This window comes from Ruegeria arenilitoris, from assembly GCF_013031355.1.
Classification (GTDB): Bacteria; Pseudomonadota; Alphaproteobacteria; order Rhodobacterales; family Rhodobacteraceae; genus Ruegeria; species Ruegeria arenilitoris_C.
In genome coordinates, this window is sequence record NZ_WPZO01000003.1 from 57672 (window position 1) to 285650 (window position 227979).

The following is a 227979-nucleotide window of genomic DNA, read 5'->3' on the forward strand; positions in this document are numbered from 1 at the left end:
GGATGGTGCGGAGACGGCGTGACCGTATAGTCGGTGATGTAGTTCGGCGTCTCCCATGCGGTGGGCAGGAAGAAATCCATCAGCGTGCCGGTCTTGACGTTGCCCATCTCATCATAGGCAATCTCCTGCCCCATTGCGATGGCCAGCGCCTCAGTCACGCCGCCATGCACCTGCCCGTCGATGATCATCGGATTGATCCGGGTGCCGCAATCGTCCAGCGCATAAAACTGCCGCACCTCCCATTCGCCGGTATCCACGTCGACCTCCATGACACAGATATAGGCTCCGAACGGGTAAGTCATATTCGGCGGGTCGTAATAGCTGACCGCCTCAAGCCCCGGCTCCAACCCCGGTATGGCCTGGTTGTAAGCGGCAAAGGCAATCTCTTTCATCGTCTTGAACCGCTCAGGCGCGCCTTTGACGGCGAACCGGTCCACATCCCATTCGACATCATTATCGTGCACCTCCAGCAGATAAGCCGCGATCATCTGCGCCTTGGCGCGGATTTTGCGCGCGGCCATCGCCGTCGCTGCCCCCGCCACAGGCGTAGACCGAGATCCGTAGGTCCCAAGCCCATAGGGCGCGGTGTCGGTGTCACCTTCCTCCAGTGTAATGTCATCGGCAGGCAACCCGATTTCACTTGCAATGATCTGGGCAAAGGTCGTTGCATGGCCCTGACCCTGAGAAATCGTTCCCAGCCGCGCGATGGCCGACCCGGTCGGGTGGATGCGAATTTCGCAGCTATCGAACATGCCCAAGCCAAGGATATCGCAGTTCTTCACCGGACCAGCGCCCACAATCTCGGTGAAATGCGTCAGACCAATGCCCAGCAGCTTGCGGGTCTTGCCGGCCTTGAACTCCTCAACCCGCTGCGCCTGTTCGGCCCGCAAACCGTCATAATCCACGGCCTTCAGCGCCTTGTCCCACGCGGTGTGATAATCGCCCGAGTCATATTCCCAGCCCAGCGCCGACTGATACGGGAACTGGTCGGCCTTGATGAAGTTGATCCGGCGCAGCTCAGCCGCGTCCATGTTCAGCTTGATGGCCAGAACCTCGATCATCCGTTCGATGAAATAAGCCGCCTCGGTCACGCGGAATGAGCAGCGATAGGCCACACCGCCCGGTGCCTTGTTGGTATAGACGCCATCCACAGCCAGATAGGCGGTGGGGATGTCATACGACCCCGTGCATATGTTCATGAACCCCGCCGGGAATTTGGTCGGGTCGGCACAGGCGTCAAAGCCACCGTGATCCGCCGTCGTGTGGCACCACAAACCGGTGATCTTGCCATCCTTGGTGGCCGCGATCTTGCCCTGCATCCAGTAGTCGCGCGCAAAGGCGGTGGACATCAGGTTCTCCATCCGGTCCTCGACCCATTTCACCGGCTGACCAGTCACTATCGAGGCCACAACCGAGCAGACATAACCCGCATAGGCCCCGACCTTGTTGCCGAACCCGCCGCCGATATCAGGGCTGATGACGCGGATATTGTGTTCGGCGATGCCCGAGATCAGCGAAACAACCGTCCGGATCGCATGCGGAGCCTGAAATGTCCCATAAAGCGTCAGCTTGCCGGTCACCTTGTCCATCGACGCCACGCAGCCACATGTTTCCAGCGGGCACGGGTGGGTGCGATGATAATAGATCATCTCTTCCGCCACCACGTCTGCCTCGGCCAGAACGGCCTCGGTCGCGTCCTTGTCGCCCTGTTCCCAGGTGAAAATATGGTTGTGGTGCTTGCGCGGCCCGTGCGCGCCCTCGGTCTGGCCTTCAAGGTCTTCACGCAGAACAACGTCTGAATTCAGCGCCTCGAACGGGTCGGTCAGAACCGGCAGTTCTTCGTATTCAACCTCAACCAGTTCCACCGCATCCGCCGCGACATAGCGGTCTTCGGCGACGACATAGGCGACCTCTTGTCCCTGAAACAGGACCTTGCCATCGGCCAATACCATCTGCTTGTCACCGGCCAGCGTCGGCATCCAGTGCAACCCCAGCGGAGACAAATCCTCGGCCGTCAGAACTGCGATCACACCGGGCAGCGCCAGCGCCGCCTCTTTATTCACGCTGACGACGCGGGCATGTGCGTAGGGGGAGCGCACAAAGTCGCCGAACAGCATCCCATCCAGCTTGATGTCGTCGACATAGTTGCCCTTGCCTTGGGTAAAGCGCACATCCTCAACGCGCTTGCGGGCGCAGCCCATCCCTTTGAGGTTGGCGGCACGTTCTTCGGGGGTCAAAGTCTGGTCGGTCATTCCGCGGCCTCCTTCTGTGCATTCAACACATCAGCTGAGGCCGAGATCGCCTTGACGATGTTCTGATACCCGGTGCAGCGGCACAGGTTTCCGGACATGCCAAAGCGGATTTCTTCCTCGGTCGGGTTCGGGTTTTCCTGCAACAGACGATGGGCGCGGGTGATCATGCCCGGTGTGCAGAAGCCGCATTGCAGCCCATGATGTTCGCGGAACATTTCCTGCAGAACTCCAAGGCTGCCATCGTCATTGGTCAGCCCTTCGACGGTGGTGATATCGGCACCGTTCACCTGCGCCACGAAGGTCGTACAGGACTTGACCGACTTGCCGTCGATATCGACGGTGCAAGCGCCGCAATGGCTGGTTTCGCAGCCGATATGCGGGCCGGTGATTTTCAGATCTTCCCGCAGGAAATGGATCAGCAATGTGCGCGGCTCGGCCAGGCCTTCGACCTGCTTGCCGTTCACGGTGAGTTTGACGTGCATTTTCGACATCAGTTCCCCTCCCTCAAACCGCGCGGCTTTGCGCGCGGTCGATGGCCCGGCGCAGCATCACGGCGGCCACGTGTTTCTTGAATTCGACGGGGCCGCGATTGTCGGCCACCGGGTCGATCGCATCAAGCATTGCAGCGACACAGCCGTCGGTGTTTCCGCTGGCAAGTGCATTGCTGGCATCCTCGGACCAGACGGGGGTATCGGCCAAATTGGTCATCGCCACCGAAGCCTGCCCTTTGCCGACCATCACCGCAGCCGCAGCGGTAGCGTAGTCGCCAATCTTGCGCTTTTGCTTTTCATAAGCCTGTCCGACACCAGCGCTGGGTACAGGGATTGAGATGCGTGTCAGGATTTCCTCGTCCTCGCGCGCGGTAAAATAGGCGGCTTCATAAAAATCGCGCGCAGCCACACTGCGGGACCCATCGGGACCGGACAGTTCGAACGTTGCGTTCAGGCACTGCATCAGCCCCGGCATGTCGTTGCCCGGATCACCATTAGCGACATTGCCGCCAACAGTGCCCACGTAGCGCACTTGCGGGTCTGCGATCTGCAATGCTGCCTCGCGGATCAGCGGAACGGCAGCGGCCAGCCCGTCATGGGTAATCAGTTCGTGCTGCGTGACCATCGCGCCCAGCGATACGGTATCAGCGGTCACCTCGATGCACTTCAACTCATCGATGGCTTGCAGATCGACTAGATGGCCCATTTCAGCCATGCGCAGCTTCATCATCGGGATCAGGCTGTGCCCGCCCGCGATCACGCGCGCCTCGTCTCCATGTTCTTGCAGAATGCCGATGGCCGAGGCGATATCGCCTGGCCGGTGATACTCAAAACCGGCTGGTATCATGCTTTTCCTCCCTGGGTTCAGACAACTTGCCTTGGGAACCTGAGGTCAGGAAAGAACGGTGCGCTCAGCGCTTCCAGCCAGCGGAAACGGGGCGCGCAGCTTGTTTCACGAAATGCGAATGGGCTGCACGAGTTGCGATCAGAGGCCCAGCGCGTCGCGAATATCAGTCAGGCGGGACCGACTGACCGGCACTTTGGTCAGCGCGTCGACACCATCGAAATAGCAGGTACCATTGTCCTTGTGCCGCTCGAAACCCGAGATGTGTTTGGGGTTCACCAGATAGCTTCGATGGGCGCGCAGGAATCCATCGGGATGCAGGCGGGTTTCAGCCTCGGTAATCGACCACGGGCAGAACAATTTCTCAGGCCCCATGTAGAGGACGGTATAATGCCCCTCGGCCCGGATGGCGGCAATGCTGGCGGGCTCGGTGAAAAATGTCTGGCCTTCACGCTCGAACGGAACACCGGCGCGCAGGGTCGTGGGTTCCGGGGTGCGTTCGGGCACAAGCTTTTCTTCGGGTTCAATGAACGAGATCCCGGTCAGCAGAAAAGCTCCACAAATCAAAAAAACCGAAACGGTTACACCCATCGCCAGAACCTGATTGTCCAGCGCGGGCCCCGCGCCCCCCGCACTGTCGGTGGCAACAAAATTGGTCAACCCGGTCGCAACAAAATGCATGGTGAAGACAGCCAACCCAAAGCAAACTGTGCCCAGCAGGATATTGCGCTGCGTGCGGTTGCCATAAGCAACCCAAATGGCCGCAACCGACAGGATCACCGAGGCCAACATCGCCAGAGCAACATCCAGAACATTGTACACAGGGCGGCATAGCTGCATTCCGGCCATGCCGACGTAGTGCATCACCACGATCCCCAGCCCCACGATCACCCCCGAGCCGATCAAGTTCTGAGGTGTACGTGGGCGGAAATGCAACAACAGCAGCGCCAGCCCAACCATCAAGATGGCGACGAGCGCAGAGATCAGAGTGATCAGAGCGTCGTAGTAAAACAGTATCGGCAACTGCAGGCCTAGCATGGCAACGAAATGCATCGACCAAATACCGCCGCCCAGAATGATCGCTGCCAAAGCAACCACAAGCTTGCGGCGCTGGCTGTCCAGCCGGGATGCGCCATGAGTCAGATAGAGGCCGGTAAATCCGGCCATCAGCGCCACGGCCAAAGAGGCCGCCACAAGCCAGATGTTGTGCGAATAGTCCAACATATAGGTGTATACGCCCTCCCCAGCGCGTAATTGACGTTAGCAAACTGAAATTCCCGGCACAATCTACTCTGACTGTCCTTCGACAACAGCGCGCGCAGACAGCATCGAACCAGTCTCAGCTGTCCGTCGTCAGAATTGTTCAGAATGCGTTGGCAGTTTCGTAACGGAAGCTCTGGTTCGGCGTCTGTTTGAATTTATGCGGCAGCGGCTTGGTGCTGCAAGCGGCGGTTTCGGAAACTCATCCTTCGGACCTTTGTCTTTTCTCTCAACTTCAGGATTTTCGCGCAACAACCGTGATAGACGTCAGCGGAATGGACCTGTCACGGTTTCATTCCGTTCCGGTTTCTCACTCAAGCGACCTGGCTTTGTCGCCTTCTTTTCTGAAGTCTGAATGCGGCTCGTAACTTGCTATTTATTAGATGGCTAGTTCCGCAAACTTCTTGAACGGGCAAATTCCGAGTCCCAACTGACCCTTTCGTATCATCTACGCAACTTCTATCCCATCAAGCGTAGCGGAAGCAGCTTCAAACGATTTGAAGCCGAGCATTGGTCGGATCCGGCGTTTGATAAATCGGTGGTCTTGTTCAATGATGTTGTTTAGGAATTTCCGCCTCACCATCTTTTTGGGGAGCTCGTTTACCTCAAGCGCACGTGCGAAGAACTTCGTTGCCGCAGCTGTGTTCCGCCGTTTGGACAGCATGAAATCAAGGGTCTTACCGTGTTTATCGACAGCACGGTACAAGTAGACCCATACATCTTTGACGCGCACGTAGGTTTCGTCCATTCGCCAGGATCGATCGCAGCAACGCTTCTTACGACGCGCCCGGTCAGCGACCAGAGGTGCGTATTTGATGATCCATCGGTTCAGCGTAGCGTGATCAGCCGAAACGCGTCGCTCAGCCAGAATTTCTTCCAGATCCCGGTAGGACACTGAATAACGAAGATAGAAAAACACTGCGTGTAGTGTCACCTCCCTTGGGAAATGAGCGCCTTTGAATGAGATTGTCACGGCCTGCCCCTGTCTGTTTTGAGCACGCGCCTACCAAATCTCAGTCGACCTAACAGGTTCGTTCAGAGTTTGCGACAAAGCCGAATTTTTGGAGAAAGAACAATTAGTCTAAACTACCAAACAGGTGAGGGACTCTTGTTTGAAGGAGCCGGAAAAATGACAAAAGACAGAGAGATACCGGACTCTGACGGCACGGTTGATAATTCGTCTCTTTCCGATCCACTAGGGCTCAGAACTGCGACCCAATTGTCAGAAGGTTTGGCCTCTGGCAGCTTTTCAAGCGTGGAGTTGCTACAGCACTACGTTGAGCGGGCTGAAAAGCACAATCCAGTGTTGAACGCCATTGTCGCGATGAACGTCGAGCAAGCCACCAAGCAAGCAAAATCGAGCGATGCCAGACGCGCACGCGGTGAGACACTCAGCCCAATCGACGGGCTGCCAATGACGATCAAGGACGCTTTTCAGGTTGTAGGCCTTCCTGCCACAGCTGGCGCGGTTGAATTGGAAGGCTTTATGCCTTCTCAAAACGCGGTGGAAGTTCAAAGGTTGCTGGACGCAGGTGTCGTCATTTTTGGCAAGACAAACGTGCCGCGCTTCGTCGCAGGTTTTGAAAGTTACAACGCGCTTTTTGGGACGACCAACAATCCCTGGGACGTTTCCAGGACTCCGGGCGGGTCAAGCGGTGGGCCCGCTGCCGCGACAGCTGCTGGACTGACATCTTTTGAAATCGGCAGCGATCTTGGTGGCTCTGTTCGTGTCCCGCCTCATTTCTGCGGCATCTTCGACCATAAGCCTACACATGGCATCACACAGATGCGCGGTCATATTCCTGGCCCGCCAGGAACAGTTGCCGAACCCGACATGGCCGTTGTTGGCCCAATAGCCCGCAGCGCGCAGGATCTCTCATTGGTGCTTCCCTATATGATCGGCCCAGATGAGATTTGTGATAAGGGGTGGAGCTTGTCGCTTCCTCCTCGCCAGGGTCGCAAAATAGAAGAGTTTCGAGTCGCGGTTTTGTTGGACGACTCCGCTTCGGAAACAGACATCCAGATGTGCGAGCACCTGACAAAAGCTATTCGAAGGTTGGAAGAGGCCGGCGCAGTTGTGACCTATACCAAACCCGAAGATGAACTGTCCGCGGCCTTTAGCATTTTTATTGATCTGATTACCGCATCGATTGTTCTTCCGCCCGATGTCCGCGCCTCAGTCAAAGCAGCCGTTGCAGCTGGCGATCCAAATGACGACAGCATTAACGCGCATTGGCAGCGTGGACTTGTGGCCGAGCATGCACAATGGCTCACCGCAAACGAAACCCGCTGTCGGATGCGCAGCGTATGGTCACACTTCTTTTCGCAATATGACGTGCTGCTCACGCCGCCCATGGGCATTCCGGCCTTTCCACACAATCAAACGGACAATGGCGGCAACTTTGTTGACGCTACGCTCAATGTAAATGGTCGAGACGTCCCTTACCTCTCCCAACTATTCTGGTGCGGGTTTGCCAGTTTGCTGGGTTTTCCGGCAACCGTCGTTCCATCGGGGTTATCGCACGAAGGTCTACCGGTCGGCTTGCAGATCATAGGTGATTTTCTAAACGACAACACGACACTCGAATTTGCGGAACTCATCGAAGAAGTTCTCGGAGGATATGTTCCTCCGCACGGGTTTCGGTAACGCACTCTGTGGCATTCGAAGTTTCGGAAAATGATTGTCTCATTCCCTCTGATGGAAAGTGATCCAACTTAAAGTGTGCGTTTCTTTTTTTACAGAGGGATTGCATTGATCTTAGAGAGCTGTTCGATCGGCGGTGAGCAGCCTCATCTGACTGATCCAGTCCTAGGCTGCACCGGCATACCGCACTCCAAAATCATCCCATGTGATTCAAACCTGTCCGGGAAGCCACAGAACGATTGCGGGGAACGCAACGAGCATCGCGATAGTCGCGGCATCCGCCAGAAAGAAAGGTGTTACACCTTTAAAAACATCCTGAACGCTTAGGTCATCACGCACGCCGGCAACGACAAAGCAATTCAACCCAATGGGTGGGGTGATCAGGCAAAACTCGGCCATTTTGACAACCAGAATGCCAAACCAGATAGCACACATAGGCCCGGACATACCGAAGGTGCTATCGGCTGCGCTTACGGCTTCACCACCATTCAACGCCATGACGGCGGGATAAACTACCGGCAGCGTCAGCAGCAGCATACCTATCGCATCCATGAACATGCCCAGTACAGCGTAAGCCAAAAGAATACAGATCAGGATTAGCATCGGAGACATCTCAAGCGAGGTGATCCAGTCGGAGAACGCACTTGGCAGTTCGGCGAAACCAAGAAAACGAACGTAAACCAACACGCCCCAGATGATCGTGAAGATCATTACGCTCAGCTTGGCGGTTTCCAAAAGCGCATCTTTGAGTTCGGACCAGCGCATGCCCTGATACAGCGCCATCAGGAACACCACGAATGCTCCAATTGCGCCGCCTTCGGTTGGCGTACCCCAGGCATCGCCGCCGAACGGGTTGTAGACAAAGAAAATGATGGTGACGACGACAATCACGATGGGCAATGCGGGCGGCAACGAGAGGAAACGTTCTTTCCATGTAAATCCGGTGACTGCGGGACCAAATCCTTTGATCACGACGGCCATGCCAATGATCAGCAAGCCATAAATCACCGCCGAGAACATGCCCGGGATGAACCCGGCCAACAGCAGTTTGCCCACGTCCTGCTCGACAATAATCGCGTAGATGACCAGAATGGCCGAAGGCGGGATGAGCGAGGCGAGCGTACCGCCTGCAGCGACGACACCTGCAGCAAAACGCTTGTCGTAGCCGATCTTCAGCATCTCGGGGATAGCGATACGGGCGAACACTGCGGAAGTGGCGACCGAGGCCCCGGATACCGCCGCAAACCCAGCGGTTGCGAAAACGGTCGAAACCGCCAGCCCGCCGGGGACCCATGCCAGCCAACGCTTCGCGGCTTCGAACAGTGCTTTGGTCAGGCCCGCATAGTAGGCGAGGTAGCCAATCAGGATGAAGGTGGGGATAAGGCTCAACGCTTGGCTTGAAATCTTGGAGTGCGGCACCTGCCCCGCTGTTTTGACGGCCACAGTCACAGCCTTGCCGAACCGCGCAGGGTCGTACCCAAACTTGGCCCAAAAGATCCAGATCAAACCAACCATGCCAGCTGTCGCGGCGGCAAAGGCCACCCGCATCCCCAACACCACAAGAACAAGCATACCGCCCGAGACGATCAGACCAATATCAATGGGTTCCATCAGATTTAACCTCAGTTGTCGTGGCCCGAGACGTGCTCGGCTTCCATTGCAGCTTGAGTGGCTGCATCGGCTATTAGCGGGACGGCAATAGGTGCCTGATCGGGGTGCCTGATCGCGCGACCGTAGGCCCAGAGCTGTAGAGCAAGCCTTAGGCAAAGCACGCTAAAGGCGACGGGGGCCAACAGCTTTGCGGGCCACAGCGGGATACCTATGTCGATCGAGCTGTCGCGGCTCCAGAGTGGAGCACCAAAGTCAAAGCTGCGTGCGAAATGCGCCCAGCTCCCCCAGATCAGCAAGACGATCAGCGCTAGAATGACGGCGGTTGTGACAAACTCAACGATATAGAGCGTCCGGCCTCTAAGAGCTCCAACAACCATGTCCATTCGGATATGACCGCCATCACGCTGCGCATAAGAAATCCCCATGAAGGCGATTAGCGGCATGGCCTGCTCGATCCAGTCTACATAACCGGGAAGTGGCGCATTGGCGAAATTCCGACCACCAACGGAGACTACGGCCATGACCATCAGCGAGAAAACTGCAAGACCGCTGATCAGAGCCAGAAAGCTTTCCAGTTTGTAGAGGCGTTGATCGAGAATGCTGAGACGGCTGTCGTCGGACAGCACCAGGGATGACCCGGCCATCGTTGTACTCCGCTGTCAGGGGAAAAGGCACCCGACGCCAGCATGGCTGACGCCGGGTTGTGAGTGGATTAGCTGCCGTTTGCGATCTTACTAGTCACAAGGTCATAGAGCTCTTGTGCTGGCAGGCCACGCTCGGTGTTTTCTGCAATCCAGGCCTCGGCCGCGGGGGCGGCAGCAGCTTCTTTGAACGCTGCGATTTCTTCATCGCTGAAAGTGACCCGTTCGATGCCGCGTTGATCAAGCTCAGGGCCCCACGCTTCCATCGTTTTGGTCTGGTAGTGGCTCACGTAGTGATCCAGTGCCTCTTCCACCGATCCCAGCAGAGCTTCGCGGTGTTCGTCAGATAGATCTTCCAGCGCCAGCGTGTTCACCACGACAGGGCAGTTGACGGTGCCGGGGTTGAGGTTCGTCGTCCACCACGTGCCATTTTCAATGGTGCCGAAGGACATATGCGCGTGTGGCGCAAAGCTGACCGCTTTGACGATGCCGCTGTCCATTGCCTGACGCACCTCGGATGCGGACATCGAGGTCGGAACTGCCCCAACCGTCTCCATCGCCTTGCCGATACCACCTGTCGCCCGTACGCTCAGACCTTCAAAATCGGTTAGAGATTTCGGCGCTTCACCGACACCAACAAGGTTGTACTGCGGCAGCGGCGAAGGCATCAGCAGAGTCGCGTCCCATCGGGCCAGATCCTCGACAACGGCCGGATGTTGATAGACGGCCATCGACAGGTCGACTTCCTGTTCAAGGGATGTCACGCCCAGAAAAGGCAATTCCAAGACAGTGATCGAGGGGTTCTTGTCGCGGTGATAGCCCGCGCAGAACTGGGCCATTTCAAACGCACCGATTGAAATTCCATCAAGGTTTTCTTTGTTCTTCGAAAGGCCACCATAGCTGATGTTGAGTGTGAACTCACCGTTGGTCTTTTCGTTCACCAGTTCGGCAAGTTTCTCGACGTGTTCGGTAAAGGCACGACGCTTGCCCCACAGGGAAACGTTCCATTCGACAGCCAGTGCTTCGGATGCAACGGTCAGCGACAGGGCAGCGATGGCCGCCCGGTTAAGATGTTTGCGCATAATGGCTCCTCCCAGATCACGCAATTCGCTTGGGTGGAGTATTCAGGATGCGCAGCAGCCTGCCTATGAAGGAAAATGCGCGTATTATTTCGGGTCCTCTGCGGATATCCGCAGAGTGTATCCTCCTACAAGAGCGCCTCTTTATCGAGACCGAGTTTGACGATCTTTTCGTTTAGCGTCCGGCGGCCAATCCCAAGCGCTTCGGCGGCGGCATCCATGCGGCCTTTGTGCGCCTTGATGGCTTTGCCGATGAGCTCGCGTTCAAAAGCAGCAACGGCTTCGCGCAGCGTATCCGGCACTTCGTCGAAGTGCTGATCGCTTTGGATAGCCTGCGCCACCGACCCTCCTCCGCGTCGGGCCGCCAAAATGCGCCGTTCGCAAACATGGCGCAATTCACGCACATTGCCGGGCCAGTCATGTGCAAGCAGAGCGGCCAAATCGTCCTGATCGAGTTCTGGCGCGTCTATCTCATAAACCTGCGCGTATTCGTTCAAGAAATGCGTTGCCAACAGAACCAGATCATCCCGTCTTTGGCGTAGCGGAGGTAAGGACAGGACGACAGTATTCAATCGAAACAATAGGTCCTGACGCAGGCGGCCTTCCTCGGCTGCCAGTACGACATCTTCGTTGGTTGCTGACACGACCCTGAAGCTTACCGGCACCGGTGACACAGCGCCCACCGGCAGCACCTGCTGATCTTCGATGACCCTTAGTAGCTTGGCCTGCGCCGCTGGTGGGCACGAGCAGATTTCATCCAAAAACAAGGTCCCGCCCGATGCCGCCACAAGCCTTCCGTCGGACTCACCTGCGACGCCGAACATTTCCGCTTCAAACGTATCGGCCGACAATGCGGCGCAATTCAGCGCCAGAAACGGTGCCTCTGGCGAGCGGCCCAAATCATGTAAAGCATGGGCAACCAGCTCTTTTCCGGTGCCCGTATCTCCCTGCAACAAAACAGCAACCGATGTATCGGCAAGATCAAGTACTTCTTGTCGCAAGTCTGTAATGGCGTCTGTTTGACCCAGCAGAATGCGGTCAAGCCCTGACAGTTTGAACAGCCGGTCTTTAAGACGGGCATTGCTTTTCCGCATTCGGTTTTGTTCAGCCGCGTGCCTCAGCACCGTCAGCAATCGCCGTGGTTCATATGGCTTTTCGATGAACCCATACGCCCCGTCCTGTATGGCCTGAACAGCCATCGGGATGTCACCATGTGCCGAAATCAATACCACCGGCGGCGCCACATGCCTGTCCAGGCTGGCCAGCAATTCAAGTCCCGACATGCCGGGCATACGCACGTCGGACAGAATGACATCGGGCGAGGCGTTGGCCAGGTGTTCAGTCACCTGTGTCGCGCGTGGTAAGGCGCTGACAGTCCAGTCGGCGGCTTCGAGCAACTCGATAAGAGACTGTCGCATCGATTTGTCATCGTCAACGACCAGAACTTTGAAGGGTTGCTGCTGGGTCATTCGTCCGTTTCTTCAGTAATTGAGGCCATTGGGAAGGTGACACGGAAAATCGTTCCGCCGCCATCGCGATTTCGGGCCGTCATTGTGCCATCGTGATCTTTGACAATGCTGGTGGAAATGGCCAGTCCCAAGCCCATGCCTCTCCCGCTCTCTCTTGTGGTTACAAATGGCTCTTGCAACTCAGCCAGCGTTGCCTCGCCCAACCCGTGGCCGTTGTCCTGAATTTCCAACACGGCCTCATTATCAGAAGCCATGACAGCGATATGGATTTCAGGCGCATCCGCTCCGTCCATAGCATCAATCGCATTGCGCAAAAGATTAGTGATGACCTGTTCGATCCGCAGAGCACTGCCCCGGATAAAGATCGGACCGGTCGGCGCATCAATTGAGATTTTCACCTTACCCTGCTCGATGTTTGGCGCAACCAGAGCCAAAGCGGCGTGGACCGAAGTGCATAAGTCTACGTCGTCGAACGCCTCACTCTCTGACCGTGCAAAAAACCGCAATTGGCGCGTGATCCCTTCCATCCTGTCAACAAGGCTTCCGATTTTTTGTGGTAGCTTGGTCTGACCGGAAGACGAGATCTCTGCTGCCACCAGATGATTGCGCATCGCAGCGATGGGCTGGCCCAGTTCATGCGTGACCGACGCGGAAAGTTGCCCCAGAGCCGCCAGTCGGCTTGCGCGCTCCAACTCGCCTTGGGTGCGTTTGAGGCTCCGCTCGGCTGTTTTACGGTCGTCGATTTCGATGGCGAGCCTTTCATTTGCCTCGCGCAGCTTTGCTTCTTCTTCTTCGGACCGCGCCAAGGCCGCGCTTACGCGTCTTGCGCGTTGTATCTGGAAGAAGATAAATGCGAGCCCTGCCAAAAGGACAAAAACTGCTGTTACAAGCCAACTGCGCGCTACGGCCTGATCGTCACTTGCAAAATAGTGAAGCGACCACCCATGGGGTAATTCCGTAGCCGCAAGATGCAGGCGTTTTGTCCCCGCTATTCTGGCCTGGTCCCCCGGCAACTCAACCCAATCCAGCGCCTCTAAGTCTTGCCCCGGAAACTGCCTGGCATCTCGAATCCGTTCTTGCTGTGGTGCTGACAATGGCGTCAACGCGCGATATTGCCAATCCGAGTTCGAAGACAGCAGAACGACACCGTCTTCATTGGCCAAAAGAACCTGTTCGCCCGAGTTTTTCCAACTATCCTGCAGATCAGAGAAATCGATCTTAATCGCTATGACACCAGTTGGAGCTCCCTGGTCGTCAAGCACCGCATTGGCAATGAAATAACCCGGCAGACCGGTCGTTGCCCCGATGGCATAAAAGCGGCCCTGTGCACCAGAAATGGCAGTTTGGAAATACGGGCGGAAAGCGTAGTTCTGGCCAACAAAGCTCCCATTGTCGCGGTAGTTCGATGCGGCAATCGTGATCCCGTCTTCGTCCATCAGGTAGATCGCATCCAGCCCCGCCCGCTCCGCAAAATCTTCGAAGCGTCGGTTTAAAGTACCGGTGCCTTCTCCTTCAGCTGTTCCAATTACAAAGGAATCCTGTGACAGCACATATGTGAGGTGGGAAAAACGTTCGAGTTCGCTGTTTACCGAGCTTTGGTAGAGAGAGAGCCGGCCTTGAGCTTTCGAAAGCTCCTCCGAAACGAAGTATTGGTAAGAAACAAAATAAAGGCCAATGCTGGCGGCAACGGCTACAAAAATACCAACAATATACGAAGCTGATCGCATTGAGTGCCCATGAACTGCGACAGCATAGGATCACAGTAGGTTTTAGCCGTCCATCCCAAGAGTTCTAATCCGACATTTGGATGTTCAGGCCGAAAAGTACCGAATAATTTGAGAACGCGAAGCAATAAACGAACCTGCCGAAACAACTATTTGCACTCCGCAAGTGGACTCGGCCCAAACCGGTCGTTGCTAACATAGCGCGTCACTGCGCTGCAGCTGCCTCAAAAACAGCCCGTACGCAGCCTTCCAAATTCCGTCTCATGTCCCGTCTTCATAGCGCTTCCGCTCAGCATCTGTCGCGCTGCGCCATTCGGCGCGAAGGAGGTCCATGCGCTGCGGAATACTGTCCTCGAGCACTTCCGCCTCAAGGATTCTTTCGGTTCGGAAGTAACGAAACCCCTCACGCATTTCGCACCAGGCAGCGATAATACGGCTGGTGTCCCGATAACCCAGTAGTATTGGCCAGATTACCCGACGAGTCTTCTGGCCTGAGTTATCCGAATAACTCAGCGCAATCTTCTTTCGGCGCCGAATGGCCAGACGAATGGCCGCCGAGCCAAGCACTTCATCCGGCTGGTCGACAGGCGCGACGCTGACGGTCGGCTGAAGAAAGGACGTGCGGTATTTGTCCGGCGCGACGGCTTTTAGTTTTGTGATCAGTTTCTCAGCGGCCAGCGCCAGCTCGGGCTCGCCCCGGGTTTGAACCCACAGCACGCCAAGCGTCACGGCTTCAATCTCGTCCGGGGTCAACATCAGAGGAGGCATATGAAAGCCGGGCTCCAACACGTAACCGACCCCGGCCTCACCGTTGATTGGCACGCCCTGACCGATCAGCGCCGCAACATCGCGATAAACCGTGCGCTTTGTTACGCCCAATTCTTCACCAATGGACTGGGCAGAGATAGGCCCTTTGGCGCGTCTCAGTATCTCGATGACTTCAAATAGCCTGTCGCCGCGCCTCATGGGATCTCCTTTCGATAGAGCAGATCATACTGACTCTATGCTGACAACACGCTGTCAGCATTGACGCGGTAGAAGCAGGAAATACACCAAAAAAGGAGGTCTAACCGTGAGACGTTTCATTGCCCTAACATTTGCCGCAGCCCTACCGGCTGCAGTCGTCGCCGAAGACGCGAAATCCTCAGGCGACGCGCCGATAGTGGCCATGGGCGCATATATCCCGACCGACGACATGGAGGGGTCGAAAGCCTTCTACCGCGCCCTGTTCGACAGTAAGCCGGCGGTTGGCCTACCGGATTTCGTGGCCTTCGATGTGGCTGGCGGCTGGTTCGCTATCGTGTCGCGGGATAAATATGCACCGGGATCCGAGGCAGGTTCGGGCGCGGTCCCTTACCTGCAATCCGCCGATCTGGAAGCGCTGCAAGCCCGCGCCACCTCTGCCGGTGTGACTGCGCCGGAAATCATCGAAGAACCGGGTATCCATCTGCTCAAGATCACCGATCCCAACGGCCAGTTGATCGAGTTCTTCAAACTGACCGTTCAGTGATGCGCAATACTCAACGCACGATCAAAGGACATAGCACCATGCAGATGAACTATTTTGTTGTCGGAACCAACGACATGGCCGCTGCGACGCACTTCTATGACCAGCTTTTTGGGCAATCAGGCGTGGAACGCGTTTCGCCGACTGAAAGAATGACATACTGGCTCGGACCTGATTTTGCCTTCGCAGCCGCGATTCCATTCGACGAAAAACCCGCCACGAATGGTAACGGAACCATGGTTGGTTTTAGCGTTGAGTCTGACGAAGAGGTAGAAAGGCTTCACTCCTTGGCTCTTGAGCTTGGCGGAACAAGCGACGGCGAACCGAAGCAACGTGGACCACGGTTTTCGGCTTATTTCAGGGATCTGGACAGGAACAAGATTTGCCTCTCCACCGAAGTCAGGTCAGAGCAGCCCTGATAAGCACATTTCGATTGAAAGGAGACGATTTGAAACTCGTTGTTTTGGGTGCGAACGGCCGAGCGGGTAAGCTGGTACTCCAAGCTGCTCTCGCAAGGGATATGGAGGTTACCGCGGTCGTTCGGTCTGCAGACAGAGCACCCGACCTCTTAGATGCTCGGCTGAAAGTCGCAGTCGGTGATCCCTGTGATCCTGCGTTCCTCGCATCAGTTTTTTGCGGCCAGGACGCCGTGATTTCGACGTTGGGAGGTCGGCAGCCAACGAAAGCCGCTACATCGGTGTACTTCCGATCTGCTCAGGCCATCGTGCACGCGGCGTCGGAGACCGGCCTCAAACGGGTTTTGGTAACATCGACGGCGTTGTTGTTCCCAGACCAAATGCTGCTTGGAAAACTCCTTCGCGTCGTTGTGCCGAACGTAGTGCGCAGCGCCGGACGCATGGAGGATACCCTAAAACAATCTGGTCTCGACTGGACTTCAGCTCGCGCAGGGTTCCTCAACGACGCCGCTGTGGCAGCGTATCGCGCCAAAAGAAACGCTTTGCTTAAAGGCGGAACAGCATTACCAAGGCTGGCCCTTGCGCAATTCCTGATTGACGCACTCGATGATCCAGAGACCAAAGGTGCGGCATATAACGTGGCGCAAACGAACACATGAGCAAGATCACCTTTTCGCGCCTTTCCACGATCCCAGTCGAGGATATTGCGGCACATATGTCCTCCCCCGCACTCGCCAAGCACATGCCTTTGCTTCAAGGCACCTGGGACACGCAGCGCGTGGCTGATTTCGTAGCCATGAAAGAAGCCCGGTGGGCGCAAGATGGCTTGGGACACTGGGCAATCCTTGCGGATGGCGTTTATGTGGGATGGGGCGGTTTTCAGCGAGAGGGCCCTGACTGGGACTTCGGCCTTGTCCTGAAACCCTCGGCCTTTGGATTGGGAACGAGGATTACCCATCAGGCGCTGGAGTTCGCGCACGGTGACGCGCGCATCCCATCGGTGACGTTTCTGCTTCCTCCCAGCCGCACGAATTTGGGGGCCCTGACGCGCATGGGCGCAGAGTTCGAGGGTGAGATGATATTCGATGGGGCGCTGTTCCGAAAGTATCGCCTTGTGACCAGTGCGCCGTGAGCTGCCCAAAGCTGTCATCCAGCACATGGCACGAATGTTGCAGTTGCAGCCCGTATTCCTGCCATTCGCTGCTCTCGCGAGTTGAAGAGCTTGCCACACTCTCACATCAAGGACATTGCGGATTATGCCCTTCAAATAGGTTAGGCTTGCAAGTGTCCCGAGGCGGACACAATGCCTGACGTGAATTGCTTGGCGCTATTGTCGCGACCTTTCGAGGCCAAGGGTCCACGAGGTTTTCGCAGGGTCGCTCCATACTTTAGACTTTGGTTTTCTGCCTACAGACAGAAAAACCAAAGCACTACCAATGAGCTTTTCAGAATGTAATCTGCACAAGTTTTGATGTCAGCCAAAGTGCTACCATCAGGATTATGTAAGTCAAAAAAATCCACACGGCGGCAATTCCAGCAGGCAGACTTTTCATGTCCATGTGATGATGCCCTGCCATTTGGTGCCCGCCTTGATCTGCTGCTTCATTGCGTTCTGGTGAAACATGTCCAAGCGCTGGTGCTGGGCCATCAGCACCGGGAAGCGTCATGCAGCCGTGTTTCAGGTGGCCCGCCACCAGCCATCGATTTATTGGAAAAGCGATCACCGCTCCGACTACAGTCGCAAGGCTCATGCGGAACCAGAATTGTAGGGTAAGCGGGTCTTCGGATCCAGGCCACGCGGCCGCAAGCAGGACCATCGTCGGGATCATTCCAGTCATAACCATGTTCATCGAAACCGTTTCGGCAAACAACGTCTTTCGAACGGCTTGACCGTAACTTCCAAACATCGGCCTCATCATCAGCGCCTGGAAGATGAACAAGCCGGAAACGAAACCAAAGGAGTATTCCACCACAACATCCCACCCATTTGACAGAGCAAGAAAGTGGACGAGGATGGCAGCAATAATGATACCAGTGGCATCGCCGGCAACGCAGTGCATCTCGCTGTTGATCCCTTGTTTCCAAGTGGCGCGCGTATATTGGTCATGACCTCCTGGGAATGGGCGACGACACGCAAGCAAGTAGAAAAACAAGCCAATCGGACCAGTGTAGAGGGTCACGAGAATCCAGGCGGTCCGTTGCACCCAACTTGTCACGCCGTTGCTGATCGAGTCCCAGATGACGAAACCCACACTGGCACCTGTCAGCAGAAACCACACGAGCATCGCACCATTCAGCATAGCAGTTCCCTCTATTCCGCTTAAGGATCGCGCCTATCAAGCTCAGCCAGTTGATCGTCTTCCAGGTTTTTCGGTGGCAGTTTTCTATCTGCACCGGTTGGGTCGACCGTTGTTCCGAGCGACCTGATTGCCCCACCGCAGCAAGTTAACATTGCAATCGTCACGGTCGATCAGAACTTCGATCAGGCAAAGACCGTCGTTATCAATGGCCGTGTTGATGGCCTCGTCCAACTCACCCTCTGTTGTGACCTTGCAACCCCAGGCATTGCCCTCCCCGGCGCTGAAGACGTCAATCAGGCCAGCGTAGTTCCAATTCTTGATGGTGTTGTAGGGGCCATCGTGGATTTCAACTTCGATCGTGTAGCCACCATTGTTGATCAGGAAAATTATTGGCTTTGTGTCGTAACGGATCATCGTCGAAATTTCTTGTGCAGTTAGTTGAAACGAACCGTCCCCGATGCATGAGATCAACCGGCGCTCTCTGTTCCCCAATGCGTATCCCAGCGACGCACCGACGGACCACCCAATGGACCCATACTGCATCTGTATCTCGAAACGACTGCCCTCCGGTAAGTCGGTCTCCATACCGTTGAACCATGAATCCCCTGTCTCGACGAGTAGCGTGCTGTCCACATCCAGCATCTTCTGAACCCGAGCGAATAACTGGCGAACAGTCACCGGTGTATCAGCTGCACTGGGTTCTGGTGCGCGTTGCTCAGTTCTGACACGTTCGAAAGCTGTGACGGCACCCTTATTTGGAGTAAGCTTGTCGGTCAGCGCATCCAGAAATTCATCCATGCGGACATTGCTAAAATGTGTTTCACCCAACTGAATCGACGTTGGATGAACCATAACCGCCTTGCTCGGATCGAAGCCAAGTTGATGACCGGTCGTAGTGTAGTCGGTAAAAACAGGGCCGACGAACAGCAGCCCGTCTGCGGCATCGACAATTTCGCCACAGCCTGGCGTGCTGACAGGCCCCCAATAAATCCCCATGAAACTGTCATTTGCTTCAGACAGAAAACTCTTGGCATTGGGCATCGATGCTTGTGCGAAGCCACAGGTGGCCGCCAGTCTACGCAATTGGGATTCGGCCTGACCAGCGCGCACTTTGCTTCCGGCAACAAGTACTGGCCGCTCTGCAGCATTCAGGAACTCAGCTACTTGCGTTACTGCGGTTGCCAGCGTGTTTGGGTCACTGTTGGGCTGCCTGGCGAAACTGCGTGGCACGGGCGCTGATGTGGGCGCACCAGCAATGTTCGAAGCAATTTCGATGTAAACGGGTTTGCGACGAAGCATTGCGGTGTCTATCGCTCTATCGATTGCCACAGGTGCAAGCGATGGATGGTGGATCGTGACAGCTTCGGCAGTGACACGTGCAAACATCTCGCGTTGATAGTCGTAGTCGACCTCTCCAAGTGTGTGGTGCAGATATTCCCACTCGGCCTCAGAGTTTGTGTTCGGCCCACCGGAAATTGCGATCATGGGAAGATCTTCGGCATAGGCGCCAGCAACAGCGTTCAACAGACTCAACCCACCGACCGAGTAGGTTACAACCACCGCTGACGGCCCTCCGGTCGCGCGGGCATATCCGTCTGCCGCATAACCCGCGTTAAGTTCGTTACAGCAACTGATCATTCGCAGATCCCGATTGCCAAGCAACTCATCCAGCAGCACCAAATTGTAGTCACCAGGAACTACAAAATAATCTGCAATCCCAGCTTCTTGCAGTCTTTTTGCCAGATATGACCCAACGGTCCAGCGCTCAATTGCCATGCCACTAATCCAATGCAAGTTGTTAAATGAACTGGGCACATCCTATTTGCGAAAGCCGGATTTGCAAAATCGAGAGAATTGAGCCTGTATCCGAAATTGACGAATTCGAAGCTAAGAATAATCTCGAAACAGACTGGAACGTCCGGTTGTGGTTCACTGCTAACCTCGGAAGCAAGGCAGCCGCTGTAACAGGGTCTTTGATCAATGCCGGATTATCGATGTGGGTGGGCTTGGCGGATCAGTTACGTAAACATCAAAGTTACCCGCCATTCGCGGGCCCTACCCCGCTTGGAACAGGCCATCTTTAGGGGTGACCAACTCCGGAACGCATAGGCGCTCATCATACCGCAGGCATCTGTTGGGTCGCACAGTGAATGCCGCCGCCCAACTCACCCAAAGGGTCCACATTCAACATGATAATCTCACGCCCCGGGTAATGCTGCGCGAGGGCATTCCGCGCGATTTGATCCGTTTCGCTGTCCCCGAACTCGGCCGCGATAACTGCACCGTTGCAGACGTAGTAATTCGCGTAGGACGCTACGAAATCGAAACTCTCGACACGACGGAAATATGGCTCGGGAACAACCTCCACCTGCAAGCCGTTTTCCACCAGCGTATCGTAGGTCTCCAAGGCAGCAGAATGGAAGGGATCGTCCGGATCCGGTTCGTCGGGCAAGTTGACCAGTACACGCCCCGCGCCGGTGAAACGTGCGAGACTATCGATATGGTAATCGGTGATATCCTCATCCCAGACCCCGCGGGACCATATCATTCGGTCCGCACCATAGGCTGCCAGCAAGCGCCGCTCAATCTCGTCGCGGGAAAGTCCCGGATTGCGGTTGTCGTTAACCCAAGAACTTTCGTGCGCCAGGAGTAGACCGCGACCGTCCTGTTCAACACCACCAGCTTCGCCTCGAAGCCCGCTCGGCAACAGTCTTAGCCCCAGTCGTTCGGCAACACGCCGCGCTATCTGGCTGTCTCGCGCGTTCACCTGCTTTTCACCCCAACCGTTGAACTGGATATGACTGACGGCAAGGCCCCCGGCGCCATCCACGACAAAGATCGGGCCGGAATCCCTGCACCAAAGATCATCAGTCGGGATATCCCAAAGCTCTACACTTGCCGACAGTTTGGACCGCGCCTGCGCGTGGTCTTCAGCTGCTGCGAGCATGGTCACAGGCTCGAATTCCGAAATCGTATTGGCGATATCCGCAATAGTTTGCTGAGTCAGGTCGAGGAACGCGCGATCTGGATGAACTTTTCGGTTCACCGGCCATTGCATGAACGTCCGCTGGTGCGATGCTTCTTCCGGTGGAACAAAAAAGCCAGATGAAGCATCCACCATCTTTGGTGTGAAAAAGCCCGTCATGCCCCAAGACCCTCCGCCCAAGATCACTGAACGCCGTCTCATGTTTGCCCTCACTTCGCCACGCGCGCGGTCGTCGCGGACCATCGTTATAGACAGGTTGCAGAGACCCGCACAAGGTACGGTCCGAGGGCTTTGGCGCGGATGGAAGCCCGATGGCAGCGTGGCGAAGGTGGCCCAAAGAAGACAGTCATTCTTTTGCCGAAGCAGCGCAAAGCCTGAGCGATGACCATTTTTTTCTAGGTCACAGACAGCTTCCAAAAACTGGTATTGGTATTCGAGTTAACGTCCGCAGCTGACAGGCAGGTAGGGTAAAGCCAACTCAAGCGAGCTTTGTGCCAGAAATAAATTCGCCTTTCAGGCTCAACACGGTCCACAATTATCCTTTTTGCGCTCATAGCCGACAATGTTGCCCTTTGAGTCCAGAGAGAAATTGCAACAATCTTCAAAGAGTTTTCTCAGTTGGCGACGGCCAGCCTGCACCTGGGATTTGAGGGTCGAATAGCTGACCCCAAGTTCGGCCGCATGGCTCTTTTGCGACACGCCCTGAAGATCAATCTTGTGCAGTAGTTCGCCCATTTCGGCCGGCAGAGCGTTTATGAATGGTGCGATACAGTTCTCCAAAACATGCTGATCATCTTGATCCAGTTCATTGTACCACAGGTCGTCTGGATGAATGGGCTTATGCCGTCCTTTGCTCCGGTAGTAGTCAGTGATCGTATTGCTCGCTATCTGAAATAGCCAAGCCTTCAGGCTTTCGACCTTACCCAGGCCACTCATGCCCTCGTGGGCTTTCAACAAGATTTCCTGCAACAAATCGTCGGCGTCATCCTGGTTCGAAACCTTTGACCGAAGAAAGGCCAACAGGCTGGCCCGGTATTCCGACCAAATGCTTTCAAGACCCGGAGTTGTTTGTGCCATCTTGCTCCCCTTTCCACGATCAAAATAACATTCAGGAACAAATTGAGAGATTTTCCCCCAAAAGGTTCGTCTTTTTGCACCGCCGTTCGTCTTACAGGTCGGATCTAGCAAGAAGGACTACACCAATGATCAAAATCGTCAGCTTCAAAATCTGCCCGTTCGTTCAACGCGTCACCGCGATGCTCGAGGCCAAGCAGGTTCCCTATGATATTGAATACATCGATCTTAAGAACAAGCCTGCCTGGTTTCTGGATATCTCACCCACCGGTCAGGTTCCGGTATTGGTAACAGAAAACGGCAAGCCGTTGTTCGAATCCGATGCAATCGTTGAGTACATCGACGAAGTCACGACCCCGCTGCAGGAGGGCCTGGCGCCCGAACAACGCGCGACCAACCGGGCCTGGAGTTATCAGGCGAGCAAACACTATCTGGTTCAATGCAGCACAATGCAAAGCGCCGACAAAGGTGTGCTGGATGAACGTATGGCAAAGCTGGTCAAGTCGTTTGAAAAGGCTGAACGGCAGTTGGGACAAGGGCCGTATTTCACAGGCGAGACGATGGGGAATGTGGATATCGCCTGGTTACCCCTCCTTCACCGCGCGGCCATTGTCGAAGATCACAGCGGGTACGACATGCTCGCCGGTTACCCGAAAGTAAAAGCGTGGCAAAAAGCGCTTATGGACAGTGGTATCCCCGCGAAATCGGTACCCCAAGATTTTCTCCAAAAGTTTTCAGAGTTCTATCTGGCAGAGCGGACATGGCTAGGGCGTGGCGCCAATTTGAACGAGGTCCCTTGCGAACAACCCACTCAAGCCAAATCCGGTGGATGCTGCGGCTGACATGACGCAACGTGTTCCGCCCATTTGCCATCAGCTAATGGGCGGGCGCATAGTTGAACCAGGTCAAGTTTCGAAAATGAGGGTGAAATGGACAATTGGGTTGCAAGCGCTATCGCCAAGATCAATGCAGATGCGCATAGGTCGGCGGATACGCACCTATTCAAGCTGCCGATTCCACACCTGAATGGGGTGGACATCTATCTCAAAGATGAAAGCACGCACCCTACAGGCAGCTTGAAACATCGGCTGGCCCGTTCCCTGTTCCTCTACGCCTTGTGCAACGGGAAAATCAAAGAGGGTACAACTATTATCGAGGCGTCATCCGGCAGCACGGCGGTGTCAGAGGCCTATTTCGCGCGCATGATCGGCGTCCCCTTCATCGCTGTAATCCCCAAAAGTACCGCTCATAGCAAAATCAGGCTGATCGAATTCTATGGAGGGAAAACGCATTTCGTGAACGCTGCACCGGAAATGCACGGCACGTCGGTCGAACTTGCACAATCCATTGGCGGTCACTTCATGGATCAGTTCACCTATGCTGAACGTGCCACCGATTGGCGTGGCAATAACAACATCGCCGAGAGTATCTTTCGCCAAATGGAGTATGAGCCGCATCCGGTTCCCACCATGCTGGTGATGAGCGCGGGCACCGGCGGGACATCAGCCACGCTCGGCCGCTTCATTCGCTACAAGGGTTACGATACCTCGTTAACGGTTGTTGATCCGGAGAACTCTGTTTTCTACGACAGTTACCTGACCGGAGACCGTACTCTGACCTCGGATACCTCCAGCCGGATCGAAGGCATCGGTCGGCCCAAGGTTGAAAACTCGTTTCAGCCGGATGTCATCGATCGCATGATCAAGGTCCCGGATGCAGCAAGCGTGGCTACGATGCTGTGGCTTGAAAAACGGATCGGACGGCGGGCGGGTGCGTCGACGGGAACCAACGTTTGGGGGGCGTTGCAAATTGCAAGAGAAATGACGCGGGACAACCGGACGGGTTCAATCGTCACTTTGCTATGTGACAGTGGCGACCGATATTTGGACACCTATTACGACACGGAATGGGTCAAAACGCATATCGGGAATATCCAGCCGTTCCTCGAAGAACTGGACTGTCGGCCAGACTGAGATTGAGTTTTCAAAATTACGCTCAAGGCGAAATCTGCTTGGTCCGGATCAACGGTGGTTATTATGGAGTTCGAGCTTTAACAGAAATGTCCTAGCGGCCTGCGTCCCTGCATCTCCAAACCTTAGCGCGCTGCTCGTCGTGCTTTTCGTGTTCAGCCAAAGCCGCGCCGATTTCCCGATCCACCAGATCTTCTCCAAGACCAGACATGGCAGAACAGACACCTGCATCAGGTCCTGCAAAGGGCTCCTCAGGGTCGTTTGAAAGGAGCGTGCAGATTGGTTTACGGTTTTCTGTCAATAAGCCAGTACGTTACGCCCAATGCAAGTCCGATCGCTGCATAACCAAGAAAGTACTGAGGCTCCAAATTTTTGTCGTCGAGCGTGATGATTTTTCGAGCGACCGCCATTAATGCTGTTGCGACAACAAGCTTGATGTGGATGACATCGGCGGTCAGGTAGAGAGTTATATTTGTATAGATTTCTATCGCGATTAGAACGACCAAAACAGCACTGAAAACCGCGAGAAGGTCACTGACTTCCAAGATATAAACGGGTGGTTCCATCAATTTCAGATACGTTGTGAAACCGGCGTCAATAATAGCCAATAGAATGATACCGAGCATGAGCACCGACAATGCTCTGACACCGTGGCGGATCATGCGATTACACCATCGAACGATGGCATCTTCGTGATCGGGGTCTAATTCCACATGTGCCGGGATTGGTTTGTGCTCTTCACCACTCACTGTAGCCTCCAGTTCCGTATTCGCTCGCCAGCGTGCGAGATTTCATCCAGATGCATCACCCGCTTCGGCCTTCACTGAACTCTCACATACAATGGGTGCCATTTTCTAGGCCGATCTGTTTGTGATCAAGAATCCCCTTCGGACTCAATGCCAACCTTCTCAGCGACTTGCACGGGCTGCTGGCTTGAAACCCTGCAGACAATGAACGCCGTCGAAGGCGGAACGCACCTCCAAATTCGGAACCCGCTCTCTAGCTGGAGTATCGAAGCAAGGGGCCAAGTTGACTCAAAAAATCTCGCAAGCAATGCTGGTTTGTGGTCGAAAAAATTCGAATAGGTACAAGCAATGACTGTGGTCTCAGTGCGGGCAATTCTCTCCACTACAATTACGTTCTTATTGGCCTTCGGAGCGAATGCACAAGAAACACTGTCGCGAACTTTGTTTGTCAATGTCGACGTTTTTGACAGCGAGAATGCGGTGGTGATTGAGAACGCCAATGTTCTTGTCGAAGACAATTTGATTGCCAAAGTTTCGACCGATCCAATCGAGCCAAATGGTGCTGTTGTATTGGACGGCCAAGGAAGAACTTTGATCCCAGGTCTTATCGACGGCCACAACCACATCATGCTGCCGACTTCACCAATGGCATTAGCATATAACCTTCACTGGTCATACACGGGCGCTCTCGTCACGCAGGAAGCGGAACGCATGCTGATGCGGGGCTTCACCACGTTGCGGGATGCGGGCGGCCCATCTTATGGTATCGCGCGCGCTATCGACGAAGGCATTGTTCACGGACCTCGTATATTTAGTTCAGGGCACTGGATCGGACAGACATCCGGCCATTTCGATTTTCGTCTGTACAATGACACTCATCATCGGCAGCGCACTGATCGATCCGCCTTTGAGCGAGAATGGTCGTTCATTGCCGACGGAGTATCTGAGGTGCGGGCAGCGACCCGCGAGGTGCTGCGCCTCGGAGCCACTCAGGTTAAGATCAGTCTGGGTGGAGGTAACTCAACTCCATATGATCCACTGGACACAACCCACTACAGCCTTGAAGAGATCCGCGCCGCGGTGGAAGCCGCTGAGGATTGGAACACCTACGTCATCGTTCACGCCTACACGGATGAATCTGTCATCCGGGCGCTTGCAGGTGGGGTAAAGAGCATCGATCACGGCAACATGATATTCGAGGAGGAGACAATTCGCGCCATTCACGATGCCGGAGCCATCCTCAATCCGCAGTTCCTCATATTCACACCGGATGAAAATATGTTGGCCGCAGGCGATCCCGCGACCATCGAGAAAGGAGCACCTCTGCGTGACAACGTCGAAAACTATGTCGCCTTGATCAAAAAGTACGACCTTCCGATTGCTTTCGGCGTAGACCTGTTTGGCGCCCCCGAGCTTATGGCTATGCAGAACCTTGAGTTCGAACGCCGTGGTCGCTGGTGGTCTGGGGCAGAAGTCTTGCAACAGGCCACATTTAACACCGCAAAACTTGTGGAGATGTCAGGGCCGCGAAACCCATATCAGCAAGGCCCGCTTGGTGTGATTAAGGCAGGGGCATATGCAGACTTGATCCTCGTCGACGGTAATCCGGTTGAGGATGTCAATCTTCTGGTCGACCCGGAAGCCAACTTTCTGATTATCATGAAGGACGGCGTGATCTACAAAAACACGCTTGAAAACTGATTAGCTTCATCAGGCGACGGCTTGTCATAGCACTGTTCGGTTACCTTCTGGCGACTTCCGTGACCGCCAACCAGTGCGTAGTTAGTTGGAGCGTTCTGGTTGACACGTTTGCCCATTCTTATGAGGACCCTTTCAGGGACCTCGACGCCCTTGATCTCGCAAACTTGCAGGTTGTGGTGCGCGTTCGAGAACTACTGAAGAATGGCTTAACCGACCCAGAAAAACTGGAGTTGGCTAAGTCCCGCTTGGCGGAGACCGAAGCTTCTCTCGATGCGGCGGGTGTGGATGTCGACTGGTACGGTTCGCAGCGTTTTTGCCGTGGCCGAAAGACGCGAGCGCGCCGCAAAATCAGGCAATTCAGATCTAAAAAGACAACATGAGACGATAAACGGTTTTGCGATACCAGCGCCGCCAAACGCGGATGGCATTCAAATGGCCCAACTGGTGCCGCAACTTGGTATGTGTAGCCACCTACCACCGCCATCACCGAACCAACTCTTGCGCATGCGATTGCCGGAGAGTGCACTCGTCGTTCACCTTTATGAACAGATACAGGTGACAGGTGAACTTCAGATTGAGCAAAGCTCAGAAACCGTCTTCCCTGTGGATGGAATGCAAAGGACAGAAGCCACGTGGTTGCTCAAAGCGGTGTCGTCTAAGTGTCTGGCACTTTCGAAAAGCGTCTCGCACCAAGAGCGACGGTCAGGGCTCATAAGGAAGAGTGGTTCAGCTTCAGACAAGTTCCATTAGTGTTTTGAAGCTAGTCACTTCCGATGTGGGCGGCCCATACCCGCCGTTGGTTGCGCTACGGCATTTGCAGTCCGCATTGCTATCGTTCCCGGCAAGCACGGGATTGACGTTTCTCTTAACCCACAATCTGCGTAATAAACCTGCCGTTATCCTCACCGTGCCACTCGCCTCAGTGTAGCTCTTCCTCACCCTGATACCCGTGGCAACTCGTCGGTCACTCATCCTCTGAGATAACAGTGGCGGGTTTCCGTGGCGAAACAATGGGTTTCACTAATCACCCGCTCCCAGGTAAAGTCGTCATTTGCTGCATCTCTGCGGATGGAATACTGTTCCTGATGCCACCGGTTCCGGGTGAAGCGGAAGGTGCCAAAGTTGACGCCGCGTGTAGGCTCCAGCAAAATTTGAGAATGATCCAAACAGTTTTACTTGATATCTCCGGAGTTCTTTACCAAGGGCCCGAAGCGATCCCCGGAGCCACTGAGGCACTTACCCGGTTGCGATCCAGCGGACTGCAAGTGAGATGCCTCACCAATAGTACGCGGCAGCCAAAGCACCGCATCATGGACAAGCTGCGAGACCTTAAATTCGAGATTCAGCCGGAAGAGGTATTTACACCTGTCGCTGCCTGTTTGGATTGGCTTTCGCGCACAGGGCACAGCCCGCGTTTGCTCGTACACCCAGCGCTTGAGGAAGAGTTTTCTGCCTGCGACCGCAATGGACCGCCCGCCGTTATTGTTGGCGATGCCGCCCAGGAGTTTTCCTATGAAAATATGAACCGGGCATACAGATTGTTGCAAAATGGGGCGCCCTTGATCGCGCTCGCAAACAACCGCATTTTCAAGGATGAGGATGGGCAGTTAAGCCTTGATGCGGGCTGCTTTGTCAAAGCTCTGGAATACGCTACCGGCATCCGGGCTCAACTGTTAGGCAAACCGGATCCTGGTTTTTTCAGAGCCGCAGTTGCCAGCACCGGCGCCGCCCCCGCGCAGACAGCTATGATCGGTGATGATGCTGAAAGCGATATTGCCGGCGCTTTGGTTGCGGGCTTGGCAGAGGCGTATCTGGTGCGCACCGGAAAGTTCCGTGAAGGCGACGAAACCCGGTTTGCCCCTGAACCAACGGATACCGTGTCCGATGTTTGCGAAGCGGTGGCCCGCTTGACCGGCCTGGCGGCATGACAGCAGAAGCTATAATTTGACAATCGAAGAAGGGTTTGACCGTACCGGCGGGTTGCAGATAAATCCTCCTATGGCTCATCACCCTATATTATGGACGTTCCGCCGCTGCCCGTATGCAATCAGGGCCCGCCTCGCGCTGACGTGTTCGGGTGTCAAAGTCGAGTTGCGCGAAATTCGCCTAAGGGACAAGCCGCAAGCCTTCTTGCAAACATCAGCCTCCGGAACGGTGCCGACGCTTCGCCTTGCGGATAAGGTTTTTGACGAAAGCTTGGACATCATGATCTGGGCTCTCGAACAGGATGATCCGCACCGGCTTTTGGACATGCCTCAGGAAGGGTGGGACCTGATTACAAAAAATGATGGTCCATTCAAGGCCGCATTGGATCACACAAAATACGCCACGCGCTATCCGGACATCAACCAGGCGACAGAGCGCATGAAAGCGGCCAGCTATTTGGTCGGCCTCGACAAAAGATTGGCCGGGCGGTCTTGGCTATTTGGAGATCGCCCCACCCTCGCCGATCTGGCACTTCTGCCCTTTGTTCGCCAATTCGCCTATATAGACAGAGAGTGGTTTGACGCACAGGAATGGCCAAATTTGATTGCATGGCTGGATCGTTTCCTGGAAAGCGAAGCCTTCATAAACGTAATGCACAAGTACGCGCCATGGGCAGAAGGCGACGCGCCTCTTTGGTTCGGCGGCTAGGCTCAACATGGCGACCCCCGGCCCATACCAGACGTTAGACGGGTCGTCCGAATGCTGCAGCGCAGCCAGCCAAAGCCGCCATTCGTTGCAAGCACAAAATCAAAAGTTCGTCGCACTGACCTGTCGCGGACGAAGCAGCCATCCGGTTTCTAAGGCGGCATATCCGGTTCGAAGAAGTATCAACACGGGTAGATCTTAAAGCTGGTTTCTTAGCCACTCTTCAAATTCTTTGGCATGCGCCTGAGTGGCGGCACGGCCTTCAGTCCGAACGAGAAAGTGCGCCTGTCCGAGTTCTTTCGGTTCTCCAACGATACGAATTTTCTGACCGGACTGGATCGCTTGTCGAGCAAATCGTTCTATGACAACCGCAACCCCCAGTCCGGCGGCAACCATTTCCATTGCTGCGGTTGAGGTATCAGTGATCAGACGTCCGGCTGAGCCTTCAAATTTCAGCCCATAGGCAGACAGGTACCGTGCCCAGTGATCGTCGAACCCCATGATGTGTATCGGCGATTGCCGCAGCAGATCGTCCGGCGCGCGTATCGCTTGATTGGACCCGATGCCGCAGATCGGCACAATCCTCTCTGACGACAGCAACTTCAAATCTGATCTCGTGGCCTCCTGCGGCGCAAGGATGACATCAACGTCGACAGGTTGTTGATCCGAGGGGTTTTTCCAGATCGATGTCACCGTTTTGACGCCGATATCAGGATGCTTGAGAAAGAAATCATCCAGCCGGGCAGACAGCCACATAGTAAATGCCATGGAGGCGCGTACCGTGATGGTACGCGCTTGGCGCGGCCCAAAGAGACCGGTGGTCGACATATCCAGCATGTCCAGCGCCTCGCGCACAGTCACCAGATAGGCCTTGCCCGCATCGGTCAATTGCAGGCTTTTGGGTCGACGTAGAAACAGTTTGGCATCCAGTTGCACCTCAAGCGCTTTGATATGCTGGCTGACGGCGGTTTGGGTTAAACCAATTTCTCGGCTGGCTGCCGTGAAGCTCAGCAGCCGCGCTGCTGCTTCAAAGCTGCGCAACCAGTTGAGATTCAGATTGTGACGCATCTTACATCCATAAGTTTTCTATGTTCATGGGCAGCTATTATTTCATTTTAGTGGATCAACACATGGGCGGATAGTGTCTTCGACGATCCCATTTTCCAGACATCCGCGTCTATTCGCAGGGAGTTTACAATGACAGACACGCACCAGTCGCAACACGACATAGCCCTGGATCTCATTGATCTTGACCGCTATCCAATTGCAGATTTGGACAACGGAGCTGGGGCGGAATTTTTGACCGAATGCCAGCATCTTATGGACGAGCACGGTTGGTGCAATCTGGCCGGTTTCATTCGCCCAGAGGCGCTTGAACAGTTGAACGGCGAGGCCAATGATCTATTGCCAACAGCTGAAGTCCTGCATGTAAAACGCAATATTTATCAGGGTGCTATCGATCCGACGCTGCCCGAAGACGACCCTCGGCGGAAAGAGTTTACGCACGTCGCGGTCCAGCTTGCGGATGATCAGATACCTGCGGAAACCGGGCTTAAACAGCTTTACCATTCCGACATATTGACGGAATTTGTGCGTCGGGTTCAGAAAAAGGATCAACTCCACAGATGCGCCGACGATTTTCAGGCGCTCAACGTCGTCGCACTACACCCGGAAAGCTGGCACGCCTGGCACTACGACACAACGGAATGCACCGTGACGCTGTTGCTCCAAGCAGCTGAGACAGGCGGAGAGTTCACGTTTCTTCCAAACTCACGCGACGATCAAAGTGAAGACCGCGAAGCTGTAGATCGACTGTTGGCTGGCGATATGTCTCAAGCGCAGACATTTTCCCGCGGCGCAGGGGCGTTCACGCTTTTCCGGGGCGGCTATTCCTTGCATGGTGTGACAAAGGTCGAAGGCTCGCAGCCACGTATTTCAGCGATTATGACTTACGACGAGCAGCCAAATCGCGTGATAGACGACGAGATAAACATCCGAATTTACGGTGAGCGTGTGAAAAAGATACTGGATAGCCGCAGCGCCGCGAAGCCTGCACGAGGATGATCTGAGATGAAAACGGCATTGTTGGTAATTGATGTACAGATGGCGTTGGCGCATGAGGATGCCTCTGGAACGAAACGATCTTGCCCCGAGGCAGAGAACAACATCGCGCGGCTTCTGAAAGAATTTCGCAGCGCAGGAGATACCGTGGTGCATATCCATCACCACGGGACCGACCCGGAGGATCCATTTCATCCGGATGCCGCTGGATCAGCGGTTCAGCCCGTTGCGGCCCCGGAGCCAGGTGAACCCGTTGTCATCAAAACCGGCAGCAGCGGATTTATGGGAACTTCACTGCATGAAATTCTAAGCAAAGCAGGCATAGAACGTGTCATCACGTGCGGAGCGACCGCGAACCACTGCGTGGAATCAACTACCCGCAGCGCCGCTGATTTGGGGTTTCAGCCAATCTACGCCGCCGACGCGGTCTGGACTTATGGCATAACCGGACCGGATGGCGTGCATCATAGCGCAGACCAAATACATTCGGTTTCGATGGCCACACTCGAAGGTGAAATAGCGTCGGTGAAAAAGACACAAGACATATTGAAGATGTAGAGATCAGCAGCCGATTGCCATGTTACCCTTGGTACGCCCATTGCTTGCAGAGCAAGTGCCAAGTCAGACATTCGTACAACATAGCGCATCGGTTTCAATGGAACCGTGGCTAGAGCCATTCGACTGGCGTCTATTGACAGTTTCGGCCCAATACGACCATTCAGCATCCCACTTTGATGCAGAGGTGCGGCCCGCCTGTGGAGACATTCGCCGCGCCGGCGAACTCAGGTTAGTCACCAAATGACAATTCGCGAACTCTGCTGGCGTACGATCAATGCCTGCAAGCAGTCACTGGCGATAGCTCGCAATCTTGTAAGCTGCGAAACTGAAAAAGACGCCAAGCGATCCTTCGATCCATCGACGTGCCTTTTGATATGCAACCACCACTGGCGCTGTCGAGAAGGTAACCGCGTAGAGAGTGTGAACAGCCAACGATAGTGTTGTAGCAATCAAGATTAGCGCAATACCGACCCATTGCGGTGCTTCATTGCCAAGGCCAATACCAACAATTGCGATCCACTGGAGCGCGGCTTTAGGGTTTGTAAGCTGAATTGCGATACCTTGAAGATAGAGGTTCTTTCCGCGAGCAGCCTTTGGTTTGTGCAAGTGGGAAGGGGTCGCCGCCGAGCGAAACGCTTTGTATGCTAACCATAAAAGGTATGCCGCTCCAAAAATCTTGAGAAGTGTGACTGCACCCGCATAGGCTGCAATCACAGCAGTAAGACCCGCAACAGTGCATGTGGCCCAGACCGCCGAGCCAGACCCGACGCCGAGGGCCAGTTTTACTCCGGCCTCCCGTCCACGCTCCATCGAGGTGCCGATAATGGCAAGGATATTCGGGCCGATACAGACAAAGCCGACCGAACTCACACTCAAGCGTCTGGTCAGCGTTACCCACCCACTTGACTGGTCCGAACAGGAACGCCAGTTCGGCTTCAGACACCACTAAATCCGGCCTCCCTGAAACACTGCTCGCCCTCCCTGATCCGGTGGAACAATTCCCTGTTCCACCTTTAAGGGAATTTGCAACATAACCCCCTGTAAAACATACAGTTCTGACAGGAGGAATGACGGAACTCAGACCCGTTTCGCGAAAATGCCGTGTAAATTGCATTCCATCAGGGTAATCCAGCCCAAAGCGGCCCGCCAAAATGCGGCACTGAGACTGGGGCCAGTTTCGTGCTCCGAGTGTACGGTCTGCTCCGTCTCTGATTGAGAGCCCACGTGCCAACTACTGGGAATTGCGGAACAAGTCCGGGTCAGAAAACACAACTGAAGTGAGACAGGTATGAGTGGCGGTGCTGTCAGACAAATTCGAACCAGTCTCAGCTAGGCCAGTATCGCTGCCCTTTATACTGCACCAAGTTTGCACCAGTCGGCGAGAGCAGCGGCGCGTATCAGCATGAAGGGGTCTCGGCTGGTGAGAGATCTTTCCTGGTTGAAGTGGTTGTAGACAGAGGAATGGACGGCGGCGAACTTCTGCAAACTTCGCATCCGCATGAACCGCTGCCCTGCGCATTCTCGTCGTCGAAACGGGAGGTGTGAGTTCTCAACCCGGTTATAAGCCACCTGCCCGTCTTTTGCTTTTCCGTCACACCGAGTTCTCTGAGTGCCGCCCGATATGTCGCAAAACGATCCGTGACCAACTCGTTCGCTGTGCCGTGCCGCTTCATCAATTTCCCGAGGAATTTCAATGCCGCCAGCTTGTTTCGACATTTGGTGATCACGACTTCAAGCAGCTCGCCTTCATGATCTACTGCGCGCCACAGATAATGCCGCTTGCCGTTCACCTTTACGAAGACTTCATCCACTTGCCATTTCGACTTTGAGTATGCCCGCAGTTGTTGGATCCGCTTTCTCCGGATTTCCGATGCGAAAATCGCGCCGAAACGGTTCCACCGAAACCGCACTGTCTCGTGGCTGAGTTCGATGCCACGCTCATGCAGCAGGTCTTCTACATTTCGAAGCGATAGCGGGAACCGAACGTAAAGGCATTGCCAACTTGTTTGCACGCGGCTGACGGCGCTCTGGCCTGCTTCCCTCAGGCGGTCATTTCGAGAGCGTAACCGTTCCAGAGGCCGAAAGCATCGGTTCTGGCGTGACAATATGAGACGGTAGAGAGTTGATGGCGGCAGGGTCGAAAGACAGTGTTGATCTGGTCGTGAGCGGCAAGGAACCTTTGCGCTTGCCTTGGAGACTTGAAGCGTCCCATGAGCTTTTCACGCTTTCGAGTGGGTCTGTGTGATCCTTCGATCCGATTGTTCAACCCTTTGTGTGCTCGGTGATTTGCACCCGGCGCAAGATCGCGGATCGGCTTGAAATAGCTTCGCAACTTATCCGTGATCACAACACAGGGTTCGCCGAATTGCGAAATCAACCGCTTCAGAAAGCACCGGGCGGCCTTAGCACTCCGCCATGGTTGGACGAGGATATCAAGAGTATCTCCGTTCGCATCCACCGCCCGCCAGAGCCAGCATTGCCGTCCGTTGATCGGTACGACCACTTCGTCCAGATGCCATTTGTCAGCCACTCTCGGCCGGTCTCGCTTGATGCAACTGGCAAAATGACGGCCAAAGCGGTTAACTCATTGCCGGATGGTTTCCCGGCTCACCGTTACACCTCGTTCAGCGAGCAGATTTTCGACATCGGCGGTGCTGAGCGCAAAACGATGGTAGACCCAAACGGCATAGGCGATGATTTTGCGCGGAAAACGAAAGCCCTTCAGACGCGACATTTTGGGTGATATCTTCATGCGGGAGCGATAAACAGATCAGAACGCGCAAACAAGTTGGCAATGCCGGCCTGAGACTACCCTGGAAGTACTACCCAAAACCCATCGCAACCAAGGGCAGTAGTACACCCGACATGGCTATCGACACACCCATCGGATAGCTGGCTTTTGGTCGCAAGGCGAGCCAGCGGCATTCCGGAAATCCTATGATCGAGCGGCTTGTGATGACAAACAGCATGCCCACGGTCATGGACAGGGTGAATGTGTAAAAGAACAGCAAAAGGCTGTAGCTGGGCACGAACAATGACAGTGCGGCAATTGCCTTTACATCGCCTCCACCCCACAAGCGAAGCGTGAAGCCAAGAAAACCAACGAAAAATACGCCGACGCCGAAGATCGCGCGATATACCGACTCGTGGAACGATAGAAACACGGGCGCGGAGAAGACAAAAGCGGCGAGCATTATCAGCACCAGCTTATTGGATATCATAAGGTTCTTCAGGTCATTCCATGCCATTGCAGCCAAAAGCGGAGTAATGACGATCAAAGGGGCGAAATGCGCGACTTCAGGCGACATTTTCGCCACCCGCAGTCGGCGATTGGCGCTTGACCATCGGGGTCAGCAAATCATGGATCAATTCGGGTTGAGATGAAGTTCCTGTCTTGTCGTAGATATTGCGAAGATGCGTGCGGAGCGTCGAAATTGAAATCGACAGCTCGGACAACAAGGCGTTGTTGTTCAATCCCCGCGCCAATAACAAGCAAACCCGATATTCCGAGCGGCTCAGCCGACAAGGGTTTTCCATGGACAAAATGCTTTTTGGTACTTTTTTGATAAGCTTTCGGCGTGTGTTTTTCAGCTTCGCCTCGGAAAACCGGCCAAGAGACCTTTTTTTCCAGCAATCCGACAGAACAGGGCCTAAAACGCTCAGAATTTCTGCTACGGTCGAAGAGATGGGGTGGCAGAAATGCAATTCTAGAAAGTCGGCGACACCATTTTGCCTTTCCAGCAGAATGGAAACAGACTCGGAAAATCTGCGGAAAGCATAGAATTCTGACAGATGTTCGTATTCGGAAAGGTCATCGTGTTCGCCGAACCAAGCCGACCCCAGTTTGGCCCGGCTCATGTTATTGCCGCAGATAGCAGGCGCGATGCAGAAGTCGAAACCGCTGACACTGTCCTGTGCCTGGTGATTGGCGTCGTAACTCAGCACTTTTGCCGCATTCTGATCGCCTTGCAGATCCACCCGGCTGATTGAAACGACTTCCGCGTCAATTGCGCGGGCTGTTTCGCGCAGCGCGTTTAGCAGTGGAACTTTCCCCTGAGAGGCCTGGCAAAGGACAGCTACGACTTTAAGAAGTTCTGAAGTCAGTGCCATTGCATCTGGCGCGAAACGATGCGCCGAAAACATACCATTCATACCGTTTAACATTGACCGAAACCCGATCAACCCTTTCGACAAACGCCCCCACCCGTCGATTGTGTCTCGATTTTTTGTGTGGCCGGACTCCACTTAACTGCTTATAAGTTTAGCCATTTTTCCCTAAGTCGGGCAAAAAAGTGTTGGGAAAAGACTTCCGTTTGTTCTCATTTTGGAAACACGACCTGTTTGAACACGTTATTGCAGTGGAACCGGGCACGAATTCTACGCCCCAAAGCCCCGGAAGTATCGAATCATCGAAGGTGCGGCGGTGATGATGATCAGCGTCGGCAGCATCAGCGCAGCCAGAACGGCGGACATCTTTACCGGCAACTGGTTCGCCAGTTCCTGCGCTCTGGTTTCGCGCGAATCCCGCATTTCAGACGCATAGGTAGTCAGGGCTTCGGACATACTGGTTCCGTAGCGTATGGATTGCTGGACGACTGTGGCAAATGACTGGATTTCATCAACCCCTGTACGCCGCGCCATGTCGGACAGCGCAGTTGCACGGGGACGCCCGGCCTGAATCTCGTGCTGGGTATTCAGAAACTCAAACGCCAGATCAGGGGAGGCCAGCGCCAGTTCGTTTCCGACCCGGGTCATGGCTGCGTCAAAGCCCAGACCGGCGTGAAGCGAAATCTGCAACAGGTCGAGGGCATTTGGAAACGCGTCGCGGATACGTTGCTGGCGCTCTTTGCGGCGACGCTTCAACCAGGCTGTAGGAAGAAAATACCCGACGGCCGTCAGCAAGCCGATAAGCTGTATGGCATTGGCTTTGCTGATGGATTCAAAAATACCCGTAATCGCGCCGGGAACGGGAATGCCGGGTGTTTTTGAGGCAAAAATGAGCAGACCCACAATCATTGGCACGAAAATCCCAAGCCAAACCCGTGTCAGCGTATAGATCCGCAGGGCATTCTGACCGGTCAGCCCGGCCTGAATAAGCTGATCCTCAATCTTGCGCCGCTCAGACTCTTTGCTGGGCAGCGCGGCTTTAAAAAGGCCCTTTGGGGTAGCGATAGTTTCCCGCAACAGTCCACGGTCATTGCGGGCCTCATACCTTTGGGCGCGCAGATTGGCGATGCGGACGGCCGCAGGATGGCGGCGGCTTAACGCCGAGGTTACAGCAACGAATATCAGCAAAACGCCGAGGCCAAAGATGGTCAGCAGAATTGTCTCGGCTGGCAGACCGAAACGAAGCGACATAATTTCCAGAATATGTTCCATGAAACTGCCCTCAGATACGGAAATTGACGAGTTTGTGCAGGATGATGACGTTCGAGACCATCAAAACGACTACCAGCACTGCAAGTTTGATGAATGCGGGATCGTCACTGATGTCGGTGTAATATCCCGGCGCGTTGATCGTCATTAATCCCATGATCACCAGCGGAATGATCGACAGAAGAAACCCGGACAGGCGTCCTTCGGCGGAAATTGCCTTGATCCGCGCACGCAATGCGATGCGCCGCCTGACCACGGTGGCCAGAACGGACACGATCCGCTCCAGATCGCCACCGGTGCCGTGTTGGATCGCCATGCTTGCCGCCAGGTACTGTGCATCTTCCGAACCGACCCGATCAGCAAAGTCCTGAACCGCGTCGGGAAGCTCATCACCAAAACTGATCTGGTCGAAGATGATGCCAAACTCGGACCCTATCGGGTCTTGCATCTCATCCGCGACGGCCTTGATCGAGGTGTTGACCGGGTGGCCAATTTTCAGGCCGCGCGCCATCAGCTCTAGTGCATCGGGTAGCTGACTGGTCAAAGCTTTTTGGCGTTCAGCCTGCCGCGACTTCACAACCAAAGCAGGCATGACCACCCCCAGGATGAGCGCGATCGGTGCCGCCTGCCAGGGCGGCAGGAACATCAAACCGACAGCTGCGATCGCCAAAGTGGCAAACAGGCAAAGCAGTACGAAATTCTTTGCTGAAACATGCAGCCCCGCCTGAATCAGCGTATCCGGCAAACTCCCATAAAACGGGATCTTTGCAAAAAACCCTGTTTGGGTTTCCGGAAGCAGCAAGGCGAGCCGCTCTTCATCGGAAACGCCTTGCCGGACCATGCGCATTCGGCGGTTGCGGGCCTCGGCGTGGTTTTCACCGCGACGGGCAAAGTGGAACACCCCGGTAATCAGCATGAAAACTCCGACGAAGACGCAAGCCAGCGTCAGATAGTTGAGAAGTTCGGCGGTATTGATGCTGGTCATGCCTCAGCCTCCTGATACTCGGAAAGTCTCGGGTTCGAGATCGACGCCAGCGGCTGTGAGCATGTCATAGCATTTGGGGCGAATCCCGGTGGGAACAAACTGACCCAGCACCTCACCGCTTTCCGCTCGGCCCTTCTTCTGGAACACGAAGATGTCTTGCATGGTGATGACCTCACCTTCCATCCCGGTTATTTCCGAAATGCTGGTGACGCGACGCGACCCATCCGCCAACCTCGACAGATGCACAATAAAGTGCAGCCCCGACGCGATCTGGGATCGAATGGCTGCGGCGGGAAATTCGATACCCGTCATCGTGACCATCTGCTCCAGGCGGCCTAATGAATCGCGCGCCGAGTTCGCATGTACAGTCGTCATTGAGCCATCATGGCCCGTATTCATGGCCTGAAGCATGTCGAAGGTCTCCGCTCCGCGAACCTCACCGACAATGATCCTGTCGGGGCGCATACGCAGCGCGTTGCGCACCAGATCACGCTGAATAACCTGGCCGTCGCCGGACGGGGATGGCGGGCGTGTTTCCAGTCGCACAACATGCTCCTGCTGGAGTTGCAGTTCTGCTGCGTCTTCAATGGTGACGACGCGCTCGCCATGGTCGATATACGAAGACAGGGCGTTCAACATCGTTGTCTTACCCGACCCCGTCCCGCCTGCAATCAGGACGTTCAGGCGCGCAAATACCAGCGATTGCAAGAACCGCGCGGCGGCATCGTTCAGAGCGCCATTTGCGACCAGCTTTTCCATTGTCAATTTCGACTGGGCGAATTTTCGAATTGAAACACTGGGGCCGTCAATCGAACACGGGCGGATGATTGCGTTGACACGGCTGCCATCTTCCAGCCGGGCATCCACCCAAGGCTGGCGCTCATCCACGCGTCGGCCGATCTTGCTGACAATCTTGTCGATAACACGCAACAGGTGCTTTTCATCGCGGAACCGCACCGGCACGCGTTCCAGCAGGCCAGAGCGTTCGACATAGACCGTCTGATAACCGTTAACCAGAATGTCGTTGATAGTTGGATCGGCCAGCAATGGCTCCAATGGGCCAAAACCCAGAATTTCGTCCAGAAGTTCTTCGACGATGCGGTTGAAGTCTTCGGTATTCAGTGGCCTGCCCGTCTGGGATAATGCGCTGCCGACAACCCCGGCGACTTCGCGCCGCAGCACGTCTTTCTCAACCTTTTCAATCACCGCAAGATTCAACCGATCCAGCAAAGCCTCGTGCAAAGTGCTTTTGAGCTCAAGCCAATCGGCCAGTTCTGTATCTTCGGCGGCGGTGTCTGGCTGATTGTCCTGGGCCTGTGGTTCGGCACGTTGATTCAGCTGGATAATTTCAGCCTCATTGGCTCGCCCGGTGCGTGTAAACTTTTCAAACATCCCTTAGACTCCAATTAAGCTGCGTTGTTTCTCAGATCGGTTTTGCCGACCATCGTTTCATTCATGATTTTCCGACCCATCGTGCGTATAGCCTTGGACAAGGCACAGCTGCCTGAGGCTTGCGACAGCAACTGACCCCGATCCAGCGCCTGCTTTGCGTGGCGCGCGTCGCTTGGCAGCCAGAACCGCAACTCGCGTTCCAGTGCCTTTTGGGCTTCGACATATTGGCTTGAACGGAATGTCGGTTTCGTTTCCTGGCTAATGACGATCTCAACCGGAGGTTCGAGCCGCTCTTTTGTGAAGAACTCGATCAAACGGCAGGACTGGCGCACCGAAGAGACCGAGCTGTCGCCCACCATCAGCATCCGGTCCGACGCGTTTACAACCGCACCCAGCCAATCGACCAGCACCCGAGGCAGATCAATGACGACAAAGTCGAATTCCAGACGCAGAGTCTCGATCAGCGCGCTGACCTGTTCGCGTGTCAGAACATCCAGAGGAATGAATTCTTCGGGAGCGCTCAGGACTTCCAAACCGGATGCATGTTGCACCAGAGATTGCTGAAGGAACGTCCGGTCAGGCATAACCCCATCCTGAGCCATTCTCAGAATCCCCGAGGAGGGCTGCAAGTCCAAGGACGTTGCGACCGTACCGAATTGCAAATCCAGATCGACGACAACGACCTTGTTTTGCGTCTTTTTTCGGAAGATGCCGGAATACCCCTGCAATTGGTCGGCCAGATTAATAGACAGCGTTGACGCACCGATGCCACCGCGGGCCGGGCACACGCTGATGATCTGTCCCAATCGCTGCGGTTGCGGCGTATAAATGGTGGGCAACAAAGATTTGTCGACCGTCAGACGCTGAATCTGCTCGGCCAGTTCGTCCTGCCCGATGGGATAGGGCAGAATCTCATCAACGCCCGATTTGTTCAGCGCACGCACTTCGGTCAATGAGATGTCACGGTCGCTAAGTGCCAGCAAGGTGCCGCGCGAACCGGCGCTACGACGAAGATCGCTGACAGTTTCCAGATCCAACTCACCTGAAAAGCTGAACACCAGCAGATCATTTTCACCCATCAGATCACAGGCGCGGCCGTTTACCGAAGACAATGTTCCGGAATGCGTCTCGAGCGAAAGATCATCGAACCGGTCAACGGCCTGGGCGACTGAATTCTTAATCGCCTCATTATCAGAGATTAGGGCTAATGATTTTTGAGTCATTTTTCAGCTCCCATGATTAGAAATTCAACCGTTGACTCCGCTGGCGAGGTCTTCGCCAGGAAGGGTTGCGCTAAAGTCGGAAAATATCTTGAAGCCCGTGGTCGCGGCGGTCAGTGCATCGGTTTCTGGCGTAGAGCCGCCCAAAACCAGCGCTGCGATCGAACCCAACGGAGAGACAAACCGGAACGGAAGTTCTTCGATTGACACTGTGACCATCGGTACATAGGGGCCACCCAGGAAATTCATTTCCGGGTCGAAGTCGTAAGTGAACGTGATGTTGCTTTCGTCAAAAGTTGCGGTGGGATCGTTGGGAACGGCAAACTGAAGCATGTTCCAGATGTCGGTCACGGTGGTCTGGGCAGCTGCATTCACGGGGTCCGCACCGGTGCATATGGTGGCGGCCGGTTCGACACAGACGCCAGCGGCGAAACTGCAATTGGTTCCGAACCGCGGGCCGGTGATATCGGTATAGGTGCCTCGGCCGTTGGTTGTCGGAACACCGCCACATGCGGGTGGCATCACTGCTGCCATCCGAGCGGCAACCTGTGCTGTCTTTTCAGCCGCAACATAGTGGAAGGCCAATCGGCCGAAATCTATCAGGCCCAGGAATATCAAAAGGAACAATGGCAGGACAAAAGCAAGCTCGATGACCGTAGACCCATCTTCCTGACGGGCAAGTCGCCACATTTCGCGGGTTATCTTGTGAATGCGGCGGGTCATGGTCCAAACACCCGGCTGCGATCTGTGATCGTGGTTTGGATCTGCGCCGATGCCGAGCCTCCAACCAGTTGGAACACGGGCGTGAATGGCAGATTTGAAATTGTCAGTGACGCGGTCAGTACGGCAACCGGTGTGGGCGAAACGCGGTATTCATCTGCGTTGCCAACGCATTCTAGGGACAGAGTGTCTAGACCAACAGCAATGTCAGTGGTCGAAAGCGACGTCAGAGTATTTGAGACAGCGGTTTGGAAATCGCCGATTGCAGCGCTTGGCGAGGCAGTGCACAGGTCCGACGGGGCGATCCGGCCAACATAGCGGGCAGTGTCCCGAACCCCCGAGATCGCATTTTGATAGGACCAGAAAATCCGCCCCCCTTCGACGATCAGGGCAAATGTTACCAACAGGATCGGCAAAAGGATCGCGAATTCGACCAACGCCGCGCCGGACTGGTCATTGCGGAACCGGTTGAGGGTTTTTCTGATATGACGGGATGCACCAAACATGATCATTACTCGTAAAGCTGAACCAGATCGTGAACGATGCCGCCGACTCCGGCGCCGCCGATGCCATCCGATACGGTCTGAATGACTTCACCATAGATGACGGCGTTGGCACCGGTGCTGCCGGATTCCGAGGGGCGGATCAGAAACATCTCGATGAAACTGGTGACCGGAATGGTGCCCGACCCGCCGTTAAGCTCGTCCGCATACGTTGCGCAATCGATACCGGCGACGGTGATGACACGGCGCGTAGGATCGGCGCGACCGTCTGACGGGGGTTGGCACGAAGGCATGCTGCTTTCAGCTTTACCGCCGGCGGTCAGGATAGCTTCCAGGGCGGGCTGGTTGGTGACCTCTGCATTGTAGATGTCGTAGCGGGTGCCACCGGTCGGGAACCAAGATGGAATACCGGTTGGGAGAGGGCCGCTGAAATCAGCGCCGTAGTTGATGGTCAGATAATCGGTAAGCCCAGCCGTAAACACGCCATTGCCGATACGCGGCGACGGGCAAGTGCCGCTGGCAAAACAATCGTCAAGCGGCAGCCCAACGGTCGCGGTCGGATCAAGGGCCCCGTTCTCATCATAAGTGGGCGACAGCTGGCTGGTGCAGTTGTTTCCGTTACTTGCAGTGACCCAACCGTCCAAGACATGCGGAGAAGAGGCGAAATTGTCGACGTCGTAGCGCGATTCGTTGCTGAACTGCTTTGCGCTGGATTCAAACCGGTCGAAACGTGTATTGAAGCCCGCGATCATGTTGCCCACGCTCAGGCCCGGTTTGGTTTCTACCCCTCTTTGGCTGAAGCACATGGAAACAACGCGCGATGCGGCCAGAGCACATGAATCTTCCTGACCGTTTGGTGCAGGTTCGCAGGCACCAGAATCGTCGATAGCCAGAGTCTGGTTGGAAGACAGAAAACCGAAATTTCCGGGACCCCATTGACCATTGCCGCCCTGACTTACCATCCTAATAAGCTGACCTTCCGTCAGATCGAGGCTGGGCTGCGGCAGGCAGATGAACATCGGGGTGATGTCGCAGGCCATCAGGGTGAAGCCTGCCACGGCCTCGGCATTGACACTGGAGAAGGGTTGCTCATTGCCCAACAGAGCCGCCGCCGCCGCCGCCAGCGGAGTGGCGACCTCGTGCGTGTCGACGGTAACCCGAACAAATGCTGCAATCGGTCCGCTGGCCGGGTCGTTCGAATCCAGCAATTGCGCGGGTTGAGCGGGATCGATCGTAGTGATTGGCGGGTTTTCGTAAAACCGCAACTGGTAATCCGTTTCGCCAGACAACAGCTGATCCTTGTTGCGCACGCCAAAGCTTTGGCGGTCGCGGATCATGTTTGCAGCTGCGTTTGTGGCGCGCGAGATTGAATCCGGGCGACCATCCAGTTCCCCCGCAGCCGCAAGGGCGACATTGTCCGCAAAGCTCTGCAATTCCGACTGGGTGGTGGTCACGCGGCCAATGTCGAATGCAAGGGCGGCCATACCGACCATGACCGACAGAGCCACCGCAACAAAGACCAGGATCGCGCCATCTTCGGAGCTGCGGAATTGACGTATGAATTGAGCTAGGGACATAGTCAAAGCCTTCCTTGGTCGATTCAGTTGATGACGGATTCTGTCACTTCAGTGCCGCGGCGGACCCGGATAATCGTTTTGCGCACCGGTTCTTTGACGTCCTGCGCAACGACCGGTTCATCAATCAGCAGATCGTTCAGCCTCGTCATTGTCAGCGACTTGTCCTCGGTGTCATCAATGGATCGCAAGGTCAGGCTCAGCCGACCGGCACGTTGCGCCAGGGCAAGGCGCTGGACCTGATCCGGGGTAACGGCAACAGTAACCGTGCGCGCAACAACGGGTTGGTCGGTCTGTTCATCAGATTCCTGATCAACACCGATGACCCTGATGTTTTGCAAAATGGTGACGGCTTGCATGTCTCGTTTTTCGCCGGTGGTCATCACCACGTCGACCCGATCCCCCGGGGTGACAAAGCCCCCTACGGCGGTTTCAGCGTCAACCTCGATGGCCATGGCGCGATGATCTGAGCCCAGCGTCTGAACGATGGTGACCTTTTCACCAAAGTCGGAAACCTTGTTGTTCAGGATCAGCTCACCCTGAGCAATTGCGCGACGGGCGCGACGGGTCGGCATGCTGGCCGCAGCAATCAGGTCGTCGTAATCTGTGAAGACGCCCACGGGTACAGCCCCCCGGGGCCAGTCAATGGTGGTCAGCGCGCCGGGCTCGATTTCTTCACCGAACGAAATATCGCGCGATGCAACAACCACGCTCACCATCTCGCTCTCGGCCTCGACATTTGCGGACTGAGTATCGAATTGAATGTAATCCCGAGCGACGTAAACCGACCCTCCGGCTACGACCAGGCCCGTCAATGCAGTGAAAATGGCAGAGAGTCTCATCTGGTGCTCCTTCAGCTATTTCCTGGCGTTAATTGAATGAACCGATCTGAGCGGTTGCAACTTGCCAGCGGATCAAGAGAATTTTCCGGGGCGATAAGCACGCGGGGCTGAGCGCACCGCGTGCTTTGTCTACCGTCAGGCAGTTACATCAGTCCTTCGGCGTCTGTGAACTGACCGTTAACGTCGTTGCCCAAAGCAGTCAGAGTGGCCACTGCAATCGCCGTGACGATGGTCAGGGCGACGCCGTATTCCACGATGGTCGCGCCGCTTTCGTCACGTGCCATGGTCTTCATCATTACATAAAGCTTCAACATCTTACTCTCCTAGTTAACTCACTAGTTACTCATGGATGCCGCCCAAATCCGCGGCGTTCTAACCCCCCCATACCGACGGAGCCTTCCACAAGGTTAGGTCCCGCCATCAGGGCGCCGCATCCTCCAAACCACGGAGAAATACACGTTAAAATTGTAAGATTTGGCAGTTTGGTCGATTCTTTGTCGCAAAATTGCCTGATTCCTCACCGGAATCCGAATGGCCAGATTCGTGATTCTTTCCCAACCGACGAGCCGCCAATTGCGGTGCTGGTGCTGTCAGACGAATTCGAACCAGTCTCAGTTTGCCGCGGAATCCGTGATCCTATTCGGAACAAAGTTGACACCACTCGGCAAGAGCTCGGTGCGCGTCAGCTTGAAGGAGTCTGTGACGATCTCTTCGGCGCAACCGTGCCGCTTCATCAATTTCCTGAGGAATTTCAGTGCTGCAGCCTTGCTTCGGCGTTTTGTGACAACGGCTTCCAGCACCTCTCCTTCGTGATCAACGGCCCGCTAAAGATAATGCCGCTTGCCATTTACCTTTACGAAAACCTCGTCCATGTGCCACTTCCATTTGGAGTATGCTCTCAATTGCTGAACACGCTTTCTTCGGATCTCAGCGGCAAACATCGGGCCAAACCTGTTCCACCAATACCGGACAGTTTCGTGCCTCACGTCGATGCCTCGCTCGTGCAACAAATCTTCGACATTCCGAAGCGAGAGCGGGAAACGGATTTACAGCATCACGGCCAAGCGGATGATTTCGGGACTGGTTTTAAAGTATTTGAAAGAGACAGGTCTGGTCATGGGCAAAAGCTACGCCCCCCCCTACCCCGCTCAACTGAAGCTCTTGTGACAAGACCCCGCCAAAATGCACCACTGAGACTAGGGCCGGAATTGCGCTATGAATGCGCGGTCCGCTCCGTCTCTGATTGAAAGCGCATGCGCCAACGCGCGGGAATTGCGGCACAATTCCGGGTCAGAAAACATAACTGAAGTGAGACAAGTATGAGTGGCGGGGAGACAGGGATTCGAACCCTGGGGACGCTCTCACGCCCAACGGTTTTCAAGACCGCCGCATTCGACCACTCTGCCACCTCCCCGCGTGGGGCCGGGTCTAAGGCCAAGTTGAAACGGTGGCAAGAGCAAATAGGGAAATCTCGCCTAAGCGCGCGCAGTGGTCTTTCCATGACACATTGCCCACGTTATGCTTCGCAGGAAAGACCGTAGCAGGCCGGCATGACAGAACCGGTGATTGGCGGCAGGGCTCAGGAAATGAGGCCCTTCAGGCAAGGGATGACAAAATGAAACGAGCGAGTGAGACACGCGCAAACCCGCGATCGCTGGCGGCACTTGTCGTGACATTGGCGGTTCTGGCTGGTTGTGAGGAGGGTTTGTCTCCGGAGGGGGCCTCAGAAGAAGCCCCGAGTGATGACACCCAGACCGATGACAAGGTCGAGCTGTTCCCGGATTTTTCGAACGCCTCAGGTGCATCCGTCGAGGCACCGGATGTGTTCAACGTGGTTGAAGCCGGTCTTTGGGATGGCCGTCCATCCTTGGGCGGCATCTGGGTTGCCCATCCCGATGTCACACAACCCGAACGCGTGGTGATCAAGAACACGTCCAACAACAAATCCATCACGGGCGCCTTGTTCCGGCGGGAAAGAAGCCAGCCCGGACCAGCGTTGCAATTGTCCTCGGCAGCGGCAGAGAAGCTGGGCATCCTGGCCGGAGCGCCAACCAAGGTCGAGGTCATCGCCCTGCGGCGCAAACCGGTCGAGGAAAAAGAACCGGAACCGGAAGAGACGCCGGAAATCGAAGCCGCAGAAAACACACCTGCTGCTGAAGACTCCAAGTCTCAGGACGATGCAGTCGATACGGCAGCGGCTGAAACTGAAAAGCCTGCCAAGCGCAAGTGGTGGCAAAAGAAGGAAACGGTTGCCGCAGCTGGCGCAACCGGAGCAGCCGCCGCAGCGGCAACCGAAACTGCGGCTGAGGCAACGACCGAGGCGGCGGAACAAGTGGTTGAAGCAGCCGCAGAGGCAACTCCGACCCCTACCCTGTCGGACCCCGAAATCACTGCGCCCACAGAAAAACCCGCCAAACGAAAATGGTGGCAGAAGAAAAAATCCGATACGATTACCGAAACGCCTCTGGACCCCATCGCGGGCGCGGCCGCTGCTATTGACGCGGCAGAGCCGACCCCGGTCGCCGCAACCGCTGCCGCAACCTCTCAGCAAAAGGCTACGCGCTCGCTGCCCAAACCGTACGTTCAGGTCGGAACTTTCAATGTCGAAGCCAACGCCCAAAGCGCGGTTTCGAAGATCGAGCGGAATGGCATGTCCGCTGATATTCGCGAACTGAAAACGGACGACAAAACGGTCTGGCGTGTTCTGGTTGGCCCGGCAAATACCCGCGCGGAACGCAACGCGATACAGCGCGACGTCAAGGATCTTGGCTTTACCGACGCGTTCACCGTCAAAAACTGAAACAAAGGAGGCCCCCGTGCTGTCCTCACTGCGATCATCTGTTTTGACCCTCGGGCTGGCTCTGCTGGCCCTGCCCGCCCATGCTTTCGACACGCAGGCCCGCGCGGCCTATGTGATGGACCAGACAACCGGGACCGTGCTTCTGTCCAAAGAGGCGGATCAACCACTTCCGCCAGCGTCGATGTCCAAGCTGATGACGCTCTACGTCGCGTTCGAAGCGCTGCGCGATGGCCGCCTGACGCTGGATGAAACCCTGCCCGTTTCCGAACACGCGATGAGCTATGGCGGCTCGACCATGTTCCTGAACACGCAGGACCGCGTCCGGGTCGAGGACCTGTTGCGCGGCATCATCGTTCTGTCGGGCAATGACGCCTGCGTTGTGATCGCCGAAGCGCTTAGCCCCGATGGGACCGAGGCTGGGTTTGCCCGTTATATGACCCAGCGCGCCAAGCAAATGGGCATGGACAACTCGAACTTTGCCAATTCCAACGGCTGGCCTGCGGCGGGTCACATGATGTCGGTCCATGATCTTGCCATTCTGGCGGATAGGCTGATTTCCGACTTCCCCGAATACTACCCGCTGTTCGCCGAGGAGGTGTTTGAATTCGATGGCCGCGCACCATCAAACAAGCGCAACCGCAACCCGCTGCTGAAACTGGGGATCGGTGCCGACGGCCTGAAAACCGGCCACACGCAAGAGGCCGGGTATGGCCTTGTCGGCTCGGCCAAGCAGGGGGATCGCCGGGTAATCTTCGTTCTCACCGGCCTCGACAGCACCGGCAAGCGGGCAGAGGAGGCTGAGGCCGTGGTTAACTGGTCGTTTCGAAATTTTGTCGAGAGGACAGTTGCCAACGCGGACACACCGATAGCCCAGGCCAAGATCTGGATGGGGGCGAAAAAGACCGTGGATTTGGTTCCCGAAGAGGATCTGTCCCTGCTGTTCCCGGTGCTGGGCGACAAGAATATCGAGGCCGAGGTGGTCTATGACGGCCCAGTAAATGCCCCCGTTGAAAAGGGTCAACAATTGGCCGAACTGGTGATCAAACCCGAGGGTCTGCCGGAAATCCGGCGTCCTCTGGTGGCTGCTGAAAGCGTCGCGACCGGAGGTTTCGTAGTGCGCATGATGACCGTGGGCGGGATCGTTCTAACCGATGTAATCGGTAATCCACTGGACGCATTGTGACGGGATCCGGGTTGTTTCTGACCTTCGAAGGCATTGACGGATCAGGCAAATCCTCGCAAGCGCGAATGCTTGCGGATCGACTGCGCGATCTGGGCCATGAAGTTGTGTTGACGCGCGAGCCCGGTGGCTCGGCCGGGGCCGAGGAAATCCGTCGTCTGGTGCTGGAGGGCGACCCCGACCGCTGGTCGGCCGAAACGGAGCTGCTGCTCTTCACTGCTGCCCGCCGGGATCATCTGGAACGCACCATCGAACCGGCACTGGCCGCGGGCAAGGTAGTGATCTGCGATCGGTTTGCCGACAGCACCCGCATGTATCAGGGCCTATCGCGGGGGAACCTGCGCGCTTTGGTCGATCAATTGCACAGCCTGATGATCGGGCGCGAACCCGACCTGACCCTGCTGATCGACATGGACCCGCAAACAGGCCTGACCCGCGCCAAGGGGCGTCAGGGCACCGAAGAGCGGTTCGAAGATTTCGGTATCGACTTGCAGGAAAAGATGCGCGCAGGCTTTCTGGCGCTTGCGGATGAATTCTCGGACCGTTTCCGGGTGATAGACGGCAACCGGGACATGGACAGCGTTGCACAGAATGTGACAGATATCGTCCTGCAATCTTTGTGAATGGCGATAGATGAGCGACGACACCCCAACCCCGGATCAAGCCCCCGGTGCGCCGCACCCGCGCGAAACCCGGCACCTGTTCGGACAGGCTGAGGCCGAGCAGGCGTTTCTGAGCGCCTATACCTCGGACCGGTTGCACCACGGCTGGCTTCTGACCGGACCGCGCGGGGTGGGTAAAGCAACGCTGGCCTGGCGCATTGCCCGGTTCTTGCTGGCAACACCACCGGCTGAGGAGGACGGGTTGTTCGGGGCCCCGCCGCCGCCTGAGTCGCTGGAGATTGATCCTGACCATCCCGTCGCGCACCGCATTCTGGCTGGTGCCGAGCCGGGCCTTGCCGCGATCACCCGTTCGCTGAACGATCAGGGGCGGCTGCGCAACGAAATCGTGGTCGACGACATCCGCAAGCTGGGGAAGTTCTTTGGCCTGTCGTCCGCTGATGGCGGGCGCCGGGTCGTGATCGTGGACTCGGCGGACGAAATGAATGTCAGCGCGGCCAATGCCTTGCTGAAGATGCTCGAAGAACCGCCCGCGCGCACGACACTGCTGCTGATCTCGCACCAGCCGTCACGCCTGTTGCCAACGATCCGGTCTCGCTGCCGCACCTTACGGCTGTCTCCGCTCAGCCCCGAGGACATGCAGGCCGCCCTGACACAAACGGGCGCGGAACTTCCCGGACAGACCGATCATCTGGCCGCACTGGCCGCCGGGTCCGTGGGGGATGCCGTTCGGCTGATCAATCTGGGCGGGCTGGAGATTTACGCTGAACTGATCGCCATTCTCGGCACCCTGCCCCGGATGGACCGTCAACGCGCGTTGGCCTTGGCCGAGGCCGCCGCCCAGCGCGGTGCAGCAGACCGGTTCGAACTGCTGCTGACCCTTATCGACGTGGCCCTGTCCCGCCTTGCCCTGACCGGTGCAACCGGCACACCGCCCAGCCCCGAGGCCGCCCCGAATGAGGCCGAAACACTGGCGCGCCTGTCCACCTCTCCGCATCAGGGCCGCCAATGGGCCGAGGTCTCAGCGACAATCACAGCCCGCGCGCGTCATGGTCAGGCGGTGAACCTTGACCCTGCCGCTCTGGTCCTAGATACGGTGTTCAAGATACAGGAAACCGCCGGTCAGAGCAGATGAGCGACACCCCCCAGATCACCGACAGCCATTGTCATCTGGACTTCCCCGATTTCGAGGGGCAACTGGACCAGATCATCGCCAACGCCGCTGAGGCGGGCGTGACCCGCATGGTCACGATCTGCACCCGCCTGCGCAACGAACCCACCGTCCGCGCCATTGCGGAGGCCCACGCGCCCGTCTTCTATGCCGCCGGCACCCATCCCATGAGTGCGGCAGATGAACCGATGGCGACAGTCGACGAACTGGTCGTGCTGTCCCAGCATCCAAAATTCGTGGGCATTGGTGAAACCGGGCTGGATTACCACTACACCGCCGACAGCGCCGACGTGCAGAAGCAATCGTTGCGTGTCCATATCGAGGCCGCCCAACGCACTGGCCTGCCCCTGATCATCCATGCCCGTGCCGCCGACGATGACATGGCGCGCATTCTGGCCGAGGAGCACCGCAACGCGCCCTATTCGTGCGTGATGCACTGCTTTTCGTCGTCGGCAGAACTGGCCAAAGCCGCGCTGGACCTGGGGTTTTACTTGTCCATGTCCGGGATCGCCGCCTTCCCCAAAAGCCAGGAACTGCGGGACATCTTCGCTGCTGCTCCGGTTGACCGGGTTCTAGTGGAAACCGACGCGCCCTACCTGGCCCCGCCCCCCTATCGCGGCAAACGCAACGAGCCGGCCTATACCGCCCATACCGCCCGCAAAGGGGCCGAAGTGTTCGGCATGGACTATGCCGATTTCGCCGCCCAGACGCAGACCAATTTCGACCGGCTGTTCACCAAAGCCGCGACCTACAAGGCGGCCGCATGACCGAGCTGCGCTGCACCATCCTCGGCTGCGGTTCTTCCGGTGGCGTGCCCCGTCTGGGCGGGCATTGGGGCGCGTGTGATCCGAACAATCCAAGGAACGTCCGCCGCCGCTGCTCGATGCTGGTGGAACGCGACGGGCCTGAGGGCACCACATCCGTCTTGATCGACACCACCCCAGATATGCGCAGCCAGTTGCTGAGCACCGGGACCGGGCGGCTGGACGGAGTAGTCTACACGCACAGCCACGCGGACCACGTGCACGGCATCGACGATCTGCGCATGATCGTCTTCAACATGAAGACGCGCGTTCCCGTTTGGGCGGATGGCGACACCCAAAACGACCTGTTGGGGCGGTTCGGATACGCTTTCATTCAACCCGAAAGCTCTCCCTACCCTCCGATTTTGGATCTGAAGACCATTGATGGCCCGTTCGAAATCGACGGCCCCGGTGGCCCGATCCCGCTTCATCCGTTCAAGGTCAACCACGGCTCGATCGACTCGCTGGGATTCAAAATGGGCAAGCTGGTCTATCTGCCGGACGTGGCCGAATTCTACGACAACTCCTGGCCCTTGTTGGAAGGGTTGGACTGCCTGGTTATTGACGCCCTGCGCCGGTCACCGCACCCCACCCACGCGCATCTTGAAAAGACGCTGGGTTGGATTGACCAGTTGAAACCCAAACGCGCGGTGCTGACCAACATGCATATCGATCTGGATTATGCCACGGTCGAATCTGAGACCGCCGATCACATCACCCCGGCCTATGACGGCATGGTGATCCGTCAGGCTCTGTAGAACGCTGCGGATGCGGCCTGCGATATCCCCCGGGGTGGCAAGATGCTGCAAAATCTGATCGACGTCATTCTGCCGGTTTTTCTTGTGATCGGAGCGGGATACACCGCGACACTGTTGGGGTACTTCAAAGAGGTCCATGTAGACGGGCTGATGAAGTTTACCCAAGGTTTCGCCATTCCCTGCCTGCTATTTCTGGCCATCGCACATCTGGACCTGAGCGCCAGCTTCGACCCTCGACTGTTGGCCAGCTTTTACATAGCAGCGGCGCTGTGTTTCACCGCCGGCCTGTTCGGTGCCCGCCTGATCTTTCGCCGCGAGTGGGAGGATTGCGTCGCCATCGGGTTTTGCTGCCTGTTCTCGAACTCGGTCCTACTTGGCCTGCCGATCACCGAGCGCGCCTATGGGCCCGGAAACCTGTCCGGCAACTACGCGATCATCGCCTTCCACGCCCCGTTTTGCTATGCCGTCGGCATCACCGTGATGGAGGTGGTCCGAAATCGCGGCAACGGCGGCACACTCATGGTGCGGTCGGTCCTGACGGCCATGTTCCGCAACGCCCTGATCCTCGGTATCGCGCTGGGTTTTGTCGTCAATCTGTCCGGGATCGGAGTGCCCTCGGTGGTGGACGAGGCACTTGGCCTCATTACCCGCGCCGCCCTTCCCGGAGCCCTGTTTGCTTTGGGCGGTGTGCTGGTCAAATACAAGCCCGAGGGCGACCTGCGTGCGATTGCCTATGTCTGCGCCATTTCGCTGATGCTGCACCCCAGCCTCGTGTGGCTGTTCGGATCCACAGTTGGCCTGCCGCAGGATCTGTTTCGCTCGGGTGTACTGAACGCGGCAATGGCCCCCGGCTTCAACGCCTATATCTTTGCCAGCATGTATGGCCGGGCCAAACGGGTCGCGGCTTCATCCGTGTTGGTCGGGACGGCAGCTTCCATCCTGTCAGTCTGGTTCTGGCTGACACTTTTGGGCTGATGGCGAGACGGATTGGATTGACTTTGGCACGTCAGGGAACACCTATCGGGAAAGCAGACAGGATCAATTAAATGCCCTACGCCCTTATCGTTGCCCATGGCCAACCTTCTGACCCGATCCCGGCGGAACAGGCGCTGGCCGCCTATGCCGCCGAGGTGGACGCCCTGTGTGATGGCGTGACCGTTCGATCAGCCACTCTGGCAGCTCCTGGCGTATTCGAGCAGCGCGTGTCAGAGCTGCCGGACGACGCCGTGATCTATCCGCTGTTTATGGCCAAAGGGTGGTTCGTAACTGGTGCCCTGCCCAAACGTCTTGCTGGGCGAAACCTACGTATACTCGATCCGCTGGGGGTTGATGCAGACCTTCCGGGTCTAGTTGCGGCGGCATTGCGTGATACGCTGAACAAAAACCAATGGATTTCAGAAGAAACCGATCTGGTGTTGGCTGCCCACGGTTCCGGCCGCAGCCGCAACCCATCTGCGGTGGCCCGCGCCTTTGCAACTGACTTGGCGCAACTCCTGTCATTCAAGTCGATACGTCTAGGGTTTGTAGAAGAACCCCCCTCCATTGCTGAAGCTGCAGCTGGCCTGTCCGCTCAGGCGTTGTGTCTGCCGTATTTCGCCTGCCACGGCGGCCATGTGCTTGAGGACGTCCCGCAAGAGTTGAACGAGGCCGCGTTCCAGGGCCAAGTGATGCCGGTGGTCGGAGAATTGCCCCGGATCAAGCACCACATAGCAACCACCCTGTCCCGTCTATTCCACGAGACCTGACCGACCGAGAAGCCACAAAGTTTTACGCATCCAAGGCTAGCCCAAGGTAACCGCGGAAGCACGCCCTATCGCTGCCCCACAAGCACCGAATAAAGGCAGTGTCGGGACCTGCCTTTTCTTTTGGCTTCATACAGCGCCAAGTCCGCCGCGTTCAGGATTTCAGCCGCTTTAGGGGGCTTGAACTGAGTGGACAATGCGGTTCCGATGCTGGCAGAAATCCGGCAAGGATTGTTTTCGAACACCATCGGCTTTCGCAGCCGATCGATGAGGCGAGCGGCTATTGTCGACAGAACAGCTTCGTCCGACAGGCTTTTAAAAATAATAACAAACTCATCCCCACCAACGCGTGCAACCGTGTCATCGCTGCGGGTCTCTTCCACCATGATCCGGGCAGCCTGTTGCAGCACATAATCCCCTGCGGCGTGACCGTACTGATCGTTGACCGATTTGAAGAAATCCAAATCCAGATGCATCAGGGCAAACGGTGAATTCCCGGAAACCAGATGACCCAACAACACATCCATCGCCCGTCGGTTCTTTAGCCCGGTCAGCATATCGGTGAAGGCTTTCTCTTCGGCGGCTAGCATCGCCCCCTGAAGCCGCAGGTTCAGCGACCGCGAGGCCTCCATCGCTGCGGACTTGGCCTCGACCAGATACAGCAATTCGATGGCCAGATCGGTGCCTGAGAAATCCGCACTGGTCAGAGCATAGTCGCGCACCGCATCCAGAATCGAGATACCAAAGGACAGGTTGATGACCGCACCCTTTCCCTGCGGCAGTGGGGCGATCAGCCCTTTGAGCGCAGTGCGCGGCGTATCGTGAAGCTTGAGGTGCAGCTTGGCCCCTGCCAGTGCCATGAGCGCCGATAACGTCGTCACGGTGCGCGGTCGCACCAGTTCGAAGACCTCCAGAAAGTCTTTTCCGGCCATCGGCTGATCAGGGCGCAGTTTTTGCAATGTCGGCCCAACGCGCAATATGCGTCCGTTTTCGTCCACCAGCACAAACATCGGACACAGCGTTTCCAGAAGCGCCGCGAGATCACCAGTACCCATCATGTTTTCCGCGCCCCCAGATCGAAATGACGCCCTTCGGCAAATGCGCTTTCCACAAGAACGATCGAAATGACCTCGGCCTCACCCTCCTGCCCGTCATGGGACAGCATCGCCAAAGCGCCGTAATCATCGGCCATGGCGCGCAAAACTCCGACCATCACACTGGAATAGCCGGGCAGACCCGGGTGGCAGAAAAGTTGGTATTCCGTTGGCGCTATCTCTCTCAGCTCCAGTGCTGGCAGGCTGAGGTCCGAAACGGCCAGCCGCACCCGGTCTGACAGATCGTCAAGCGAATGCAGGAATTCGACATAGGTGACACCGCCAAAGCGCAGCAGCCGCCGTAAATCCTCCATGTTGGGGTGAGAAACCAGATAGGTTCCCAGATCCTCAAGGATTTCGGCGCGCGGACGGCTCAGGTCAGCACACAGCGCGTCCAGAACCCGAACGGTCATGTCATCGTCGTAGACCAGCATGGCCTCAAACTCGACAAAGCCCAACTCGGCGGCCTCGGTCACACGCAGCCAGCACGATTGCCCGTAGGTCGCGCATACAAATGACTGTACCGCCCGATTGATCAGACCATGCATCGGATGCCCCAGATTGGTTTCTGCACCAATCTGGCCTGACAATCCTTAACAAAACCCCAAGATGGTCGGTGAGATGCCGATAATCTGATTGAGTCTCACGGAGGAACCCGTTGACCGTAAACTAGAAATCCGTCGGCGCCCCACCTTCGGCCTTCCGTCGGGTGACAAATTCGGCCAATTCTTCGCGGATACCCTCATCCATCGCCGGCGGCTCAAAGCTGGTGATGATTTCCTTGAACATGTGATGCGCTCGTTCCGCCGTCCAGATACCGCCCGCAACATTCCACCCTTCGTAGTTTCTCCAATCGCTGAGGAACGGCTGGTAAAACGCCGTGGAGTAACGGTCCTGCGTGTGCTGAACGCCAAAGAAGTGGCCATCATTGCCGACCGCGCGGATCGCCTCCAGAGCGATCTCATCCGGTCCGGTCGCAGTTACCTCGGGCTGCATATAGCGTTGGATTTGCTGCAGGATTTCGCAGTCCATGATGAATTTCTCGGGGCTGGCGATTAGCCCGCCCTCAAGCCATCCGGCCGCGTGATAGACCATGTTGGTGCCCGACTGTACGGCGGCCCACAGAGAGTTCGATGTCTCCCACACCGATTGCCCGTCCGGCACGTTGGCCGCACATACCCCCGACGACCGCATCGGCAGACCGTAGAACCGGGCCATCTGCCCGGTCATCTGAGTAGACCGCATATATTCGGGTGTGCCAAAGGCCGGAGCCCCCGACTTCATGTCCACATTGGACGTGAACGTCCCAATCACGCAGGGAATTCCCGGACGGACATATTGGAACAGAGCAATCGCACACAGCGCTTCGGCCAGAGATTGCGCCACAGCCCCGGCCATCGTCACCGGCGCCATCGCCCCGGCCAAGGTGAACGGAGTCACCACGATCGCCTGCCCCCGACGTGCCAGACGCAGACATCCGTCAATCATCGGGTGATCATGTTTCAGCGGAGAAGTCGAGTTGATGTTGGTGTACATCCGCGGCGTGGCTTCGAACTCTTCATGGCTCAGGCCGCCCGCGATTCTGACCATCTCCATCACGTCTTCGACGCGCTCCTTACCCAGCGAATAGGCGTGCATCGCTTTGTCGGTCAGCGTGAGTTTATCGTACAGGACGTCCAGATGCCGGATGCTGGCATGGATATCGACCGGCTCAACCGGGTAGCCCCCAGCAAAGTGGATACAGTTGAAATACTGCGTCAGTTTCAACAGGTTCCGGCACATCTCGCGATTGCCGGGAACCTTGGTGCCAATCTCCATGTCCCAGTAGTTTGGCGGAGAAGACACGTTGCCGAACACCATGTTCCGGCCACCGATTTCAATCGTCCGGTCCGGGTTTCGTGGCGTAATGGTAAAACGCGATGGCGCCTTGGATACCATCTCCATAACGAAATCCCGGCCCATGCGGATATTGCTGCCGTCGATTGTACATCCGGCCTGGCGCAGGATGCCGATTGCTTCTTCGTTGTAGAACTCGATCCCGATCTCTTCGAGGATACGCATAGCGCCATCGTGGATCGCCTCGATCCCATCCTGATCCAGCGGTTCGGTCGGCTTGTCGATATTGATCGGAGGGTTAAACGGCATCTGGTCGATGACAGCGCTGCCCCTGCGTTCAGCGGCACCGGCCCGTCCCCCACTGCGACGTTTGCGCGTTTTCGTGTCAGCCATTTGATCCTCCGGAACTTGCTTAATCCTATGCAAGCCCCGAAGAGGGGTGTCTGGCCGCTCTGTCTGCGACAGTCTATGTCGGTTTCTTATTCCGAAGCGCCGAAATTAACCGCCGCGCGATCAGTTTTTGGACAACCAGTCGGGAATATGCCCGATATCCGGCAGCACAACATCCGCCATCGGCGCCAGCGCCTCAGCCGGAGCCATTCCCGTGAGGACTCCGATCGTGGTCATCCCGGCGGCGCGCCCGGCCTGCAGGTCATGCAGGCTGTCACCGACCATCGCGACCCGTTCCGGGTCTACGCCCACATGGGTCGCAAACGCCAGCAACTGTCCGGGACCCGGCTTGAACCCGTGGCCACTGTCATAACCCGCGACAAAATCGAAATGGTCTCGAATCCCGACCGAAGCCAGATGCTGCAACGCGGGCATCTCTCCGTCATTCGTTGCAACACCAAGTTTGAACCCGGCCTGCCGCAACCCTTCGAGAAATGGTTCCAACGGAACCGCCTGCGCCTGCGGGGCCGAGGCCGATTCGGCGTTCAGCACATCGATCAGCTCGTCCTGCGTCATATCTGGCAAATGCGGAGCGAGGTCCGCGGCGATTTCCTCGACCGTTCCAGCGATGACGATGCTATCTTCGGAATAGGTGACCTGCTCAAGATCGAACCCGATCACCCGACCCAGTTCGGCGGCGCGCTCGTGGTCACCTTCGGCCAGACGCAGTACCATGTTGCGCCCAAATGCGCCCCAAGTATTGGCAAAATCAAACAAGGTTCCGTCCTTGTCGAACAGGATCGCGTCGATGGGCATTGAATGCTCCTGCAAGGTTGTTGGATCAGGTCCAGTGAACGTCGGCGCCACCGGACAACACCGCACGGGCCTGACCGGGCTGATCATAGGGCACGGAGTTAGCGTCACAGAAAGCGATCACCCACGAATCGTCAAGCATTAGAAACTCCAGCACCGATCCCAGGAATTCCGGTTCACCCGCCCGGTCGCGCAGGTCCTGCGCCGCGGCGCCGGTAGACCCCAGAAAAATCGGCAACAATTCACCGTTACCGACCAACCAGCCTAGAACATTGAGCGCCAGCGTTTCTGCAGATTGGGTGGAGATTGACATAAAATTGCCCCGGATCAGGTCACGGAAAGGGTTTGTTAACCAGACTCATAAACACTTTGGCAACGCATGCAATCAATGGTGACTGATATGTCCGTGCAGGGAACCATCCTTGTCCTCGATGGGACCTCAACCAATCGCATCATGCTGAAGGTCCAATTGACGGCAGCATGGTACCACGTCGTACAGGGCGAAAGGCTTCAGGGTCTCGCCGGGCTGTTGCGGCGCGCCAAACCCGATCTGGTGCTGTCATCTCAGACCTTGCCGGATGGCACGGCGGCGGATGTCAAAAGGCTGGTCTTGGCTGATCCGGATCTGATCGGCGTGCCGGTGGTTGCGATCGCGCCGCAAAACGACAAGGCCGCCCGGTTGACGGCCTTGGCGGACGGATTGGACGATGTTCTGGTGCACCCGTTCAAAGACACGTTCCTGCTGGCCAGAGTGCGCAGCCTGTTGCGCGCACGGGCTGAAACGCAGGATCTACATGTGGAATCCGGTTCGCATCCCATCGGATTTGCGGAACCCAGCGCCTCGCCCCTCATACCACCCAAGACGGCCAGCGTGGCCATTCTGACGCAAACCGCCCGAACCGGGGCGTTGTGGCAGAGCGCCCTGTCGAAACGCACGCGGCACAACCTGTCGGCGCATACTACGACAAATCTGCAGGGCGTTTTGTCCGGGCCTGTGCCGGACGCCATCATCTTTGAAATCAGCGCGGACCCATCGGGCCTTAACCTTCTGGCCGATCTGAAATCCCGCAGCACCACCCGGCATACGGTTCTGATCGGAGTTCTTGCCGAGGGCAATGCCGCACTGGCGTCTGAGGCACTCGACCGGGGCGCCGATGCGATCTGCATGGACGGGTTCTGTGCGGAAGAGGCGCTGTTGCGTCTGGACAGCCAGATCCAGCGCAAAACCCGGTTGGATCAGATGCGCGCCTCGCTGCGACGTGGATTGGTCGAGTCCTGGGTGGACCCTCTGACTGGGTTGCACAACCGCCGCTATGCGATGCGCGCGATGGATCAGATCGCCCATCAGTCCACCCGCACCGGAAAAGGCTTTGCCGTGATGCTGGCCGATCTGGACCACTTCAAGGCCATCAACGACAAGTTCGGCCATACCGGCGGGGATCTGGTGCTGACCGAGGCGGCCAGACGGTTGAAGCAGACCGTCGGCTCAGCCGGTTTCATTGCCCGGATCGGAGGGGAAGAGTTCATGATTGGCCTGTCAGAGACCACGCAGGCTCAGGCCCTCAAGCTGGCCCGCAGCCTGTGTGACTGCATCCGCGAGATGCCTTTCGACCTGCCGGACGCCCCTGCCCCTGTCCCGGTCACGATCAGCATTGGGTTGATCGCACCCCAGCTCAATGTGGCCTCACCATCGCATCAGCCCGCTAGGTTGGAAGGGTTGATCAAATCGGCCGACACCGCGCTCTATGCCGCCAAGACCGCCGGGCGCAATCAGGTTCGGGTCCGGCAAAGCGCGGCCTGAGACTGTTAATCCTTGTGCTTACGGCCGTGACGTTTGCGCTGCACCACCTCTTGCAGGCGGTCTGCGTAAATCTGGCGTTCGGCATCCGTCATCGCAGTGATCCGGTCCAGCCATTCCTTCTGCAACGCGCCTTGCAACTCTGCCATAGACTGAGCCTGTTGTTGCAGCAGGGCCTGAACAACTGTTGGATCGAACGGCTCAGCCCGCAATGCGGCCTCCAGCGCGGCAAAATCTTGTGCCCGGAGTTTTGCCCCCTTCACATGCCGCTCGGACAATTCCCCGCGCAGGGCTTTCCGATCCTCTTTCGGCAGCGCCCGATAAATCGCCGGTCCGAACCCGGGAGGCGGCTTGCCGCGATCCCCACCCTTGACCCGGTAAACCGTGCCCAGAGCAACCCCGACCACCAATAGGTTCAGCGCCAGCGATACGGCCAAAAGAACCGTTACCCACCGTCTTTTGGGCTTGGTATTATCGCTCATTCGGCGTCCTCCAGAAATGTTGTGTCCAGGCCAAGGTCAGCGACCACAAAGCTGGTCTCCTGCGGGTAGATAATCGTTGCCGGGTCGGGCAGAAACTCTGGCGCTGACAGTCCGATCCAAACCCCTGCTGCGCTAGCCGCAACAAGGCCGCTCATGCTCTGCCAGCCTCCGATCCCGTCCAGTATCCGCGACCAGACAGAGCGCGGCTGTGCGGTAGGCTTCAGCCGGTCCAGACGCACCGTTTCAGCATCCGTCAGAATGCGCACCGCCAGATCATCGGGCAGTTCGGGTCGGGTTTGCCGTGCTTGGGCAAACAACTGGTCAAGTTCCGTGTTGTTCTCAGCCATCTTCGTACCCCAGTTCATCCTGCCGCCCGGCCAATATCGCCGCCAAGGCGCGTTTCCCACGCGCAGTCAGGCTTTCCACCGCTTCCGTCGAAACACCCATGATCCCTGCGATTTCCGGGTTGGGCAACTCCTCGATATGCCGCAAGATTACCGCCTGCCGTTGGCGGTCCGGCAGTTGCGATAACGCCGCCTGCAGTGCATCCTTTCGCGCCGCGTCCTGCAATCGATCCGCTGCGCTGAGATCGCCGTCCTCGGGCTCGGGCACATCGTCGAGCCGGTCCGGCCGTTTCTTGCGCTGTATGTCCACACACAGGTTCAGCGTCACGCGGTAGAGCCAGGTTGACACTTTGGCCTGACCGGGCACCCAATTCGGCGCCAACTGCCACAGCCGCATCATCGCGTCCTGTGTCACGTCTTCGGCTTCGGCCCGGTTTCCCAGCATACGCATAGCAACTGACAAACACCGCGGCGCCAACCGATCAGTCAGTTCGCGTGCAGCGGCAGCATCGCCCTTGGCGAACTGCCGCAACAACGCATCGTCCGACATATCCGCGGCGCAAGACGCGCCACGGATTTCGTGCAGGGGGGAGGTCAGATCCTCCATCCTTCATCAGCTGTCGTCAGAGCCCGCCTTGCCGTGCTTTTTGTGCTTTCGGCCCATCCGCTCTTTTGCATCGGCATATTCCTGTTCCGAGATCGTTCCGCTGTTATCCGCGTCGATACGGTCAAACATCTTGCCAGCGCGGCGCGGTTTGGGCAACTCGTCCTCGCTCAGAAAACCGTCCTTATTGGCGTCTTGCCTTTCGAACATCTTGGTCACGCGGTCATTGGCTCTCTTCTGCGCCGCGGCCTGCATTTCCTCGACGCTCAGCTTACCGTCGCCATTCGTGTCGGCCTCGGTAAATTTCTGCGTCCGGTGGGCCTCCATCTCTTCCTTGGTCAGTTGACCGTCACCATTGGCGTCCAGTTCTTGGAAGCTCACAGGTTCGCGATCTTTCGGACCGGCCGCCAGAACCGAAGTGCCTGTGACTGCAACGGCCGAGATCAGGATGGCCGGAATGAATTTCGCGCTTTTCATATCGTTTTCCCTTTGTTTTGCGGCCCCATCGCCGCTGCTCACATAGGTTCAAACGGCTCGACCAGCGGGTTCCGTCGCAAAAATCTCAAATATTTTGACGGCCGGTTGCAGCCAACCTAAGTCACAAAGCGCCGCACCCCCCTTTTCTGCGGAATAAAACAAGCGCATTATCCTGCGCAATCGAACGCGCGAGTTTCAGAATGACAGATCAGACGATCGACGCCATGACCGAGAATGACCGGCCGACACGGCCTGCTTTGATCAAAGGGTTTCGCGGCCGTTGCCCAAAATGCGGCGAGGGCAAGATTTTGCACGGCTACCTGAAGGTCAACGATACCTGCAGCGATTGCGGGCAAGAGCTGTTTCATCACCGGGCAGATGACGGCCCGGCCTATCTGACCATTCTGCTGGTTGGCCACCTGCTGGCTCCGGCGCTGCACGTGACATATGTCGAGTTTCGCCCCGAGCCCCTGACAATGTTCCTGATCTTTGCCATCGGATGCACGGCGCTGTCGCTGTTCCTGCTGCCCCGGCTGAAAGGCGCGATGATCGCCTATCAGTGGGCGCGTCGGATGCACGGGTTTGAAAAAGCGTAATGGCCCACGTGAACAGGTCGATCAGCATATGACAGAAGACAAATCAGCGATACGGAACGCGGCAACAGTCATCGTTCTGCGGGACCGTTTGACCGAACCGACGATTTTGATGGGACAGCGCGGCGCGAAAGCCGTCTTCATGCCCAACAAGTTCGTGTTTCCCGGTGGTGCGGTCGATGCGGCGGACAGAGACATCCCTCTGGCCGCCCCCATGCCCGAGCTTTGCCGCGAACGGCTGGACGAGAGGTCCGAACCGGGGCTCCAGACTGCGCTGGCGGCGGCGGCAATCCGTGAGTTGTGGGAAGAAACCGGTTTGATTCTGGGTGAACCCGGCACGTGGGACGACACGGTGCCCGAGGATTGGCAGGGCTTTGCCTCCATGGGGTTCCGCCCCGCTGCCGATGCCCTGCAGTTCGTGTTCCGCGCAGTAACGCCGCCTGGCCGCCCCCGCCGCTTCGACGCGCGGTTCTTTCTGGTCGATGCCAGCGCAATTCAGGGCGATCTGGACGATTTCAGCCGCGCCTCGGATGAGTTGTCCCACCTGCAGTGGGTACCCCTCAACCGCGCGCGCGATCTGGATCTGCCGTTCATCACCGAGGTGGTTCTGGCCGAAATCGCAGCCCGGGTTTCAAACCCCGAGCCGCCTGAAACCGTGCCCCTCTACCTGCATACCGAGGAACAAAGCCTGTTTCTGCAGCTCAAAGGCTATCCGATGCCGGACGCCGACTAGGCGTCACTTCATCCGGCTGATCACTGTGGTCACTTCGGGCTTTTTGCCAATCTCGGCCTTGGCGGTCTGACGGACGATGCGGCGCATGGCTTCTTCCAGCTTATCATCGTCGCGCAAAGTCTTGGCGTCCGCACGCATCAGGAACTGGTTCAGATCCTCTTCCAGCACTTCGACCAGCGCGGCCTTGGAGGTTCCGATCTCGGGCAGACCCATCGTATCGCACCACGGCTCGCCCAGAGGCTCGTCCTCTTCGTCCAGAATGACTGTCACCGTCACGTGCCCGTTCAGAGCCATGCGGATACGATCGCGAACTATCCCGTCCAGCGCACCGACCTTGACGGTACCGTCCAGATAGGTGCGACCGGTTTCGATATAGTCAGCCACCTTGGGTTCATTGCCGGTCAGGTCCAGCATCGTGCCGTTCACGGCCAAGATGCCCGTGCGTCCACCGGCCTCGGCCAGCTTGGCGTGTTCGCGCAGATGCCGGTGTTCGCCATGCATCGGGATCACCATCTGCGGGTCGATCAGCGCGTGCACTCTCTCAAGATCGGGACGATTGGCATGGCCGGACACATGGTACAGGCCCGAGCTGTCGTCCACCACGTCCACGCCCTTTTCACTGAGCTGGTTGATGATGAAGATTACGCCACGCTCGTTGCCGGGAATGGTTTTGGACGAGAACAGGAACAGGTCGCCCTCTTTCAGCTCGATCCCGCGATACTTGCCACGCGCCAGTTGCGCGCTGGCGGCGCGGCGTTCACCCTGGCTGCCGGTCACGATCAGCATCAGGTTCTGGCGCGGCAGGTCCACGGCCTCTTCGGCGCTGACGACTTTGGGGAAATCCGACAGAATGCCGGTTTCGGTCGCCGCTTCGATCATCCGCCGCATCGCACGACCCAGCAACACGACCGAGCGCCCAGCCCGCGCGCCCGCTTCGGCCAGCGTTTTCACCCGCGCTACGTTCGAGGCAAAAGTGGTCGCTACCACCATGCCCTCGGCGCTTTCGACCAGCTTGGTGATCTCGGGGCCCACCTCGGATTCCGAGCGGCCATCATGGGGCGAAAACACATTGGTGCTGTCACAGACCAGCGCTTTGACGCCGGGTTTGGCAACTTCGGCCCACAGATCAGGATCGAACGGCTCACCCACCACCGGGTTTGTATCCAGCTTGAAATCCCCGGAATGCACGATCCGGCCTTCGGGTGTATCGATCACCAGCGCCGCGCTTTCGGGGATCGAATGCGAAACCGGCAGGAACCCAACCTTGAACGGGCCAACGGAAATCTGTTCGGGCCAAGCGGAAACCGTCTGAACCGCGTCCTCCGGGTGACCATGTTCTTCCATCTTGCGGCGCGCAATATTGGCAGTGAAGGCACGCGCATAGACCGGAGCCCCCAGTGCTTCATAACAATGCGCAACGGCACCCACATGATCCTCATGCGCGTGGGTGACGAACACGGCATCCAGCCGGTCAGCCCGTTCCTGCAGCCATGAGATATCGGCGTGGATCAGATCGACACCGGGCGTCGTGTCCATGTCCGGAAATGTCACCCCCAGATCCACGAGGATCAGCCGCTCCTGCCCTGGCTTGCCGTAGCCATAGACATAGGCGTTCATCCCGATTTCACCGGCACCGCCCAGCGGCAGATAGATCAGTCGTTCACTGCTCATGATGAGCCATTTTCCTTGTTATAGCGATGGATCACGGTCAGCCCGTGCATCGTCAAATCGTCTTCGATTGCGTCAAACCCGACATCCGCCTGATCGAACAAAGGCGCAAGCCCACCGGTGCCGACCACTTTCATCGGCATCCCGTATTCCTCTTTGATCCGGGCAATCAGCCCTTCGATCAAGCCGGAATAGCCCCAATACACGCCGGATTGAATGCAGCCAACCGTATTCGTACCAATCACTTTTTCCGGGCGGGTGATGTCGATATGCGGCAATGCCGCCGCCCCCTGGTGCAGCGCCTCGAGGCTGAGGTTCACACCAGGCGCGATGATGCCCCCAACATAGGCCCCGTCCGAGGCGACCACGTCAAAATTTGTCGCCGTCCCGAAATCGACAACCACCACGTCACCGCCGTGACGGTCAAACGCGCCGACCGCGTTGGCCAACCGGTCGGGTCCGGGAACGGTGCCCTCGTCAATGCGCGGCGCCACGGGCAACAGGCATTCCGGCTTGCCCACAACCAGAGGACGGCAGCCAAAGAAACGGTCAGCAAAGATGCGCAAGTTGAACACCACACGCGGCACGGTCGAGGCAATCACCACATCGGTGATATCTGCGTGAATCCCATAGTGTTTCACCAGCGTCGAATACCAGGTGAAATAGGCATCCGCCGTGCGGGAATGGTGGGTTGAGGTGCGCAGCGTGCACAGGAACTTCTCGCCATCCCAGATCGAGAAAACGGTGTTGGTGTTGCCGCAGTCAATTGCCAGAAGCATCTGCGCCTCCTTCAGAAAAACACGTCCGCCGCCGGAATGCTGACGCGGCCCTTGGCGGTCTTTAAGACAAGGTTGCCGTTCGAGTCCACGGTTTCAAAGGTTCCCACCGTCTCGGAAGTTGAGGTCCGGGCAGTGATAACCTCGCCCAATTTGGCTGCCCGGGATAACCAGGCCGTTCGGATCGGTTCGAACCCGTAGGTGACAAATTGAGTTTCATACCTCGCGTACGCTGCAGCCAGTTCGGTTAGAAAATCCTCGGGGATGACTGCCGCACCGGTCTCCGACAGCAAAGACACTGGACGTACCGCGCTTTGTTCGACCGCATAGGCCGGGGGCGCCTCAGAAAGGTTCACACCGATCCCAATAGCCAGATGAGACAGCTCACGCCCCTGTCCAGTGCTTTCCAGCAGGATGCCAGCCAGCTTGCCGCCGTTCAGCAGAACGTCATTGGGCCATTTCAATGACAGCCCCGCCGCCCGGCCGGTGACCGCAACGCAGGCGTCAAACAGCGCCAGTGCTGCCACAAAGCTACGCAACGCGGCCTGTTCGGGATTGCCCTGCGGGCGCATCAACAGTGTCGCCGCCAGATTGCCCTTGGGGTTGGCCCAGGCGCGGCCTCGCCGGCCCCGCGCGGCAGTCTGATGATGCGCCATGATCCAGACCGGACCCGGCGCCGTTGGAGCAAGCCGAGCGGCCTCGTTCAGAGTGCTGTCGACCTCCTGCACAATGTGCAGCCCGTATCCTTGCGGCCAATCGGTCATGGCAAAAAGGCCCGGTCCGTTGACCGAGCCTCCTGCAATTGGATGTTAGGCAAATCAGTTGACAAGCGTTGCCGCCGCAGCCGCTGCCGCGCCTTCAATTCCGAACTGATAGAACACACCTACCAGCATCAGCGCAGCTGAGCCCATCAACGCAACCCACAGAACCGGAGTGGAGCGCGTTTCGATCGGGTCTTCGTTCTCTTCCCCGAAATACATGTAGAACACGATACGCAGGTAATAGAATGCACCGATCACGGACGCGATGGCCGAGACAATGACCAGCCCGGTCAGACCCGCACCGACACCAGCTTGCCAAACACCGAACTTGGCGAAGAAACCCAGCATCGGCGGCACACCGGCAAGGCTGAACATCAGGATCAGCACGGCCAGCGCCTTGCCAGGATCGCGCTTGGAGTACTGACGCAGCGAATCGATATCGGTGACGGGTTTGCCATCACGCTCCATCATCAGGATGAAGGCAAAAGTGCCGATGTTCATGGTCACATAGATCGCCAGATACATCAGCATCGCCTTGATGCCCAGTTCCGTACCGGCCGCCAGACCGATCAGCGCATAGCCCATATGGGCAATCGACGAGAACGCCATCAGACGTTTGATGTTACGCTGCCCAATCGCGGCAACTGCGCCCAGCAGCATCGACAGGACGGACAGCAGCACGATCACTTGCTGCCAGTCCTTGATTACTCCGCCAAAGGCGTCGTGCATCAAGCGGGCAAACAGCGCCATCGCCGCCACTTTCGGCGCGGTAGCAAAGAAGGCGGTGATCGGCGTGGGCGAGCCTTCGTACACGTCCGGCGTCCACATGTGGAACGGCACGGCCGAGACCTTGAACGCCAGCCCCGAGATCAGGAAGATCAGGCCGAACAGCAGGCCGACCGAAATGTCTCCGTGGTGTACGGTTTGGATGATACCCGAGAACAGAGTGGTTCCGGTAAAGCCATAGACCAACGACGCTCCGTACAGCAGCAGACCCGAGCTGAGCGCGCCCAATACGAAGTATTTCAGACCAGCTTCGGTCGATTTCGCGCTGTCACGGCGCAGGGCAGCCACGACGTAGAGCGACAGCGATTGCAGCTCAAGACCCATATACAGGGACATCAGGTCGCCCGCGCTGACCATCATCATCATGCCGACAGCAGCCAGAGCCACCAACAGAGGATATTCGAAGCGCAGTAGTCCGCGGCGCGACATGTAGTCCTGGCTCATCACCAGAACAGCAGCGGCGGACAGCAGGATCGCAACCTTGGCAAAGCGCGAGAACCCGTCGTCAATGAACATGCCGTTGAAGGCCACGTTGACGCCATCGCCATTGGTGGCAATCCAGATGGCCAGCAGCGCCATCAGGCCGGCCGTCGACCACACCAGGATCGGCGCCAGTGCGTCCTTCGCTGTGTAGACAGCCCCAATCAGAGCGGCCATCGCATATACGGCCAGAACAATCTCTGGCAGGATTATTGTCAGATCAGCCTGGATCATGTCTCCAAAGCCTCCTTAATGCGAAGCGGCCGTCTGGAGCGCGGCCTCAGCCGCGGCCAGAGCCGTGTCATAGTTCGAAATCAGTGCAGCGGTCGAGTTACCGATCACATCCGTTACCAGCGACGGGTAGACGCCCAGCAAAATGGTCATCACGATCAGCGGTGCGAAGATCAGCCGCTCACGCGAATTCATGTCGGTCATCGCCTTGAGGCTTTCCTTGATCAGATCGCCAAAGACGACCCGGCGGTACAGCCACAGCGCATAGGCCGCCGAGAAGATCACGCCGCTTGCAGCCACTGCGGTCACCCAGGTGTTGACCTGGAACGTGCCCATCAGGGTCAGGAATTCACCGATAAAGCCAGAAGTGCCCGGCAGGCCGACATTGGCCATGGTGAACAGCATGAAGACCAGAGCGTAGGCGGGCATCCGGATCACCAGACCTCCGTACGCGTCGATGTCGCGGGTATGCATCCGGTCATAGATCACGCCGACACACAGGAAGAGTGCCGCCGAGATGAAGCCGTGGCTGAGCATCTGGAAGATCGCGCCGTCGATCCCTTGCTGGTTCGCCGCAAATATACCCATGGTCACAAAGCCCATATGCGCAACCGAGGAATAGGCGATCAGCTTTTTCATATCCTCCTGCACCAACGCTACCAGCGAGGTGTAGACAACCGCGATGGCCGACATCCACAGCACCAGATCGGTCATCACCGCCGAACCCACAGGGAACATCGGCAGGCTGAACCGCAGGAACCCGTAGCCGCCCATCTTCAGCAGGATTGCCGCCAGCACGACCGAACCTGCCGTCGGCGCCTGAACGTGTGCGTCCGGCAACCAGGTGTGCACAGGCCACATTGGCATTTTCACCGCAAACGAGGCGAAGAAGGCCAGGAACATCAGCGTCTGCATCCCACCGACAATATAGAAGCCCAGCACGCTGAAGCCTTCGGACGAGAAATGGTGGCTCATCAGAGCCTCGATGTCCGTGGTGCCCGCATCCGCATACATGGCAACCATCGCCACCAGCATCAGCACTGAGCCAAGGAAGGTGTAGAGGAAGAACTTGAAGCTGGCGTAGATGCGATCCTTGCCACCCCAGATACCGATGATCAGGAACATCGGGATCAGACCTGCTTCGAAGAACAGGTAGAACAGAACCAAATCCAGCGCCATGAACACGCCCAACATCAGCGTTTCCAGCATCAGGAAGGCGATCATGTATTCCTTGACGCGGTCGGTGACCTGCCAACTGGCCAGAATGGTAAGCGGCATTATGAAGGTGGTCAGCAGCACGAACAGAACGCTGATGCCATCCACGCCCATCTTATATTTCAGGCCCAGCAGCCACTCACCCTCTTCCACCATTTGGAAGCCGGTGTTGGATGGGTCAAAGCCCGTGTAGATGCCGATCGAGACAAGGAAGGTCACCGTGGTCGCCACAAGTGCAACCCATTTCGCGTTGCGCTGCGCGGCCACGTCATCGCCATGCAGGAACAGGGCCAGAATGCCTGCCGCCACTGCGGGGATGAAGGTGACGATGGAGAGGATATTATCCATTATTGTGCGCCTCCGCCGATCGACATCCAGGTGACCAGGGCGGCGATGCCCAGAACCATCCAGAAGGCGTAAGTAAAGATGTAGCCCGTCTGCGCCTTGCCTGCGAGGCGGGTGAAGAAGGGAACAACGCCCATGGCGACACCGTTCAGGAAGCCGTCGATGGTGTTGCCATCGCCGCGTTTCCACAGGAACCGGCCAAGCGCCACGGTGGGTTTGACGAAGATCGCATCGTAGATTTCGTCAAAGTACCATTTGTTCAACAGGAACAGGTACAGAGGCCGCTGGTTCTGCGCCAGACGTCCCGGCAGGGACGGGTTCACGATATAGAACCAGTAGGCCATGACAAAACCCAGCACCATCGCAACGAATGGCGAAACCTTGACCCATTTCGGAGCCGCGTGTGCGTCGTCCAGAATATGGTTGTCCGGCGCGATATACAGGGCACCCTCGCCCGGCTTGCCCGCAAAGACATAATGGTGATCGCCACCATGGGCGGCCTCGTCGCCATGCGCCGCATCGTCACCGTGACCAGCGTCAGCGTGTTCAGCCTCGTCACCATGACCGTCATCCGCATGAGTATCCGTCGCGTGGTCATCCTCCGCATGGGCCGTATCAGCATGCGCATCCGTCTGGCCGTGATCGCCCGCCTCTGCGTGCTCGGACGCCTCGGCAACCGGAATGCCATAGAATTTGCCGACCTTGTCCGCGTGACCAAAGAAGTTGCCGTACCAGATCATGCCAGCAAAGACCGCACCCAGGGACAACACGCCCAAAGGCACCAGCATGGACATCGGGCTTTCATGCGCGTGATCATGTGTATGCTGATCACCACGCGGCTTGCCGTAGAAGGTCAGGAAGATCAGACGCCAGCTGTAGAACGAAGTGAACGCAGCCGCGATCACCAGCAGCCAGAAGCCATAGGCCGAGCCGCCTGCATAGGCGCTCTCGATGATGGCATCCTTGGACAGGAACCCGGCGAACCCGAATGTGGTCAGCGGAATGCCGACACCGGTGATGGCCAGCGTACCGATCATCATCGCCCAGAAGGTATATGGAATCTTTTTCCGCAGGCCGCCGTATTCGGTCATCTCCTGCTCGTGATGCATGGCGTGGATCACCGAACCGGCACCAAGGAACAGCAGCGCCTTGAAGAACGCGTGCGTGAACAGGTGGAACATCGCCGCCGAGTACATGCCCACACCCGCGGCCACGAACATGTAGCCCAGCTGCGAACAGGTCGAATAGGCGATGACGCGCTTGATGTCGGTCTGAACCAGACCCACTGTCGCGGCAAAGAACGCAGTCGACGCACCCAGCACGGTGATGAACCCGGTCGCGCCCGGCGCGAACTCCATCAGCGGCGACATACGACAGACCAGAAATACACCGGCGGTCACCATGGTCGCGGCGTGGATCAGCGCCGAAACGGGCGTCGGGCCTTCCATCGCATCCGGCAGCCAGGTGTGCAGGATCAGCTGCGCCGATTTACCCATCGCGCCGATGAACAGCAGGACGCAGATTACCTCGATGGCGGTCCACTCACCCCACAGGAAGTGCAGCTGCGTTTCCGCAAGCTCCGGGGCCGACGCGAAGATGTCAGAAAAGTTGATGCTGTCGGTCAGGAAGAACAGCGCGAAAATCCCCAGCGCAAAGCCAAAGTCACCAACCCGGTTCACCACGAAGGCCTTGATCGCAGCGGCATTGGCAGAGGGTTTACGATAGTAGAACCCAATCAGCAGGTAGGACGCGACGCCCACGCCTTCCCAGCCAAAGAACATCTGTACCAGGTTATCCGCTGTCACCAGCATCAGCATGGCGAAGGTGAAGAAGGACAGATAGGCAAAGAAACGCGGCTTATAGCTTTCGCCTTCACGCCATTGCGGGTCGTGATCCATGTAGCCGAAGGAATAGAGGTGCACGAGCGCCGAGACGGTCGTCACTACGATCAGCATGATCGCGGTCAGCCGGTCCAGACGTACCGCCCAGCTTGTCGACAGCGAGCCGCTCTCGATCCAGCGCATGACTTCGACCTGTTGCGTCACCCCGTCGAAGGTGAAGAACACGATCCATGACAGCAAACAGGCCAGAAACAACAGGCCCGTGGCGGTCCACATGGCAGCTTTCTCGCCAATGAAGCGCCAGCCAAACCCGCAGATCAGTGCGCCCACAAGCGGGGCAAAGAGGATGGTGGTTTCCATGTTCCCTTACCCCTTCATCATGTTGACGTCTTCAACCGCGATGGTGCCACGGTTGCGGAAGAAGCAGACCAGAATAGCCAGACCAATCGCAGCCTCGGCCGCCGCAACGGTCAGAACGAACAGTGTAAACACCTGCCCGACCAGATCGCCGAGGAAACTGGAAAACGCCACGAGGTTGATATTCACCGCCAACAGCATAAGTTCGATGCTCATCAGCAGGATGATGACGTTCTTGCGGTTCAGGAAGAGACCGAAGATGCCGATGACGAACAGCGTCGCCGCGACCGTAAGATAGTGTTCAAGTCCGATCATCGTCTCAAAGTCCCTGCCCCGGTTTCACATCCTTCAGCTCCATCGCCTCGGCCGGGTCGCGCATCATCTGGCCGACGATGTCCTGGCGCTTGATGTCCTTGCGATGGCGCAGGGTCAGCACGATTGCGCCAATCATCGCCACCAGCAGGATCAGGCCCGCCAGTTGGAACAGAAGGAAGTATTGATCATAAAGAATGACGCCGAGCGCCTCGGTGTTGTGGCGGTCCGCCGGAACCGGCTGTGCCAGATTGGCTGCCGCACCCTGCGCGCTGTCCCATGCGCCGAAGGCCATGACGAACTGCATCAGGATCACCAGACCGATCAGCAGGGCAAGTGGCATATAGCGCGCCATCTCCGCCTTGAGTTCGGCAAAGTCAACATCCAGCATCATCACGACGAACAGGAACAGAACCGCGACCGCGCCCACGTAGACGATGATCAGCAGCATCGCCACGAACTCGGCCCCCAGCAGCACGAACAGCCCCGCCGAGGACAGGAACGCCAGGATCAGCCACAGCACCGAGTGCACCGGCTGGCGGCTGATCACCGTGAACAGCCCGCCGGTGATGGCGCTGATGGCAAACAGATAGAAGGCAAAGACGGTCATTGATCCTCATCCTCGTTGTCGCCCATGACTTCTTGCGCCAAATCCAGCGCGCGGGTCATGGCCGGGATGCCGGCAAAGACCGACATCTGACCGATCGTTTCCACGATCTCTTGTTTCTTTGCGCCAGCTTCCAGCGCGTGACGCACGGTCTGACGAACAGCCGAGTCTGCCTGTGCGCCCTGACAGGTCAGACCGGCCAGCGTCAGCAGCAGGCGGGTTTTGGCATCCAGACCGTCTTTGTTGACGGTGTTGCCGAACATCATTTCCATGACCTCTTTGGGCATGGTCGGCCACAGCGCCTCGAACCCCTTGGGCGAGAAGTTTTCCATCGCCGGGTTCATCGCCTTGGCCATGTCCTGAGCCTGCTTCATCATCAGCTCGAACGGATTTGTCGGGCTGTCAGTCATCTCGGCCACCCCAAAGCAAACACAATGGCTGAAATGCCGAGCACTACCATTGACCAGCCCAACAACTGTTTCTCAAACTTGGAAATCGCAATGTAGGCAGTGGCAAACCAGCAAAAGCCGACGATGATCACCGCGGCTGGAGTAAACGCTTGGGTGAAAGTTGTCCCCGGAATAGCAAACCATTTGAAGGTCGCCGAAGCGACCAACGCGGCCAAAACCCATAGGATATTCCTGTTAAATGGAACTCGGTCAGTCATCGGTACGGCGCGTCCATTTCCAGATTGCGGGCGATCTCAGCTTCCCAGCGTTCGCCGTTATCGAGCAGCTTCTGCTTGTCGTAGAACAGCTCTTCGCGGGTCTCAGTGGCGAATTCGAAATTCGGGCCTTCGACGATAGCATCGACTGGGCAGGCCTCTTGGCAGAAACCGCAATAGATGCACTTGGTCATGTCGATGTCATAACGCGTGGTACGGCGGCTGCCGTCTTCGCGCGGTTCGGCGTCGATGGTGATGGCTTGCGCCGGGCAGACTGCCTCGCACAGTTTACAGGCGATGCAGCGTTCTTCGCCATTCGGGTAACGGCGCAGAGCGTGCTCACCGCGGAAACGCGGCGACAGCGGGCCCTTTTCGTGCGGATAGTTCACGGTGGCCTTGGGGGCGAAGAAATACTTCAGCCCCAGTTTCATGCCGACCCAGAAGTCCTGCAGCAGAAAATACTTGGCAGCGCGGGTATAGTCGATGTTTGCCATATCAGCCTCCTACGCTCCAACGCGCGAACGCGCCCCAGAACCAGTCGAATTTCGCCGCAAAGGCCACGAAGACCACCCACACCAGCGAGAACGGCAGGAATACTTTCCAGCCCAGCCGCATCAGCTGGTCATAGCGGTAGCGGGGCGTGATCGCCTTGACCATCGCGAAGATGAAGAAGAAGAACGCCATCTTGGCGACCATCCACAGCACGCCATCAGGCAGGCCCGGGATCGGCGACAGCCAACCGCCGAAGAACAGCAGCGAAGTCAGCGCGCACATCAGGAAGATGGCGATATATTCACCGGCCATGAACAGCAGGAAGGGCGTTGCCGAGTATTCGACCTGATAACCGGCAACCAGTTCCGACTCCGCTTCGGGCAAATCGAACGGCGGGCGGTTGGTCTCGGCCAGCGCCGAGATAAAGAACAGGAACACCATCGGGAAGTGCGGCAGCCAGTACCAGCTGAAGAAGCCAAACGAGCCGTCTTGCGCACGGACGATGTCACCAAAGTTCATCGACCCGGTCGAGATGATCACACCGATGATGATCAGACCGATCGAGACCTCATAGGAAATCATCTGCGCCGCAGACCGCAGCGAGCCGAGGAACGGGTACTTTGAGTTCGACGCCCAACCGCCCATGATCACGCCATAAACTTCCAACGAAGAAACGGCGAAGACATAGAGGATCGCGACGTTGATATCCGACAGCACCCATCCATCGTTGAACGGGATCACCGCCCAGGCGATCATTGCCAGAACGAAAGACGTCAACGGTGCGAGCATAAAGACCGTGCGGTCTGCACCGGCCGGGATAACGACCTCTTTGACCACATATTTCAGCGCATCCGCCACCGATTGCAGCAGGCCATAAACGCCAACCACGTTGGGTCCGCGGCGCATCTGAACAGCCGCCCAGATCTTGCGGTCGCCATAAACAAGGAACAACAGCGAGATCATCACAAAGGCAACGACAGCAAGCACTTGCGCCAGAATGATGATGGCTATTCCGCCTGGGGTGTTAAAGAAATCAGCCATTGGTCCTCACACCGTGGGTATTCCGTTTTCCGCGAGCGATGCAAAGGCCTTGTGCCTGCGCAAACTGCGGCTGGGTCGGCGCGTTGGTGTAAACAGCATCTGCCGCCATTACGCCACCCTTAATCTTGGGTTTCACACACAAATCAGGCGCGGCGTACTGCCACCCGGCAGTCGCGTTTGCCTGCGATATGAAACAGGTCTGGTTCATTCCGCTGCGATCTTCTCGGATTTGCGGGCCTGCGCCTGTGCCGAAAGCTCGGCCATCAGTTGCGAGGCGCGCGCAATTGGGTTGGTCAGGTAGAAATCTTTGACCGCATTGCGGAAGGTTGCCTTGCCCAGAGGGCCTGCCTCCAGCGCTTGAACCTCGTTCTGGGTCACCTCGTCGATGCGAGCCAGATGGGGAACCGCCTCAATCAGCGCGGTACGCAGTTGCGCCAGCGAGTCGAAGGGCAGCGTTGCGCCCAGTTGAGCGGACAAGGCCCGCAGAATGGCCCAGTTTTCCTTGGCCTCACCCGGTGCAAACCCGGCGCGCATCGCCAGTTGCGGGCGGCCTTCGGTGTTCACGAACAGACCGTTTTCTTCGGTGTAGGCCGCGCCCGGCAGGATCACGTCGGCGCGGTGTGCGCCCCGATCACCATGGCTGCCCTGATAGATCACAAAGGCACCGTCACCGATTTCGACCTCATCCGCGCCGAGGTTATAGATGACATCCGCGGCGCAGATCGCATCCATGCCGCCTTCGTTGGTGGCATCCACATCCATCGCGCCGACCCGCGAGGCCGCAGTGTGCAGAACAATCAAGCCACTTTCGGTATTGGTCGCAATGGCTTGCGCGGCAGCCAGAACGGCGGCACCATCAGCCTCTTGCAATGCGCCCTGCCCGATGATGATCAGCGAGCGCTTACCCTTGATCTCATCATCGCCGCCCATGTCGACGACCTTCTGCAGCGCTGCGCGGTCGTCACCCACGTGGTGATACTCATAGGTCAGATCCACCGCCGGACCGACCAGAGCAACCTCGGCCCCGTGCGCCCACGCCTTGCGGATACGGGCGTTCAGCACCGGCGCTTCGTCGCGCGGGTTGGTGCCGATCAGCAGAATACGCTCGGCACCGTCGATGTCTTCGATTGACGCGGTCCCGGCATAGGCCCCACGGTTCCCCGCAGGCAGCTTGGCGCCATCGGTACGACATTCCACAACACCGCCCTGCCCTTCGATCATCTGCTTCAGCGCAAAGATCGCCTCGACCGGGGCCAGATCACCCGCGATACCAGCAGGCTTCTCGGCACCTTTCAGCGCGTCGGCGGCTTTCGTCAGCGCCTCGGGCCATGTCGCCGGGCGCAGTTTGCCGTTTTCGCGGATGTAAGGCTTGTCCAGACGCTGACGACGCAGGCCGTCCCAGACAAAGCGGGTCTTGTCGCTGATCCATTCCTCGTTCACGCCGTCATGGTTGCGCGGCAGGAAGCGCATCACTTCGCGGCCCTTGGTATCCACGCGAATGTTCGAACCCAGAGCGTCCATCACGTCGATGCTCTCGGTCTTGGTCAGTTCCCACGGGCGCGCGGTAAAGGCGTAGGGCTTCGAGGTCAGCGCGCCAACCGGGCACAGGTCGATGATGTTGCCCTGCATGTTCGAATCGAGAGTCTGGTTCAGATACGAGGTGATCTCTGCATCCTCACCGCGCCCGGTCTGACCCATCTGGGTGATCCCGGCGACCTCGGTAGTAAAACGCACACACCGGGTGCAGCTGATGCAGCGGGTCATCGCGGTGCCAACGAGCGGCCCCAGATCCAGATCGTCCACCGCCCGCTTGGCTTCCTTGAAGCGCGAGCCTGACAGACCGTAAGCCATCGCCTGATCCTGCAGGTCACACTCGCCACCCTGGTCGCAGATCGGGCAGTCCAGCGGGTGGTTGATCAGCAGGAACTCCATCACCCCTTCACGGGCCTTCTTGACCATGGGCGAGTTCGTCTTGACCACCGGCGGCTGGCCTTCCGGTCCCGGTCGCAAGTCACGCACCTGCATCGCGCACGAGGCTGCGGGTTTCGGCGGGCCGCCTACGACCTCAACCAGACACATCCGGCAGTTCCCGGCGATCGACAGACGTTCGTGATAGCAGAAACGCGGCACTTCGACCCCGGCCTCTTCACAGGCCTGGATCAGGGTCATTGCACCATCGACTTCGATTTCCTGCCCGTCGATATTCACTTTGCGGAGGTCAGACATGGTCTAGTTCGCCCTCAAATACACGCCAATGGCGCTGTTTCTTTCGATTTCCTTCTGCCCCAACGTGCAGAAAGAGTTCGGATTTTCATACGTGACGCCGTGCTGAGACAGATACGCCTCACCCTTGGTGCGCATCCTGTCCTTTTCGGCATCCGATTCCACATACGCCCGGATTTCCTTGTCCGAGTAGCCCAGCTTGTTCGCCTTAGATCGCAGATCCCACATCACACCTATCGCCTTCAGACGGCGCCCGCTGATCGACGGGCAATACTCTGAAATTTCGTTTGCGATTGCGATGTAATAGAGTTCGTTGTCGATCTCTTTGACTTCGCGCAAGGGCGGTTTGGCTTCGGCAAGTGTCGGCAGGACCAATACCGAGATCAATGCGAGCGTTTTCATACCAGACATGACAACTCCTTTCGTCTTGGGAAACCCAAGACGAAGAGCACGCGGGGCGCTATGCAATAACACCCCCCGCTTCATGGCCTGATATGCAAAAACACGCATCATGGTCTCTGGCACGTTCCCGCAAATGTCAGTTTGTCGTCGCTGATGCGCAGGTTCTGCGGATCGGTATCCGGGCCGACCTTCCAAACGATTTTGGAAGAGCCGAAATACTTGATACAGAACTTGGTCCCCTCAAACCGACCGGCCTCGCGCGCGCCATCCAACGAGGCTGAGACATCGTTGACGACAACCGTAAAGTCAGCAGGTGACGCTTTTTTGTCGACGGGTTTCGCCTTGGCCCGGAACGCGTGACCGTCAAACAGAATCTGATCCGAGGACGGGGTAACAATCCCGCAGGCCGAAACCGCCGCCATCGCAACAATCGCACTCAGCATGAAGCTGTGGTTTTTAAGATGTCTTAGCCCCAACATTCGATGTTTCCCCAACCCCATCATCAGAATGCTGCGACCAGCGCCATGAGGCCCATGACAAACATGCAGGCCCAGCCAACGACATAAAGAACCGATCGCAACCCGCTGTGAGGTTTACCGATTCCGCGCATATGCACGACCAACATCAACAGACGCGCCAACAGCGCAACCGAAGCAAGCAGGTTTACCCAAAACGGGCTGACCCCCATCAGGATCGCAGCGACAGTGACCGTCAGATAGGCAGGAAGAGTCTCAGTACCGTTCAGGTAGGCCCGGTTCAGGCGATACGCCTTGTCGGAATAGTCCTGATCGGGCGTCGCCCCCGGCGCCAGTCCTTTACCCTGCTTGGCCAAGGCCGAAAACGGGGACAAGACCAGCACGACGAGGGTGAAGATCACCAACGATGCAACTGCATGCCCATATTCCGCGAAGACTTCCATCTGATTTACTCCGCCGCCATTGCGCCCATACGACCCGACTTCTGCGCCTTGATGCGATCTTCGATCTCTTCGCGGAAGTTGCGGATCAGGCCCTGGATCGGCCAGGCTGCCGCGTCACCAAGGGCGCAGATCGTGTGACCTTCGACCTGTTTGGTCACGTCGAACAGCATGTCGATCTCTTCCAGCTCGGCCTCGCCGCGCACCAGACGGTCCATGACGCGCATCATCCAGCCTGTGCCTTCGCGGCACGGCGTACACTGGCCGCAGCTTTCGTGTTTGTAGAACTTCGACAGACGCCAGATCGCTTTGATGATGTCGGTGGACTTGTCCATCACGATCACCGCAGCCGTTCCAAGCCCCGAGCCCAGATCGTTGCGCAGATAGTCGAAATCCATGATAGCGTCGCGCATGTTCTCACCACGCACACAAGGCACCGACGACCCACCCGGGATCACCGCCAGCAGATTGTCCCAGCCACCGCGAATGCCGCCGCAATGGGTCTCGATCAGGTCCTCGAAGGAAATCGACATTGCCTCTTCGACGACGCAGGGGTTGTTCACATGGCCCGAGATTGCAAACAGCTTGGTGCCTGCGTTGTTCTGGCGGCCAAAGCCCGCAAACCAGTCCGCGCCGCGGCGCAGGATGGTGGGTACAACGGCGATGGATTCCACGTTGTTCACCGTGGTCGGGCAACCATAGAGACCCGCACCCGCCGGGAACGGAGGCTTCATCCGCGGCATACCCTTCTTGCCCTCAAGGCTTTCGATCAGGGCGGTTTCCTCACCGCAGATATAGGCGCCTGCCCCGTGATGCAGGAACACATCGAAATCCCAACCCGAGCCTGCGGCGTTCTTGCCCAAAAGACCTGCGTCATAAGCTTCGTCAATTGCGGCCTGCAGCGCCTCACGCTCGCGGATATATTCGCCGCGCAGGTAGATGTAGCAGGTATGCGCATTCATTGCGAAGGACGCGATCAGGCAGCCCTCGATCAGTGTATGCGGATCATGGCGCATGATCTCACGGTCTTTGCAGGTGCCGGGTTCCGATTCATCGGCGTTCACCACCAGATAGGCCGGACGCCCGTCGCTTTCCTTGGGCATGAACGACCATTTCAGACCTGTCGGGAAGCCCGCGCCACCGCGACCGCGAAGACCCGAGTCCTTCATGGTCTGGATGATCCAGTCACGGCCCTTTTCGATCAGGCCAGCAGTGCCGTCCCAATGCCCCCGGGCCTGCGCGCCTTTAAGCGTGCGCTCATGCATCCCGTAGATGTTGGTAAAGATCCGGTCCTGATCCTTCAGCATCGTGTGTTACCTTCAGCTGTCCTGACGCATGCGCCAGAGTTGAAAAATGTTGACGCCCGCATAGATAAACCCTGCCAGAGCGGCGAGATCGAAAAACAACGCGTGGCGCGCCGTCAGTCCCAATGCGGGGCCTATGAACATGTTCATGGCAAGCCAGATCACCATCGTCACCGCGATGACAATGCCGATATGTCGGCCCTTTCGGGCTATGGCCTGTTCCTTGTCCTTGTCCATCTTACCCTGATGCCCCGGATGGGCACCGTCGTTTAGTCTTCGTAAGTGCCGTCTTCCTTGGCACGTTTGGCGAATTCGGTTTCCTCACCCGCCGCAAGTTTGGCCGCCTGGTCGATCCAGCCATCGCGTTCGATCCGGCCCTTGAATTTCAGGCGTGCATCCACCCAAGCCACCTGTTCCGGCGTCCAGGCTGCAATCTGGTCGTAGTGGTAGAAACCCAGCTCGTTCAGCGTTTCTTCCAGCTTTGGCCCCACACCTTTCAGCAGTTTGAGGTCATCCGCCTTACCGTCCCGCGCCGCGGTCAGCGTTTCGGGCTGGTCTTCCTTGACTTCCTCCGGTTCGGGCTTGGCTTTCGCCTCTTCTGCCTGCTTTACAGCCGACTTCGGCGTTTCAGGCGCTTTCGGAGGTTTCGCCGACGCCGACGCACCAGCCTGCTTGCCATCCTTGCCCAGCCAAGGGGTCAGGATCGGAACTTCGGTTCCGTCGATGCGCTTGACCGTGTCACGCAGATCCGTCGCCAATTCGACGCTTGCGTTGTACCGAGGTTTCCCGGCCTCGTACTCGGCCAGACTGCTCAGGCCCTTCAGCGGTTCCGCCGCATAGCGCCCGTTCTGCGGGCCCGGAGTCGGCACTTTGCCTGCCACAAGATCGTCGACGATCTTGCCAAAGCTCTCGGCCGTCAGATCCTCGTAATAATCCTTGCCGATCTGCGCCATCGGCGCATTGGTGCAGGAACCGAGGCATTCCACCTCTTCCCAGCTTAGCTTGCCATCGGCGGACAGCTCATGCGGCTTGGCCGCGATCTTTTCCTTGCAGACCGCGATCAGGTCTTCTGCCCCGCAGATCATGCAGGAGGTCGTGCCGCAAACCTGAATATGCGCAACTGAGCCAACCGGCTGCAGCTGGAACATGAAGTAGAAAGACGCTACCTCAAGCACGCGGATATAGGCCATGCCCAGCATATCAGCGACGGATTCAATCGCCGGGCGGCTCAGCCAGCCCTCTTGTTCCTGTGCACGCCACAGCAGCGGGATGACCGCACTGGCCTGACGACCTTCAGGGTATTTGGTGATCTGCGCTTCGGCCCACTGTTGGTTGGCAGCAGTAAAGGCAAAGCTTTCGGGTTGTTCGGGATGAAGACGGCGGAGCATTAGCGGTCAATCTCTCCAAATACGACGTCCATGGTGCCGATGATGGCGGCGACGTCGGCCAGTTGGTGCCCTCCGGCGACGTGATCCATGGCTTGCAGGTGCAGGAAGCCCGGCGCGCGTAGCTTGGCGCGGTAGGGTTTGTTGGTGCCGTCGGCGACCAGATAGACGCCGAACTCGCCCTTGGGGGCCTCGACGGCGGCGTAGACCTCGCCTGCGGGCACGTGGAAGCCTTCGGTATACAGCTTGAAGTGATGGATTAGGCTTTCCATCGAAGTCTTCATATCCGAGCGTTTCGGTGGGGTGATCTTGCCACGCGCCAGAACGTCACCCGGGCAGTCGCGCAGCTTGGCGATGGCCTGTCGGATGATCAGCAGCGACTGGCGCATCTCTTCCATGCGGACGAGGTAACGATCATAGCAGTCGCCGTTTTTGCCGACGGGGATTTGGAATTCGAACTCGTCGTAGCATTCATAGGGCTGCGCGCGGCGCAGGTCCCATGCCAGACCCGATCCACGCACCATCACGCCCGAGAAGCCGTATTTCTGGATGTCATCCTCGGTCACAACGCCAATGTCGGCGTTACGCTGTTTGAAGATGCGGTTTTCGGTCAGCAGGCCGTCGATATCGTCGAGAACGGCGGGAAACTCGTGGCTCCATGCCTCGATATCGTCCAGCAATTCCGGCGGCAGGTCCTGATGCACACCACCGGGACGGAAATAGGCCGCGTGCAGACGCGCACCACAGGCACGCTCATAGAACACCATCAGCTTTTCGCGTTCTTCAAAGCCCCAGAGCGGCGGGGTCAGAGCCCCCACGTCCATCGCCTGAGTGGTCACGTTCAGCAGGTGGTTCAGGATGCGGCCGATCTCGGAATACAACACCCGGATCAGCGAGCCCCGGCGCGGCACTTCCACACCGGTCAGCTTTTCGATGGCCAGACACCAGGCATGTTCCTGGTTCATCGGTGCCACATAGTCCAGACGGTCGAAATACGGCAGGTTCTGCAGATACGTCCGGCTTTCCATCAGCTTTTCGGTGCCACGGTGCAGCAAGCCGATATGCGGGTCGCAACGCTCGACAATTTCGCCGTCCAACTCAAGCACAAGGCGCAAAACTCCGTGCGCCGCAGGGTGTTGCGGGCCGAAGTTAATGTTGAAGTTGCGGATTTTCTGTTCTCCGCTCAGCGCGTCCGTGCTGCCGTCATCGTATCTTGAGCCGTCCATCAACGCCCTCGTTTTTTCTTTTTCGCCTCGGCCCGGACCCGGACCTTTTCGGCTTCGGCCGCTTTTGCAGCAGCCCCTGCAAGCAAGACGCCCAATGCGCCCAAAATGATCAGTTCACCCATCATGTCAGCGTCGCTCCATCTCTTGCAGCTTCATCGCCATCATCCACAGCAGGACAATCACGACCGGAGAGATGATGCATGCAAACGCCCAGTTCTTGTTGATCCCGAAATGCGGCAGCAGCTTGGTCATCGGTACGACCGTTGCAACCACCAGTACAATCCAGATCAGGAACTCAAACATGATGACTACTCCTGTTTTTCATCCCCCGGCAGAATGTAGTTCGCGCCTTCCCATGGGGACATGAAATCGAACTGACGGTATTCCTGCACCAGGCTGACCGGTTCGTAGACCACGCGCTTTTGCGCCTCGTCATACCGAACCTCGGTATAGCCGGTGGTCGGGAAATCCTTGCGCAGCGGATGGCCGCGGAAACCATAGTCCGTCAGGATGCGCCGCAAGTCCGGGTGACCTGAGAACAGGATGCCGAACATGTCGAACACCTCACGCTCGAACCAGTTGGCCGAGGGGTGAACATCCACGATCGAGGGCACCATGTCTTCCTCGCGGATCGACACCCGCAGGCGGATACGCTGGTTCTGGTACATCGACAGGAAGTGGTACACCACGTCGAACCGCTTGGCGCGTTCGGGGTAGTCGACACCGGTGATATCCACCAGAGTCGAGAACTTGCAGTTCTGGTCGGACCGCAGGAATTCAACAAATTCCACGATATTCGACGGGGCAACATCGACGTTCAGCTCACCGTGGGTCACGTCCCAGGACAGAACGCAATCCGCCCGTTTCAGTTCCAGCTGGGCGCCGAGTTCCTTGAGTGCTTCGCTCATCTGCCCTCTCCTCAGCGTACGATGGTGCCGGTGCGGCGGATTTTGCGTTGCAACTGCATCAGACCGTACAACAACGCTTCAGCCGTCGGAGGGCAACCGGGCACGTAGATGTCGACCGGAACAACCCGGTCACAACCACGCACAACGGAATAAGAATAGTGGTAATAGCCACCGCCATTCGCGCAGGACCCCATCGAGATCACATAGCGCGGCTCGGGCATCTGGTCATAGACCTTGCGCAGCGCCGGGGCCATCTTGTTGGTCAGGGTGCCGGCCACGATCATCACGTCCGACTGACGCGGAGAGGCGCGCGGCGCGATGCCAAACCGTTCCGCATCATAACGCGGCATCGAGGTGTGCATCATCTCAACCGCGCAGCAGGCCAGACCGAATGTCATCCAGTGCAGCGAGCCGGTGCGCGCCCAGTTTATGATGTCCTCGGTCGAGGTCAGCAGAAACCCTTTGTCCTGCAGCTCGGCATTCAGGGCCTGGGTCGCGACTTCTTTATCGACGCCAGCGGTGTTTGCACCCGTCATCACTCCCATTCCAGGGCCCCTTTCTTCCATTCATAGGCAAAGCCGATGGTCAGCACAGCCAGGAATACCATCATGGACCAGAAGCCCACATCGCTGATGTCCTTGAAGCCCACGGCCCACGGGAACAGGAAGGCGATTTCCAGATCGAAGATGATGAAGAGAATCGATACCAGATAGAATCGGACGTCGAATTTCATCCGCGCATCGTCGAAGGCGTTGAAACCGCACTCATATGCGCTGACCTTTTCAGGGTCGGGATTGCGGACGGCCAGTACTACAGCGGCAAGAATCAGTACGATTCCAAGGCCCACGGCGACGGCCAGAAACACCAGAATCGGGAGGTACTCCCGCAGCAGGTCTTCCACGAATAGCTCCTTTCCTGCGCATACCCCCCAGGGACGCGCCGTCAATTGGCGTGTTGACTGGACATTCTCTATCCGCGCCGGGTCAGAGGGTCAACCGAACACAAACGCGCAGGGGCTTAATATTCCACTTGCTTCCACTATTGGAAAATCTGGCATTTGAGCGAATCTGTTTTCACTCTGAAAACGCGCTAAACCTGAGTATTCCATGCAGGTTTTCGTTTATCGAAGAAGGCGCTGATGCCTTCGCGCGCCTCGTCGGTTTCCCACCGTTCGACCAGCGATTGGATCGTCCGATCAATCACGGCATCGTCAATACGCGGACCCAGCGCCTGCACCAGGTTCTTGGCCGAAGCCACGGCTCCCGGCGCGCAGGAGAGGTAGGGCAGGACTTCGGCCTCGACCGCATCCTGCAGATCCGCCGCCGGGACAGCTTTGGCCAACAGGCCAAGGTCCACGGCTTCCGAAGCATCGAACACCCGGGCCGACATGAACACGCGCCGGGCGTGGGCCGCGCCCATGCGGGCGATGACATAGGGGCCGATGGTTGCCGGGATCAAGCCCAACCGGGTTTCGGTCAGCGCCATCTTTATCCCGTCCACGCCCACGGCCATATCGCAAACCGCAGCCAGTCCGATACCACCACCAAAAGCATTGCCCTGAAGCGCCCCGATCAGAGGTTTGGGCATCGTATTCAGCGCCTGCAGCATCTCGGCCAGTTTGCGTGCCTCGGCGAACCGGGTTTCGGGGTCGGCGGCCATCTGCGCTTGCATCCAGCCCAAATCCCCACCAGCACAAAAGCTCTTCCCTGCGCCGGTCAGAACCACGACCCGAACCGTGTCGTCCGCCCCCAACTGCGCCGCCGCTTGCGTCAGCTCGGAAATCATCTGCGCCGACATTGCGTTGTGCTTTTCCGGACGGTCGAGCGTCAGAGTCGCCATACCGCGCGCGTCCTGCGTGACCGAGATCGTTTCAAACATCGCCCTTTACTCCGCTCGCATAGCTCGGGCCACCTGGGCAGCCTCTTCGACAACTGCCTGATCAATCCCGGTCTGATATCCAAGCCGCTCCAGATGCGCGACAACAGCCTCGGTCGCGACGTTGCCAGAGGCACCCGGCGCATAGGGGCACCCGCCCAGCCCACCGACGGCCGAGTCGAAGGTCCGGACGCCCAGCGCCAGCGCGGCGTCGATATTGTCGATGGCGCGGCCATTGGTGTCATGGAAATGGCCCGCCAACCGGGTGACCGGCACCCGCTCGCGAACGGCCAGCAGCATATGGGCGATTGTATCCGGCGTCCCCTGCCCGATCGTGTCGCCCAGCGAGACCTCATAGCAACCCAATGCGAACAGACGATCCGCAACTTCTGCAACTTTCTCTGGCGGAGTTGGCCCGTCATAGGGGCAATCAGTCACGCAAGAGACATACCCACGCACCGGCAGATCAATGTGGCGGGCGGCCTCGAGGATCGGAGTGAACCGTTCGATGGATTCCTCAATCGTGGCGTTGATATTGGCCTTCGAAAACCCCTCGGACGCCGAGGCAAACACCGCGATCTCATCCGCCTTGGCCGCCAGGGCGTCCTCGTAGCCACGCATGTTCGGTGTCAGCGCGGCAAAGCGCACCCCGTCCGCCCGCTTGATCCCGGCCAACACCTCTGCGCTGCCCGCCATTTGCGGCACCCATTTGGGCGAGACGAAACTGGCCACTTCGATCCGGTTGAAACCGGCGCGACTGAGGCAGTCGATCAGGGCTACCTTTTCAGCCACAGAGATTTCACGCTGTTCGTTTTGCAGGCCATCGCGTGGTCCTACCTCGAAAATCTCGACCCGCTCATCCATTACGGCGTTCCTTCCGGTTTCGTTTCCAACATGTTGACCCGACTGTGCCACGCGATGCGGCGCAGGAACAGGCTACTCCTCTTCCAACCGAACCAAGGCGGCTCCGGCTTCGACCTGTGCGCCATCCTCGGCCAGTACCTCGGCTACGATTCCATCGCGGGCAGCCAGCAGCGAATGCTCCATCTTCATAGCCTCCAGAATGGCCAGCCGATCCCCCTCTTTCACCGCCTGCCCGACCGAGGCAAACACGGCCTTCACCAGTCCGGGCATGGGGGCCTCGATCACATTGGTATCACCGGCAGCGCTGGTGTCACGGTCCAGCGGGTCAAAGATCTCGAACGCACGACCATAGTTTTCAAAAACGGTGATCCGTGACCCCGACACAGCAACACGCGGCATGGGCGCTCCTCCGACAGACCACCCTCGACCGCTATGTTCCGCGATGAGGGTCTCCTCACCGACCTGCCAGACCTGCCGGTTTGGACCTTCAACCTGCACATCCAGATCGACCAACTCGTCAGCCATCAACTGAACCGCACGATGCAACGGTGCCCAAAGAGAGAACCCGGCCTCACCAGAACTCTCCGCCAATCCCAGCGCCGTCATCGCAGCAGCCACGCATGTCGCGGCAGAGACCGGGGTGTCCCGTATCAACGTCTCCAAATCCCGACCGATCAGGCCGGTATCCACGTCACCCATAGCAAACCCCTGATGCCGTGTGAGCGCACCCAGAAAGGCCAGGTTGGTAACGGTGCCCGCCACTTCGGTCTGCTGCAGGGCACGATGAAGTTGCTCCAACGCGACCGCGCGGGTTGGGCCGTGGACAATGACCTTTGCGATCATCGGGTCATACCACGGGCTGATCGTATCCCCGGCTCGCACGCCACTGTCGGCGCGACAGGCAGTCGGGAATTGCAAATGCGTCAGGGTGCCGGTTGCAGGAAGGAACCCTTTGGGCACATCCTCGGCATAAAGCCGGGCTTCGAACGCGTGACCATTGATCGACAAGTCGTCCTGCTGCTTAGGCAACGTCTCACCCGAGGCGACACGCAATTGCCATTCGACCAGATCCACACCGGTGATTGCTTCGGTGACCGGATGTTCGACCTGCAGGCGCGTGTTCATCTCCATGAACCAGAACCGATCCGGGCGCAGCCCCTCCGAGGCATCGACGATGAATTCAACCGTCCCAGCCCCTTTGTACCCAATCGCCTCAGCCGCACGCACGCCCGCCTGTCCCATCGCTTCGCGCATCTCAGCCGTCATGCCGGGGGCCGGAGCCTCTTCGATCACTTTCTGGTGCCGCCGTTGCAGTGAGCAGTCGCGTTCAAACAGATGCACGGCGTGGGTGCCGTCGCCGAACACCTGCACTTCGATATGGCGGGGTTTGGCGACGAATTTCTCGACCAACACGGCGTCATTGCCAAAGGCAGTGCGGGCCTCGCCGCGTGCGCTGTCCAATGCCGAGGCGAAATCCTCGGGCCGTTCGACCAGCCGCATACCTTTGCCGCCACCACCAGCCACGGCCTTGATTAGCACCGGATAGCCGATGGTATCCGCAGCCCCTGCCAGATGCTCGGGGTCTTGATTGTCCCCATGATAACCGGGAACCACGGGCACGCCCGCCTGCTCCATCACCACCTTGGCCGCATCCTTGAGACCCATCTGGCGGATCGCATCCGCCGAGGGGCCGATAAAGGTCAGACCCGCGGCTTCGACCGCATCCACGAATTCGGGGTTTTCGGAAAGAAAGCCATACCCCGGATGGATCGCTTGCGCGTCCGTCTCCAGCGCGGCCTGAATGATCACATCGCCCTTCAGGTAACTCTCCGCCGGAGCAGCCCCCCCGATATGCACGGCCTCATCCGCCATCTGCACATGCTTGGCCGAGGCATCCGCGTCCGAATAGACCGCGACACAGGACACCCCCATTCTCTGGGCGGTTTCCATCACGCGGCAGGCGATCTCACCCCTGTTGGCAATCAGGATTTTGTTAAACATGGCAAATCGTCCCCTTGAAGGTCAAACCAGACGAACATTCGGTGCTTAGGCTCCAAGACAACGCAGTGCACTCGAAAGCTTCATCGCGGAAATAGAACAGAAAGTTACTGGCGGAATCGGCCCCGGCCGAAACTGAATTCCAAGGTGTCGTGTCTCCACCTTCCAGAAAATCGCCATCCACTTCGTAAAATTCTCCCCAAGCTGGGGCCAACTTGCTGAAGCGGCACTGCCCACCGTACCACCCATGATCATTGATCAATGTGAAGCGAAACCTCTGGCACCCAACGAACCTCATAAACAGGTGACCTTGCGCCAAATGTGATGGGTTCAACCACTCGTTTGGGCGAAAACGCAGCCAAAGGTCATCGCCTTCCTGCGCCGTGGCAGGCATTGGCGCATTTGGATCGGCGTTCCAATCCTCATTCAGTTTGGTGAAATGCGTATCCATTGGGCGATCACATCCTGAACACGCCGAAACGTGTCTCCTCAATCGGGGCGTTCAGCGCGGCGTTCAGCGACAGTGCCAGCACATCGCGGCTTTTGCGTGGGTCGATGATGCCGTCATCCCAAAGGCGGGCCGAGGCATAAAGCGGGTGCGATTGCTCCTCGAACATCTCAAGCGTCGGGCGCTTGAACTCGGCCTCTTCCTCGTCCGACCAAGTACCGCCCTGCCGTTCGATCCCGTCGCGCTTGACGGTGGCCAGAACTCCGGCGGCCTGCTCACCGCCCATTACCGAAATGCGCGAGTTCGGCCAGGTCCACAGGAAGCGCGGCTGGTAGGCGCGACCGGCCATGCCATAGTTGCCAGCCCCGAAAGAACCGCCGACCAGCATCGTAACCTTCGGCACGTTCGTCGTAGCCACCGCCGTTACCATCTTGGCGCCATGCCGCGCGATGCCCTCGTTTTCGTATTTGCGGCCCACCATGAACCCGGTGATGTTCTGCAGGAAGACCAGCGGGATGCGGCGCTGAGAACACAGCTCGACGAAATGCGCACCCTTTTGCGCAGACTCGGAAAACAGCACCCCGTTATTGGCGATGATCCCGACCGGACAGCCTTTAACATGGGCAAAGCCGGTCACCAGAGTCTCACCGAACCGAGGCTTGAACTCATCAAACCGGGACCCATCGACCAGCCGCGCGATCACTTCGCGGATATCATAAGGTGTGCGCAGATCGGCGGGCACGACACCGAGGATTTCTTCGGGATCGTAAGCGGGGTCCTCGGGGTTGGCCCAATCCACGGTCTGCGGCTTGCGCAGGTTCAGCGACCCGACGGCGCGGCGGGCTAAGGCCAGCGCGTGGGCATCATCTTCAGCCAGGTAATCCGCCACGCCGGACAGGCGGGTGTGGACGTCGCCACCGCCCAAGTCCTCGGCACTGACAACCTCTCCGGTCGCGGCCTTGACCAGCGGCGGGCCGGCCAGAAAGATCGTGCCCTGTTCCTTCACAATAATGGTCACATCGGACATTGCAGGCACATAAGCCCCGCCCGCCGTACAGGACCCCATCACCACGGCGATCTGAGCGATCCCCTTCGCACTCATCCGCGCCTGATTATAGAAGATGCGGCCAAAGTGGTCGCGGTCGGGGAAGACCTCATCCTGATTGGGCAGGTTCGCACCGCCGCTGTCGACCAGATAGACGCAGGGCAGATGGTTTTCTTCGGCAATCTCCTGCGCGCGGAGGTGTTTCTTGACGGTCATCGGATAGTATGTGCCGCCCTTCACGGTGGCATCGTTGCAGACCACCATAACCTCACGCCCCTGCACCCGGCCAATGCCTGCGATGACCCCGGCACAAGGCGCAGCGTCGCCATACATTCCATGCGCCGCTGTCGCTCCGACTTCCAAAAACGGAGACCCCGGGTCCAACAGGTTCGCCACCCGCCGACGCGGCAGCATCTTGCCCCGCGATTCATGCCGCGCGCGAGATTTCTCACCGCCCCCCATGCGGGCCGCTTCGGCAGCGGCTGAGATTTGGGCCAGCGCGTCGAGATGCGCCGCGCGGTTCGCTTTGAAGCCCTCGGAGGCGGGCATGGCTTTGGATGTGAGTTTCATTGTTGTTCGCCTTCTAGTTCAGCCAACCAGGCCGTTAGCGATGAAGCGGCTAAGTACTTCTGAATTGCCACATGCGCAGAGCAGTACTCTTTGCTTGAGTAATCTTTGCACTCAACACTCGTGTTAATTTCGCGAAGCGTTTCAAGTCGGGAGATATAGAATTCCGCCTGCGGACTCTCGGCTTCTATCGTATTGGGAAGCCCAGAAAGTAGATTGCTACCAAGATCTCCGTATTTGGTTTCGAGATTGAGAAAGCACACACGCTGGTCTTGGGCAAACTCGCAATAGGTTAGTATCACCGCCAAACATTCTTCCCGTTCGCTCAACCAATTCAGCTGACCCTCAGAGTTATCAACACACCTTTCTACCCAACCACTTGGATCAGGATCATCAGCGTGGGCTGTGGACGCGAGCGCAAAAATCGCCATTAAAATAGCGAACAATAGTCGGTTCAATTTTGAGCCCTCACTTCCTCTGCCGCCCGCGCCTTCAATTCCTTGCGGATCACCTTCCCTGTCACCGTCATCGGCAGCTCCTCCAGAAACGCCACCTCGCGCGGATAGGAATACTGCGCCAAACGGTCCTTGACCCAGTCCTGCAACTCCGCGCCTGACGCCTCCGCCCCCGGTTTCAACACCACATAGGCCTTGACGATCTCGGTCCGCAGCGGGTCAGGTTTACCGACCACGCCGACCGTCGCCACTGCAGGGTGGGTCAGCAGGCAATCCTCGATCTCTGCCGGGCCAATGCGGTAGCCGGCCGAGGTAATCACGTCGTCATCGCGGCCGACGAAGCGCAGATAGTCGGCCTCCCACACGCCGCGGTCGCCGGTGATCAGCCAATCGCCACGGAACTTTTCAGCGGTCGCATCGGGGCGGTTCCAGTATTCCAGCAGCATCGAGGCCGAGCCGCGCCGGATGGCCACGTCGCCCTCCTCGCTGGTCGGGTTGCCGCTTTCGTCGATCACCGCGACCTCATGCCCCGGCACCGGCTTGCCAATACAGCCGGGACGCACCGGGAAATCCTCGGCGCAGGAGGACACGACCATGTTGCATTCGGTCTGGCCGTAGAATTCGTTGATCGTCAGACCGAACGCCTTTTGCCCCCAGGCCAGCATCTCAGCGCCCAATGGCTCACCACCTGACGCAACCGAACGCAGGCCAGGGATGCTCTGATCCGCTGCCTTCAGCATCCGCAGAGCCGTAGGCGGGAAGAACACGTTGCGCACACCGCCGCGCGCGATCACATCGGCGCAGGCTTCGGGGGTGAACTTATCAAGCCGCGCCGCGACCACCGGAATGCCTAGCGCCAAACCGGGCATCAACACGTCGAACAAACCTCCGATCCAGGCCCAATCAGCGGGCGTCCACAGGCAGTCGCCCTCACGCAGGTGGTTGTGGCTGATCGACACGCCCGGCAGGTGACCGGTCAGAACCCGATGCCCGTGCAAGGCCCCCTTGGGGCTGCCGGTGGTGCCCGAGGTATAGATCAACACCGCCGGGTCCTCGGGGCCGGTTTCGGCAAAAAGCAGCGGTTCGTCGGACGGCGCGATCTGATCAACCCGGATCGGCTGCGCCAAATCGCCGAGCAATGCGGCACCGTCACCATCCGTCAGCACCACCTTCGCCCCAGCGTCGCCCACCCGAGAGGCCAGAGCGTCATGTTTGAACAGCTTGAACAGCGGCACCGAAATCGCGCCGAGTTTCCAGATCGCCAGATGGGCCGCCGCACACCACGGCGACTGACTGAGCAGCACGCCGACGCGATCGCCAGGCTGCACCTGTTTCTGCAACGTCCGCGCGATCCCATCGGTCATACGTCCAAGCTGGCCATACGTGACGATGTCCCGCGCCCCTGCTGTCAGATCAATGATGGCGATACTGTCACTGGGATGGGTCAGGCACTGCCGCGCCATGTTGAGCCGATCCGGAATGTCCCAGCCCCCCGCTTCCCGCATACCCGGTATGACACTAATGGGATGCATGCTCGAAAACCCTTGTTTTCATGACATTTTCAGACCGGGTACCCGCCTCGGATCCTACCGGAATTTGATGCAGATCAGAGTTTACCTTGCCCCTGCTCGGCAAAACCAACCCATCAACAAATTCAAAGGCCATAAAATGACCAAAACACTCGCCGCATTGACACTCTCCACCGCGCTTGTCGCGCTTGCCGCCCCAGCAATGGCCCAGAACCAAGGTGACTGGACCCTGGGTATCGGTGTTGGCTACCTTGACCCGAAATCCGACAACGGCACCCTGGCTGGCGCGAAAGCCACCATCGACTCGGATACTCGCCCGATCTTCACCGCTGAATACTTCATCCAGGACAACCTGGGTATCGAACTGCTGGCCGCCACCCCGTTCAGCCATGACGTCACGCTGGCAGGCAGCATCGACGCAGGTTCCGTCAAGCACCTGCCGCCCACCCTGTCGCTGAACTACCACTTCCCGACCAACAGCGCCTGGAAACCCTATGTCGGCGCCGGTATCAACTACACCATCTTCTTCGATGAAAAGTCGGCCCTGGGTGATCTGGAACTGGACAACTCGGTCGGTATCGCGCTGCAAGCCGGTCTGGACTACATGGTCACCGAAAGAGGCGCCGTTCGTCTGAACGTCCGCTGGTTCGACATCGAGTCGGACGTCAAACTGAACGGTACCGACATCGGCACCGCCGATATTGATCCTTGGCTGGTCGGCGTATCCTACGTCCATAGCTTCTGATCCTTTGAAAGAACGCCCCACAGTTCCCTCGTATGTGGGGCGTTTTTTCATCACAGCATTTCGCTCATCAACTCACGCCCGATCAGCATCCGGCGGATTTCGCTGGTCCCCGCGCCGATCTCCATCAGCTTGGCATCGCGGAAAATTCGGCTGACCGCTGAATCCGACAGGAACCCGGCCCCACCCATCGCTTGCACCGCCTGATGCGCCTGCGCCATCGCCTGTTCCGAGGCGTAAAGACAGCATGCCGCCGCGTCCTGACGGGTCACGTCCCCCCGGTCACAAGCCTTGGCAACCTCATACACATAAGCCCGCGCGGAATTCATCGCGGTGTACATGTCGGCGATCTTGCCCTGCATCAGTTGAAAGCTGCCGATGGGTTTGCCGAACTGCTTGCGCTCAGCCAGATAGGGCATGATCTCGTCCAGACACGCCGCCATGATGCCCGTCCCGATCCCGGCCAGAACAACGCGCTCATAGTCCAGACCGGACATCAAAACCGCGACACCCTTACCCTCTTCGCCCAGAACGTTTTCGAACGGCACTTCGACGTCTTCGAAAATTAGCTCGGCTGTGTTCGATCCACGCATACCCAGCTTGTCAAAATGGGGCGAGGTCGAAAACCCCTTCATCTCTTTCTCGATCAGAAACGCCGTGATCCCTTTTGACCCCGCCTCCGGGTCCGTCTTGGCGTAGACGACCAGAGTATCCGCATCCGGCCCGTTGGTGATCCAGTACTTGTTGCCGTTGAGCCGGTAGTGATCGTTGCGCTTTTCTGCACGCAGCTTCATCGAAACCACATCGGATCCAGCCGACGCCTCGGACATCGCCAAAGCACCCACATGGTCGCCTGAGATCAGGCGCGGAAGATACTTCGCCCTCTGCTCATCAGTACCGTTCAGCTTGATCTGATTGACACACAGGTTTGAATGCGCCCCATAAGACAGCGAAACCGAGGCCGAGGCCCGTGCGACTTCCTCCACCGCAACGGTATGAGCAAGGTACGACATCCCCGCCCCGCCGTATTCCTCGGGCACGGTGATCCCGAGCATCCCCAGATCGCCCATCTCTTTCCACAATTCATTGGGAAAAGCATTGGACTTGTCGACCTCGGCCGCGATCGGCTTGACCCGATCCTGAGCCCAGCGATGCACCATCTCGCGCAGGGCGTTCACGTCTTCGCCCAGATCAAATTGCATTGTGGCCGAGAACATACGCGATCTCCTCCTTCGCATAAATGAACACATGTTCAATAAACTGATAGCAGCCGGATTACATCTGGTCAACGACCCTGATCGACACGATCACTCAAAACGCATACAGCCGCCCCAAAGGGCGGCTGTCAAAAAGAGCGTGCACCGCAGGTGCACTCAATTGGATCAGGATTGATAGACCGCGCCGACCTCGGACCGGATGATACGCGCGATCAGGCGGCAATCCTCTAGCGAAAAGGTCAGAGGCACTCGCATGTCCATGATACCGGCCAGTATGCGATCACTGGCCGGCATTGGCACGCTGTCCGCATAACGCCAACTGTCATAGCGAGAGGTAAACCCGCTCGGCTCGGCCCCGCCGAACCATTTGAGCTCCACCCCACGCGCCGCACAGCGACGGATCACCTCGGCAATGCGCTCCGGCGACCAGTCGAGCAACAGGAACTGGATCGACGATCCGACATAGGTTTCCTCTTCGGGGCGTTCGACGATGGTCAGGCCCGGCGTTCCGCGCAGCCCCGCCGCAATCTCATCGTAGCGTTCGTTCCAACGCTGAACCTGCCGGTCCAGATCGCGCAATTGCGGGCGCAGAATTGCCGCACGCAGGTTGTCCATACGGCCGGATACGTTCGGAGTGGTGTATTTTATCCGCTCAAAAACTTCAGGGCCCGGCGCGGCAAGGTGGCGCTCATAAAGCATATAGGACCCCGAAAGCATCGTCGCCTTGGCCGCCAGTTCTTCGTCATCGGTGATCAGCAGCCCGCCTTCACCAGAATTGACGTGCTTATAGGTCTGACAGGAATAGCACCCGATTGCCCCCTGCCGCCCCGAAAGCTGCCCGCGCCATGCCGCCCCCATCGTGTGGGCGCAATCCTCGATCACGATAACACCAGCTGCATCGCACATTTGCATCAACCGATCCATGTCGCACAAATGCCCGCGCATATGGCTGAGCATCAGGACCTTCGCCTGATCCAGCTTGGCCTCAAGGTCATCCAGATCAAGGGTCAGGCTCTCAGTCACACCCACAAAGATCGGCCGCGCCCCGACCGAGGCAATCGCCCCCGGCACCGGGGCCAGCGTGAAGGCATTCGTCAGCACAGGATCGCCCGGCTCTACGCCAACCGCCCGCAGCGCCGTCGCCAATGCATAGCCGCCGGAGGACACCGCCAGACAATATTTGGCGCCCATCTGCGCCGCGAATTCCAGCTCCAACAACGCAGTTTCGCCCAGCTCTCCGGGGACGACGTTGTAACGGTGCAGACGCCCGTGGCGCAGGACGGCCATCGCGGCCTCGATCGCCTCTTCGGGGATGGGTTCCTGCTGGGTAAAGCTGCCAGTGAATGTCTCGGTCATAGGCTTTTTCTGATGCTGCATGGGTTGAGGGTCAAGAGATCACGCCGCCGCACCGATCAGCCCTTCGACCACCGAATGCAGATCGTCGAAGTGATGCAGCAAGGCCTCAGGTTCCAGCGCGGCCATGTCATCGCCGGACGGGCCGAATGTGACAAGAACCGAGGGCACACCAGCCGCGCGGGCGGTGTTACGGTCAGTATCGGAGTCTCCGATCAGCACGCACAAATCCGGATGTCCGCCCGCTCGACGCGCAGCCTCGCGCAGCGGTTCCGGATCCGGCTTGCGCACCGACAACGTGTCGGCCCCGACCAAAGAGGCGAACGCATCGCGCACACCCATTTGGGTCAGCAACTGATGCGCCAATGCTTCGGGCTTGTTGGTGCAGATACCCACACCATATCCGGCCGACCGCAATACCTCGACCGCATCCAGCGCGCCGGGATAGAACTGCGTGTGGGTATCAATGGCCTGCGAATACGCCTCGAGCAGGGTCGGATAATAGGCGTGAACCATATCTTCGTCATAGGCCCCGACCCTCTTGAGCCCATGCGTCAACATCATCCGCCCGCCCCGCAACGCAACCGCCGCGTCCTGCCCGTGCACCAGTACATCGCCATGCCCCATCTGGCGAAAACAGTGGTTCGCCGCAGCCAGCAGATCGCCCGACGTATCGGCCAGAGTTCCGTCCAGATCGAAGATAACCGTTCGCATCGTGCCTCCTGCTTCGGCGGTTTTTTGCCGTGTCCTGTTGCAAACGGCAATCTTGTTTGATGGCTGAACCGCTTGCGCCTTTGACCTCAGCGGATAAAACGGACGGCAACAAAACACAAAGAGAAATCGATTTCATGAGCACTGCCCTTGTCATCCTTGCCGCCGGAAAAGGCACCAGGATGCATTCGGATACCCCCAAGGTTCTGCACCCCATCGCCCAGACTCCGATGCTGGTCCACGCCATGCGCGCCGGTGCCGTGCTGTCGCCCGAGCGCACCGTGATCGTCACCGGACACGAGGCCGAGACCGTGGCAAAGGTTGCCGCGGACGAGGACGAGACCGCGCAGATCGCAGTTCAGGAAGAACAACTGGGCACAGCCCATGCCGTCGCACAGGCCCACGACGCGCTGAAGGGGTTCGAAGGCGATGTGGTGGTTCTCTATGGAGACACGCCATTTCTGCAGTCTGACACGCTGGAGCGCATGATCGCAGCCCGGACGAACAACGATCTGGTCATACTGGGCTTCGAAGCCGCCGACCCCGCGCGTTATGGCCGCCTGGTCATGAATGGCGACAGCCTGGAACGGATCGTCGAGTTCAAAGACGCCTCGGGTCAGGAACGCGCCATAACCTTTTGCAATTCTGGCCTTTTGGCGTGTGACGCAAACACACTATTCTCCCTGATCGATGCAGTGGAAAACGACAACGCAGCAGGCGAATATTACCTGACCGACGTGGTTGAAATCGCCCGCAACCGCAATCTGAAAGTCACCGCCGTCGCCTGTGACGAAGCGCAGACGCTGGGCGTGAACTCGCGCGCGGATCTGGCTGCGGCGGACGCCGTGTTTCAGGCCAAAGCACGTGCCACTCTGCTGGAGCTGGGCGTCACCCTGATGGCCCCCGAAACCGTCTATCTGGCCGCCGACACCGTAATCGGCCGTGATACAGTGATCGAGCCCAACGTGGTCTTCGGCCCCGGTGTCACAGTTGAAAGCGGCGCAACGATCCGGGCATTTTCGCATCTGGAGGGTTGCCATGTCAGCCGTGGCGCCATCGTCGGCCCTTATGCCCGCCTGCGCCCCGGTGCAGAGTTGGCGGAAAACACCCGCATCGGCAATTTTGTCGAGATCAAGAACGCTGAAATCGCCGAAGGCGCCAAGGTCAACCACCTCAGCTATATCGGCGATGCGTCGGTCGGTGCTGCCACGAATATCGGCGCGGGTACGATCACCTGCAACTATGACGGCGTGATGAAGCACCGCACCACGATTGGCCAGAATGTCTTTATCGGCTCGAACACCATGCTGGTTGCACCGGTCACGCTGGGGGACGGCGCGATGACGGCAACTGGAACCGTTGTAACTCGTGACGTGGAACCCGATGCGTTGGCCGTGGCCCGCGCCAAGCAGGACAACAAGCCGGGTTATGCACGTAAATTGTTTGACATGTTGAAGGCGAAGAAGGCTCGCCGCGACAAAGGAGCCTGATCATGTGTGGAATCGTAGGTGTTCTGGGCGAACACGAAGCCGCGCCCATTCTGGTCGAAGCCCTGAAACGGTTGGAATACCGCGGCTATGACAGTGCGGGTATTGCCACGGTCAATAACGGCGCGCTTGGGCGTCGCCGGGCGGTGGGTAAGCTGGTCAACCTCAGCGATCTGCTGGTGCATGACCCGCTGCCGGGCAAATCCGGCATCGGGCATACCCGATGGGCCACGCACGGAGCGCCCTCGGTCAACAACGCGCACCCCCACCAAGCCGGTCCGGTAGCCGTGGTACATAACGGCATCGTCGAGAATTACCGCGAGTTGCGGGCGGAACTGGCCGAACATGGCGTGGATTTCGTGACCGAAACCGACACCGAAACCGTTGCCCTGATGGCCGAGCACTACCTGAATACCGGCCTGTCCCCGGTGGACGCTGCCTTCCAGACCATCGACCGCCTGAAGGGCGCGTTTGCGCTGGCCTTCCTGTTCGACGGACAGGACGATCTGATCGTTGCGGCCCGCAAGGGCTCGCCCCTGGCAATCGGACATGGCGTGGGCGAAATGTTCGTGGGCTCGGACGCGATAGCGCTGGCGCCGCTGACCGACCGCATCACCTATCTTGAGGAAGGCGACCGCGCGGTGCTGACCCGCACTTCGCTTGAGATCCGCAACGAGGCCGGAGAGCTGGCCAACCGCGAGACCCGCCAGATCAAGCTGGATCAGACGCGGGCCGACAAGGCCGGTCACAAGCACTTTATGGCCAAGGAAATCGCCGAGCAGCCCGTGGTAGTGGCCGAGGCGATCCGATCCTACCTTCCCACCGGAGGGGATGAGGTGGTTCTTCCGGGTGAGCTGGACTTCACCAAGCTCGACCGTCTGACCATGGTTGCCTGTGGCACCGCCTTCTATGCCTGCCTGACCGCGAAATACTGGTTCGAACAGCTGGCCAAGTTGCCTGTTGAGGTCGATATCGCCAGCGAGTTCCGCTATCGCGAACCTCCGATCCCGGACCGGACGGCGGCGCTGTTCGTCAGCCAGTCGGGTGAAACCGCCGACACGCTGGCCGCGCTGCGCTATTGCGAAGGTAAGGCCGACAAGATCGTGTCGGTGGTCAATGTGCCCGAAAGCTCGATCGCACGGGAGAGTGATCTCGCCCTGCCCATCCACGCTGGGGTCGAAATCGGCGTGGCCTCGACCAAGGCATTTACCTGCCAGCTGAGCGTGTTGCTGATGCTGGCTCTGAAAGCTGCTGCGGATCGGGGAACGCTGAGCGACGAAGAACTGGCCGATCACGCCGCCGCGCTGCGCGGGCTGCCGACGGCGTTGGGCACGGCTCTGGATCAGAACCGCGCCATAAAGAAATCCGCCCAGCGCCTATCCGAGGCCCGCGACGTGCTGTTTCTGGGCCGCGGCCTGATGTACCCTTTGGCGATGGAGGGCGCGCTGAAACTGAAGGAAATCAGCTACATCCACGCCGAAGGTTATGCGTCGGGTGAGCTGAAGCACGGCCCCATCGCCCTGATCGACAAGCATATGCCGGTAGTCGTCATGGCACCGCGGGATACCGTCTTCGACAAGACCGTCTCGAACATGCAGGAAGTCATGGCGCGCAAGGGTAAGGTCATCCTGGTCTCGGACGATGACGGTATTGCCGAGGCCAAAGACGGCGTCTGGAGCACTATCCGTATGCCCCACATCCACCCCAGCCTTGCCCCGATCCTGTACTCGGTCCCGGCGCAACTTCTGGCCTATCACACGGCGGTGGCAAAGGGCACGGATGTGGACCAGCCGCGCAATCTGGCTAAATCCGTCACGGTGGAGTGAAGCATGGCCAAGCAATTCCCGGAACTGGATGACGCCCAGCGCAAGTTCATTGAAGATCAGCATATCTTTTTCGTCGGCACCGCCGCACCTGACGGGCGGGTGAATATCTCGCCCAAGGGAATGGACTCGCTGCGCATTCTGGGCCCGAACCGGATTGTCTGGATGAACCTGACCGGCAGTGGCAATGAAACCGCTGGGCATTTGCTGGAAACTGACCGCATGACGCTGATGTGGTGTTCCTTCACCACGCGGCCCCTGATCCTGCGCACCTATGGGACCGCGCGCACCTTGCATGTCGGGGATTCAGGCTGGGACGACTTGGCTGACCTGTTCCCCGATCACCGCAGCGCACGGCAGATCTATGATCTGGACATTGATCTGGTTCAGACCTCCTGCGGTTATGCTGTGCCATTCATGGAGTATCAGTCCGACCGGGACACCATGCAGAAATGGGTCGACGGCAAATCGGATGACGACATCCGCGCCTATTGGGTGGAAAAGAACCAACAGACCATCGACGGCAAACCGACCCGCGCAAACTAATTCGATGCTGGACACTTACCTAGATCAGATCAAAGCTTATGCGGATGCCGAGCGCGCCGAGCAGATGGCGGCCTATCACAAAGCTGATCGCCCTTACCTTGGCGTCGGAAACCCGGTGCTGAATGACCTGACCAAAGCCTGGCGTCAGGAACTGGATGTGCCCGCGCGCGTGGAACTGGCAGACGCGCTCTGGCAGACCAACATCCACGAAGGTCGTCTGGCCGCCGCCAAACTGCTGACCCAGGCGCGCATTCGCCCTGATGAGGCAGTTTGGGAGCTGCTGCAAAGCTGGCTGCCGGATTTCGATGCGTGGGCCGTGGCAGATCATGCCTGCATGGCGATGCAGAAACGTCTGTCAGCCGATCCGTCCCGGCTGGATCAGGTCGAAGACTGGACAACGTCGGATCATATGTGGACTCGGCGCGCGGCGCTGGTGGCCACGCTGCCCTGGACCAAACAGAACCACCCCAAACCCGACGATCTGGCGCGACGAGACCGTATCCTCGGTTGGGCTGCAGGCTATGTGCCCGACCGCGAATGGTTTATCCAGAAGGCCATTGCATGGTGGCTGCGCGAACTGTCGAAACACGACCCGGATCGCGTAACCACCTTCCTGAACAATCATGGCGGCGGGATGAAACCGTTTGCCCGCCGCGAAGCCGGAAAGTTCCTGAAAGATCAGTTGGAATAGACCTCAAGTTCAACCAACTCGTCGAACGGCAACAGCAAGGCCCGCATCGCGTCCAGCGACAACCGGCTGCCGCCACTCTCCGGCCCTGGTGCGGGAACCAGAGTGATATAGGCCTGCGACCCGGTTTTCGGCACCACCACGCGCCCGGTGAATTCGGTATCGACCAGTGGCGTTTGCAACCAACGGCCCGGCGTCGTCGGGTCGCCCAACCCGGCAATGGTAGTCTTTGCCCCGACCCAGCCAGCAGGCGCGGTCGCAACCAGTTCGGGTTCGACCGATTCCTCGGTCACGGCCTCTTCAGCCTCGGCGGGTACACTATCAGCCCCCTGCACACGATCCGTCGTCGACCGCACAATATCGCAGCCCGCAATAAGAACACAAAAAGTCAAAAGCATATATCTCATGCCGAGAGCCTACCGCCCTGCGCGCATCTGTACCAGCGCAAAGGAAACTTCGCCCTTGTCGCGACCATGTCGCAGCTTTACCTATACCGAATGACTGCTCCGCTTATCGACCCGTTCGCTCGTGCGATTACCTATCTCCGCGTCTCCGTCACGGACCGCTGCGATTTCCGCTGTGTGTACTGCATGTCCGAGGACATGAAGTTCCTGCCGAAGAAAGACCTGCTGACGCTGGAAGAGCTGGACCGCATGTGCACCACCTTCGTGAAGATGGGGGTGGAAAAGCTGCGGATCACCGGTGGCGAACCCCTTGTGCGCCGCAATATCATGACGTTTTTCAACAGCATGACCCGCCATCTGGACAGCGGTGCGTTGAAAGAGCTGACGCTGACCACCAACGGCTCGCAACTGCATCGCTTTGCGGATGATCTCTATGCCGCAGGCGTACGCCGGGTGAATATCTCGCTGGATACGCTGGACGAGGACAAATTCGCCCAGATCACCCGCTGGGGCCGCCTGAAACAGGTGTTGAACGGCATTGATGCTGCGCAAAAAGCCGGACTGCGGATCAAGATCAACGCGGTGGCCCTGAAGGGGTTCAACGAAGTAGAGCTGCCGACTATCACGAAATGGTGCGCTGAACGCGACATGGACCTGACCTGGATCGAGGTCATGCCAATGGGCGACATCGGAAACGAGGACCGTCTCGACCAGTACTGGTCGCTGAAAGACGTGCGCAAGGAATACGAAAACCACTATACGGTAACTGATCTGGCAGAGCGCACCGGCGGACCTGCGCGCTATGTGCGGCTGGAGGAGACCGGGCAAAAGATTGGCTTCATCACGCCGCTGTCCCATAACTTCTGCGAAAGCTGCAACCGCGTGCGCCTGACCTGCACCGGCGAGCTGTATATGTGCCTCGGCCAAGAAGACATGGCCGACCTGCGCGGTGCCCTGCGCGACCATCCCGACACCGAGCAACCGCTTGAGGATGCGATCCGCGCCGCGATCAACCTCAAGCCCAAGGGCCACGATTTCGATTATTCCCGTCAGGCGGTTGACGGCCAGATGAGCCGTCACATGAGCCACACGGGCGGCTGACATGCCGGATCAACCGGGTCGACCAACGCTGCTCTATAACCTGTATTGCGGCCTGACTTCAGTTGCGGGTCCTCTGGTCTGGCGTACAGTGCGGAACAAGCTGCAGGCCGCTGACGTTCCCGAGGTCCGCCAACAAGAACGTCTGGGCCATGCCAGCCTGCCCCGCCCGGAGGGGCGCCTGATCTGGTTCCACGCCGCAAGCGTCGGCGAAACCCTGTCGGTGATCAGCCTGATCAAACGGTTGGGTGAACGCCTGCCCGATGCCGAGTTTCTGATCACCTCGGGCACGCCGACCTCGGCCGCGCTGATCGAAAAGCGAATGCCGCCCCGCGCGCGCCACCAATACCCACCCTTGGATATGCCCGGCCCCGTCCAGCGTTTTCTGGACCACTGGCACCCGGATGCTGGTATTTTTGTCGAAAGCGAAATCTGGCCGCGCCTGATTGTGGAAGGCGCAGCGCATGGTATCCCTCTGGCACTGCTCAACGCCCGCCTTTCGGACAAATCTGTACAAGGCTGGAAGAAACGCACCGACACCGCACGCTTTATTCTGGACCACTTCCGCCTGTTCCTGACACAGAATGGCAAGACAGCCACCAACCTGATCGATATGGGTGCGCGGGCGGAACGCGTTCAACCCGGCACAAACCTTAAGGCGATGTCAGACCCGCTGCCGGTGGATGAGCCTACGCTGTCGGACATCCGCGCACAGATCGGAAACCGCCCTGTTTGGATCGCCAGCTCCACCCATGCGGGCGAAGAGGAGAAGGTTCTGGCGGCCCATGCAGATTTGCTCAAACGCTGGCCCGATCTGCTTTTGTTGCTGATCCCCCGTCACCCCGAACGCCGCAATGACGTGTCCGCGCTGATTGACCAGGCCGGACAAACTGCGGCATTCCGATCTACCGGAGATCAGATCACCGGAGAAACGCAGGTCTACGTAGCTGATACTCTGGGTGAGACCGGCACATGGTACGCCCTCTGCCCGATTGTATTTCTGGGTGGCTCCCTGAAAGAGATCGGCGGCCACAACCCGTTCGAACCCGCACAGGCTGGGGCCGCTGTGATCACCGGCCCGGGCTATTTCAACTTCGCCGAAACCTTTGCCCCGCTGATCGAAACAGGCGGAGCACTGCAAGTCCAATCCGCCAACGATCTAGCCGCAGCCGTAGCAACCTGGCTGTCGGACCAAAATGCCCTGGATACGGCACGCAACGCTGCAAAATCTTGTGTGAACACCCAAAAATCTGCGCTGGATGCAATCGTCGAAACGCTCTGCTCCCAACTCAATCTGTCTGAAGGGGTTCCCACTTCATCTGGCTAAAAGTATCCCAGGTGTGCGGGGGCAGAGCCCCCGCCCTGACCCTCAGGCCGCAGGCATCCGCTGTTCCACAATCTCGGCCCACCAACTGCACCCGGCCGGAATAGCCTCATCGTTGAAATTGTATTCGGGATGGTGCACCGCCGCCGTGTCGCCATTGCCGACCAGAATATATGCACCGGGTCGCTCCTCGAGCATAAAGGCGAAATCCTCGCCGCCCATGATCAAAGGCGCCTCGTCGCAACTGCCCGATACGGATCGCGCCACATCAGCGGCGAAATCGGTCTGCGCGTCACTGTTCACCATCACCGGGTATCCCCGGTAATAGGTCACCTCGACGGCCCCGCCAAAAGTCGCGGCAACCCCGTTGCAGATTTCCTTGATGCGTTTCTCGGCAAGATCGCGCATCTCCGAACTCATCGTACGGACCGTTCCTTTCAACTGCACCGTCTGCGGGATCACGTTGAAGGCGGTGGTAGAGGTTTCAAACGACGTCACCGAAACCACCACTTGATCCACCGGATCAGCATTGCGCGCGGCGACCGTCTGCAAAGCCAACACCGCCTGTGCGGCCATCACTGTGGTATCAACGGTCTCATGCGGTTTGGCGGCGTGCCCGCCCTTGCCTTCAAAGGTGATGTCGAACTGATCTGTGGCAGCAAAAAACGCACCCGGACGAATGGCGAAACTGCCCACGGGCCGACCGGGCCAGTTGTGCATTCCATAAACTTCCTGAATGCCCCAGCGGTCCATCATGCCGTCTTCGCACATCTCACGGCCGCCACCGCCGCCCTCTTCCGCCGGTTGGAAGATCACCACAACGGTCCCGTCGAAATTCCGGGTTTCCGAGAGGTACTTCGCCGCACCCAACAACATCGCCGTATGCCCATCATGGCCACAAGCGTGCATCGCCCCATCGGTCTTGGAGGCATAGTCCAGCCCCGTGGCCTCATGGATCGGCAACGCATCCATGTCCGCCCGCAGGCCGATCACCTTGCCGCCCGTATCGACCTTGCCCTTGATGACACCAACAACCCCGGTGCGGCCTATGCCTGTCACGACCTCGTCACAGCCGAATTCCTTCAGCTTGTCCGCGACCAATGCGCTGGTGCGGTGGGTCTCGAACAGGATCTCGGGGTTTTCATGTATGTCGCGGCGCCATTCGGTGATTTCCCCCTGCAACTCGGCAAAGCGGTTCTTGATCGGCATGGTCATCTCCCATCTTGTGCTTTTCACCGAGTTACACCCCGGCGTGTATTCATGGCGTCAATCCAAAGGCGCAGGCCGCAGCGCGCCGGATAGCAGGACGATCAGAACGGCCAAAGGCAGCAAGGCCGTGAACGCCAGTCGTAATGTAAGCATTTCCGCCAGAAACCCAATAAGCGGCGGGCCGATCAACAGCCCTCCGTAGCCGAGCGTTGCCACGCTGGCTATGGCCTGCCCCGGCGGCACGTGCGGATCATTGGCCGCCCGGCTGAAGGCCAGCGGCATGATCACGGCATATCCAACACCCATCAGAGCAAAGCCTGCCAGCGCCAGCCCAGCCTCGCCTGCCGAGACGACACCAAACACGCCCAACGCCGCGCAAACGCCCCCAAAACGGGCCGTGACAACGGGGCCGAAGCGGGCGATCACAAAACCTCCGGCCAGCCGGAAAGCCACCATTGTCACCGAAAATACGGCGTACCCGAGGGCCGCGATGCTTTCCGCTGCACCGGTCACATCGCGCAGGAAAATCGCACTCCAATCCGCCACGGCACCTTCACCCAATGCTCCGCACAGGGCGGTGAAACCCACGAGGATCAGCGCGCCGGAGGGTAGTGCAAAAAACGTGCCCCCAGGCGACGCGGCCTTGCGGGACGACCAGCGCACCCAGGACAGAGCCAGTGCAAGGGCCACGACCACGCCACCGGCCAGCAAGAAGTGCTGCATCACCGTCAGCCCCATCTGAACGGCCCCATACCCGCTGAGCGCGCCCAGCCCGGCCCCAAGACTCCACATGGCGTGGAACGAGGACATGACTGGCTTGCGATAGGCCTGTTCCACCTCGGCCGCCCAGGCGTTCATCGCCACGTCCATCGAGCCGTGAAAGGCACCGAACACGAACAGGAACGCCGCCAGAGCCCAGAACCCGCCTGCCGTGCCCAACAGGATCAGAGACAATGTGTAGAGAACCGCGATTACCCGCGTTAGCGCTACGGCACCAAACCGGTCGGTCAGTCGCCCGGTCACCGGGAAGGAACATACCGCGCCTGCTGCCATGAACAAAAGGCCATATCCCAGCGCTTCATGTGTCAGGTCCAACCGGTCGCGCACAGCCGGGATACGAGACGCCCAGATGCCGAACAGCGCACCGTTCAGGATGAACATGGCAGCCACGGCCCGCCACGCGGCCACAAGTCCGATCACCGGGTTTCCTTTGCAGAAAGCGTCACTCGCCCCTGTTCTACAAGCTTCGGGCGGATTGGCAAATGCCGTTCATTCCAGCCGTTTGCGAACCTGCCGGATAAAGAACCAGACTGCCAACACCACCGGGATCGTCACAGCTGCTGTCAGCATACCCTTGCTCATCCCGGCCTTGGTCAGGGGGTACAGTACATAGCTGACCAGTGAGACCGCATAATAGCTGATCGCCACGACCGAGAGCCCCTCGACCGTGTGCTGCAGACGCAGGGCCAGATCGGCGCGGCGATCCATGCTCTCCAACAGCGCCTGGTTCTGCGCGCTGCGTTCTACGTCCACCCGCGTGCGCAGCAATTCACCCGCCCGAATGGCCCGGTCGGACAACGCTTGCAGGCGACGTTCCGTGGACTTCACGGTGCGCATGGCAGGATCGTAGCGGCGCATCATAAAGTCGGCAAAGCTCTGACGCCCCTCGAACCGCTCTTCCCGCAGCACCTCGATCCGCTGGTTCACGATCGCCTCATAGGCACCTGTGGCCCCGAAGCGGAATGAGCATTGGGCCGAGAGGGTTTCAAGCTCGGTCGAGGTGGACAGAAGGTCAGGCAGCAATTCGTCGGCATGGGCCGAATTGTCGGTCATTTGCCCCATCAAGCCGGTCAGCCTGCTGTCCAATTCGCCAATGCGCGGCGTCAGTTGTTTGACCCGAGCGAAACCCAGCATCGACATCGCCTTGTAGGTCTCGATCTCACACAGGCGCTGGATAATGCGACCGGTCCTGCGCCGCCCGGTGCCCTTGGTCACGAACAACGCAAACCGCATATGACCGGCCGGGTCGATGCGGAAATCGCAGGCGCAAATGGCTGCGTCATCCAGTACCCGCGCCACGGCCAGGCTTTCCGGCTCAAACCAATCCCCCAGCGACGCCTGAACCGCGTCATCCTCTTGCCGTTCGACGACACGGATCATAGCCGAGGTAACCCGCTGGCCGGGGCTGGACATCAACCAATCCGGCGGAAAGACCTCGAAATCAGCAGGGTTGAAGGCACGCTCACTGACGTTTTGAGTGATCGCGGTGTAGGTGACAAACTCGGTATGCTGTTCCCATTTCAACCAGTGACGACCAATCTGCCCGGCGTAGTGGGTGGCCTGCGGCTGAGGATGCTGCGCACCATGACGATCCAGCAGGTTGATCAGATGGGCCAGATCCTCATCCCGATCCCGCGCTGCAGCGGCTTCGGGCTTTTTGATCGCAAGAAAAGCCACGGTGCACGGAGTTCCCGCGACCGGAAAAGGGCGCGCGTGCAGCTCATTGGCCAGCGCATAGCGCAACGGATGGTCGTCGATGGGCGTCATACAGGGCTCCGATTCATCCCGGCACTATACGGGACATCGGAAATACATCAATTCTCTTTTTATTTCATATACTTACATGGATACTACAGTATACATTCCCCGCTATGTCATTGATTTGGTTGCCACAGCTCAATTGGATTGCCCTCGGGGTCGTGAATGCGGGCAAATTTTCCAACCTCACTGTCCCACTCGGTGCGGGTCTCAACAGCGATCCCGGCACCTTGTAGTTGCGCAATCATCGCAGCCAGATCGTCGACGCGAAAATTGATCATCCATTGCTGCTCGACCCGTCCAAAATACTCGGTATCCCGATCGAATGGGGCAAACACCGTGTACCCCTCGCGCTGCTTCCAAGGCACCGGGTCATAGTGGTTGACCCCAAGGTGTTTTTCGTACCAGGCACTCAGGGTCTCAGGATCACGCGCGCGAAAGAACACGCCGCCAATACCGTTTACCTTCTGCATCACCAGCCTCCCTGAGTTGCGTCGCCCAATAATACCCCGCCTGCTTCATCGAGCCAAAAAATTCTTGGAGGCCGCCATTGGTTCGAGCATCCAATGGCGGCGGGGGTAAAGCCCCCCTGCCCCAAAAAAGAAAAGGGCGCCCGAAGGCGCCCTTTGCAATTTGGTTGAACCTGTCGATCAGTCGATCATGGGCAGCAGTTTGTCCAGCGACTGCTTGGCGTCGCCGTAGAACATGCGGGTGTTCTCCTTGAAGAACAGTGGGTTTTCGATGCCCGAATAGCCGGTGCCCTGACCGCGCTTGGACACGAAGACCTGCTTGGCCTTCCAGCATTCCAGAACCGGCATGCCGGCGATGGGGCTGTTGGGATCTTCCTGCGCCGCAGGGTTCACGATGTCGTTCGACCCGATCACGATAGCCACATCCGTATCTGGGAAGTCGTCGTTGATCTCGTCCATCTCAAGAACGATGTCATACGGCACCTTTGCCTCGGCCAGCAGAACGTTCATGTGCCCCGGCAGACGACCGGCAACGGGGTGGATCGCAAAGCGCACCTCTTTGCCCTTGGCACGCAGTTTGCGGACCAGTTCGCTGACCGATTGCTGCGCCTGCGCCACCGCCATACCGTAGCCCGGGATGATGATCACGCTGTCGGCGTCATTCAGAGCCGCGGCAACACCGTCGGCGTCGATGGCAACCTGCTCACCTTCCACGGCCATCTGCTCACCCTGTGGGCCACCAAAGCCGCCCAGGATCACGCTGACAAAGTGACGGTTCATCGCCTTACACATGATGTAGGACAGGATGGCACCGGACGAACCAACCAGCGCACCGACCACAATCAGCAGGTCGTTGCCCAATGAGAAACCAATCGCCGCAGCCGCCCAGCCCGAGTAGCTGTTCAGCATCGACACAACCACCGGCATGTCGGCGCCGCCGATGCCCATAATCAGGTGATAGCCGATGAACAGCGCTGCCAGAGTCATCAGGAACAGCGGGAAGAAGCCGCCCGATGCGGTGTACCAGATCAGGCAGATCAGCGAGAGACCCGCCGCCGCCGCGTTCAGCGCATGGCCGCCGGGCAACTTGGTTGCCGCCGAGGTCACCTTGCCCGCCAACTTGCCATAGGCCACGACTGAGCCGGTGAACGTGATCGCACCGATGAAGACGCCGAGGAACAGCTCGACATGCAGGATGGACAGTTCCGCCGGGGTTTTCTTGGCGATCAACTGCCCAAACCCGCCGAGACCGGTGTACAGAACCTCTTTCGAGGCATCCGCAACCGCCATCACTTCGGCGACGTTCAGAACTTCGAAATGCGCGTTGAAGCCGACGAACACAGCCGCCAGACCGACCAGCGAGTGCATCGCGGCCACCAGCTGCGGCATCTCGGTCATCTGCACGCGCTGCGCAACGTACTGACCGATCAGACCACCGCCGATGATCAGCAGGATCGACAGCAGCCACAGGCCGGAACCCGGGCCAACCAGCGTGGCAAAGACCGCCAGCGCCATACCGACGATGCCATACCAGACCGCGCGCTTGGCGCTTTCCTGGTTCGACAAACCGCCGAGCGAAAGGATGAACAGAACAGCCGCAACGACATAGGCGGCAGTGGTGAAGCCAAATTCCATGTGCCCGGCCTCCTTAAGATTTCTGGAACATGGCGAGCATGCGCCGGGTTACGAGGAAGCCGCCAAAGATGTTGATCCCGGCCATGAAGACGGACAGCGCCGCCAGCAGAATGACCAGGAACGACCCCGATCCGATCTGCATCAAGGCCCCGACGATAATGATCGACGAGATCGCGTTGGTGATCGCCATCAGCGGTGTGTGCAGGCTGTGCGAGACGTTCCAGATCACCTGGAAGCCCACAAAGATCGCCAGCACGAACACGATGAAGTGCTGCATGAAGCTGGCCGGAGCGATCAGCCCCACCAGCAGCATCAGCGCGCCGCCGACACCCAGCAGGGTGACTTGCTGCTTGGTCTGCGCCTTGAAGGCCGCAATCTCCTGCGCCTTTTTCTCTTCCGGGGTCAGTTCCTTGACCTCGGGCTTTTTCTGCGCCGCAATCGCCTGCACCTTGGGCGGTGGCGGCGGGAAGGTTATCTCACCCTCATGGGTCACGGTCGCGCCGCGGATCACGTCATCTTCCATGTCATGATTGATCTGACCGTCCTTTTCAGGGGTCAGGTCGGTCATCATGTGGCGGATGTTGGTCGCGTACAAAGACGAAGACTGCGCCGCCATCCGGCTGGGGAAGTCAGTATAGCCGATGATGGTCACGCCATTGTCGGTCACGATCTTCTCATCCGGCACGGTCAGCTTACAGTTGCCGCCCTTTTCCGCCGCGAGGTCCACGATCACCGAGCCAGGCTTCATCGCTTCGACCATATCCTTGGTCCAAAGCTCGGGCGCTTCGCGGTTCGGGATCAGCGCTGTGGTGATGACGATGTCCATTTCCGGCGCCAGCTCGCGGAACTTGGCCAACTGCGCTTCGCGGAATTCATCAGACTGTACAGAGGCATAGCCACCGGTGGCCGCGCCATCCTGCTGGTCTTCCTCGAAATCCAGATAGACGAACTCGGCGCCCATGGATTCGACCTGTTCGGCCACTTCAGGGCGCACGTCGAACGCATAGGTGATCGCACCCAAGGAGGTCGAGGTCCCGATGGCGGCCAGACCGGCCACACCGGCGCCGACGATCAGCACCTTGGCTGGCGGCACCTTACCGGCCGCCGTCACCTGACCGGTGAAGAAACGGCCAAAGTTGTTGCCTGCCTCGATCACTGCGCGGTAGCCAGCAATGTTCGCCATCGAGGACAGCGCGTCCATTTTCTGAGCGCGGCTGATGCGCGGCACCATTTCCATGGCGATGACGTTGGCGCCCTTGGACTTGGCCAACTCCATGCCTTCTTCATTGCCCGCAGGGTTGAAGAAGGAAATCAGCGTCTTGCCCTTGGTCAGACGCTTCATCTCGGCCTCAGTCGGGATCCGGACCTTGGCGACGATATCGGCGGTCTTCCAAAGCGACGCGGCAGTTTTCACGATCTCGACGCCCGCAGCCTCATAGGCCTCATCCGAAAAACCAGCAGCAGCACCCGCCCCTTTTTCGATGGCGCAGTCATAGCCCAGTTTCTGCAACTGCACAGCCGAATCCGGGGTCATCGCGACCCGGTTCTCACCGTCCAGTATTTCCTTTGGTGTGCCTATCTTCACTGGCAGTCCCCCTAATTCTCACTCGATCCGAGCGTGTGGTCGGTTATGTTCGTTCAGCAAACATGTATCCTGCGCAACATTATTTCGCAAGCGCAGCATTTGTTACGTGATGTCATGACATGGGCCACTCTAAATCCACCGGCGGGTTTTACGCTCGTATCGGGCGAAATCCGCGCGAAATGTGCGGCGCAGGCGGTCCTCTTCGGGCAGTATGAAGCGACGTTCCAGTACCCATACGAAGACAGGTACCAAAATCAGGGACAACACCGCATCAAACCGTAGAACAAGCCCAGCCAAAATCAGAACATCGCCCACGTAAATCGGGTTGCGACTGCGGGTGTAGATACCCGTTTGCACCAAAGACGAAGGCGTTTCGTGCGGAATGACCGTGGTTTTGTGACGGCGGAATTCGACAATCGCCAGAACGGCGAACAGGATGCCGCCACCGATCAGGATGCCGCTCAGCAGATCGGTAAGGCCACTGTCCAGAGACAGCCCCAGCGAAAAATGACGCGCCTGCAGCCAGGCCAACAAAGCAAACCCAACAAGCCAGACAGGCGGTATGTCGATCCGGCGCATGTTCATTCCCCACAATTGACGGCGCGTAAAGCAGTGTCGTTTCCGAACGATGTCCTACCGCTTTTGGAACAGATTAGCAAAAGCTCAGTATGTCGCATCAATGGACAGGCAAATACGGATCGGATAGGCCGAAGAAGACCACCGATCAGCAACACAAACTGACGAGCCCCAGATGACCGATTTCTCCGCGACCAAAGCCATGTTCGATCTGCCCGAGGGCGTTATCTACCTAGATGGCAACTCGTTGGGCCCGCTGCCGCGTGCCGCCACTGATCGGGTGAACGAGATGTTGGTCAAAGAATGGGGCCAGATGCTGATCACCGGCTGGAACAAGGCTGGGTGGATGGCGCTGCCGACTGGACTGGGCGACCGCATCGGCCGATTGATCGGCGCAGAGCCCGGCACGGTGGTGACCGGAGATACTTTGTCGATCAAAGTATATCAGGCCGTGGCCTCGGCCCTAGAGCTTTGCCCGGATCGCAAGGTCGTGCTGTCGGACAACGGCAACTTTCCCTCGGACCTCTATATGGTGGATGGCCTGTTGCGCTCGCTGGGGCCAGATTACGAATTGCGGGTTGTCGCGCCCGAGGAAGTAGCCTCGCATATCACAGAAGATGTTGCCGTCCTGATGCTGACCGAAGTCGACTATCGCAGTGGTCGAATGCACGACATGAAAGCACTGACCGAGTTGGCCCATGCCAACGGCGTTGTGACAGTCTGGGATCTGGCCCATTCCGCAGGCGCGGTTCCGGTGGACCTGTCCGGCTGCAATGCCGATTTTGCGGTGGGCTGCACATATAAATACCTGAACGGGGGCCCCGGCGCGCCCGCCTTCATCTATGTCGCCCCACGTCTGGCCGACCGCGTGCGCCCTGCCCTCTCAGGCTGGCTGGGGCACGAGGCCCCCTTTGCCTTTGATCTGGATTATCGCCCCGGCAGCGGGATCGAGCGGATGCGGGTCGGCACTCCTCCGATCATCCAGATGACCGCACTGTCGGCAGCGATGGATATCTGGGACATGGCCGACATGGCGGATGTGCGCGCCAAATCCATCGACCTGACCGAGCTGTTCATCGCCCGTGTCGAAGCCGCCTGCCCCCAGTTGGAACTGGCCAGCCCGCGTGATCCGAACCTGCGCGGCAGTCAAGTCTCGTTCCGGTTTGCCGACGGGTATGCCGCGATGCAGGCCTTGATCGCACGCGGTGTGATCGGAGACTTCCGTTCACCCGATATCATGCGGTTCGGGTTCACGCCGCTTTACATCGACGAACATGATGTGGAGCGCGCTGTCGAAATCCTGACCGACATCATGCAGAACCGTTTGTGGGATGCACCGGAATACAAGGTGCGCCAGCGGGTTACCTGACCTCAAGCCCCGCGCCGATCAGCGCCGCAACCTGAGCCACCTGCTGCTCATAGACCTCGGCCCCTGCCCCAATCAGCTTGAGCCCCTTGAGCGTGGCCGTAATCGTTCGACCAGTCTCGGCCGCATCGGCCAGCAGGCGCACCCGCCCGGCTTGCGCCTGTTGCGTCAACCATTCGGCATAGAGGCCCGCCATTCTGGCCTCTCCTTCCGAGATGATCTCGGCCGCCATGGACTTGGTATTGTCCAGCATCTCAAGCCCGTGGGGCGAGGCCAGTATCGCCGCCATCCCCCCGGTCTGGGCTTTTATCGCGCGGGTCAGAACGTCGGGCACGGACCCAGAAGATGCCAGAGCCTCGGCGACTGCCGCGCTTTTCTCGGCATAGTAAATCTCGGTCAGTTTGCTGACGATTGCCTCTTTGTTCCTGAAATGCAGATAGACCGCTGGCCGGGACATTCCCGCCCCGCGCGCGATGTCATCCATCGAGGTTTTTCGAAATCCATAGGTGGCAAAAGCCTGAAAAGCAGAATTCAGGATCGCCTTTTGCCGTGAATCGTCAACTGTTTCCGTCATGCTTGAACTGGTGACACTTTTTGTTCATTTTGTCAATTGACATACTGACACTTTAAGCCAATTATGTCACGGAACCAGCCACAGCTAGATGAGGTGCGCCATGGCGACCGCCCTGAAGATCAATGGAAAGCAACATCAGGTTGACCTGCCCGATGACGTCCCCCTGCTTTGGGCGCTGCGGGATGAGGTCGGCCTGACCGGAACCAAGTTTGGCTGCGGCGTGGCCGCTTGCGGGGCTTGCACCGTGCATATTGATGGCGAGGCCGTGCGGTCCTGCCAGGTGACGCTGTCGGACGTCTGGGGCGATGTGACCACCATCGAGGGCATCGGCTCGCCCGACGCGATGAATGCGCTGCAGCAGGCCTGGGTCGAACACCAAGTGGCGCAATGTGGTTACTGTCAGTCAGGCCAGATCATGCAGGCCGCCGCATTGCTGGCGGAAAACCCCGCTCCCTCTGACGCCGAGATTGACGAGGCCATGCAAGGTAACCTGTGCCGCTGCGGCACCTACCCCCGCATTCGCGCCGCGATCCATGACGCGGCCGGCAAGTTGAAGGAGGCGTAACCGATGGCTTCTGTTGGAAAAATCCTCCGCCGCACTTTCCTGATCGGGTCCGCCGCGATTGTCGGCGGCGTGGCGTTCGGCGCCTATTACGTGAGCCGCCCCGCCGCAAACCCGCTGAAACCCGGTGAGGGTCAGGCTGCGCTGAACCCATTTGTTCTGATCGACCAGAACGGGGTGACCCTCTTTGCCCCGCGCGCCGAGATGGGACAGGGCGTCAAGACCACTTGGGCCGCGCTGATTGCCGAGGAACTGGACGTGGACCTGGACCAGATCACCGTCCTGCACGGCCCGGCGGCGGCGGCCTATTACAACTCCGCCCTGATGGGGGAAAGCCTGCCCAACAAGGGCTATGACATCTCGGACTTCCAGCACAATCTGGGGGAGGCGCTGGGTGTGCTCGGCAAGGCGCTAAGCCTGCAGGTCACTGGTGGGTCGACCTCGATGAAAGACGGGTTCGAGCGGATGCGTCAGGCCGGAGCCTCGGCCCGCGAGACGTTGAAACAGGCAGCGGCTGACCGGCTGGGCGTTGATCGCAGCGCACTGAAAACCGCGTCGGGCCACGTCATTGCCCCGAACGGAGACCAGATCCCCTATACCGAACTGGCCACTGACGTTGCCAAGCTTGAGCCGATCGAGGCACCTTTGCGTGATCCGTCCGAGTGGCGCTATCTGGGCCAGACCCAGCCGCGTCTGGATATGGTCGAAAAGGCAACTGGAACGGCTGAATTTGGCGTCGATGTCCGCCTGCCGGGCATGAAGTTTGCAGCCGTCCGCATGAACCCCAAACTGGGCGGTGCAATGAACGGTTTCGACGACAGCACTGCACAGTCCATGCCGGGGGTCGAGAAGATTGTCGATCTGGGCACTGGCGTCGCGGTGATTGCCAACAACACATGGCTCGCCAATCAGGCCGTTGAGGCCATCGACGTGGATTGGGGTGACGCCCCCTACCCGCCCGACACGGATGGTATCTTTGCCAAGATTGCCGAAGCGTTCGACGACGCCCCGAACTCGACCATGCGCGATGACGGCGATGTCGACGTGACGCCCGAAGGCGCGACCGAAATCACGGCAGAGTATCGCCTGCCCTATCTGGCTCACGCCACGATGGAGCCGATGAACGCCACCGCGCTTTATACCGGTGGCGCTTTGGAACTGTGGTGCGGCAACCAGGCCCCGACCCTGATCCGCTTCCGTGTGGCGAACACTGCTGGCCTCGACACCGAAGCCGTTCAAATCCACACCACCTATCTGGGCGGCGGCTTTGGCCGACGTGGTGAGCTGGACTTTGGCGAGATCGCCACCAAGGTCGCCATGGCGATGCCCGGCACCCCGGTGCAGACCACGTGGAGCCGCGAAGAGGATATGCGCCATGACTATTTCCGCCCCGGCGCCATCGCTCGGATGCGCGGCGCGGTGCAGGACGGCAAAGCGGTTCTGATCGATGGCAAGGTGGCAGCACAATCCTGCACTCAGCAGGCGGTGACGCGGTACACAGGCATGCCCGGCGCTGGCCCGGACAAAGTGCTGGTCGAAGGCTTCTTTAACCAACCCTACGCGGTGCCGAACTATCGCATGAGCGGTCACATCGCCAAGTTGGACGTCCCCGTCGGGTTCTGGCGCTCGGTCGGGAACAGCCACAACGGGTTCTTCCACGAAACTTTCATGGACGAGATGGCCCACGCCGCCGGTCAGGACCCGTTGGAATTCCGGCTGGAATTGATGAGGTCCGAGCACGCGCCTTCGGCGGGTTGCCTGGAAGCAGTAAAAGAAATGTCAGGCTGGACCGGTAAGACACCTGACGGCGTCGGGCGCGGCGTGGCCTTCACCTACAGCTTTGGTACCCCTGTTGCTCAGGTGATCGAAGTGGTCGACGAAGACGGCACGATCCGCATCAACAAGGCGTGGATAGCTTGTGACATGGGGCTGGCTCTGGACCCCGAAAACGTCAAGGCACAGATGTTCGGCGGCATGATGTATGGCCTGTCTGCGGCCTGCTATGGCGAGATCACCTTTGCCGATGGCGAGGTCGAGCAATTCAACTTCCCCGACTATGACGCGCTGCGTATGCACACCGCGCCGCAGGTCGAAGTGCGCGTACTGGAAACCAACCGCCATATGGGTGGCGCGGGTGAACCCGGCACGCCTCCGTCCATGCCCGCCCTTGGCAACGCGCTGTTCGACCTGACCGGAGAACGCGCCCGCACTCTACCGCTGATCGACCAGTTCAACCTGTTGGTCTGATCACGCTGCGCCGGTCCGGTCCCTCTCTTACGGGCCGGCGCGAAATTCACGCCGTTTGCTGCATCAACCCGGCGTCCGATCCCGTTGCCCAAGCACGCACGGCTGCACCGAACGCCTCGAACAGGGGGCGGGAAACCGGATCGTTGATAGCATCCCATTCAGGGTGCCATTGTACCGACAGGGTAAACCCGGGCGCATCCTTGATATAGATCGCCTCGGGAGTACCATCAGGCGCGTGCCCGTCGATCACGACGCGCTGCCCGACGGTTTTGATGCCTTGACCGTGCAGCGTGTTGGTCATCACCTCCGGGGCGCCGAACAGTTTGTGAAACACGCCACCTTCGTCCAACGACACCACATGGCGCAGGGCAAACTTTTCCTCCAGCGTCCCGTCCGGCGGCATCCGGTGGTTCATCCGGCCCGGTAGGTCGCGGATTTCGGGGTAGAGCGTGCCGCCCATCGCCACGTTAACCTCTTGAAAGCCCCGGCAGATGCCCATGAAAGGCTGGCCACGTTCCACACAGGCCCGGACCAGAGGCAAGGTGATCGCATCCCGCGCCCGGTCGAACTCACCATGCGCGTCGGTGGCGTCTTCGCCATACTCCTCGGGATGCACATTCGGCCGCCCGCCGGTCAGCAGGAAACCGTCGCAGACCTCAAGCAGTTCCTCGACCGTGACATAACGCGGATCAGACGGGATCAGCAGCGGCAAGCAGTGCGAAACGTTGGCCACGGCTTCGGAATTCATCGTTCCGCCCGCGTGTGTCGGGTATTCATCGTTCATGAGGTAAGAGTTGCCGATGATACCGACGACAGGCCGAGACATTCCGTATTCCTTGCAGTTAATTTGCTTAACAGGAAAGCTATCCGCAGCAATGGAAACGTGCAACAGAACACGCCCTGCATGACAGCGCAAGGACGTGTTCAACGACGCACACATCGTTCTGACTATTGCGAATATTTCAGAACTTTGTTTCGATACGAGAGTGTATTCCGGGAGATATTCCCGGAATACATGATTGATCGCTAGCGAAGATTGGTCGGGATCAGATTTCTCCGATCAGACCCGCTGCCTCAATTCCGGTCATTCCTGCGGTCGCATCATTGTCCGAGGTATCGCCGGTCACGCCGACCGCCCCAATGACCGCGCCCTTGCGGTCCCGAAGAAGAATGCCGCCTGGAACCGGCACGACCTGCCCCCCATAGACCCCGTTCACAGCGGCCATGAAATAGGCCTGCGCCTCGGCCCGCTGCATTTGCGCCGTGCCCGCCATGCCCAGCATGACCGACCCGTAGGCTTTGCCGTGCGCAATCGCGAACCGACCGGGGGCCGCGCCGTCTTCGCGTTCAAACGCAATGACGTGGCCGCCTGCGTCCAAAACGACAACAGACAGAGGCTTCAGCTCCATCTCGCGGCCTTTTTCCAGTGTTTTACGAATGATCGTGCGGGCTTTACGCAGAAAAACTGCCATGATGTGTCCTATCGTTCTTTGAGGTTAAAGGCTGGCTTTCAATTCCAGACGGCGGGCGTGCAGGACCGGCTCGGTGTAGCCCGAGGGCTGTATCCGACCCTTGAACACCAGATCGCAGGCGGCCTGAAAGGCGATGCCATCGAAACCCGGTGCCATCGGAATGTAGGCGACGTCACCCGCGTTCTGACGATCCACCACAGCGGCCATTTTGCGCATCGCTGCCATGACCTGTTCTTCCGAGACAACGTCATGGTGTAACCAGTTGGCCAGGGCCTGGCTGGAAATCCGGCAGGTCGCGCGGTCTTCCATCAGGCCGATATCGTTGATGTCGGGCACCTTCGAGCAGCCCACGCCCTGATCAACCCAGCGCACGACATATCCCAGAATACCCTGCGCGTTGTTCTCGATCTCACGCGTGATTTCTTCATCACCAAGGTTGCGGCCGCCCAGCAGCGGGATGGTCAGCAGGTCATCCAGCGAGCCACGGGCACCACCGGCGGCCAGTTCGTCCTGACGGACCAGAACATCGATTTTGTGGTAATGCGTCGCGTGCAGCGTCGCGGCGGTCGGCGACGGCACCCAGGCGCAGGTGGCACCGGATTGCGGGTGGCCGATCTTCTGTTCCAGCATGTCGCCCATACCGTCGGGCATCGCCCACATGCCTTTGCCGATCTGCGCCTTACCTTTCAGGCCGCACGCCAGCCCGATATCGACATTGCGATCCTCATAAGACGCAATCCAAGGCGTGTTCTTGATGTCACCCTTGGGCAGCATCGGACCGGCTTCCATCGAGGTATGGATCTCATCCCCCGTCCGATCAAGGAAGCCGGTGTTGATGAAGGCCACGCGCGATTTTGCGGCGCGGATACATTCCTTGAGGTTGGCCGAGGTGCGGCGCTCCTCATCCATGATGCCGAGCTTAACAGTGTTGCGCGGCAGGCCGAGGATGTCTTCGACCGTGTCGAAGATTTCGACCGAGAACGCCACCTCTTCCGGCCCGTGCATCTTGGGCTTCACCACATAGACCGATCCGGTGACCGAGTTCCCACCGTCGCGAGCCAAATCGTGCATGGCGATCAGAGTGGTGCAGAGCGCATCCATCAGACCCTCGCCGATTTCATTGCCTTCGGCGTCCAGAACGGCAGGGTTGGTCATCAGGTGGCCCACATTGCGCACCAGCATCAACGAGCGGCCTTTCAGCGTGGCTTGGCCGCCATGGGCGGTGGTGTAGTCCAGATCGCCCGCCAGCTTTCTGGTGTAGGTGTTGCCCCCCTTGGTGACCTCTTCGGTCAGGTCGCCTTTCATCAGGCCCAGCCAGTTGCCATAAGCCACCACCTTGTCTTCGGCATCGACGCAGGCAACCGAGTCCTCGCAGTCCATGATAGTGGACAGAGCCGATTCCAGATGTACATCCGCGATACCAGCGGGATCGGAGGCACCGATATCGCTGGACGGGTCAATCACGACCTTGATGTGCAGGCCATTGTTCTTCAGCAGCACAAAATCCGGTTGCTCTGCTGCCCCACCATATCCCACAAAACGCGCGACATCCGCCAGCGCGGGCACAAGCGCTCCGTTCTCGACCCACAGTTCTGACACGTCCGCCCAAGACCCGTTAGCCAGCGGCACAGCATCGTCCAGAAACCCTTTGGCCCACGCAATCACACGTGCGCCACGTACTGCGTCATAACCTTTGCCAGCAGGCAGATCACCCATTGCATCGGTGCCGTACAGCGCATCATACAGGCTGCCCCAACGCGCGTTGGCCGCGTTCAGGGCAAAGCGGGCGTTGGTGATGGGCACAACCAGCTGCGGACCGGGGATTTGCGCGATCTCGGGATCGACATTGGCGGTTTCGATCTGAAAATCCGCACCCTCATCGACCAGATACCCAATCTCACGCAGGAAGGCTTGATAGGCGGCAGGATCATGCGTCTGCCCCTTGCGCTCCAGATGCCAGGCATCCACCTGCCCCTGGATCTTTTCCCGCTTGGCCAGCAAGGCGCGGTTCTTTGGACCCAGTTCGGCAACCATCCGCGACAGACCATCCCAGAACGTCTCAGCCGTGACACCGGTTCCCGGCAGCGCCTTGCTTTCGATAAACTCGGCCAGAACCGTATCGATCTGAAGTCCGCTGCGTGCCTGCCTGATGCTCATTTGGTGTCTCTCCGCCATTGTGCGCCACTGTATGCCGTCAGCATTTAGGCCGAATGTTTCCGATAGGCAACTTTCAACGCCACGTTAGAACCTTTCGGCTCTGCACGAAGCTGCTTCAAAGATGGCAAGGCAATGAAGCTGCGGTTGCAGCCACCTGTCGAAGCCCCTAACGTCGCGCCCGAACCAACTGATGCGAGGCCCCCGATGCGCGACGCTGCCCCCACGACGATCTACCTGAAAGACTACACGCCGTTCGGCTATCTGGTGGACAGTGTGCATCTGACCTTTGACCTAGCCGCAAACGCCACCCGTGTGACTTCGCGCATCGCCTTCCGGCCGAATCCCGAGGCTACGGATCGTACCTTCTTCCTGCATGGCGAGGACCTGACCCTGATCCGCGCGGTCATCGACGGAGAGGAAGTCACCCCCGAAGTCACCGACAAGGGCCTGACCGCAAACGCCCCAGACGCGCCCTTTGTCTGGGAGTCCGTGGTTGAAATCGACCCCGCCAACAATACAGCGCTCGAGGGGCTGTATATGTCGAACGGCATGTACTGCACCCAGTGCGAGGCCGAGGGCTTTCGCAAGATCACCTATTACCCCGACCGCCCCGATGTGATGTCGACCTTCACCGTGCGCATCAACGGGGACCTTCCGGTGCTGCTGTCCAACGGCAACCCCACGGGCAAAGGCGAAGGCTGGGCGGAATGGACTGATCCGTGGCCCAAACCGGCCTATCTGTTTGCTCTGGTCGCCGGAGACCTCATCGCCCACCCCGGCCAGTTCACCACCATGTCCAGCCGTGACGTGGAGCTGAACCTCTGGGTTCGCCCCGGCGACGAGGGAAAATGCGCTTTTGGCATGGAGGCGCTGAAGAAGTCAATGAAATGGGATGAGGACGTCTATGGCCGTGAATACGATCTGGACGTGTTCAACATTGTCGCCGTCGATGATTTCAACATGGGCGCGATGGAGAACAAGGGGCTAAACATCTTCAACTCATCGGCCGTTTTGGCCAGCCCCGAGACCTCGACCGATGCCAATTTCGAACGGATCGAGGCGATCATCGCGCATGAGTATTTCCACAATTGGACCGGCAACCGCATCACTTGCCGAGACTGGTTCCAGCTGTGCCTGAAAGAGGGCCTGACCGTGTTCCGCGATGCGCAGTTCACATCCGATTTGCGCTCTGCCTCGGTGAAACGCATCCAGGACGCCATCGACCTGCGGGCGCGGCAGTTCCCCGAGGACAACGGGCCGCTCTCGCACCCTGTCCGACCCGAAAGCTTTCAGGAGATCAACAACTTCTACACCGCAACCGTTTACGAAAAAGGTGCCGAGGTGATCGGGATGCTGAAACGGCTGGTGGGGGATGAGACCTATGCGCAAGCGCTGGACCTCTATTTCGACCGCCATGACGGGCAAGCCTGCACCATCGAAGACTGGATCAAGGTGTTCGAGGATACAACGGGCCGTGATCTGACCCAATTCAAACGCTGGTACAGCCAATCCGGCACGCCGCGCGTGTCCGTGGCTGAGGAGTACGCGGACGGCACCTATACCCTGACCCTGTCGCAACGCACCGAGCCGACCCCCGGTCAGTCCGAAAAACTGCCACAGGTGATCCCGGTCGCCGTCGGCCTGCTGGGTGCCAACGGGGATGAAGTCCGCGCGACCGAAATTCTGGAACTGACAGAGGCCGAACAGAGCTTTCAGTTTTCCGGGTTGGCCGCCAAGCCGGTGGCCTCGATCCTGCGCGATTTCTCGGCCCCGGTCATTCTGGAGCATGACCACACGGACGCCGAACGCGCCTTTCTGCTGGCTCACGACACCGACCCGTTCAACCGCTGGCAGGCCGGACGGTCACTGGCAGAGGACACGTTGCTGCGCATGATCCGCGAAGACAGCGCACCCGGCACCGACTATCTGGACGGCATTCTGGCGGTGCTGCGTGACGGCGATCTGGACCCGGCCTATCGTTCGCTGATGCTGGGCCTTCCGACGCAATCCGAACTGGCCGCCGCGCAGTTCGAAGCCGGGGAAACCCCCGACCCGATGGCGATTTGGCGGGCCGTGGAAACCCTGCGGCAGGCGACAGCGCAACATGTGCAGGACCTGTTGCCCCGGCTGCACAGCGAAACCCTGATCGACGCGCCGTTCAGTCCAGATGCCGATCAGGCCGGAAAACGCGCGCTTGGTGGCGCTGCGCTGTATCTGACATCGCGGCTGGATGGTGGTGCCAAAGCTGCCGAGGAATACGCTGCCGCCAACAACATGACGTACCAATTGGCCGCCCTTTCGTGCCTGTTGCGCGCCGGAACGGGCCAGCAGGAAATGGCCGCGTTTTATAACCAGTGGCAGCATGATCGGTTGGTGATGGACAAGTGGTTTGGCCTTCAGGTGACCACAGCCGCCCCCGAGGCCACTGCGAGTATCGCACGCGCTCTGACCGAGCACGCAGATTTCAACTGGAAGAACCCCAACCGCTTCCGCGCGGTGATGGGGGCGCTGGCGATGAACCACGCTGGGTTCCATCACGCGGACGGGGCCGGATATGCGTTGCTTGCTGATTGGCTGATCCGGCTGGACCCGGTGAACCCGCAGACGACGGCGCGGATGTGCACGGCTTTCCAGACATGGAAACGTTATGACGCCGATCGTCAGGACCTGATCCGGGCACAACTGACCCGTATCGCCGACACGCCCGATTTGTCGCGCGACACCACAGAAATGGTGACCCGAATCCTCGGCGCATGACCCCGTTCACCTTCACGCGCCACACCCGGACGCCGCGCACGATCCTGATTCTGGTTTGTGTCTACGCGGCGCTGGCGGCCTTGCTGATCCTTTTCGATGCGGCATTGTGGCTGGTCGGGCTGCTGGCCCTGTCCACCCTGCCCGCCCTGTGGGACGTCGTGCATGGCACGCGCGCAGGAATGACGCTGGATCACGACCGGATAAAGTGGTTTTCGGGCAATCGCGAAGGTGAGGTCCTTCTGACGGATATCGACTACATCCGGTTCGACACCCGCTGGGATTTTTCGGTCCGCGTCTCTTTAGTGCTGGTATCGGGCAAGCGGATTCGGCTGCCTGACGAGTCCACACCACCCCACAAAGAGTTCGAAATCACCTTGCAAGAGGTTGGTTTCCGGGTCGAGCGGCATCATTTTACCGTTTTCTGAAACAATGCGTCCTAAAGGATGCCATTGACTCGGCACATGCCCTCCTACCCCGCAAAAAGCTTGAATTTGAGGTGAATTTCAGCCAAAATCTCAAGTCAGCCTACCTGTTTGTTTCGGTTTCGAGTTTTACCATGTTTCGGTTTTTCAGGGCGCGTCAGGCCCGTTCTTCTTTGCCTTCCCGTCAATTCACGCAGGACATGCGCGCATCCGATTGCGCCGTGGCGGCAGGTTTGCCGGACACGGGGCAACTGAATATTCCGCTGGCCCGTGCCGAGGACATGATTGCCCGCAATACCATTGAACAAGGGCGCACGCTGGCAAGACAGGACCGCTGGGCCGAACTGTCCCGACAGATGCGTGCTGCAGACGAATCCCGCGACACCGCGCCTGACGGGATGCCTATTGCAGATCTACTGGCCTTTGGTGCCCGGTCCGATGTTGTTCTGGCAGTCGAACACGCACTGTCTGACGGGGCTGCCCTGTCCGAATATGACCTGCTGGGCGGTATCTCCGAGCTGGAAGACGAAATGCGCGCGCATCCCGATGATCCGATGATCGTTCTGGTGGTCGCGCTGGCACATATCGACCTGGCCTGGGCGTGGCGCGGGACGGCGACGGATGCCACATTGCCTCCGCTACACCGGTCGCGCTGTGCAGCACATTTCGACCGGGCCGCGGCCCTTCTGCCGACATGCCGCGCGGCCGCGCCGGACAGCGCATTAGTAGCCGCAGCTGCATGCGCCCTTATGGCCGGTCAGCGCAAAACCGACCTGCGCGTGGCCGAGGAATACGAACGTCTGATCACGCTGGACCCGCATAACCAACGCCACATGCGGGCGATGGGCACCCATCTTCTGCCGCGCTGGTTCGGCAGCTATGAAGAGCTTGAGGTTCAGGCCCTGCGCAACGCGGCGCGCACGCGCGATATCTGGGGTGCCGGCGGCTATACATGGGTGCAGTTTGACGCCATCGCCTTGGACGAAGAGGCCTGCGCGCGGCTGGATGTCGAGTATTTTCTGGAAGGCCTGCACGACATTCTGCACCGCCGCCCGGATCAGCAGACCGTCAACATGCTGTCGGCCTATTGCGCCACCACGATCCAAGGCGGGCTAGGCCTGAACGACAAGGCCGATTTGGTGCGCTCGCAAATTCACGAGGCCGCAAACTGGCTGATCCGCGACCACATGACGGAACTGCATCCTCTGATCTGGGCGCACGCCGCGAGCGGGTTCAACAACTCGGTCCGCATCAACTCAGCCGAACGGTTTGCAGCCCGCGGCCAACGCCAGGCTCTGCGTGCCATTGGCGATCTGTTCCGCGAGGAACTGCGCAGCGGCTTGGACGTGACCTTCACACCGTCGGGCCTGCGCCTGTCTCAGCACTGATTCCCCCTTGCCCCTAGCCCCTGCCGGGCCTAATACGCAGGCTTAGACTTCTGCGGAAATGAGGCGCGCCATGCTCGACCTGACATACGAAATGCCCAAACCCAAAACCATTGCCGGGGCCAAGCACGATTGGGAACTGGTGATCGGAATGGAGGTGCACGCTCAGGTCTCATCCAATGCCAAGCTGTTCTCGGGCGCGTCGACCCAATTCGGGGCCGAGCCGAACTCGAACGTGGCTTTTGTGGACGCGGCGATGCCTGGGATGCTGCCGGTTATAAACGAATACTGCGTGGAACAGGCGGTGCGCACCGGGCTGGGTCTGAAGGCGGATATCAACCTGAAATCGGCCTTCGACCGCAAAAACTACTTCTACCCTGACCTGCCGCAAGGCTACCAGATTTCTCAGCTGTATCACCCCATCGTGGGCGAAGGCGAAGTGCTGGTCGAGATGGGTGACGGTACCGCGCGTATGGTGCGGATCGAACGCATCCACATGGAGCAGGACGCGGGTAAATCGATCCACGACATGGACCCGCATATGTCCTTCGTCGATTTGAACCGGACCGGCGTCTGCCTGATGGAGATCGTCTCGCGCCCCGACATCCGCGGCCCCGAAGAGGCCGCCGCCTATATCGCCAAGCTGCGCCAGATCATGCGCTATCTGGGCACCTGCGACGGCAACATGCAGAATGGCAACCTGCGGGCGGACGTGAACGTCTCGATCTGTCTGCCGGGTGCGTATGAGAAGTATCAGGAAACGCAGGACTTCTCGCATCTGGGCACCCGCTGCGAGATCAAGAACATGAACTCGATGCGCTTCATCCAGCAAGCGATCGAGGTCGAAGCCCGCCGTCAGATCGCCATCGTCGAAGCTGGTGGCAAGGTCGATCAGGAAACCCGCCTATACGACCCGGACAAGGGCGAGACGCGCTCAATGCGGTCCAAGGAAGAAGCGCATGATTATCGCTACTTCCCCGATCCCGACCTGCTGCCGCTGGAGATCGAACAGGCATGGGTAGATGACATCGCAGCCAAACTGCCCGAGCTTCCCGACGATAAAAAAGCGCGCTTTATCAGCGAATTCGGTCTGACCGATTATGACGCTTCGGTGCTGACCGCCGAGGTGGAATCTGCCGCCTATTTCGAAGAGGTTGCCAAGGGCCGCAACGGCAAACTGGCTGCGAACTGGGTGATCAACGAACTGTTCGGCCGCCTGAAGAAAGAAGATCACGACATCACCGAATCTCCGGTTTCCCCGGCGCAATTGGGTGCGATCATCGATTTGATTTCCTCGGACGCCATCTCGGGCAAAATCGCCAAGGACCTGTTCGAGATTGTCTATACCGAAGGCGGTGACCCGGCGCAGATCGTCGAAGAGCGTGGCATGAAGCAGGTGACCGACACGGGCGCCATCGAGGCTGCCTTGGACGAGATCATCGCCGCCAACCCCGCACAGGTCGAAAAGGCCAAGGTGAACCCGAAACTGGCGGGCTGGTTCGTCGGTCAGGTGATGAAGGCGACCGGCGGCAAGGCCAACCCGAAGGCGGTCAACGAACTGGTCAGCCAAAAGCTGGGTTCGTAAATCGATCTGGAAACGAAATGCTGACGGCGGGGTTTGCGCAAAACCCCGCCGTTTTTCTTTTCCGCCTCTTTCCGCGCGAAGATGACTTTCCCAAAATCTCCAGCATGTTAGATTGCCGGGAACCGACCACCAGGAAGATCCGATGCAGCGCTACGAATACAAAGTTGTCCCCGCCCCGCAAAAAGGCATCAAGGCCAAGGGTGAGAAAACCGCAGAAGGCCGGTTTGCCGCATCAGTTGAACAGGTCCTGAACCGGATGGGTCAGGATGGCTGGGAATATCAACGTGCGGAACTGCTGCCCAGTGAGGAACGCGTGGGCCTGACCGGTTCGACCGTGAACTGGCGCAATGTTTTGGTATTCCGACGTGAGGTCATAGCTGACTTTGTATCAACGCGGCCTGATGAAGATACTGCGCAGGCAAAGCCTATTCCCGGCCCCGAGACAGTTTCGCCTCCCGCCCCGATTGCCGAAGAAGCCAAAGAGCCTCCGCTGTCTTTGAGAGGGGCTGAAAAAGTGTCCGAGAAGTCGGACGACGAAAACACGCCCTAACTGTCATTCGATCCTATTTTGTTTGCACGAATTTGTTAGCCGCGGTGAAACCTGCCTTTTTCTTTTCAACGCCTTTGTTGGCCTTCAGCTTGATGGCACATGCGGCCGTCGCCGACCCCGTCACAGACCTGCAATGTCTTGAGGCCGAATGGTCTGAAAGCGCAGCCAAACTGCAGGAAAACCGCGCAACCGTCTGGCAATGGCTGCACGACATTCTCAACAGGCCCGATCAGGTTGCCTGCGGCGACGAAGACTTTGTCAGTGCAAATGCTGATTGGCGCATGAAGCCGGAATTTTCCTGGACTTGCCTCAACGGTTACTCAAACCTGACCACCACACTGAGTTTTCAATTACCTGACAAAGAACAGCGCGATGCTGCCCGGTCCGGATTGATGGTTCTGGGCGCGATTCACAGCATTTCGAACCCGGAACTCATAAACGCTTTGCAAACAGAAATTGAGGACATTGCGCAGAGTATCGCAAAGGCAGTCGAGGAACTTGAGGGCGCGGGCATCGACATAACGTTTCACCCCGAACCCGAAAGCTCCGCGTCTACAAAGACAAACTCGGAAGAGACAATTTCGCTAGACGATCTATTGGCAAATGCCCTTCCCTTGCAAAACAAGTGGGGTTTGACCGCCGATCTCGTCTGGACGCCCGCCTCGTTCGATCTCCCGGATGATGCGGATGACCAGACCAGGGCGCGGTATCTCGAAGAGATGCGGGGTCGGATCGAGAATGTGCAACACATAGACTACATTCTGCGAAGCCTGGGAAAAGCGCAGGTCCAGCCCGGTATCTCCATGCAGAACGCCGCAGCAGCTCATGCAAGTGTTGTTGCGACGACCGAGCAAAAAGCAAACGTCTGGGCAGCCGAAAACCTCGACATTGCGGTACGTAACTTTCGGATGTTCGGCGAAAAGGTGGAGATACTGCAGCGCGACGCGGACAGTATTTCGGTCGTCGACACACGCTCATGGTCAAAGTCACCGGGAGCCGATTGGCAAACCACCTCCGATGCGCAGATCGCCGAAGGCGTGAATGAGTTGGTGTTCTATTTTGAACCACAACCCGATTTCGAGCATCAAAATCCGGCGAACAGCGATTGCAGGATCACCAAGACCTTCCCTTGCCCACCGTTCAAAGGTTTGAACTCTGCCAAAAACGATCTGTCAGGCGTCTGGACCGAGGCTTGTGAGACCGCAAAAGGGTGCGATGTTACAACGCTCCGCTGGGTCAATGACCATGTGGCGATCCGGACCCATTTGCGCGCAAAGAACGCGGATGCGGCATATCTTTCCCGATTTACGGGAAAGATGCTCACCCTGAGAACCAAATCACTGCTGGCCGCCTTTGAGCCCGACCCGGATTTTGATCCCGGGCAAGCCTGCCAGTAGCTGGGCAGATTGGCTGTTTAGGTCCCGATATCCAGCGCCAGGGCGTGAATGCGCGGCACGATATCGCCCAACGCCTTGTGAATCGCTCGGTGGCAGGCGACGCGGGACTGCCCCTCGAAAGCGCTGGCGCGGATACGGACGTTGAAATGGCTCTCACCACCGTCTTGATACCCCGCGTGACCGCGGTGGCTTTCACTGTCGTCGACCACTTCCAGCTCGTGCGGATCAAATGCTGCTTGCAGGCGGGTTCGGATTTCGTCGGTCACGGTCATTTTTTCGCTCAGCGGTAAAAATTTTACCGCCCCCCTCTTCTACTTTCGGCTGCTTAGATTAAACTGCTGCCTCCGAGTCGAGAAGATGCGTTCTTAAGGATCACAGCATGACGAAATCAGACCCTTTCGGATTCGATATGTCCGTCTCCAGCGCCAAGAAAAAGAACCCGCGCGGGCGTCGGGGGATGTCGGGCGCGTCTGAGACCTCGGTCCGAATCTGTGACCACGAAGGCTGTAACGAGCCGGGCAAGTTCCGCGCGCCGAAAGCACCGGACGTTCTGGACGATTTCTTCTGGTTCTGCCAGCAGCACGTGCGCGAGTATAACCAGAAATGGAACTTCTTCGACGGCACCACCGAGGCCGAGCTGAACGCGCAGCGCTCCAAGGACAAGGTGTGGGAGCGTGAGACTAAGCCCATGGGCGATCCCGAGGCGCGCGCCTGGGCCCGTCTGGGCATCGAGGATCCGCATCAGGTGCTGGGCGCAAACAGCACACAGAACAAGGGTCGCACCTCGGGTGGCGGCGGCCGTCGCCTGCCCCCCACCGAACGCCGCGCCATCGAGATTCTCGAGGCCAAGGACAGCTGGACCAAGGCCGAGGTGCGCAAGGCCTACAAGAAGCTGATCAAGGTACTGCACCCTGACATGAACGGCGGTGACAGGTCGCAGGAAGAACAGCTGCAAGAGGTCGTCTGGGCCTGGGATCAGATCAAGGACAGCCGGAACTTTAAATGATTTCCGCGCTACTGTGGAAACATGCCCTGTAGCGCCTGCGCTTCGGGGCGTTTCAAGCAGCGCAGCCTGGTTTGCTGTATTGACCCTTCGCCGTTCAGTTCAGGAAAAAGTTCGCGCAGTTCATCTACGTCTTCCCGACCAAAAGAGTTTAGCACCCTGTCACCAAGATACAGGCTTTCACTGCGCAAGCCGTGCGACGTCAGAATGGTGTGTCGTTCGCAGGCAATGTGAAAGTACGTCACCGGCTCATCCGCCTTTACCTGACGGATCGTGTCGTCGTTGACGAGATGAATCGCAGCGGAAAAGACCATCGGTTCGCCAAATAGCAACTCGGCCCGCCATCCTTCAATTACGATCCGATGTTGCGGCGACACGTACAGGTCGCGATCTGGCAGCCCTTTACCCAGCGCATCGCACTTGATGAGCACAGGCCGAAACTTTGGTTGGAGATGCAATATCTGAGCGCTGAGTGTTCGTTTGCCGATCCAAATTATCGGCAGAGTTTGGCCGTTGGACACGCAAACCCTGTCGCCAACTGTCAACTCTTCGACCAGTCTCGGGCCTGTATCAGTTTCGATCAGCGTTCCAGCCACAAAGCACGGTGGGTTATCTGGGTTGAGGTCGTCCTCGGTAATTTTCCAATTGCCGGTAGACATTGGGCCGGTTGGATTATTGGTATCCCAAGCGTAGATTTGCCCATTGACCTCAATGAATTCGCCGGATTCGCCTGAATTCCCCCTGGTCCCTTGCCCAAGGTATTCATAGGACTGAAACGTGAGGCCTCCGTCAAACGAGATCATTCCCCCATCAATAATCGCAGGTTCCGTCGTTTCCTGGACGACCAAGTCGCCCGGACCAGTTGTGTGCACAGTATGGAGAAGAACATCAAACTCCATCACGCACGCCCTCTTCACGAACTTTTGTCAGGAAAGGCGCAGAACTATGCGCGGGTGGGGCGAACGTACCTCCACAGTTGATTTCGCCACTCATTAACTCTTGCACAAAAAACTCTCAGACAGACCCGTTTCGGGCAGCTTACAAAACTACAAATTAACCCAAATTTAACACTTTGATTTTCGCTTCTAAGAATACCAAAAATTTTTGGTGTGTAGCACGCGCGCCTGCGATTTCCTTATTTCTGCTCCTTCCACCGCCGCCTGTTAAACTTGTTACAAATACGCGTTACGGCCAATCACATGGGCCGAACCATTGGCCCATATCAAATAGTGACTTGCCCCTAATGGAGCGCGATATGGAACATCTCATTTCCCTCGTACATGCGATTTCTCTTCTGGTTACAATCACCTCGGCTTTGGTGCTGAGCGGGTATCTCGCCCTGAACCTGCGCCTGCCGAGACTGGGCCTGTGGCCCAGCGCCAGCGGTTGGCGGCACCACACGGCCTTTGGTCTGTTCCGGCTGTTCTGCGGCGCGACCGTTGTATTTGCCTTGTCCGAGGTCTGGATGAATGGCTGGGGTCACTGGCTGCGGTACGTGATCGGCGTGCCCGTCATGCTTCTGTCATTCGGGATTACGCTGTGGGGCTATCGCTTTCTAGGCCTCGACAACACCTATTGCGAAAGCGACGGTTTGGTGACCGGCGGGATGTATGCCTATTCGCGCAACCCGCAATATGTGACATCGGTGCTGGCCACGGTGGGGCTGGGCATTGCCAGCGGATCGTGGGTGACACTGGGCCTGGCGGCGACGTTGTTCGTGATTTACTTCCTGTTTGTCCTGAACGAGGAACGCTGGTTGCTGCAGGGCTATGGGCAGGCATTCCGGGACTACATGCAATCCACCCCGCGCTTTGTGGACGAACGCAGCCTTATCCGGGTGCGAGACGCAATTCTCGACTGATCAAAGCGCGCAGATAAGGCCAGTTTCAAAGAAAGATTTACCGAAGCCGCAGCACACGCGGCTTTCCCTTGCCCTTGCCCGCAATATGTTGCACCACACACGGGTTCAAACCCGGCAATACGGGCCAAAGGATAAGGACCAGGCGAATGGCTGACGGATCGATCGACATCAACGCAAAACCCACCGAAGATATCTCGGTCCGTGACGTGTTCGGCATTGATACCGACATGGCGGTCAAAGGCTTTGCTGAAGCAAGTGATCGCGTTCCCGCCATCGACCACACCTACAAGTTCGACCCGGAAACCACACTGGCGATTCTGGCAGGCTTTGCCCACAACCGTCGGGTGATGATTCAGGGCTATCACGGCACCGGTAAATCGACCCACATCGAACAGGTTGCCGCCCGCCTGAACTGGCCCGCCGTCCGCGTGAACCTGGACAGCCACATCAGCCGGATCGACCTGATCGGTAAAGACGCCATCAAACTGCGCGACGGTAAGCAGGTCACCGAATTCCACGAAGGCATTCTGCCTTGGGCCCTGCGCAACCCCGTCGCCATCGTGTTCGACGAATACGACGCGGGCCGCGCCGACGTGATGTTCGTGATCCAGCGCGTGCTGGAACATGACGGAAAGCTGACCCTGCTGGACCAGAACGAAATCATCACGCCGAACCCGAACTTCCGCCTGTTCGCCACCGCAAACACCGTGGGTCTGGGCGACACAACCGGCCTGTATCATGGCACGCAACAGATCAACCAGGCGCAGATGGACCGCTGGTCGCTGGTCTCAACGCTGAACTACCTCAGCCACGATGCCGAGACGATGATCGTTCTGTCCAAGGCACCGCACTACAACACCGAAAAGGGCCGCAAGACCGTCAGCCAGATGGTTACCGTTGCCGACCTGACCCGTACCGCCTTCATGAACGGCGACCTGTCCACGGTGATGAGCCCCCGGACCGTGATCAACTGGGCCCAAAACGCGGAGATTTTCCGCGATGTGGGTTACGCGTTCCGCCTGTCCTTCCTGAACAAGTGCGACGAGTTGGAACGCCAGACCGTGGCCGAATTCTACCAGCGCTGCTTTGACGAGGAACTGCCCGAAAGCGCAGCAAGCGCAAGCCTGGGTTAAACACTTGCACTTTCCCGAACAAAAATGCGTTTTTGTCCACGTACCTAAGACCGGAGGTAACTTCTTTACCAGATGTTTCCTGCGGTTTTCTGGCGATTCAATGGTCACTAGCGGTCATCAGGACGGCGCCGATCGGTTTGAGCTGAGCGGCGACGCGACCAAGACCAAACACCAAACGCTGGCTGAATACAGTGAGCTGATTGGCCCGGGCTTTTCCGATTATACGGCCTATGCCTTTGCCCGTCCCCCGGTCGAGCGAATGATCTCATTGTATTATTCCCCCCACCGCTGGATGCGCGAACAGGAAGGCGGAGGATTTGACCTCGACGCCCGCAACGAACCTGTGGACCTGAAAGAGTTTGAAGCGCTTGTGTCGTCAAACAAATCCATCTCGGACCTGCTGGATGCCGGAAATGTTTCGGGCAGGTTAGAAGTGAACCAAACCGCCCGGCACACGTCCGGCGCGCGTGTTTCACTGTTGGATTTTGCAGACCTGCGCGGCGGGCTAGAGAAATTCGGGCGGGAAAACGGATTTGATCTGACCGACATGCCTGCCAAAAAGGTAAATTCCAGCTCGGTCAATGATCCGATGGCTCTGAATGCCGGGCAGATGGATCAGATCAATAAGATCGTCATGAACTCCCATCATGGCAAGGACCAGCAGTTCTTTGCGAAAGACACCCCAAAAGGGTTTTTTGAAACCCTTTCAGGGTGGTTCAGGTCGAAATCCTAGCCCGGCGCGGCTTTGTGATGCGGCACAGGTAGCCTGACCAAAGTGTGACGATCGCACCACAGCATTGATGGTTTTTGTGTATATCATGCATATACAAAGACTATCCGTGGTATCGTCAATGTATGTTGTTTTCAAAAGTGGTTTCAACAGTCGCCGTCGCGACCCTGACCTTTTCAACGCCGTTGCACGCGCTTCCGACGGCAACATCGGACCGCGCAGAGTTGTTCGCTATCTGCTCCGGACGACTTGAGGCGCTGGCAACACGTCAGCGCGCCCAGATGGACGAACAGGCCGTTTCGGTTGCCGACCTACAGCACGAGTTCGAACTGTTGCTGGACGCCATTCTTCCCCGAGCCCTTTCCGAAGGTGTCGAGGCCCATCAACCCGGGCGCTGGCGCGTGCGAGGCTGGGTCGAGGTGGCCTATTTGCTGGCCGATATGGACTACAGCTTTGACGAACGAACTGCCGCCGGGGCCGAACGGCAGCTTGCGCGCCGGATTTCCGAATGCCGCGAGGTTCTGCTGTAAACACCGCGCTGGTTTCATGGGAAAACGGGGTTGGCCCTATGGTCAAGTCCCCGGAATGGCTCTAGGTTGCCCGAACAGAACAAGTCCGGACCTGCCGCCGATGAGCAAACCCAACGACAACCCCGCCGATCCGTTCAAGAAGGCTCTGGCCGAGGCCACCAAGGTCATGGCTGACGACCCGGAACTGAACGTCTCTTACACGGTCGATCCGTCAGGCCTGTCGGGTGAATCCATGCGCCTGCCGCAGGTCAGCCGCCGGATGACGCGCGAAGAGGTTCTGCTGGCACGCGGAACTGCGGACGCCCTGGCGTTGCAGCGCCGCTATCACGATGACGCGACCCATGCGCGTTACGCGCCTCCGGGCGACATGGCGCGGGATCTCTATGAAGCGATGGAGGTTGCCCGTTGCGAGGCGATGGGCGCGCGGGACATGCCTGGCACGGCCAGCAATATCGACGTCAAGATCGGGCACGAGGCACTGCGTCGTGGCTATGACCAGTGCAAGCAGCCTGCCGACGCGCCTCTGGCCGTTGCCGCGGGCTATCTGATCCGCCATCTGGCCACAGGGCGCGACCTGCCCCCGGCGGCTGAAAACATCATGAACCTGTGGCGCGGGTTCATCGAGGAACAGGCCGGCGGGACGCTGGAAAACCTGGATGAAACCCTCTCGGATCAAGCCGAATTTGCCAAGTTCGCGCGGCAGATGATCAAGGATCTGGGCTATGGCGACCAGTTGGGCGACGACCCGGATGAACTGGACGACGAGCAGGAAGATCAGGCCGAAGAAAACGCTGAAGAACAGCCCGATCCCGATAGCACCGGGCAGGATGACCAAGACGAACAGGATGCTGACGCGACCCCTGAGCAGACGCAGGAAGAGCAGCAGGACCAGTCTCAGGCCCAGGTCTCGATGGACGAGATGGCCGATGAGGAGATGGGCGACGAGGCCGAGATGCCGGAAGGCGAGGCTCCGCTGGAGCCACCTGCCCCGCCCCCCGCATCCGAGGCCGACCCGGAATACAAGGTGTATCTCAACGCCTATGACGAAGAAATCGCCGCCGAGGATCTGGCCGAACCGGCCGAGCTGGAACGGCTGCGTGCATATCTGGACCAGCAACTAGAGCCGCTGAAAGGCGCGGTCAGCCGGTTGGCCAACAAGCTGCAGCGCCGCCTGCAGGCGCAACAGAACCGCAGCTGGGAGTTCGACCGCGAGGAAGGCATTCTGGACGCGGGCCGTCTGGCGCGCGTGGTGGCGAACCCGACCACACCGCTGAGCTTCAAGGTCGAAAAGGACACCGAGTTCCGCGATACCGTGGTGACACTGCTGCTGGATAACTCGGGTTCGATGCGGGGCCGCCCGATCTCGATTGCCGCAATCTGCGCGGACGTTCTGGCGCGGACGCTGGAACGCTGCAACGTGAAGGTCGAGATTCTGGGCTTTACCACCCGCGCGTGGAAAGGCGGGCAGGCGCGTGAAGCATGGCTGAACGATGGCCGACCACAGCAGCCCGGACGTCTGAACGATCTGCGCCACATCATCTATAAGGGCGCCGATGCACCGTGGCGGCGGGCGCGACCCAATCTGGGTTTGATGATGAAAGAAGGTCTGCTTAAAGAAAACATCGACGGTGAGGCGCTGGAATGGGCGCATCGTCGGATGCTGGCCCGGCGCGAGCAGCGCAAGATTCTGATGGTGATCTCGGACGGCGCGCCGGTTGACGATTCAACACTCAGCGTCAACCCCGCGAACTATCTGGAAAAACACCTGCGTGATGTGATCGCCATGGTCGAAAAGCGCAAGATGGTGGAGCTTCTGGCCATCGGGATCGGACATGACGTGACCCGCTATTATGACCGCGCGGTGACGATCACAGATGTGGAACAGCTGGCAGGTGCGATGACCGAGCAACTGGCGGCACTGTTCGACAGCGATCCACGGGCCCGGGCCCGCGTGATGGGAATGAAGAGGGCCAGCTGAGGCTGGCCTTGCCTCCGACGGCAGTTTTTTCCAAAAAGATGAAGGGGTAAGCCCGGGTTAGGAGAAGTAGGAAATGATTCAGTCCTTTGAAGTCACCGCGCGTCCGGAACAGGGACCGCCACGGTTGGCTGCGTTGCGAAAAGAGATTGCGCGCGAGGGGCTGGACGGGTTCCTGATCCCACGCGCGGATGCCTATCAGGGCGAATATGTGGCCCCACGGGACGAGCGGCTGGCCTGGTTGACCGGCTTCACCGGCTCGGCAGGATTTTGCGCCGCTTTGACCGACATCGCAGGGGTGTTCGTGGATGGCCGCTATCGGACGCAGGTGAAGGCGCAGGTCGCGACGGAATTTACGCCGGTTCCCTGGCCCGAAGTTAGCCTGAGCGCATGGCTGAAAGAGCAGTTGCCGAAAGGCGGCAAGGTGGGTTTTGATCCGTGGCTTCACGCCGCTGGTCAGATCGACAGCGTCCGGAAAGAACTGGCAGGCACCGGGATCGAACTGCTGCGGTGTGACAATCTGGTGGACCGGGTTTGGGAAAATCAGCCTGCCCCGCCGATGAACCCGGTCAAGGCGCATCCGATCGAGTTTGCCGGGGAATCGGCAGAAAGCAAAATCGCCCGTCTGTCTGAGGCTCTGCGCGAAGCCGGTTGCACTGCGGCTGCAATCACATTGCCGGATTCGATCATGTGGCTGCTGAACATTCGCGGCTCGGATATCGGCTATAACCCGGTGGCGCATGGTTTTGCCATTTTGAACGCCGACGGGACAATGGATCTGTTCATGGCCGAGGAAAAGCTGACGGTCGCTCTGGGTGATCAGGTTCGGGTCCATGCACCGGAAACGTTCCTGACCTTTGTCGAAGCGCTGGAGGGCAAAGTTCAGGTCGATCTGGGCACCCTGCCTCGGGCAGTTGCAGATGTGTTGCAGGATCGGATGGTGGATAACGGCGATCCTTGCGCCCTGCCCAAGGCCTGCAAGAACGCCGCCGAAATCGCAGGCAGCGCCGAAGCGCATCTGCGCGACGCGGTGGCCGTGATCGAAACCCTGTGCTGGCTGGGCGCGCAAGCGCCCGGCACGCTGACTGAAACTCAGGTGGTCACCCGGCTTGAGGAAAACCGCCGCAAGGACAATGCGCTGCAGGATATCTCATTCGATACCATCGCGGGCACCGGACCCAATGGCGCGATCATGCACTACCGCGTGACCGAAGAGACCGACAGCCGCCTTGAGGATGGGCAGATACTGGTGCTCGACAGCGGCGGGCAATATCTGGACGGCACTACGGACATCACTCGCACCATCGCCATTGGTGAAGTGGGTGACGAGGAAAAATCCTGTTTCACCCGCGTGTTGAAGGGCATGATTAACCTGTCCATGCTGCGCTGGCCCGTCGGGCTGGCCGGGCGCGATATCGAAGGTATCGCACGTGCACCGCTTTGGGCGGCGGGACAGGATTTCAACCACGGTGTCGGTCACGGGGTCGGCGCGTATCTGAGCGTTCACGAAGGCCCCCAACGCCTGTCGAAAGTCAGTCATGTGCCGCTGCAGCCCGGCATGATCCTGTCGAATGAGCCAGGATACTACCGCGAAGGCGCGTTTGGCATCCGCATCGAAAACCTCGTCGTCGTGCAAGAGGCCCCGGCCCTGCCTGGCGGTGACGACGAACGCGCCATGCTGAACTGGCGCACGTTGACCTATGTGCCCATCGACCGGCGCTTGATTGTGGTCGAGATGCTGACAAGCGCAGAGCGCGCCTGGCTGAACGCCTATCACCGCGACGTTGCGGAAAAGATCCGTCCAAGGCTGGGCGATGACGCCCAACTGTGGTTGGATGCCGCAACCGCGCCGGTCTGACACCGGACTGTTACATATACCGGGCAGAGGAGTGGCCCAGGAAAGACGAGGAATGCAAAATGGTTGAGATCACGATCCGCAAGGCAACGGGCAAATGGAGTGTGCGTTCGGGCGGCGCTGTACTGGGCGAAAGCACCGGTGCCTTGGAATTGTCGGAAGGGGACCTGACCCCGGTGATCTATTTCCCACGCTCGGACATTGCGATGGCGTTTCTGGACATGACCGACAAGGTCACCCATTGCCCGCATAAAGGGGACGCGACGCATTTTTCGATCGTCAACAAATCATCGGTGACCGAGAACGCGGCCTGGAGCTATGAGAACCCGGTCCCCGCCATGGCCGAGATCAAGGGCTATGTGGCCTTCTATCCGGTCGAGTCGGTAAAGGTTGAGCAGATTTAGGCCATCCGCCACACTGATAATTTGGTTCAGATAGACTGTTTTTTATGGGCAAAACCAAAAGCACAGGCCCGGAAGCCTGTGCTTTTGGTTTTAGGGCTTAGAGCTCGTTCATTCTTCACTCTGCTTGTCGGCGCAATGAGATCAGAATGTCCACGACCGCGTCGATCACCTCGGGATCATCCAAGGCGGGGTCCGGCATAGAAGTCTCACCCGCTACAGACTGCGGATTGCTGAGGAAGGCGACGAGTTGGTCACGATCCCACTCACCGCCGACGGCAGAAAGGGATTGCGAGTAGTCGAAATCAGACAAACCCGCAATTTTGCGCCCGTAAACCTCGCCCAAAGACGGGGCACTGGCACTGGGCAACACACCAAATCCATGACATTCGGCGCAGCCTTCCAACGCGGTTTCTACCGCTTCGGCCGTGTGTTCAGACAGATCAAGGTTCGCGATTTTGGAAACCGCAAACTGATAGCTGGGGTCAAACTCGCCAACAGTCAGGTGCAGCACCTTTTTTTGATCCGTCCACAGAACAATCGCATCGCCATGTTGATGGACATACCGGATACGGAAACCCAACGGGATACGTTCGTTAAACAGAATACTGTCGCCCTTCGTGCGGATACGGAACAGGCTGTTGCCAGCCAGTGAACCGGCGATCAGATCGCCATCCCAGGCGGGATGGAAGTCCTCAATAGGTGCCAGCGAGCTGACAGCGACAGACGGCAACCAGGAATAAGCAGGCAGTTCGAATTCGGGGTGGCGCCCGTAATCCAGCGTGTCTGGTAGCGGCAAGCGGTTGTACCGTGTTCCCAACGATACCTTCGGCCAGCCGTAATCATTGCCTTCGCGAATGAGGTTCAACTCATCCCCACCCCGTCGACCATGTTCAACCGCCCACAGCTTGCCATCGGCATCAAAGGCAATGCCCTGCATGTTCGAGTGGCCCTGGCTGACAATGCGGTTCTCGCCGGTTTCAAGGTCAATCGCGATCACCTTGCCATACATCTGCTCGGGGTCCTGAGACAGCGGTACCGGCGCATAAATCCCATCCTGCGCATAGTCACCAGCCGCAAGATAAAGCGTTCCGTCTTCGTCTACACGAAAGCGCCCACCGGCCATGTGCCCTTGAATGGCGCGACCGCTCGGGTTCGGCGCAAGGCAGGGCTCTGTCGAAAACACAAGGGTCCAGTCGTCCGCACCGATCGATATATCAGCTGCAGCAGTTCCATTCAAATCGGCCTGCGCGATCGAGGTACGGTAGCAGTTTTCACCTTCGACCCACTCAGTGAACGAAACGAGCAGCACATCGTCGAAAACGCCCACATCGTTATAGCGAAAGAAAAAGTGGGCGAAGTTGTAGTTCGGATTTGCGGACTCGAAATCCAGCATGGCCTTCCACCCGTTCGGCGGCGGGGCGATATCCAGTTTGCCGGCCTCGTCCCCGCTTACTTCGAAGAACCCGCCTTCATGGGTCATCAAAAGCAGATCGTTGCCCATGCTGGCCAAGGCGCCGCCACCTCCGGCGCGTTCCACCGGAACGTCCAGCGCGCGCATATTCAGCGCGGTAAAAATGGTCTCGACCTGCGTTGTCTGATCGTCGGACCAAACCGGCGCGGTGTGCGCCACGCCCCCATGGCTTTTGCGCAGGTCCTCAACCTCAAGGACCAGCAGGACAACCGCCGCTGCCAGGGCCACCACAACGAACGGGCTCGTCAAAAGCCGTTTCACAAATTTCATTCCCTGACCTCATTTTTTTCGTTTTCCGACGCGCGAAAAGGTGCTGCTCGCGCATATAGAAACTGGATTTCCTGGCAGTATCAACCCGGCTGACCGTTTCCAACTGCTGAGATCGGCGAGTGTGGTTCACGGGTCCTTTTGGCAACTGGCAGCCTCCGGAAATGGTCACGCCGGCTCACGCGGCTGTTGAGTGCATGTGAACGGCAGACTGGGCAGAATACGCGTGTCTACCACCGGAGGATGCCATGTCGATCACTCGCCGCTTTTTCGTTGGACTGTTGGGCGCCGCCGCGTCGCCCGGCGCGCTTTGGGCCCAGCAGGACCCGGTGCTGGAGGCCGTCAGGACCACGGTCTACGGCAGCAACGCGGAGTTCAAGCAGGGCATGGCCTTTTTGGTGCAGCGCGGCAACCCGGACGTCGTTCCCGCCCTGATGACCGGGATGCGCTATGGCCGGCGTCGCAGTAACGAGATCGCCAAGGTCATGCAATCCCTGACCGGTGAAAGTATCGGCAACGATTGGTTCGATTGGATGCTGTGGCAGGAAAGGAACCCGCAATTGGTCCCCCATCCCTCGCTGATCCCGTTCAAGCGCGAGGTGTTGCTGGGGATCGACCAGAATTTCGAAAACTTCCTGCGCCCCGAATATCTGCAACGGGACAAGATGAAAATCCGGCTGGAAGAGATCGCCTGGGGCGGCGTGCACAAGGATGGTATCCCGTCGCTGGACAACCCGACGCTGATACCTGCCGCGCGGGCTGATTACCTGAAAAATGACGATCTGGTTTTTGGTGTCTCGATCAACGGGGATGAGCGCGCCTATCCTTTGCGCATCATGGGCTGGCACGAGATGTTCAATGAGGTGATCGGCGGCGTGCCGGTGGCGCTGGCCTACTGTACGTTGTGCGGCTCGGGCATCCTGTTCGAAACGCAGGTAGCGGGGCGGCGAAAACCGTTGATCTTCGGCTCGTCGGGGCTCCTGTATCGCTCAAACAAGCTGATGTTTGACCGCGAGACCCATTCGCTGTGGAACCAATACACCGGCAAGCCCGTTGTGGGGCCGTTGGCGGTCAGCGGGATCGAGTTGAAACAGCGCCCCGTGGTGATCACCACATGGGAGAGTTGGAAGACCTCACACCCCGACACGCGTGTCCTGTCACTGAACACCGGGCATCGGCGCAACTATGGCTCGGGCGTGGTGTATCGCGAATATTTCGCCTCGCCCGAGTTGATGTTTCCCGCGCTGGTCGATCAAACTGCGCATCAACAGAAGGATTACGTCTTTGCCATCCGACAGTTCGGCGCGGCCCGGGCCTGGCCATTGGAGGCGTTCAACAAAACTCACGTGATCAACGACGCTATTGCCAATCGTCCTCTGGTTCTGATCGGAAATGCCGACAAGCGCACCGTGCGCGCCTATGAGCGGAAAACGCACCAGTTCAAAGCCTCGGATGGCGGGCTTGTGGATCAGAATGGCCAGAAATGGACCCTGAACGAAGAGGCTCTGATCGGACCGGACGGCACACAGTTGCCACGCGTCGCGGGCCATATCTCGTACTGGTTCGCGTGGGACAACTATCTGGGTGACGCGGCGACAGTGTATCCCGGCTAGGAATGCTCTTCGGCCGCCGTGGCCGCCAGCGCGCGGTTATAGGCCTTCAACGCATCAATATGGTATAGCGCCCCAACCGGGTTTTCGCTGCCGTCTTCCTCCACGGTCACGACAGGAATGCAAGGGATGTCATCGCGGTCGAAATAAGGCATCGCCGCTTCCAGCGTGGCACTGGCCTGCACACACAGGCCCTGTTCGACCAGTTCCAGTGCCTCTTCCCGGGTGATCGACTTCGCATCGCCGATCGGCCGCATCACCGCCCCGGCGCGCAGCATTGCCAGCAGATAGGCCTGTGGTCCTGCGGCCAGATGCACGTTACGGCGTTCCAGTTGGGTCAAAAAGAACGAACGGTCCACGAGGCGCGAGGCCAGCGCAGTCGACATCGACACCGAGACCATCACCGCCAGACCGATCTGCCAGTCTCCGGTCAGTTCAAACACGATCATGGTGGTGGAAATCGGCGCGCCCAGCACAGCAGCGGCTACGGCCCCCATTCCGGCAAAGGCATAAAGCGTATGAGTCCCGGATACATCCGGCAACAGCCCGGTAGCGATCAGGCCAAAGGCCAGCCCGGTCAGCGCCCCAATCATCAGCGACGGCGAGAACACCCCGCCCCCCATGCGTCCGCCCATCGTGATCGCCAGCGCCACCGTCTTGATCACTGCAAACAGGATCGCAACCGTCAGGGTCAGGTCTCCGGTCAGGGCGCGGATTGTGGTTTCGTAGCCGACGCCGATGATATGCGGGAACCAGATCGCCAGAAGGCCCAGCATTGCACCGGATACCGCCGGGCGCAGCCAGCGCGGCAGTGACAGGCGGCTTTGGATATGGCTGCCGATATCCTCGGCAAAGAAGATCGAGCGCATCAGCAACAGCGACACCAGCCCACAGATCAGACCCAGGATCAGGAACGCGGGCAGTTCCACATAGAACTGCAGCGATCCCGGTGTTTCCAGAATGAACTCGGTCACATCGCCATATTCCAGCCGGTTTATCACCGTTCCCGCGACCGATGCGATGACGATGGGCGCGAAAGCGTGCACGGCAAAGTGGCGCAACACGACCTCAAGCGCGAACAATGCCCCTGCGATGGGCGAGTTGAAGCTGGCTGAAACCGCCGCCGCAACGGCGCAACCCAGCAGGTCTCGCCCGGTGATGCCATCGGCATGGATACGCTCGCTGACCCAAGTTGAGATCACCCCGGCCATATGCACCACCGGCCCTTCTCGGCCAGACGACCCACCTGTGCTGAGCGTGATCAGCGAAGCAAAGAACGAGGCGACCCCCGCTTTACCCTCGACCCGGCCATCCGTCAGCGCGGCGCCCTCGATCACGTCCGCAACCGAACGCACGCGCCCGTCATCCGTAAAATTGTGCAGAATCACACCCACGATCAGGCCGCCGATGATCGGGATGATCAGGATAAGAAACCACGGCAATTTCTCGGCATGGCTGTGCAGCAGCAGGATGTCCTCAGTATCATAGACATAGGCCTGCAGCGCCCGGATCGCCTTGCGGAACCCAAGCGCCATGAACCCCGCCGCGACCCCGATGGCCAGCGCAATGAACCAGAACTGGATCTGACTGGGACCGCGCCGCCGCATCACCCGCCACGCGTCCTTCATCGCGGCCAATGCCTGATTAAGCTGGTTGCGCAGAACGGTGCGGGTCGATTGGGTCATTGGCCCTCGGGGATCAAGTTTTATCCCTTACTAAGCCACGGGACGCCCTTATAAAAGTGGGATCGCGACGGTTTGAGGTTCGGAAAGCGTCAGGCGTCCAGCAAAGCACGGGCGGCGGCGCGGGCCTCGTCGGTAATGGTGTCCCCGGCAACCATGCGGGCGATTTCGTCCACGCGGTCGGGATCGGCCAGCGGGATGACGGTGGACAGGGTCTGGCCATCGGCGACCTGCTTCTGCACCCGCCAGTGATGTGCCGCGCGGGCTGCCACTTGCGGCGAATGCGTCACCACCAGCACCTGCCCGCCCTGCGCCAGCGAGGCCAGACGACGCCCCACCGCATCGGCAGTTGCGCCGCCGACACCGCGGTCGATTTCATCAAAAATCATAGTGCGAGCGCTGTCGTCACCGGTCAGACAGACCTTGAGCGCCAGTAGGAAACGGCTGAGTTCACCGCCCGAGGCGATCTTGTTCAGCGGCCCGGACGGTGCGCCGGGGTTGGTGGCAACAGTAAAGGCCACCGCATCTTTGCCTTCAGGGCCGGGATCGGCGGCTGTGATTTCGGTCTGAAACACCGCACGCTCCATTTTCAGCGGTGCGAGCTCGGCCATCACCGCGGTGTCCAGCTGAACTGCAGCTTGCTTGCGTGCAGCGCTGAGCGCGGTGACGGCGTTGTCATAGGCGGTCTGCGCGGCGTCGACCGCGGCTCTCTGATCGGCCAAATCAGCATCACCCGCGTCCAGCCGATTCAACCGATCACGCAGCGTAACAGCAAAGGCCCCCAGATCGTCCGGGGCCACGTCATGCTTGCGCGCCAGCGCGCGGATGGCGAACAGGCGCTCTTCGGCGGCCTCAAGCTCTGCCGGGTTGAAATCCAACGCCTGAAGGCAAGAATTCACGCCATCCTGTGCCTCACCCAATTCGATAAGGGCACGGCCAAGAGCGGCAATAGGCTCCTCTAGCTGCCCGCCCGCATTTTCCGACACACCTTCCAACCAACGCACGGCGTCGGACATCGACCCTTCGGCTCCGTCCCCGCCCAGCAGATCAAAAGCACGGGCCACGTCATCGCGAATACGTTCCGCCCCCTGCATCATCCGGCGACGCGCATCCAGTTCGGCATCCTCACCTGGCTGTGGGTCCAACTTGTCCAGTTCCGCAACGGCGTGGCGCAGGAATTCCTCTTCGGCGCGCATGGCGGCGAGGGTCGCCTCGGACTCTGCCAGAGCCTTACGCATACGCGACATCTCGGTCCACGCCGCACGTACAGCGGCGAGGTGCGTCCCCACTCCGGCATAGTCATCCAGCATGGTCCGGTGCCCGCGCGGGTTCAGCAGCCCGCGATCATCGTGCTGGCCGTGCAGTTCGATCAAAGTTTCGGACAGCGCCCGCAGAACCTCGCCCGAGCAGCGCCGGTCATTGACCCAAGCGGTCTTACGACCTTCAGCAGTGTTAACCCGGCGCAGGATCAATTCCTCACCACCGGGCAAACCGGCCTCGGCCAGAACCGCATGTGCAGCGTGATCGGGACCGAGTTCGAACTCGGCGACCACCTCACCTTGCGCCGCGCCCTGACGGACCAGTTCGGCCCGACCGCGCCAACCCAGCACGAAACCCAACGAATCCAGCAGGATCGACTTGCCCGCACCAGTTTCACCGGTCAACGCGTTCAAACCCGGCTGAAACGTCAGTTCCAGCCGGTCGATGATCAGCATGTCGCGGATATCAAGGGCGCGCAGCATCGGGTCTCAGCGTCCCACGCCTGTAGCCATGGCGATTACAACCACTCACCTTTGATCGTCTGGCGGTAGATCTGGCTGAGCCAGTTGTTGCCGCGACTCTTCAGCTCCAACCCGCGCGAGGTCAGCAGCTTGTAGCCCGCGTCATACCACTCGGACGATTGGTAGTTATATCCCAGAATCGCACCGGCCGACTGCGCTTCGTCCACCAGACCCAGCGACAGATACGCTTCGATCAGACGGTAGAGCGCCTCTGCGGTGTGGGTGGTTGTCTGGAAATCCTCGACCACCACACGGAACCGGTTGATGGCCGCGGTATAGTGATCCTGACGCAGGTAATAGCGCCCGATCTCCATCTCTTTGCCAGCCAGGTGGTCAAAGGCCAGATCGAATTTCAGAACCGCCGAGGTGGCATATTCACTGTCGGGATAAACCTCGATCACAGTCCGCAGCGATTGCAGCGCCTGGAACGTCAGGCCCTGATCGCGACCAACCTCGTCGATCTGGTCATAATAGCTGAGCGCCAGAAGGTACTGCGCATAAGCCGCGTCTTCGTCCGTCGGGTAGAAGTCGATATAGCGTTGCGCGGCGGCGCGGCTTTCTTCGTAGTTCTTGTCCGTGTGGAACGAAAACGCCTGCATGATCAGCGCGCGTTTTGCCCAGTCGGAATAGGGATACAGACGCTCCACTTCCGAGAAATACCACGCCGCATCATCCGAGCGATTCTGCGACAGCTCATACTCACCACGTGTGAAAATCTGTTCTGGCGTAAAGCCTTCCAGGTTCTGATTGCGGTCTGCGCCTTTGTCGCCGCAGGCCGTCAAAACTGCTGTCAGAAGTATCGCGCCCGCGAATCTGACTGCCGCTTTGGTGCCAACCATTCCGCCTATCCTTGTCGTATTGCTTATCGGGGTAAGCCCCGGATCGGGCTTCGGTTTAGCACATATAGTTCCGGGGCAAAACGCCTTAGTACACCCGCTGGCGGAATTGTCGACCGAGTTGATCTAATCAGGCAACTTCGGGAATTTCGTCCCAGACAAGGCCCTGTCCCGGCAGGCGCGCGGCCTGTTCGGGGGTGCATAGCACCGGGCGTACCGCGCCGGGTGTTTCGAACAGCTTGCGCAGCAGCGTATTGGTCATTGCGTGGCCGGACTTGTCACCGGTGAAGTGGCCAAGAATCGGACCACCCGCCAGATAGAGGTCACCCAGAGCATCCAGCATCTTGTGGCGCACTGCCTCATCCGCGTGACGGAAACCGCCCGGGGTCAACACTTCGTCGCCCTGAACAACGACAGCGTTTTCCAGCGTACCACCAAGGGCCAAACCGTTTTCGCGCATCGCTTCTACGTCGGTACGACGGCAGAAGGTGCGGCAATCGCTGAGTTCGCGCGCGAACGATCCGTTGCGCATGTCCAGTCGCTTGGTCTGGCTGCCAATGGCGCTGTCTTCGAAATCAATGTGGAAATCGATGATCAGCCCGTCTGCCGGTGCAATCGACGCGCTGGCGCCCTCGCGAGACGCGGTTACCGGCTTGAGAACCTCGAAGGCCAGAACCGGGCTGGCCTGACGGCGCACACCCTTGGCCATGATGCCGCGCACGAAATCGATTGACGAGCCGTCCATGATCGGAACTTCGGGGCCATCGATTTCAATCAGTGCGTTATGCACGCCGCATCCGGCCAGAGCGGCCATGATATGCTCGACAGTCGACACCGAGACGCTTGCTTCGTTCACCAGACGGGTGCAGAGCGGCGTGCGCTCGACCACGTCATAGATCGCAGGGATCAACGCATTGCCCAGCTCGATATCCGTCCGTTTGAACCAGATGCCGTGACCGGCGGCTGCCGGCTTCAGGACCATCGTCGCAGGCTTACCGCTGTGCAGCCCGACGCCTGTAAACGTAATCGGAGATTTGAGCGTATGTTGCAAGTTGAACCTCGGTGAGTGGTTTCCGGCCTTTACGGTCCGTGTTGGACACTCAACTAAGGAAGGTCGGGTCAAGGCTCAACTCACTCTTTGTAACTGAATGAAACATGAATGTAACAGATCGGCAAATCCCTGCTTACATACAGACAACCCACTGTATTCAAAAAGAAAAGGGTCGCCAGATGGCGACCCTTTTTAACTATTTTGTTACCGGGTTCAGTTGGCCTGACGGCGCAGGAACGCTGGAATTTCGATCCGATCCTGATCAGGGTCGGCCTCGTCATGCGCAGGTGCCGTAGCGTCAGTTTGGCGCATCGGAGGCTGCTGGCGCACTGGTTGGGCCGGGGTATCAGCGGCGTGGCCAGTCATCCGGTCGATCAGGCGGTTAAAGCCAAACCGGGGACGATCCTGCGCATCCGACTGCGGCGCCGAGGCCGGTTGATTGGCCTGCGGACGGGGCGCGGGATGGCCGCGTTCAGCCGCCGGGATATTCTGAACGGCGGCCTGCAGACGCTGCAGTGCCTCAGGCGACGGGGTCCCTGCCGCAGGCTGAGGTTGCGGCGCAACAAAGCTCTCGGGCGCGGACTCAACCGGTTCAGGGGTCGGCTCGAATTCAGCCACACGCGGCTGATAGGCCGGGGGCGGCAAACCGTCATCGTCCTGCTCCGCGCGCGGCTGGAACTGCGGCTGCGCAGGCTCCTCGGCGGTTTCGAACAGCGAAGGTTCACGGTTCACTTCGGCCTGCGGCGCAGGTTCGGCCACTTCAGCCACTGCGGCGGGGGTCTCTTCCTGCAGCGGCTCTTCTGCCGAAACGGTGCGGGTCAGTGGGGCGGACATGCTGCGGCGCGCAACCGGTACTTCCTCGGTTTTCTCGCTGGCATCGATGCCGGTTGCCACAACCGAAACGCGCATGCCGCCTTCCATTGCGGTATCGAGGGTCGAACCGACGATGATGTTGGCCTCGGGGTCCACTTCCTCGCGGATGCGGTTGGCGGCTTCGTCCAGTTCGAACAGGGTCAGGTCGTGCGAACCGGTGATGTTGATCAGCACACCCTTGGCGCCTTTGAGGCTGATTTCGTCCAGCAGTGGGTTGGCAATCGCCTTCTCGGCCGCCTGAACCGCGCGATCCTCACCGGTAGCCTCACCAGTACCCATCATTGCCTTGCCCATTTCGTCCATCACAGCGCGAACATCGGCAAAGTCGAGGTTGATCAGGCCCGGACGCACCATCAGGTCAGTCACGCCTTTAACACCCTGATACAGAACGTCATCTGCCATCGAGAACGCCTCGGTAAAGGTGGTCTTCTCATTGGCCAGACGGAACAGGTTCTGGTTCGGGATGATGATCAGCGTGTCGACAACCTTCTGCAGCGATTCAACGCCGTCTTCGGCCTGACGCATCCGCTTGGCACCTTCAAACTGGAAGGGTTTGGTGACAACGCCCACGGTCAGCACGCCCAGCTCCCGCGCAGCCTGCGCGATGATCGGAGCTGCGCCCGTACCGGTGCCGCCACCCATGCCAGCGGTGATAAAGCACATATGCGCGCCAGCCAGATGATCGACGATCTGTTCGATGCTTTCTTCGGCAGCTGCGGCACCTACTGCGGGACGCGCACCGGCGCCCAGCCCTTCGGTGACTTTAACGCCCAGCTGCACCCGCGCCGAGGACTGGCTTTGCTGCAGCGCCTGCGCATCGGTGTTGGCGACCACGAAATCTACGCCGTCCAGCTGTTTCTCAATCATGTTGTTGACAGCGTTGCCGCCTGCACCACCAACGCCAAAAACTGTAATCCGAGGCTTCAGTTCGTCGTGCCCGGGCATCGAAAGATTCAATGTCATGCTCTGTCCGCCTGTTTTATTGACCCGCCAAAGCGGTGTTTTTCTTACCTATCCGCTTACAATCCTACCCATCCAAACCGCAAACGTCACGCCAAAAATCGTCAAATTCCACAAAATATGGAGGAAATAAGGCAGCCTAACGCGGTATTTCGCATTGGGATCCAGATGTTGCGGAAAGAACTCAATCCACCACAAAACAAGCGACGCATGAGCCGCAGCCTACATGCACGTCACTTGGAGATTCCACCGATTTCAAAATGCGGAAAACTGCTCAGGTCCTGCCGCGGGGCCTCTGACGGGCCTTGTGGATATCTTGCGGGATATAACAGCGGGCCGCAACCCATTTCTTTAGCTAATTGGGGCACTTGGGCAATTCAGACCGTCCTCGGTGATGCTGCGCACCTCTTGAATTTCGCGGCGGCTGAAACTGGCCAGTCGCACCATCAGGCGATCATTGTGCAGAAAAGGCCACCAGCAGACCGGCACGTCATCCGGATCGTCATCGTACAAAAAGCAAATTTGGCCGTTCGGCGTGGTGATTTGCCCGTAAACGCAGCCCCGCCCCTCCATGCGCCAGACGGACAGCGTGGGGCTAAGGAATTCCTCGGTGCCTACCAGAAAGCCACTGGGATAGTCGTAGAATGAAACCGTCTTCCCCTGGACCGCAGCCAGAAAGGCCTCGGGTGTGATCCGGGTCTGGGCGTGTGCGACGAACGGGGTCAGGGCGATCAGCACCGCGACCCCTGCCCCTTTACCAATTGTCACGGAACCAGCGCATCGCGCGTTTGAAGGGCCGTGCAGCATAGGTATCGACCGGGATTTCGAAATCCCACCATTCATCCTGCGGATGCGCGGCGAACAGGCTGAGCCCTACAGCCGACGAGAAACCCGGCCCGGTTGCCGATTGCGGCAGGCCGTGAACACGCAGCGGACGGCCCAGGCGAACACGTTGGCCCAGAATGCGGGTCGCAAGCCCATCCAGCCCCATGATCTGGCTTCCGCCACCGGTCAGCACGATCTGCTGGCTGGGCATATGCTCGAACCCAGCCGCATCCAGACGCACGCGCACCTCTTCCAGAATCTCCTCGACCCGAGGGCGCATGATGCCGATCAGTTCAGCCCGGCTGACGGTGCGGCGGTCATGTTCCCAATCGCCGGTGTCGCCGCCGATGTCGATCAGGTCACGGTCATCGGCCCCGGTTGCGTGAACACCGCCGTTGAAGGTCTTGATCCGCTCAGCAACCGCTGCCGGAACGCCCAGACCCATCGAGATATCAGCGGTCACGTGGTCGCCACCCATACGGACGCAATCGGCGTAAATCATGTGTTTCTTCATGAAGATCGACACGCTGGTGGTGCCGCCGCCCATGTCGATACAGGCCGCGCCCAATTCCTGCTCATCCTCGACCAGAGCAGAAATCCCGGACACATAGGCCGAGTTCGCAATCCCCGCCAGCTCCAGATCGCAGCGTTTGATGCAGCGGACAATGTTCTGAATCGCCACCGCATCAACAGTCAGCATGTGCATATCCACGGCCAGCGATTGCCCCATCTGCCCCCGCGGGTCGATCAGGCCCGAGCGGTTATCCAGCGCAAAGTTCACCGGTTGTGCGTGCAGCACTTCGCGCCCTACCCCGTAGTCCGGCACGTCGCAGGCGTTCAGCACGCGACCGACCTCGGCCTCGGAAACCACCTGTCCTTCCAGATCGACCTGCGCATCCAAGCCGTAAGAGCGCGGATTCGCGCCCGAGAAGCTGGCGATCACGTGATCCACCCGGATATCGGCCATCTTCTGAGCGGCTTGCAGCGCCGTACGAATTGCGCGTTCGGTCTCCTGCATGGCGGTGACTTCGCCGAATTGCACCCCACGAGACCGCGTGGTTGCCGCCCCGATCACACGGAACCCGGTTTGCCCGGCCAGTGACCCGATGCTGTTATCCTCGCTCAGCCGACCCGTGCCATCGAACCGCAGCACAAGACAGGCAATCTTGGAGCTGCCCACATCCAGAATGGCGACAACACCGCGCTGCATCGCCTGTCTGCGCATCTGCCGCATGGCCCGTTGGGACTGATAAAGATCGGTCATCATGGTCGTTACTGCCCGTTACCCACTGTCACTTTTGTATTCCACCAGTCTTCGCTGGCGGCTTTGGTCATTCTGATGGTCGGACGCTGCCCGAGGCGCATGTCCACCACCGCCACGTCGCGTTCCAAAAGGTCCTGCACCTCGTTTACCGCCAGCACACGCTCAAGCGCGCGCACGGGGCGTTCGGTCGGCAGCATGATGCGTTGGCCGCGATCCAGAACCAGATCCCAGCGGCGCTCACCGATCCGCACCAATCCACGCACCCGCGCACCCAAACTGCGCGCAGTTGTCATCAGTTGCAGCGCCTCGCCCACATGTGCATCGGCCCCCTTGCCTGCGATCAGCGGTAGGTGGGAGTGATCCTTGCGTGACGCGATCCGCTCAACATGGGCACCGGTTTCATCCAGCAATTCGATTCCGCTGCGCGTGCGCCACACGATGACTGGTTTCCGCTCGACCACGTCGACCTGCAGGATTCCACCAGGGCGGACGCGAACTGTGGCGGATTTGACCGGGTCCAGCCCGGTGATCGTGTCTCGGATCCGCTCGACATCTAGATCCCAGGAGCTCATCGGGAAATCCAGCGGCACAACTTCTCGGATATCCTCGGACAGGTTGGTGCCCGCCCCGTCGATCGCCATCAGGTTGACCATGAATTCAGGGCGTTGCTGGATCGAGGTCTTGATGTCGTTGACATAGGCCACCACGGCCTCGCGCCGGTCTTCCGAACTGAAATACAGCCCGACTACGGCGCAGACCGCTGCAATCGGCAGCCCGACTTTTAGCCCACGCCGAACACCCGGCGTCAGCATCCAGCGTTGCAGACGATAGCTCATCCGGGATGGTGCCGGGTCGAACCGTTGTGACTTGCGGCCGAACAGTTTGCCGCCGCGTAGGCGCAGTTTCGGCTCGGCCTCATGGCGGTCACCCGATGCGAAATCGGCATCAGGCCCGGCCAGCGGTTTCGAGCGGTGGATCACCGGCGCGCGAGTGGCTCTCAGCGGCTGCACGAGGCGTCCTCCACCATCCATGCGCAAAGCTGCCCAAAGGTCATGCCGCGATGCTCGGCCTGCTCCGGTACCAGCGAGGTCGGCGTCATACCGGGTTGCGTGTTGGTTTCCAGCAGGAACAGCCCATCGGCCCCCTTGCTGTCATCCCAGCGGAAATCGGTGCGGGAAACCCCCTTGCACCCCAGCGCATTGTGCGCGCGCAAGGCGTAATCCATGCAGAGATCAAAGATGTCCTGCGGGATATCCGCGGGCAGCACATGCCACGACCCGCCGGGCTTGTACTTGGCGTCATAGTCATACCAGCCGCCATCGGTCATGATCTCGGTCACGGTCAGGGCACGATCACCCATCACGGTCACGGTCAACTCGCGGCCTGCAATGTATTTCTCGACCATCACATGTTCAGGCATCTCATCCGACAACTGTGGTGGACCGTTCGAGCCCTCGTGGACGATATAGATGCCGACACTGGACCCTTCGTTGTTCGGCTTGGCCACGTAAGGGGGCTCCATCACATGGACCGCGACCACCTCAACCTTGGGCACAATCATGCTAGGGACAACGGGCAGGCCCTCGACCTGAAACACCTCTTTGCTGCGTTGCTTGTCCATCGCCAGTGCCGAGGCCAACACGCCGGAATGCGTATAGGGGATACGCATCCATTCCAGCAGGCCCTGCACGCAGCCATCCTCGCCCCAGCGGCCATGCAGGGCGTTGAAAACCACATCCGGCTTGATATCCAAAAGGCGCGCGTAGAGATCGGGACCTGCGTCCAGCTCAACCACTTCAAAGCCTTCTCCCCGTAGGGCGGCTGCGCATTCGCGCCCAGAGCTGAGAGACACCTCGCGTTCCGCCGAGGGGCCACCCATCAATACCGCCACTTTGGGGTTTGTCCTGCTCGACTTACCCAACGTGCGCCTCAATGTCCCCGGACCTTATGTGGTGGTCCGTACTACGTTTATGCCTTTGATCCGTCGCCGTTAATTGCCTGTTATGGTCTGACGGTTGGGGCTTTATTCTGTCAGCGGATCACCGACCCGCATGATTTCCCACTCTAGCGTGATGCCGCTTGTTTCGTAAACCTTTTTTCGCACCTCTTCACCCAGACCTTCGAGGTCGGCGGCAGTGGCAGTGCCGGTATTGATCAGGAAGTTCGAGTGCTTCGGGCTCATCTGCGCCCCGCCCATCGTGGCCCCGCGCATCCCGGCGTCGTCGATCACCTTCCATGCCTTGAGGTCATGCACATCATCCGCTCGCCCGGTCGACGAAAATCCAGCCGGGTTGCGGAACGTCGACCCGGCGCTGCGGTCCTTGGTGGGTTGGGTTTCGTCGCGTTTCTGCAACTGCGCCGCCATTCGGTCGTGCAGGTCCTGCGGGTTACCCGAAGGGCCTTCGAAGGTTGCCGAAACCAGCACCGCCCCTTCGGGCAGATCGGATTGACGGTAGTGAAAATTCAGATCCTCAGGCGTCAGGTCCACGACCTCTCCCTGCCGGGTGACAATGGTGGCCTTGCGCAGCACGTCTGCGGTGTAGCTGCCGTAACAGCCTGCGTTCATCCGCACCGCGCCACCGACCGAGCCGGGGATAGTACGCAGAAAGGTCAGATCCACGCCCGCATCCGCCGCCTTGCGCGCCACATGCGCGTCCAGCGCGGCGGCACCTGCGGTAACAGTGTTGCCCTCGACCGAGATACCGTTGAAGCCGCGCCCCAGCCGGATCACTACGGCACGCAGACCACCATCCCGCACAATCAGGTTCGACCCGACACCCATCGGAAAGACCGGTACCTCGGCGGGCAGATCGCGCAGGAAGCTCTGTAGGTCTTCGATATCGGCAGGCTGAAACAGATAATCTGCCGGGCCACCGACACGCAGCCACGTCAAGTCGTTCAGAGGTCGTGCCTGTGTCAGGCGCCCCCGGACTTCGGTCACGTTGATCATGTGTTTGCCCTTGCCGCCAGGCTGCGTCCACCGACCCCGCCCACGATGACCGCCAATAGGAAGGGCAGGACGCCACCGGTCAGCCAGATGAACGGGCCAAAGGCCTGCTCTTCTTCGCCAGTGCCGACGCCTGCCAGCATCACAATCAGCCCCAGCGAAACAACGCAGGTCAGCCCGATCAGCCACAGCAGCCCCCTAAGGCCAATCCAGCGCCCCGCAACAAAGCCTGCCACGGCCCCAAGGACCAGCGTGATCAATGGCAGATAAGCAAATGTGGCGATGTCGACCATGGGGGCCTCCTGAAAGCGGTCGTTACTTGTTGGCCGCCTTCATGCCCTGCATTTTCGCCTTTGTCCAACGGGTCAGGTAAATTACCGGCCAGCGCAGCACTGACATGCCCATCGCCAGAACCAGCAACCCGATCCACGGGCCGTTCTGCAAGGTGACATAGCCCAAGATCGGGATGCCCACCGCGATCAGGATATAGGCGCGCGTCCAGTGATTGTCTTTGCTGGGAAGCATCGCCAGCACGTTCGCGGCAATCCCCCACAGCGCGGCCAGGGCGATGGACCAGTTCATTCCTCGACCTCTCTGCCCGTCCAGCGACGCCAGTAGTATTGGATCGGTTTGCGGAACATTGACGCAAAACCGGCGAAGGCCAGCACCGAAAGGAACCACCCGAAGTCATAGCCCAGCCAGACGATCAAAAAAGGCGCAGCAATCAACAGCACAACGCCCGGAGGGAACTGCAGCCGCATCGGCAGCATGGCCACGACCGTCGCGGCCACGACCCATAGGGATGCGAACACAACTGAATACACCTGTTGCCCCTTCCAAGGACGTTGCGACGCGACACCTTAAAGTTGCGTCGCCGGAAAGTCCATTGCCTCAAACGGCCTGTTTTTGCTGCAATCGCACAGGCAGACCATTGGCCCAGGCGCTGATTGTACCCGCGCCCAGGCACACGACCATGTCACCGGGGCGGGCCTGTTCACGAACCAGGCGCTCCAGGTCGTTTTCGTCCAGCAAAGCGCGGGCGTGGCGATGGCCGTGGCGGATCAGGCCCTGCACCAGATCATCGCGGGATGCGCCCTCAATCGGGTCTTCTCCGGCGGCAAAGATATCGGCTATGGCCACCACGTCTGCATCGTTGAAGCAGGTGCAGAAATCGTCGAACAGGTTGGACAGGCGTGAGTAGCGGTGCGGTTGATGCACTGCGATCACGCGCCCCTCGGTCGCCTGACGCGCGGCTTTCAGCACGGCGTTGATTTCAACCGGATGATGCCCGTAATCGTCGATGATGGTGACACCATCCACCTCACCCACCTTGGTGAAGCGGCGGTTGACACCGCCGAAATTGGCCAGCGCATCGCGGATTTCCGAGGCCTTCATTCCCAGATGGCGCGCCACCGCAGCCGCAGACAGCGCGTTCGAGACGTTGTGATCCCCCGGCATCGGCAGGGTACAGCCCTCGATCACCGTGTCTTCGTATTGCAGGTGGATGTCGAAATGCGCAACGCCACCCTTATATGTCAGGTTAACCGCCCGCACGTCGGCTTGCGCGTTAAAGCCATAAGTGCGCACGCGGCGGTCAGTGATGCGGCCCACTAGCGTCTGCACCTCTGCATGGTCGGTGCAGCAAACGGCAAGGCCATAGAACGGCAGGTTCGAGACGAACTCATAGAACCCATCGCGCAGTTTGTCGAAGTCGCCCCAATGCTCCATATGCTCGGGGTCGATATTGGTGACGATGGCGATGGTCGCGGGCAGACGGTTGAACGAGCCGTCGGATTCGTCGGCCTCAACCACCATCCATTCGCCCTGCCCCATCCGCGCGTTCGAGCCATAGGCGTGGATGATGCCGCCATTGATCACGGTCGGGTCGAAATCACCCGCCACCATCAGTTCGGCCATCATCGTGGTGGTGGTGGTCTTGCCGTGGGTTCCGGCAATGGCGATATTGGATTTCAACCGCATCAATTCCGCCAGCATGTCCGCACGGCGCACCACCGGCAGACCCTGCGCGCGGGCGCCGTCCAGCTCTGGGTTGCCCGGCTTGATCGCAGTCGACACCACCACAACGGCAACGTTTTCAAGGTTTTCAGCACGCTGACCGACAAAAATCTCAGCCCCCAAACCGGCCAGACGATCGGTGATCTTCGAGGCCTTCAGGTCCGACCCCTGAACCCGGTAGCCAAGGTTCAGAAGCACCTCGGCGATGCCCGACATCCCGATCCCACCGATACCAACGAAATGGATCGGCCCTACGTCTTGCGGCAGTTTGGTTGCGGGATTCATGCGGTCTCCTTCTGCGCCAGGTCTTCGACAAGGTGCACCAAACGCTCGGTCGCATCGGGCGCACCGGTCGAGAGGGCGGCATGGGCCATCTTTTGTGCGGCTTCGGGGTTTGTCAGAACTGCGGTGATTTGCTCGGTCAGCGCGGAAACGTCAAGCAGGTTTTCCGGAATCATGATCGCCCCGCCCGCCTGCACCAGCCCGCGGGCGTTGGCGGTTTGGTGATCGCCAGCAGCCGCGGCAAACGGGATCAGGATCGACGGCCGCCCGATCACCGAGATATCGGCGACGCTCGACGCGCCTGAACGCGAAATGACCAGCTGCGCGTCAGACATACGGCGCGGGACGTCCTGAAAGAACGGTTTGACCTCGGCGCGAATGCCGTGATCGGCGTAGAAGGCAGTGACCCGCTCACCGTCCTCGTCGCGGGCCTGATGGGCGACACGGATATGATCGCGAAGCGCGTCAGGCAAAGCCGCAATCGCGCCCGGCACCACATCGCTAAGGATTCGCGCGCCCTGCGAGCCGCCCATCACAAGGATCGACATCGGATAGTCGCCGGGCGGGATATACCCGGCCGCCGCACGTTCAAGAACGGCGGCGCGAACCGGGTTGCCGGTATGGACGCCCCTGGCGCCCTCGGGCAGGTCAGTGGGCCAAATACCGCAAGCCACCTGCGACACACGGGTTGCGAACAGCTGGTTCACCCGACCCAGAATACCGTTCTGTTCGTGGATCATGCGCGGGATTTTCAGCATCGTCGCCGCGCCCAACGCCGGGATCGACGGATAGCCGCCAAAGCCAACCACCACATCCGGGCGGTCACGCATCATCTGGACGGCCATGCCAGTCACACCAGCAGCAATCTTCGGCCCGACCAGAGCTTTCGCTGCCAGCCCACCCCGGGCAAAGGTGGCCGAGGATGCTTCGACAATCTCGGTCGAATGCGGAAAGCCGCTGGTATAGCGCGCGCCGCGCGCATCGGTGGACAGGCGCACGCGCCAGCCCTTTTGCAGCATCGCCTCGGTCAGGGCTTGCGCCGGGAACATGTGGCCCCCGGTGCCGCCCGCCGCAATCAGTAGATAGGGTTTGGTCATCAACCTCGTCCGCGCAGAATGTCACCAAGCTCGCCCTGTGGGCGGGTCCGGGTAAAGGCCAGCAGCATACCAACCGCGATACCGCCCGCAATCAGCGACGAACCGCCATAGCTGACAAAGGGCAGCGTCATGCCCTTGGCGGGCAGCAGGCGCACCGCGACGCCCATGTTGATCATCGCCTGTACGCCGAACATGCAGGCCAAACCGGTGCCCGCCAGACGGATGAACATGTCGCGTTCTTTCATCAGCCGCAGCAACGAGCGCACCACGATAATCGAATACAGCGCGATGATGATCAGCACCAGGATCAGGCCGAACTCCTCGGCCGCAACAGCGATGATGAAATCCGTATGCGCATCGGGCAGAGACCACTTCACCTGCCCCTCGCCCACGCCAACGCCAAACAGGCCACCCTCGCGGATGGCGTTGGTTGCGTAACCAATCTGAGTGGTTGGATCGACTTCTTGGTTCAGGAACCCATCAATCCGGCGCGCAAAGTGCTCCGAGTTCGAATAGGCAAACATACCCCCCAGAACCACCGCCCCGGCCATGCCCACCAGCAGCAGCATCGGCGCGCCGGCGACGAAATACATCACGCCCCAACCAAACAGGATCAGACAGGCCTGACCGAAATCGGGCTGCAACACCAGCATCCCCACGATAGCCATGCACAGTGCAAAGGACCACAGCCGACCCGGAGGGCCATTGATCTCTTGCGACGCGGCCAGCAGCCATGCGGCCACAACGACAAAGCCGGGCTTCAGAAACTCGGACGGCTGAAGTGATGCAAAACCCAGTGAATACCAGCGCACTGCGCCCTTGCCGAAATCGGTGCCAAAGACCGGCAGAAAGGCCAGCGCTACGAAGGCACCCAGAAAACCCAGAACTGCCAGACGCCGCACCAACGTCGGCGACATCATCGAGGTCAGCAACATCGCAATCAGCGCCAATCCGCCGAACAGCGCCTGACGCTCGACATAGTGGAACGGATCGAACCCGTTTCGACCGGCCAGCGGCGGCGATGAGGCCAGCCCCAGTAACAGCCCGATGACAAACAGGATCAACACGCAGGACATCGTCCAGCGATCAATTGTTCGCCACCACTTTGGTAGAATCGGTTCGCCGCGCTGGTCCTGGACCGCGCCATACACCATCTCAGTCATGAGATACCGCCACTATCTGCCTCGTTAACGTCCCGTTTTTCAGGATCTGGTTGAGAGTCTACAGGGATTTTTGCGTTTGGGCTAGTAGGATGACATGCCGTTCAGCATTTTGACGCCCAATTCTGAACAGCAGGGTTTTAATGCCGGTCATCGACGAGGTCACGGGGCATAAACCACCATTCCGTGATGCCAATAGCCTCCAAAGCAGCACGTGCTTCCTCTGTACACATGACTTGACGCGTATAAGCATCGCGCCAGATTGGAGTTTCCAATGTTGCGCTCAGTTTCACGGCGCGCCTTGCGCCAGAAGAAACGTAGCTGCCCTTGTATCGTTCCGCCGCATTAGTTTTGGGTACCAAGTCAGAACGTTGCAAATCAAAGGATGGGCGCAGCGGTAAAAGCGTTGCAATGTAAAATGCCCCATCCCAAGGCGGGCAATCGCGCCCTCTGTCCCAGACCTTCTCGTGCTGGATGAAGCTAAACAACCGATCATCAAATGCCGATATCGCATCGACAAAAGCTTGGTCGACGACCGTGTCAATCCAGGGTTGCGTGTGCGGCGCGCCAATCACGTGGCTGTCGCTCAGCGGCTCCTTGCTGCCTATACCGATCCAGAAGTCCTTTAGGCGTTCGACAGTTTCGTCTGTCAGAGGGCCTGCTGCTTGCCAAGTGTTTCCCCCGGTTTGGTACTGCAAATCCTCCATCGGAGCCCATTTGTCCCAGTTCTTGTTACGCTTGTGGATATACGGCCCGTCTTTTTCGACCATCCAGCCGACCGTACTGAAGGTCGGCCCGTAACCGCGACAAACTATGTAACATTTCATGTATTTAGCGGTTTCTGTTCCTGTATATGGCGTGCAAAGCGAAGGACCAAACATTCGTCATCGTGACAGTGTTTCCACGGGTATCCTAGGAATTCAACCCGCGCGTTTACTAGGGATGGATTTGCGGTCACTTCGATTTCTCGGATTCAAACCCACCCCTTGCCATCCCGTCCAAACAACGCCATCCACCCGCGCATGACCTACGACACGATCATCCTTGGCGCCGGTGCTGCCGGCATGATGTGCGCCGCCCATTGTGGCGGGCGCGTTTTGGTGATTGATCACGCGAAGGCTCCGGGTGAGAAAATCCGCATCTCGGGCGGCGGGCGCTGCAACTTCACCAACATGTACGCGGGGCCGAATAACTTCCTGTCGCAGAACCCGCATTTTTGTAAATCCGCGCTGGCACGCTACACGCAGTGGGATTTCGTCGATCTGGTTGGTCGCCACGGCATCGCGTGGCATGAGAAAACGCTGGGGCAGCTGTTCTGCGACGGGTCCTCGAAACAGATCATCCAAATGCTGCTGGACGAGATGGCGTGCGTCGGCGCCGAGCTGTGGGTGCGAACCGAGGTGAAGGACTTGCGCAAGACCGAGGCCGGGTTCGCGCTGGAGGTTGACCGCGAGGGCCAGCGCCTCAGCCTGAGCTGCCGTAATCTGGTGCTGGCCACGGGGGGCAAGTCGATCCCCAAGATGGGCGCGACCGGGTTGGCCTATGACATCGCAAAACAGTTCGGCTTGCGGATGACCGAAACGCGCGCGGCGCTTGTGCCGTTCGCGTTTTCGGACGGGAAGTTCAAGGATCTCTCGGGCGTCTCGCTGCCTGCGCGCCTGTCGAACGACCACACAAGCTTTGACGAGGCGCTGCTGTTCACCCATCGCGGCCTCAGCGGGCCGTCGGCGCTGCAACTCTCGTCCTACTGGCATGAGGGCGAAGCGATCCGGGTCAACCTGATCCCCGATCTGCCCCTGTTCGATCTGCTGCGCGATCAGCGGCAAAGCAGCGGTCGTAAGGCACTGACAACGGAACTGGCCCGCCACCTGCCCGCGCGGCTGGTGGACTATCTGAGCCAACACATTCCGATGCCGGGCAATCTGGCTGACCAGTCCGACACCGCACTGACCGAGCTGATCTCGGCGCTGTCCAACTGGCAGCTGACGCCCTCGGGCACCGAAGGCTATCGCACCGCCGAGGTCACGCTGGGCGGGATCGACACGGATGGCCTGTCGTCAAAAACGATGGAGGCCAGGGATGTCCCCGGCCTCTATGCGATTGGTGAAGCGGTGGATGTCACCGGCTGGCTGGGCGGCTACAACTTCCAGTGGGCATGGTCCTCGGGCCACGCCGCCGGAACTGCAATCGCAAGCCGTTAGCCTACGACGTTGTAACCGCGGCCACGCATACAGTTGCGCACGATGACTTCTTTGTTCTGGTTCTTCGCATAGACATCTGCACCGGCACCGATGAGGGCACCTGCAGCCGCTGCGCGTCCCAGATTGTCGCTGCTGTCCTGGATGATCGCGGTAGTCGCTGCGGTTCCTGCAGCTGCAAGAGCCGCATTACCTGCGGTCGAGCCATCAACGCTAGCCTGAGACGCTGCAAGTTGTTGGCATTGCTGCAAATCAAAATTGTAGTTCGGACCGACCGGACCGTCGACAACCGGCTGATAATTGGCACCGGTGTTTGCGCAGGCACCCGCAACCAGAGCAGCAGGCAGGATCAGAAAAAGCTTACGAAATGGCATAGTCATGACCTCGTGTTGAATTTGCTCGGAGCCAATCCTAATTGTCGTGGCACGTCAAGCTGATAGCATCGCAGCATGGCCCGACCGGCGGTCTCTTGCAAACGGCTAGTCCGCCAGCCGCCTCAGAACCTGTTCGGTAAAGTCGTCCCCACGCTGTTCGAAGTTATCGTATTGGTCAAAACTGGCCGCCGCCGGAGCCAACAGCACTGTCTCACCCGGCTGGGCGTCCGACATGGCCTGTGCCACGGCCTCGTCCATGGTGGTGCAGACCTGCGCGTCAGCCTCAAGCTGCATGGCGAAACCGGCCGCCTCGCGCCCAATCACATAGGCTTTGAGAACCTGGTCCACCGCGCCGTTCAATGCCGCCAGACCACCTTCTTTCTCAAGCCCCCCACAGATCCAGCGGATCTTCTTAAACGCCGACAACGCCTTCAGCGCGCTGTCTACGTTGGTTGCCTTAGAGTCGTTCACATAGGTCACACCGCCCGCCTCGGCGATGATCTGGCTGCGATGCGGCAATCCGGGATAGCTGTGCAACGCGTCCTCGATCACGCGCGGTGCCAACCCCAGCGCACGACAGGCGGCATAGGCCGCACATGCATTCTGGTGGTTATGCGCGCCGGGCAGGCCCTTGATCTGACGCAGGTCGATAGACCCGGCCTGCCGCCCCTTGCGGTACTCCGAAAGGAACCCCTTGCGCGCAAAAACCTGCCAACCCGGTCCCGTCAGTTTACCCGCCACCGAGACGCGGATCACGCGATCATCCGCTACCCCTTCGGCCAGTTGCCCCGCCAGAAACGCACCTTCTTTTTCGTCAACCCCGATCACGGCCCGATCCGGGCCACCTTCGGCAAACAGGCGCCGTTTGGCCGCAAAATAGCCGCCCATCCCGCCGTGCCGATCCAGATGATCCGGCGACAGGTTGGTGAACACCGCCACATCCGGCGTCAATGACCGGGCAAGTTCAGTTTGATAGCTGCTCAACTCCAGCACCACGACCGAGCCATCCCCACCCGGCTCGATATCCAGCACGCCGCGCCCGATATTCCCCGCCAACTGCGCCTCGCGACCAGCTTCGATCAGGATGTGGTGGATCAATGCGGCCGTGGTCGATTTGCCGTTCGACCCGGTCACTGCGATCACACGCGGAGGAGTGTCATAGTTGCTCCATTCCGGGCCCGCAAAAGATCGGAAGAATAGCCCGATATCGTTGTCCACCGGCACCCCCGCCGCAAGCGCCGCAGCGACAACCGGGTTCGGTTCGGGATACAGGTGCGGGATGCCCGGCGAAACGATCAACGATGCGATATCGTCAAACGCCCCGTGACGATGCAGATCGAGGCAAGCAAACCCCTCGGCCTCGGCCTTTTCACGAGCAGCAGGGTTGTCATCCCAGCACACCGGTTCTGCCTTGCCCGCCCGCAACGCGCGCGCCGTGGCCAGACCTGACCGGCCAAGACCCAGAACCGCAACCTTCTGCCCTGAAAACCCTTTGACCGGGATCATGCCGCCCACCTTCCTCTGACGTCGAATTGGCCGCCACACTGCGCAGAAGAAATCACCGATGGCAAGAGCAGCAAGAGGCTCGCGCATCTGCGCGAGCCGGGCCCAACAGGTGGCAGGCGGACCGCAGGTCCGCCGAACCTGGCGGGAGCGTTACCGGACCTTCAAAGTCGCCAGACCAATCATCGCGAGGATCAGCGAGATGATCCAGAACCGGATCACGATGGTCGGCTCGGCCCAACCCTTTTTCTCATAATGGTGGTGGATCGGTGCCATCAGGAACACCCGGCGTCCGGTGCGTTTGAAATACAGGACCTGGATGATCACACTCAGCGCCTCAACCACAAACAGACCACCGACCACGGCCAGAACAAGCTCGTGCTTGGTCGCGACCGCAATCGCGCCCAGTGCACCGCCCAAAGCCAACGATCCGGTATCGCCCATGAACACGGCCGCAGGCGGGGCGTTGTACCACAGAAAGCCCAGTCCGCCCCCGAACAGCGCTGCCGTAAAGATCAGGATTTCACCGGTTCCCGGCACATAATGCACGTCCAGATATTCGGTAAAGTCGACCCGGCCGACCGCGTAGGCAATCACCCCAAGGGTCGTTGCCGCGATCATCGCCGGCATGATCGCCAGACCGTCCAGACCATCAGTCAGGTTCACCGCGTTGGCCGCCCCAACGATCACCACAATCGAGAATGGAATGTAGAACATCCCCAGATTGACCAGCGTATCCTTGAATACCGGCACGGCCAGTTGGTACTGCAGAGCTTCGGGATGGTGCAAGGTCGCCCATAGCGAGGCCAGAACCGCAATAATCACACCCAGCGCCAGCCGCATTTTGCCGGACACGCCCTTGGTATTCTGTTTGGAAACTTTGGCGTAATCGTCTGCAAAACCAATCGCCGCATAGGCCAACGTCACGAACAGCACCATCCAAACATAGGGGTTGTCCCACCGCGCCCAAACCAGCGTAGACGTCACCAGCGCCCCCACGATCAGTAATCCGCCCATAGTCGGCGTCCCGGCCTTGGAAAAATGCCCCTCGGGGCCATCATCCCGGATCGGCTGACCTTTGCCTTGCTTGCGACGCAGCACGTTGATTAGCGGTTTTCCGAAGATAAATCCAAAGATCAGCGCCGTCAAAAAGGCTCCGCCCGCACGAAAAGTGATGTAGCGGAAGAGGTTAAAAAAATCCCCCCCATCCGACAGGGCGGTCAACCAATAGAGCATTACAATACCTTTCCTAGGCGGCAATCATGGTTCAAGCGCGCTCCCTTGCCCCATTTTCCGCAAACCGTCAACAATCTGAGCCAGCGCCATGCTGAGCGACCCCTTGGCCAGCACCGTATCCCCTGCGCGGATCAACTCCGGCAGGTGCTCGGCCATTTCGGCGCTGGTCTCACTCCACAGCCCGCGCTTTTCGTCAGGCAACGCCTGATGCAAGGCTTTCATCAGCGGACCGATGCAATGAACCTGATCCACGCGTGCCATCGCCGCGACATCAGCCATCCCAGCGTGCATGGCAATTTCCTGCCCACCCAACTCTTTCATATCGCCCAGAAAAGCGATCCGACGGGCGCCTTGCGATGCAGCCAGCACATCCAGAGCGGCCTCCATCGAGGTGGGGTTGGCATTGTAGCTGTCGTCCAGCAATTCGATCTGTCCACCTGTTGCCAAAGGCAGCGTTTCCCGCACGCCCCGCCCTTTGACCGGGGACCATTGACCCAGCCCGGTGATAGCCTCATCCAGATCAACGCCCATCTCAACACATGCAGCCAGCGCACCCAACGCGTTCATAGCAAAATGTGTACCAGCGGACTGCACGTCATATGTGATGACCGCATCGCCGACGGTCGCCTCGGAATGAACCGAGTCGGCGCCTTGCGTCACATCGGTCAGGTTGTAGTCCACAGCCTTGCGACCAAAATCCACGATCCCAGCCCCATGTTCCTGCGCGGTCTGGCGCAGGATGTCTGCTTGATCGATATCGGCATTCACGATTGCCGCGCCGCCGGGTTCAAGCCCTTCGAAGATCGCGGCCTTTTCATGGGCGATGCCTGCAACCGACTCAAAGGCCTCAAGATGCACCGCCGCAACAGTCGTCACCAGCGCCACATGCGGACGCGCCTGCTGCGCCAGCGGAGCAATCTCACCCGGGTGGTTCATGCCGATCTCAATCACGGCGAATTCGGTATCACGCGGCATTCGGGCTAAAGTCAGAGGCACTCCCCAATGGTTGTTGTAACTGGCCACGCTGGCGTGCGTTTTCCCCTGCGCTTCCAAAATGGTGGCCAGCATTTCTTTAGTCGAGGTTTTGCCAACACTACCGGTTACCCCCACGACGCGCGCGTCCGTCCGGGCGCGACCCGCCTGCCCGAGCGCCTCAAGCCCGGCCTGCACGTCATCGACGATCAACAGCGGCGCGTCTTCAGATACGCCCTCAGGGATGCGAGACACCAACGCCGCGCCCGCCCCTTTTTCCAGCGCCTGCGCCACGAAATCATGCCCGTCCCGCGCCGCCTTGAGGGCCACGAACAGGTCTCCGGGCTGGAGGGATCTTGTATCGATCGACACGCCGCTCACTGCCCAATCAGAGGTGGCGCGCCCACCGGTGGCTTCGGCAGCCTCAGCCGCAGTCCAGAGCGTCATGCCACCCTCCCGTCCAGCGCCGCGACGCTGATGCTGGCCTGTTCCACATCATCGAAGGGCAAAACCTGATCCCCGACGATCTGGCCGGTCTCGTGCCCTTTCCCTGCGATCAACAAAGCGTCGCCGGGCTGCAAGGCATCAATGCCGCGCAAGATCGCCTCGGCCCGGTCGCCGACCTCGGTGGCCTCTGGGGCGCCCAACAAAACAGCGGCGCGGATGGAGGCCGGATCTTCGCTGCGCGGGTTGTCATCCGTAACGAAAACAACGTCGGCATTTTCGGCGGCGGCCTGCCCCATCAACGGGCGCTTGGTTGCGTCACGATCCCCGCCCGCGCCAACGATGGCAATCAGACGGCCCATGACATGCGGGCGCATCGCCTTAAGCGCCGTCGCCACGGCATCTGGTGTGTGCGCGTAGTCGACAAACACCGCAGCGCCATTTTCGCGCGTGGCTGCCAGTTGCATACGACCCCGTACGGTTGTCAGATGCGGCAAGGTCTCGAACACACGCTCAGGGTCCTCACCGGCAGCGATGACCAGACCGCAGGCCAGCAGGATGTTCTCGGCCTGAAACCCACCGATCAGGTTGAGGCGCGTTTGAAACACCTTGCCCTGCCATGAAAAGCGTAAGTCCTGTCCGGTCGAGTCGAAGCGTTGGTTCATCAGACACAGGTCAACATCACCCGATCCGACGGTTAGAACTGACTGACCGCGCGCCTCGGCGATCTTGCGGACCTCAGCGCCCTTGGGGTCGTCCATGTTGACGACCACGGTGCCATCATGCGACAGAACGCGATCGAACAGCCCGGCCTTGGCGGCAAAATAGGCCTCGAACGTTTCGTGATAGTCCAGATGATCCTGCGTGAAGTTGGAGAACCCCGCAGCGGCCAGATGCACGCCATCCAAACGGCGCTGTTCCAACCCGTGTGAGGACGCCTCCATCGCCGCATGGGTAACGCCGTTCTCGGCCGCTTCGGCCAGGCAACGATGCAGGGTAATCGGCTCGGGCGTGGTGTGTGCCAGCGGTGCGGTCCATGCGCCCTCAACACCTGTGGTGCCGAGGTTTACCGCCGCGTGCCCAAGCTCCATCCAGATCTGGCGCACAAAGGTCGAGACCGAGGTTTTGCCGTTGGTTCCGGTTACAGCCACAATCGTCTGCGGTTGAGCGCCAAACCACAGCGCAGCGCAGCCCGCCAACGCCTGACGCGGGTCTTCAACCACGATCAATGCCGCGTCTGATGCTGCCAGTTTTTCAGCTGCGATCTCGGCCCCTTCGGCATCGGTCAGAATCGCCGCGGCGCCCATGCGCAGGGCGAACTGGATGAACTCTCCACCATGAACGCGGGTACCGGGAAGGGCCGCGAAGAGGTAACCGTCCTTGACCTCGCGGCTGTCAACGGCCAGCCCGGTTATGTCGGGGTTAGCACCACCCCGAGCGGTCAGGGCCAGTTGGCTGAGTGTTTTCATCCTTATGCCCATGACCCACCTTTTGTTGGACAGCCTAATTTGAGGTCAGGGTTATAGCAGCGCGTGCCTCAGGCTCAAGCCGGGGACGCAGGCCCAGCAACGGGGCAATGCGACCGATCAGTTCCGCGGCGACAGGAACCGCCGTCCAGCCCGCCGTGCGGCGCTTTTCGCCATAGGCCACGATGGACGGTTCATCCAGCGTGACGATCAGCACGTATTTGGGATCATAAGCCGGGAAGATTGTCGCAAAGGTCGCGATCACCTTGTCATCGTAATAGCCGCCGCGCGGCTTGGGTTTATCTGCTGTGCCGGTCTTGCCAGCCACATCATAACCGGCGACGTCGCCAAAGCTGGCCGTACCGTCTGTGACCACTTTGCGCAGCATTCTCTGCGCCTGCGTGGCCGCGCTTTCAGACAACACACGCGGACCGTACTGAGGACCGTTCTTGCGCAGGATGGTCGGACTGACATAGTGCCCGCCATTGGCAATCGCTGCATAGCCAGCGGCAAGGTGCATCGGACTGGTCGACAGCCCGTGGCCATAAGAAATAGTCACCGTGCTCAGTTCGCCCCATTTCTTGGGTTTGAGCGGTTCACCACCTTTCGCCTCGACAATCTCGAACGGGGTCGGATCGAACATGCCCAGCGATTTCAAGAAGTTCTGCTGCCGTTTTGCACCGATCTGCAGCGCCAGCCGACCCGTGCCCCGGTTCGAGCTGTGGACGATCACATCCGCAACACTGATCTTGCCGTAGTTCTTGCCGTTAAACTCACCAATCGGGAAACGTCCGATCCGCATCGGGCCGGAGGTGTCGATAATCGTCTCGGAATTCACCAGCCCCAACTGCACGGCCTGCGCGGCGGTGAAGATTTTAAAGACCGACCCCAGCTCATACACGCCCTGAACATAGCGATTGAACAGGGGGCTATCCGACGGATCAAAGCCCGAGGTCGGTGGGCGCGGGCGATCGTTGGGGTCAAAAGACGGCAACGAGGCGGCCGAAACGACCTCACCCGTATGCGCGTTCATCAAGACAGCCGAAGCCCCCTTGGCGTTCATGATTTTCATACCGCCGTACAGCACCTGCTCGACCGCCGCCTGAACGGTCAAGTCCAGCGACAGTTGCAGCGGTTTATTGCCGTTGGCCGGGTCGCGCAGGTAGTCGTCGAACTGTTTTTCTACTCCCGCAACACCGATCACCTCGGCCGCACTGACGCCCTCACGACCAAAGCCGGAACCACCCAAGATATGCGCGGCCAGACGCCCGTTCGGGTACAGTCGCATCTCACGCGGGCCGAATAGGATGCCGGGATCGCCGATATCATGCACGGCCTGCTTTTGTTCAGGGGAGATGCGTTTCTTGATCCACAGGAACTTGCGGTTGCCGGTGAAGTCCCTAACCAACCGCTCTTTGTCCAGATCGGGGAAGATCGCCACCAGTTGATCAGCGGCGGCAACCGGATCAATCATCAGAGGCGGCTGAGCGTAAACGGAATAAGTGTCCAAATTGGTCGCCAGAATGCGCCCTTCGCGATCCACGATATTGGCGCGCTGCATGGCAATCGCGGCCCCGGGCGCGCTGGCAATCGGCTCTTGCGCCTCGGATGTAGCCAGCATGCCCATACGGACACCAACCACCGAGAAGGCGCAGAAAAAGAACAGGCCCAATACCAAAAGGCGCCCTTCGGCACGGGCGCGGGCGCGGTCTTTCATGTCTTCGTGACGCTGGCGGATGTTCTCGCGCTCAATCGCCTTGGGGTTCTCGCCCCGGGCGCGGGCGTCGAGGATTCGGGCCAGAGGGCGCAGGGGCGTGCGGGTCATGGGATCTGCACCTCGCCCAGCGCCTGAATGTTGGTGATCGCCTGCAGCTCGATCGGGTCAACGATGGGCAGGTCCGGGTCCTCGGCGTAAGAAATCTGGTCGGCGCGACCGAATTGTTCGGCCCGCAAAGGCAACAAGCCCAAACGCTCAAAGTTCAGGTCGGCCAGTTCACGCAGCCGGTCCGGGCGGTTCAGATATGCCCATTCCGCGTTCAGAACAGCCAACCGCACCTGCGCCATTCCAATCTGACGCTGCATTTTCTGCGTTTGCTTCACCACTTGCTGGGTGCGGTAGTTCTCCTGATACGCCCAAAGCGCCAGTCCGAACACGGCCAGAGCGGTCAACACATACAAAACACTCTTCATTTCGCCCTTCCCCCAAGTTGCGGCATCCCAATGGCGCGGGCCTCAATTTCCCCCGCCGGAGCCTCGGTCCGCACCGCCACACGCAGCTTGGCCGAGCGCGCGCGCGGGTTTTCCTGCAATTCCTGCTCATCCGGACCCACGGCCTTACGGGTCTTGAGCGTGAATTGCGGCAATTCCTGTTCCACCTCGGGCGCGTAGCGGTTGGCGCGCCCGGTCTTTCCTGCACGGGACTGGAGGAACCGTTTGACCATGCGGTCTTCGATGGAATGGAACGTCACAACGGCCAGTTGCCCACCCGGTTTCAACGCCCGTTCTGCAGCCATAAGGCCCTGAAACAGCTCTTCGTATTCGGCATTCACCGCAATCCGCAGCCCCTGAAAGCTGCGCGTTGCAGGGTGCGATTGCCCCGGCTTGGGACGTGGCAGACAGGATTCGATGATCTCGACCAGACGCAGGGTCGTGGTGATCGGCTCCTCTGCCCGCGCTTTGACGATGGCCTTTGCGATACGGCGGCTAGCGCGCTCCTCACCGAAATGGAAAAGAATATCAGCCAGTTGCGCTTCGGTCGCCGTATTGACCAGATCAGCGGCGCTTTCACCCTCCTGGCTCATCCGCATGTCCAGCGGGCCGTCCTTCATGAAGGAAAACCCACGTTCGGCCTGGTCCAACTGCATCGATGACACACCGAGGTCCAGCACTACCCCATCCAGGCCCTGAGCGTATTCGTCCAGTCGCGAGAACACACCGGGCTGCATCACCAGACGGTCGCCATAATCGCCCGCCCAATCGGAAGCCATTTCAAAGGCCAGCGGATCACGGTCCACGCCGATGACCTTGTCCGCCCCGGCGTCCAGCAGGCCGCGCGTATAACCGCCTGCTCCAAAGGTGCCATCCAGCCAGACCCCGGAGACCGGTGCCACCGCGGCCAGCAACGGGCGCAACAGAACAGGGATATGAGGTTTGTCAGAAGGGGTTTCAGCGCCGGCCATGCCGCTACGCGTCCCCGGCGCCGTCTAGGTACACCAGAGGATCAAAGTCCTCGGGCTGTTCGTCCAGCCATTCCTCGGCGGCCGCCAGTTCCTCGGATTCGTAGGTTTCAGGCTTCCAGATCTGGAAGGTATCACCAGCGGCAATAAAGAATGCCTCTCCCTCAAGCCCGATCTTTGTACGCAGCTTGGCAGGCAGCACCAGCCGCCCCGTCTCATCCACCGTTGTCGGAAAGGACTGACCATGGAACATGCGCTGCAGCATCTTCCGCTGCATCGAGCCCCGCGGCAGCGCGTCAATCTTATCGTCGACCTCTTCGATCGCTTGCATGGTATAGCATTCTAGGAACTTGCGGCGGTGGTCGCCATAGACAATCACCAGTTCAGGAGTGTCACCGGGCTGCCAGTTCGGGTCAGAGGCCTCAAGCACACGGCGAAACGAGGCCGGGATCGACACCCTGCCCTTCGTATCCACCTTGTGGTGGCTTTCACCTCTAAACCTGCGCGCCAAGACGATTGTCCCTTTCGCTTGCGCCCCACCAAAATTTCGCGTCCCCCCGGATGAAAAACGGCGGGTTGATCTGCTGCCACTGATCAACCCGCCGCATTGACCCGCTGTGCGGGATGTCCAGCTGCGCGCGCCACCTGGGGGGGATGTCTGCTCGCCCGCGCGCCGGATCTCTTGAGTGATGAAAGCGAGATGCCTGTATGAAACCTGTTTTTATTGTTTCGGGGTCGTTTGGCGCCCCATGTGCCTCGTCCTCATCGGATGTATAAGGGATGCCATGGGAATTCATGGAAATCAACAGAAAATTTCACCGATTCACAAAAGGACTCACAACATATCCAAACTAAAAACAAAAGGAAATCGGGAAAAACACACCACAATCGGACCCCCCTAGAGACACAGACACAATATGTAGACGAAACACTTAACCTCCATGAGGTCCCATGAATTCCCAAAAAATTTGCCTGATTTCCAAAAAACCTCATTTTTGAACACCATTTCCAGCTGGAGATCCCCGCGAATCACTCGGAGCGGCGTGGTTCAGGGCCACAATTCCAAACCACCCCACCCTGCGCCCATGATTTCCCATGTACTGGAAATAGCGCCAACTGGCCCCGCCATCTCTCGGCAATCTCATAACGCACAAATTTCGACAGAAGGCGCCCAAAGAGGAAGCAGTCACACACGCACCGCACCGCGCAAAAACGTGCAGAGGTCGTGAATAAAGTCGCAAAACCCTTACTTTAAAGGCCTTTAGGCACGCAGGCACCCAACGCATTGATAACTATGCAATTGCTGCATAGCGGCATTGACGACATGAGCTATTGTGCAATTGCAGCATTTGCCTATTTTCAATCTCAAGCAAACGCCGGGCCACACCGGCAACGACAAGAACTATCGGGTAACGCAGATGGCAGCAGCAACACATCAGAGCGCAATCAAAGGCGCACCAGCAACTGGTCTGGCTTCGCTGATCGATGCCGTCAAAACGCGGTTCGTTCGGTACCGCGTCTACAGCCAGACAGTCAACGAACTGTCCGAGCTGTCGAACCGCGAACTGGCCGATCTGGGCCTGCACCGCTCGATGATCCGCCGCCTGGCACTGCAAGCGGCCGAAGAATACACCGCGCACTAAGCGCGAAACGACATAACCGAGATCAGGTCCTTCCTCCTCCCTTTTGGACCTGTATTTCTGCGGTGACATCTCTCCTCCTCCCTGATGTCGCCGCACCTTATACCGGCCCTGAACGCCGGAAACTGACACACCGGGTACTCCTCCTCCCTTTCCCGGTGTTGAAAGCGCGCGGCAACGTCTCTCCTCCTCCCTGACGTTGCCGCGTCTTCCTCATACCGGGATCAAACCCGGGTTCGGATACATCAGGGCTCTCCTCCTCCCTGCTCTGGTGTTGAAAAGAACGGCGGTTCCCCTCCTCCTCCCTGGGAACCGCCGTTTTTGTTTTTTGCGCCTGTATGTAGAATGGAAGCTCGAACGAGTTGTGAGGAGTTTCCAATGGCCGCCTATTTCATCGCGCAGATTTCCATTCACGACCCCGAGGGATATCAGGCGTACCTAGAGGGCTTCATGCCGATCTTTGACCGCCACGGCGGTCGTTTACTGACAGTTTCATCCAAACCCGTCGACGTGATCGAAGGCATTTGGGCCGAAAACGGAATCGTCCTGATGGAATTTCCCTCTCTTGAGGCGGCAAAGGCTTGGAAGGACGATCCGGACTACATCAAACTGGCCGAAATCCGGCAACGGACTGCGACGACGAATATGGTTCTGGTCGAAGGACTTTAGAACGGCACGTCGTCCTTGGCCGACAAAAACCGTGAAACCACCTTTTTCGTGCCTGCCTTGTCGAAATCGACCTCGACCTTATCGCCTTCGATGCCAATCACCGCGCCATAGCCGAATTTCTGGTGAAACACGCGCTCGCCCAGCGTGAAACTGGCCAGCGCAGTGGCATCGATCACCGTGTTACGGCTTTCGCGCGGCTGCGACGTACCATATTGCCCCTGCCGCGCCTGCAACCGTTTCCAGCCGGGTGAGTTATAGACGTTCGCCTCAGCCGCTCGGGTTTCGATCCCCGCGGTTGGCTGTCCGCCGCCATACAAGCCCGGAGGCGTCAGCACTTCCACATGATCTTCTGGCAGTTCGTCGATGAATCGCGACGGCATCGCGTTCTGCCACTGACCGAACACCCGCCGGTTGGCGGCAAAAGAAATCGTGCAGACCTCTTCGGCGCGGGTGATACCGACATAGGCCAGCCGCCGTTCTTCCTCGAGACCCTTAAGCCCCGACTCGTCCATCGACCGTTGCGACGGGAACAGGCCGTCTTCCCACCCCGGCAGGAAAACAGAGGGAAACTCCAGCCCCTTGGCCGCGTGCAGGGTCATGATCGAGACTTTGGCCCCGTCGCCCTCCTGCTCATTGTCCATGACCAGGCTGACATGTTCCAGGAAGCCTTGAAGGTTCTCGAAGTTATCGAGCTGATTGACCAGTTCCTTGAGGTTTTCCAGCCGGCCCGGAGCCTCGGGCGTTTTTTCGTTCTGCCAGTGGGCAGTATAGCCGGATTCGTCCAGAATGATCTGCGCCAGTTCGATATGCGATACTTCGGGTTCCCCGAACCGCATCGGGGCACCGTCATCAATCACCGTGTCATCCTCGACCTCGATACGAGGTCCGCGCGTCATCGCGTTCCATCGCGCCAACCCGTCGATCAACTCGCGCAGGGCCTTGCCGCCCTTACCCTTGATCAACCCATTATCGACCGCGATCCGCGCCCCATCGATCAAGGACACGCCATTCTCGCGCGCCGTCATCTGTATCGTCTGCTGCGCCTTGTCACCCAAACCGCGCTTCGGCGTATTCACGATCCGCTCAAAAGCCAGATCGTCGCCCGGACTGACCACCAGCCGGAAATAGGCCATGGCATCGCGGATCTCCATCCGCTCATAGAATCGGGGGCCACCGATCACCTTGTAAGGCAGGCCAATGGTCAGGAACCGATCCTCGAACGCGCGCATCTGGTGCGAAGCACGGACCAGAATCGCGATCTCGTCCAGCCCGATGGGCCGCACGCCGCGTGTGCCGCCCTGCATCGCATCGATTTCCTCGCCGATCCAGCGGGCCTCTTCCTCGCCATCCCAATGGCCGATCAGACGGACCTTTTCGCCCTCTTCCGCGTCGGTCCACAGCTCTTTGCCCAAGCGGCTTTCATTGCCGCGGATCACATTCGACGCGGCAGCCAGAATATGTGGAGTCGAGCGGTAATTCTGCTCCAGCCGCACCACATACGCTCCGGGAAAGTCCTTTTCGAACCGCAGAATATTGCCCACTTCGGCCCCGCGCCAGCCATAGATCGACTGGTCGTCATCCCCCACACAACAGATGTTCTTGTGCGCCCCGGCCAGCAGTCGCAGCCACAGGTATTGGGCGACGTTGGTATCCTGATACTCGTCCACCAGAATATAGCGGAACCAGCGCTGATATTGCTCCAACACGTCCTGATGGGTCTGAAAGATCGTGACCATGTGCAGCAGCAGGTCACCGAAATCCACCGCATTCAGTTCGCGCAGGCGGGTCTGGTACTGGGCATAAAGCTCAATACCCTTGTTGTTGTATGCCCCGGCATCCGCCGCAGGCACCTTATCGGGCGTCAGTGCGCGGTTTTTCCAATCATCGATGATGCTGGCCAGCAACCGTGGCGGCCAGCGCTTTTCGTCAACATTATTGACTTTTAGAAGCTGCTTAAGGAGCCGCAGCTGATCATCTGCATCCAAAATCGTAAAATTCGAATTCAGATCAACAAGCTCTGCATGGCGACGCAGTAACTTAGCGCTAATTGAATGGAAGGTACCCATCCACTTCAATGGTTCTTTGATCTCGTAAGGAGTTACTTCAAGCCGATCCCGCATTTCTTTAGCGGCTTTATTTGTAAAGGTTACCGCAAGAATTTCCCTAGATTTAACTCCGTGTTTTTGCACAAGATGCGCAACACGAGCCATTAGAGTTTTTGTTTTACCCGTCCCGGCACCTGCTAAAATCAGTAGCGGGCCTTCAACTTGTTCAGCCGCTTCTCGCTGGGATTGGTTCAGGTCTTCAAGATACAAACCTTCACTCTGCGAAAAACGAGCCATAGCCCGTTGTGACAGCGATGCGCCCTCGAAGGCGTCCATTTCGTCGAAACTGCTCATTTCCCCAAACTACGCGGGATGCGCGCCGAGGGAAAGAGTTTGTTCACCCCTTGTTCGCGCAGTTTTTCACCCCATTTCTCGTCAATTCTAACCAGTACAATTCGGTACGCCGCGCCCGCGTTAACCCACTGTCAAAGCTTGCATCCGATGCTCAGGTCAAAGTTGTGGGAGCGCGGATCATGAAAAACACTGACGGATCGGGCATGATGTCCCGTCTGAAACTTGCTGGCATCATTCTGACGATGGGAGGCCTGACGGCCCTGTCAGGCTGGGGAATTTACGCGATTCCCGCGCCAGTGGTCGACCGGATGCTCGAATCCGATTTGCGCCACGCCGCGACACAGATGAACCGGCAGGTGGTCTCGCACCTTGAAGACGTTGACGCCACCTTTCGCACCGGCGTGCTGGACGCCCATGATGAAGAGTTTCTGGAACTGCTGCCCGCGACCTCTGATATCTACCGGTTCGAACTCTTTAACGATGCGGGACGTGTCCTGTGGTCAACCCGCCCGTCGGATGTGGGTGCGGTTAACAGCGACGCCTATTTCAGCGACGTGTTGGGCCGGGGAAACATCGTTTACAAACACGAAGAAAAACCTCTGACCGAAGTAGACAATTTGGACGGCAATATGCTTGAGGTCAGCGGGTCGCATACCCGCCATGTGGCCGAGATATATACCCCGGTCATCCGCGAAGGGCGTTTTGTCGGCGCGATCGAGTTCTACTCGGACATCACGCAGGTTCGGAACCTGTTCATCAATCGGGTCCGACTGTTGCTGACCGTGCTCAGCGGCGTCGCCCTGCTTGCCCTTTCAGTCGTAACGTTGGTCATTTTCCGCGCGAACCGGCGGCAGGTGCGCAGCCTGCGGGGCCGCGCCGCAAAAGAGCGAGAGCTGATGGACGACCAGCTGCGCCTTGCGCGCGAGGTTCGGTTGTTGGGCGAATTGAACGAATGGCTGCAATCCAGCCGATCGCTGGACGAGCTGTTCGACATGGTCTCGCGCTTTATGACTCATATCCTGCCCGAGGCCGAAGGCAGTGTGTATGTCTATTCCAATTCACGCGATGTGCTGGATGGCTGCGCCAGCTGGAATGGCGGCACGCACAAGGCCCATATCCATCCGGAAGGGTGCTGGGGTCTGCGGCGGGGTCGCACATATGAATATGGCGCGTCCGAGATCGACTTTGTCTGCGAACATGCCGAACCCCATGACGGGCGACCCTATTTCTGCTTTCCCATTCTGGCACACGGGGAAACGGTTGGTCTTTTACATCTGCGGGCGCATGAGGGTTGTGATGAGGTGTTTCATTCCAGCAAGAAGCTGGCGCAGCTTTGCGCCGAACAGATCAGCATGGCGATCGCCAATGTCCGGATGCGCGATCAACTGCATGACCAGTCGGTGCGTGATCCCCTGACCGGATTGTTCAACCGTCGCCACATGACCGAAACGCTGCGCAAATCCATCAGCCGCAGCCAACAGACCGGCGCCTCTCTGAGCCTGATTGCTGTGGATGTCGATCATTTCAAGAAGTTCAACGACACCCATGGGCATGACGCCGGTGACATGGTGCTGCGCGCGGTGGGGTCTGCTCTGGAACAGGGCTGCGACCGGGATGAGGTCGCTTGCCGCATCGGCGGTGAGGAGTTCATGCTGATCCTGCCGGACAACACGCCCGACGATGCCATGACCCGGGCCGAGCAATTGCGGCAGGCGGTCGAGGCTGTCTCGGTCCGGTATGGTGAGAAATCTCTGCCGCGCATCACGATCTCTGTGGGCGTCGCCCACTACCCGGCACATGGCACAATGCCACAAGACCTGATGCGCGCGGCGGATGACGCCCTGTACATGGCCAAAGACAAGGGGCGCAATCAGGTGCAGGTCGCCAATGGTGCAAAACCGGTTACTTCGGCCGCGGCGAAAGCACAGCACAAACGTCCGCGCAAACCCGAACCACCGGCCTCAGCCGCCTGAAAACCTTGCAGAATCGCCCGGCAGGTTGGATCAATTCATATGGACCTGCACAGCTCATTCCCAAGCATTGCCGACCTGAAGCGCCGCGCACAGCGAAGGATTCCGTTTTTCGTATGGGAGTATCTGGCAAGCGGCACGGGCACCGAGACCACGCTGCACCGAAACCGGACCGCGCTAGATCAGGTGGGGTTTCTGCCTGCGATCCTGCAGGGCCCAATTGAATGCGATACCGGCACGCGTTTTTTGGGACAGGATTTTCCCCTGCCCTTTGGTATTGCGCCCATCGGGATGGCCGGTCTGGTCTGGCCGGACGCAGAGGGGTTGCTGGCTCGTGCTGCGGCCAAGGCGGGGCTGCCCTATACGCTCTCGACGGTCGCCAGCCAGAGCCCCGAGGATCTGGCCCCTCATCTGGGCCGGAACGCCTGGTTTCAACTGTACCCGCCGAAAGACCCGGACATTCGCACAGATATCCTGAAGCGCGCCAGATCGGCGGGGTTCTCGACCTTGGTTCTAACCGTTGACGTCCCGGTCGCCTCGCGCCGTGAACGGCAAATACGATCCGGCCTGACCAATCCTCCGCGGCTGACCCCACGCCTGCTAGCCCAGATTGCCTTGCGTCCGGCCTGGGCCTTGGGCATGGCGCAAAACGGGATGCCCCGGATGCGGACACTGGACAAGTATATTGACGGCGACAGCGCTCTGCCGCCGACCGCTCATGTGGGGTACCTGCTGCGCACCTCGCCCGACATGGAATATGTCAAATGGCTGCGGGACGCGTGGGACGGGCCATTTATCGTGAAGGGCGTGATGCGGGCCGAGGACGCCGAGCGGCTGCAACAGGTTGGTGTTGATGCCATTTGGGTTTCGAATCACGGCGGCCGCCAGTTTGACGGAGCCCCCGCAAGTATCAATGTGTTACCGTTGATCCGAAAGGCGACAAATTTGCCTCTGATCTTCGACAGCGGCATAGAAGGCGGCCTGGATATCCTGCGCGCACTGGCACTGGGCGCGGATTTTGTCATGCTCGGGCGCGGATTCCTGTATGGACTCAGCGCCTTGGGCGCAAAAGGGCCCGCGCATGTCATCGACATCCTGCGTCAGGACATGCTTGCCAATATGGGCCAAATGGGCCTTTCAAACCTGCAGGAAATTCGTTCGGTGATCACAAATATTGATGCTGCAGCGCAGCGTGTGTAAGACAATCAAGCCAAAAGGCGGCGTTTGCGAGCGATAACATGCCGGTTCTACCCAGAAGGACTGATATACGAGCGCGTATTGTCCGCCTAATAACACGGCCAAACCACTAAGACCGGGACCTGATATGACCGACTTCAACAAGATCCTGATCGCCAATCGCGGCGAGATTGCCATTCGCGTGATGCGCGCAGCGAACGAGATGGGCAAACGCACCGTCGCGGTGTTCGCCGAAGAAGACAAGCTTGGCTTGCATCGTTTCAAGGCGGACGAGGCGTATCGCATCGGCGAAGGCATGGGACCGGTTGCTGCTTATCTGAGCATTGACGAGATCATCCGCGTAGCCAAGGAATGTGGCGCGGATGCGATCCACCCGGGCTATGGCCTGCTGTCCGAGAATCCCAACTTCGTGGATGCTTGCGTGCAGAACGGCATCACCTTCATCGGCCCCAAGGCGGAAACCATGCGCGCCCTGGGCGACAAGGCCAGCGCACGCCGCGTGGCCATCGCGGCCGATGTCCCGGTCATCCCGGCAACCGAAGTTCTGGGCGATGACATGGACGCGATCCGGGCCGAAGCCAAAGAGATCGGCTACCCGCTGATGCTAAAGGCCAGCTGGGGCGGCGGCGGACGCGGTATGCGCCCGATCCACTCGGAAGAAGAGCTGGAAGAGAAAGTTCTGGAAGGCCGCCGCGAGGCCGAGGCCGCATTCGGCAATGGCGAGGGCTATCTGGAAAAGATGATCACCCGTGCCCGCCACGTCGAGGTTCAGATCCTCGGCGACAAGCATGGTGAGATCTATCACCTCTATGAACGCGACTGCTCGGTCCAGCGCCGGAACCAGAAGGTCGTCGAACGCGCCCCTGCCCCGTATCTGTCCGAAGAACAGCGCGCGGAAATCTGTGAGCTGGGCCGCAAGATCTGCGCCCATGTGAACTATGAATGCGCCGGCACGGTCGAATTCCTGATGGATATGGAAACCGGCAAGTTCTACTTCATCGAAGTGAACCCCCGCGTGCAGGTGGAACACACCGTCACCGAAGAAGTTACCGGCATCGATATCGTTCAGGCTCAGATCCTGATCGCCGAGGGCAAAACGCTGGCAGAGGCCACCGGCGCCGCGAGCCAGGCCGATGTGCACCTGAACGGCCACGCGCTGCAGACCCGGATCACCACCGAGGACCCGCAGAACAACTTCATCCCTGACTATGGCCGTATCACTGCCTATCGCTCGGCCACCGGCATGGGCATCCGTCTCGATGGCGGTACCGCCTATGCGGGCGGCGTCATCACGCGGTATTACGACTCGCTGCTGACCAAGGTCACCGCCAAGGCACCGACGCCCGAGGCTGCGATCGCCCGGATGGACCGGGCACTGCGCGAGTTCCGTATTCGCGGCGTCAGCACCAATATCGACTTTGTCATCAACCTACTGAAACATCCGACCTTCCTGTCGAACGAGTACACCACCAAGTTCATCGACACGACGCCGGACCTGTTCACCTTCAAGCGCCGTCGCGACCGGGGCACCAAGGTTCTGACCTATATCGCGGATATCACCGTGAACGGTCACCCTGAGACCAAGGACCGCCCGGAACCGCGCGCCGATCTGAAAGAGGCCAAGGCCCCCGCGCTGAAGGGTGAGCCTCAAATGGGCACCCGCAACCTGCTGGAGCAGAAAGGCCCGCAGGCGGTCGCCGACTGGATGAAGGCGCAGCGTCAGCTGCTGATCACCGACACCACCATGCGGGATGGTCACCAGTCACTGCTGGCGACCCGGATGCGGTCGATCGACATGATCAAGGTGGCGCCAACCTATGCCGCCAACCTGCCGCAGCTGTTCTCGGTCGAGTGCTGGGGCGGTGCGACTTTCGACGTGGCCTATCGCTTCTTGCAGGAATGCCCGTGGCAGCGTCTGCGCGACCTGCGCGAGGCGATGCCGAACCTGATGACCCAGATGCTGCTGCGCGGAGCAAACGGCGTTGGTTATACTAACTACCCCGACAACGTGGTGCAAGAGTTCGTGCGCCAGGCGTCCAAAGGCATCGACGTGTTCCGTGTCTTCGACTCGCTGAACTGGGTCGAGAACATGCGCGTGGCCATGGACGCGGTGATCGAGAACGGCAAAATCTGTGAAGGCACCGTTTGTTATACCGGTGACATTCTGGACCCGGATCGCTCGAAGTATGACCTGAAATACTATGTCGGCATGGCGAAAGAGCTGCGCGACGCAGGCGCCCATGTTCTGGGCCTGAAGGACATGGCGGGCTTGCTGAAACCGGCCTCGGCCAAAATCCTGATCCGTGCGCTGAAAGAAGAGGTCGGCCTGCCGATCCATTTCCACACACACGACACCGCAGGCATCGCCAGCGCGACCATTCTGGCCGCCTCTGAAGCGGGCGTGGACGCGGTGGATTGCGCGATGGACAGCTTCTCGGGCAACACGTCCCAGGCAACGCTGGGCACCGTGGTCGAAGCTCTGCGCCATACCGAGCGCGACACCGGGCTGGACATCAAGGCCATCCGCGAGATCAGCGATTACTTCGAGGCGGTCCGCGGCCAGTATGCCGCCTTCGAATCCAGCCTGCAGGCTCCGGCGTCCGAGGTGTACCTGCACGAAATGCCGGGCGGTCAGTTCACCAACCTCAAGGCGCAGGCGCGCTCCTTGGGTCTGGAAGAACGCTGGCACGAGGTCGCTCAGATGTACGCCGACGTAAACCAGATGTTCGGTGACATCGTGAAGGTGACGCCGTCGTCCAAAGTGGTCGGTGACATGGCGCTGATGATGGTTAGCCAGGGCCTGACCCGCGAAGACGTGGAAAGCCCCTCGACCGATGTGGCCTTCCCCGACTCGGTGGTCGATATGATGCGCGGCAACCTGGGTCAGCCTCCGGGCGGCTTCCCCGACACCATCATCAAGAAGGTGTTGAAAGACGAAACGCCCAATACGGAACGCCCCGGCAAGGACGTCCCTGCGGTCGATCTGGAAGCCACCCGCGCCGAGCTGTCCAAGCAGCTGGAAGGCAAAGAAGTCGATGATGAGGATCTGAACGGCTACCTGATGTATCCCAAAGTGTTCCTGGACTACATGGGTCGTCACCGGGTTTATGGCCCGGTCCGCACTCTGCCCACACGCACCTTCTTCTATGGCATGGACCCGGGCGAAGAGATCACCGCTGAGATCGATCCGGGTAAAACGCTGGAAATCCGCTGTCAGGCCATCGGCGAGACCGATGAAAAGGGTGAGGTCAAAGTCTTCTTCGAACTCAACGGCCAACCGCGCGTGATCCGGGTGCCGAACCGTCTGGTGACCTCGTCCACGCAGGCCCGTCCCAAGGCCGAAGCCGGCAACCCCAACCATGTTGGCGCGCCGATGCCCGGCGTTGTTGCCACGGTTGCCGTGACCGCCGGTCAGGAGGTCAAGGAAGGCGATCTGCTGCTGACCATCGAAGCGATGAAGATGGAAACCGGCATCCACGCAGAACGCGACGCCACGGTCAAAGCGCTCCACGTTCAACCCGGTGGCCAAATTGACGCTAAGGACCTGCTGGTCGAACTGGAATAACCGGTTTAGCTTTCTGGGCTAAGAGGGGCCGCGCGGGGAACCGGGCGGCCTTTTTCTTGGCCCAAGGAGGATAATCGCCCATGCTGTCCGTCACACCAGTCTATGCCGCATTGCTGGCAATCCTGTTTATCGCGCTTAGCGTCAGGGTCATCAGCCAACGGCGCAGCGACAAGATTTCCTACGGCGACGGTGGGAATACGACGATGCTCAAGGTGATGCGGACGCATTCCAACTTTGTCGAATACACACCCTTTGCCGTGCTGTTGATCGCAATGGTTGAACTGCAGGGGGCAAGCGGCCTGTTGCTGAACCTTCTGGGTCTGACATTGCTGAGCGGACGGCTGTTGCACGCCTATGGATTCGGACGCAGCCCACAGATCGTCATTCTGCGCCAGATCGGGATGCTGCTGACATTTGCTGCGATTCTGGTGGCCGCCATCGCGAATCTCGTACTGGCACTGTAATCCGATAGGCGGGGTTTACCCCGCCAATACCCGCGTTTCGACCTGCGGTGCATCCCTGAGGACAGGCTCAACCTCACCCAGCCTGTCCTTCTCCGGTAAACAAAGTGCCGATGTCAGTACGATTAGCGCCGCCAGCAGGGCCATCTTCATATCTGCAACCCGTGTCATTTCCTCTCCTCGAACCCTCTTGTTTTTTAATAGTCTAAGACTTCAACGCGCCGCCCCCGGATTTCCGTCGAAAGATTTTTCCGCTTTTTTGTGTTTTTCCGCTTGCAGCCCCGCGTGGGAATTTATACATCCCTCCTCACTCAACGGCGCGGGCGTAGCTCAGGGGTAGAGCATAACCTTGCCAAGGTTAGGGTCGGGCGTTCGAATCGCCTCGCCCGCTCCATTGAGAGGTCTTCGGACCAACATATGTATCTGATGCGGGCGTAGCTCAGGGGTAGAGCATAACCTTGCCAAGGTTAGGGTCGGGCGTTCGAATCGCCTCGCCCGCTCCAGATACCAAACTCTCCGAACATGCTGGTTCTTCGTGACGCATTGCGTCATTCTGGTTGCGCTGCGCAACACAGGGTTCACTCATGTCTGAATACGTTATCCGCCCTCTCACCGCAGACGAGTTGCAGCAGGCCGTGGATTGGGCCGCACACGAAGGCTGGAATCCGGGCCACCATGATGCCGCGTGTTTCCACAGTACGGATACCGACGGGTTTCTGGGCGGATTCATGGATGGTGAGATGATCGCCTCAATCTCGGTGGTCCATTACGACGATGGGTTTGCTTTCCTCGGGTTCTACATCGTACACCCCGAGCATCGTGGCGCGGGACACGGACTGAAGCTTTGGCAGGGTGCATTGGCCAATTGCACTGCCCGCAACGTCGGGTTGGATGGGGTCGTCGATCAGCAGCACAATTACCGCAAATCGGGCTTTGCCTTCGCGCACAACAACTACCGATTCACCGGGACTGTAGCGGATATTCAGCGGGCGTTGCCACCGTCAGCCGGCACCGAAGCTTTGACCGCGGTTTCTGATGAATTGCAGGCGTACGATCGCCATCTGTTCCCGACCCCGCGTGACACGTTCCTGCAGGGCTGGATCAGCGCACCAACTCATGTCTCCCGTGTGTATTCCGAGGACGGACAGATCAAAGGCTATGCCACGTTGCGCCCATGCAAAAACGGCTACAAAATCGGGCCACTATTCGCGGATCGCGCCGACATTGCCGAAACCTTGCTGGCCAGCTTGCTGGAAACGTTACCGGAAGATCAAAGCGCGCAAGAGGTTTTCATCGACATGCCCCAACCCAACCAGGCCGCCTTTGATTTGGCGGCAAAGCTTGGGTTGGAAAAGGTTTTCGAAACGGCTCGGATGTATTCGAGCCATCAACCGGACATCGACCTAAATCGTATCTTTGGCGTGACGACGTTCGAGCTTGGTTAAAACGCCTTGAACGTCATCGTGGTCAGCGACCGCTCGATATTGGGAATCACCAGCAGGTTTTCGTTGATGAAATGCCCCACATCCTCGGTTTCGGGGATGTAGAGTTTCAGCAGCAGGTCATATTCTCCGCTGGTCGAATAGAGCTCAGAATGGATTTCGCGCAGGGCGATTTCCTCGGCCACCTTGTAGGTGGTACCGGGTTTGCAGCGGATTTGGATGAAAACGCAGGTGGACATGGGCCGGGCCTTGATGGTTCGTGTTGCCCGCAGGCTGGCATGGGCCGCGCCCGGGTGCAATCCCCTGCAACAGTTTGCGCCGAATGCGACGGGTGGTCTGGAAAAGCCCGCCCTTCCCCGTCTATAAGCGCGCCTGTAGCAAAAGGAATTCGCCCATGCGCAGCGCAAAGATCAGCCGTCAGACCGCCGAAACCGAAATCTCGGTCGAGGTCAATCTGGACGGCACCGGCACCTATGACAATCAGACCGGCGTTGGCTTCTTTGACCACATGCTGGACCAGCTTGCGCGCCACTCACTGATCGACATGACGATCCGTGCCAAGGGCGATTATCACATCGACGATCACCACACGGTCGAGGATACCGGAATCGCGCTGGGTCAGGCTTTGACGCAGGCTTTGGGCGACAAGAAAGGCATCCGTCGCTATGGCGAGTGCCACCTGCCCATGGATGACGCGCAGGTACGCTGTGCGCTGGATCTGTCGGCACGCCCGTTCCTGATCTGGAATGTGGACCTCCCGACCCAGAAGATCGGCACATTCGATACCGAGCTGGTGCGCGAGTTCTTTCAGGCGCTCAGCACCCACGGCGGCATCACGTTGCATATCGACCAGTTGCACGGGTTCAACAGCCACCACATCGCCGAGGCTGCTTTTAAGGCCGTCGCCCGCGCCCTGCGGCTGGCGGTTGAAACCGACCCGCGCAAAGCGGATGCGATTCCGTCCACCAAGGGTGCGCTGTAAATGCTGACCGCCATCATTGATTACGAGAGCGGCAACCTGCACTCGGCCGAAAAGGCGTTTCAACGCATGGCGCGCGAGATGGAGGCGGGTGAGGTCGTCGTGACCTCGGACGCGGATGTTGTTGCGCGGGCTGATCGGTTGGTTCTGCCCGGTGACGGCGCCTTTCCGGCCTGTGCCGCCGAACTGCGCGGCCACAAGGGCATCTATGACGCGATGGTCGAGGCGGTCGAACAAAAGGGCCGCCCGTTTCTGGGCATCTGCGTCGGGATGCAGCTAATGGCCTCAAAGGGCCATGAATACACCGAGACCGACGGGTTGAACTGGGTCGCCGGTGACGTGGTCCGGATCGAGCCGTCAGACACCGCGCTGAAAGTCCCGCATATGGGCTGGAACGATTTGGTTCTGGAAAGCGATCATCCGGTGTTCAACGGTGTGAAGTCCGGCGATCACGTCTATTTCGTCCACTCCTACCATTTCCGGGTCACTGATCCGGCACAGCGGCTGGCCTATGTGGATTATGGGCAGGAAGTCACGGCCGTAATCGGCCGCGACACGATGGTTGGAATGCAGTTCCACCCCGAAAAAAGCCAGGACGTGGGCCTGCGCATGATCGGGAACTTCCTGACCTGGGCGCCCTGACGGTTTACTGAACGCGTGTCCAGGTCTGACCGCGGCAGACCAGACCACCCGCGACACACCCCTTGACGGTCAGCTCGTTCTGGCTGTCGAGGGTCATTTTCGAGTTATAGGTTTTGTCCCGGTCCGGTGCCCAGATCTTGCCGTTGGCGTAGTTACCGTCGCCTTCAGCCTCCATGTCCCAGATGATCTGCTTGCCCAAATTCTCATAAGCCAGTTGCTGATTGCCGGATTTGTCAAAGGCGCTGTCAATGGTACCGCAGATCGCGCTGCCACACGGGGCGATCGTAACATGCAGATATCCGCCTTCGTCGCCCGGCTGCGTTTTCCACAGACCATCGACCGGATCCGCCAAAGACGCGGTTGCCAGTACTGCAAAGCCTGCCGCAAGGGTAATTTTCTTCATGATTTCCTCCCTGATTTGTCGTTACTCTGCCGGGCGCGGCGCCCCCGAGCAAGAATGACTTAGCGTCGCGTTGCATCCCCTGCCCTGCCTGTGCGATATCCCGCGCGTGTAACACTGATATAGGGCCGCCGATCATGATCCTTTACCCCGCCATCGACCTCAAAGACGGCCAGGCCGTGCGCCTGCTGCGCGGAGAGATGGACAAGGCCACCGTGTTCAACGAAGACCCTGCCGCGCAGGCGCGTGCCTTTGTTGAGGCTGGCTGCGAATGGTTGCACCTTGTGGACCTGAACGGCGCCTTCGCGGGTGAACCGGTCAACGCCGCCCCGGTTGAGGCGATCCTGAAAGCCTGCGACGTGCCCGCCCAGTTGGGCGGCGGCATCCGCGACATGGCCACGATCGAAACCTGGATCGGCAAGGGACTGGCCCGCGTGATTCTGGGCACGGTCGCGGTAGAAAACCCCGATCTGGTGCGAGAGGCCGCGCGGGAGTTCCCCGGCAAGGTCGCCGTAGGCATCGACGCCCGCAACGGCATGGTCGCCACCAAAGGCTGGGCCGAGGAAACCGATGTTCAGGTCACCGATCTGGCCCGCAGTTTCGAGGACGCGGGCGTAGCGGCCATCATCTATACTGACATCAACCGCGACGGCGCGATGCAGGGCCCGAACATCGAAGCCACCGCTGATCTGGCCCGCTCCGTATCGATCCCGGTCATTGCTTCAGGCGGCGTCAGCTCGCTGGACGATCTGATCGCGCTGCGCGATTGCGGTGTGGACCTGAACGGCGCGATTTCCGGCCGCGCGCTTTATGACGGCGCGATTGACCTGAAAGAGGCCTTGTCCACTCTGAGTAAATAGAGCCGCTCAGCAGCGGGTTACTGTATTTTCCATATGTTCCTGGGCTGCCCGTCCTTGTACGGCTGCAGTTCCTTTTCGCTTATGCGAACGAATTGAAAGCACCCCACCCAATCGCCAGTCTCTTCACACCACATGTCGCCATCAACATACCATTTGCCTTCATACTTATTGCCACCAGAGTTACCGGCAAGCTTGCCCTTTTTACGGCCTTTGCTGTAGGCCTGCGCCCATTGGGTTTGGTTATCCTGGTTCGAAATACCGTAAATCGTCGAGCCCGGAATGGTCGCCAATATTTCCTTTTGTGTCATGAAATCCTGGGCCTGCGCGGCGCCTGATACGGTCACAAAAAACGCTCCAGCAATCCACATCATATGCAATGAAGGTTTCATGGAGAACTCCTCCCTAAATTTCTGAAATGCGGGGAATTTACCATAACCCCGGCAATCAAACAAATTGCCGACAGGAAGATGTGCCAGCAGTCAATGCTTCCGGCACATCCGTTTTTGTTATTGCGCCGCAACCGCAGTCAGCTTGGCCAACGCACCGCGCATCTTTTCGATGACGGGGGATTTTTCAACGGCGTCCAACTCGTCCATGGTCTCTTTCGGGTCTTCATAGGCCAGCCAGACCTGACCGTTTTCATCCTCGTAAGCCTGTACTTTTAGCGGCAGGAACAGACCGGCGCGCGGGTCGATTTGCATGGCCGGTGTGCCCAGCGCCGGGTTGCCGAAGATCAGAACCTGATTGGCGGGAATGGTCAGTCCGACCTTTTCAGCCCCCGCCGCATGGTCGATGCGGGCGAATACGGTCGCGCCAGCGTTTCCAACCGCTGCCTCAAGCGCATCTATCGCCTCGGGCACGGATTTGGCGGTGTTCACCTTGATGATGTCATCTGCCATTGCTGTGACAGCTCCTCCAACTACGAAAGCGGTTGTCAAAAAGAATCTACGCATCTCATTGATCTCCTGATGAATTAGGGGACAGTGTCCACAGGTTTGAGAGACGTGACAATCACAAGTCCGGCATCGGCAAGGCTTTGCCTGTTCCCGGCGCGCGTAATGAGCAGTCCCCCTCTGATCGATCCCAAATCGTGAACAATTCCGCCTATGCGCAATGAGTTTGCACCGATCAGCCGCAAAAAGGTCAAGATTCACCAATACGGCTGAACCGCAATCTTATGCCGGAGTTTCACCGTGTCCTTTTCGAACATATCGCAGCCAACAAAGAATTGGCGCACCTACGCTCCGGTCATCAGCTTTTGTGCGTCTATTTTCGTCAGCGCCAGCCTGCTGTTCTTTGTTCAACCGCTGTTTGCCAAGCTCGTTTTGCCCAAAATCGGCGGAACCCCTGCGGTCTGGACCACCGCCATGCTGTTTTTTCAGCTGATGCTGATCCTCGGATATCTGTATGCCCATATGCTGACCCGCTGGTTTACCCTGCGCTGGCAGCTTGTGACGCATCTGGCCTTGTGGTTGTTGGCGCTCGGCTTTCTGCCTTTGGCCACACAAGAAGGCTGGAGGTTCGATTCTTCGCAATCCATCGCACTGCAAACGCTATTGCTGTTTGCGGCGGGCGTAGGCGTTCCCTTTGCCGTGTTGTCGGCGAACGCGCCTCTGTTGCAGGCGTGGTATTCACGATCCGGCGGGCCGTCGGCCAATGATCCCTATTTCCTCTATGCGGCCAGCAATGTCGGCTCACTGCTGGCCTTGCTTGCCTTTCCCCTGATTGCCGATCCATTCTATGGCGCGCGGGACATCAGCCTGTTCTGGTCCATCGGCTTTGTTGTCTTTGGCGTTCTGTTGGCCACCAGTGGTGTGATTGCACTGCGCGGCGCGCCGGACATGACCCTTGCGCAAGAACAGCGCGGTAAGAGCACGCCCCTAAACGCAAAGACGATAGCCACCTGGGTGTTCATTGCCTTTGTCCCCTCGTCACTGATGCTGGCCACCACAACCAAGCTCAGCATCGACCTCGGGTCCATCCCTTTGATCTGGGTCGTGCCGCTGGCCACCTATATTCTGACCTTCATTCTGGCCTTCGCGAAACGGCAACCGAACACTCTGGAAAGCCTGAAAATCCCTGTTCTGTTTGCGATGGCGATCGGTGTGGCTCTGCTGTTCAGACTTGGAACCGCACAACTGCCTCTGGCGGCGATGCTGGTCTATATCCCGCTGCTTTATCTGGTCGCCATGTTTGCGCACCGGCTGCTCTATGAGATGCGGCCCCCTGCCGAGCACCTGACGACGTTCTACCTTGCCCTCTCGGTCGGCGGTGCCTGTGGCGGGTTGTTCAACTCGATCATCGCACCGGCTGTATTTGACCGAGAGATCGAGTTCGCCCTGACCCTGCTTGCTGCTGGCGGGTTGTTCCTGATCCAGTCCGGCACCTTCAATCTTCGCAAGGCCCTGCTGGGTGTTGCGGTGGCGGCTCCGCTTGCTTTCCTGCTTAGCAAACTGAACGAAGGAAACGCGACGGATACAAACACGCTGCCGACGATTGTATCCACCGTTCTGGTCGCCGGTGTGTTGCTGTGCTTCAGAAACACACCGACGCGGATGGCAGCGGCGCTTCTGGTCTTGCTGGTACCGACCTTGATACCAACGACCGATGTGCATTTCCGCGACCGCAGCTTTTTCGGAACTCATGCGGTTTATGATCGTGACGGTTTTCGGGTCTACAAGAACGGCACTACGATCCATGGCGGGCAAAGGCTGACCGCACCCGGCATCCGCCCTGTTGGGTCATCTTACTATCATCCGGACGGCCCTATGGCCGAAGTCCTGACTTCGGAATACGGGCAAACCTCGGACAAAATCGGCATCGTCGGCCTCGGGACCGGTGCGTTGGCTTGCTATCGGCAACCTCATCAAACCTGGGAATTCTTCGAGATTGATGAGACCGTCGACCGGATCGCCCGCGACCCGGCGCTGTTCACCTACATGTCAGACTGCGCCTCGGGGTCGACTACCCATTTGGGGGATGCACGCATCGTACTGGCGCATCAGAAATTCGCGTTCGATATCATGGTGCTGGACGCCTATAGCTCGGACGCGATTCCCCTGCACCTGATCACTCTGGAAGCGATCCAGACCTATATGAGCCAGTTGAACCGGGACGGGACCTTGGTCTTCCACATCTCCAACAAATACTACGATCTGGCCCCGCAACTGGCCCGGGCTGCTGATACACTTGGTCTGCACGCGGCGATTAAATGGGGCACTGTTGACGAAGAGGCCCAGCGACAGGGCGCCGCGAATTCGTTGGTTGCCATCCTGAGTCGTGACGAATACCGCATCGATGCATTCGTCGACACGAGGGGTTGGCACCCCTTGATCGCTGACGGACAGAGCGCTTGGACCGACGACAAGGCCAATCTACTCTCGGCGCTCAGGATGTTGGCTCAGAACTAGAGCCACACGCGTTGCGGCGTCGAAATTTCAAATCTCTCGGCTCTGGCATCGGATGGGCTTTGCCGTTAGAGGTGCGGCAACAAAGGACGCCGACATGCTGAAAACCCGCATCATTCCCTGTCTTGATGTCGCCGATGGCCGCGTGGTCAAGGGCGTGAATTTCGTTGGCCTGCGCGATGCGGGCGACCCGGTGGAATCGGCCAAGGCCTATGACGCCGCCGGCGCGGACGAGATCTGTTTTCTGGACATCCACGCCACGCATGAAAACCGCGGCACCATGTTCGACGTCGTCCAGCGCACGGCCGAGCAGTGTTTTGTTCCTCTGACCGTGGGTGGCGGCGTACGCACCAAGGACGACGTGCGCGCCCTACTGCTGGCAGGTGCCGACAAGGTCAGCTTCAACTCGGCCGCCGTAGCCAACCCGGACGTGATCGCGGAATCGGCGGATCAGTTCGGCAGCCAGTGCATTGTCTGCGCCATTGACGCCAAGACCGTCAGCCCCGGCAAGTGGGAGATCTTCACCCATGGCGGCCGCAAACCCACCGGCATCGACGCGGTGGAATTCGCCAAAACCGTCGTCGCCAAGGGCGCGGGAGAGATTCTGTTGACCTCGATGGATCGCGACGGCACCAAGGCGGGGTTCAACCTGCCCCTGACCCGCGCCATCTCGGACGCGGTGGACGTACCGGTCATCGCCTCGGGCGGCGTCGGCAATCTGGACCATCTGGTCGAGGGTGTGACCGAAGGCGGGGCCAGCGCCGTGCTTGCCGCCTCGATCTTTCATTTCGGCGAATACACCATCCGCGAGGCCAAAGAACACATGGCCGCCGCAGGCATCCCTATGAGGCTGACATGAGCATTCTGCACGATCTGGCCGCCACGATTGAGGCCCGCAAAGGGGCTGATCCCGAGTCCAGCTGGACCGCCAAGCTGCTGGCCAAAGGCCCAGAGAAATGCGCCGAAAAATTCGGGGAAGAAGCCGTTGAAGCCATCATTGAAGCCGTCAAGAACGATAAGGCAGGGCTGACGGCTGAGGCTGCGGATGTGCTCTATCACCTGCTGGTGATGCTGGCTGCGCGGGACGTGGATCTGGATGACGTTCTGGCCGAACTGGCACGCCGCCAGGGTATCAGCGGCATCGCCGAAAAAGCCGCGCGCCACAAGGGGTAAGCTACGGGGTTTCGTCCCCCCGCCCTACCCTTTATGATCGGACCTCACGGTCCACAGATCGAAGGGCAAATAATGATCCGAGCTTTGGCAATTGTTCTGGCCCTTGTGACGCTGGGCGCGTGTTCAGCGCCTCCGCCCTCCACCGGGGATGAGGTGCAACGGCTGGCAACCGAAATCCGCAGCCTAGGTCCGGATATCGACCCGGAAGAGGCCGACCGCGCCGCCCGTATCGCGTACTCCTATACCGCGCAATTGGTGCAGGAATATGAGATCACCGATCCTCCGCTGATCCATAACGCCAAGGTCAACAAGGGCCTGCGCCCGCGCGGGCTGTGCTGGCACTGGGCCGAGGATATCGAGCGCCGGTTGAAGCAAGAGAACTTCCAGACGCTGGACCTGCACCGCGCCATTGCCAATGCGGACAACCCGTTCAGGATCGACCACAGCACGGCCATCATCAGCCGCAAGGGTGAGACGATGTACGACGGCGTGGTGCTGGACCCATGGCGCTATGGCGGAGTGCTGTTCTGGTCTCCGCTGGTCGAAGACACGAAATACGAATGGGTGCCGCGCGAGGTCGTGCTGCAAAAGCGTCAGGTGGAACAATACGGCGAATTATTGCCCTATGTCGGCGGCTAGATTTTGGACGAGATCACGCCGGTGGCAAAACCGCCCATGCGCAGCTCTCCGAACAGGCGTTGATATTCGATCTTGGGACAGCGGTTCATGATCACATCCGCGCCGCGCGCCTGCGCTTTGGCAGCGGCGTCGGGGTGTTCGACACCGATTTGCATCCAGACCGTGCGCAGGTTCGGGAATGCGGCCAGCGCCTCATCTACAATCGGCGGCACGGCCTCGGACCGGCGGAAGATATCGACCATGTCCACCGGCTCGGAAATCTCGGACAGCGAGGCCCGGACGGTCTGACCAAAAAGCTCTGTCCCGGCATGGCCCGGATTGACCGGAATGACCGTATATCCCTTCAACGACAGATACCGCGCCACGTAATAGCTGGGCCTGACCGGGTTCATGGAAACGCCAACAACAGCGATCACCTTTGTACGCTGCAGGATGTCTTTCAGGTATGCGTCGGAATAGTCGCTCATGCGGGCACCCTAATCCGAGCCTGCCAAAGAAAAAAGCGCCCAGGTCGAACCTGAGCGCCAGTTGTTGGAACGAGGGACAGTGAAATGACCCGCGGCAGTTCCGTTCCGCGGTCACTGTGACATTTAGGCATAAGTTGAGAGAAAAAAAGAGGTCGCGCGCATTTTTGTGATGACATACTGCAAAAAGCGGAACTTCGCCTATTGCTCGTAGAGGACAACGGGCCAGTGCGCTTCGGCCATGCGGATATATTCAGCTGTTGCTTCGCGCCACATCTTCTCGATCTCAGGCGAGTGGGTCAGGTACAGACGGCCATCGATGACCTGCCATGCCAATGGGTCTGTGCTGACCAGAATCCCCTTGGCCATGGCATAGGCACAATATCCCCCGAACTGGGGCGCGAAGGCGCGCGGATCACGTTCGAACGCCTCACGGTTTTCATCAGTGGCAAAGTGCCATTCGGCCCCTTTCCAGACGACCGCATATTGCGGCTGACCCAGAACCGGTGCATCGCCCTTGAAATAGGAGACCGGATCATACCCAGCTAGAGCCGCGCCATCGGCCTCATAAAACACGGGCATCTCCTGCGCCGTCGCAGCAGGAGCAATCATAGCGGCGGCCATCGCGCCAAGAAGGAAACGTCGGGTCAGCATAACGGTATTCGGATTTCAGACATCAGGGTCTCAAGATGCAAGTTTTGCGGCCCAGTGGAACCCCATTTAACGGGGTTGTGATCACCTGTGTCGCCCAGACGTCACCTTAGTCGAAGATATCCTCGATGACGTCCCATGCCTCGTCGAACACGCGCGAGAACATGCTCTTCTTCTTTTTCTGCTTCTTTTTCTTGTTGTTGCCCGAGGCATTCACGGTGTCGCGCCTTGGCTTGCCTTCGGTCAACTTGCGTTTTGGCACCATCTTGAGGTCATGCAACGGCGCACCACAGCTTGAACAACTCAACTCGTGACGTTGCTTTCCCTTCAGGACCAGCGCAGCGCGGGTCCCGCAATAGCAGCAGGTGGCGATTTTCGACGGGCTGGGAATGGGTCTCTCCTGTCTATCTGTGCCTTGAGGCATATAGGGCGATTGCGGCCGCGTTTGAGACGTTGAGCGAGCCAAACCCACCGGCTGCGTCGATTTTCACCAATCGATCAACGGTTTCCTTGGTTTTTTGACGCAATCCCGGCCCTTCGGCCCCCAGCACCAACGCGACGGGCTGGTCCAGCTTTCCTCCCAAAGCCGATTCGATGGTGTCTTCGGCCTCACCATCCAGGCCCAGCACCAGAAAGCCCATGTTCTGCAGTTCCACGATGGCGTCCGCCAGATTGCGGACCCGCAGATAGGGCTGACGTTCCAGCGCACCGCTGGCCGTTTTCGCCAACGCACCGGTTTCCGGTGCCGAATGGTGCCGTGTGCCGATCACCGCACTCGCCCCCAGAACCTCGGCCGAGCGCAGAATCGCTCCGACATTGTGCGGGTCGGTCACGCGATCCAGAAGAATCACGCGCGGATGTTCGCGCCCGATGCAGTTCTCGGCCAGCCCGCCCCAGTCCAGCGGCTTGACCTCAAGCGCGGCACCCTGATGGACGGACCCCGGATCAATGGGGGCCGAGAATTTGCGCGGATCGACCATTTCGGCCTCGATCCCTGCAAATTCAATCGCTTCGGCCAGTTTATCGCGCGCATTTCGCGTTACGATCAGGCGCAATTTCTGCCGATTGGGGTTCATCAGCGCATCACGCACGGCGTGCAGACCGAACAGCCAGACGGTTTCCGCAGCGGCCGCTTTGCGCGACTGTTCTTTTTCAACGACCCACTTGGGTTTCTTCATTTCTTGGGCCTCCGGGCCGGGAATTCGGTTTCCTGCGTCAAAGCGGTATTTTCCTGTTGACGCTCCTTTAAGGCGCTAGTAATCACGCCTCCACGTCAGGTGCAACGCCTGACAGTGGGCGACAGGCCGCAAGGTGTGGCAGGGGACTGTAACTCCCTCGCGGAGACGCACGCCTGGTTCGATTCCAGGGTCGCCCACCATCTTCCTCAGATGGTGACAAAGTGCAACGGGCCGTTAATTCGGCAGGCATTCCCATTCAGCCACCACCTGATTTCCACGCACCGCCAGCATGGTTCCGAACTGATTTAACACCGCCTCGCTTTGGGTTGGGCGCAGCAGGGCAATGTTGCCAGGCGCGACGATGGCCGAAGGAGGCCCGGTCCAGACCTCCTGATTGCTGGAACGGCCAAAGATGGTGGAATACCCGAATCCCGCGGGAAAAACGGGCTGTGCCAGAAAATGCCCGCCGAACACCGCGATATCCGTTTTCGTTCGCTTCAGAAAATCTAACCCGGGCAGAGAATTACCGGGCATTGCCTTGAGAATCGGCGTGGCTATGAAAGCCGCAGGCTGGAATTCCTGCGTCGAGGCATGGTCAAAATCGCTTGGCTTGACCAGAACCGACCCAAAGGCGACCTCAGTCGCGCCATCCCGCGCCCCATAGGACTGAAAGGTCAGGCTGCCACCGGTATTCAGGCACAGCCCCTCCTCGCCCTTGGGCAAGTTGGAAACCGCGCACCGGAAAGCATCTGCGCTCATCCGAGTGGCGCGTTTCTTAAGAAATCCGGGCAGCTTGGCCAAGTGTGCCTCGTACCCCATCAGGCCCGACAGGCGCGCGTTGGGGTTGGCATCGATTTCCCGTGCGATATCCGCGACATGTTCCGGTTGAAACCCTCCGCGATGCAGACCGATATCCACCTCAAGCGAGAGGCGAAGGGCGGACTGCCTATCCGCTGCAAGCGCCAGATAGTCGTGCAACCGCTCCGGCGTGTCGATCAGCCACTGAACGCGCGCTGCGGCGTCCGGGCACGCGGCCAGAACCCGCGCGGCCGAACTGACGGGTAGCGGTTTACCGATCAAGTGATCCGTCTTGGGCTCAGCCTGCAAAAGTGCCTGCAGCATCGGCTCGGAAAAGGTCATCAGGTCCGAGGTGGAAATCCGCCCCCGTATGTGATCCAGCAGGGGCAGACAGGGCAGAGACTTGGCGACCAGACGGCGGGCCAACCCGACGTCTGAGCGGCTGACGGCAAGGGCGCAGTTCGCATCCAGCCGATCCAGATCGACCACGGTGACCGGCTTGTCTACTCCATAGGCGTGCAGCGTGTCGGACAGGGTTTGCAGGTACTCAGTCATGGCCGGAACAGCTTGGCCAAAGCGGGTGTCAGGAACTTGCCACCGGGGTCGAGCTGTTCCCGCAACGCGCAAAACCGGTCGAAATCCGGGTACAAGCCTGACAACTCTTTGTGGGTCAGACTGTGCATCTTGCCCCAGTGCGGGCGCCCTCCAGCTTCGACAAACAGAGGTTCCAGCGCGTCGAAGTACCGGCGATGGTCTTCATTAGCATCCGTGTGCACGGCGATCGAAATCCGCGGCCCACCCTGAAACGGAGACAGACAGGCCGTGTCGCCAGCGGTCTGACGCACCTCGATCGGGAAATAGATATCCTTATGATCGCGGTGCAGTCGGGTGATGACCTCTTGCAGCACGTCTCCGGCCACGTCGGGCGGCAGGTGATATTCCATCTCGTTGAACCGAATATGCCGGTCGCTGCACAACACCCGCCAGCTTTCACCGACATAGTCTTCGTCCGATTGCGCAAGCGTCAGCAGCTTCAGCAGCATTCTGCGAACCCCACCGCTGAGCTTGCCAGCGTTGCGCGCAAGCTTCAGAACCTTAACGGCGATCATGTCCAGATCGCGCGGAGCCGTCCCTTCGGCCGCGTCAGACAGGTCGTGGCGGATTTCGACGGCTTTGCCGGTAAAGGGGATACAGAAGAATTCGAAATTCCGGTTCTCGGCCCAGTTCTGGTGCATGTTGGCGAGGCTGTCTTGCAGATCGGCCAATCGCACCCGGCGGCGCAGATTGTATTTCGGCACGACCGAGATTTGCGCCTCGGTCAGAACACCCAGCATCCCCAGAGTGACCTGCGCCATCTCAAGCGGGATGTCGTCTGTAGACAGAATATCCCCTCCCGCACTGACCAGTTTCGCGGCGGTGATTTCGGCGGCAAGGCACGGTAACGTCCGCCCGGTGCCGTGTGTCGCGGTCGAGGCCGCCCCGGCCAGTGATTGTGCGTTGATGTCACCAAGGTTTCGAAAGGCCAGCCCCTGCGCGGCCAATGCCGGGGACAGATCCCGCAAACGCGCATTGGCGTTGACCCAGATCCGGTTACCGTCCCGGTCGCCGAGCGTCGGCATGTCCAGTTCGGACAGGTCCAGAATCCGGTCCCCGCCGGCTACGATGGGTGTGAATGAATGCCCTGCCCCCACAACGCGTAGGCTGGGCGTCTCCGCTATTGCCTGCTGCAACTCGGCAATCGAGACGGGGCCCGTGATCGCTGTCTGCGCGCTCTGGTTTCCGGCCCAGTTGGTCCACATGTGCTGCCTCCTCCTGGGTCAGAGGATTGCAGCACATGAATATTGAAACAAGTCAGGTTTACAGTGCGTTACCCAACGAAACTTACGTCAGGCCGCAGCCGCGCGTTGTGCTGTGACACGGTCGAACCATTCGGTAACAGCCTCGACGCTTGGGGTAATTTCTTCAGCCGCGCCGCCAGTGAATTCCTGGAACTTTTCAGTGTTCAGACCGTTCACGCCGACCAATACTGGGACATCCTGCGCCAGCGCCTCGGCGATCACCGGGCGGAAACCGCGCCCGTCGGCCTCGTGCTTGCCGAACTTGTTGATGATCAGCAGTTGCGGCGCGTCTTCAAGCGAGTTGGTGACATATCCCACCGCCTGCTCCAGCGCCGCCGGGTCAAGTCGGCAACCGCGCGCATGTTCGCCCAGGGACTGCGAGATGCGTATGACCTCTCCGTCCGGCAGGACACGTACGTCCATGTCGCATTTGCTGCTGTCGGCGCATTCGGTGTTGGTTTGAACCACACCAGCCAGACGGGCGCCCTTGGCCTGCAAATGCTCGGCAACGGCGCTCAGCAGACGGTCGGTGGCGCCGCGTTCAGTGGTAGTGACATAGGCCAGATACATTCCGAGACCCTCGTATTTAAACTGTGACATTCCAGATAGCACGCATGACCCTGCCCGGCCACTCCCCCGTTACGGTAACGGAGACAGGCCGATCACAGGTGCGTGCAGGTGAAGAAGAACCGCAAAGGCGGCAAGTGAAACCAGCCCAACCCACAGGCTGGGCCAGGGGCGCGGAGTCCGCAGCGAAAACCGCGCTGTATTGCGGGACAGGCGCGTCCATTCGATCCCCATCTCACGCGCCTTGCGGCGGTCGATCAGGGCCATGCCCATAGCAGCAAAACCTGCAAACAGACCAAACAGGATGACATGGGACAGGCTGCCATTGGCCAGCAGATGCGCCAGTGCCCACAGCATCAGCGCCGCCAGCAAAGGGTGGCGCGTTGTGCGCAGAATGCCGGGATTTTCCGGATCGAACGGGCGGTGCCCCAAGCCCCCGAAGGAAAACGGGTTCTGGACCGACATGCCGGCCAAAGCCAGCCAGCACACGACCGGCATCACCAGCAGCGGCACCCAGCGCAGAACGGAAAGCGGTGGGATAACCTCGACATAGGGCGCCCGCGCGGCGGCAACGATCAGCCAGCCGAGGACCAACAAGGACAGAACCGAATACGCGGCGAAATACGTCTTGCGCCCCATCACCTCGATCAACCGGCCGCGCATCGCGGGCCGCGCGGGAATCATGTGCGTCAGCAGAAATGTGGCAAGTGCAGCAAGGAAAAGTCCCCAACCCAGCATGGTAGTCTCCGTAAGTGGTGCCCCGGTTTAAGCCCCAGTGGCACGGCGGTCTTTGTCCGAAGTCAAGTCGGGCGCGCAAGGCTATTTAACTCGGAACCTGTGCTTGCAACCCGGCGGCGAACACGCGACCCTGCCGTCGGAGGACTCTGATGCACCATTTCGACGACATCTTTTCCATGGCCGCCGACCGCCTCGGCGGGCCGGACGCCTTGGAGGCAAAGCTGAGCAAACCCAAAAGCGTGGCCGAATTGGCTGCCACGCCGGATGATCGCTGGCTATCGATCATCACCAAATGCGTCTTTCAGGCCGGGTTCAACTGGAAGGTCATCGAAAACAAGTGGGACGGGTTCGAGACCGCCTTTGACGGCTTCGATGTGGGCCGCTGTGCCTTCATGGATGATGAGAAATTCGACTCGCTGTTGCAGGACACCCGCATCGTGCGCAATGGCACCAAGATTGCCACCGTCCGGGACAATGCGGCATTCCTGCTGGAACTGCGGCAGGAAGGCGGGGTCGGTCAAATTCTGGGCGGCTGGCCTTCATCCGATTACGTGGGTCTGCTGGCGATGCTGGGCAAACGCGGGTCTCGTCTGGGCGGGGCCTCGGCCCAATATGCCATGCGTTTTGCCGGGCGGGACAGTTTCATCCTGTCGCGTGATGTCACCGCACGGTTGATTGCCGAGCGTGTGGTCGACAAGGCCCCCAGTTCGAAAAAGGCGATGGCGGCGGTGCAAGAGGCCTTTAACACGTGGATGGACCAATCCGGGCGGTCGCTGACGGAAATAAGCCGCGTATTGGCGATGAGCCTGTGAAAACCGGTTGCAGAGAGGGCGCTTCACATTAGGCTTTGAACATGGCTTGGCGCATTTTGATGACGTTTCTTTTACTGCTCGCCTCCTGCGGTCGCCCGCTGACGGATCAGGAGCGTGATTTTGCAAGCGCAGTTCAGGGTGAGACGTTGAATCTGGACCGGGTGCGTCTGGTCGAAGGTGCCCCTGTCGCGCCGATCACCTTCTACCGCAAGGAACGCCCCCGCCTCGCCTGCCGAGAACGTATCCTTCCACCCCCGGAAGAGGGCATAGTGACCGCTAAACCTGCCGCCGTGGCCCTGTTCAACAAGGTCTATTTCACGCGCGACTGGTATCTTGAGGACTATATGTCCGACTTCCCCGAGCAGATGAACCTGGTCGCGGCCATGTTGCTGGCGCATGAACTAACCCATGTCTGGCAGTGGCAGAACCGGAAAACCACCGGCTACCATCCGTTACGGGCTGCTGCCGAACATGGCGGCAACAAAGATCCCTATTTGTTCGACATCGAAACCTCGTCCGATTTCCTGTCATACGGGTTCGAACAACAAGGCGCGATTGTCGAAGAATATGTCTGCTGCCGGGCGCTGGACCCAAAAGCCCCCCGCACCCAGCGCCTGCATGACATGCTGGGCGCGCATTTCGATCTGTCACCCTTGCCGGATCAACCACGCGAGCGTGACATCCTGATCCCCTGGGCCGGTGCCGAGATCGAAGGGATTTGTCGCTAAAGGTTATTGGCCCTGCAAAGTCTGCAGATAAGCAACCAGATCCACGATTGGCTGGCTGGTCAGGATCGGCTGCCCCTCGGGCGTTTTCATCGATGTGTCCTGACCATCGAAATAAGGCCCATAGACCGGCATCGGGCTGCCGTGGCTGACCAGCGGGTCACGCCCGTCGATCCGCGCCACGACGCGGGCGGTTGGAAACACGCCGTCTTCTCCGGTCAGCTTGGTCAGGTCGACCGGTTGAATGACCAGCACTCCGGCCATTGGGCCGTGTCCGGTTGCGTCGATCCCGTGACACGTCGCGCAGTAGTGCCGATACAGCTCGGCACCCGTCTCGACATCCTGGGCACTTGCTTGCGACGCCAGCGCCAGCAGGCTTATTGAAACTGCATTCCGTATCGGTCCGATCATCATATCCTCCTGCCCTGATTGACATTTACAGGCTTGCCCGAGGGCCAGCTTGCCGCAATGATCCAGATCAACGCAGCAGGAGGATACGGGCAATGACACAATATGCAGCCATCATGCTGGCCGCCGGGATCGGCGTGCCCATCCTTGCGGCGCTGAATGCGGCTTTGGGTCGGTTGATCGGATCGCCGACCACCGCCGCCGTTGTTCTGTTTGCCATTGCCTTTGGTGCCTCGGCGGTATTGATGGTTCTGTTTCCGGGGTTCGGAGCGCTGTCCAAAGTTGCGCAGGCGCCGAAACACCTGTTGCTGGCTGGTGTCCTGATTGCCTTCTACGTACTGTCCATCACCCATGTCGCGCCGCATTTCGGCGTCGGAAACGCAGTGTTTTTCGTGCTGCTGGGGCAGTTGATCAGCACCGCCGCCATCGATCACTACGGCTTGTTCGGAGCACAGATCACCCCGCTGACATGGATACGCGCAGGCGGGATCGCCGTAATGGCCGCAGGGGTCGCCATCACTCAACTGGCTTAAGCACGCCACCGTCCAGCCGCAGCTTGCGATCCATCCGTGCCGCAAGCTCCATGTTGTGCGTGGCGATCAGCGCCGACAGCCCCTCATCCCGGACCAGCGCCATCAGCGCGTCGAACACCTGATCCGAGGTCTCGGGGTCCAGATTGCCCGTCGGCTCATCCGCGAGCAGAACGCGTGGCTTGTTTGCCAGCGCCCGGCAGAAGGCCACGCGCTGTTGTTCCCCCCCGGACAGGGCCGCAGGGCGGTGATTCGCGCGCGGTGCAACGCCGACGCGATCCAGCAGGGTCATCGCCCTGTCCTGCGCCGCCTTTTCGGACACGCCGTTGGCCAGTTGCGGCAGGGAGATGTTCTCCAATGCGGTGAATTCGGGCAGCAGATGGTGAAACTGATAGACAAATCCCACGTCTTGCCGACGACGAGCGGTGCGGGTCCGGTCGCCCTTACCCGTCACATTCTGACCGGCGATTTCAACCGACCCTTCATCGGGCGTGTCCAGCAGACCAGCAATGTGCAGCAGGGTTGATTTACCCGCACCCGAGGGCGCGACCAGCGCCACCGCCTCACCCGTGCGCAATTCCAGATCGGCACCGCGCAGTACCTGAACCTCGCCCGGCGTGCCCTTCAGATAGGTCTTGGTCAGACCGTTCAGCCGCATCGTCACATCATTCATAGCGCAGCGCCTCAACCGGGTTCAGCCGCGCCGCGCGGCGGGCAGGGAAATAGGTGACAAAGAAGGACAGGCCCAACGACAGCCCTATGGCCTTGAGTACATCCGAGAGGTGCAATTCAGCGGGCAAAGCGTAGATACCGCGAATGGACGGGTCCCAGACACCGCCGCCCATGACGAAGTTCACGAAGCTAAAAATCGGATCGATATAGATCGCAAACAGGCAGCCCAGTATCACGCCCATCACTGTGCCGATGATTCCGGTGAACGCACCGCAGATGAAGAACACCCGCAGGACCGACCCTTCGCTCAGACCAATGGTGCGCAGGATGCCGATATCGCGGCCCTTGTTCTTAACCAGCATGATAAGACCCGAGACGATATTCATCGCCGCAATCAGCACCAGGATCGACAGGATGATGAACATCACGTTGTCCTCGACCTCCAACGCGCGCAGAAAACCGCCCGAGGCATCCTGCCATGTCCAGATCTGGCTGCGCTCGCCCGCGGCCTCAAGGATCGGGATCAGGATCGGGGTCAGCTCTTCGGGGCGTTCGACCATGACCTCGATCTCATCGGCGACGCCTTCGCGGTTGAAAAAGCTCTGCGCCTGTTCGAACGGCATATAGACCCGCGTCCGGTCGATGTCATAACGCCCGGCCGAGAACACATAGATCACCCGATAGGCGCTGACGCGTGGAGAGGTGCCGAAAGCCGTTTTCACTCCGTTGGGCGAGGTCAGCTTGACCGTATCCCCCACCGTCGCCCCAATGCTGCGCGCCACGCCGGAACCGATGGCGATGACGAACTCTTCATTCTGAAATTCGGACAGATCGCCTGCGGCCTGCTCGCTTTCGGCGACACCGGGCAGGTCAAGCAGGTCATCTGGCTGAATGCCGAACACTTCGACCCCGCTGCTGCGATCGCGATTGGTGATCAGCACCTGGCCTTTGACCAGAGGCGCTGCACGGACCACGCCCGGCACTTGTGCGATGCGGTCGGCCACGCCGTCAAAATCCTCGATGGTGCGATCCAGACGCCCCTGTGCATCCAAACTGCCAGCGGAATAGACCGTGACATGCGCGTTGGCACCCAGAATGGTGCCCACGAATTCTGAACGGAACCCCGAACGCACGGCGAGCGTGGCGATCAGAGCGAACACGGCCAGAGTGATCCCGATCAGCGAAATCCACGTCATCACGCTGACGCCGCCCTCGGCCTTGCGCGCGCGCAGGTACCGCCAGGCGATCTTCCATTCAAATGGGGCAAAGGGCGGGGGCGTCTTGGCCATGTCTGCTCCGGATTTTTGTTCGGCGCGACCCTTTCGGCATTTCACCGGATGGTCAAGCCGGTTATGCGCGCCCCACCCCGGGATGAGCGGGCCAGCGGCCTATTCAGGGCGCGGCACGGGGCGAATCGATTCGGCCTCCGGATCACCCGCTCTGGCAAAAGGAGATGATGAAATCGATTTTTACACCCTTGGTTGTGACGACATTCACAGACAAACCCTGATTGTTTCAGCTATGAAGTCAATACGGCTGTTGCGTGAGGAACTGAACTCAAAATGCAACATTCATTAAGCAATATTATTTCGCCTTTTGCTTATTTTGAGAAATTTTGTCACCCTAGGAGTAAGGGGGATACCATTTTAAAGAGCGGGGGTCGCTCATGTTTGTAAAGAGTAATACGGAATTGTTGGACCCTATTTTGGTCCGAAACGCATCATCAGAACTGGATTGCGAGACTGCGGCGCTTTTGCGTGCCACGATGCGCCCACTTTTCGATACTGCGGCAAGTTGGGCAAGTTTGACCGATATCCTGAAAGACAAGGGCTATCGCCTGGCGTTTCGTCAGGGGCGGTTGTGCATTACGGATCGCGTAACCGACGCAAGGGTTTGCGGTTTGCACTTTCTGGGTTTTGAATTCAAGGAACTGGTAAGACGCCTGGGTCGTCCGATCGTTGTGCCACGCGGCAACAACGCGGACGGTGACGTTCTGGCGGAACGGCCTGAACCGAAACGAACCTAGAAGCGCAGCCAGCGCTTGACTGTGCGGCATAAGGGTTTTGAAAGCCCCGGGTGTCCGGCGGCGTTGACATCCAGCCTATTTTTCAAGTCTGGGCGCGGATTTCCGCATGCGCCCCACGGGATCAGTCCGCAAAGTAATCCCAGGTTCGCCACGGCTGAAGTCTACGCCTCAAAGTCACTTTCAAACTGTGCAAAGCAGCTTTCCGCAATTGCGGCCGATTCCGGGACTGGCGCAGCAGATTCACGCAAAACACAAGCGGCAGCTGACCTATCCGGAACCAATTCAACATTTCGTCTTCGGAATACGTCCGCCCACCAAAGAACGGAGCGTAGTTCTTGTGCCAGCTCTTCGTCATTTCCAGCGCCGTTTTCATCTGATCCGCCGAAACGCCACCGGGATGGAAAACCGCAATTGGAACTGACAGCATCTGGTATTCGCACCCTGCAAACAACATGCGCAGCACAAGGTCATAGTCAGCCACAATGCGGAGATCCAGATCGTGACCTCCGAAACGGTCAAACACGTCGCGCCGGATCAGCATGGAATTGTGGCAGAACGGTATGCGTTGCAAAATCGAATGGACCTTGCGCTCTCGCGACAGACGGGTGCTTCCATCCTTTTCAACAAAGATGGTCCGTCCAAAGCAGAAATCGGGGCGTTCCGAACCAATCTCTTCACGCGCTTTTTGCATACAATCCGGCGACGCCAGCAGATCATCCGAATTGAGGAAGACCACGTACTCGCCCTGGGAAATCTCAACCCCCCGGTTCATGGCGTCATAGAGACTTTTGTCCGGCAGGCTTTGAAAGCGGATCGGGACAAAGCTTGGGCGCGCCTCGATCTCGGCGATCAAGTCTTTCAACAGTTCAACCGTTCCGTCGGTTGACGCACCATCCCAAATGACATGCTCGACAATCGCGTCGCCTTGATCTTGGGCGGCCTCCAGTGCCGCCCGTATCGCCTCGACGCGTCCCTCATCAATGAGGTTGCGCGTTACGGTAATGATCGAAACCGTAGGCAGAGCTATGTCCGATCCAGCCATATCAGGCGCTGTGTGCCAGCTGGTAGATTTCAGCGATCTTGGTCACCGCGGCCTCGGGGCTCAGCTCCTCGCTTTCGCCTGTGCGGCGGCTGGTCAGTTCGACCACGCCGTTCTTCAGGCCGCGCGGACCGACGGTGATGCGCCATGGCAGGCCGATCAGGTCCATGGTGGCGAACTTGCCCCCTGCCCGTTCGTTGCGGTCGTCATACAGCGGCTCCAGCCCCAGCGCGGTCAGGGCGCCATAGAGCTTCTCACACGCCGCATCTGCTTCATCGTCACCTTGCTTCAGGTTGACGATCCCGCAATGGAACGGTGTCACGCCTTCGGGCCAGATAATGCCTTTGTCATCATGGCTGGCCTCGATGATCGCGCCGATCAGGCGGCTGACGCCGATGCCGTGGCTGCCCATGTGAACAGGAACCGGCTTGCCGTCGGGGCCTTGCACCGTCGCGCCCATGGCTTCGGAATACTTGGTGCCGAAATAGAAGATCTGGCCAACCTCGATCCCGCGCGCCACGCGGCGGCGCTCTTCGGGGATCTGGTTGAACAGAGCCTCGTCATGGGTTTCGTCCGTGCGGGCGTATTTCGACGTGAACTCTTCCAGGATGGCCTGACATTGTTCACGATTGTCAAAATCGATCTGACGGTCGCCAAAGGTCAGGTCGGTGACGGCGCTGTCATAGAAAACCTCAGACTCGCCGGTATCGGCCAGCACCAGGAATTCATGCGTGTCGTCGCCACCGATGGGGCCGGAGTCGGCGCGCATCGGAATGGCCTGCAGGCCCATCCGTTCGTAGGTGCGAAGGTAGCTGACCAGATGGCGGTTATAGGCGTGCAGCGCGTCCTCTTTGGTCAGATCGAAATTGTAACCGTCCTTCATGTAGAACTCGCGGCCCCGCATCACGCCGAAACGCGGACGGATTTCATCGCGGAATTTCCATTGAATTTGGTAGAGCGTCAGCGGCAGGTCTTTGTAGCTATTGACGTGGCCACGGAAGATGTCGGTGACCAGTTCTTCGGCGGTGGGGGTGAACAGCATGTCCCTGTCGTGCCGATCCTTCATCCGCAGCATTTCCTGACCGTAATCATCATACCGCCCGGATTCACGCCACAGGTCCGCCGATTGGATAATTGGCATCTGGATCGCGATGTGGCCTGCGCGCGCCTGCTCTTCGTGAATGATGTTTTCCAGCTTACGCAGGACTTTGAAGCCCAGCGGCAACCACGAGTAGATCCCGGCCGAGGCCTGTTTGATCATCCCGGCACGCAGCATCAGCCGATGGCTGACGATCTGGGCCTCGGAGGGGTTTTCCTTGAGAACGGGCAGAAAGTAACGGCTGAGGCGCATTGGTGAACCTTCAAAGGTGTGAATTCGACTTCAAAGGTCCTTATTCCAAAGCCCCGCCGGGGGCAATCGGCCAATGGTGATTTTGCGACCTCAGGTCAGTCGGTTTTTTGATTGACCCGCCAGTCAGGGTTTTCAATTGTGACAGGAATGTAAATTCCAAGAGGCGCCGATGCAGACCATTCAGGAACCCGCCCGTCAGATCCCAGTTGTTCACCAAACCGACGTTCTGGTCGTTGGCTCTGGTCCCGCCGGGCTGGCCGCCGCTTTGGCCGCAGCACGTGCCGGGGCCGAAGTATCTCTGGTCGACAGGTTCGGCTGTATGGGCGGCAACATCACCGCCGTGGGCGTCGAAGGGTTCGCATGGTACCGCCACGAACAGACGGTCGAGGCCGGCGGCATCGGCATGGAGTTCGAGACCCGCGCCAAGGACATGGGCGCGGCGGTGCCCGAAAGCCAGTCACTCAGCTATGAACTGGACAGTGAAGGCTTCAAGCTGGTCGCCGACAAGCTGGTCGAAGAGGCTGGCGTACACCCGATGCTGCATCGGCAGTTCGTCGCTCCGATCATGGAGGGCGACCGGATCACCGGCATCATCACCGAATCCAAAGCCGGGCGTGAGGCGATTCTGGCCAAGGTGGTGATCGACGCCACCGGAGACGCTGACGTGGCCCATCGCGCGGGCGCGCCGACCCATAAGACCGCCCGAGAGGAGATGATGGCGGCGTCCGTCATGTTCCATCTGGCAGGCGTCGACAAACGCGCCTTCATGGAGGGCGTGAAGGCCGACCCGCAGACCTACAAGGACTGGGGTGGCGGTGGCGAATGGAACATCGAGACCAGCGGCAAAGAGGACGACATGTTCTCGCCCTTCGTCAAGAAGCCCTTCCAGCAGGCCATCGAAGAGGGTCTGATCCCGCCGCATCTGAATACCATCGCGGGTACGTGGGGTGCGATGCATGACACAGGTGAGCTTACCTATATGAACCTCATCCATCTGGCTGAGGTCGACGGCACCGACCCCGACAGCCTGACACGCGGCGAGATCGAAGGGCGTCGTCAGTCGATGCTAGCTATCGAAGCACTGCGGCGCTTCATGCCCGGTTGCGAGAACGCTCGGCTGCGGAATTTTGGCATGACCATCGGCATCCGCGACACCCGCAAGATCGACGCGGTCTACAACATGACCGAAAACGACGCCCGTCATCAGGGCCGGTTCGAGGACACGATCGGCATCTACCCCGAATTCATCGATGGTTACGGCATCCTGATCCTTCCCACGACCGGGCGTTATATGCAGGTTCCGTATCGTTCGATGCTGCCAAAAGGGATCAAAGGACTGCTGGTCGCGGGCCGCTCGCACGGGGCGGACAAGGTGGCACATGCTGCCACCCGCAACATGGCGTGCTGCGCGGTCATGGGTCAGGGCGCCGGGATCGCGGCGGCGCTGTCGTTGAAAAGCAATCAGGATGTGCACGAGTTGAACCTTGCTCCGGTCCATGCCGAGCTGGACCGTCAGGGTGTGAGGATTCACTGATGGATCACATTCCCACAATCAACATCGCCCCGCTGCATGATCCCGCCCATGCCGACTATGACCGGACCGCCCAACAGGTGATGGACGCCTGCACCGAGATCGGATTTCTGTCAATCACCGGGACAGGCATCTCACAGGACACAGTCTCCGAGGTGCGCAGCCGCGTGCGGGACATCTTTGGTATCGACGAAAGCGCCAAATGGGATCAGGCCATCACCCGCGAGAACTATCGCGGGTTCATCCCGATGGGGTTCTTCACACCCAATGACGGCTCGGGCAAGGCTGACAAGTACGAAGGATACAAGCTGCATTGCGAGACGGCGACTGATGCCCCCATTCGCAAGGACTGCGCGCTCTACGGCCCCAACATCTGGCCGCGCGAGGTGCCCGAAGCTGGCGCAGTGATCCTTGACTATTGGGCACAGCTGGATCGCGTGGCGGACATGCTGTTTGGCGCACTGGAAGTCGGATTGAACCTTCCTTCTGGCCAGTTGCGCGATGCGTTCCGTGATCCGATGACCAACATGACGCTGCTGCACTACCCGCCGCAGGCACCGGATGAAGGCGGTTACGGTATCCATCCGCACAAGGATACCGACGCGCTGACCATCATCGCCCCCGATCCGGTAGGCGGGCTCGAGGTGCAAACCCGCGACGGAGGTTGGATCACGCCCGACTGCCCGCCGGGCGGATTCATCGTCAATATCGGCGACATGCTCGAGCTGTGGTCGGGCGGTCGTCTGAAATCCACACCGCACCGGGTGGTCAACCGCTCGGGCCGGGAGCGTTATTCATTTCCCTATTTCGCCGTGCCGCGCCACGATGTGGTGGTCGCCCCATTGCTGGACCCCCTGCCCGGCTTTGATCGCCCCTCCGTGCATTGCGGCCACTGGTCGGCTGAAATCTGGCGCACCAACTGGCCGGACGAAACGGCGGACGCGGGAACTCCGGAACTGGGCACGCTCAACGACTGAAACGCCGGTTTCCCCGGGTCATGAAGCGCTTGCATCACGACGCTGCATAAGCGAAGAACATCTGCAAGAGCCGACAACAAGGGGACAGCCATGGCTTTGCCGGTGAAGGATCAGCTCAGGTACTGGGGGGCTGCCGCTGCGGTTTTTGTGCTGCTGATGTGGGCACTTGGCGACGTTTTGTTGCCCTTCGTCATCGGCGGCGCGATTGCTTATTTCCTTGATCCAATCGCGGACCGGCTGGAAAACCTAGGCCTGTCGCGCATGGCGGCAACCGGGATCATCACCATTGTCGGCGTTCTGGGCTTTGTCCTGATGATCCTGATGGTGGTTCCGGCGCTGATCACGCAGTTGATCGACCTTGTCGAGGTGATGCCCAGCCTATTCAAGGAACTGCGTGGGTTTATCGAAAAACAATTCCCGTCCCTGTTGGACCGTGAATCCAGTTCGCATCAGGCACTGGTGTCTTTGGGCGAAACACTACAATCGAAAACAGGTGATCTGCTGCAATCGGTCGTCGCATCGCTTGGTTCTGCCATCAACGTCGCGGTTCTGTTGGTGATCGCGCCGGTTGTGGCGGTTTACCTGCTGATGGACTGGGACCGCATGATCGCCCGCATCGGAGAGCTGCTGCCCCGCGATCACGCCCCCACGATCAAACGTCTTGCCGGTGAGATTGATGGCGTGCTGGCCTCATTTGTGCGTGGTATGGGCACTGTCTGTCTGATCCTTGGAACCTATTACGCGGTAGCACTGATGATCGTTGGCCTGCAATTCGGCCTGATCGTCGGGTTCATTGCCGGGCTGGTCACCTTCATCCCTTATCTCGGCGCCCTGATCGGAGGCACTCTGGCGATCGGCCTCGCGCTGTTCCAGTTCTGGGGGGATTGGGTCCATATCGGGTTGGTCGCTGGTATCTTTGCCTTGGGTCAGGTGACCGAGGGCAACTTCCTGACCCCCAAACTGGTCGGCAGCTCGGTGGGATTGCATCCTGTCTGGTTGCTGTTGGCCTTGTCGGTGTTCGGCGCATTGTTCGGCTTTGTGGGCATGCTGGTTGCCGTGCCCGTTGCCGCGGCGCTGGGTGTCGTGGCCCGGTTCCTGACCTCCCTCTATCTGGAAAGCCCTCTGTATACCGGCCTTGAAGGGCTGAAGCAGGAAGACGAATAAATGCCCCGACAACTGAGCTTTGATCTCCCGGCCAAAACTGCTCTGGGCCGCGAGGATTTCTTTGTCTCGCCCGCCAATGCGCTGGCTGTTGCGATGATTTCCGCCACATCATGGCCCGGCAACAAACTGGTGCTCAGTGGCCCGGCCGGGGCCGGCAAGACCCATCTGGCCCATGTCTGGGCGGCCGAAACCGGGGGGCGGATCATTCAGGCCCGCGACCTGCGGTATGACGACGTGCCTGCCTTGGCCCAAACCCCGGTTGCGGTCGAAGACGTGCCGATGATCGCGGACGATCCCGAACAGCAGAAGGTCCTGTTCCATCTGCACAATCTGGTTCTGGCCGAGGGCCACGCCCTGCTGATGACCGGGCGGCTGGTCCCAAAGCTGTGGCAACTGCCGCTGCCCGATTTGCAAAGCCGCATCGAAGGCGCGCATCACGTCGCACTTGATCCGCCCGACGACGCGCTGTTGGGGGCCGTTCTGGCCAAGCTGTTCATCGACCGACAGTTGAACCCCGGCCCCGAGGTCATTGCCTATCTGGTCAAGCATATGGACCGCCGCTTTGAAACCGCGGCCGAGGTTGTGGCGCGACTGGATCAAATTGCCCTCTCGGAAAAGCGCGAAATAACGCGCACTCTGGCAGTCAGAGTATTGAATTCGGACGGAAACGATGTCGAACCAGACAATTGACCCACACCCGGTGATTTCGCAAACTGTGACCGGAACATCTGGAACAGACATGAAACAGACTGTCGAAACCGACATTCCGGACTGGGGGTCTTTCGGTAAGCCATTGTTTGACAATCCCGAAGCCCGCGCCTTGTCGCGTGTCGGCGTTGTTGACGTTGGCTCCAACTCGGTCCGGATGGTGATCTTTGACGGGGCCGCACGGTCTCCGGCCTATTTCTACAACGAAAAGGTGATGTGCGAGTTGGGCGCGGGCCTGTCCGAGACCGGCCGCCTGAATCCGCGCGGGCGGGTGCGCGCGCTGGCCGCGCTGCGCCGCTTTCGACGTCTTGCCGACGATCTGGGATTGCCGGGTTTGCATGTCGTCGCCACCGCCGCCGTGCGTGAGGCCAAGGACGGCCCGGATTTCTGCGATGAGGTCAAATCCGAAACCGGGCTGACTGTTGCGGTCATTGATGGCGGGGAAGAGGCCCGGCTGTCCGCGCAGGGTGTGCTGCTGGGCTGGCCTGGTGCCTATGGGCTGATCTGCGACATCGGCGGCTCCTCAATGGAATTGGCCGAGATCGGTGAAGGCGACGTCGGTCGCCGTGTGACATCACCCCTGGGTCCGCTGAAACTGCGTGACATCAAAGGTGGGCGGCGGGCGCGCAAAGCCCATATCAAGGCCACCATGGAAGAACTGCGCGGCGAGATGGGCAAGCAGCGTGACCGTCTGTTCCTTGTCGGCGGCAGCTGGCGCGCCTTCGCCCGACTGGACATGTTGCGCCGGGGTTACCCGATGAACGTGCTGCACGAATACCGCATGACCACCAAGCAGGTTCACCAGACCATCAAGTTCATCGAAAAGGGCGACCCGGACGAAATGCGCAGCCTGGCTGGCGTTTCAAGTTCCCGCATGGCGCTGATCCCTTATGCGATGGATGTGCTGGCGCGGCTGATCCGGACGTTCAAACCCAAGGACATTGCGATCTCAAGCTATGGCATCCGCGAGGGGTTGCTGTACGAACAGATGCCGCAAATGCTGCGTGACCGTGATCCGCTGATCGAGGCCAGCCGGTTTTCCGAAGCCAAGGACGCCCGCCTGCCGGGGTTCGGCAAACACCTTTATGACTTTGTGATTCCACTATTCAAATCGGCCCCAGAGGCACGCGTGCGTCTGGTCAAGGCGGCCTGCCTGTTGCATGACGTCAGCTGGCGCGCCCATCCCGACTACCGGGCCGAGGTTTGCTTTGACTATGTCACCCGTGCCAATCTGGGCGGGCTGAAGCACTCTGAACGGGTCTTCATCGGCCTCGCCCTGCAGCACCGGTATCGCAACAAACGCGAAGGCAACAGGTTCGAACCGCTCTACAAGCTGCTGGACGAGAAGGACCAGAAACAGGCCGAAATTCTGGGCAAGGCGATGCGCTTTGGCGCCATGCTCTGGATGCAGAATGACGCCCCTATGGGGACTTTGCGCTTTTATCCCAAGAAACGTCAGCTTGACCTGCTGCTGCCGACAGCAGCACGCCCGTTGTTCAATGAAGTGGCCGAGGCGCGACTGACGTCACTGGCGAACGCGCTAAGGTCGGATACCCGCGTGATCCTCCGCGACTAAGGGTCAGATTTCCGTTCCCTCGTCCGGTTCTTCTTCCGAGTTTTCCGGGGTGTCCGGCTGGTCCTGCAACGGCTTCTTGCGGATGATGATATCGCCGTTGGGCAGGATCTCGGGCGGCTCATAGGCGCTCCAGTCCTCGATCTCGCCCGCGAGGTCGGCCAAGGCGGGCCCCATCTGCTCAAAGAACGACTGCATCGCCGGGCCGAACTGGGTGACCAGCCCTTGCAGATCCTCAAGCGCGGGCTCCATTTCCTGCCGCAGCCCCTCAAAGAAAAGCTCGGCCCCCTGCTCCATCAGGGATTTGCCGGTTTCTTCTTCGGCATGGGCAGGCAAGGCCAGAGCAACCGTTACCGCACAGATCGGAACAAGATGTTTCATGCCCCAAATATAGGCTGTGACGCCCCATGATGAAAGGTCAGAGGTCGATATCCAATGTAACCGGGAAATGGTCGGATGCCGTCAGCAGGGCCTGCTGCAAGTCCGGCAGAGCCCGGAGATCGTCATCCTTGATCGGGTGCCAGATCCGCCAGACCGGACGCCGGGCGCGCAAGGTTTCGCTGATCATGATGTAGTCCAGCAGCGCCTCGAGGTAGTCCCCCCCTTCGCGGGCAAACCGGGCCGTAGACGGGGTCGGATCGGCCTCATCTGCATGAGGATCAAACAACCCGGCCTGCAGCAAAATCTCGACCGACGACCGCCCGAACAGGTGCTCGAACTCATCCAGCCCTGGTCCGTCGTTCAGATCACCCAGCAGAATGACATGCTCTCCGCCCTCGATATGCGACCTGACCCGACGAGACAGCCAGACGGCCTGCGCAAGCTGTTTCCGGCGGTTCGCAATTGAGATGCGGATCGCCTCGTCCCGCGATCCCGCACCGTGCGGCGCCTTGGATTTCAGATGTGCGCCGATCAGCCGAACCTGCGCCCCGGCCTTGGTTTGCACTGCCAACTCCATCGGTGGCTTGGAAAAGCGCACGTGATCCTCGGTTGCGTCGATATCGAGGTCGATTTGAAACACCTCGTCGAAGCGGGGCGCCGCCCTGTCGCCTGTGATCGGATCATGTCGCACCGTCAGCGCGTCAGGATCATACAGCAAGGACAGTTCCTGATGAGTGTCGTTGGCAAACCCCATCACGGCGTTCGTGGTGCGCAGATCGAAGGCTTCGGCAAAACTCTGCAACGCGCGGATCGTGTCCTGTGATTTGCCCGAGTTCGGTGCCTCGACAATCATGATCGCGTCCGCATCGACCGCGGTCAAAACCTTGGCGATGGCCTCGACCTGCTGTTCCTTAGTGACGTTGTGGCGACCAGACCAGCTGTCGTCCACGACCAGATTATCGTTACGATCAAACAGGTTGGCAAACCATTCGATATTGTAGGTCGCCAGTCGCATCTTGCTTATGCCCGCGCGCCGTTGATCTCGTCCCAGGCACGGTTGATGTCGATCATTTTCTTTTCGGCCAGACGAATGGCCTCCTCGGGCACGCCGCGGGCCATCATCGCGTCGGGATGAGTGTCACGCACCAGTTGCCGCCAGACCTTGCGAATATCGGGCAGAGGCATGTCACGGGGCACACCCAGAACCGTGTAGGGGTCCTTGGGCGCATCGGGAACAAAGCGTTCACGCAGGGCCATGAATTGCGCCTCGGACTGGCCAAAAATGCGGCTTACCTCTTCCAGAAACTCGTTTTCGTTGGGGTGATAGAACCCATCGGCCATGGCGATGTGAAACAGCCCCTCCATCAGGTCGCAAAGCGTGGTGCTGTCATCGGAAAACATCCGGGCGATCTTGCGGGCATAGTCCTGATAGCCAGCAACATCCGTGCGCGCCATGTCGAACACACGGGCCGCGCCGGCCTCATCCTCGCGCGCGATCTGGAAGACGTCGCGAAACGCGGTGACCTCGTCCCGCGTCACCTGCCCGTCAGCCTTGGCCATCTTTGCGCCCAGCGCAATCACGGCAATCGCGAACGCGACCGAGCGTTCGGGCGGCGTGCGCAGTTTCTCAAATACGGCCGCCAGGCTTTCGCCTTGGGCAAGCGCGCTCAGCGCATCGGATATACGGGTCCAGATCGACATGAGCGCACCCTAGCGCCCCAAATCGAAACTGTCAGGTGCGACAGATCACTCCGTCGAAAGAATTTTCTGCATCAACACAAGATCCAGCCGCTTGCCCCATTTGAACCCGACCTCTGGCATCTGACCAACCTGCGCGTAGCCAATCGCGGCATGAAAGGCGATTGCACCCGGATTGGCCGAGGAGATTCCAGCGACCAGCACATGCACGTTCTCGGACCGCGCCGTGTTTTCAAGCGCGGACATCAAGGCCCGTCCTGCCCCCTGCCCGCGCATCTGCGGGGCCAGTTGGATCGTATGCTCGCGGCACTGCGCATAGCCCGGGCCGCTGCGAAAGGGGCCGTAGGTGGCAAACCCCAGAACCTGCCCGTCCTTTTCGGCCACCAAATAGGCGGGGCCGCGATTTTTGATATCCGCAGCAATTGCATCCACGCTGCGCTCCTTAGTGGTGAAGGTCACCAGCGTATCGCGAATGATCGCGTTGGTGATTTCAGCGATTGCAGGGGCGTCTGAAATCTGTGCCGGTCTTGTGATCATTCCAACACGCGCGGACCATGCGGCGTTTCGAACTCGGCTCGCAGCGCTGCGGGGCCAGTGTCAAACACCACGGTTTCCAAATCGCCCAGCAGCCGGGCCAGATCCAAAGCATCAGGGTGGAAAACCACAAGACGCCGCAGGCGGCACCCGCTGTCCTGCAACATTTGCGCCGGATGCAGATCGCCGTGCCATTGGATGAGGGCAGGAAACAGGTTATCGAAGGGCAGCCGTCCGTCGGTAGGAACCGCCATTTGCCACCGCAATGCGCCGCGGGTCAGTTCGATAGGTTGCCCGACTGCATCTGGAAAGGCGGAAAGTGTGGCTGCGATATCCGAAACCCGGCAAATCCAATTGGTCAGACGCGGCGCACCTGCAAAACGATCCAAATCAAACCACCTGGTGCGCTCTACCGTGGGCGCCTGAGGATCGATTGCGATGGCCTCCAAATACAGACCGTCCCGCAGCCCCAGAAGACGGTTATGAGTGCCGAAGGCTTCGTGCTTGCCACCGGCCTGCAGTGACACACCCAAGGCCTGCTCGACATGGGCCGAGGCCTCTTCGAGCGTCTCGCCCGCCACGGCCAGATGATCCAGTAACATGCACTGCCTCCTACGAATTGCGACCAGACCCATGAAGGGCCTGATCGCATGTTTCCGTCAAAGGCGCAGGATCACAAGATTTTTCGTCGAAAATCTTGGTGGGATCAGCCTTTGGCTTCGCCGATCAAACGCAGGATGTCCTGCGCGGCCTCGGGGATGTTGGTGCCAGGTCCAAAGATCGCCTTGACGCCGTGATCATAGAGGAACTGGTAATCCTGCTGCGGGATCACACCACCGCAGATCACGATGATGTCCTCGGCACCCGTTTTCTTGAGTTCCTCGACCAACTGCGGCGCCAGTGTCTTGTGCCCCGCTGCCTGCGAAGAAATCCCGATCACGTGCACATCGTTGTCCACCGCATCCTGAGCGGCCTCGGCAGGGGTCTGGAACAGAGGGCCGACGTCCACGTCAAAGCCAATATCGGCAAAGGCGGTGGCGATTACCTTGGCGCCCCGGTCATGCCCGTCCTGCCCCATCTTGACGACCAGCAGACGCGGGCGACGCCCCTCGGCCTCGGCGAACTCTTCGATGGATTTCTGGATCGCGGCAAAACCTTCGTCACCTTCGTAAGCGGCGCCATAGACACCAGCCAGTGTCTTTACCTCGGCGCGGTGACGGCCGAACTCTTTTTCCATTGCCATGCTGATCTCTCCTACGGATGCGCGGGCACGAGCGGCCTCGACCGCGGCAGCCAACAGGTTTCCGCCCTCTTGAGCGGCCTTGGTCAGGGCGTCCAGCGCCTGTTGGCACGCAGCCTCATCGCGGGTGGCGCGGATACGTTCCAGACGCGCGACCTGAGCCTCGCGCACGGCGACGTTGTCGACATCAAGAATGTCGATCGGGTCTTCCTGCTCCTTGCGGTACTTGTTGACGCCGACGATCACCTCGTCACCCCGGTCGATCATGGCCTGACGGCGGGCTGCACTTTCCTCAATCCGCAGCTTGGGCATGCCCGAGGCTACGGCCTTGGTCATACCGCCCATCTCCTCGACCTCTTCCATCAGGGCCCAGGCTTTTTCGATCAGCTCGTTGGTCAGGCTTTCGACATAATAAGAGCCCGCCAGCGGATCGACCACATCGGTCACGCCGGTCTCTTCCTGCAGTACCAACTGCGTGTTCCTCGCGATGCGGGCCGAGAAATCGGTGGGCAACGCAATCGCCTCATCCAGAGCGTTGGTGTGCAGCGACTGCGTACCGCCGAGAACCGCGCTCATCGCCTCATAGGCGGTGCGGATCACGTTGTTATAGGGGTCCTGTTCCTGCAGCGACACGCCCGAGGTCTGGCAGTGGGTGCGCAGCATCTTCGACCGCTCGGATTTCGCGCCGAAATCGGTCATCACCCTGTGCCACAACGTACGGGCCGCACGCAGCTTGGCGATTTCCATGAAGAAGTTCATGCCGATGGCAAAGAAGAACGATAGACGGCCCGCGAACTTGTCCACGTCCATCCCGGCCTCGGTTGCGGCGCGCACATATTCGCGCCCATCGGCCAACGTATAGGCCAGTTCCTGGACCAGGTTCGCCCCGGCCTCTTGCATGTGATAGCCCGAGATCGAGATCGAGTTGAATTTTGGCATCTCGTTCGAGGTGAACTCGATAATGTCCGAGATGATCTTCATCGACGGCTCAGGCGGGTAGATATAGGTGTTGCGCACCATGAACTCTTTCAGAATGTCGTTCTGAATGGTGCCCGACAGCACAGATTTGTCGTGTCCCTGCTCTTCACCCGCTACGATAAAGCTTGCCAGGATCGGGATCACCGCACCGTTCATGGTCATCGAGACCGAGACCTTGTCCAGCGGGATACCGTCGAACAGGATTTTCATGTCCTCGACACTGTCGATGGCCACGCCAGCCTTACCAACATCGCCCACAACACGCGGGTGGTCACTGTCATAACCGCGGTGCGTCGCCAGATCGAAGGCTACCGAAACGCCCTGCTGGCCGGCGGCCAGATTGCGGCGATAGAAGGCGTTGGATTCCTCGGCCGTCGAAAAGCCCGCATACTGACGGATCGTCCAAGGGCGCCCGGCATACATCGTCGCTTTCACGCCACGCGTGAACGGGCCGAACCCGGGCAGCGAGTCCATATGCGGCAGATCGGCGGTATCGTCCTGCGTATAGAGCGGTTTGACGTCGATGCCTTCCAGCGTCTCCCGGGTCAGGTCTTCCAGCGGGCGACCGCGCAGTTCTTTCTCGGCCAGCGCCTGCCAGTCTTTCGTATCGGTCATAGCGATATCCTTTTCTCAATTCGGGTCGCGGCAGGGCATATCCCCCGCGATGTGATGTTCAGGGTGGTCGGTCCGGCCACGATCAGAGGCAAGATTTTGAACGCCTGGTGCAATTCGCCGGTCGCATTCGTCGGCACAGGGGCTATATTCAATTCAACAGGAGGCCCCATGACACGAACGCTTGCCCTTGTTTTCTCGGCACTATTCCCGCTGGCTGCGATGGCCGCCGACGGGGCTGCACCGGCTGAGGACGAATTTGTCCGCCCTGCTGGTGACAGCGAACTCAGCGAGTTTCTCTGGGTCAACCGGCCCATCGTTGTCTTCGCCGACACGCCCGCCGACCCCCGGTTCCAGCAACAGATCGACATGTTAATCGAGGGCGAGGCAGCCATGCGCGACAGGGATGTTGTCGTGCTGACCGACACCGACCCAACGTCGCGATCGCCGATCCGGGCGCAATTGCGGCCACGCGGGTTCCAGATGGTGTTCGTCGACAAGGACGGCGTCGTCAAGCTGCGCAAACCCTCCCCGTGGAGCGTGCGCGAGATCGGCCGGTCCATCGACAAAACCCCCCTGCGCCAACGCGAGATTCGCGAACGGCGCGAGGGCGGCTGAACGCCTTCGCCACGCCCCAAGCCTCCGGCGCGAAACGCCGGGGACCCAGTGCGATATGGCAAAAGCGCGGTCATGATCACTCGAACTCGATGATCACATCGTCCACGGCGAGGCTGTCGCCGGGGCCTGCGTTGATCTTGGCGACGGTGCCCTTCTTCTCGGCGCGCAGGATGTTTTCCATCTTCATCGCCTCGACGGTGCAAAGCGCCTGACCTTCCTGCACCTCCTGCCCCACTTCGACATCGATCTTCACGATCAGGCCGGGCATCGGGCAAAGCAGCATTTTCGAGGTATCGGGCGGCAGCTTCTCGGGCATCAGCTTGGCCAGAGCGGCCTGATGCGGACGGCGCACATGCACTTTCAGGTCTGCGCCCCGGTTGCGGATACGGAACCCACCCGAGATTTTGCCAACCTTCATGACCAACGGGCTGCCGTCCACATCAACGACGGCCAGCTGATCGCCCGGGGTCCAATCCGACACAACGCGCAAGCTTTCTCCGTCGGCAAACTTGACGGTCGCGCCCTCTTTGTCGGCCTTGACCTTGACGTCGAACTCCTGCCCCTGCAGCGCCACGTTCCAGCGCTTGCCGACCTTGCGTTCGTGATTGTCCATACGGCCCGAAACACGGGTGCGGCGGATCTCGGCCACACGGTACATGGCCGCGCAGGACGCCGCGATCCGGCGCAGATCAACTGCGGACAGTTCAACACCTTCGAACCCGTCCGGATATTCCTCGGCAATGAACGCCGTGGTCATGTCACCGCTGACAAACTTCGGATGGTCCATCACGGCGGACAGGAACGGCAGGTTGTGACCAATGCCTTCGACTTCGAAACTGTCCAGCGCTACGCGCATCGCCTCAATCGCCTGCTCGCGGGTCGGAGCCCAGGTGCAAAGCTTGGCGATCATCGGATCATAATACATACTGATCTCGCCGCCTTCATAAACGCCGGTATCGTTGCGAACCGCAGCGTCGCCTTCGGGCGCGTCACCCTGCCATTTTTCATTCACCAGCATCGGACCAGCCGCAGTTTCCTGCGGCGGGCGATAACGGGTCAGACGACCAATCGACGGCAGGAAGTTGCGATACGGGTCTTCTGCGTACAGACGGTTTTCGATGGCCCAACCGGTCAGGGTTACGTCATCCTGAGTGATCGTCAGCTTCTCACCCGCAGCGACGCGGATCATCTGTTCGACCAGATCGACACCGGTGATCAGTTCGGTCACCGGGTGTTCCACCTGCAGGCGGGTGTTCATTTCGAGGAAGTAGAAGTTCTTGTCGCCATCAACGATGAACTCCACCGTGCCTGCGCTGGCATAGTTCACCGCCTTGGCCAGAGCGACCGCCTGTTCACCCATCGCCTTGCGGGTTTCGGGGTCGAGGAATGGCGACGGCGCCTCTTCCACCACTTTCTGGTTCCGGCGTTGGATCGAGCATTCGCGTTCGCCCAGATAGATGCCGTTGCCGTGGCTGTCACACAGAACCTGAATTTCGATGTGACGCGGCTGGGTCACGAATTTCTCGATGAAAATCCGGTCGTCGCCAAACGAGTTCGCGGCCTCGTTTTTTGAGGATTGGAAACCCTCACGAGCCTCGTCATCGTTCCACGCGATCCGCATGCCTTTGCCACCGCCACCGGCGCTGGCCTTGATCATGACCGGATAGCCAATGTCGTTCGAGATTTTCACCGCCTCATCCGCGTCTTCGATCAGGCCCATGTATCCGGGAACGGTCGAAACGCCCGCATCCTGAGCGATTTTCTTCGAGGTGATCTTGTCGCCCATGCTTTCAATCGCGCCGACCGGGGGGCCGACAAACGCCACGCCTTCCGCATCCAGCGCCTCGGCGAATTTCGAGTTTTCGGACAGGAAGCCATAGCCGGGGTGAACCGCCTGCGCGCCGCTTTGGCGGATAGCGTCCATCACCTTGTCGATCACGATATAGGACTGGTTCGCGGGTGGGGGACCGATGTGAACGGCCTCATCCGCCATCGACACGTGCAACGCGTTTCTGTCCGCGTCCGAGTAAATGGCAACAGTGCCAATGCCCATTTTACGAGCGGTCTTGATGACCCGGCAGGCGATCTCGCCCCTGTTGGCGATCAGGATCTTGTTGAACATGGAACGTCCTTTGTCTTGGTGTTCTGGAAACGCAAAACGCCGCCGCGGGGCTTTAACCCCACGACGGCGTGTCGCGCGATGACGGTCGGGGCGACGGGCGCCCCGAAATTTACGTTAGTAGCAGTTCTTCTGTGTTTTGCAGTAAAGCACGTTGCCAGCGGCTCCGACCGCAGCGCCGACAAACGGATCGGCGCCCAGGACCGCCGAACCCAGCGCCCCTGCGCCGCCGCCAAGCAAGGCCTGTTCGCCGGTCGAGTCGCCACAGGCCGCAAGCCCCGCACAGGTCGTAACGGCAAGGATGAATTTAGAGATTCGCATATGCTCTGCCCCTTTTGGTTTCTTGATGCGTCGGGGCGCAGATGGCGTAAGCGGGGGCTGCTATTCAATAACAGGCCCCGCAAATCTGCGTTTTGCGCAGATTTATGCCGCTTTAAGCGCAAAGAACGCTCAAAGAAAAACGCGGGCAAGGTTTTGTGAGTTTCACAAACCTGCCCGCGGAAGGAAGGGGTACGGAATAGTAGGTGCTTGTGCGGCGCAGGCAAAGTAGAGCCGCACGGCCCGTCCACTTTGCACGGCACAATCAAGGCCGCAAACAAAGTATTGTTTCCAAGCAAGATTCCGGCTGGAATTCGCCCATACGCTGAATTTCCGCGCAGAATCGCGCCGACACGCTGTGCCATCAGGCGCGCGTTTCCACCCGCCGAACTTGTCACATTGATGTTACAAAACTCACCATCAACGCGCGTTTCTGCATGTGCATCATCACGGCTGGTCAGCGACCAATGCAGCAAAATTTCGTTCGAAGGCGCATGGTTAACCGATCTGTTCACCATGCTGTGAAATTCACCGAGCCTTCGCACAATTTTGCTTGAGAAATCGGAGCAATCCCGTCCCGTTCTCGTGATTTCCCACACTGACATTTGCGTGAAACCTTGCCCGTGCACTTCTGCACACAAGGAAACATCCACATGATTATAAAGAGAAAAAAGGCGCTTCTGCTTGCCGCCTCTGCTCTTGGCGTGTCCGGCACACTGGCCTTTGCCCAAGATACCGAGACCCAGGCCGAATTGGATGCGCTGCGCGCCCGGATCGAAGCGCTGGAATCCACAGGGCCAGGCACCACGCCCGGGGAATTCAGAATCGGCAACACCACTCTGGACGTCTACGGCTATGTCAAAGCCGACTTCTTTTATGACTTCGAATTCGACCAGGGCGACACCGCATTCGTGAACGTCATCGGTGAGCCCTCGGCCGCCACCGACGGCACCTTTGGTGCCACCGTACGCCAGTCTCGGGTCGGTTTGCTGACCACCACACCCAGCGCCATTGGCGACATCGGCGGTCAACTGGAAGTTGACCTCTTTGCGTCGAACGGCACCGCCGAATTTCGACTGCGCCACGCCAATATCCGAATCGGGGACACTTGGCTGATCGGTCAATACTGGACCAACTTCCAGCCGCTGGACACCTATCCGACCTCGGTTGAATTCAACGGCCCCGTTGGTATTGCCTTCGCCCGTGTTCCACAGGTTCGCTACACTAACAGTTTCGGGACCAACACGTCCTTCGCCCTTTCGGTCGAAGAAAATGTCGGCGGGTCGAATTCGGATGATCCGGTGTTGACCGCCTCGGCGGAATTCAATGACGGCACCTATGTCGCCCGCGCGGCGGCCCTGTATGGCAAGGCCGAAGGCGGCGGAGTCGAAGTGGATCAGACCGGCTTTACTCTGTCCGGATCGGTGCGCCCGTGGGCGGGTGGCCTGTTTCAGGTCAACTACGTGACCGGCGAAGCGCTTGGCCCCTATCTGATCGGTCTTGGTAATGCCGTTGTTGGTGGTCAGGCCAACGATGTGGACGGCTACACCATCGAATTCCGACAGGATCTTGGGGAAAAGTGGAATGTCGGTATCGCTTACGGCAAGGAAGACTATGACTTGCCCACCTCGACCGGCACGTTGTCCTTTACCGAGCTGGAGACGATCCACGTCAACGCCTTCTATCAGGCCACAGAGAACCTTACGCTGAGCGCCGAGTACATCTATGGTGAGCGGAACGACGAACCCACGGGCCGGACCTTTGACGGCAACCGTGTTCAGGTCGCCGCGCAGCTGAATTTCTGAACGCACAGAACCGCCCTGCCCGCGACCGGGCAGGGTTTTTTCCGAAGGTGCCTCCGGGTGGATATGTGCGGCAGTGGTCTGCACAGCTCAGCGCACCCCGTCGAAGATATCGGGGAACGACATACGCGCCGCATCCACATCGATCACCAGCAGCGCGTCATAGCTGGCCGGATCAAACGGATCTTCGGCCGCAATCACTTCGCGCTCGAACAGCCAGCTCAGACGGCCGGCGTCCAGATTGCCACGCTCGAACGGCTGATCGCCGAAATTCTGCCACAGGGCTTCCATGAACGCGGCGTCTGCACGACGGTCGGCCGGTTTGCGATCGCGGAATCGCTCGCGCCTCGTAATCGGGGTAACCCCTTTGGGGTTGGCCCGGCGAATGGTGAACTGGAAATCCGTCCCCGGAAGACGTCCGGGAAAACCGCGATGCTTCAGCATGTCGGCACCTCACTGTTCACAGAAATCAGGGAAGCAGAGTCGCCCCTAAAAGCAGATGGGATCATATCGCGCACCTCCAAAGCCGCATTGGTGTTCAGAAACGCTCTGAGGTGGTGAAAACGGGGTTTCATGGTCAGAGCCCCTCCCAGATACATTGGGATTGCTCCAGCCGGTAGGCTTCAAAGAACTGCGTGGCATCAGGTTCGGATCGCCCGAATTCAACAGGCCGGTCAGACAGTGAAATCACAACACGTGCCGGATCAAGTTCGTGATGCGCCACATAGGCAACCGCGAGAGTCTGGCACAGGTGCTGCATGTCATTCGAGGCGACGTCATAGCCGATACGCCCAGCGGTGTAGCCGATCTTGGGCGCGACGAACCGGAACCTGACCCACAATTCGCCCGGATTGTTGTCCAGCAGCACATCGCTCAGGTGCACGGGCTGCCCCGACGGAACAGGCAGCAGGTTGTCGGCTTGCGCAACAGCGGTAGATGACCATCCCAGACACATCAGAATTAAGGCGCGACCCCAGCCCCGTTTGACGCGGGCTCCTCTCTCTGGGGTCGCGCGCGCCTGGCTTTTGGCCCGCGCTATTTTATGTCTGATACGGTCAGTCATCTATCAGCTTTAGTCTCAAAGTCAAACTTAGGTCCGACAGTTACGCCATGATCCGCCGACCGAGTGAGCTCTGGCAGGCGGATCATTTGGACACCCCCTTACAGCGGGATGTTGTCGTGCTTCTTCCACGGGTTTTTCAGCTGCTTGTTGCGCAGGCTGGCAAACGCGCGCGACACACGGCGCCGGGTGGATTGCGGCATGATCACCTCGTCGATGAAGCCACGCTCGGCTGCGACGAAGGGGTTGGCGAACCGGTCCTCGTAATCCTGCGTGTGCTGCGCGATCTTTTCCGCATCACCCAGATCGGCACGATGGATAATCTCGGTCGCGCCCTTGGCGCCCATCACCGCAATCTCGGCTGTCGGCCAGGCATAGTTGAAATCACCACGCAGGTGCTTGGAGGCCATAACGTCATATGCACCACCATAGGCCTTGCGGGTGATCACGGTGACTTTCGGAACGGTGGCTTCACCATAGGCAAACAGCAGCTTGGCGCCGTGCTTGATCACACCGCCATATTCCTGCGAAGTCCCAGGCAAGAAGCCCGGCACGTCTACCAGCGTCAGGATCGGAATCTCGAAACAGTCGCAGAAGCGCACAAACCGCGCGGCCTTGCGCGAGCTGTCGATGTCCAGACACCCGGCCAGAACCATCGGCTGGTTGGCAACGACGCCCACGGTCTGCCCTTCCAGACGGATGAAACCGGTGATGATGTTCTTGGCGAAATCCTCCTGAATTTCGTAGAAATCACCCTCATCCGCCACTTTAGTGATGAGTTCCTTCATGTCGTAAGGCGTGTTCGGGTTGTCCGGGATCAGTGTATCCAGCGAGGTTTCGACCCGGTCAGGTTCGTCAAAGAACGGGCGCACCGGAGGTTTCTCGCGGTTGTTCAGCGGCAGGAAGTCGACCAGTCGGCGCACTTCGGCCAAAGCCTCGACATCGTTTTCGAACGCGCCATCGGCGACGGAGGATTTCTTGGTGTGGGTCGATGCACCGCCCAGCTCCTCGGCGGTGACAACCTCGTTGGTGACGGTTTTCACAACGTCGGGGCCGGTCACGAACATGTAGGACGTGTCTTTGACCATGAAGATAAAGTCGGTCATCGCCGGGCTGTAAACCGCACCACCGGCACAGGGGCCCATGATCACGCTGATTTGCGGCACCACGCCCGAGGCCATGATGTTGCGCTGGAACACCTCGGCATACCCCGCCAGCGAGGCCACGCCTTCCTGGATTCGCGCACCGCCCGAGTCGTTGATTCCAATGACCGGCGCACCGTTCTGGATCGCCATATCCATGATCTTGCAGATCTTCTGAGCATGGGTTTCCGACAGCGAGCCACCAAACACGGTGAAATCCTGGCTGAACACATAAACCATCCGGCCGTTGATCGTGCCCCAGCCGGTGACCACGCCATCTCCCGCAGTCTTTTGATTTTCCATCCCGAAATCGGTGCAGCGGTGGCTGACGAACATGTCAAACTCTTCAAAGCTGCCTTCGTCCAGCAGCAGTTCGATCCGCTCGCGCGCGGTCAGCTTGCCACGCCCATGCTGCGCGTCGATACGCTTTTGCCCACCGCCCATCCGGGCATCATTGCGGCGGTCTTCAAGCTCGGTAAGGATGTCTTTCATGGCGCTCATTCCCTGTGAGATTTCGGGCGACACTATACGCATACGCATCAGGTCCAAAGCATCTTTCGGCAAATTTGCAAACTTACCGCAACAAAGTTCTGGAAAACTGTAAATTTGCTAAGTATCATCGTGAAACGCAGTCTTGGATAGCATTCCCTGAAACGGTCACTATACCTGTGAACCATGCAGTTCAGTTCATCCCGGGTGCACCGCTCACCCCCTACTATCTCAACGCTGGTTTTACTTTCTGGGCTATCGGCGCTCAGCCTGAACCTGTTCCTGCCAAGCCTGCCAAACATGGCACTGCACTTTCAGACTGACTACAAAGTCATGCAGCTGTCGATTGCGCTGTACCTTCTGGTCAATGCGGTACTGCAGATTCTGATCGGCCCGATCGCGGATAAGGCCGGGCGCCGCCCCGTCATGCTGTGGGGACTGTCGCTGTTTCTTATCGCCACGCTGGGCTGCATCTACGCCCCGAATATCGAGGTCTTTCTGGCCTTCCGAATGTGCCAGGCCATCGTGGTCGTGGGCATGGTGCTCAGCCGGGCTGCCGTGCGCGACCTGTACGATCAGGATCAGGCGGCCTCGATGATTGGCTATGTTACGATGGGCATGGCAGTTGTCCCCATGATCGGCCCAGCAATCGGCGGCCTGCTGGAAGAGAGCTTTGGCTGGAAGGCCAATTTCTGGCTGCCCTTCGCGTTGGGCGTCATGACCCTGGCGTTGACCTATGTCGACTTTGGCGAAACCTCGGCCAAAAGCGGCAAGACGCTGATACAACAGTTCCGCGAATATCCAGAGCTGCTGCGCTCACCCCGGTTCTGGGGTTATTCTCTGTCCTCCGCTTTGTCCTCGGGTGCGTTTTTTGCCTATTTGGGCGGAGCGCCTTTTATTGGCACTGAACTTTTCGGCCTCAGCGCCGCTCAGGTCGGCATTTATTTTGGTGCGCCCGCCGTTGGGTATTTCTTCGGCAACTTCTTCAGCGGGCGCTACTCAGTCCGGTTTGGCGTGAACCGGATGGTGTTTTGGGGGTGCTGGCTGAACGCGATCGGCGTCGCCCTGTCAGCCATCCTGTTTCTGGCAGGCTTTGGCACCGCGCTCAGCTTTTTCGGCTTCATGACCTTCGTCGGCATCGGCAACGGCATGACAATCCCCAATGCCACCTCGGGCGCGCTGTCCGTACGGCCCCACCTGGCCGCTACCGCCTCGGGCCTGAGCGGTGCAATCATGCTTGGCGGCGGTGCTGGCCTCAGCGCCCTGGCCGGAGCCTTGTTGACCCGCGAAACCGGCGCGATGCCATTGCTATGGCTGATGCTGGCCACATCGGTTCTGGCAATCTGCGCCATCGTTTCGGTCATAAGACGCGAAAGACAACTGGGCCTGTAACGCGGCTTGCGCCGATCGGTTTGCAAAGTTAGCCTGCAGCGAAAGGAAAGTTGCAAAGGCACGCCATGGCCACCCAAAAACTTTATGCCGGTGCAAAACTGCGTGAAATGCGCACGCGCCTGACCCTGACGCAAAAGGAATTCGCCACAAAGTTGGGAGTTTCGCTGCCTTACCTGAACCAGATGGAGAACAACAACCGGCCGATCTCGACCACGGTTGTTCTGGCACTGGCGCAGGAATTTGGCATGGACGTGACCGAGCTGAGCACCGGCGACAGCGAACGCCTGGTCTCGGACATGCGTGAGGCGCTGGCCGATCCGGTATTCGACGACATGCCACCGCTGGCGGATCTGCGCCTGACGGCCTCGAACGCCCCGGCGCTGGCCCGTGCCTTCATCGCCCTGCACCGCACGTACCGACAAACGCACGAACGGCTGGCTTCACTGGACGAGGCTCTGGGCCGTGAAGACGCACAGATTCAGGCTAGCCCGTGGGAGGAAGTGCGCGACTTCTTCCACTATTGCGACAACTACATTGACGCGGTTGACCGCGCGGCTGAACGGTTTTCCCAACGCGCCGAAGAGGCCGGAGGCATTCGCGCCGCAGCCATAAACAGCCTGGGGGAGCGCGGCATTCGGGTGCAGTTCGTGGACATTCCCGAAACCCGAAAATACGACGCTGACAGCAAAACGCTGAAACTCTCGTCGCGCACTGCACCGCAGACGCAGGTGTTTCAACTTTTGCTTCAGGTGGCGCTGATCAGCCAGGACAAGCTGCTCGAGGCCACGCTGGATTTTGCCAAGTTCCAAAGCGACGAGGCTCGCGCCATCGCCAAAATCGGCCTAGCCAATTATTTTGCCGGGGCTTCGCTGATGCCTTATGACGCGTTTTTGGCTGCCGCACAGGAATATCGCCACGACCTGGAACTGCTCAGCAATCGGTTTGGCGCATCCATCGAACAGATCGCACACCGGCTTTCGACACTGCAGCGCCCCGGCGCCAAGGGCATCCCGTTTTTCTTCGTGCGTGTCGATCAGGCGGGCACCATCACCAAACGCCACTCGGCCACACGCCTGCAATTTGCCCGCTTCGGCGGCGCCTGCCCCCTGTGGAACGTTCACCGCGCCTTTGAAACCCCGGGCCATTTCCTGCGGCAACTGGCGGAAACACCGGACGGTGTCCGCTATATCTCACTGGCACGGGACGTATCGAAATCAGGCGGGTCCTACGGTGCGCCCGTGCGTCGCTATGCCATCGCTTTGGGGTGCGAGGTCCGCCACGCGGAGGCGCTGGTCTATGCCGACAACCTCGATATCAATAACGCAAGCGCCTATGAACCCATCGGCATTTCCTGCCGTATCTGCGAGCGGCAAAACTGCCACCAGCGATCAGTTCCACCTTTGGAACGCCGCCTAGCCATCGACGCCCATACCCGCGGCACCCTGCCCTATGAAGTCACCTGATCTTCACCTGGCCTGAAAATACCTCGGGGGAGTCGCGGCTTGCCGCGACGGGGGCAGAGCCCCCGCCCTTTTGCCTTAAGCCTTCGACAGGATCGACCAGATCTCATCCTTCAGCGCGGCGCGCTTCTTGCGCAACTCGCCTTCGGCCAGATCTTCCATCGGCTCAATATTGGTTTCCGCGCGGTGAACGACGCGATTGACCTCGTGATACTCATCCGCCAGCCGGGCGAAATGCGCATCCGATTGCTTGAGCTGGCTCATCAGTTCGACTTTGTCCGGAAACTCTTCGGCCAGTTCATGCGGGGTGTGGGACATTCCTGTTCGCTCCTAAATATGTCGTTGCGATTCAGGTCTATAGATATTTCTCACACCCCGCTTTGACGCGGATCAAATCACCGCTGCGCAGTCGCCCATGCCGGGTGAATCCACGGACGATCATTGGCCTTTGGCAAGGCATCTTTGCCCAGCAGGTGATCGGACATCTTCTCGCCCACCATGATCGATGGTGCGTTGAGGTTGCCGTTGGTGATCTGCGGGAAAATCGAGCTGTCAGCGACCCGCAGCCCGTCCACACCGATCACCCGACCTTCGGGATCAACAACCGCGTTTTTGTCGTCGGCCCGACCCATGCGGCAGGTGCCACAGGGGTGATAGGCGCTCTCGGCATGTTCGGCGATAAAGCCGTTCAGCTCTTCGTCAGTCTGCACATCGGCACCCGGCTGGATTTCCTTGCCCGCAAAGGGTTTGAACGCGTCCTGCCCGAAAATCTCGCGGGTCAGGCGGATACATTTGCGGAAATCTTCCCAGTCCTTTTCATGGCTCATGTAGTTGAACCGGATCACCGGCGCGTCCTCGGGCCGGTCCGAACGTAGCGTGACCGCTCCACGCGATGGCGAACGCATCGGCCCGACGTGGGCCTGGAACCCGTGCCCTTCGGCCGCGGCTTGCCCGTCATAGCGAACAGCAATGGGCAGGAAATGGTACTGGATATCCGGATACTCGACACCCGGGTTTGAACGGATGAAGGCCGCGCTTTCAAACTGGTTCGACGCCCCAAGGCCGGTTTTCGTGAACAGCCACTGCGCCCCGATCAGGCCTTTGCTGACCAGGTTCCAGTGCTTATACAGCGTGATCGGCTGCAGCGAGGCTTGCTGGATATACAGCTCAAGATGATCCTGCAGGTTCGCACCCACGCCGGGCCGGTCGGCCACAACTTCGATCCCGTGCTCGGCCAGATGCGCCGCCGGACCGATACCTGACAGCATCAGCAACTTGGGCGAGTTGATCGAGGACGCGGCCAGAACCACCTCGCGTCGCGCACGGATGATTTCCTTTTTGCCGCCACGGATCAGCTCAACGCCGGTCGCACGGCCATTTTCCATGACCACACGCGACGCCAAGCCGCGCACAACTTCGCAATTGTCACGCTTGAGGGCAGGCTTCAGATAGGCATTTGCCGCCGACCAGCGCCGTCCTTTCCAGACGGTCTGCTCCATCGGGCCAAAGCCTTCCTGCTTTTCACCGTTGTAGTCGCCAGTGACCTCATAGCCCGCCTGCTGGCCCGCATCGACAAAGGCCTGGAACAAAGGGTTCTCACGCGGGCCGCGTGACACGTGCAGTGGGCCATCTTTGCCCCGCCATTCGGGATCGCCACCGTGGCCGCCATCATGCCATGTTTCCATGCGTTTGTAATACGGAAGCACGTCCGCGTAGGACCAGCCATCCGCGCCCATATCGGACCACGTATCAAAGTCGCGGGCGTGGCCGCGCACATAGACCATCCCGTTGATCGAGGACGACCCGCCGATCACCTTGCCGCGCGGGCAGGCCAGACGGCGGTTGTTCAGATGCTTCTCGGGCTCGGACTGATAACCCCAGTCATAGCGCGCCATGTTCATCGGATAGCTCAGCGCGGCCGGCATTTGGATGAACGGCCCCGCATCGGTGCCGCCATGCTCGATCACCAGAACCGAGGCCCCTGCCTCGCTCAGACGATAGGCCATCGCGCAGCCTGCGGACCCTGCGCCAACGATGACGAAATCTGCTTCCATTTTTCAGGTCTCCATAACCTGCCGAACCACGTTTGGAACCGTTCGGCAGGGGTATTTTTCAAAAGGTGAAGAGGTTATTCGCCGCGCGGGAAACGCTGGCTTTCCTCAACGGTGTTCAGATCCATGTGATTGCGCATGTAGCGTTCAGACGCTTTCTGCAGTGGCTGGTAATCCCACGGGTAATAACCACCCTGCCGCAGAGCCTCGTACACGACCCAGCGGCGGGCCTGGCTGGCGCGCACGTCGGCGTCGAACTGATCCAGATCCCAGCGAGCTTCGGATTTCGCACGCAGGGATTCCAACGTTCCCGCATGGGCGGGATCTTCGGCAAGGTTAACCTGTTCGTGCGGGTCGGCCTCAACGTCGAATAGCTGATCGGGATCCAGCGCGCAGCGGTTGTACTTCCACTTACCGTAGCGCAAGGAAACCAACGGAGCGTAGGACGCCTCGGCCGCGTATTCCATTGCTACCGGCGCGGTCCGCTCAGCCCC

The 227979-nt window shown here is 59.0% G+C and carries 224 protein-coding genes, 4 tRNA genes and 4 pseudogenes (2 of these 232 running past the window's edge); 81 read left to right on the forward strand and 151 right to left on the reverse strand.

Annotated elements, in window-relative coordinates:
- The 5 genes and pseudogenes from GOX63_RS08775 to GOX63_RS08795 all read right to left on the reverse strand — a co-directional run.
- On the reverse strand, positions 1-2252 hold the 5' portion of the coding sequence (locus GOX63_RS08775; RefSeq protein WP_170545561.1) for an aerobic carbon-monoxide dehydrogenase large subunit. It extends 166 nt beyond the left edge of the window; the window shows 2252 of its 2418 coding nt (coding positions 1-2252); the start codon lies at positions 2250-2252; its stop codon lies off the left edge, out of view.
- Complete coding sequence (locus tag GOX63_RS08780) at positions 2249-2743, reverse strand: (2Fe-2S)-binding protein (RefSeq protein WP_170325605.1); 495 nt, start codon at positions 2741-2743, stop codon at positions 2249-2251. The genes GOX63_RS08775 and GOX63_RS08780 overlap by 4 nt, the downstream gene beginning before the upstream one ends.
- Positions 2744-2756: 13 nt before the next feature.
- Positions 2757-3590, reverse strand: coding sequence for an FAD binding domain-containing protein (locus tag GOX63_RS08785; protein ID WP_170545563.1), 834 nt, complete (start codon positions 3588-3590; stop codon positions 2757-2759).
- A gap of 138 nt (positions 3591-3728) precedes the next feature.
- Entirely contained in the window at positions 3729-4811 is a 1083-nt protein-coding gene (locus GOX63_RS08790) for an MHYT domain-containing protein (RefSeq protein ID WP_170325607.1), read from the reverse strand.
- 415 nt (positions 4812-5226) lie between these two features.
- Positions 5227-5820, reverse strand: a pseudogene (locus GOX63_RS08795) (IS6 family transposase).
- A 156-nt stretch (positions 5821-5976) separates the two neighbouring features.
- Between GOX63_RS08795 and GOX63_RS08800 the strand changes: the two are divergent.
- Positions 5977-7494 carry an amidase gene (locus GOX63_RS08800; protein WP_170545566.1) on the forward strand — a complete coding sequence of 506 codons (1518 nt, stop codon included), beginning with the start codon at positions 5977-5979 and terminating at the stop codon, positions 7492-7494.
- A 207-nt stretch (positions 7495-7701) separates the two neighbouring features.
- Here the strand turns inward: GOX63_RS08800 and GOX63_RS08805 are convergent, their stop codons facing one another.
- The 6 genes from GOX63_RS08805 to GOX63_RS08830 form a co-directional block, all read right to left on the reverse strand.
- Positions 7702-9102 (reverse strand): TRAP transporter large permease, encoded by a 1401-nt coding sequence (locus GOX63_RS08805; RefSeq protein WP_155148143.1) that lies wholly within the window; start codon positions 9100-9102, stop codon positions 7702-7704.
- Between the two features lie 11 nt (positions 9103-9113).
- On the reverse strand, positions 9114-9746 hold the full coding sequence (locus GOX63_RS08810; RefSeq protein WP_170545569.1) for a TRAP transporter small permease subunit: 633 nt from the start codon (positions 9744-9746) through the stop codon (positions 9114-9116).
- A gap of 68 nt (positions 9747-9814) precedes the next feature.
- Positions 9815-10825, reverse strand: a complete 1011-nt coding sequence (gene dctP, locus GOX63_RS08815; RefSeq protein WP_170545572.1) for a TRAP transporter substrate-binding protein DctP — start codon at positions 10823-10825, stop codon at positions 9815-9817.
- A gap of 125 nt (positions 10826-10950) precedes the next feature.
- Positions 10951-12291 carry a sigma-54-dependent transcriptional regulator gene (locus GOX63_RS08820; protein ID WP_170325611.1) on the reverse strand — a complete coding sequence of 447 codons (1341 nt, stop codon included), beginning with the start codon at positions 12289-12291 and terminating at the stop codon, positions 10951-10953.
- Positions 12288-14018, reverse strand: coding sequence for a sensor histidine kinase (locus GOX63_RS08825; RefSeq protein ID WP_170325612.1), 1731 nt, complete (start codon positions 14016-14018; stop codon positions 12288-12290). The genes GOX63_RS08820 and GOX63_RS08825 overlap by 4 nt, the downstream gene beginning before the upstream one ends.
- 258 nt (positions 14019-14276) lie before the next feature.
- Positions 14277-14981 (reverse strand): helix-turn-helix transcriptional regulator, encoded by a 705-nt coding sequence (locus GOX63_RS08830; RefSeq protein ID WP_170325613.1) that lies wholly within the window; start codon positions 14979-14981, stop codon positions 14277-14279.
- 106 nt (positions 14982-15087) lie between these two features.
- Here GOX63_RS08830 and GOX63_RS08835 point away from each other — a divergent pair, with 106 nt between their 5' ends.
- The 4 genes from GOX63_RS08835 to GOX63_RS08850 are packed head-to-tail and all read left to right on the forward strand — an operon-like array spanning position 15088 to position 17070.
- Positions 15088-15525: a VOC family protein gene (locus tag GOX63_RS08835; RefSeq protein WP_170325614.1), complete on the forward strand. Its 438-nt coding sequence runs from the start codon at positions 15088-15090 to the stop codon at positions 15523-15525.
- 38 nt (positions 15526-15563) lie between these two features.
- Positions 15564-15941, forward strand: coding sequence for a VOC family protein (locus tag GOX63_RS08840; protein ID WP_170325615.1), 378 nt, complete (start codon positions 15564-15566; stop codon positions 15939-15941).
- Between the two features lie 29 nt (positions 15942-15970).
- Positions 15971-16597: an NAD(P)-dependent oxidoreductase gene (locus tag GOX63_RS08845; RefSeq protein WP_174825900.1), complete on the forward strand. Its 627-nt coding sequence runs from the start codon at positions 15971-15973 to the stop codon at positions 16595-16597.
- Positions 16594-17070 carry a GNAT family N-acetyltransferase gene (locus GOX63_RS08850; RefSeq protein ID WP_170325616.1) on the forward strand — a complete coding sequence of 159 codons (477 nt, stop codon included), beginning with the start codon at positions 16594-16596 and terminating at the stop codon, positions 17068-17070. The genes GOX63_RS08845 and GOX63_RS08850 overlap by 4 nt, the downstream gene beginning before the upstream one ends.
- A gap of 313 nt (positions 17071-17383) precedes the next feature.
- Here GOX63_RS08850 and GOX63_RS08855 read toward each other — a convergent pair whose 3' ends face one another.
- From GOX63_RS08855 to sigZ, 4 genes are all read right to left on the reverse strand, one after another.
- Entirely contained in the window at positions 17384-18238 is an 855-nt protein-coding gene (locus GOX63_RS08855) for a DUF4396 domain-containing protein (RefSeq protein ID WP_170325617.1), read from the reverse strand.
- Positions 18239-18322: 84 nt separating this feature from the next.
- Positions 18323-20014, reverse strand: coding sequence for a thiamine pyrophosphate-binding protein (locus GOX63_RS08860; protein WP_170325618.1), 1692 nt, complete (start codon positions 20012-20014; stop codon positions 18323-18325).
- Between the two features lie 340 nt (positions 20015-20354).
- Positions 20355-21425, reverse strand: a complete 1071-nt coding sequence (locus GOX63_RS08865; RefSeq protein ID WP_170325619.1) for an agmatine deiminase family protein — start codon at positions 21423-21425, stop codon at positions 20355-20357.
- A 318-nt stretch (positions 21426-21743) separates the two neighbouring features.
- Complete coding sequence (gene sigZ, locus GOX63_RS08870) at positions 21744-22301, reverse strand: RNA polymerase sigma factor SigZ (RefSeq protein WP_170325620.1); 558 nt, start codon at positions 22299-22301, stop codon at positions 21744-21746.
- A 125-nt stretch (positions 22302-22426) separates the two neighbouring features.
- Between sigZ and GOX63_RS08875 the strand changes: the two genes are divergently transcribed.
- Positions 22427-23140: a glutathione S-transferase family protein gene (locus tag GOX63_RS08875; RefSeq protein ID WP_170325621.1), complete on the forward strand. Its 714-nt coding sequence runs from the start codon at positions 22427-22429 to the stop codon at positions 23138-23140.
- Positions 23141-23227: 87 nt separating this feature from the next.
- Positions 23228-24271 carry a PLP-dependent cysteine synthase family protein gene (locus GOX63_RS08880; RefSeq protein ID WP_170325622.1) on the forward strand — a complete coding sequence of 348 codons (1044 nt, stop codon included), beginning with the start codon at positions 23228-23230 and terminating at the stop codon, positions 24269-24271.
- Between the two features lie 281 nt (positions 24272-24552).
- Here GOX63_RS08880 and GOX63_RS08885 read toward each other — a convergent pair whose 3' ends face one another.
- Positions 24553-25017, reverse strand: a complete 465-nt coding sequence (locus tag GOX63_RS08885) for a phosphate-starvation-inducible PsiE family protein (protein WP_217356193.1) — start codon at positions 25015-25017, stop codon at positions 24553-24555.
- A 345-nt stretch (positions 25018-25362) separates the two neighbouring features.
- Here GOX63_RS08885 and GOX63_RS08890 point away from each other — a divergent pair, with 345 nt between their 5' ends.
- The 5 genes from GOX63_RS08890 (at position 25363) to GOX63_RS08910 (ending at position 29349) form a co-directional block, all read left to right on the forward strand.
- Positions 25363-26715, forward strand: coding sequence for a metal-dependent hydrolase family protein (locus GOX63_RS08890; protein WP_170545575.1), 1353 nt, complete (start codon positions 25363-25365; stop codon positions 26713-26715).
- A 59-nt stretch (positions 26716-26774) separates the two neighbouring features.
- On the forward strand, positions 26775-27095 hold the full coding sequence (locus GOX63_RS08895; RefSeq protein WP_170545541.1) for a hypothetical protein: 321 nt from the start codon (positions 26775-26777) through the stop codon (positions 27093-27095).
- On the forward strand, positions 27001-27465 hold the full coding sequence (locus tag GOX63_RS24100; RefSeq protein WP_170545578.1) for a DUF3299 domain-containing protein: 465 nt from the start codon (positions 27001-27003) through the stop codon (positions 27463-27465). Before GOX63_RS08895 ends, GOX63_RS24100 begins: the two co-directional genes overlap by 95 nt.
- A 407-nt stretch (positions 27466-27872) precedes the next feature.
- The gene (locus GOX63_RS08905) at positions 27873-28643 is read left to right on the forward strand and encodes a TIGR01458 family HAD-type hydrolase (RefSeq protein ID WP_170545725.1); all 771 of its coding nucleotides are present in this window, start codon (positions 27873-27875) and stop codon (positions 28641-28643) included.
- A 70-nt stretch (positions 28644-28713) separates the two neighbouring features.
- Positions 28714-29349, forward strand: a complete 636-nt coding sequence (locus GOX63_RS08910; protein ID WP_170545728.1) for a glutathione S-transferase — start codon at positions 28714-28716, stop codon at positions 29347-29349.
- Between the two features lie 195 nt (positions 29350-29544).
- Here the strand turns inward: GOX63_RS08910 and GOX63_RS08915 are convergent, their stop codons facing one another.
- Positions 29545-30387 (reverse strand): LysR family transcriptional regulator, encoded by an 843-nt coding sequence (locus GOX63_RS08915; RefSeq protein ID WP_170545580.1) that lies wholly within the window; start codon positions 30385-30387, stop codon positions 29545-29547.
- Between the two features lie 156 nt (positions 30388-30543).
- Here GOX63_RS08915 and GOX63_RS08920 point away from each other — a divergent pair, with 156 nt between their 5' ends.
- Together GOX63_RS08920 and GOX63_RS08925 are read left to right on the forward strand one after the other, a co-directional pair.
- A complete protein-coding gene (locus GOX63_RS08920) occupies positions 30544-31410 on the forward strand; it encodes a HalD/BesD family halogenase (protein WP_170325626.1) in 867 nt (288 codons plus the stop codon).
- 6 nt (positions 31411-31416) lie between these two features.
- The gene (locus tag GOX63_RS08925; RefSeq protein WP_170325627.1) at positions 31417-31965 is read left to right on the forward strand and encodes an isochorismatase family protein; all 549 of its coding nucleotides are present in this window, start codon (positions 31417-31419) and stop codon (positions 31963-31965) included.
- Between the two features lie 288 nt (positions 31966-32253).
- Here GOX63_RS08925 and GOX63_RS08930 read toward each other — a convergent pair whose 3' ends face one another.
- The 16 genes and pseudogenes from GOX63_RS08930 to GOX63_RS09005 all read right to left on the reverse strand — a co-directional run bounded on the left by GOX63_RS08930 (position 32254) and on the right by GOX63_RS09005 (position 45991).
- On the reverse strand, positions 32254-32835 hold the full coding sequence (locus GOX63_RS08930; RefSeq protein WP_170325628.1) for a LysE family translocator: 582 nt from the start codon (positions 32833-32835) through the stop codon (positions 32254-32256).
- A gap of 480 nt (positions 32836-33315) precedes the next feature.
- Positions 33316-33956: pseudogene (locus GOX63_RS08935) on the reverse strand (IS6 family transposase); the annotation flags it as partial.
- 50 nt (positions 33957-34006) lie between these two features.
- Positions 34007-34717: pseudogene (locus GOX63_RS08940) on the reverse strand (IS6 family transposase).
- A 70-nt stretch (positions 34718-34787) separates the two neighbouring features.
- Positions 34788-35273 carry a prepilin peptidase gene (locus GOX63_RS08945; RefSeq protein ID WP_170325629.1) on the reverse strand — a complete coding sequence of 162 codons (486 nt, stop codon included), beginning with the start codon at positions 35271-35273 and terminating at the stop codon, positions 34788-34790.
- Positions 35263-36117: a helix-turn-helix transcriptional regulator gene (locus tag GOX63_RS08950; protein WP_170325630.1), complete on the reverse strand. Its 855-nt coding sequence runs from the start codon at positions 36115-36117 to the stop codon at positions 35263-35265. The genes GOX63_RS08945 and GOX63_RS08950 overlap by 11 nt, the downstream gene beginning before the upstream one ends.
- 225 nt (positions 36118-36342) lie before the next feature.
- The gene (locus GOX63_RS08955) at positions 36343-37344 is read right to left on the reverse strand and encodes a type II secretion system F family protein (protein WP_170545583.1); all 1002 of its coding nucleotides are present in this window, start codon (positions 37342-37344) and stop codon (positions 36343-36345) included.
- Positions 37345-37354: 10 nt separating this feature from the next.
- A complete protein-coding gene (locus GOX63_RS08960; protein ID WP_170325632.1) occupies positions 37355-38326 on the reverse strand; it encodes a type II secretion system F family protein in 972 nt (323 codons plus the stop codon).
- 3 nt (positions 38327-38329) lie between these two features.
- Complete coding sequence (locus GOX63_RS08965; RefSeq protein ID WP_170325633.1) at positions 38330-39718, reverse strand: CpaF family protein; 1389 nt, start codon at positions 39716-39718, stop codon at positions 38330-38332.
- A gap of 14 nt (positions 39719-39732) precedes the next feature.
- Positions 39733-40941, reverse strand: coding sequence for an AAA family ATPase (locus GOX63_RS08970; protein WP_170325634.1), 1209 nt, complete (start codon positions 40939-40941; stop codon positions 39733-39735).
- 24 nt (positions 40942-40965) lie between these two features.
- Positions 40966-41661 carry a TadE/TadG family type IV pilus assembly protein gene (locus GOX63_RS08975; RefSeq protein WP_170325635.1) on the reverse strand — a complete coding sequence of 232 codons (696 nt, stop codon included), beginning with the start codon at positions 41659-41661 and terminating at the stop codon, positions 40966-40968.
- Positions 41658-42164 (reverse strand): TadE/TadG family type IV pilus assembly protein, encoded by a 507-nt coding sequence (locus tag GOX63_RS08980; RefSeq protein ID WP_170325636.1) that lies wholly within the window; start codon positions 42162-42164, stop codon positions 41658-41660. The genes GOX63_RS08975 and GOX63_RS08980 overlap by 4 nt, the downstream gene beginning before the upstream one ends.
- A 5-nt stretch (positions 42165-42169) precedes the next feature.
- The gene (locus GOX63_RS08985) at positions 42170-43738 is read right to left on the reverse strand and encodes a pilus assembly protein TadG-related protein (protein ID WP_170325637.1); all 1569 of its coding nucleotides are present in this window, start codon (positions 43736-43738) and stop codon (positions 42170-42172) included.
- 23 nt (positions 43739-43761) lie between these two features.
- Positions 43762-44577, reverse strand: coding sequence for a Flp pilus assembly protein CpaB (gene cpaB / locus GOX63_RS08990; RefSeq protein WP_170325638.1), 816 nt, complete (start codon positions 44575-44577; stop codon positions 43762-43764).
- Between the two features lie 143 nt (positions 44578-44720).
- Positions 44721-44891 carry a Flp family type IVb pilin gene (locus GOX63_RS08995; RefSeq protein WP_170325639.1) on the reverse strand — a complete coding sequence of 57 codons (171 nt, stop codon included), beginning with the start codon at positions 44889-44891 and terminating at the stop codon, positions 44721-44723.
- Between the two features lie 372 nt (positions 44892-45263).
- Positions 45264-45695, reverse strand: a pseudogene (locus tag GOX63_RS09000) (IS6 family transposase); the annotation flags it as partial.
- 206 nt (positions 45696-45901) lie between these two features.
- Positions 45902-45991 (reverse strand) — tRNA-Ser (locus GOX63_RS09005).
- A gap of 201 nt (positions 45992-46192) precedes the next feature.
- Here GOX63_RS09005 and GOX63_RS09010 point away from each other — a divergent pair.
- The 8 genes from GOX63_RS09010 to GOX63_RS09045 all read left to right on the forward strand — a co-directional run bounded on the left by GOX63_RS09010 (position 46193) and on the right by GOX63_RS09045 (position 53654).
- Entirely contained in the window at positions 46193-47377 is a 1185-nt protein-coding gene (locus GOX63_RS09010) for an SPOR domain-containing protein (protein ID WP_170325640.1), read from the forward strand.
- A 16-nt stretch (positions 47378-47393) separates the two neighbouring features.
- A complete protein-coding gene (locus GOX63_RS09015) occupies positions 47394-48560 on the forward strand; it encodes a D-alanyl-D-alanine carboxypeptidase family protein (protein WP_170325641.1) in 1167 nt (388 codons plus the stop codon).
- The gene (gene tmk / locus GOX63_RS09020; protein WP_170325642.1) at positions 48557-49180 is read left to right on the forward strand and encodes a dTMP kinase; all 624 of its coding nucleotides are present in this window, start codon (positions 48557-48559) and stop codon (positions 49178-49180) included. Before GOX63_RS09015 ends, tmk begins: the two co-directional genes overlap by 4 nt.
- 10 nt (positions 49181-49190) lie before the next feature.
- Entirely contained in the window at positions 49191-50312 is a 1122-nt protein-coding gene (locus tag GOX63_RS09025; protein WP_170325643.1) for a DNA polymerase III subunit delta', read from the forward strand.
- Positions 50309-51115: a TatD family hydrolase gene (locus GOX63_RS09030; RefSeq protein WP_170325644.1), complete on the forward strand. Its 807-nt coding sequence runs from the start codon at positions 50309-50311 to the stop codon at positions 51113-51115. Before GOX63_RS09025 ends, GOX63_RS09030 begins: the two co-directional genes overlap by 4 nt.
- Positions 51112-51909, forward strand: a complete 798-nt coding sequence (locus tag GOX63_RS09035) for an MBL fold metallo-hydrolase (protein ID WP_170325645.1) — start codon at positions 51112-51114, stop codon at positions 51907-51909. Before GOX63_RS09030 ends, GOX63_RS09035 begins: the two co-directional genes overlap by 4 nt.
- A 42-nt stretch (positions 51910-51951) precedes the next feature.
- Entirely contained in the window at positions 51952-52884 is a 933-nt protein-coding gene (locus tag GOX63_RS09040; protein ID WP_170325646.1) for an AEC family transporter, read from the forward strand.
- Between the two features lie 71 nt (positions 52885-52955).
- Positions 52956-53654, forward strand: coding sequence for a sirohydrochlorin chelatase (locus tag GOX63_RS09045; protein WP_170325647.1), 699 nt, complete (start codon positions 52956-52958; stop codon positions 53652-53654).
- A gap of 65 nt (positions 53655-53719) precedes the next feature.
- Here the strand turns inward: GOX63_RS09045 and GOX63_RS09050 are convergent, their stop codons facing one another.
- The 5 genes from GOX63_RS09050 to GOX63_RS09070 form a co-directional block, all read right to left on the reverse strand.
- Complete coding sequence (locus GOX63_RS09050; protein ID WP_170545586.1) at positions 53720-54709, reverse strand: GGDEF domain-containing protein; 990 nt, start codon at positions 54707-54709, stop codon at positions 53720-53722.
- Complete coding sequence (locus GOX63_RS09055; protein ID WP_170325649.1) at positions 54706-55293, reverse strand: heme NO-binding domain-containing protein; 588 nt, start codon at positions 55291-55293, stop codon at positions 54706-54708. The genes GOX63_RS09050 and GOX63_RS09055 overlap by 4 nt, the downstream gene beginning before the upstream one ends.
- Positions 55294-55414: 121 nt before the next feature.
- A complete protein-coding gene (locus tag GOX63_RS09060; protein ID WP_170325650.1) occupies positions 55415-56974 on the reverse strand; it encodes a trimethylamine methyltransferase family protein in 1560 nt (519 codons plus the stop codon).
- A gap of 120 nt (positions 56975-57094) precedes the next feature.
- A complete protein-coding gene (locus GOX63_RS09065) occupies positions 57095-57787 on the reverse strand; it encodes an HAD family hydrolase (protein ID WP_170325651.1) in 693 nt (230 codons plus the stop codon).
- Between the two features lie 25 nt (positions 57788-57812).
- Positions 57813-58097 carry a DUF3572 domain-containing protein gene (locus GOX63_RS09070; RefSeq protein ID WP_170325652.1) on the reverse strand — a complete coding sequence of 95 codons (285 nt, stop codon included), beginning with the start codon at positions 58095-58097 and terminating at the stop codon, positions 57813-57815.
- 87 nt (positions 58098-58184) lie between these two features.
- Here GOX63_RS09070 and GOX63_RS09075 point away from each other — a divergent pair, with 87 nt between their 5' ends.
- Positions 58185-59585, forward strand: coding sequence for a diguanylate cyclase (locus GOX63_RS09075; protein ID WP_170325653.1), 1401 nt, complete (start codon positions 58185-58187; stop codon positions 59583-59585).
- Between the two features lie 5 nt (positions 59586-59590).
- On the opposite strand, the gene GOX63_RS09080 is transcribed toward GOX63_RS09075, so the two are convergent.
- Genes GOX63_RS09080 through GOX63_RS09095 form a run of 4 tightly spaced genes read right to left on the reverse strand, consistent with a single transcriptional unit; the run spans position 59591 to position 61489 of the window.
- Complete coding sequence (locus GOX63_RS09080) at positions 59591-60064, reverse strand: periplasmic heavy metal sensor (RefSeq protein ID WP_170325654.1); 474 nt, start codon at positions 60062-60064, stop codon at positions 59591-59593.
- Positions 60061-60411, reverse strand: a complete 351-nt coding sequence (locus GOX63_RS09085; protein WP_170325655.1) for a hypothetical protein — start codon at positions 60409-60411, stop codon at positions 60061-60063. The genes GOX63_RS09080 and GOX63_RS09085 overlap by 4 nt, the downstream gene beginning before the upstream one ends.
- A complete protein-coding gene (locus tag GOX63_RS09090) occupies positions 60404-61015 on the reverse strand; it encodes an RNA polymerase sigma factor (RefSeq protein ID WP_170325656.1) in 612 nt (203 codons plus the stop codon). The genes GOX63_RS09085 and GOX63_RS09090 overlap by 8 nt, the downstream gene beginning before the upstream one ends.
- Before the next feature lie 6 nt (positions 61016-61021).
- Positions 61022-61489, reverse strand: coding sequence for an EF-hand domain-containing protein (locus GOX63_RS09095; RefSeq protein WP_170325657.1), 468 nt, complete (start codon positions 61487-61489; stop codon positions 61022-61024).
- Between the two features lie 200 nt (positions 61490-61689).
- Between GOX63_RS09095 and GOX63_RS09100 the strand changes: the two genes are divergently transcribed.
- Together GOX63_RS09100 and GOX63_RS09105 are read left to right on the forward strand one after the other, a co-directional pair.
- Positions 61690-62085, forward strand: coding sequence for a DUF983 domain-containing protein (locus GOX63_RS09100; RefSeq protein WP_170325658.1), 396 nt, complete (start codon positions 61690-61692; stop codon positions 62083-62085).
- A gap of 28 nt (positions 62086-62113) precedes the next feature.
- Positions 62114-62815: an NUDIX hydrolase gene (locus tag GOX63_RS09105; protein ID WP_170326012.1), complete on the forward strand. Its 702-nt coding sequence runs from the start codon at positions 62114-62116 to the stop codon at positions 62813-62815.
- A gap of 3 nt (positions 62816-62818) precedes the next feature.
- Here the strand turns inward: GOX63_RS09105 and GOX63_RS09110 are convergent, their stop codons facing one another.
- The 32 genes from GOX63_RS09110 to GOX63_RS09260 form a co-directional block, all read right to left on the reverse strand.
- Complete coding sequence (locus GOX63_RS09110) at positions 62819-64486, reverse strand: ribonuclease J (RefSeq protein WP_170325659.1); 1668 nt, start codon at positions 64484-64486, stop codon at positions 62819-62821.
- Positions 64483-65262 carry a type III pantothenate kinase gene (locus GOX63_RS09115; protein ID WP_170325660.1) on the reverse strand — a complete coding sequence of 260 codons (780 nt, stop codon included), beginning with the start codon at positions 65260-65262 and terminating at the stop codon, positions 64483-64485. The genes GOX63_RS09110 and GOX63_RS09115 overlap by 4 nt, the downstream gene beginning before the upstream one ends.
- A gap of 11 nt (positions 65263-65273) precedes the next feature.
- Entirely contained in the window at positions 65274-66023 is a 750-nt protein-coding gene (locus GOX63_RS09120; protein ID WP_170325661.1) for a biotin--[acetyl-CoA-carboxylase] ligase, read from the reverse strand.
- Positions 66024-66077: 54 nt separating this feature from the next.
- The gene (nuoN, locus tag GOX63_RS09125) at positions 66078-67520 is read right to left on the reverse strand and encodes an NADH-quinone oxidoreductase subunit NuoN (protein WP_170325662.1); all 1443 of its coding nucleotides are present in this window, start codon (positions 67518-67520) and stop codon (positions 66078-66080) included.
- Between the two features lie 15 nt (positions 67521-67535).
- Positions 67536-69080, reverse strand: coding sequence for an NADH-quinone oxidoreductase subunit M (locus GOX63_RS09130; protein ID WP_170325663.1), 1545 nt, complete (start codon positions 69078-69080; stop codon positions 67536-67538).
- Positions 69080-71278, reverse strand: a complete 2199-nt coding sequence (gene nuoL, locus GOX63_RS09135; protein WP_170325664.1) for an NADH-quinone oxidoreductase subunit L — start codon at positions 71276-71278, stop codon at positions 69080-69082. Before nuoL ends, GOX63_RS09130 begins: the two co-directional genes overlap by 1 nt.
- A 6-nt stretch (positions 71279-71284) precedes the next feature.
- The gene (nuoK, locus tag GOX63_RS09140) at positions 71285-71590 is read right to left on the reverse strand and encodes an NADH-quinone oxidoreductase subunit NuoK (RefSeq protein WP_005984024.1); all 306 of its coding nucleotides are present in this window, start codon (positions 71588-71590) and stop codon (positions 71285-71287) included.
- Positions 71591-71594: 4 nt separating this feature from the next.
- Positions 71595-72197 (reverse strand): NADH-quinone oxidoreductase subunit J, encoded by a 603-nt coding sequence (locus tag GOX63_RS09145; RefSeq protein WP_170325666.1) that lies wholly within the window; start codon positions 72195-72197, stop codon positions 71595-71597.
- The gene (locus tag GOX63_RS09150; protein WP_170545589.1) at positions 72194-72604 is read right to left on the reverse strand and encodes a carboxymuconolactone decarboxylase family protein; all 411 of its coding nucleotides are present in this window, start codon (positions 72602-72604) and stop codon (positions 72194-72196) included. Before GOX63_RS09150 ends, GOX63_RS09145 begins: the two co-directional genes overlap by 4 nt.
- Complete coding sequence (locus GOX63_RS09155; protein WP_170545592.1) at positions 72601-72861, reverse strand: hypothetical protein; 261 nt, start codon at positions 72859-72861, stop codon at positions 72601-72603. Before GOX63_RS09155 ends, GOX63_RS09150 begins: the two co-directional genes overlap by 4 nt.
- A complete protein-coding gene (nuoI, locus tag GOX63_RS09160; protein ID WP_170325668.1) occupies positions 72858-73352 on the reverse strand; it encodes an NADH-quinone oxidoreductase subunit NuoI in 495 nt (164 codons plus the stop codon). Before nuoI ends, GOX63_RS09155 begins: the two co-directional genes overlap by 4 nt.
- Before the next feature lies 1 nt (position 73353).
- Positions 73354-74391, reverse strand: a complete 1038-nt coding sequence (nuoH, locus tag GOX63_RS09165; RefSeq protein ID WP_170325669.1) for an NADH-quinone oxidoreductase subunit NuoH — start codon at positions 74389-74391, stop codon at positions 73354-73356.
- Between the two features lie 204 nt (positions 74392-74595).
- Positions 74596-76617: an NADH-quinone oxidoreductase subunit NuoG gene (gene nuoG, locus GOX63_RS09170; protein WP_170325670.1), complete on the reverse strand. Its 2022-nt coding sequence runs from the start codon at positions 76615-76617 to the stop codon at positions 74596-74598.
- 3 nt (positions 76618-76620) lie between these two features.
- Positions 76621-77016, reverse strand: a complete 396-nt coding sequence (locus GOX63_RS09175) for a DUF5333 domain-containing protein (RefSeq protein WP_437436608.1) — start codon at positions 77014-77016, stop codon at positions 76621-76623.
- Between the two features lie 107 nt (positions 77017-77123).
- The gene (locus tag GOX63_RS09180) at positions 77124-77495 is read right to left on the reverse strand and encodes a hypothetical protein (protein ID WP_254435916.1); all 372 of its coding nucleotides are present in this window, start codon (positions 77493-77495) and stop codon (positions 77124-77126) included.
- Positions 77496-77518: 23 nt separating this feature from the next.
- On the reverse strand, positions 77519-77935 hold the full coding sequence (locus tag GOX63_RS09185; RefSeq protein WP_170325671.1) for an MAPEG family protein: 417 nt from the start codon (positions 77933-77935) through the stop codon (positions 77519-77521).
- Positions 77936-77940: 5 nt separating this feature from the next.
- Positions 77941-79239, reverse strand: coding sequence for an NADH-quinone oxidoreductase subunit NuoF (nuoF, locus tag GOX63_RS09190; RefSeq protein WP_170325672.1), 1299 nt, complete (start codon positions 79237-79239; stop codon positions 77941-77943).
- Positions 79240-79251: 12 nt separating this feature from the next.
- The gene (locus GOX63_RS09195; protein ID WP_170325673.1) at positions 79252-79473 is read right to left on the reverse strand and encodes a DUF5337 domain-containing protein; all 222 of its coding nucleotides are present in this window, start codon (positions 79471-79473) and stop codon (positions 79252-79254) included.
- Positions 79474-79505: 32 nt separating this feature from the next.
- Positions 79506-80624, reverse strand: coding sequence for an NADH-quinone oxidoreductase subunit NuoE (nuoE, locus tag GOX63_RS09200; protein WP_170325674.1), 1119 nt, complete (start codon positions 80622-80624; stop codon positions 79506-79508).
- A complete protein-coding gene (locus tag GOX63_RS09205) occupies positions 80624-81847 on the reverse strand; it encodes an NADH-quinone oxidoreductase subunit D (RefSeq protein WP_170325675.1) in 1224 nt (407 codons plus the stop codon). Before GOX63_RS09205 ends, nuoE begins: the two co-directional genes overlap by 1 nt.
- Positions 81847-81972, reverse strand: a complete 126-nt coding sequence (locus GOX63_RS23970; protein WP_264187107.1) for a hypothetical protein — start codon at positions 81970-81972, stop codon at positions 81847-81849. Before GOX63_RS23970 ends, GOX63_RS09205 begins: the two co-directional genes overlap by 1 nt.
- Before the next feature lies 1 nt (position 81973).
- On the reverse strand, positions 81974-82150 hold the full coding sequence (locus tag GOX63_RS09210) for a hypothetical protein (RefSeq protein ID WP_170325676.1): 177 nt from the start codon (positions 82148-82150) through the stop codon (positions 81974-81976).
- 5 nt (positions 82151-82155) lie between these two features.
- Entirely contained in the window at positions 82156-82755 is a 600-nt protein-coding gene (locus tag GOX63_RS09215) for an NADH-quinone oxidoreductase subunit C (RefSeq protein WP_170325677.1), read from the reverse strand.
- Positions 82756-82766: 11 nt separating this feature from the next.
- A complete protein-coding gene (locus GOX63_RS09220) occupies positions 82767-83300 on the reverse strand; it encodes a NuoB/complex I 20 kDa subunit family protein (protein ID WP_010442777.1) in 534 nt (177 codons plus the stop codon).
- On the reverse strand, positions 83291-83656 hold the full coding sequence (locus GOX63_RS09225; RefSeq protein ID WP_170325678.1) for an NADH-quinone oxidoreductase subunit A: 366 nt from the start codon (positions 83654-83656) through the stop codon (positions 83291-83293). Before GOX63_RS09225 ends, GOX63_RS09220 begins: the two co-directional genes overlap by 10 nt.
- A 188-nt stretch (positions 83657-83844) precedes the next feature.
- Positions 83845-84633 carry a crotonase/enoyl-CoA hydratase family protein gene (locus GOX63_RS09230; protein ID WP_170325679.1) on the reverse strand — a complete coding sequence of 263 codons (789 nt, stop codon included), beginning with the start codon at positions 84631-84633 and terminating at the stop codon, positions 83845-83847.
- A 6-nt stretch (positions 84634-84639) separates the two neighbouring features.
- Positions 84640-85494 carry a hydroxymethylglutaryl-CoA lyase gene (locus GOX63_RS09235; RefSeq protein ID WP_170325680.1) on the reverse strand — a complete coding sequence of 285 codons (855 nt, stop codon included), beginning with the start codon at positions 85492-85494 and terminating at the stop codon, positions 84640-84642.
- A 72-nt stretch (positions 85495-85566) separates the two neighbouring features.
- Positions 85567-87495 carry an acetyl/propionyl/methylcrotonyl-CoA carboxylase subunit alpha gene (locus GOX63_RS09240; RefSeq protein WP_170325681.1) on the reverse strand — a complete coding sequence of 643 codons (1929 nt, stop codon included), beginning with the start codon at positions 87493-87495 and terminating at the stop codon, positions 85567-85569.
- Positions 87488-87943, reverse strand: coding sequence for a hypothetical protein (locus GOX63_RS09245; protein ID WP_170325682.1), 456 nt, complete (start codon positions 87941-87943; stop codon positions 87488-87490). The genes GOX63_RS09240 and GOX63_RS09245 overlap by 8 nt, the downstream gene beginning before the upstream one ends.
- Before the next feature lie 7 nt (positions 87944-87950).
- A complete protein-coding gene (locus tag GOX63_RS09250) occupies positions 87951-89555 on the reverse strand; it encodes a carboxyl transferase domain-containing protein (RefSeq protein ID WP_170325683.1) in 1605 nt (534 codons plus the stop codon).
- A complete protein-coding gene (locus GOX63_RS09255) occupies positions 89552-90010 on the reverse strand; it encodes a hypothetical protein (protein WP_170325684.1) in 459 nt (152 codons plus the stop codon). The genes GOX63_RS09250 and GOX63_RS09255 overlap by 4 nt, the downstream gene beginning before the upstream one ends.
- On the reverse strand, positions 90007-91539 hold the full coding sequence (locus tag GOX63_RS09260; protein WP_170325685.1) for an AMP-binding protein: 1533 nt from the start codon (positions 91537-91539) through the stop codon (positions 90007-90009). Before GOX63_RS09260 ends, GOX63_RS09255 begins: the two co-directional genes overlap by 4 nt.
- A gap of 136 nt (positions 91540-91675) precedes the next feature.
- On the opposite strand from GOX63_RS09260, the gene GOX63_RS09265 reads away from it, so the two are divergent.
- Positions 91676-92281: an OmpW/AlkL family protein gene (locus tag GOX63_RS09265; protein WP_170325686.1), complete on the forward strand. Its 606-nt coding sequence runs from the start codon at positions 91676-91678 to the stop codon at positions 92279-92281.
- Between the two features lie 50 nt (positions 92282-92331).
- On the opposite strand, the gene GOX63_RS09270 is transcribed toward GOX63_RS09265, so the two are convergent.
- The 3 genes from GOX63_RS09270 to GOX63_RS09280 all read right to left on the reverse strand — a co-directional run bounded on the left by GOX63_RS09270 (position 92332) and on the right by GOX63_RS09280 (position 95562).
- On the reverse strand, positions 92332-93495 hold the full coding sequence (locus tag GOX63_RS09270) for an isovaleryl-CoA dehydrogenase (RefSeq protein WP_170325687.1): 1164 nt from the start codon (positions 93493-93495) through the stop codon (positions 92332-92334).
- 165 nt (positions 93496-93660) lie between these two features.
- Positions 93661-94851: a DegT/DnrJ/EryC1/StrS family aminotransferase gene (locus GOX63_RS09275; RefSeq protein ID WP_170325688.1), complete on the reverse strand. Its 1191-nt coding sequence runs from the start codon at positions 94849-94851 to the stop codon at positions 93661-93663.
- Positions 94852-94890: 39 nt separating this feature from the next.
- Positions 94891-95562, reverse strand: coding sequence for an HAD-IA family hydrolase (locus GOX63_RS09280; protein WP_170325689.1), 672 nt, complete (start codon positions 95560-95562; stop codon positions 94891-94893).
- A gap of 134 nt (positions 95563-95696) precedes the next feature.
- Here GOX63_RS09280 and glmU point away from each other — a divergent pair, with 134 nt between their 5' ends.
- The 4 genes from glmU to GOX63_RS09300 are packed head-to-tail and all read left to right on the forward strand — an operon-like array spanning position 95697 to position 100106.
- Positions 95697-97049, forward strand: coding sequence for a bifunctional UDP-N-acetylglucosamine diphosphorylase/glucosamine-1-phosphate N-acetyltransferase GlmU (gene glmU / locus GOX63_RS09285; protein ID WP_170325690.1), 1353 nt, complete (start codon positions 95697-95699; stop codon positions 97047-97049).
- Positions 97050-97051: 2 nt separating this feature from the next.
- A complete protein-coding gene (gene glmS / locus GOX63_RS09290) occupies positions 97052-98872 on the forward strand; it encodes a glutamine--fructose-6-phosphate transaminase (isomerizing) (protein WP_170325691.1) in 1821 nt (606 codons plus the stop codon).
- A gap of 3 nt (positions 98873-98875) precedes the next feature.
- Positions 98876-99415 carry a pyridoxamine 5'-phosphate oxidase family protein gene (locus GOX63_RS09295; RefSeq protein ID WP_170325692.1) on the forward strand — a complete coding sequence of 180 codons (540 nt, stop codon included), beginning with the start codon at positions 98876-98878 and terminating at the stop codon, positions 99413-99415.
- A gap of 4 nt (positions 99416-99419) precedes the next feature.
- Entirely contained in the window at positions 99420-100106 is a 687-nt protein-coding gene (locus GOX63_RS09300; RefSeq protein WP_170325693.1) for a DNA alkylation repair protein, read from the forward strand.
- On the opposite strand, the gene GOX63_RS09305 is transcribed toward GOX63_RS09300, so the two are convergent.
- Positions 100094-100510 (reverse strand): hypothetical protein, encoded by a 417-nt coding sequence (locus GOX63_RS09305; protein ID WP_170325694.1) that lies wholly within the window; start codon positions 100508-100510, stop codon positions 100094-100096. The genes GOX63_RS09300 and GOX63_RS09305 overlap by 13 nt on opposite strands.
- A gap of 90 nt (positions 100511-100600) precedes the next feature.
- On the opposite strand from GOX63_RS09305, the gene moaA reads away from it, so the two are divergent.
- Both moaA and GOX63_RS09315 read left to right on the forward strand, forming a co-directional pair.
- Positions 100601-101608, forward strand: coding sequence for a GTP 3',8-cyclase MoaA (gene moaA / locus GOX63_RS09310; protein ID WP_170325695.1), 1008 nt, complete (start codon positions 100601-100603; stop codon positions 101606-101608).
- 1 nt (position 101609) lies between these two features.
- Positions 101610-102932 carry a 3-deoxy-D-manno-octulosonic acid transferase gene (locus GOX63_RS09315; RefSeq protein WP_170325696.1) on the forward strand — a complete coding sequence of 441 codons (1323 nt, stop codon included), beginning with the start codon at positions 101610-101612 and terminating at the stop codon, positions 102930-102932.
- Positions 102933-102974: 42 nt separating this feature from the next.
- Here GOX63_RS09315 and GOX63_RS09320 read toward each other — a convergent pair whose 3' ends face one another.
- The 7 genes from GOX63_RS09320 to GOX63_RS09350 form a co-directional block, all read right to left on the reverse strand.
- Positions 102975-104138 carry a M20 aminoacylase family protein gene (locus tag GOX63_RS09320; protein ID WP_170325697.1) on the reverse strand — a complete coding sequence of 388 codons (1164 nt, stop codon included), beginning with the start codon at positions 104136-104138 and terminating at the stop codon, positions 102975-102977.
- Positions 104139-104195: 57 nt separating this feature from the next.
- The gene (locus GOX63_RS09325; RefSeq protein WP_367646700.1) at positions 104196-105338 is read right to left on the reverse strand and encodes an MFS transporter; all 1143 of its coding nucleotides are present in this window, start codon (positions 105336-105338) and stop codon (positions 104196-104198) included.
- 69 nt (positions 105339-105407) lie between these two features.
- Positions 105408-106685, reverse strand: coding sequence for a DUF3422 family protein (locus GOX63_RS09330; RefSeq protein ID WP_170325698.1), 1278 nt, complete (start codon positions 106683-106685; stop codon positions 105408-105410).
- Positions 106686-106792: 107 nt separating this feature from the next.
- The gene (locus GOX63_RS09335; protein ID WP_170325699.1) at positions 106793-107149 is read right to left on the reverse strand and encodes a VOC family protein; all 357 of its coding nucleotides are present in this window, start codon (positions 107147-107149) and stop codon (positions 106793-106795) included.
- A 177-nt stretch (positions 107150-107326) separates the two neighbouring features.
- Positions 107327-108781, reverse strand: a complete 1455-nt coding sequence (locus GOX63_RS09340; RefSeq protein WP_170325700.1) for an NAD(P)(+) transhydrogenase (Re/Si-specific) subunit beta — start codon at positions 108779-108781, stop codon at positions 107327-107329.
- 13 nt (positions 108782-108794) lie between these two features.
- Entirely contained in the window at positions 108795-110366 is a 1572-nt protein-coding gene (locus tag GOX63_RS09345) for a Re/Si-specific NAD(P)(+) transhydrogenase subunit alpha (protein WP_170325701.1), read from the reverse strand.
- A gap of 129 nt (positions 110367-110495) precedes the next feature.
- The gene (locus GOX63_RS09350; protein WP_170325702.1) at positions 110496-110945 is read right to left on the reverse strand and encodes a methyltransferase family protein; all 450 of its coding nucleotides are present in this window, start codon (positions 110943-110945) and stop codon (positions 110496-110498) included.
- Positions 110946-111117: 172 nt separating this feature from the next.
- Here GOX63_RS09350 and kynU point away from each other — a divergent pair, with 172 nt between their 5' ends.
- On the forward strand, positions 111118-112311 hold the full coding sequence (gene kynU / locus GOX63_RS09355; protein WP_170325703.1) for a kynureninase: 1194 nt from the start codon (positions 111118-111120) through the stop codon (positions 112309-112311).
- On the opposite strand, the gene GOX63_RS09360 is transcribed toward kynU, so the two are convergent.
- On the reverse strand, positions 112304-112882 hold the full coding sequence (locus GOX63_RS09360; RefSeq protein ID WP_170325704.1) for a TetR/AcrR family transcriptional regulator: 579 nt from the start codon (positions 112880-112882) through the stop codon (positions 112304-112306). The genes kynU and GOX63_RS09360 overlap by 8 nt on opposite strands.
- A gap of 100 nt (positions 112883-112982) precedes the next feature.
- On the opposite strand from GOX63_RS09360, the gene GOX63_RS09365 reads away from it, so the two are divergent.
- Both GOX63_RS09365 and GOX63_RS09370 read left to right on the forward strand, forming a co-directional pair.
- On the forward strand, positions 112983-113447 hold the full coding sequence (locus GOX63_RS09365) for a (2Fe-2S)-binding protein (RefSeq protein ID WP_170545594.1): 465 nt from the start codon (positions 112983-112985) through the stop codon (positions 113445-113447).
- A gap of 3 nt (positions 113448-113450) precedes the next feature.
- Complete coding sequence (locus GOX63_RS09370) at positions 113451-115691, forward strand: xanthine dehydrogenase family protein molybdopterin-binding subunit (RefSeq protein ID WP_170545597.1); 2241 nt, start codon at positions 113451-113453, stop codon at positions 115689-115691.
- 46 nt (positions 115692-115737) lie between these two features.
- Here the strand turns inward: GOX63_RS09370 and GOX63_RS09375 are convergent, their stop codons facing one another.
- The 3 genes from GOX63_RS09375 to GOX63_RS09385 form a co-directional block, all read right to left on the reverse strand.
- A complete protein-coding gene (locus tag GOX63_RS09375; RefSeq protein WP_170325707.1) occupies positions 115738-116517 on the reverse strand; it encodes a gamma-glutamyl-gamma-aminobutyrate hydrolase family protein in 780 nt (259 codons plus the stop codon).
- Between the two features lie 220 nt (positions 116518-116737).
- On the reverse strand, positions 116738-117163 hold the full coding sequence (locus GOX63_RS09380) for a GlcG/HbpS family heme-binding protein (RefSeq protein WP_170545600.1): 426 nt from the start codon (positions 117161-117163) through the stop codon (positions 116738-116740).
- Positions 117164-117187: 24 nt separating this feature from the next.
- A complete protein-coding gene (locus GOX63_RS09385) occupies positions 117188-119320 on the reverse strand; it encodes a malate synthase G (RefSeq protein WP_170325709.1) in 2133 nt (710 codons plus the stop codon).
- Positions 119321-119524: 204 nt separating this feature from the next.
- Here GOX63_RS09385 and pepN point away from each other — a divergent pair, with 204 nt between their 5' ends.
- From pepN to GOX63_RS09415, 6 genes are all read left to right on the forward strand, one after another.
- On the forward strand, positions 119525-122077 hold the full coding sequence (gene pepN, locus GOX63_RS09390) for an aminopeptidase N (protein ID WP_170325710.1): 2553 nt from the start codon (positions 119525-119527) through the stop codon (positions 122075-122077).
- On the forward strand, positions 122074-122502 hold the full coding sequence (locus tag GOX63_RS09395) for a hypothetical protein (protein WP_170325711.1): 429 nt from the start codon (positions 122074-122076) through the stop codon (positions 122500-122502). The genes pepN and GOX63_RS09395 overlap by 4 nt, the downstream gene beginning before the upstream one ends.
- 197 nt (positions 122503-122699) lie before the next feature.
- Positions 122700-123887, forward strand: coding sequence for a hypothetical protein (locus GOX63_RS09400; RefSeq protein ID WP_254435917.1), 1188 nt, complete (start codon positions 122700-122702; stop codon positions 123885-123887).
- A 70-nt stretch (positions 123888-123957) separates the two neighbouring features.
- The gene (gene gatB / locus GOX63_RS09405) at positions 123958-125469 is read left to right on the forward strand and encodes an Asp-tRNA(Asn)/Glu-tRNA(Gln) amidotransferase subunit GatB (RefSeq protein WP_170325713.1); all 1512 of its coding nucleotides are present in this window, start codon (positions 123958-123960) and stop codon (positions 125467-125469) included.
- A gap of 142 nt (positions 125470-125611) precedes the next feature.
- Positions 125612-126019 carry a DUF4177 domain-containing protein gene (locus GOX63_RS09410; protein ID WP_170325714.1) on the forward strand — a complete coding sequence of 136 codons (408 nt, stop codon included), beginning with the start codon at positions 125612-125614 and terminating at the stop codon, positions 126017-126019.
- A 92-nt stretch (positions 126020-126111) separates the two neighbouring features.
- On the forward strand, positions 126112-127416 hold the full coding sequence (locus GOX63_RS09415) for a hypothetical protein (RefSeq protein ID WP_170325715.1): 1305 nt from the start codon (positions 126112-126114) through the stop codon (positions 127414-127416).
- A 17-nt stretch (positions 127417-127433) separates the two neighbouring features.
- On the opposite strand, the gene GOX63_RS09420 is transcribed toward GOX63_RS09415, so the two are convergent.
- The gene (locus GOX63_RS09420) at positions 127434-127688 is read right to left on the reverse strand and encodes a BolA family protein (protein WP_170325716.1); all 255 of its coding nucleotides are present in this window, start codon (positions 127686-127688) and stop codon (positions 127434-127436) included.
- A 107-nt stretch (positions 127689-127795) separates the two neighbouring features.
- On the opposite strand from GOX63_RS09420, the gene GOX63_RS09425 reads away from it, so the two are divergent.
- Positions 127796-128422, forward strand: coding sequence for a J domain-containing protein (locus GOX63_RS09425; protein WP_170325717.1), 627 nt, complete (start codon positions 127796-127798; stop codon positions 128420-128422).
- A gap of 8 nt (positions 128423-128430) precedes the next feature.
- On the opposite strand, the gene GOX63_RS09430 is transcribed toward GOX63_RS09425, so the two are convergent.
- A complete protein-coding gene (locus tag GOX63_RS09430; RefSeq protein WP_170545602.1) occupies positions 128431-129318 on the reverse strand; it encodes a Hint domain-containing protein in 888 nt (295 codons plus the stop codon).
- A 356-nt stretch (positions 129319-129674) separates the two neighbouring features.
- Between GOX63_RS09430 and GOX63_RS09435 the strand changes: the two genes are divergently transcribed.
- The 7 genes from GOX63_RS09435 (at position 129675) to GOX63_RS09465 (ending at position 136907) form a co-directional block, all read left to right on the forward strand.
- The gene (locus tag GOX63_RS09435; protein ID WP_170545605.1) at positions 129675-130280 is read left to right on the forward strand and encodes a methyltransferase family protein; all 606 of its coding nucleotides are present in this window, start codon (positions 129675-129677) and stop codon (positions 130278-130280) included.
- A 146-nt stretch (positions 130281-130426) separates the two neighbouring features.
- Positions 130427-131413 carry a cobaltochelatase subunit CobS gene (gene cobS, locus GOX63_RS09440; protein ID WP_170325720.1) on the forward strand — a complete coding sequence of 329 codons (987 nt, stop codon included), beginning with the start codon at positions 130427-130429 and terminating at the stop codon, positions 131411-131413.
- A gap of 4 nt (positions 131414-131417) precedes the next feature.
- Positions 131418-132146 (forward strand): sulfotransferase family 2 domain-containing protein, encoded by a 729-nt coding sequence (locus tag GOX63_RS09445; RefSeq protein ID WP_170545608.1) that lies wholly within the window; start codon positions 131418-131420, stop codon positions 132144-132146.
- 122 nt (positions 132147-132268) lie between these two features.
- Positions 132269-132673 (forward strand): hypothetical protein, encoded by a 405-nt coding sequence (locus GOX63_RS09450; protein WP_170325722.1) that lies wholly within the window; start codon positions 132269-132271, stop codon positions 132671-132673.
- 100 nt (positions 132674-132773) lie between these two features.
- The gene (gene cobT / locus GOX63_RS09455; protein WP_170325723.1) at positions 132774-134651 is read left to right on the forward strand and encodes a cobaltochelatase subunit CobT; all 1878 of its coding nucleotides are present in this window, start codon (positions 132774-132776) and stop codon (positions 134649-134651) included.
- A 73-nt stretch (positions 134652-134724) separates the two neighbouring features.
- Positions 134725-136506, forward strand: a complete 1782-nt coding sequence (locus tag GOX63_RS09460) for an aminopeptidase P family protein (RefSeq protein WP_170325724.1) — start codon at positions 134725-134727, stop codon at positions 136504-136506.
- 59 nt (positions 136507-136565) lie between these two features.
- Positions 136566-136907 (forward strand): DUF427 domain-containing protein, encoded by a 342-nt coding sequence (locus tag GOX63_RS09465; protein ID WP_170325725.1) that lies wholly within the window; start codon positions 136566-136568, stop codon positions 136905-136907.
- A 115-nt stretch (positions 136908-137022) separates the two neighbouring features.
- Here the strand turns inward: GOX63_RS09465 and GOX63_RS09470 are convergent, their stop codons facing one another.
- A complete protein-coding gene (locus GOX63_RS09470; protein WP_170325726.1) occupies positions 137023-138648 on the reverse strand; it encodes a PQQ-dependent sugar dehydrogenase in 1626 nt (541 codons plus the stop codon).
- Between the two features lie 245 nt (positions 138649-138893).
- On the opposite strand from GOX63_RS09470, the gene GOX63_RS09475 reads away from it, so the two are divergent.
- On the forward strand, positions 138894-140258 hold the full coding sequence (locus GOX63_RS09475) for a DUF3179 domain-containing protein (protein WP_170545611.1): 1365 nt from the start codon (positions 138894-138896) through the stop codon (positions 140256-140258).
- Here GOX63_RS09475 and GOX63_RS09480 read toward each other — a convergent pair.
- The 17 genes from GOX63_RS09480 to GOX63_RS09560 form a co-directional block, all read right to left on the reverse strand.
- Complete coding sequence (locus GOX63_RS09480) at positions 140255-141940, reverse strand: chloride channel protein (RefSeq protein ID WP_170325728.1); 1686 nt, start codon at positions 141938-141940, stop codon at positions 140255-140257. The genes GOX63_RS09475 and GOX63_RS09480 overlap by 4 nt on opposite strands.
- An 89-nt stretch (positions 141941-142029) precedes the next feature.
- Positions 142030-143679, reverse strand: coding sequence for a DNA repair protein RecN (gene recN, locus GOX63_RS09485; RefSeq protein ID WP_170325729.1), 1650 nt, complete (start codon positions 143677-143679; stop codon positions 142030-142032).
- 35 nt (positions 143680-143714) lie between these two features.
- Positions 143715-144557 (reverse strand): outer membrane protein assembly factor BamD, encoded by an 843-nt coding sequence (locus GOX63_RS09490; protein ID WP_170325730.1) that lies wholly within the window; start codon positions 144555-144557, stop codon positions 143715-143717.
- Positions 144558-144684: 127 nt separating this feature from the next.
- Positions 144685-145605 (reverse strand): UDP-3-O-acyl-N-acetylglucosamine deacetylase, encoded by a 921-nt coding sequence (gene lpxC / locus GOX63_RS09495; protein WP_170325731.1) that lies wholly within the window; start codon positions 145603-145605, stop codon positions 144685-144687.
- Between the two features lie 213 nt (positions 145606-145818).
- Positions 145819-147441 (reverse strand): cell division protein FtsZ, encoded by a 1623-nt coding sequence (ftsZ, locus tag GOX63_RS09500; protein WP_170325732.1) that lies wholly within the window; start codon positions 147439-147441, stop codon positions 145819-145821.
- Between the two features lie 348 nt (positions 147442-147789).
- Positions 147790-148206, reverse strand: coding sequence for a hypothetical protein (locus GOX63_RS09505; RefSeq protein WP_170325733.1), 417 nt, complete (start codon positions 148204-148206; stop codon positions 147790-147792).
- Positions 148193-149527: a cell division protein FtsA gene (gene ftsA / locus GOX63_RS09510; RefSeq protein ID WP_170326016.1), complete on the reverse strand. Its 1335-nt coding sequence runs from the start codon at positions 149525-149527 to the stop codon at positions 148193-148195. The genes GOX63_RS09505 and ftsA overlap by 14 nt, the downstream gene beginning before the upstream one ends.
- A gap of 8 nt (positions 149528-149535) precedes the next feature.
- Complete coding sequence (locus GOX63_RS09515) at positions 149536-150537, reverse strand: cell division protein FtsQ/DivIB (RefSeq protein ID WP_367646701.1); 1002 nt, start codon at positions 150535-150537, stop codon at positions 149536-149538.
- The gene (locus GOX63_RS09520; protein ID WP_170325735.1) at positions 150525-151448 is read right to left on the reverse strand and encodes a D-alanine--D-alanine ligase; all 924 of its coding nucleotides are present in this window, start codon (positions 151446-151448) and stop codon (positions 150525-150527) included. Before GOX63_RS09520 ends, GOX63_RS09515 begins: the two co-directional genes overlap by 13 nt.
- A 102-nt stretch (positions 151449-151550) precedes the next feature.
- Positions 151551-152477 (reverse strand): UDP-N-acetylmuramate dehydrogenase, encoded by a 927-nt coding sequence (murB, locus tag GOX63_RS09525; RefSeq protein WP_170325736.1) that lies wholly within the window; start codon positions 152475-152477, stop codon positions 151551-151553.
- On the reverse strand, positions 152474-152767 hold the full coding sequence (locus GOX63_RS09530) for a hypothetical protein (RefSeq protein WP_170325737.1): 294 nt from the start codon (positions 152765-152767) through the stop codon (positions 152474-152476). Before GOX63_RS09530 ends, murB begins: the two co-directional genes overlap by 4 nt.
- Positions 152768-152789: 22 nt before the next feature.
- The gene (locus tag GOX63_RS09535) at positions 152790-153056 is read right to left on the reverse strand and encodes a DUF2484 family protein (protein ID WP_170325738.1); all 267 of its coding nucleotides are present in this window, start codon (positions 153054-153056) and stop codon (positions 152790-152792) included.
- Positions 153053-153286 carry a DUF2484 family protein gene (locus tag GOX63_RS09540; protein WP_367646702.1) on the reverse strand — a complete coding sequence of 78 codons (234 nt, stop codon included), beginning with the start codon at positions 153284-153286 and terminating at the stop codon, positions 153053-153055. Before GOX63_RS09540 ends, GOX63_RS09535 begins: the two co-directional genes overlap by 4 nt.
- A gap of 79 nt (positions 153287-153365) precedes the next feature.
- Positions 153366-154775 (reverse strand): UDP-N-acetylmuramate--L-alanine ligase, encoded by a 1410-nt coding sequence (gene murC, locus GOX63_RS09545; RefSeq protein WP_170325740.1) that lies wholly within the window; start codon positions 154773-154775, stop codon positions 153366-153368.
- Entirely contained in the window at positions 154772-155869 is a 1098-nt protein-coding gene (locus tag GOX63_RS09550; protein WP_170325741.1) for a UDP-N-acetylglucosamine--N-acetylmuramyl-(pentapeptide) pyrophosphoryl-undecaprenol N-acetylglucosamine transferase, read from the reverse strand. Before GOX63_RS09550 ends, murC begins: the two co-directional genes overlap by 4 nt.
- Positions 155869-157032 carry a putative lipid II flippase FtsW gene (ftsW, locus tag GOX63_RS09555; protein WP_170325742.1) on the reverse strand — a complete coding sequence of 388 codons (1164 nt, stop codon included), beginning with the start codon at positions 157030-157032 and terminating at the stop codon, positions 155869-155871. The genes GOX63_RS09550 and ftsW overlap by 1 nt, the downstream gene beginning before the upstream one ends.
- Before the next feature lie 137 nt (positions 157033-157169).
- The gene (locus tag GOX63_RS09560) at positions 157170-157799 is read right to left on the reverse strand and encodes a hypothetical protein (protein WP_170325743.1); all 630 of its coding nucleotides are present in this window, start codon (positions 157797-157799) and stop codon (positions 157170-157172) included.
- 252 nt (positions 157800-158051) lie between these two features.
- Between GOX63_RS09560 and GOX63_RS09565 the strand changes: the two genes are divergently transcribed.
- The gene (locus GOX63_RS09565; protein ID WP_170326017.1) at positions 158052-159230 is read left to right on the forward strand and encodes an NAD(P)/FAD-dependent oxidoreductase; all 1179 of its coding nucleotides are present in this window, start codon (positions 158052-158054) and stop codon (positions 159228-159230) included.
- Here GOX63_RS09565 and GOX63_RS09570 read toward each other — a convergent pair.
- The 9 genes from GOX63_RS09570 to mraZ form a co-directional block, all read right to left on the reverse strand.
- Positions 159227-159601, reverse strand: a complete 375-nt coding sequence (locus GOX63_RS09570; protein WP_254435918.1) for a glycine zipper family protein — start codon at positions 159599-159601, stop codon at positions 159227-159229. The two genes, GOX63_RS09565 and GOX63_RS09570, sit on opposite strands and share 4 nt — an antisense overlap.
- A 105-nt stretch (positions 159602-159706) precedes the next feature.
- Positions 159707-161107 carry a UDP-N-acetylmuramoyl-L-alanine--D-glutamate ligase gene (gene murD, locus GOX63_RS09575; protein ID WP_170325745.1) on the reverse strand — a complete coding sequence of 467 codons (1401 nt, stop codon included), beginning with the start codon at positions 161105-161107 and terminating at the stop codon, positions 159707-159709.
- Between the two features lie 150 nt (positions 161108-161257).
- Positions 161258-162340: a phospho-N-acetylmuramoyl-pentapeptide-transferase gene (mraY, locus tag GOX63_RS09580; RefSeq protein ID WP_170325746.1), complete on the reverse strand. Its 1083-nt coding sequence runs from the start codon at positions 162338-162340 to the stop codon at positions 161258-161260.
- A gap of 24 nt (positions 162341-162364) precedes the next feature.
- Positions 162365-163759 carry a UDP-N-acetylmuramoyl-tripeptide--D-alanyl-D-alanine ligase gene (locus tag GOX63_RS09585; RefSeq protein WP_170545613.1) on the reverse strand — a complete coding sequence of 465 codons (1395 nt, stop codon included), beginning with the start codon at positions 163757-163759 and terminating at the stop codon, positions 162365-162367.
- Positions 163756-165237, reverse strand: a complete 1482-nt coding sequence (locus GOX63_RS09590) for a UDP-N-acetylmuramoyl-L-alanyl-D-glutamate--2,6-diaminopimelate ligase (protein WP_170325748.1) — start codon at positions 165235-165237, stop codon at positions 163756-163758. The genes GOX63_RS09585 and GOX63_RS09590 overlap by 4 nt, the downstream gene beginning before the upstream one ends.
- A gap of 22 nt (positions 165238-165259) precedes the next feature.
- Positions 165260-167047, reverse strand: coding sequence for a peptidoglycan D,D-transpeptidase FtsI family protein (locus GOX63_RS09595; protein ID WP_170325749.1), 1788 nt, complete (start codon positions 167045-167047; stop codon positions 165260-165262).
- Complete coding sequence (gene ftsL, locus GOX63_RS09600; RefSeq protein WP_170325750.1) at positions 167044-167412, reverse strand: cell division protein FtsL; 369 nt, start codon at positions 167410-167412, stop codon at positions 167044-167046. The genes GOX63_RS09595 and ftsL overlap by 4 nt, the downstream gene beginning before the upstream one ends.
- On the reverse strand, positions 167409-168401 hold the full coding sequence (gene rsmH, locus GOX63_RS09605) for a 16S rRNA (cytosine(1402)-N(4))-methyltransferase RsmH (RefSeq protein ID WP_170325751.1): 993 nt from the start codon (positions 168399-168401) through the stop codon (positions 167409-167411). Before rsmH ends, ftsL begins: the two co-directional genes overlap by 4 nt.
- Positions 168402-168405: 4 nt before the next feature.
- Positions 168406-168909: a division/cell wall cluster transcriptional repressor MraZ gene (gene mraZ, locus GOX63_RS09610; RefSeq protein ID WP_170325752.1), complete on the reverse strand. Its 504-nt coding sequence runs from the start codon at positions 168907-168909 to the stop codon at positions 168406-168408.
- A gap of 907 nt (positions 168910-169816) precedes the next feature.
- On the opposite strand from mraZ, the gene GOX63_RS09615 reads away from it, so the two are divergent.
- Together GOX63_RS09615 and GOX63_RS09620 are read left to right on the forward strand one after the other, a co-directional pair.
- Complete coding sequence (locus tag GOX63_RS09615; RefSeq protein ID WP_170325753.1) at positions 169817-170041, forward strand: DUF1127 domain-containing protein; 225 nt, start codon at positions 169817-169819, stop codon at positions 170039-170041.
- A 375-nt stretch (positions 170042-170416) separates the two neighbouring features.
- On the forward strand, positions 170417-170707 hold the full coding sequence (locus GOX63_RS09620; protein ID WP_170325754.1) for a DUF1330 domain-containing protein: 291 nt from the start codon (positions 170417-170419) through the stop codon (positions 170705-170707).
- Here GOX63_RS09620 and GOX63_RS09625 read toward each other — a convergent pair.
- Positions 170704-173106, reverse strand: a complete 2403-nt coding sequence (locus GOX63_RS09625; protein ID WP_170325755.1) for an ATP-dependent helicase — start codon at positions 173104-173106, stop codon at positions 170704-170706. The two genes, GOX63_RS09620 and GOX63_RS09625, sit on opposite strands and share 4 nt — an antisense overlap.
- 179 nt (positions 173107-173285) lie before the next feature.
- Between GOX63_RS09625 and GOX63_RS09630 the strand changes: the two genes are divergently transcribed.
- From GOX63_RS09630 to GOX63_RS09645, 4 genes are all read left to right on the forward strand, one after another.
- Complete coding sequence (locus GOX63_RS09630) at positions 173286-175079, forward strand: sensor domain-containing diguanylate cyclase (protein ID WP_437436607.1); 1794 nt, start codon at positions 173286-173288, stop codon at positions 175077-175079.
- A gap of 39 nt (positions 175080-175118) precedes the next feature.
- A complete protein-coding gene (locus GOX63_RS09635) occupies positions 175119-176276 on the forward strand; it encodes an alpha-hydroxy acid oxidase (protein WP_170545616.1) in 1158 nt (385 codons plus the stop codon).
- A gap of 124 nt (positions 176277-176400) precedes the next feature.
- A complete protein-coding gene (locus GOX63_RS09640; protein ID WP_170325757.1) occupies positions 176401-179838 on the forward strand; it encodes a pyruvate carboxylase in 3438 nt (1145 codons plus the stop codon).
- An 80-nt stretch (positions 179839-179918) separates the two neighbouring features.
- Positions 179919-180302: an MAPEG family protein gene (locus GOX63_RS09645; protein WP_170325758.1), complete on the forward strand. Its 384-nt coding sequence runs from the start codon at positions 179919-179921 to the stop codon at positions 180300-180302.
- 15 nt (positions 180303-180317) lie between these two features.
- Here the strand turns inward: GOX63_RS09645 and GOX63_RS09650 are convergent, their stop codons facing one another.
- On the reverse strand, positions 180318-180470 hold the full coding sequence (locus tag GOX63_RS09650) for a hypothetical protein (protein ID WP_170325759.1): 153 nt from the start codon (positions 180468-180470) through the stop codon (positions 180318-180320).
- A gap of 148 nt (positions 180471-180618) precedes the next feature.
- Between GOX63_RS09650 and GOX63_RS09655 the strand changes: the two genes are divergently transcribed.
- The 3 genes from GOX63_RS09655 (at position 180619) to GOX63_RS09665 (ending at position 181744) form a co-directional block, all read left to right on the forward strand.
- A tRNA-Gly gene (locus GOX63_RS09655) sits at positions 180619-180693 on the forward strand.
- Between the two features lie 34 nt (positions 180694-180727).
- Positions 180728-180802 (forward strand) — tRNA-Gly (locus GOX63_RS09660).
- 81 nt (positions 180803-180883) lie between these two features.
- Entirely contained in the window at positions 180884-181744 is an 861-nt protein-coding gene (locus tag GOX63_RS09665; RefSeq protein ID WP_170325760.1) for a GNAT family N-acetyltransferase, read from the forward strand.
- Here the strand turns inward: GOX63_RS09665 and GOX63_RS09670 are convergent.
- Positions 181741-181980 carry an Lrp/AsnC family transcriptional regulator gene (locus GOX63_RS09670; RefSeq protein WP_170325761.1) on the reverse strand — a complete coding sequence of 80 codons (240 nt, stop codon included), beginning with the start codon at positions 181978-181980 and terminating at the stop codon, positions 181741-181743. The two genes, GOX63_RS09665 and GOX63_RS09670, sit on opposite strands and share 4 nt — an antisense overlap.
- Positions 181981-182135: 155 nt before the next feature.
- Here GOX63_RS09670 and hisB point away from each other — a divergent pair, with 155 nt between their 5' ends.
- Positions 182136-182723 carry an imidazoleglycerol-phosphate dehydratase HisB gene (gene hisB / locus GOX63_RS09675; RefSeq protein ID WP_170325762.1) on the forward strand — a complete coding sequence of 196 codons (588 nt, stop codon included), beginning with the start codon at positions 182136-182138 and terminating at the stop codon, positions 182721-182723.
- Entirely contained in the window at positions 182724-183362 is a 639-nt protein-coding gene (gene hisH, locus GOX63_RS09680) for an imidazole glycerol phosphate synthase subunit HisH (protein WP_170325763.1), read from the forward strand. It abuts the gene before it with no gap.
- A gap of 4 nt (positions 183363-183366) precedes the next feature.
- Here hisH and GOX63_RS09685 read toward each other — a convergent pair whose 3' ends face one another.
- Positions 183367-183765 carry a DUF2147 domain-containing protein gene (locus GOX63_RS09685; protein ID WP_170325764.1) on the reverse strand — a complete coding sequence of 133 codons (399 nt, stop codon included), beginning with the start codon at positions 183763-183765 and terminating at the stop codon, positions 183367-183369.
- A 134-nt stretch (positions 183766-183899) separates the two neighbouring features.
- On the opposite strand from GOX63_RS09685, the gene hisA reads away from it, so the two are divergent.
- On the forward strand, positions 183900-184622 hold the full coding sequence (gene hisA, locus GOX63_RS09690; protein ID WP_170325765.1) for a 1-(5-phosphoribosyl)-5-[(5-phosphoribosylamino)methylideneamino]imidazole-4-carboxamide isomerase: 723 nt from the start codon (positions 183900-183902) through the stop codon (positions 184620-184622).
- A gap of 17 nt (positions 184623-184639) precedes the next feature.
- Here the strand turns inward: hisA and GOX63_RS09695 are convergent, their stop codons facing one another.
- Both GOX63_RS09695 and GOX63_RS09700 read right to left on the reverse strand, forming a co-directional pair.
- A complete protein-coding gene (locus GOX63_RS09695) occupies positions 184640-185011 on the reverse strand; it encodes a hypothetical protein (RefSeq protein WP_170325766.1) in 372 nt (123 codons plus the stop codon).
- 117 nt (positions 185012-185128) lie between these two features.
- Positions 185129-185521 carry a DUF302 domain-containing protein gene (locus GOX63_RS09700; RefSeq protein ID WP_170325767.1) on the reverse strand — a complete coding sequence of 131 codons (393 nt, stop codon included), beginning with the start codon at positions 185519-185521 and terminating at the stop codon, positions 185129-185131.
- Positions 185522-185815: 294 nt separating this feature from the next.
- On the opposite strand from GOX63_RS09700, the gene GOX63_RS09705 reads away from it, so the two are divergent.
- The 4 genes from GOX63_RS09705 (at position 185816) to GOX63_RS09720 (ending at position 189841) form a co-directional block, all read left to right on the forward strand.
- Positions 185816-188032: a transporter gene (locus GOX63_RS09705; RefSeq protein WP_174826754.1), complete on the forward strand. Its 2217-nt coding sequence runs from the start codon at positions 185816-185818 to the stop codon at positions 188030-188032.
- Between the two features lie 94 nt (positions 188033-188126).
- On the forward strand, positions 188127-188888 hold the full coding sequence (gene hisF / locus GOX63_RS09710; RefSeq protein ID WP_117872606.1) for an imidazole glycerol phosphate synthase subunit HisF: 762 nt from the start codon (positions 188127-188129) through the stop codon (positions 188886-188888).
- Positions 188885-189202, forward strand: a complete 318-nt coding sequence (locus GOX63_RS09715; RefSeq protein WP_170325768.1) for a phosphoribosyl-ATP diphosphatase — start codon at positions 188885-188887, stop codon at positions 189200-189202. Before hisF ends, GOX63_RS09715 begins: the two co-directional genes overlap by 4 nt.
- 72 nt (positions 189203-189274) lie before the next feature.
- Positions 189275-189841 (forward strand): hypothetical protein, encoded by a 567-nt coding sequence (locus GOX63_RS09720; protein WP_170325769.1) that lies wholly within the window; start codon positions 189275-189277, stop codon positions 189839-189841.
- Here the strand turns inward: GOX63_RS09720 and GOX63_RS09725 are convergent.
- From GOX63_RS09725 to rlmB, 4 genes are all read right to left on the reverse strand, one after another.
- The gene (locus GOX63_RS09725) at positions 189838-190308 is read right to left on the reverse strand and encodes a CoA-binding protein (protein WP_170325770.1); all 471 of its coding nucleotides are present in this window, start codon (positions 190306-190308) and stop codon (positions 189838-189840) included. The two genes, GOX63_RS09720 and GOX63_RS09725, sit on opposite strands and share 4 nt — an antisense overlap.
- A gap of 198 nt (positions 190309-190506) precedes the next feature.
- The gene (locus GOX63_RS09730; RefSeq protein WP_170325771.1) at positions 190507-190959 is read right to left on the reverse strand and encodes a YHS domain-containing (seleno)protein; all 453 of its coding nucleotides are present in this window, start codon (positions 190957-190959) and stop codon (positions 190507-190509) included.
- 106 nt (positions 190960-191065) lie between these two features.
- The gene (locus GOX63_RS24225; protein ID WP_437436609.1) at positions 191066-191347 is read right to left on the reverse strand and encodes a hypothetical protein; all 282 of its coding nucleotides are present in this window, start codon (positions 191345-191347) and stop codon (positions 191066-191068) included.
- A gap of 13 nt (positions 191348-191360) precedes the next feature.
- The gene (rlmB, locus tag GOX63_RS09740; RefSeq protein ID WP_170325773.1) at positions 191361-192134 is read right to left on the reverse strand and encodes a 23S rRNA (guanosine(2251)-2'-O)-methyltransferase RlmB; all 774 of its coding nucleotides are present in this window, start codon (positions 192132-192134) and stop codon (positions 191361-191363) included.
- Between the two features lie 116 nt (positions 192135-192250).
- Between rlmB and GOX63_RS09745 the strand changes: the two genes are divergently transcribed.
- Positions 192251-192334: transfer RNA gene (locus tag GOX63_RS09745), tRNA-Tyr, on the forward strand.
- 34 nt (positions 192335-192368) lie between these two features.
- Here the strand turns inward: GOX63_RS09745 and GOX63_RS09750 are convergent.
- From GOX63_RS09750 to GOX63_RS09765, 4 genes are all read right to left on the reverse strand, one after another.
- Positions 192369-193487, reverse strand: a complete 1119-nt coding sequence (locus tag GOX63_RS09750) for an alanine racemase (RefSeq protein ID WP_170325774.1) — start codon at positions 193485-193487, stop codon at positions 192369-192371.
- The gene (locus GOX63_RS09755; RefSeq protein WP_170545619.1) at positions 193484-194731 is read right to left on the reverse strand and encodes a D-arabinono-1,4-lactone oxidase; all 1248 of its coding nucleotides are present in this window, start codon (positions 194729-194731) and stop codon (positions 193484-193486) included. The genes GOX63_RS09750 and GOX63_RS09755 overlap by 4 nt, the downstream gene beginning before the upstream one ends.
- 87 nt (positions 194732-194818) lie before the next feature.
- Complete coding sequence (locus GOX63_RS09760) at positions 194819-195340, reverse strand: DUF2478 domain-containing protein (protein ID WP_170545737.1); 522 nt, start codon at positions 195338-195340, stop codon at positions 194819-194821.
- A gap of 69 nt (positions 195341-195409) precedes the next feature.
- Entirely contained in the window at positions 195410-196075 is a 666-nt protein-coding gene (locus GOX63_RS09765; RefSeq protein ID WP_170325776.1) for an NnrU family protein, read from the reverse strand.
- 149 nt (positions 196076-196224) lie between these two features.
- Between GOX63_RS09765 and GOX63_RS09770 the strand changes: the two genes are divergently transcribed.
- Together GOX63_RS09770 and GOX63_RS09775 are read left to right on the forward strand one after the other, a co-directional pair.
- Entirely contained in the window at positions 196225-196887 is a 663-nt protein-coding gene (locus GOX63_RS09770) for a DNA-3-methyladenine glycosylase I (protein ID WP_170325777.1), read from the forward strand.
- Between the two features lie 41 nt (positions 196888-196928).
- Positions 196929-197615: a hypothetical protein gene (locus tag GOX63_RS09775; RefSeq protein ID WP_170325778.1), complete on the forward strand. Its 687-nt coding sequence runs from the start codon at positions 196929-196931 to the stop codon at positions 197613-197615.
- Between the two features lie 3 nt (positions 197616-197618).
- Here the strand turns inward: GOX63_RS09775 and GOX63_RS09780 are convergent, their stop codons facing one another.
- A complete protein-coding gene (locus GOX63_RS09780) occupies positions 197619-198023 on the reverse strand; it encodes a c-type cytochrome (protein ID WP_170325779.1) in 405 nt (134 codons plus the stop codon).
- A 92-nt stretch (positions 198024-198115) separates the two neighbouring features.
- On the opposite strand from GOX63_RS09780, the gene GOX63_RS09785 reads away from it, so the two are divergent.
- Positions 198116-198553, forward strand: coding sequence for a DMT family transporter (locus GOX63_RS09785; RefSeq protein WP_170325780.1), 438 nt, complete (start codon positions 198116-198118; stop codon positions 198551-198553).
- Here the strand turns inward: GOX63_RS09785 and GOX63_RS09790 are convergent.
- On the reverse strand, positions 198537-199223 hold the full coding sequence (locus GOX63_RS09790) for an ABC transporter ATP-binding protein (protein ID WP_170325781.1): 687 nt from the start codon (positions 199221-199223) through the stop codon (positions 198537-198539). The genes GOX63_RS09785 and GOX63_RS09790 overlap by 17 nt on opposite strands.
- On the reverse strand, positions 199216-200511 hold the full coding sequence (locus tag GOX63_RS09795) for a lipoprotein-releasing ABC transporter permease subunit (RefSeq protein WP_170325782.1): 1296 nt from the start codon (positions 200509-200511) through the stop codon (positions 199216-199218). Before GOX63_RS09795 ends, GOX63_RS09790 begins: the two co-directional genes overlap by 8 nt.
- A gap of 377 nt (positions 200512-200888) precedes the next feature.
- On the opposite strand from GOX63_RS09795, the gene GOX63_RS09800 reads away from it, so the two are divergent.
- Positions 200889-201248, forward strand: coding sequence for a hypothetical protein (locus GOX63_RS09800; protein WP_170325783.1), 360 nt, complete (start codon positions 200889-200891; stop codon positions 201246-201248).
- A 121-nt stretch (positions 201249-201369) separates the two neighbouring features.
- Here the strand turns inward: GOX63_RS09800 and GOX63_RS09805 are convergent, their stop codons facing one another.
- Both GOX63_RS09805 and proS read right to left on the reverse strand, forming a co-directional pair.
- Positions 201370-202290: a glycosyltransferase family 2 protein gene (locus GOX63_RS09805; protein ID WP_170325784.1), complete on the reverse strand. Its 921-nt coding sequence runs from the start codon at positions 202288-202290 to the stop codon at positions 201370-201372.
- Between the two features lies 1 nt (position 202291).
- A complete protein-coding gene (gene proS / locus GOX63_RS09810; protein ID WP_170325785.1) occupies positions 202292-203638 on the reverse strand; it encodes a proline--tRNA ligase in 1347 nt (448 codons plus the stop codon).
- A gap of 169 nt (positions 203639-203807) precedes the next feature.
- Between proS and GOX63_RS09815 the strand changes: the two genes are divergently transcribed.
- From GOX63_RS09815 to GOX63_RS09835, 5 genes are all read left to right on the forward strand, one after another.
- Positions 203808-205172: an FAD-dependent oxidoreductase gene (locus tag GOX63_RS09815; RefSeq protein WP_170325786.1), complete on the forward strand. Its 1365-nt coding sequence runs from the start codon at positions 203808-203810 to the stop codon at positions 205170-205172.
- Positions 205172-206146 (forward strand): isopenicillin N synthase family dioxygenase, encoded by a 975-nt coding sequence (locus GOX63_RS09820; RefSeq protein WP_170545622.1) that lies wholly within the window; start codon positions 205172-205174, stop codon positions 206144-206146. The genes GOX63_RS09815 and GOX63_RS09820 overlap by 1 nt, the downstream gene beginning before the upstream one ends.
- Before the next feature lie 90 nt (positions 206147-206236).
- Positions 206237-207310, forward strand: coding sequence for an AI-2E family transporter (locus GOX63_RS09825; protein WP_170545624.1), 1074 nt, complete (start codon positions 206237-206239; stop codon positions 207308-207310).
- Positions 207311-208000: an HdaA/DnaA family protein gene (locus tag GOX63_RS09830; protein WP_170325789.1), complete on the forward strand. Its 690-nt coding sequence runs from the start codon at positions 207311-207313 to the stop codon at positions 207998-208000.
- A 49-nt stretch (positions 208001-208049) separates the two neighbouring features.
- Positions 208050-209594 (forward strand): Ppx/GppA family phosphatase, encoded by a 1545-nt coding sequence (locus tag GOX63_RS09835; RefSeq protein ID WP_170325790.1) that lies wholly within the window; start codon positions 208050-208052, stop codon positions 209592-209594.
- Between the two features lie 3 nt (positions 209595-209597).
- Here the strand turns inward: GOX63_RS09835 and GOX63_RS09840 are convergent, their stop codons facing one another.
- From GOX63_RS09840 to scpA, 6 genes are all read right to left on the reverse strand, one after another.
- Positions 209598-209972, reverse strand: a complete 375-nt coding sequence (locus GOX63_RS09840) for a hypothetical protein (RefSeq protein WP_170325791.1) — start codon at positions 209970-209972, stop codon at positions 209598-209600.
- A gap of 37 nt (positions 209973-210009) precedes the next feature.
- Complete coding sequence (locus GOX63_RS09845) at positions 210010-210987, reverse strand: endonuclease/exonuclease/phosphatase family protein (RefSeq protein WP_170325792.1); 978 nt, start codon at positions 210985-210987, stop codon at positions 210010-210012.
- Positions 210988-210992: 5 nt separating this feature from the next.
- Positions 210993-211673, reverse strand: coding sequence for a molecular chaperone DjiA (locus tag GOX63_RS09850; protein WP_170325793.1), 681 nt, complete (start codon positions 211671-211673; stop codon positions 210993-210995).
- 45 nt (positions 211674-211718) lie between these two features.
- The gene (locus GOX63_RS09855; protein ID WP_170325794.1) at positions 211719-212207 is read right to left on the reverse strand and encodes a GNAT family N-acetyltransferase; all 489 of its coding nucleotides are present in this window, start codon (positions 212205-212207) and stop codon (positions 211719-211721) included.
- Complete coding sequence (locus tag GOX63_RS09860; protein WP_170325795.1) at positions 212204-212806, reverse strand: VOC family protein; 603 nt, start codon at positions 212804-212806, stop codon at positions 212204-212206. Before GOX63_RS09860 ends, GOX63_RS09855 begins: the two co-directional genes overlap by 4 nt.
- A 104-nt stretch (positions 212807-212910) precedes the next feature.
- The gene (gene scpA, locus GOX63_RS09865; protein WP_170325796.1) at positions 212911-215037 is read right to left on the reverse strand and encodes a methylmalonyl-CoA mutase; all 2127 of its coding nucleotides are present in this window, start codon (positions 215035-215037) and stop codon (positions 212911-212913) included.
- Positions 215038-215205: 168 nt separating this feature from the next.
- Here scpA and GOX63_RS09870 point away from each other — a divergent pair, with 168 nt between their 5' ends.
- Positions 215206-215652 carry a DUF4174 domain-containing protein gene (locus GOX63_RS09870; protein ID WP_170545627.1) on the forward strand — a complete coding sequence of 149 codons (447 nt, stop codon included), beginning with the start codon at positions 215206-215208 and terminating at the stop codon, positions 215650-215652.
- 76 nt (positions 215653-215728) lie between these two features.
- Here GOX63_RS09870 and GOX63_RS09875 read toward each other — a convergent pair whose 3' ends face one another.
- Entirely contained in the window at positions 215729-217774 is a 2046-nt protein-coding gene (locus GOX63_RS09875) for an acetyl-CoA carboxylase biotin carboxylase subunit (RefSeq protein ID WP_170545630.1), read from the reverse strand.
- Positions 217775-217888: 114 nt separating this feature from the next.
- Positions 217889-218092, reverse strand: coding sequence for a hypothetical protein (locus GOX63_RS09880; RefSeq protein ID WP_170325799.1), 204 nt, complete (start codon positions 218090-218092; stop codon positions 217889-217891).
- 650 nt (positions 218093-218742) lie between these two features.
- Between GOX63_RS09880 and GOX63_RS09885 the strand changes: the two genes are divergently transcribed.
- Positions 218743-219894, forward strand: coding sequence for a DcaP family trimeric outer membrane transporter (locus GOX63_RS09885; protein ID WP_170325800.1), 1152 nt, complete (start codon positions 218743-218745; stop codon positions 219892-219894).
- A gap of 87 nt (positions 219895-219981) precedes the next feature.
- On the opposite strand, the gene GOX63_RS09890 is transcribed toward GOX63_RS09885, so the two are convergent.
- The 3 genes from GOX63_RS09890 to GOX63_RS09900 all read right to left on the reverse strand — a co-directional run bounded on the left by GOX63_RS09890 (position 219982) and on the right by GOX63_RS09900 (position 222585).
- Positions 219982-220335: a hypothetical protein gene (locus GOX63_RS09890; protein WP_170325801.1), complete on the reverse strand. Its 354-nt coding sequence runs from the start codon at positions 220333-220335 to the stop codon at positions 219982-219984.
- 133 nt (positions 220336-220468) lie between these two features.
- Entirely contained in the window at positions 220469-220954 is a 486-nt protein-coding gene (locus tag GOX63_RS09895) for a DUF6497 family protein (RefSeq protein WP_170325802.1), read from the reverse strand.
- Positions 220955-221052: 98 nt separating this feature from the next.
- Positions 221053-222585: an acyl-CoA carboxylase subunit beta gene (locus tag GOX63_RS09900; protein ID WP_170325803.1), complete on the reverse strand. Its 1533-nt coding sequence runs from the start codon at positions 222583-222585 to the stop codon at positions 221053-221055.
- Between the two features lie 183 nt (positions 222586-222768).
- Between GOX63_RS09900 and GOX63_RS09905 the strand changes: the two genes are divergently transcribed.
- The gene (locus GOX63_RS09905) at positions 222769-223974 is read left to right on the forward strand and encodes a multidrug effflux MFS transporter (RefSeq protein WP_170325804.1); all 1206 of its coding nucleotides are present in this window, start codon (positions 222769-222771) and stop codon (positions 223972-223974) included.
- Between the two features lie 65 nt (positions 223975-224039).
- Entirely contained in the window at positions 224040-225437 is a 1398-nt protein-coding gene (locus tag GOX63_RS09910) for a helix-turn-helix domain-containing protein (RefSeq protein ID WP_170325805.1), read from the forward strand.
- 75 nt (positions 225438-225512) lie between these two features.
- On the opposite strand, the gene GOX63_RS09915 is transcribed toward GOX63_RS09910, so the two are convergent.
- From GOX63_RS09915 to betC, 3 genes are all read right to left on the reverse strand, one after another.
- Complete coding sequence (locus GOX63_RS09915) at positions 225513-225752, reverse strand: YdcH family protein (RefSeq protein WP_170325806.1); 240 nt, start codon at positions 225750-225752, stop codon at positions 225513-225515.
- 77 nt (positions 225753-225829) lie between these two features.
- Positions 225830-227488, reverse strand: coding sequence for a choline dehydrogenase (gene betA / locus GOX63_RS09920; RefSeq protein ID WP_170325807.1), 1659 nt, complete (start codon positions 227486-227488; stop codon positions 225830-225832).
- A gap of 74 nt (positions 227489-227562) precedes the next feature.
- Positions 227563-227979 carry the end of a choline-sulfatase gene (betC, locus tag GOX63_RS09925; RefSeq protein WP_170545633.1) on the reverse strand. It continues 1092 nt past the right edge of the window, so only the last 417 of its 1509 coding nucleotides appear in the window; its start codon lies beyond the right edge, outside the window; the stop codon is at positions 227563-227565.

Bases quoted from the DNA above. Each gene is read 5' to 3' on its own strand.
- nuoL (WP_170325664.1), bottom strand. From the start codon at position 71,278: ATGGAAACCACCATCCTCTTTGCCCCGCTTGTGGGCGCACTGATCTGC.
- GOX63_RS09275 (WP_170325688.1), bottom strand. From the start codon at position 94,851: ATGACCGAGACATTCACTGGCAGCTTTACCCAGCAGGAACCCATCCCC.
- GOX63_RS08880 (WP_170325622.1), top strand. From the start codon at position 23,228: ATGGACAATTGGGTTGCAAGCGCTATCGCCAAGATCAATGCAGATGCG.
- GOX63_RS09480 (WP_170325728.1), bottom strand. From the start codon at position 141,940: ATGACCCAATCGACCCGCACCGTTCTGCGCAACCAGCTTAATCAGGCA.
- GOX63_RS08810 (WP_170545569.1), bottom strand. From the start codon at position 9,746: ATGGCCGGGTCATCCCTGGTGCTGTCCGACGACAGCCGTCTCAGCATT.
- pepN (WP_170325710.1), top strand. From the start codon at position 119,525: ATGCGCGACGCTGCCCCCACGACGATCTACCTGAAAGACTACACGCCG.
- betA (WP_170325807.1), bottom strand. From the start codon at position 227,488: ATGGAAGCAGATTTCGTCATCGTTGGCGCAGGGTCCGCAGGCTGCGCG.
- mraY (WP_170325746.1), bottom strand. From the start codon at position 162,340: ATGCTCTATTGGTTGACCGCCCTGTCGGATGGGGGGGATTTTTTTAAC.
- GOX63_RS08910 (WP_170545728.1), top strand. From the start codon at position 28,714: ATGGCTCATCACCCTATATTATGGACGTTCCGCCGCTGCCCGTATGCA.
- GOX63_RS09130 (WP_170325663.1), bottom strand. From the start codon at position 69,080: ATGGATAATATCCTCTCCATCGTCACCTTCATCCCCGCAGTGGCGGCA.
- cobT (WP_170325723.1), top strand. From the start codon at position 132,774: ATGAGCAAACCCAACGACAACCCCGCCGATCCGTTCAAGAAGGCTCTG.
- GOX63_RS09435 (WP_170545605.1), top strand. From the start codon at position 129,675: ATGGAACATCTCATTTCCCTCGTACATGCGATTTCTCTTCTGGTTACA.
- GOX63_RS08800 (WP_170545566.1), top strand. From the start codon at position 5,977: ATGACAAAAGACAGAGAGATACCGGACTCTGACGGCACGGTTGATAAT.
- GOX63_RS09245 (WP_170325682.1), bottom strand. From the start codon at position 87,943: ATGGATACGCATTTCACCAAACTGAATGAGGATTGGAACGCCGATCCA.
- GOX63_RS08965 (WP_170325633.1), bottom strand. From the start codon at position 39,718: ATGTTTGAAAAGTTTACACGCACCGGGCGAGCCAATGAGGCTGAAATT.
- GOX63_RS09880 (WP_170325799.1), bottom strand. From the start codon at position 218,092: ATGCGAATCTCTAAATTCATCCTTGCCGTTACGACCTGTGCGGGGCTT.
- GOX63_RS09805 (WP_170325784.1), bottom strand. From the start codon at position 202,290: ATGGCTGGATCGGACATAGCTCTGCCTACGGTTTCGATCATTACCGTA.
- GOX63_RS09450 (WP_170325722.1), top strand. From the start codon at position 132,269: ATGTTGTTTTCAAAAGTGGTTTCAACAGTCGCCGTCGCGACCCTGACC.
- GOX63_RS09475 (WP_170545611.1), top strand. From the start codon at position 138,894: ATGTCGATCACTCGCCGCTTTTTCGTTGGACTGTTGGGCGCCGCCGCG.
- hisB (WP_170325762.1), top strand. From the start codon at position 182,136: ATGCGCAGCGCAAAGATCAGCCGTCAGACCGCCGAAACCGAAATCTCG.
- GOX63_RS09215 (WP_170325677.1), bottom strand. From the start codon at position 82,755: ATGAGCGAAGCACTCAAGGAACTCGGCGCCCAGCTGGAACTGAAACGG.
- GOX63_RS09860 (WP_170325795.1), bottom strand. From the start codon at position 212,806: ATGTTACTGGATCATCTGGCCGTGGCGGGCGAGACGCTCGAAGAGGCC.
- GOX63_RS09700 (WP_170325767.1), bottom strand. From the start codon at position 185,521: ATGGCAGATGACATCATCAAGGTGAACACCGCCAAATCCGTGCCCGAG.
- GOX63_RS09350 (WP_170325702.1), bottom strand. From the start codon at position 110,945: ATGCGCCGGATCGACATACCGCCTGTCTGGCTTGTTGGGTTTGCTTTG.
- GOX63_RS09630 (WP_437436607.1), top strand. From the start codon at position 173,286: ATGAAAAACACTGACGGATCGGGCATGATGTCCCGTCTGAAACTTGCT.
- GOX63_RS09235 (WP_170325680.1), bottom strand. From the start codon at position 85,494: ATGGATGAGCGGGTCGAGATTTTCGAGGTAGGACCACGCGATGGCCTG.
- GOX63_RS09060 (WP_170325650.1), bottom strand. From the start codon at position 56,974: ATGGCTGACACGAAAACGCGCAAACGTCGCAGTGGGGGACGGGCCGGT.
- GOX63_RS09195 (WP_170325673.1), bottom strand. From the start codon at position 79,473: ATGGACAAGGACAAGGAACAGGCCATAGCCCGAAAGGGCCGACATATC.
- GOX63_RS08985 (WP_170325637.1), bottom strand. From the start codon at position 43,738: ATGTCCCTAGCTCAATTCATACGTCAATTCCGCAGCTCCGAAGATGGC.
- nuoN (WP_170325662.1), bottom strand. From the start codon at position 67,520: ATGATCCAGGCTGATCTGACAATAATCCTGCCAGAGATTGTTCTGGCC.
- GOX63_RS09785 (WP_170325780.1), top strand. From the start codon at position 198,116: ATGACACAATATGCAGCCATCATGCTGGCCGCCGGGATCGGCGTGCCC.
- nuoK (WP_005984024.1), bottom strand. From the start codon at position 71,590: ATGATCGGACTTGAACACTATCTTACGGTCGCGGCGACGCTGTTCGTC.
- GOX63_RS09720 (WP_170325769.1), top strand. From the start codon at position 189,275: ATGATCCGAGCTTTGGCAATTGTTCTGGCCCTTGTGACGCTGGGCGCG.
- GOX63_RS09065 (WP_170325651.1), bottom strand. From the start codon at position 57,787: ATGCCCATCGACGCGATCCTGTTCGACAAGGACGGAACCTTGTTTGAT.
- GOX63_RS09715 (WP_170325768.1), top strand. From the start codon at position 188,885: ATGAGCATTCTGCACGATCTGGCCGCCACGATTGAGGCCCGCAAAGGG.
- GOX63_RS09645 (WP_170325758.1), top strand. From the start codon at position 179,919: ATGCTGTCCGTCACACCAGTCTATGCCGCATTGCTGGCAATCCTGTTT.
- GOX63_RS08960 (WP_170325632.1), bottom strand. From the start codon at position 38,326: ATGACCAGCATCAATACCGCCGAACTTCTCAACTATCTGACGCTGGCT.
- cobS (WP_170325720.1), top strand. From the start codon at position 130,427: ATGGCTGACGGATCGATCGACATCAACGCAAAACCCACCGAAGATATC.
- GOX63_RS09730 (WP_170325771.1), bottom strand. From the start codon at position 190,959: ATGCTGACCCGACGTTTCCTTCTTGGCGCGATGGCCGCCGCTATGATT.
- GOX63_RS09385 (WP_170325709.1), bottom strand. From the start codon at position 119,320: ATGAGCATCAGGCAGGCACGCAGCGGACTTCAGATCGATACGGTTCTG.
- ftsZ (WP_170325732.1), bottom strand. From the start codon at position 147,441: ATGACATTGAATCTTTCGATGCCCGGGCACGACGAACTGAAGCCTCGG.
- GOX63_RS09665 (WP_170325760.1), top strand. From the start codon at position 180,884: ATGTCTGAATACGTTATCCGCCCTCTCACCGCAGACGAGTTGCAGCAG.
- GOX63_RS09335 (WP_170325699.1), bottom strand. From the start codon at position 107,149: ATGCAGAAGGTAAACGGTATTGGCGGCGTGTTCTTTCGCGCGCGTGAT.
- sigZ (WP_170325620.1), bottom strand. From the start codon at position 22,301: ATGGCACAAACAACTCCGGGTCTTGAAAGCATTTGGTCGGAATACCGG.
- GOX63_RS09905 (WP_170325804.1), top strand. From the start codon at position 222,769: ATGCAGTTCAGTTCATCCCGGGTGCACCGCTCACCCCCTACTATCTCA.
- GOX63_RS09010 (WP_170325640.1), top strand. From the start codon at position 46,193: ATGAAACGAGCGAGTGAGACACGCGCAAACCCGCGATCGCTGGCGGCA.
- GOX63_RS09070 (WP_170325652.1), bottom strand. From the start codon at position 58,097: ATGTCAATCTCCACCCAATCTGCAGAAACGCTGGCGCTCAATGTTCTA.
- GOX63_RS09085 (WP_170325655.1), bottom strand. From the start codon at position 60,411: ATGGCTGAGAACAACACGGAACTTGACCAGTTGTTTGCCCAAGCACGG.
- GOX63_RS24100 (WP_170545578.1), top strand. From the start codon at position 27,001: ATGTCGACTGGTACGGTTCGCAGCGTTTTTGCCGTGGCCGAAAGACGC.
- GOX63_RS08850 (WP_170325616.1), top strand. From the start codon at position 16,594: ATGAGCAAGATCACCTTTTCGCGCCTTTCCACGATCCCAGTCGAGGAT.
- GOX63_RS08995 (WP_170325639.1), bottom strand. From the start codon at position 44,891: ATGTTGAAGCTTTATGTAATGATGAAGACCATGGCACGTGACGAAAGC.
- GOX63_RS09640 (WP_170325757.1), top strand. From the start codon at position 176,401: ATGACCGACTTCAACAAGATCCTGATCGCCAATCGCGGCGAGATTGCC.
- GOX63_RS09565 (WP_170326017.1), top strand. From the start codon at position 158,052: ATGACCTACGACACGATCATCCTTGGCGCCGGTGCTGCCGGCATGATG.
- recN (WP_170325729.1), bottom strand. From the start codon at position 143,679: ATGCTGCGCGCCCTTGATATCCGCGACATGCTGATCATCGACCGGCTG.
- GOX63_RS09100 (WP_170325658.1), top strand. From the start codon at position 61,690: ATGACAGATCAGACGATCGACGCCATGACCGAGAATGACCGGCCGACA.
- GOX63_RS09840 (WP_170325791.1), bottom strand. From the start codon at position 209,972: ATGAAACATCTTGTTCCGATCTGTGCGGTAACGGTTGCTCTGGCCTTG.
- GOX63_RS09430 (WP_170545602.1), bottom strand. From the start codon at position 129,318: ATGGAGTTTGATGTTCTTCTCCATACTGTGCACACAACTGGTCCGGGC.
- GOX63_RS09775 (WP_170325778.1), top strand. From the start codon at position 196,929: ATGGCTTGGCGCATTTTGATGACGTTTCTTTTACTGCTCGCCTCCTGC.
- GOX63_RS09595 (WP_170325749.1), bottom strand. From the start codon at position 167,047: ATGACCCGCACGCCCCTGCGCCCTCTGGCCCGAATCCTCGACGCCCGC.
- GOX63_RS08905 (WP_170545725.1), top strand. From the start codon at position 27,873: ATGATCCAAACAGTTTTACTTGATATCTCCGGAGTTCTTTACCAAGGG.
- GOX63_RS09870 (WP_170545627.1), top strand. From the start codon at position 215,206: ATGACACGAACGCTTGCCCTTGTTTTCTCGGCACTATTCCCGCTGGCT.
- gatB (WP_170325713.1), top strand. From the start codon at position 123,958: ATGCTCGACCTGACATACGAAATGCCCAAACCCAAAACCATTGCCGGG.
- GOX63_RS09900 (WP_170325803.1), bottom strand. From the start codon at position 222,585: ATGAAAGACATCCTTACCGAGCTTGAAGACCGCCGCAATGATGCCCGG.
- GOX63_RS09030 (WP_170325644.1), top strand. From the start codon at position 50,309: ATGAGCGACACCCCCCAGATCACCGACAGCCATTGTCATCTGGACTTC.
- GOX63_RS09180 (WP_254435916.1), bottom strand. From the start codon at position 77,495: ATGTTGGGGCTAAGACATCTTAAAAACCACAGCTTCATGCTGAGTGCG.
- ftsL (WP_170325750.1), bottom strand. From the start codon at position 167,412: ATGAAGAGTGTTTTGTATGTGTTGACCGCTCTGGCCGTGTTCGGACTG.
- GOX63_RS09370 (WP_170545597.1), top strand. From the start codon at position 113,451: ATGGCTTCTGTTGGAAAAATCCTCCGCCGCACTTTCCTGATCGGGTCC.
- GOX63_RS09340 (WP_170325700.1), bottom strand. From the start codon at position 108,781: ATGGAATTTGGCTTCACCACTGCCGCCTATGTCGTTGCGGCTGTTCTG.
- GOX63_RS08920 (WP_170325626.1), top strand. From the start codon at position 30,544: ATGACAGACACGCACCAGTCGCAACACGACATAGCCCTGGATCTCATT.
- hisA (WP_170325765.1), top strand. From the start codon at position 183,900: ATGATCCTTTACCCCGCCATCGACCTCAAAGACGGCCAGGCCGTGCGC.
- GOX63_RS09855 (WP_170325794.1), bottom strand. From the start codon at position 212,207: ATGATCACAAGACCGGCACAGATTTCAGACGCCCCTGCAATCGCTGAA.
- proS (WP_170325785.1), bottom strand. From the start codon at position 203,638: ATGCGCCTCAGCCGTTACTTTCTGCCCGTTCTCAAGGAAAACCCCTCC.
- GOX63_RS09535 (WP_170325738.1), bottom strand. From the start codon at position 153,056: ATGAACTGGTCCATCGCCCTGGCCGCGCTGTGGGGGATTGCCGCGAAC.
- GOX63_RS09115 (WP_170325660.1), bottom strand. From the start codon at position 65,262: ATGCTTCTGGCAATTGACTGCGGCAACACCAACACCGTTTTCTCGATC.
- GOX63_RS09770 (WP_170325777.1), top strand. From the start codon at position 196,225: ATGCACCATTTCGACGACATCTTTTCCATGGCCGCCGACCGCCTCGGC.
- rsmH (WP_170325751.1), bottom strand. From the start codon at position 168,401: ATGGCCGGCGCTGAAACCCCTTCTGACAAACCTCATATCCCTGTTCTG.
- GOX63_RS08975 (WP_170325635.1), bottom strand. From the start codon at position 41,661: ATGACCCGCCGCATTCACAAGATAACCCGCGAAATGTGGCGACTTGCC.
- GOX63_RS09075 (WP_170325653.1), top strand. From the start codon at position 58,185: ATGTCCGTGCAGGGAACCATCCTTGTCCTCGATGGGACCTCAACCAAT.
- GOX63_RS08830 (WP_170325613.1), bottom strand. From the start codon at position 14,981: ATGAGGCGCGGCGACAGGCTATTTGAAGTCATCGAGATACTGAGACGC.
- glmS (WP_170325691.1), top strand. From the start codon at position 97,052: ATGTGTGGAATCGTAGGTGTTCTGGGCGAACACGAAGCCGCGCCCATT.
- GOX63_RS09250 (WP_170325683.1), bottom strand. From the start codon at position 89,555: ATGAAACTCACATCCAAAGCCATGCCCGCCTCCGAGGGCTTCAAAGCG.
- GOX63_RS09850 (WP_170325793.1), bottom strand. From the start codon at position 211,673: ATGTCGATCTGGACCCGTATATCCGATGCGCTGAGCGCGCTTGCCCAA.
- moaA (WP_170325695.1), top strand. From the start codon at position 100,601: ATGACTGCTCCGCTTATCGACCCGTTCGCTCGTGCGATTACCTATCTC.
- hisH (WP_170325763.1), top strand. From the start codon at position 182,724: ATGCTGACCGCCATCATTGATTACGAGAGCGGCAACCTGCACTCGGCC.
- GOX63_RS09380 (WP_170545600.1), bottom strand. From the start codon at position 117,163: ATGGCAGTTTTTCTGCGTAAAGCCCGCACGATCATTCGTAAAACACTG.
- GOX63_RS09145 (WP_170325666.1), bottom strand. From the start codon at position 72,197: ATGACCGTCTTTGCCTTCTATCTGTTTGCCATCAGCGCCATCACCGGC.
- GOX63_RS09055 (WP_170325649.1), bottom strand. From the start codon at position 55,293: ATGCATGGTCTGATCAATCGGGCGGTACAGTCATTTGTATGCGCGACC.
- GOX63_RS09425 (WP_170325717.1), top strand. From the start codon at position 127,796: ATGACGAAATCAGACCCTTTCGGATTCGATATGTCCGTCTCCAGCGCC.
- GOX63_RS09260 (WP_170325685.1), bottom strand. From the start codon at position 91,539: ATGCATCCCATTAGTGTCATACCGGGTATGCGGGAAGCGGGGGGCTGG.
- GOX63_RS08925 (WP_170325627.1), top strand. From the start codon at position 31,417: ATGAAAACGGCATTGTTGGTAATTGATGTACAGATGGCGTTGGCGCAT.
- GOX63_RS09080 (WP_170325654.1), bottom strand. From the start codon at position 60,064: ATGAGCGATAATACCAAGCCCAAAAGACGGTGGGTAACGGTTCTTTTG.
- scpA (WP_170325796.1), bottom strand. From the start codon at position 215,037: ATGACCGATACGAAAGACTGGCAGGCGCTGGCCGAGAAAGAACTGCGC.
- GOX63_RS09465 (WP_170325725.1), top strand. From the start codon at position 136,566: ATGGTTGAGATCACGATCCGCAAGGCAACGGGCAAATGGAGTGTGCGT.
- GOX63_RS09885 (WP_170325800.1), top strand. From the start codon at position 218,743: ATGATTATAAAGAGAAAAAAGGCGCTTCTGCTTGCCGCCTCTGCTCTT.
- GOX63_RS09210 (WP_170325676.1), bottom strand. From the start codon at position 82,150: ATGTTTGAGTTCCTGATCTGGATTGTACTGGTGGTTGCAACGGTCGTA.
- GOX63_RS09460 (WP_170325724.1), top strand. From the start codon at position 134,725: ATGATTCAGTCCTTTGAAGTCACCGCGCGTCCGGAACAGGGACCGCCA.
- GOX63_RS09395 (WP_170325711.1), top strand. From the start codon at position 122,074: ATGACCCCGTTCACCTTCACGCGCCACACCCGGACGCCGCGCACGATC.
- GOX63_RS09890 (WP_170325801.1), bottom strand. From the start codon at position 220,335: ATGCTGAAGCATCGCGGTTTTCCCGGACGTCTTCCGGGGACGGATTTC.
- GOX63_RS08860 (WP_170325618.1), bottom strand. From the start codon at position 20,014: ATGGCAATTGAGCGCTGGACCGTTGGGTCATATCTGGCAAAAAGACTG.
- nuoI (WP_170325668.1), bottom strand. From the start codon at position 73,352: ATGGCAAACATCGACTATACCCGCGCTGCCAAGTATTTTCTGCTGCAG.
- GOX63_RS09265 (WP_170325686.1), top strand. From the start codon at position 91,676: ATGACCAAAACACTCGCCGCATTGACACTCTCCACCGCGCTTGTCGCG.
- GOX63_RS09760 (WP_170545737.1), bottom strand. From the start codon at position 195,340: ATGTATCTGGCCTATGTCACTACCACTGAACGCGGCGCCACCGACCGT.
- GOX63_RS09025 (WP_170325643.1), top strand. From the start codon at position 49,191: ATGAGCGACGACACCCCAACCCCGGATCAAGCCCCCGGTGCGCCGCAC.
- ftsA (WP_170326016.1), bottom strand. From the start codon at position 149,527: ATGACCGATCTTTATCAGTCCCAACGGGCCATGCGGCAGATGCGCAGA.
- GOX63_RS09280 (WP_170325689.1), bottom strand. From the start codon at position 95,562: ATGCGAACGGTTATCTTCGATCTGGACGGAACTCTGGCCGATACGTCG.
- murC (WP_170325740.1), bottom strand. From the start codon at position 154,775: ATGAATCCCGCAACCAAACTGCCGCAAGACGTAGGGCCGATCCATTTC.
- GOX63_RS08875 (WP_170325621.1), top strand. From the start codon at position 22,427: ATGATCAAAATCGTCAGCTTCAAAATCTGCCCGTTCGTTCAACGCGTC.
- GOX63_RS09820 (WP_170545622.1), top strand. From the start codon at position 205,172: ATGGATCACATTCCCACAATCAACATCGCCCCGCTGCATGATCCCGCC.
- GOX63_RS09695 (WP_170325766.1), bottom strand. From the start codon at position 185,011: ATGAAACCTTCATTGCATATGATGTGGATTGCTGGAGCGTTTTTTGTG.
- GOX63_RS09750 (WP_170325774.1), bottom strand. From the start codon at position 193,487: ATGACTGAGTACCTGCAAACCCTGTCCGACACGCTGCACGCCTATGGA.
- GOX63_RS09330 (WP_170325698.1), bottom strand. From the start codon at position 106,685: ATGACGCCCATCGACGACCATCCGTTGCGCTATGCGCTGGCCAATGAG.
- GOX63_RS09915 (WP_170325806.1), bottom strand. From the start codon at position 225,752: ATGTCCCACACCCCGCATGAACTGGCCGAAGAGTTTCCGGACAAAGTC.
- GOX63_RS09800 (WP_170325783.1), top strand. From the start codon at position 200,889: ATGTTTGTAAAGAGTAATACGGAATTGTTGGACCCTATTTTGGTCCGA.
- nuoF (WP_170325672.1), bottom strand. From the start codon at position 79,239: ATGCTGAAGGATCAGGACCGGATCTTTACCAACATCTACGGGATGCAT.
- GOX63_RS09300 (WP_170325693.1), top strand. From the start codon at position 99,420: ATGCTGGACACTTACCTAGATCAGATCAAAGCTTATGCGGATGCCGAG.
- nuoG (WP_170325670.1), bottom strand. From the start codon at position 76,617: ATGTCTGACCTCCGCAAAGTGAATATCGACGGGCAGGAAATCGAAGTC.
- GOX63_RS09420 (WP_170325716.1), bottom strand. From the start codon at position 127,688: ATGACCGTGACCGACGAAATCCGAACCCGCCTGCAAGCAGCATTTGAT.
- GOX63_RS09625 (WP_170325755.1), bottom strand. From the start codon at position 173,106: ATGAGCAGTTTCGACGAAATGGACGCCTTCGAGGGCGCATCGCTGTCA.
- GOX63_RS08865 (WP_170325619.1), bottom strand. From the start codon at position 21,425: ATGAGACGGCGTTCAGTGATCTTGGGCGGAGGGTCTTGGGGCATGACG.
- GOX63_RS09685 (WP_170325764.1), bottom strand. From the start codon at position 183,765: ATGAAGAAAATTACCCTTGCGGCAGGCTTTGCAGTACTGGCAACCGCG.
- cpaB (WP_170325638.1), bottom strand. From the start codon at position 44,577: ATGAGACTCTCTGCCATTTTCACTGCATTGACGGGCCTGGTCGTAGCC.
- GOX63_RS08820 (WP_170325611.1), bottom strand. From the start codon at position 12,291: ATGACCCAGCAGCAACCCTTCAAAGTTCTGGTCGTTGACGATGACAAA.
- GOX63_RS09150 (WP_170545589.1), bottom strand. From the start codon at position 72,604: ATGACTGACAGCCCGACAAATCCGTTCGAGCTGATGATGAAGCAGGCT.
- GOX63_RS09875 (WP_170545630.1), bottom strand. From the start codon at position 217,774: ATGTTCAACAAGATCCTGATCGCCAACAGGGGCGAGATCGCCTGCCGG.
- GOX63_RS23970 (WP_264187107.1), bottom strand. From the start codon at position 81,972: ATGATGGGTGAACTGATCATTTTGGGCGCATTGGGCGTCTTGCTTGCA.
- GOX63_RS09780 (WP_170325779.1), bottom strand. From the start codon at position 198,023: ATGATCGGACCGATACGGAATGCAGTTTCAATAAGCCTGCTGGCGCTG.
- GOX63_RS09490 (WP_170325730.1), bottom strand. From the start codon at position 144,557: ATGGTTGGCACCAAAGCGGCAGTCAGATTCGCGGGCGCGATACTTCTG.
- GOX63_RS09415 (WP_170325715.1), top strand. From the start codon at position 126,112: ATGGCACATGCGGCCGTCGCCGACCCCGTCACAGACCTGCAATGTCTT.
- GOX63_RS08790 (WP_170325607.1), bottom strand. From the start codon at position 4,811: ATGTTGGACTATTCGCACAACATCTGGCTTGTGGCGGCCTCTTTGGCC.
- murD (WP_170325745.1), bottom strand. From the start codon at position 161,107: ATGATCCCGGTCAAAGGGTTTTCAGGGCAGAAGGTTGCGGTTCTGGGT.
- GOX63_RS09110 (WP_170325659.1), bottom strand. From the start codon at position 64,486: ATGAGCAGTGAACGACTGATCTATCTGCCGCTGGGCGGTGCCGGTGAA.
- GOX63_RS09795 (WP_170325782.1), bottom strand. From the start codon at position 200,511: ATGGCCAAGACGCCCCCGCCCTTTGCCCCATTTGAATGGAAGATCGCC.
- GOX63_RS09670 (WP_170325761.1), bottom strand. From the start codon at position 181,980: ATGTCCACCTGCGTTTTCATCCAAATCCGCTGCAAACCCGGTACCACC.
- GOX63_RS09620 (WP_170325754.1), top strand. From the start codon at position 170,417: ATGGCCGCCTATTTCATCGCGCAGATTTCCATTCACGACCCCGAGGGA.
- GOX63_RS09035 (WP_170325645.1), top strand. From the start codon at position 51,112: ATGACCGAGCTGCGCTGCACCATCCTCGGCTGCGGTTCTTCCGGTGGC.
- GOX63_RS09755 (WP_170545619.1), bottom strand. From the start codon at position 194,731: ATGTGGACCAACTGGGCCGGAAACCAGAGCGCGCAGACAGCGATCACG.
- GOX63_RS09530 (WP_170325737.1), bottom strand. From the start codon at position 152,767: ATGGTCGACATCGCCACATTTGCTTATCTGCCATTGATCACGCTGGTC.
- dctP (WP_170545572.1), bottom strand. From the start codon at position 10,825: ATGCGCAAACATCTTAACCGGGCGGCCATCGCTGCCCTGTCGCTGACC.
- GOX63_RS08945 (WP_170325629.1), bottom strand. From the start codon at position 35,273: ATGTCGCCTGAAGTCGCGCATTTCGCCCCTTTGATCGTCATTACTCCG.
- GOX63_RS09305 (WP_170325694.1), bottom strand. From the start codon at position 100,510: ATGAGATATATGCTTTTGACTTTTTGTGTTCTTATTGCGGGCTGCGAT.
- GOX63_RS08950 (WP_170325630.1), bottom strand. From the start codon at position 36,117: ATGAATGGTATGTTTTCGGCGCATCGTTTCGCGCCAGATGCAATGGCA.
- hisF (WP_117872606.1), top strand. From the start codon at position 188,127: ATGCTGAAAACCCGCATCATTCCCTGTCTTGATGTCGCCGATGGCCGC.
- GOX63_RS09410 (WP_170325714.1), top strand. From the start codon at position 125,612: ATGCAGCGCTACGAATACAAAGTTGTCCCCGCCCCGCAAAAAGGCATC.
- GOX63_RS09835 (WP_170325790.1), top strand. From the start codon at position 208,050: ATGAAACAGACTGTCGAAACCGACATTCCGGACTGGGGGTCTTTCGGT.
- kynU (WP_170325703.1), top strand. From the start codon at position 111,118: ATGACCGATTTCTCCGCGACCAAAGCCATGTTCGATCTGCCCGAGGGC.
- GOX63_RS09045 (WP_170325647.1), top strand. From the start codon at position 52,956: ATGCCCTACGCCCTTATCGTTGCCCATGGCCAACCTTCTGACCCGATC.
- nuoH (WP_170325669.1), bottom strand. From the start codon at position 74,391: ATGGCTGATTTCTTTAACACCCCAGGCGGAATAGCCATCATCATTCTG.
- murB (WP_170325736.1), bottom strand. From the start codon at position 152,477: ATGATCAACGTGACCGAAGTCCGGGGGCGCCTGACACAGGCACGACCT.
- GOX63_RS08955 (WP_170545583.1), bottom strand. From the start codon at position 37,344: ATGGAACATATTCTGGAAATTATGTCGCTTCGTTTCGGTCTGCCAGCC.
- GOX63_RS09570 (WP_254435918.1), bottom strand. From the start codon at position 159,601: ATGCCATTTCGTAAGCTTTTTCTGATCCTGCCTGCTGCTCTGGTTGCG.
- GOX63_RS08780 (WP_170325605.1), bottom strand. From the start codon at position 2,743: ATGTCGAAAATGCACGTCAAACTCACCGTGAACGGCAAGCAGGTCGAA.
- GOX63_RS09315 (WP_170325696.1), top strand. From the start codon at position 101,610: ATGCCGGATCAACCGGGTCGACCAACGCTGCTCTATAACCTGTATTGC.
- GOX63_RS09360 (WP_170325704.1), bottom strand. From the start codon at position 112,882: ATGACGGAAACAGTTGACGATTCACGGCAAAAGGCGATCCTGAATTCT.
- GOX63_RS09470 (WP_170325726.1), bottom strand. From the start codon at position 138,648: ATGAAATTTGTGAAACGGCTTTTGACGAGCCCGTTCGTTGTGGTGGCC.
- GOX63_RS09560 (WP_170325743.1), bottom strand. From the start codon at position 157,799: ATGGTCGAAAAAGACGGGCCGTATATCCACAAGCGTAACAAGAACTGG.
- glmU (WP_170325690.1), top strand. From the start codon at position 95,697: ATGAGCACTGCCCTTGTCATCCTTGCCGCCGGAAAAGGCACCAGGATG.
- GOX63_RS09815 (WP_170325786.1), top strand. From the start codon at position 203,808: ATGCAGACCATTCAGGAACCCGCCCGTCAGATCCCAGTTGTTCACCAA.
- GOX63_RS09550 (WP_170325741.1), bottom strand. From the start codon at position 155,869: ATGACCAAACCCTATCTACTGATTGCGGCGGGCGGCACCGGGGGCCAC.
- GOX63_RS09230 (WP_170325679.1), bottom strand. From the start codon at position 84,633: ATGTTTGAAACGATCTCGGTCACGCAGGACGCGCGCGGTATGGCGACT.
- GOX63_RS09910 (WP_170325805.1), top strand. From the start codon at position 224,040: ATGGCCACCCAAAAACTTTATGCCGGTGCAAAACTGCGTGAAATGCGC.
- ftsW (WP_170325742.1), bottom strand. From the start codon at position 157,032: ATGACTGAGATGGTGTATGGCGCGGTCCAGGACCAGCGCGGCGAACCG.
- GOX63_RS08980 (WP_170325636.1), bottom strand. From the start codon at position 42,164: ATGTTTGGTGCATCCCGTCATATCAGAAAAACCCTCAACCGGTTCCGC.
- GOX63_RS09205 (WP_170325675.1), bottom strand. From the start codon at position 81,847: ATGGACGGCTCAAGATACGATGACGGCAGCACGGACGCGCTGAGCGGA.
- rlmB (WP_170325773.1), bottom strand. From the start codon at position 192,134: ATGAAGAAACCCAAGTGGGTCGTTGAAAAAGAACAGTCGCGCAAAGCG.
- GOX63_RS09590 (WP_170325748.1), bottom strand. From the start codon at position 165,237: ATGGGCATAAGGATGAAAACACTCAGCCAACTGGCCCTGACCGCTCGG.
- GOX63_RS09050 (WP_170545586.1), bottom strand. From the start codon at position 54,709: ATGATGGGTACTGGTGATCTCGCGGCGCTTCTGGAAACGCTGTGTCCG.
- GOX63_RS09295 (WP_170325692.1), top strand. From the start codon at position 98,876: ATGGCCAAGCAATTCCCGGAACTGGATGACGCCCAGCGCAAGTTCATT.
- GOX63_RS08825 (WP_170325612.1), bottom strand. From the start codon at position 14,018: ATGCGATCAGCTTCGTATATTGTTGGTATTTTTGTAGCCGTTGCCGCC.
- GOX63_RS08840 (WP_170325615.1), top strand. From the start codon at position 15,564: ATGCAGATGAACTATTTTGTTGTCGGAACCAACGACATGGCCGCTGCG.
- GOX63_RS08970 (WP_170325634.1), bottom strand. From the start codon at position 40,941: ATGACTCAAAAATCATTAGCCCTAATCTCTGATAATGAGGCGATTAAG.
- GOX63_RS09375 (WP_170325707.1), bottom strand. From the start codon at position 116,517: ATGTCTCGGCCTGTCGTCGGTATCATCGGCAACTCTTACCTCATGAAC.
- GOX63_RS09725 (WP_170325770.1), bottom strand. From the start codon at position 190,308: ATGAGCGACTATTCCGACGCATACCTGAAAGACATCCTGCAGCGTACA.
- GOX63_RS09175 (WP_437436608.1), bottom strand. From the start codon at position 77,016: ATGAAAACGCTCGCATTGATCTCGGTATTGGTCCTGCCGACACTTGCC.
- GOX63_RS09615 (WP_170325753.1), top strand. From the start codon at position 169,817: ATGGCAGCAGCAACACATCAGAGCGCAATCAAAGGCGCACCAGCAACT.
- GOX63_RS09585 (WP_170545613.1), bottom strand. From the start codon at position 163,759: ATGACGCTCTGGACTGCGGCTGAGGCTGCCGAAGCCACCGGTGGGCGC.
- GOX63_RS08890 (WP_170545575.1), top strand. From the start codon at position 25,363: ATGACTGTGGTCTCAGTGCGGGCAATTCTCTCCACTACAATTACGTTC.
- GOX63_RS09830 (WP_170325789.1), top strand. From the start codon at position 207,311: ATGCCCCGACAACTGAGCTTTGATCTCCCGGCCAAAACTGCTCTGGGC.
- GOX63_RS09400 (WP_254435917.1), top strand. From the start codon at position 122,700: ATGCGCGCATCCGATTGCGCCGTGGCGGCAGGTTTGCCGGACACGGGG.
- GOX63_RS08785 (WP_170545563.1), bottom strand. From the start codon at position 3,590: ATGATACCAGCCGGTTTTGAGTATCACCGGCCAGGCGATATCGCCTCG.
- GOX63_RS09635 (WP_170545616.1), top strand. From the start codon at position 175,119: ATGGACCTGCACAGCTCATTCCCAAGCATTGCCGACCTGAAGCGCCGC.
- GOX63_RS09120 (WP_170325661.1), bottom strand. From the start codon at position 66,023: ATGACCGATTGGCCGCAAGGATACGGGCTGCACATTGTGCAGGAGGTC.
- GOX63_RS08805 (WP_155148143.1), bottom strand. From the start codon at position 9,102: ATGGAACCCATTGATATTGGTCTGATCGTCTCGGGCGGTATGCTTGTT.
- GOX63_RS09365 (WP_170545594.1), top strand. From the start codon at position 112,983: ATGGCGACCGCCCTGAAGATCAATGGAAAGCAACATCAGGTTGACCTG.
- GOX63_RS09095 (WP_170325657.1), bottom strand. From the start codon at position 61,489: ATGAAAAGCGCGAAATTCATTCCGGCCATCCTGATCTCGGCCGTTGCA.
- GOX63_RS09040 (WP_170325646.1), top strand. From the start codon at position 51,952: ATGCTGCAAAATCTGATCGACGTCATTCTGCCGGTTTTTCTTGTGATC.
- GOX63_RS09320 (WP_170325697.1), bottom strand. From the start codon at position 104,138: ATGCCGATCAAGAACCGCTTTGCCGAGTTGCAGGGGGAAATCACCGAA.
- GOX63_RS09790 (WP_170325781.1), bottom strand. From the start codon at position 199,223: ATGAATGATGTGACGATGCGGCTGAACGGTCTGACCAAGACCTATCTG.
- nuoE (WP_170325674.1), bottom strand. From the start codon at position 80,624: ATGCTCCGCCGTCTTCATCCCGAACAACCCGAAAGCTTTGCCTTTACT.
- GOX63_RS09105 (WP_170326012.1), top strand. From the start codon at position 62,114: ATGACAGAAGACAAATCAGCGATACGGAACGCGGCAACAGTCATCGTT.
- GOX63_RS09825 (WP_170545624.1), top strand. From the start codon at position 206,237: ATGGCTTTGCCGGTGAAGGATCAGCTCAGGTACTGGGGGGCTGCCGCT.
- GOX63_RS09845 (WP_170325792.1), bottom strand. From the start codon at position 210,987: ATGCGACTGGCGACCTACAATATCGAATGGTTTGCCAACCTGTTTGAT.
- GOX63_RS09240 (WP_170325681.1), bottom strand. From the start codon at position 87,495: ATGTTTAACAAAATCCTGATTGCCAACAGGGGTGAGATCGCCTGCCGC.
- GOX63_RS09155 (WP_170545592.1), bottom strand. From the start codon at position 72,861: ATGACTGACCGAGTTCCATTTAACAGGAATATCCTATGGGTTTTGGCC.
- GOX63_RS09185 (WP_170325671.1), bottom strand. From the start codon at position 77,935: ATGGAAGTCTTCGCGGAATATGGGCATGCAGTTGCATCGTTGGTGATC.
- GOX63_RS09765 (WP_170325776.1), bottom strand. From the start codon at position 196,075: ATGCTGGGTTGGGGACTTTTCCTTGCTGCACTTGCCACATTTCTGCTG.
- GOX63_RS09895 (WP_170325802.1), bottom strand. From the start codon at position 220,954: ATGACTGACCGTATCAGACATAAAATAGCGCGGGCCAAAAGCCAGGCG.
- GOX63_RS08855 (WP_170325617.1), bottom strand. From the start codon at position 18,238: ATGCTGAATGGTGCGATGCTCGTGTGGTTTCTGCTGACAGGTGCCAGT.
- GOX63_RS09650 (WP_170325759.1), bottom strand. From the start codon at position 180,470: ATGACACGGGTTGCAGATATGAAGATGGCCCTGCTGGCGGCGCTAATC.
- GOX63_RS09090 (WP_170325656.1), bottom strand. From the start codon at position 61,015: ATGGAGGATCTGACCTCCCCCCTGCACGAAATCCGTGGCGCGTCTTGC.
- GOX63_RS09270 (WP_170325687.1), bottom strand. From the start codon at position 93,495: ATGTTCTCGGCCACAATGCAATTTGATCTGGGCGAAGACGTGAACGCC.
- GOX63_RS09220 (WP_010442777.1), bottom strand. From the start codon at position 83,300: ATGGGAGTGATGACGGGTGCAAACACCGCTGGCGTCGATAAAGAAGTC.